This is a genomic window from Streptomyces sp. NPDC001137 (genome assembly GCF_040298885.1).
Taxonomy (GTDB): domain Bacteria; phylum Actinomycetota; class Actinomycetes; order Streptomycetales; family Streptomycetaceae; genus Streptomyces.
In genome coordinates, this window is the sequence record NZ_JBEPBA010000023.1 from 1 (window position 1) to 174,021 (window position 174,021).

The following is a 174,021-nucleotide window of genomic DNA, read 5'->3' on the forward strand; positions in this document are numbered from 1 at the left end:
CTGAGCTGCCGGGACGCGGTGCTCCACGCCGTGGACTGCGGCCGGCTCTCCGAGGAGCGGGTGTGGGAGGCGGCCGGGCGGGTTCAGCCGGCTAGATGTATTCCGTCGCCGCGTCCAGCAACCAGTCCGTCAGGTAGCCGGCGAAGGACGAGCGGACCAGGACCCAGAAGCCGGCCCCGGGTTCGTCCCGGGCGACCAGGACGACCTGGGTGCGGCCCAGCGTCGTCTGGGCGCAGCGGCCCGCGCCGAAGGCGCGCGGGTGCAGGTCCAGTGCGCAGCCGTGGGCCAGCAGGTCGCGGGCTCTGGGGCCGGAGACGAGGAGTGTGGTGCGCTGGGCGGAGACGTCGGTGACGGAGACGGGCTCCTCTCCGACGGCCGCCCGGATCCGGGTCTCCAGGTCCCGCTCGCTGCCCGGCGGGCCCACCACCAGCCATTCGTCCGGACCGAGCCACAGCGCGGTCAACTCTCCGGCACGGATGGCCGTGTCGGGTTCGAGCGGCAGCGGCAGGCCCAGAGCGAGCCCGACCGCGTCGGTCGCTCCCCCCTTGGCGTCCAGGCGGACGTTCACCTGGGCCAGGAAGGGGAGTTCGGCCAGCCGGACCGCACCCCCGGAGGAGCGGGTCGCGGCGGCCAGGCGGTCGGCGTGGGGCGACAGGGGGCTGCGGGGCGGGGCGGTGAGTGCGGTGTCAGCCATCGCGGCGGGCTCCCTCGGGGTCGTAGAGGACGGGGCCGGCGACGGTCACCGGGACCAGACGGTCGCGCGCGACGGCGTACAGCCGCTCGCCGATCCGCTCCCGGCCGCCCTTGATCAGGGCCAGCGCGAAAGTCCGGCCGAGGGCGGCGCTGCGGTAGCTGGAGGTGACGTGGCCGAGCATCGGGACGGGCGGCGCGGGCAGCTCGCTGTCGGCGACCAGCTGGGTGCCCTCGGGGAGGAAGGTGCCGGGGTCCTCCGGGAGCAGGCCGACCAGGTGCTTGCGGTCCGGGCGGACGGCGTCGGCGCGGGCGAAGGAACGCTTGCCGATGAAGTCCCGCTTCTTCTTCGACACCGCCCAGCTCATGCCGAGGTCGTGCGGGGTGATCGTGCCGTCGGTGTCCTGCCCGATGATCGGGTAGCCCTTCTCGGCGCGCAGGACGTGCATGGTCTCGGTGCCGTACGGGGTGATGCCGTACGGGGCACCGGCCTCGTACAGCGCCTCCCACAGGGCGAGGGCCTGCCACGGCGACACGTTGATCTCGTAGGCGAGTTCACCGGAGAAGCTGATCCGGCACACGCGCGCCTCGATGCCCGCGACGGTCGTCTCCCGCCAGGCCATGAACGGGAAGTCGTCGTTGGAGACGGCGAGTCGGGGAGCGAGGGAGCCGAGGACGTCACGGGACTTCGGGCCGACCAGGGCGACGGTGGCCCACTGCTCGGTGACCGAGGTGCAGTGCACCTTCAGCTCGGGCCACTCGGTCTGGAGCCACTCCTCCATCCAGTCCAGTACGGCCGCCGCGTTGCCTGTGGTCGTGGTGACCAGGAAGCGGTCGGGGGCGAGACGGATGACCGTGCCGTCGTCGAAGACCATGCCGTCCGGCTTGCACATCACGCCGTAGCGGATCATGCCGACCTTCAGGGTGCTCATCATGTTGGTGTAGAGCAGGTCGAGGAAGACGCCGGCGTCCGGCCCCTGTACGTCGATCTTCCCGAGGGTGGAGGCGTCCATGAACGCCACGCCGTCGCGGGCGGCGGCGCACTCGCGCAGTACGGCCGCTTCCATGTCCTCGCCGTCCTGGGGGTAGTACCAGGGGCGCTTCCACTGGCCGACGTTCTCGAACAGGGCGCCGTGTTCGACGTGCCATCCGTGCAGGGCGGTGGTGCGGACCGGGTCGCTCAGCACGCCCCGGTCCCGGCCGGCCAGGGCCGCGAAGGAGACGGGCGTGTAAGGCGGCCGGAAGGTGGTCGTGCCGAGCGCGGAGATGTCCACGCCGAGCAGATCGGCGACCACACCGCTGGCCAGGACGCCGGAGGTCTTGCCCTGGTCGTTGGCGGTGCCGGCCGTGGTGTAGCGCTTGGTGTGCTCGACCGAGCGCATGCCGGCGCCGGTCGAGCGGGCCAGGTCGTCGACGGTGACGTCCCGCTGGAGGTCGACGAAGCGGGGGGCGCCCTCGCGGCCGGGGACGGTGAAGACCTGCATGGGCGGCGTGGCCTGCGGCTGGGCGGGCACGGCCGGGAGCGCAGGGGCCTCCGGGGTGTAGCCCTCGGCCTCGATCGCGCGGGCACCGGCGGCGGCTCCCTGGGCGAGCACGGCGGCCAGGTCGAAGGTGCCGTTCGCGCTGCCCGCGACCTCGACGGCCTGCCGGACGACGTCGGGCACGAAGGTGCCGAGCGCCTCGTCGTAGCGGAGCTTGCCGCCGGCCTGGCTGAAGAGGTGCGCCACCGGGTTCCAGCCGCCGGAGACCAGCAGCAGGTCCGCGGCGAACTCCCGCTGCGCCACGGTCTGTCCGAACGGCGCCACGCTCACGGCGGTCAGCCGCGCCTCACCCTCGGTGCCGGTCACCGCGTATCCGGCGAGCACCTCGATGCCCGCGGCTCGGGCACGGGCCGCCCACTCGCCGGGGGCGGGGCGGGTGTCGACGATCGCCGCGATCTGCACGCCCGCCGCGGCGAGGTCCAGTGCGGCGGCGTAGGCGCTGTCGTTGGTGGTGAACACGACCGCGTGACGGCCGGGCAGGACACCGTGGCGGTGCAGGTGGGTGCGGGCCGAGGCGGCCAGCATGATGCCGGGGCGGTCGTTGTCCGCGAAGGCCAGCGAGCGCTCGTGGGCGCCGGTGGCGAGGACGACACGGCGGGCGCGGATGCGGTGCACGCGCTCGCGGGAGACGTTGTCCGGGGCCTCGGCGCCGAGGTGGTTGGTGCGGCGCTCCACGGCGAGGACGTGGTTGTCGTCGTAGTAGCCGAAGACGGTGGTACGGCGCAGCACGCGGACCTCGGGGGCGGCCTCCAGACGGTCGCCCAACTCCTCGGCCCAGTCGAGGAGTTCGCCGGTGCCGAGGAGGCTGCCGCCGAGTTCGGGGCGGTCGTCGGCGAGGATGACGCGGGCGCCGCTGCTCGCGGCGGCCGCTGCCGCCGCGAGGCCGGCCGGGCCGGCGCCGACGATCAGCAGGTCGCAGTGGGCGTGTACGGCGTCGTAGCGGGCGGGGTCCGGTCGGGTGGCCAGGCGGCCCTGGCCGGGGAGGCTGGTGGCGACCAGGCCGTCGTAGAGCTCGACGGTGGTGGCCGGGAGCATCGGCTCGGGGAAGGGCTCCTCGATCTGGATGACGGCGTTGGGTTCTTCCACGCCGGCGGAGAAGATGCCTCGGGGGCGGCCGAGTTTGATGCTGGTCGCCGCCTGGATCACGCCGTTGGCCAGCAGGGCCGAGGCGAGGGTGTCGCCGCGGAAGCCCTGGTATTCGGTGCCGTCGAAAGTGAACGTGAGGGGCTCGGCGCGGTTGATGCGACCGCCGGTCGAGAGGCGGAAGCCCGTTGCCGTGGACGTCACTGGGGGCTCCGCCCCCAGGCCCCCGATCGGCCCTGAAGGGGCCTCGTCCTCAAACGCCGGACGGGCTGGTTGTGCCGGCCGGGGCTCGACAGCCGCCGGACGTTGCTCCCCCGCCCGGTACACCGCCAGGATCTCGTTCGTCGACGTGTCCCGTACCGCGTTGAACCAGCGGCGGCAGCCCGCCGAGTGGCTCCAGCGTTCGGCGAAGGGGCCCTTCGGGTTGTCGCGGAAGAACAGGTACTTGGCCCACTCCTCGTCGGTCAGCGCCGACGGGTCCTGCGGGTACGCCACATGCGCCTGGCCGCCGTAGTGGAACTCGGCTTCGTCGCGGGGCCCGCACCACGGGCATGAGATCAACAGCATGGTTCGGGCTCCCTAGTGGGCCACCGCGGCAGCGCCGTGCTCGTCGACGAGCGCGCCGGTGGTGAAACGGTCGAGCGAGAAGGGGGCGTTGAGGGGGTGGGGGGTGTCGTGGGCGATGGTGTGGGCGTAGACCCAGCCGACGCCGGGGGTGGCCTTGAAACCGCCCGTTCCCCAGCCGCAGTTGAGGTAGAGGTTGTCGACGGGGCTGAGGCCGACGATCGGTGAGGCGTCGGGGCTGACGTCGACGATGCCGCCCCAGGTGCGCAGGACGTGGGCGCGGGCGAAGACCGGGAAGAGCTCCAGGGCCGCGGCCATCTGCTCCTCGATGATGTGGAAGGCGCCGCGCTGGGTGTAGGAGTTGTACGCGTCGATACCGGCGCCCATCACCAGCTCGCCCTTGTGCGCCTGGCTGACGTACACGTGGACCGCGTTGGACATCACCACGGTGGGGTGGACCGGTTCCAGGAGCTCCGAGACCAGGGCCTGAAGCGGGTGGCTCTGGACCGGGAGGTCGATGCCGGCCATGGCGGCGAGGACCGAGGTGTGGCCGGCGGAGCACAGGGCCACCTTGCCTGCCGCGATCGGGCCGAGGTTGGTCTGGACGCCCACGACCCGGCCGCCGACCACGTCCAGGCCGGTGACCTCGCAGTTCTGGATGATGTCGATACCGGCCGCGTCCGCGGAGCGGGCGAAGCCCCAGGCCACGTAGTCGTGCTTGGCGATGCCGGCGCGTGGCTGGTAGGTGCCGCCGAGGACCGGGTAGCGCACGTCGGGTGAGACGTTGACGATCGGGCAGACCTCCTTGACCTGCTCCGCGTCGAGCCACTCGGCGTCGACGCCGTTGAGGCGGTTGGCCTCGACACGGCGGACGCTGTCGCGGACGTCCTGGAGGCTGTGGGCGAGGTTGAGGACGCCTCGCTGGGAGAAGAGGATCGGGTAGTCCAGCTCCTCGTCCAGGCCCTCCCACAGTTTGAGGGCGTGCTCGTAGATGCCGGCGCTCTCGTCCCACAGGTAGTTGGAGCGGATGATCGTGGTGTTGCGGGCCATGTTGCCGCCCGCGAGCCAGCCCTTCTCCAGTACGGCGACGTTGGTGATGCCGTGGTTCTTGGCCAGGTAGTGGGCGGTGGCCAGGCCGTGGCCGCCGCCGCCCACGATCACGACGTCGTACGACCGCTTCGGCTCGGGGTTGCGCCAGAGGAAGTCCGGGTGGTCGGGGAGGTCGGCGCCGGGGGTGGTGGGGCTCATCGGGCGTCTCCTGAAGTACCGGAAAGGTGCGGGTAGAGCGGGTGTTTGGCGGCCAGGGCCGCCGTGCGGGCGCGCAGGGCCGCGAGGTCGGGCTCCGGCTGGAGGGCCAGCGCGATCACGTCGGCGACCTCCGCGAAGTCCTCCTCCGTGAAGCCGCGGGTGGCCAGCGCCGGGGTGCCGATGCGCAGGCCGGAGGTGACCATCGGCGGGCGCGGGTCGAAGGGGACGGCGTTGCGGTTGACGGTGATGCCGATCTCGTGGAGCAGGTCCTCGGCCTGACGGCCGTCCAGCGGCGATTCCCGCAGGTCCACCAGGACCAGGTGGACGTCCGTGCCTCCGGTCAGGACCTTCACCCCGGCCGCCGCCGCATCCGGCTGCGTCAGACGCTCGGCCAGGACGCGGGAGCCGGCCAGGGTGCGGGCCTGGCGCTCGGCGAACTCCGGGGACGCGGCGACCTTGAAGGACACCGCCTTCGCGGCGATGACATGTTCGAGGGGGCCGCCCTGCATGCCGGGGAAGACCGCCGAGTTGATCTTCTTGGCGAGGTCGGCCTCGTTGGTGAGGATCACTCCGCCGCGCGGGCCGCCGAGCGTCTTGTGGGTGGTCGTGGTGGTGACATGCGCGTGCGGGACCGGGTTCGGGTGGAGCCCCGCCGCCACCAGGCCCGCGAAGTGCGCCATGTCGACCATCAGCAGGGCGCCGACCTCGTCGGCGATCCGGCGGAAGGCCGCGAAGTCCAGCTGCCGGGGGTAGGCCGACCAGCCCGCGATGATCATCTTGGGGCGGTGTTCCTTGGCGAGCTGCTCGACCTCGTCCATGTCGACCAGGTTGTCGGCCTCGGACACGTGGTAGGGCACCACGTTCAGCATCTTGCCGCTGTAGTTGATGCGCATGCCGTGGGTGAGGTGGCCGCCGTGCGCGAGGTCCAGGCCGAGGATGGTGTCGCCGGGCTGGAGCAAGGCGAAGAAGACCGCCGTGTTGGCCTGGGCGCCCGAGTGCGGCTGGACGTTGGCGTAGCCGGCGCCGAAGAGGGACTTGACGCGCTCGATCGCCAACCGCTCGGTGACGTCGACGTGTTCGCAGCCGCCGTAATAGCGGCGGCCGGGGTAGCCCTCGGCGTACTTGTTGGTCGCGACCGAGCCCTGGGCCTCCATCACGGCGGTGGGGGCGAAGTTCTCGGAGGCGATCATCTCGAGGGTGGACTGCTGGCGGTGCAGTTCGGCGGCGAGCGCTTCGTGGACCTCGGGGTCCAGCTCCGCCAGGGGGGTGTTCAGCGCGTTCATACGGCGTTCGCATTCCTCTCGGCGGCCTCGACGACGTTGGCCAGCAACATCGCGCGGGTCATGGGGCCCACGCCCCCGGGCATCGGCGCGAGCCAGCCGGCGACTTCGGCGGCCTGCGCGTGGATGTCGCCGACCAGCCCGTTCTCGGTGCGGGTGATGCCGACGTCCAGGACGGCCGCGCCGGGGCGCAGCATGTCCTTGGTGATCAGTCCGGGCGAGCCGGCGGCCGCGATGACGATGTCCGCCTCGCGCACGTGCCAGGACAGGCCCTTGGTACCGGTGTGGCAGAGGGTGACGGTGGCGTTCTCGGAGCGGCGGGTCAGGAGCAGCCCGATGGGCCGTCCGACCGTGATCCCGCGTCCGATGACGCACACCCGGGCGCCCGCGAGGGGCACCTCGTAGCGGCGGAGCAGTTCGACGATGCCGCGCGGGGTGCAGGGCAGCGGCGCCGCGGTGCCCAGGACGAGCCGGCCGAGGTTGACGGGGTGCAGTCCGTCGGCGTCCTTGGCCGGGTCCATACGGGCCAGTACGGCGCCCGCGTCCAGGTGCCCCGGAAGCGGGAGCTGGACGATGTAGCCGGTGCAGGCCGGGTCGGCGTTGAGTTCGTCGATGACGTCCTCGACCTGCTGCTGGGTCGCGTCCGCGGGCAGATCGCGGCGGATGGAGGCGATCCCCACCTGCGCGCAGTCCCGGTGCTTGCCACCGACGTAGGCATGACTGCCGGGGTCGTCACCGACGAGGACGGTACCGAGCCCCGGCGGCCGTCCGCCGTTGGCGGTCAACTTGGCGACACGCTCGGCGAGTTCACGGCGGATCTTGGCGGCGGTCGCCTTCCCGTCCAGCACTTGGGCAGTCACCGACGGCACTCCTTCCAACGAGGCTCAGCTGCAGCGCCCCAAAGGGGCGCGGGCCTGTGTCTATTTGCGGCTCCGCCGCGGGGCGCGACCAGCCACAACGAACCAGCAGCCGATCGACAACCAATCGGGGCACCCCCTACGAACCACTCACCCACGGAGACGGGACATCGTCGGGTCGAACAACGGCTCCTCGGCAACGACCGCCTCGATGCGCTGATCGAAGTACCCGATCTGCAACGCGGTCCCAGGAGCGGCCAGCTCACTCGGCAGCCACGCGTACGCGATCCCCTTGCCGATCGTGTAGCCGTACGCCGCGCTGGTCACATAACCGACCGCCCGCTCACCGTCGAACACCGGCTCCTTGCCGAGGACGACAGACCGCGGGTCGTCGATGGTGAGACACGTCAGCTTCCGCCGCACGTCGGCCTTACGGCGCTCAAGCGCTGCCTTGCCGATGAACTCACCCTTGTCGAGCTTCACCGCGAACCCGACTCCGGCCTCGTAGGGGTCGTGCTCGTAGGTCATGTCGGTCCCGAAGGACCGATACCCCTTCTCCAGGCGGAGGCTGTTGAAGGCGCCGCGGCCGGCGATGATGCCGCCGAGGGGCCTCGCCGCCTGCCAGAGGGTGTCCCAGAGCTTCTGGCCCTGGTCGGCGGTGGTGTACAGCTCCCAGCCGAGTTCACCGACGTACGACAGGCGCATCGCGGTCACCGGTACCGAGCCGATGTAGGCGTGCTTGGCGCGGAAGTACTTGAGGCCGTCGCCCGAGAAGTCCTCGTCCGTCAGCGGCTGCAGGACCTTGCGGGCCAGCGGGCCCCACAGGCCGATGCAGCAGGTGCCGGGGGTGATGTCGCGGACCTGGACGGTGCCGTCGGCGGGCAGGTGGCGGGTGAGCCAGTCGAGGTCCAGGTTGCCGTTGGCGCCGACCTGGAAGAGGTCGCGGGCCAGGCGGGCGACGGTGACGTCGCTGCGGATGCCGCCGTCGTGGTCGAGCAGGAGGGTGTACGTCACCGAGCCGACGGACTTGGCGACCTTGCCGGTGACCAGCTTCTCCAGGAAGTCGGCGGCGCCGGGGCCGCTGACCTCGAGGCGCTTGAGGGCCGTCATGTCGTACATCGCGACGGTCTCGCGGGTGACCTGCGCCTCGGCGCCGACGATCGGCGACCAGAACTGCGCCGCCCAGTCGTTGGGGGTGGGGATGTTGCGGCCCGCGACGAGGGAGGCGTTTGCCTCGTACCACTGTGGGCGCTCCCAGCCGTTCGCCTCCAGGAAGAAGGCGCCGTGCTCCTGCTGGCGGGCGTGGAAGGGGCTGGTGCGGATCGGGCGCGGCTTCCCGGACGGCTGGAGGGGGTGGAGGATGTCGTAGACCTCGACGAAGTTCTGGCAGTCGCGGGCGAGGACGTACTCCGGGGAGAGCTGGTGCGGCTCGAAGCGGTTGACGTCGCACTCGTGCAGGTCGAAGGAGGAGCAGTAGCCGTCGACCAGCCACTCGGCCATGGCCCGGCCGACGCCCGCGGAGTGGGTGACCCAGACGGCCTCGGCGACCCAGAAGCCCTTGACGTCGCTCGACTCGCCGAGCAGCGGGAAGTTGTCGGTGGTGAAGGAGAACAGGCCGTTGATGCCCTCCTCGATCTTCGCCTCCTGTGTCGCGGGGAGCAGGGACTGGGTCTCGGCCCAGGCGGGCTCGAAGTCCTCCTCGGTGAACTTCAGGACCGAGGGCATGTCGGCGGCCTCGTCGACGGAGAGGATCTCGTCGGCGGTGATCGGCATCGGGCGGTGGCCGTAGTAGCCGATGCCGATGCCGTCGAAGCGGTCGCGGTAGTAGAGGTCGGCGTCCTGGTGGCGCAGGATCGGGCGGACCGCCTCCTCGGTCTGGCCGGCGAGGGCGGGCACGGGGCCGGTCCAGGCGAGCTGGTGGGCGAGCGGGGTCAGCGGGAGGTTCATGCCCACCATGCGGGCGATCTTCGGGCCCCAGATGCCGGCGCAGCACACGACGATGTCGGCCGCGATCTCGCCCTGGTCGGTGAGGACGCCGGTGACGCGGCCGTCGGCCTGCTGGACGTCCAGGACCTCGTGGCGGGCCAGGAAGGTCACGCCACGCTCGGTGGCGCGGCGGATCTGTGCCTCCACGGCGAGGACCGCCTTGGCCAGGCCGTCGGTGGGGACGAGGAGGCCGCCGAGGACCTTGTCGCGGTTGACCAGGGGGTGCTGCTCGACGCACTCGTCGGCGCTCAGCAGCCGGGCCTCGATGCCCCAGGCGGTGATCCAGCCGTGGCGGCGGTGCAGTTCCGCGAGGCGCTCGGGGGTGGTCGCCACTTCGAGGCCGCCGACCTGGAGGAAGCAGGGCTTGCCGTCGACGTCGAGCGAGCAGAACTTCTCGACGGTGTAGCGGGCCAGCTCGGTCATGGTCTTGGAGGAGTTGGTCTGGAAGACCAGGCCCGGCGCGTGCGAGGTGGAGCCTCCCGTGGCGGGCAGCGGGCCCTGGTCGACCACGGTCACTTCGGTCCAGCCTCGCGCGGAGATCTCGTCAGCGAGGGCCGCTCCCACGACGCCCGCTCCGATGATCACCACTCGGGGTCCCGCCATCGCCGCACCTCCGAAATTCAAAACCGTCGAGTTGCTTTCTGCGCAACGTGATTCAGGTTGCGCAACTCAGCGTGCCTGTCGCGGGAGGGGGGTGTCAAGAGGTCCGTGACGTCGGAAAACGGGCCGGAACACCCGCCGGGACATGGCGATGCCCGGCGGGCGGCGCACATCAGTGCACGCCGCCCGCCGGGCATGTTCGACCGTCCGCCCAGTCCGGCTGTCAGGGCCGGGCTACTTGATCCAGGCGTCCACCTTGTCCTTGTTCGCCTCGACCCACTTCTTGGCCGCCGCGTCGTCCGTCATCTTGTCCTGGGCGATGTACTTGGCGACCTCGTTCTGGTCGTCGTTCGTCCAGTTGAAGTTCTTCACCAGGTTGTAGGCGGGGCTGCCGGCCTTGGCGAACTTCGCGCTGACGATCTTGTTGAGGTTGTAGACGGGATAGTCGCAGGCGACCTTCGCCGCATCCGCGTCGCAGCCCGTCTTGTAGGCGGGCAGGCTGACCTTCTTCAGCGGGACCTCGGACAGGAACCACTGCGGCTCGTAGAAGTAGCCGATCACCCACTGCTTGTTCTTCTCGGCGGTGCGGAAGGCCTGGATGAGCGCCGTCTCGCTGCCCGCGTACACCACCTTGAAGTTCAGCTTCAGGTTCTTGACCAGCGCCTCGTCGTTGGTGACGTACGACGGGTCGCCGTCCAGGAGCTGGCCCTTGCCGCCCGACTCGGACGTCTTGAACTTCGAGGCGTACTTGTTGAGGTTCTTCCAGTCGAGGATGTCGGGGTGCGCCTTGGCCAGCCACGGCGGCACGTACCAGCCGATGATGCCTTTGTTGCCGGTCTGGCCGGCGTCCACGGCGGTCTTCTGCTGGTCTATGTACTTCTTCACCAGGTCGGGGTGGCCCCAGTTCTCCAGGACGGCGTCGACCTCGCCGGTGCCGAAGCCCTGCCAGGCGATCTCTTCCTTGAGGTTCTTCTTGGTGACCGTACAGCCGAGGTTGTGCTGGGCGACGTAGGCGACGACCGCCGCGTCCGCCTCGTAGCCCACCCACGGGTTGACGGCCAGGTTGAAGGTGCCGCACTTGCCCGAGCTTCCCGAGCCCGCGGAGGAGCTGTCTCCGACCTTCGCCCCGCCGCACGCGGTGAGGGTGAGGCCGAGGACGGCCAGGCCGGCCGCGCCGGCTCGCCAGTGTCTTGCCATGGTGTCGTGCTCCTTAAGCGCTGGCGCGGCGCGCCGCGGCCTGAGTGATCCGGTCGAACATGACTCCGAGAAGGACGATGGCCAGACCCGCGGCAAGCCCCTTCCCGTACAGCTGCCCCTGTGAGAAACCGGCCACGACGTCGTAGCCGAGAGCGCCTGCACCTACCAGGCCGCCCACAACAACCATCGACAGCACGTAGATCAGGCCCTGGTTGGTGGCAAGCGTCAGGGCACTGCGTGACATCGGCAGTTGAACCTTGGTGATGATCTGCCAGGTGTTGCACCCGGCGGACGTGGCCGCCTCCACGGTGGTCTCGGGCACCGCCCGTATCCCGTCCGCGATGATCTTCATGGCGACGGGGGCCCCGTACACGATCGCGGCGACGATGGCCGTGAAGCGGGTGGGGCCGAACAGCGCGAGGAACGGCACGAGGTAGACGAAGGGCGGCATGACCTGGGCGGCGTCCAGAGTGGGCCGGATCAGCCGGTCCGCCATCATGCTGCGCCCCATCCACACCCCGAAGACGATGCCGAGCACCATCACCAGCACCGTCGCGACGAGCGTCGAGGCCAGTGTGGTCATGGCGTCCGACCACAGACCGGTGCCGACCAGCAGGCCCACGCACACGGCCGTGGTGAGACCGGACTTCCAGCCGCCGAGCACCACGCCCAGCGCCACCAGCACCGCGCCGACGAGCCACCACGGGGAGTCGGTGACCAGCGTCTGGAACGGGTTGAGCAGACCGTTGGTGATGACGTCACGGATGGCGTTGGTGACGCCCGAGAGGCTGTCCTGCGCCCAGTTGGTCGCACTGTCCGCCGCGCTCGCGATATGGCTGCCGACCGTGCCGTCACCGGGGAACTCGGCCGCCCACAGGTAGGTGTGCGACAGATAGATCAGGACCGCGGTGACCGCGGCGCCGGCGGCCAGCAGGGGCCGCCGCCACTTCGCGAAGTCGTGCTTGGCGTTCCGCGCGTTCTCCTCGCGGGCGGCGGCCGCGGTGGTCACCCGGTCCAGGACGATCGCCATGACGACGATGGCGAGACCCGCGTTGAAGGCGGTGCCGACGTCGAGCGACTGCAGCGCCTGGAGGACGACCGGGCCGAGCCCGGGGGCGTTGATCAGGGCCGCGATGGTCACCATGGCCAGGGCGGCCATGATGGTCTGGTTGACGCCCATCACCACGGTCCGCTTGGACATCGGCAGCAGCACCTTCAGCAGCGACTGACGGCGGGTGGCTCCCAGGGAGTCGGCCGCCTCGACCGTCGTCTGGGAGACGTTGCGGATGGCGTGCGCGGTGATGCGGATCGTCGGCGGCGCCGCGTAGATCACGGTGGCGATGGTGGCGGAGGCGCCGCCGATGAGGAAGAACAGGGTCAGCGGTGCCAGGTAGACGAAGGTCGGCATCGTCTGCATGAAGTCCAGGAAGGGCGCGACGATCCGGTTGAACCGGTCCGACAGCCCCGCCCACACCCCGAGCGGGATCGCGAACAGCAGCGCCACGAACACCGCGGAGAGCGTGAGGGAGAGGGTGTCCATGCTCTGCTGCCACAGCCCCTGCAGCCCGAAGAAGGTGAACCCGGCCACGGCCAGCAGCGCGACCCGCCAGTTGCCCACCGCCCAGGAGACATAGCCGGCGATGCCGACGACACCGAGCCAGCCGATCTCCGGCACCGGGCGGGCCCCGGACGGCTGGGAGATCAGGTGCTGGATGAAGGTCGCCAGGTTGTCGACGACCAGCCGGATCTCGTTGAAGAAGTACAGGAAGAGCGGGTTGGAGTTGCGGTTGGCGCCGATCGAGTCGTTGAGGTCGTTGATCCACCGGTGCAGATCGGTCAGGTCGGCCGCCGCCAGCGTCAGCGTCTGCTTTCCGCGCAGTACGGCGAAGAGCACCAGCCAGACGACGACGATCGCGCCGACCACCATGGTCCGGCTGATCCTTCGCGCCGCCTTGACGGGAGCGACCGGCTCCACGGCCTCCGTTTTCTCGGGCTTTTCTATGGCGACGGTCATCACGCGCCGCCTTCCTGCCCGGCGACCACCGCGAGGATCTCCTCGTCACCGACGATGCCGAGCAGCTTGCCGTTCTCGACGACCTTGACGGGCTTGTCGGCCGCGAGCACCGCCCGGGTGGCCTCCTTCACCACGACGTCCGGGCCCAGCTCGGGGCCGTCCAGCTCGTCGCCGTCCTCCGGCGCCCGCATGATCCAGCGCAGGGTGAGGACGTCGCCGCGGGGCACGTCCTTCACGAACTCGCGGACGTAGTCGTCGGCCGGGGCGCCGACCAGTTCGTCGCCGGTGCCGCACTGGACCATCTTGCCGTCGCGCATGATCAGGATGCGGTCGCCCAGCTTCAGCGCCTCGGAGAGGTCGTGGGTGATGAACACCATGGTCTTGCCGACCTCGTGGTGCAGGCGGATGACCTCGTTCTGCATGTCCCGGCGGATCAGCGGGTCGAGCGCGGAGAACGGCTCGTCGAAGAAGAGCACGTCCGGGTCTCCGGCGAGCGCCCGGGCGAGGCCCACGCGCTGCTGCATACCGCCGGAGAGCTGGTCGGGGTAGGACTTCTCGTAGCCGGACAGGCCGACCAGCTCGACGACCTCCAAGGCCCGCTTGGTGCGCTCCGCCCTGCTCATGCCGCGGATCTCCAGGCCGAAGGCCACGTTGTCCACGACCCGGCGGTGCGGCAGCAGCCCGAAGTGCTGGAAGACCATGGAGAACTTGCGGCGGCGCAGGTCGCGCAGCCGGGCCGCGTCGGCCTCGCGGATGTCCTGGCCCTCGAAGACGACCTCGCCCGAGGTGGGTTCGATCAGCCGGGTCAGACATCGTACGAGGGTGGACTTGCCGGAGCCGGACAGCCCCATGACCACGAACACCTCGCCCTTGCGGACGTCGAAGTTCACGTCACGGACCGCGGCGGTACAGCCCGTGCGGTCCATCAGCTCGCGGCGGGAGAGACCGCACAGCTCCTCTGAGCCCGGTACCCGGTCGGCCTTCGGCCCGAACACCTTCCACAGATTGCGCACGGATATGACGGGCGTGTCGTCCGAGTCCTGGGGGGTGCCACGCCGCTGCGGCACCTCTGTCTGTGTGGGGGTCACGATCGACCTCATTTCGGCGTTCAGCCGCGGAACCAGCGCTGCGGCCGGGGTTGGATGTTCTGCCAGATGTGCTTGGGCTCTCGGTACTCGTCCAGGCCGGTCGGTCCCAGCTCCCGGCCCGTGCCCGAGTGCCCGAAGCCACCCCATTCCGCTTGCGGCACATAGGGGTGGTAGTCGTTGATCCACACCGTGCCGTGGCGCAGCCGCCGGGCGACGCGCTGGGCCTTGCCGGCGTCCTCGGTCCAGACGGCGCCGGCGAGTCCGTACTCGGTGTCGTTGGCGATGCGTACGGCATCGTCCTCGTCGGTGAAGCGTTCGATGGTCAGCACGGGTCCGAAGGACTCCTCGTGCACCACCCGCATGTCCTGTGTGCACGCGTCGAGCACGGTCGGCGGGTAGTAGTGACCGTTCGCCAGGGCCGGGTCGTCGGGCCGCCGGCCGCCGCAGCGCAGTACGGCGCCCTCTTCCAGACCTGCCGCGACATACGCCTCGACCTTCGCCAGGTGCTGGGCGGAGATCAGCGCTCCGGTCTCGGCGTCGGGGTCGAAGGGGCCGCCCAGGCGGATCTGCCGGGCGCGGCGGACCACCTCGTCGACGAAGCGGTCGTGCAGCGAGTCCTCGACGATCAGCCGGGCGCCCGCCGAGCAGACCTGCCCGGAGTGCAGGAAGACGGCCGTGAGAGCCATGTCCACGGCCGTCTCGAAGTCGGCGTCGGCGAAGACGACGTTGGGGTTCTTGCCGCCGAGTTCCAGCGCCACCTTCTTCACGGTGGCGGCCGCGGTGGCCATGATCCGCTTGCCGGTCTCCAGGCCTCCGGTGAAGGAGACCATGTCGACGCGCGGGTCCTCGGAGAGCGGGGCGCCCACCTCGGGGCCGGTGCCCAGGACGAGGTTGGCGGCGCCGGCCGGCAGCCCCGCCTCCTGAAGTGCCTTCATCAGCAGGATGGAGGTGGAGGGGGTGAGCTCGCTGGGCTTCAGGACGATCGTGTTGCCGGCGAGCAGCGCCGGGGCGACCTTCCAACTGGCCTGCAACAGCGGGTAGTTCCAGGGGGTGATCAGTCCGCACACGCCGACCGGCTCGTACACGACTCGGCTGATGGCGTCGTCGCGGCCGGTGTCGATCACCCGTCCGGCGTCGGTGCCGCCGATCCCGCCGTAGAAGCGGAAGCAGGAGACGACATCGGCGATGTCGTACTCGCTCTCCACCAGCCGCTTGCCGGTGTCCAGCGACTCGGCGCGGGCGAACTCCTTGGCGTCGCGCTCGAGGATGTCGGCGGTGCGCAGCAGCAGGGCGCCGCGCTCGCGCTCGGGGGTGCGGGGCCAGGGGCCCTCGTCGAAGGCCCGGCGGGCGGCGGCGATCGCGGCCTCCGTGTCGGCGCGCGTCCCTTCCGCTACGGTCGCCGAGAGGGTGCCGTCGGCGGGGCAGCGGATTTCACGGCGCCCGCCGGCCACCGGCTCGCGCCACTCTCCGTCCACATACAGATCTGCCACGCGCCAAGCCTTTCAACCGAAATTCGTTGCGCATCGTGCATTCAATTGCTTGTGGTGGAACACCCTGACGAATGTCCAGACAGACGTCAAGGGGTTGGCGGATGACGATTTCGCAAGGGGGCCAATGCCCCTTCCTCTCTTGACCGAGGGGCCCACCGGCCCGACCATGTTGCGTATCGCTCACCTTGTTGTGCAATACGCACCGACGGAGGCCGCACATGTCCCCTCGCCCGCAACCTGGCCGTGAGTTCGTCCTCACTCTCTCGTGTCCCGACAGCGCGGGACTGGTCCATGCCGTGAGCGGCTTCCTCGTCAGGAACTCCGGCAACATCCTGGAAAGCCAGCAGTTCGATGATCGACTCCAGGGCCGCTTCTTCATGAGGGTGCACTTCGACGTTTCCGATCCAAACGCGGATCTGGAAACTCTGCGTTACCGGTTCGGTCCCGTCGCCGAGGCCTACCGCATCTCCTGGAAGCTGTGGGACGCCTCGACCCCGACCCGGACACTGATCATGGTGTCCAAGTTCGGCCACTGCCTCAACGACCTGCTCTTCCGCCGCCGCACCGGCGCCCTCAACATCGAGATCCCCGCGATCGTCTCCAACCACCGGGACTTCGAGGGCCTGGCGGAGACCTACGGCATCCCCTTCCACCACGTCCCGGTGACCAAGGAGACCAAGCCGGAGGCGGAGGCGCGGCTGTTGGAGCTGGTGCGCGAGCTGGACGTCGACCTCGTGGTGCTCGCCCGCTACATGCAGGTCCTCTCCGACGACCTGTGCAAGCAGCTGGAGGGCCGCGCGATCAACATCCACCACTCCTTCCTGCCCAGCTTCAAGGGCGCACGCCCGTACGTCCAGGCCTACGACCGCGGAGTGAAGCTGGTCGGCGCGACGGCGCACTACGTGACCTCGGACCTGGACGAGGGCCAGATCATCGAGCAGGACGTGGTCCGCGTGGACCACTCCCTCGACCCCGGCGAGCTGGTCACGGTCGGCCGGGACGTGGAGGCCCAGGTGCTCGCGCACGCCGTGAAGTGGCACAGCGAGAGCCGCGTGATGGTGGACGGCAACCGCACGGTGGTCTTCCGCTGAGCGGTGCCACGACAGTGGGCGGGCTGGATCTCCAGCCCGCCCACTGTCGTATACGGCGATCGTGTACGGCTCAGCCGTGCCCGCTTCCGGAACGCCGGGCCCAGCGCCGCAGCTGGGCCAGGCACTTCGCCTTCGCCTCCCGCAGCGACGCCGGCTCGCCCGTACTGCTCATGAACGCCGTGACCGGCGTCCACCGGCTGCGGCCCGCGGCCGTCTGCCAGCGGACCGCCGGAAAGTCCGTGACGGCACGAATCCACTGCCGCGGTATCACCCGGGTCCACAGCAGGCCCCGCACCACCAGCCGGTCGGCCTCACAGCGCACGCCGATCCGGTAGCCGCGCACGGTGAGCATCACGCTGAGCGCGAGGACCGCCCCGGCGGCGCTCCACGACAGCGCATCCGCGCTCCCGGCGCCGAAGACGACCGCGCCCGCCGCGGGCACGACCCACGGCGCCGCGCAGGCCACCCGGGCCGGTCTCGGCGGCAGTATCTCCACGGCGCCTCAGCCTACGAGTCGGTCCAGCAGCGCGCGGCGCCAGGCTTCCGTCTCGGCGATCTGGTTGAAGGTGAACAGGTGCAGTCCCGCCACTGCGGACGCGGGCCCGCGCAGGGCCTCCTCGGTGCGGGTCAGGAGCTTCTCGGGTGAGTAGCCCCCGGGCGCCGCGAACCGCAGGAACCACGACGCGTGCTTGGTCAGGAAGCGCGTCGACTCCCCCACTCCGATCTTCGTGGCCATCGCGAGCAGCTTCGCCCGCTGCACGGGCCCCGCGACACCCAGATGCACGGGCAGCGTGACATCCCGCCGCCGTATCCGCGCCACCCACTCCCCCAGTACCCGCGGGTCGAAGCACAGGTTGCTCACGATGTACGTCGCGTGCGCGCGCTTGTCCCACATCGCCTGGATGGTGATGTCGTCGTGGATGAGGGGGTGGCTCTCGGGATAGCCGGTGATGCCGACGTCGGCAAACGGCCCGCCCAGCTCGCTCAGGCGGCGCAGCACCGGCAGGGCACCGTCGTAGGACCCGGCCGGCGGGTCCGCGTCCCCCGCCGGTACGAAGACGTCGTCCACGCCCGACTCGCGGAGGCGGTCGACGACCTCCTTCAGGTGGGCGTCGTCCCGCAGCAGCCGCGCGGGCACGTGCGGCACGACGCGGTAGCCGTGCGCAGCGAGCCGCCCCGTCAGATCGAGGGTCGGCTCCAGGCCCTTGACCGGCGACGCCGTGATGGTGACCACGACGTCGCGCGGGACATGGGCGAGGACCTTGTCCTCGGTGGCCTTCGCGGGCAGCACCTCGTAGCGGACGCTGTCCAGCAGCGCCCTCAGCCCGGTGGTGTCCAAGGCCTACCCGGCCTGCTTCTGGGCGTCGCGGTGCCGGTAGTACGCGGCCTTCGACGGCGCCAGGGGTTCCTTGCCGAGAATCAGGTCGGCGGCCTTCTCGGCGACCATCATCACCGGCGCGTAGATGTTGCCGTTGGTGACGTACGGCATCACCGACGCGTCGACGACCCGCAGGCCCTCCACGCCGTGCACCCGCATGCTGGTGGGGTCGACGACGGACATCTCGTCGGTGCCCATCTTGCAGGTGCAGGACGGGTGCAGGGCGGTCTCGCCGTCCTTGGCGACCCAGTCGAGGATCTCCTGGTCCGTCTCCACGGACGGGCCGGGCGAGATCTCGCCGCCGTTGAAGGGCGCGAGCGCGGGCTGGTTGAGGAGCTTGCGGGCGACGCGGATCGCCTCGACCCACTCGCGGCGGTCCTGCTCGGTGGAGAGGTAGTTGAAGCGCAGCGCCGGGTGTTCGCGCGGGTCCTTGCTCTTGATCTTCACCGAGCCTATGGCGTCGGAGTACATGGGCCCGACATGGACCTGGTAGCCATGGCCGCCCGCGGGCACGGAGCCGTCGTAGCGGACCGCGATGGGCAGGAAGTGGAACATCAGGTTGGGGTAGTCCACGTCCTCGTTGCTGCGGGCGAAGCCGCCGGCCTCGAAGTGGTTCGTGGCCGCGGGGCCCTTGCGGAACAGCCACTGCAGGCCGATGAAGGGGGCCCGCCACTTGGCCAGATACGGCTGCATGGACACGGGCTGCTTGCAGGCGTACTGGATGTACACCTCGAGGTGGTCCTGCATGTTCTCGCCGACGCCCGGCAGGTGGTGCACGACGTCGATGCCGAGGGCGCGCAGCTCCTCCGCGTTGCCGACGCCGGACAGCTGCAGCAGCTGCGGGGAGTTGATCGCGCCGCCGCACAGGATGACTTCCTTGGCCCGGACCTGCTTCAGGGCGCCCTTGCCGCGCTGGTACTCGACACCGACGGCCTTCTTGCCCTCGAAGAGGACGCGGGTGACCAGGGCGCGGGTCGTGACGGTGAGGTTGGGCCGCTTCCTGGCGGGCTTGAGGTACGCCTTCGAGGCCGAAAGACGGCGTCCGCGGTGGACGTTGCGGTCGAACTTGGCGAAGCCCTCCTGCCGGTAGCCGTTGACGTCGTCGGTGGGGGCGTAGCCCGCCTCCTGGGTGGCCTTGAGGAAGGCGCCGAAGAGGGGGTTGTCGGCGGGGCCGCGCTCCAGGACGAGGGGGCCGTCGTGGCCGCGGAACTCGTCGTCCGGGTCGGCGGCCAGGCAGTTCTCCATCCGCCGGAAGTAGGGCAGACAGTGGGCATAGTCCCAGGTCTCCATGCCGGGGTCGGCCGCCCAGCGCTCGTAGTCCATGGGGTTGCCGCGCTGGAAGATCATGCCGTTGATGCTGCTGGAGCCGCCGAGCACCTTGCCGCGCGCGTGGTAGATGCGCCGGCCGCCCATGTGGGGCTCGGGCTCGGACTCGTACTTCCAGTCGTAGAAGCGGCTGCCGATCGGGTACGTCAGTGCCGCGGGCATGTGGATGAAGACGTCCCAGGGGTAGTCGGAGCGGCCTGCCTCCAGGACCAGCACCTTGTTCGCCGGATCAGCTGAGAGTCTGTTCGCCAGTGCACTGCCGGCCGAACCGCCGCCGACGATGACGAAGTCGTATTGGGGAGCCATGGTGCCTCGTCTCGCTCGCGCCGTAGATACGCGAGGCATGCTAGTACCAGTAGCGCTATACGCACTAGGTTGCGAGCCACGCAACTTACGGGCTGTTGATTTCGCCACGGTTACTTGCAGCGGTGTTGTTTACTGCGCGTATAGTTTCGGAGTGAGCAACCACAGCCAAGACACCGAAACGACAAATTCGCAGGCCGGCGGAGTGCAGTCGGTCGACCGAGCCATCAGCGTCCTGGAGATCCTCGCGCAGCGCGGCGAGGCGGGCGTCAGTGAGGTGGCCGCCGAGATCGATGTTCACAAGTCCACCGCCTTCCGCCTTCTCGGCGCCCTGGAGGCACGCGGTCTGGTGGAGCAGGCGGGCGAGCGCGGCAAGTACCGGCTCGGCTTCGGCATCGTACGCCTGGCCGGCGCGGTGACGGGACGCATCGACATCACCCAGCAGGGCCGCCCGGTCTGCGAGCGGCTCGCCGAGGAGATCGGTGAGACGGTGAACATCGCTGTGCTGCAGGAGCACTACGCGATCAACCTGTACCAGGTCCGCGGCCCGGGGGCGGTCACCGCGCACAACTGGGTCGGCCAGCTGACCCCGCTGCACGCGACGTCGAGCGGCAAGGTCCTGCTGGCGTACCTGCCCGCCAAGGAGCGCGCCGCGCTGCTGGCCGAGGCGGGCCTGAAGAAGGTGACTCCGCACACCATCACCTCGAGGGCCAAGCTGGAGAAGCATCTCGCGGAGGCGCGGGAGGCCGGCTACGCCTGGACCATGGAGGAGCTGGAGATCGGTCTGCACGCCATGGCCGCCCCGGTCCTGGACCGGGACGGCGAGGTCATCGCGGCGGTCACCGCCTCCGGACCCTCGTACCGCTTCACGGAGGAGCGGATGCGCGAGCTCGCGCCCGTGCTGATCAAGGGTGCGGAGGAGATCAGTCACCGCATGGGCTACCTGGGCTGAGTCACCCCTGGGAGAGGCCCAGGCGCTCGTTCACCCAGTCGTGGAAGGCACCGATGTGGTGCTCGCTGGGCACCAGCACGCCGCCCTTGGCGTACATCCGGGAGCTCATGCCGGGCTGTGTGCGCTCGCAGGCGTCGAAGTCCTGGCGGTTGACGCGGTCGAAGAGCTCCACGGACCGGCTGACGTCCTTGCCGCTCTCGACGACGTGCGGGAGGTAGAGCCAGTCGCACTCGACGATCGTGCGGTCCACGGCCACCGGGTACATCCTGTGGAAGATCACGTGGTCGGGGACGAGGTTGATGAAGACCTGCGGCTTGACCGTGATCGCGTAGTAGCGGCGGTCCTGGTCCTCGGCGACCCCGGGGATGCGGTCCAGGCCCTCGGAGCCGTCGACGGTGAAGCCCTGCACCTCCTCACCGAACTCGGCGCCGTGCCCGACGTAGTACTGGGCGGCATAGCCGTCGGCGAACTCCGGGAGCACCTCGGTGAGCTCGGGGTGGATCGTGGCGCAGTGGTAGCACTCCATGAAGTTCTCGATGATGAGCTTCCAGTTGGCCTTCACGTCGTAGACGATCCGCTTGCCGACGGCGAGGTTGTCGATGTCGTAGTGCTCGATCGACTCCACGTCGCCGAGACGGGAGATCACCTCGCCGACGACGTCCTCCTCGAAGGAGGGCGGGTTCTCCGCGAGGCACACCCAGACGTAGCCGAGCCATTCGCGGACGGCCACGCTGACCAGGCCGTACTCGGTGCGGCCGACGTCGGGCATCTTGGTGAGGTTGGGCGCCGCGACCAGCTTGCCGTTCAGGTCGTAGGTCCAGGCGTGGTACGGGCACTGGAAGGCCCGCTTGACCTCGCCGGTCTCCTCGGTGCAGAGCTTGGCGCCGCGGTGGCGGCACACGTTGAAGTACGCGCGGATCGAGTTGTCCCGGGCGCGGGTGACGAGGATGCTCTCGCGGCCCACGTCGACGGTGCGGAAGGCGCCGGGCTTGGCCAGCTCGGAGGAGCGTGCGACGCAGAACCACATGGTCTCGAATATGCGCTCCTGCTCCTGGGCGAAGATCGCCGGATCCGTGTAGGAGGAGCCGGGAAGGGTGGCGATCAGGCTGTCCGGCAGGCTGGTCGAGGTCATCGTGCACTCCTCGGGAACGTCGTGGGAGGGGCGCCCCGTAGGGGCGCGGGGCGGTGCTTGTTTGCGGCTCCGCCGCGGGGCGCGACCAGCCACAATGGCGCCGCAGATGAAGAACGACACATCACGGCACTCACAGCGAAGCGCTCAGCTGCTTGCGCCAGCGGGTGAACAGCCTCGGCTGGTTCATCCCGAGCACGGCGACCGGCTGCCCGGCGCGCCGGTAGACGGCCAGGACGTTGCGGTCGTCCGCAGTGCCCTCCTCGACCGTCACACTGTCGGCGCCGGCCGCATGACCGGCGAACTGGATCTTCACTCCGTACTGGTCGGACCAGAAGTACGGCGGCCGGGGCACACCCGGCTCCACCGCGCCGCCCGCCAGCAGCGTGGCGACGGCGGCGCCCGGGCGCTCGCGCGCACCGGTCCAGTGCTCCACGCGGCGATGGGCGCCCGCGCGGGGGTCGTACCAGTTGGCGCAGTCGCCGACCGCGACCACACCGGCGAGGCTGGTGCGGCCGTCCGCGCCGCACTTCACGCCGTTGTCGAGCGTGACGCCGGAGCCTTCCAGCCACTCGACGCACGGGCGGGCCCCCACGCCGACGACGACGATGTCGGCGGGGACGCTGCGGCCGTCCTCCAGCAGGACGGCATCCACCTGCCGCTCACCGCTGAGCCCCTTCACGCCCACGCCGCACAACAGCCGTACGCCGTGATCGGTGTGGAGCGCGGAGACGATGGCGCCCATGGTCTCGCCGAGCGGGCCCGCGAGCGGCGTCGGGGCCGCCTCGATCACCGTCACGTCGAGCCCGAGGGCGTACGCCGTGGAGGCGACCTCGGCGCCGATGAAGCCGCCGCCGATCACCACCAGCCGGCCACCGCGGGCCAGTTCGTCCCGCAGGGGGCGGGCGTCGTCCAGGGTGCGCAGGGTGTGCACTCCGGCAAGGCCTTCGGCGCCGGGCAGAGTGCGCGCCGCGGCACCGGTCGCGATGACGATGCCATCGGCGCGGAGTTCCCTGCCGTCGGCGAGCCGCACGGCACGGCGGTCGCGGTCGAGGCCGCTCGCTCGGGCGCCGAGCAGCCACTCGGCCTGCAGGTCCTCGTCGTCCGTCTCCAGTACGAGGTCGGCTTCGCCGATCGTGCCGGCCAGGAACTCCTTGGACAGCGGGGGCCTGTCGTACGGGCGGTGGGTCTCGTCGCCGATGACGACGAGCCGCCCGTCGTAGCCCTGCCCCCGCAGTGAGCGCGCCGCCGACAGGCCGGCCAGTGAGGCGCCGACCACGGCGACCGTCCTCACGCGGGACCTCCGGCGAGGCGGGAGGCGATGCAGGGCGGCAGGTTGGGGGCGTCGGTCGACACCTGGACGTAGATCATGCCGTCCTCGACGACCACCTCGTGCGTGCGCACCGGCAGCTTGGCCGGCGGGGCGTCGACGGCGCCGGTGCGCAGGTCGAACTTGGAAGCGTGCAGCGGGCATTCCACCTCGCAGCCCTCCAGCCAGCCGTCGGCGAGCGAGGCGTCCTGGTGGGTGCACGTGTCGTCGATGGCGAAGACCTCGCCGTCATCGGTATGGAACACCGAGACCGGCGGATCGATGTCGAGCCGGAAGGCCTCACCTCGCGGGAGGTCCGCGAGACGGCACACGGGAATCATCATGACACCTCGGTGCGTATAACGAAACGGATTGCGGTAAGCGCAACATCAGTCTGAGGTCGCCCTGAACCCTTGTCAAGGAGTTCAGAGGCCCCGATGACCCCTGCCTAATGTTGCATTTCATGCAACAGGCAGCATATTAAGCAACGGCCTGCGGGCAGGGGTCGGCACCGGAATCAGTGCCTTCGAGCAGGTCAGCAGGTCAGTGACCGCGTGCGATCCACTCCTGCAGATGCGGGGCTTCCGCACCGATGGTCGTCGTGTCCCCGTGACCGGTGTGCACGACGGTGTCGCCGGGCAGGGACAGCAGCCGTTCCCGGATGGACTCGATGATGGTCGGGAAGTGGCTGTACGACCTTCCCGTGGCGCCCGGTCCGCCCGCGAAGAGCGTGTCACCGCTGAAGAGCGCGCCGAGCGCCGGCGCATACAGGCAGACGGCTCCGGGGGCGTGGCCGGGCGTGTGCAGCACGGTCAGGTCCACGCCCGCCACCGTCAGGACCTGGCCGTCGGCCAGTTCGGCGTCGGGCGCCCGCTCCGGATGGGTCTGCTTCCACAGCGGCAGGTCGTCGGGATGGAGGAGGACCGGGCCGCCGGCGCGCGCCGCGAGGTCGGGCGCGGCGTCGATGTGGTCGTTGTGGGCGTGGGTGCACACGATCGCCCGCAGGGTCCGGCCGCCGACGGCCTCGGCGATGGCCTCGGCGTCATGGGCGGCGTCGATCACGATCACCTCGTGGTCGTCGCCGACGATCCACACGTTGTTGTCGACGTCCCAGGTGCCGCCGTCCAGCGAGAACGTGCCCGAGGTGACGAGGTGTTCGATGCGGGCGGCCATCAGAGCACCACCACCGAGCGCAGGACGTCGCCGCCGTGCATCCGCTCGAAGGCCTTCTCGACCTCGTCCAGGGCGATGGTCTCGGTGACGAACGCGTCCAGGTTCAGCCGGCCCTGCAGATAGAGGTCGATGAGCATCGGGAAGTCGCGGGAGGGCAGGCAGTCGCCGTACCAGGAGGACTTGAGCGCCCCGCCCCGGCCGAAGACGTCCAGCAGCGGGAGCTCCAGCTTCATCTCGGGGGTCGGCACACCGACCAGGACGACCGTGCCGGCGAGGTCGCGGGCGTAGAAGGCCTGCTTGTACGTCTCCGGGCGGCCGACCGCCTCGATGACGACGTCGGCGCCGAAGCCGCCGGTCAGTTCGCGGATCGCCTCGACGGGGTCGGACTCCTTGGAGTTGACGGTGTGGGTCGCGCCCAGCTTGCGGGCGGTCTCCAGCTTCCGGTCGTCCAGGTCCACCGCGATGATCTTCGCGGCGCCGGCCAGGTTCGACCCGACGATCGCGGCGTCGCCGACGCCACCGCAGCCGATGACCGCCACGGTGTCGCCGCGGCCGACGTTGCCGGTGTTGATCGCGGCGCCGATGCCCGCCATCACACCACAGCCGAGCAGACCGGCGGCGGCCGCCGACGCGGACCGGTCGACCTTGGTGCACTGCCCCGCCGCGACCAGCGTCTTCTCCGCGAACGCGCCGATACCCAGCGCCGGGGACAGCTCGGTGCCGTCCTCCAAGGTCATCTTCTGCTTGGCGTTGTGGGTGTTGAAGCAGTACCAGGGCCGCCCGCGCAGACAGGCCCGGCACTGCCCGCACACGGCACGCCAGTTGAGGATCACGAAGTCACCGGGGGCGACGTCGGTGACGCCCTCCCCCACGGACTCCACCACACCCGCGGCCTCGTGGCCCAGCAGGAAGGGGAAGTCGTCGTTGATGCCGCCCTCGCGGTAGTGCAGATCGGTGTGGCAGACCCCGCAGGCCTCGACCTTCACCAGCGCCTCGCCCGGTCCCGGGTCGGGCACGATGATCGTCTCCAGGCTGACGGGGGCGCCCTTGCCCCGCGCGACGACTCCACGGACCTGGTGCGTCATGGCCACTCCTCGGCTGGTACGAGACTGAGTCAGATGTTGCTCAATACGGCACACATCTCATGTGTCGCAACACAGCATCGTGGAGCGCAGACCCCGGGTCAAGGCTCTCGAAGGGGCGCGGCGAGATCGCCGATCCCAAGGACCGACGGACGTTTCCGCCCCTCTTTCCGGTCGAGGTAGGCGGCGCTGACGAAGAGCAGGTCCTCCAGGATCCAGGGGCCCTCGGCCCCCCACCGTGTGCCGGAACAGCCAGGGTGTCGTCCGTCGAACCGTCGTCGACGTAGGTCACCTCGTACTCGTCGGCGGGCAGGGACTGCCCCAGCAGCGACGGCAGCCGTCCGCCGGGGGTGCCGGGCAGCAGCAGTCCGGGCGGGCTGACGAGCCGCCAGAGGCCCGGTCCCACCCATGGGCAGGTGGGACCGGGCCTCTGTGGCACATGCGCGGCTGCTCGCCTCGTCAGCCGATCTCGACCAGCAGGTCGCCGCCCTCCACCTGCTGGATCTTGTTGATGGCCAGCCGGCTGACGGTGCCCGCCTTGGGCGCGGTGATCGCGGCCTCCATCTTCATCGCCTCGATGGTGGCCACCGTCGCCCCGGCGTCCACCTCGTCGCCCTCGGCGACCGCGAGGGTGACCACGCCGGCGAACGGGGCGGCGACATGGCCCGGGTTGGTGCGGTCGGCCTTCTCGGTCACCGGGACGTCGGAGGCGGCCGCCTTGTCGCGCACCTGGATCGGGCGGAGCTGGCCGTTCAGCGTGGACATCACGGTGCGCATGCCGCGCTCGTCGGCCTCGCCGACCGCCTCCAGCTCGATCAGCAACCGGACACCGGGTTCGAGGTCGACGGCGTACTCCTTGCCCGGGCGCAGCCCGTAGAAGAAGTCCTTGCTGTCCAGCACGCTGGTGTCGCCGTAGGCCTGGCGGTGGGTCTCGAAGTCGCGGGTCGGACCCGGGAACAACAGCCGGTTGAGGGTGGCGCGCGGCTCCTTCGCCAGGCCCTCGCGGTCCTCCGTGCTCAGCTCCTGCACGGGCCTGGGCTCGGCGCGGCCCTCGAGGGCCTTGGTGCGGAAGGGCTCGGGCCAGCCACCGGGCGGGGTGCCCAGCTCACCGCGGAGGAAGCCGATGACCGAGTCGGGGATGTCGTAGCGGTTCGGGGTCGCCTCGAAGTCGGCGGGATCCACCCCGGCACCCACCAGGTGCAGGGCGAGGTCGCCGACCACCTTCGAGGACGGGGTGACCTTCACCAGACGGCCGAGCATCCGGTCGGCGGCGGCGTACAGGTCCTCGATCTCCTCGAAGCGGTCGCCGAGGCCGAGCGCGACGGCCTGGGTGCGCAGGTTGGACAGCTGGCCGCCGGGGATCTCGTGGTGGTAGACGCGGCCCGTCGGGGAGGCGAGGCCCGCTTCGAAGGGGGCGTAGACCCTGCGGACGCTCTCCCAGTACGGCTCCAGGTCGCCGACCGCCTGGAGGTCGAGCCCGGTCGGGCGGTCGGAGTGGTCGGTCGCGGCGACGATCGCCGAGAGGGAGGGCTGGGAGGTCGTGCCCGCCATCGACGCCACCGCGCCGTCCACCGCGTCCGCGCCCGCCTGGATCGCGGCCAGGTAGGTGCCCAGCTGGCCGCCCGCCGTGTCGTGGGTGTGCAGGTGGACGGGAAGGTCGAACTCCCGCCGCAGCGCGGACACCAGCTTGGCGGCGGCCGGGGCGCGCAGCAGGCCCGCCATGTCCTTGACGGCCAGGACGTGGGCGCCCGCCTCGACGATCTGCTCCGCGAGGCGAAGGTAGTAATCCAGCGTGTACAGGCGCTCGTTCGGGTCCGACAGGTCCGAGGTATAGCAGAGGGCCACCTCGGCGATCGCCGTGCCCGTCTCGCGGACGGCGTCGATGGCGGGGCGCATCTGGCCGACGTCGTTGAGGGCGTCGAAGATGCGGAAGATGTCGATGCCGGTGGCCGCGGCCTCCTGCACGAAGGCGTCGGTCACCTCGGTCGGGTACGGGGTGTAGCCGACGGTGTTGCGGCCGCGCAGCAGCATCTGCAGACAGATGTTGGGCACGGCCTCCCGGAGAGCGGCCAGGCGCTCCCAGGGGTCCTCGGCGAGGAAACGCAGTGCGACGTCGTACGTCGCTCCGCCCCAGCACTCCAGGGACAGCAGCTCGGGCAGGGTCCGCGCGACCACCGGAGCGACCGCCAGGAGGTCCTTGGTGCGGACGCGGGTGGCGAGCAGCGACTGGTGGGCGTCACGGAAGGTGGTGTCGGTGACGCCGATGGTGGGCGACTCGCGCAGCGCGCGGGCGAATCCCTCCGGGCCGAGCTCGACCAGCCGCTGACGCGAACCGGCGGGCGGCTCGCCTGCGGGCAGGGTCGGCAGCTTGCTGACGGGCTCGATCAGCTCGGGACGCTCGCCGTTCGGCTTGTTCACCGTCACATCGGCCAGGTAGGTGAGCAGCTTGGTGCCGCGGTCTGCGGAGGAGCGGGAGGTGAGCAGGTGCGGGCGCTGCTCGATGAACGAGGTCGTCACCCGCCCGGCCTGGAAGTCCGGGTCGTCGAGGACCGCCTGGAGGAACGGGATGTTGGTGGCGACACCGCGGATGCGGAACTCGGCCACCGCGCGCCGGGCCCGGCCGATGGCGGCCCTGAAGTCCCGGCCCCGGCAGGTCAGCTTGACCAGCATCGAGTCGAAGTGGGCGCTGATCTCCGTACCGGCGTGGGTGGTTCCGCCGTCGAGGCGGATACCGGAGCCGCCCGGCGAGCGGTAGGCACTGATGCGGCCGGTGTCCGGGCGGAAGCCGTTGGCCGGGTCCTCGGTGGTGATACGGCACTGGAGAGCCGCACCGTGCAGCTTCACCGTCTCCTGGGACAGACCGAGGTCCGCGAGGGACTCGCCGGAGGCGATGCGCAGCTGGGACTGGACGAGGTCGACGTCGGTGACCTCCTCGGTGACCGTGTGCTCGACCTGGATGCGCGGGTTCATCTCGATGAAGACGTGGTTGCCGTCGCGGTCCAGGAGGAACTCGACGGTGCCCGCGTTGCGGTAGCCGATCTCGCGGGCGAAGCGGACCGCGTCGGCGCAGATGCGGTCGCGCAGCTCCGGGTCGAGGTTGGGCGCCGGGGCCAGCTCGATGACCTTCTGGTGGCGGCGCTGCACCGAGCAGTCGCGCTCGTAGAGGTGAATGACGTTGCCCTGGCCGTCGGCGAGGATCTGCACCTCGATGTGGCGGGGGTCGACGACGGCCTTCTCCAGGAAGACGGTGGAGTCGCCGAACGCGGAGGCCGCCTCGCGGGACGCCGCCTCGATGGACTCGCGCAGCTGGGCCGGGTCCTCGACGCGGCGCATACCGCGCCCACCGCCGCCCGCGACCGCCTTCACGAACACCGGGAAGCCGATCTCGTCGGCCGCGCGGACGAGTTCGTCGACATCGGTGGAGGGCTGGGAGGAGCCGAGCACCGGGACGCCGGCCGCGCGGGCGGCGGCCACGGCGCGGGCCTTGTTGCCGGTCAGCTCCAGGGTCTGCGCGCTCGGCCCGACGAAGGTGATGCCCGCTTCCTCACAGGCCTTGGCCAGTTCGGGGTTCTCGGACAGGAAGCCGTAGCCCGGGTAGACGGCGTCGGCACCCGCCTGGCGGGCGGCACGCACGATCTCCTCGACGGACAGGTACGCGCGCACCGGGTGGCCCGGCTGGCCGATCTCATACGCTTCGTCGGCCTTGAGCCGGTGCAGCGAATTTCGGTCCTCGTGCGGGAAGACGGCGACGGTCCTTGCGCCCAGCTCGTAGCCTGCGCGGAACGCCCTGATCGCGATCTCACCACGGTTGGCTACCAGCACCTTGCGGAACATCGCCGCTCCCTTCAGCCTGCGGATGACGTCCCCCATGGTGTCGGTGACATGCCCTTCTGGCCATGTGAGCCGGGCCACTCGCACCGCGTGTCGTCGCGCAGACGCGGGATCGGGTCAGGAACGGATGTCCGCTGCCGCCTTTTTGATGGCCTCGCGGATGCGGGCGTAGGTGCCGCAGCGGCAGACGTTCTCGATGCCGTCGATGTCGGCGTCGGTCGGTTCGGGCGTCTTCTTCAGCAGGGCCGCCGCGGCCATGATCTGGCCGGGCTGGCAGAAGCCGCACTGCGAGACGTCGCAGTCGATCCAGGCCTGCTGCACGGGGTGCAGGGTGTCGCCGTCGGCCAGGCCCTCGATGGTGGTGACCTTGCGGTCCACGCAGTCCTTGACCTTGACGACGCAGGGCTGGAACTCCTCCCCGTCGAGATGGCTGGTGCAGGCGCGGCAGACGCCGACCCCGCAGCCGTATTTGGGGCCGGTGACGTGCAGCAGGTCGCGCAGCACCCACAGCAGCGGCATGTCGGCGGGGGCCTCGACGGTCACCTTCTCGCCGTTGAGGGTGAAGGAGTAGGAGGGCATCGATACCTTCTCGAAGGCTGGTACGGCGGCGGTCAGAAGTTGAGGGGGAAGCGGCGGGGCTTGGTGCCGGTGGCCCGGGCGTACGCGTTCGCGACCGCTCCGGAGGCGGCGGGGACGCCGAGTTCGCCCGCGCCGCCGGGCTCCCTCGTGGACGGCATGATGTGGGCCTCGAAGTGCAGCGGGGCATGGCGTTGGCGGGCCCACTGGAAGTCGGCGAAGCTGCCCTCGCGCACGGCGCCGCGGTCGATGTGCAGTCCGGCCCGCAGCACGGTGGAGATCCCGTCGACGGCGGTGCCCATGAGCTGGGCCTCGAGGCCACGCGGATTGACGGCGGTGCCGACGTCGGCCGCCATCACCACCTTGGTCACCCGGGGGTGCTTCGGATCGGTGGCGTCGATCTCGGCTAGACAGGCCACGCAGGAGCCGTACTCCTCGTGGACCGCCACACCCTGCCCATGCCCGTCCGGCATGACCCGCCCCCAGCTCCCGGCGGCGGCCACCTTGTCGAGGACCGCCTTGACGGCCTTGCCGCGCAGTGTCGTACGGCGGAAGGCGACGGGATCCTTGCCGAGGCTCCTGGCGATCTCGTCGACGACGATCTCCTCGGCGGTGCGCACCATCCCGGAGTCCACCGACCGCCAGGCGCCCAGCGGGATCGCCAGTTCGATGCCGCCCGCGTCTCCGGAGAGACGGCCGAAGTTGTACAGCCCGGAGTCGCTGGGCAGCGGCCCGGCCACCCGCACGGGCCCCGGACGTACGAAGGCCGCCTGTTTCGCGGTTTTCTTCTTGCCGGACGACTCGCCCACCCCGGCCATCGCGTGGCTGAAGGCGACCACCCTGCCGTCGGCGTGGCTGGCGCGGAAGCGGTGGTGGGTGGCGGGGCGCATCCGGCCGTGGCGGGTGTCGTCGTTACGGCTCCACATCAGCTTGACCGGCCGCTTGGCCGCCTTCGAGATCAGCGCCGCCTCGATGGCCGCGTCGAAGTTCAGCCGCCTTCCGAACGAGCCGCCGCCGCGCAGCACATGCACGGTGACCGCGGAGGCCGGCAGCCCGGTCGCCGAGGCGATGCTGTCCCGGGCGTCCGTCGGGGTCTGGGAGGAGAACCAGATCTCGGCCTTGTGGGCGCGCACGTCCGCGATGGCGGTCAGCACCTCCATCGGGGCGTGGCTGACGAAGGCGAACTCGAACTCGGCCTCGACCTGCGTCGATCCGCGCGGCGGAGAACCCAGGTGCGGGACCGCGGCCTTGAGCCGGGAGCGGATCTGCGCGTCGGACAGTGCGGCCAGCGGGCCCGGCGCCCACTTGATCTTCAGGGCGTCGCGGGCCTGGAAGGCGTGGTGGAAGGACTCGGCCACCACAGCGACTCCGCCGGGGACCTTGACGACGGCGTGCACACCGGGCAGGGCGCGGGCCGCCCGGTCGTCGACCGAGACGAGCCTCCCGCCGAGCGTCGGCGGCCGGGCCACCACGGTCGGCTTCGCACCGGCCACGGACAGGTCACCGGTGTACTTCGCCTTGCCGGTGACGATGTCCCGGGCGTCGATACGGGACGTGGGCCGGCCGATCACCTTGTGTTCGGACGGCCGTTTGGGCTTGGCGGGCACGGACGTACGGCGGATCCGGGCGGCGCTCGCGCTGAGCGAGCCGAAGGTGGCGGTGCGGCCGTCCGGTGCGATCACCATCGTGTTCCCGGTGCGCAGGCTCCAGGCGGGCAGATGCCAGCGTCTGGCGGCGGCGGTGACCAGCCTGGCCCGTGCGGTGGCCGCGAGCCTGCGGGCCGGGCCGTACAGGGAGACGACCGAGTTCGAGCCGCCGGTGTACTGGTTGCCCTTGGTCCGGGCGTCGGCCAGGGGAATGTCGACGTCGGCGAGGCGGGCGTCCAGTTCCTCGGCGATCATCATGGCGACGGCGGTCGTGATGCCCTGTCCGACCTCGACCCGCGGCAGCCGTACGACGATCCTGTTGGCGTGGGTGACCTCCAGGACGAGCATCTCCTCGTCGGAACCGGTGACCACCGTGTCGGAGGAAGCGCGGCGGGGCTCGGAGCCCTGGGCCGAGGACGTGTCGCAGGCGAGCGGGGCGGCGACGGTCAGCGTGGCCGCGGACAGGGAGTACACCATGAACCGGCGGCGGGACACCGCGTGCCGTGGGGCGCCTGTGTCCGGGGCCGGGCCGGTGGGTGCGGCGGAGGACTCGATGCCGTCCAACAGACACTCCTCGCGGGTCGTCCGACTGATGGGTCAACAGGTATGAGGGGCCAGTCGGTCCGTGGGTTGCCTGAGAGCCCTCATGCCGCCGTGCGGTTCCGGCCTGTCGCGCCCGGCCTTGCTGCCTCCGCGCCCGCTCCTCCGTAGGCTCTGCTTGCTGCCCCACGGGGCGCCGCCCGCCCTGCTGGGACGCTCCGACACCCGACCTACGGAGAACCATGGCCGACGCCAGCCCCCAGGCCCGTGCCGTCACACTGCTGGGCCGCCCCAAGCTGTGGCTCATGCCCACCGTCCTGACCGGACTGCTCGCCTTCCTGCTGGCCCTGCTCTACATGGGCGGCATCGTCAACCCGCAGCGCGATCTGCACCATCTGCCCATCGCCCTGGTCAACGCCGACACCGGCACACCGCCGCCCGGGCAGAAGCAGAACGCGGGCACGCAGATCGCCGCGGCCATCACCGCCGACAAGTCGAACGACAAGGCCCAGTGGCGCACCCGCACCCTCGCCCAGGCCCAGGACGACCTCGACTCCGGCAAGGTCTACGGCGCCCTGGTCATCCCCCCCGACTTCACCGCGTCCATCACCGCGCTGACGACGACCAAAGCCACCGCCCGGCCGACGATGACGGTGCTCACCAACCCCGGCAAGGGCAGCCTGGGTTCGTCCCTCGCCAGTCAGATCACCACGGCCGCGGCGCACCAGGCCTCGCAGACCATCGGCAGGCAACTCACCGCGGCCGTGGGGACGCAGGCGACCTCCACGGCCAAGCTGCTGCTGGCCGACCCGGTGAACGTCGTCACCCAGGTCGGCCACCCGATCGGCAGCCACAGCGGCCTCGGGCTGAGCGCCTTCTACTACACGCTGCTGCTCGTCCTGGCCGGCTTCCTCGGCGGCAACGTCATCAGCAACGCCGTCGACACCGCCCTCGGCTACGCCGACAACGAGATCGGCCCCTGGCACACCCGCCGCCCCACCGTCCCGATCAACCGCACCCAGACCCTGCTGCTGAAGATGGCCATGACCGCGGGCATCACCGTCCTCAGCGTCTCCCTGGTCATGCTCGCCACCATCAGCATCCTGGGCATGGACGCCACCCACATCCCACTGCTGTGGATCTACTCCTACTGCGCCTCCCTCGCCGTCGGCCTGGGCGTGCAGGCCATCAACGCGGCCTTCGGCGGCATCGGCCAGCTGGTGTCCATGTTCGTGTTCATCGTCCTGGGCCTGCCGTCCTCGGGCGCCACCGTCCCCCTCCAGGCCGTCCCCGGCTTCTACCGCTTCCTGTCCCACTTCGAGCCCATGCGCCAACTCAGCGACGGCGTCCGCGCGATCCTCTACTTCGACGCACGCGGCGACGCCGGCCTCACCCGCTCCTGGATCATGATCGCGATCGGCACGGCACTCGCCCTCCTCTTCGGCTTCGCGATGACGCGCTACTACGACCGCAAGGGCCACGAACGGCTTACGCCGCAGCCTGCATGAGATTCACCCTCCGCCCCCGGTCAGTGGCCACGCGGACCGAGCACAGGGTTCCGGCTCTCCTCCGACGTTCCGGTCAGCCAGTCGCGGTGCAGGAGCGGGAGGGTGTGCTCCACATCCCGGCCGCCGATGGCGGGCAGGAGGAGTTCGAAGCGGGTGCCGGGGCGGCCGTCGGGGCGGTCCGACACGGTGATCCGGCCCCGGTGCAGGGAGACCTGCTGGGCGACCAGGGTCAGGCCGAGGCCGGAACCGGGGCTGCCCGGGCCTCGACGGAAACGCTGGAAGATCTCCTCGCGCTGTTCGGGAGGGACGCCGGGGCCGTGGTCGTCCACGGTGAGGAGCGCGGTCGGCTGTCGTGGGTCGGCCGACAAGCCCAGGCTCACCTCGATGCGGGCGACACCGTCTTCGGCGCGGCCGTGGGTCCAGGCGTTCGTCAGCAGGTTGTCCACGGCCGAGCGCAGCCCCTGCTCCCAAGCGTGGACCCGTACCCTCCCGGCGGTGCGTACGGACACCTCCGCTTCGGGGTGCGTGCGCCGCAGGTCGGAGACCGACGCGTCCACCAGCTCCGCGAGGTCCAGCGACGTGAACGCGTCCGCCTCGATCAGATCGCCCTGCGCGAGCGCCTTCAGCATCACCAACAGCCCGAGCAACCGGGCGTGTTCACGCCCGAGATCGTCGAGCACCTCTGCCCGGTCCTCGGGATCGAGGCCGGGATGGTCGGTGAGGATGTCGAGGTTCGTGCGCATGCTCATCAGCGGGGTGCGCAGTTCGTGGGAGGCGGTCGCGGCGAACGCGCGGGAGGTGGCCAGCGCCTCCTCGGTGCGTGTGACCTGCTCGTCGTAGCGGGCGAGCACGGTCTGCACCGTGTACGCCAAGTCGTCGACCTCGGCGACCCTTGTCGGAGTGTGTTCCAGGCGCGCGGGGCTGGTTCTGGGGTCCAGGCCGCTGGTACGCCGCTGCAGCCGGCGCAACGGAAGAACCGCCCGGGCTGCTATCGCCCAGGCGACCGCACCGGCGAGTACCGCGGCCAGCAGCGCCCCGGTCAGCACGCGTCGGCGCACCAGCGCCAGTTCGTCCTCGGCGGTGTCAGGTGACAGCAGCCACAGGTTCGGGGTGGTGCCCTGCTTCGCCGCCCCGACGCGCAGCGACAGGACCAGCCAGTCCTCGCCGCCGGAGGTCACGGCGACGGGGTTCGGGGCGGTGCGGGGCAGGGTGGGGTACGGGTCCGGCTGCGGGCCTGCCGAGACGGAGTCCCCGGGGCCGGTCAGCCGGATGCCCACGTCCCGCGCGGAGTTGATCAGGCGTCGTCGGCGGACCTGCTCCAGGAGCGGGTGGTCGGTGCCGGCGACGTCCAGGTACGCCTTGGCGTTCTTGGCGACGACCGTCGCGCGGGCGCGCAGTTGGTCGCCCTGGTGTGCGCGCAGGTCGCCGCTGACCAGGTGCAGCAGCAGCCAGCCGGAGGCAAGCACCAGCACGGGCACGCTCGCGCCGACCGCGAGTGCGATCCGGGTGGACAGTTTCACGACGCGCCCTCGACTGCTCGGTCCCCGGCCTTTCGGTCCCCGGCCTTCCTGACCTCGCCGTCCGTGCGCAGAACGAAGCCGATCCCGGGCACGGCGTGCAGGATCCGTGGCCGGCCGCCCTCCTCCAGCTTGCGGCGCAGATGGCTGACGAAGGTGTCCACCGCGTCGCCGCGGACCTGGAAGTCGTATCCCCATACCAGGTCCAGCAGTTGCTCGCGGGTGAGCACGATGTTGACGTCGCGGGCCAGGGCCTCCAGCAGCGCGAACTCACGCGGCGTCAGTTCCAAGGGCCGGTCGTCCAGGGACGCTTGGCGGGCGGACCGATCGAGTACGAGGCCGCCGACGCGAAGGTGGCCGGTGGCGGCGGGCGGGCGGCGGTGCAGCAGGGCGTGCAGCCGTAGGACCAACTCCTGGAGGGCGAACGGCTTGACGAGGTAGTCGTCCCCGCCCACCTGCAGACCCGCCACCCGGTCGGCCTCCTCGTCCAGCGCGGAGAGCATCAGCACGGCTACGTCGTCGCCGTCGCCGCGCAGGGCCCGGCACACGTCGATGCCATGGAAGCCGGGCATGCAGATGTCCAGGACGATGATGTCGGGACGCTCGGCGCGTGCCTCCGCCAGGCCCCTGCGCCCGCCGTCGGCGACTGCCACCGAGAAGCCGCTCAGCCGCAGTCCCCGCTCCAGCGACCGCCGTATCGCCGCGTCGTCGTCGACCACCAGCACCCGCCCGGCCTCGCCTGCCATGCACACCTCGGTTTCGCCACGGTCGAAAGAGCTCGTCCGGAGAGGGCGGTCACGTCCACGGCAGGTCCGCCGCCCCTGGACCGAACAGGACCCGACCGTAGTCCTCCGCGATGGTGTGGGGGCTGAACTGGGGCCCACGCGTGATGACCGCCACGTCCCTCCAGAATCGCCGCAGCGGGACGTCCGGAGCGAGGCCGCCCGCCCAGTGCAGATCGAGCAGCTTCTCCAGTGCCGCCCGGCACTCCTGCTCGGCGGACACCAACTCCGCCCACAACTGGGCCTGTTGCTGCGCGGGGAGGCAGGCGGGCTGCCCGTGGGCGTCGGGCAGGGCGTCGAGAACGTCCGCCACGTGCAAGGCGCGTCGTGTCGCCGAGCCGGCCCCCGACAAGCTCGTCCCCGTCGCGCGCTGTGCGGCGTGTGCCGCTCCGAGCAGCGGGGCGAGCGTGACGACGACCATGGCGAGCAACGCCGTCGAAGCCGCGAGGGCACCGGGTGCACTGTCTGCTTCGGACATGGGGATCACCACGTGGGCCGGGGGCACCACCACGTCCTGAGCCACGAGCGTGTCGCCGGTGGCGGGCGAGGTGCGTTCGACGACGAGGTCCCTGGTGGAGACCAACGCCACACAGCTCAGGTGGAGTTGACCCCGTGCTCGTACCTTCACCTGCATGGGGACCGCCAGGACCGACCACACCGACTCCTGGCAGCCGGCGGTCGCCCGCCACCGTCCTGAGATGCTGAACCCGTAACCAGTCCGCTCTGCTCTGGCTCGCAGCGGCGTGGTGGAACCGCAGACGATCACCTCAGGGTCGGCGCACAGGACTTCTCGGACCTCCTGGGGAAACAGCGGCGAGCACACCCTCTTCAAGGCGGCGGACAGCGCGACGCTCCATGCCGTCGACGGGCACCTCTGGCCGAGTTCGGCGATCACCCGCATTCGGGTCCGCAGACCGTCCCGCAATTCGGTATTCATGACAGGTCCTTTGCACTGTTGAACACGCGCGCCCTCGCCGCCGACCGCACATCACGCCGGACTTCAGGCACGCGACGTCCGGTACTGCGACGGCGTACATCCCACTATTCGGCGGAAGCTCCGCGAGAAATGCTCCGAACCGGAGAAGCCACAGCGCCGGCCGATACGGGCGATCGTGTCGTTGCCACTCTCCAGATACTTGCGTGCCAGGTCGATGCGGAGTTCGGTGAGATAGCGGTACGGAGTTGATCCGGTGGCGGCCTTGAAACAGCGCACGAAGTGGAAACGGCTGAAGGAGACCAGGGACGCCAGGTCGTCGACCGATACGGGTTGCCCGAGGTTCTCCCGCATATAGGCCAGAATCGTCTCCAGTTGCCGCGCGCTCAGCCCACCGGACGACTTCGCCGAGCCGGTGGTGTGCGGCGCGAGCACATGGGCGGCGATGAACTGCGCCGCCGACTGCGCGTACAGGTCGTCCGCGCCGACCTCGCTCGCGGCCGCGACCGCCTTCACCATCGCCGCGAGGACCGGGTCGAACCGCACCGCCGGATACCTTTCGCGCAGATGAGAGAGGTGCGAGCGCAGGTCGTCCTCACCGACGAACCGGTGCAGCGTCTCGACCGAGACGGTGAGCGAGGCGATCGTCGCGGGCTCGTCCCCCTTGGGTTCGACGACCAGCGTCCGGCTCAGCCCCGGAGGGATGACGCACACGTCGTCGGGCAGCGGCAACGTCTCTTTGACGGCAGCCTCGTCGCCTCCCCCGCGAATTCCCAGAAGGCCGCTCACATGTGCGTTCAGGGTAATTCCCGACGACGACGGTGGACACCCCTCTGAAACGTCTTCTTCCGCACCTGAAGGCAGCGCCATGTTCGGCCACCCACCCCGCTGACCACGTCCAACGCCCGGTTCCCCTCTCCCGGTCACCTACTGCTCTCGGCGCAAGTACTGCATCGAGAATTCAGGCACGCAGGTGGCGGTCGCAAGGCGGCCGTGCCGGATTAATCGGCCTCGTTCCAGAATAATTTGACGAGAGGCAATCCGATATTGACCGGCACGGAATCATGCTGACACGCTTCCGGCATGATTCGCACTCGTCAATTGCTGAAAGGAATGGCCGGGGTGGTGGCGCTGCTCTTCGCCGCCCAGAGCGGAGTGAGCGCGGCGACGACCGACGCCACCACCTCAACCGAGGCCACCACCACGACAAGCGCAGCCACCACGTCCCCGACACAGCCGGCCGCAGCCGCCGCGCAACGACCGAACATCGTCTTCGTGCTCACCGACGACATGTCCTCGAATCTCCTGCCGTACATGCCCGAGGTGCAGAAACTGCAGTCGCAGGGCACGTCGTTCAGCGACTACGTGGTGAGCAACTCGCTGTGCTGCCCGTCGCGTTCGTCCATCTTCACCGGCGAGTACCCGCACAACACCGGAGTCCTCGGCAACGACGGGCCGAGCGGCGGCTTCGACGCCTTCCACAAGAACGGACTTGAGCGGGACACCTTCGCGACTGCCTTGAAGGCCAAGGGCTACCGCACCGCGATGATGGGCAAGTACCTCAACGGCTACGACCCCAAGGCGACCGTCGACGGCCAGCAGCCGTACGTGCCGCCGGGCTGGAGCCAGTGGGATGTCGTCGGCAACGGCTACCCGGAGTACAAGTACAAGCTCGCCCACAACCACACGATCGAACCGCACGGGAAGAAGAACAAGGACTACCTGACCGACGTGCTCAACAAGAAGGGCCAGTCGTTCATCAAGAAGTCCGCAGCGGCGAACAAGCCGTTCATGCTGGAGGTCGCCCTCTTCACACCGCACGGTCCGTCCCGGCCGGCCCGGCGGGACAAGAAGGACTTCCCGGGCCTGACGGCGCCGCAGGGCCCCGCCTTCGACAAGCTGCCCACCAACGCCCCGCCGTGGCTGGCCCGGCAGAACCCGCTGACCCAGAGCGAGAAGAACACGATCGACAAGAAGTTCCGCAAGCGCGCACAGTCGTTGCAGGCGGTCGACAAAATGCTCGGCAAGCTGCGCCAGAGCCTGAGCAGGGCCCACGTCGCCGACAACACCTACGTCGTCTTCAGCTCCGACAACGGCTTCCACCTGGGTGAGTACCGGCTCAAGGCGGGCAAGCAGACGGCCTTCGACACCGACGTGCGCGTGCCCCTGGTGATCGCCGGCCCCCATGTCGCCGCCGGACGGACAAGCCACGCCCAGGTCTCGAACATCGACTTCGCACCCACCTTCCAGCAGATCGGCGGCGCCGCGGTGTCGTCCCGGGTGGACGGTCACAGCATGCTCCCGCTCCTGGACGGCGGATCGGACTCGGGCTGGCGCACGGCCAACCTGATCGAGCACCGCCACGCCAAGAAGTCGCCGGGCGACCCCGACAACCACGGCACGGAGAGCGTCAGCCCGCCGAACTACCATGCCATGCGCACCGATTCGTACACCTACGTCGAGTACGACAGCGGCGCGAAGGAGTACTACAACCTCCGCACCGACCCCGACGAGCTGCACAACATCGCCGGCCGGCTGAGCAGGTCCCGCCTCGCCAAGCTGCACGACGCGCTGACCCGGCTTGAGAACTGCCGTGGCGGCAGCTGCTGGAGCGCCGGCCACTCGTAGTCCTTCGGCTGCACCAACAGCTGACGCCACCCCGTCACCCCCTTGGTGCCGTCGATGCCTGCTGCTGAAGCAGGGCGATGGCGCCGAGGGCGGTGCCGGCGTCACCGAGTCCGGCCGCAAGCACCCTCGGCCGCCCACATGAACGGCGCGCCGCCTGCGTGTTCAACGCGCGCTCGATGGGCTCCATCAGGGTGGGACCGGCCTCGACCAGTTCGCCGCCCAGAACGATCGCACCAGGGCCCACGGCATGGCACACGTCGGCCAGCACTCGGCCCACGTGCCCGCCCGCCCGGGCCACGACCGTCTGCGCGTTCCGGTCGCCCGACTTGAGCGCGGCCACCAGCTCCGGCACATCCGCCACCGCGCACCCGGCGGCGCGGCAGGCCTCCAGCACGGCCCCGACCGAGGCCACCGTCTCCAGACAGCCGGTGGCGCCGCACTCGCATCGCGCGCCGCGCGGGTCCACGGTGATGTGGCCGAACATTCCGGAGACGCCGTGGGCGCCGCGGTGCAGGGCGCCGGCCAGCACAAGGCCGCCGCCGACGCCGTGCGACAACCGCAGGTACAGCACGTTCTGTTCACTCGCGGCCGCACCCCACAGCGTCTCCGCCAGTGCCGCCAGGCGGGTGTTGTTGTCGACCAGTGCGGGTGCGCCGAAGCGCTCGCGCACCAGCGCCGCCACCGTGTCGTGCGCAGGCGCCCAGCGCGGACTGCGGCCCGGCAGGCCGACCGGACCGACGGGGCCGACCACTCCGACGCCGACGCCGTTCAGCTCGCCCGGGCGCAGTGTCCCGCCGCTCAGCGTGTCCGCCAGCCGCCACGCGAGGTCGATGCGGGCCTGCCACGGGGTGTCGGGACCGTGCGGCTCGCCCGCACTGCCGACGATCTCGTGGGCCGCGTCCATCACGGCCACCCGCACCGCCCGCCGCGCGAACTCGATGCCGAGCAGCCGGCCGGACCCCGCATTCAGGCTCAGCACCTCCGCAGGGCGGCCCCGCTTGCGGCGAGCCGCGGCCGGTACCGACGCCAGCACTGTGCCGTCGTCCATGAGCCTCCCGACGACGTCGTAGAGCGTGGTGCGGGACAGACCGCACAGGGCCCCTAACTCTGCCCGGGTCAACGGACCGTGCTCACGCAGCAGACGCAGCACCAGGGCCTCGTGTGCGGTGGCGGCACGTGTCGTCAAAGTCAGCATGGCGGAAAGCGTTTCCCCTCTTTGATCACAGCTGTGACATGGGCGGACGGAGGTCAGCCCGTCCTCCCGTGGCGCGAGAAGCTAGGGGCCGTTCTTGTGGGAATTCTGTGGGCGCCCGGTGTGGCGGTCCGCCGGTCCGGTCCGGTCATCCGCCGGTGTGACGCGGCCCTCACGGTTTCTTGACATGTCATTTCTGTCACCGCTTGGCGGAAAAATTCACCCTGCGTAACGTCTTCTCCCGCCGGAGGTGAACCGGCCGACGCCTGGGGACAGTTGTGGGCGTCGGCCGGACCCCGGCCGTACGCCGGCCCCATCCCGCCGGATTCCAAGTGGCGCCGTATGCGCGCCCGTTCCCCACCGTTTTCCGTCCGTGCTTGGTCACGCACGGCGCAAGGAGAGAGGAACCCCTGTATGAACTCGCCCGACTCCCACCCGTTCACCCGCCGCAGGCTGCTCACCTCGATGGCAAGTGCCGCCGTCGCCGGATCCGCGCTCGCCTCCGCCGCCCCGCGCGCCTTCGCCGACTCGGGTCAGGCCGCCGGCTCCGACGACGAACTGGCCGCCGCGGCCGCTCACGGCCTGCCGCTGACGGTAGTCAACAACAGCGGCGACTTCGCCAACGGCTCGGTCCACCTGTACATCGTGGGCAGCAAGGGGGACCGGCAGGTGCGGGTCACCCGGCGCGGCACTCTGGCCCCCGTCAAGCTGTCCGACAACCACGCGGGCGGCTTCACCGACTACGCCATCCCGCTGGCCGCCCGGGGAAAGACCACGCTACGGCTGCCGTTCATGTCCGGCCGGATCTACGTCGCGCTGGGCCACAAGCTGAAGTTCAAGGCCGTCAGGGGCGCCGACGGCAGGATCGGTCTGCAGCAGCCGGCCGGCTGGGTGGAGTCCGACCCCAACTACCCCGTGCTGCACGACTTCGTGGAGTTCACCCGCGACGCGTCCGGCATGCACTGCAACACCACCATGGTCGACATGTTCAGCGTGCCGATGATGATCCAGCTGAACGGAGCGAAGAACCACAGCACCGGCAGGCTGCCCGACGGCGGCCGCGCCCGCGTCTTCCACACCCTGCGCAACAACCAGGACTTCTCGCGCCTCGTCGTGGGAGACCGGCGCGTCATCGCCCCGAGCCACGGCCTCGACGCGGGCCGCTTCCCCCAGCACTACTTCGACCACTACATCGACAAGGTCTGGCACACCTACGGGAACAAGAACCTCGTCGTCAGGACGAACGCCGGCACCTTCACCGGCCGGGTACGGGACCACAGGCTCACGTTCACCGGTCCGGCATCGGTGTCGTTCGCCAAGCCCTCCACCCGTGACGTGCTCTTCTGCGACGGAGCGCTCGCCGCCCCCAACGACGGGACCACCGGCCCCGTGGCCGCCGCCCTGGGCGCCGCGTTCAACCGCTCGACGCTGCTGAGCCATCACCAGCAGCCCGTCACCCACGCGGCCGCCTTCTACGACACCGCCGTCACCAACCACTACGCCAAGGCCATCCACGCCGCGACCACCAACGGCAAGGCCTACGGCTTCGCCTTCGACGACGTCGCCGACTGGGCCTCCTACATCGAGGACCCCAGGCCCCGGCACATGCATCTGACGCTGACCCCGTTCTGACACACCCGCACCCGCTCTTGCGTTCGGCAAGCGACCACCGAGGGAGTACCAGATGAAGAGGTTCCGTGAGTTGCTGCTCGCGGCCGTGTTGTGTGTCATGCCGGTCGTCGCGGGCGCCGGAGCCGCGCCCGGCGCCGGGGCCGACGCCTCCCGCATCGTGCCCACCGCCGCCGCAGCGCCGGCCGCCGCGCCCACCGCCCCGGCAACTGCGCCTGCCGCCCGTGCGGTGGCCGGTGCCCACACGGTGACGTTCGTCAACCGGTCCGGAAAGAAGCTGTGGATCGGCAGCATCGCCAACAAGGGCGAGCCCGACGGCAATTCGAAGAATCTGAAGTCGCTGCCCGTTCTCAAGCCCGGACAGTCGGCGACAGTGACGATTCCGGAGAACAAGTCGCCGCACCACTGGCGCGGCAAGTTCTTTGCCCGCCAGGGATGTTCGGGCAAGTCGGGGAGTACGTTCCACTGCGCCATCGGGGACTGCGGAAAGTTCGCCAAGCGCTGCGTCACGGGTGAAGCGCCCGTCAGCCTGGCCGAGTTCAACTTCGACAAGAGGGACTCCCAGGCACCCTGGTACGACGTCAGCTACGTCAACGCCTTCTCACTGCCGGTCACGATCGCGCCCAAGGGCGCCGAGAAGACCACCAAGAACGGTCCGTGCTCGAAGCAGGGCTGCCGGAAGGACCTGCTTCGCTACTGCCCCAGGACGGACCGGGTGCACAACTCCGCCGGGAAGACGGTGCTGTGCGTGAACCCGAGCCGGGATGTGCCGTCCGGCTACAGCGATGCCATCAAGAAGCACTGCCCCAAGTCATACGCCTGGTCCAAGCAGGACACGGAGACCGGCAACAAGACGATGCGGCAGTGCAGCAAGTGCAAGGGCCTCGTCGTGACCTTCTGGTAGTCCGGACCGAAATCGCTCCGAAGCCGACTGCCATTGCGAGCAACAACTGCCGCTCCCCCAGCAATTTCTGACCCTTTTCGCCGGGCGGCGACAGATAGCGTCATCTCCGGATTGCCGATGGGCAACCCGCCTTTACTCCAAGGAGTTTCCCGAATGCGAAAGCTACGTGCCTTCTACGCCGTGCTCACCGCCGTACTGATAGCGATCTCCACAATCAATCTGAGCGCCACCACGGCATCTGCCGCCGAGCAAAGGGGCGGCTTCGTCGTCAGCAAGGCGCAGTACAACAAGATGTTCCCGCACCACAAGAAGCTCTACACGTACAAGGGCCTGGTCAAGGCGATGAAGGCGTTCCCGGCCTTCGCGCACACGGGCAACGAGAACACGCGGAAGCGTGAGGCCGCCGCGTTCCTCGCGAACGTCAGCCACGAGACCAGCGGGCTGATCTACATCAACGAGCAGAACAAGGCCAACTGGCCGACCTACTGCGCCGACGAGCCGTACGGCTGCCCGGCCGGCCAGTCCGCGTACCACGGCCGCGGCCCGCTCCAGATCAGCTGGAACTACAACTACAAGGCCGCCGGCGACGCGTTCCACGTCGACCTGCTGCACCACCCGGACCTCGCGGCGAAGAACTCCACCGTGACCTGGAAGCTCGCGCTCTGGTACTGGATGACCCAGTCCGGTCCCGGCACCATGACGCCGCACCACGCGATGGTCAAGAGCGGTGGCTTCGGCGAGACCATCCGCAGCATCAACGGCGGCCTCGAGTGCAACGGCGCCAACCAGGCCGAGATGCAGGACCGGATCGCGAAGTACAAGAAGTTCACCAGGATGCTCCACGTCGGCGCCGGCCGGCACCTCAGCTGCTGACGAGGGAGACGTCATGCGAATGATTCGCGCCCTCGCCCTTCCGTTGGTGCTGTCGTCCGTCCTCCTGGCCGGCGGCCAGGGCGGTGCGGCCACGGCGGTGGCGACCGGAAGTCATTCCGCCACCACGGCCGCCGACTCCGCCGCCGCGGCAAAGAAGAAAGGCATCAGCGCCTGGAAGTTCCACGGCGTCACGAAGGCGCTCGCGAACTCGAACGTGGGCTGGTTCTACACCTGGTCCTCGAGCAGGGGCGGGATCAAGGCTCCGCGCGGCGTCGAGTTCGTGCCCATGATCCATGACGTGGGTTCCGTGACCAATGCGGAGCTGGGCCGGGCCAAGAGGCAGGGCAACACCCTGCTCGGCTTCAACGAGCCCGACCGTGCCGATCAGGCGCACATGACCGTGAAGCAGGCGCTCGACCTGTGGCCCCGGCTGCAGTCGACCGGTATGCGGCTCGGCGCTCCCGCGGTGGCCACCGGCGGCGATGTCGCCGGCGGCTGGCTGGACCGGTTCATGAAGGGCGCCGCCGCCCGCCACTACAAGGTCGGCTTCATCCCCTTGCACTGGTACGGCGCGGACTTCAACTCCCAGCGGGCGACGGCCCAGTTGCGCAGCTACATCGAGGCCGTGCACAAGCGCTACAAGAAGCCGGTCTGGCTCACCGAATACGCCCTGATCGACTTCTCGTCCGGCACCCCGCGCTATCCGGCCAAGGCGCAGCAGGCGGAATTCGTGAAGAAGTCGACGGCCATGCTCCAGCACCTGCCCTACGTCCGGCGCTACGCGTGGTTCACCCTCTCCACCAGCCGCGGCGACGGCTCCGGCCTTTACCACGGTGCGCAGGCCAACAGGGTGGGCGCCGCCTATCGCTCTGCGGGTTGAACAAAGCCCTCACCCCGTCCCGATGCTTTCCCTCTCCTGTCCGACGACAAGAGAAATCAAGAGAAATGAGGCCAAGAACATGAGCAAGCGGATCCTGCCCGCCTCCGTCGCGGCCGGAGCAGCCGCACTGACCCTGATGGTCGCCCTCGCTCCGGCGAGCTCGGCCGCGCCCGACTCCGCGCAGGCCCACCACAAGAAGTGCTGGGCGACGCATTACGGCCCGATACCCGCGGGCAGCACCACGTCCAACGGCGAGATCTTCGACAACAGCAAGAACACCGCGGCGACTTCGCTCAGCCGTCATCCTCAGCTGCCGTTCGGCACCAGGGTGAAGGTGACCAACGTGGCCAACGGCAAGTCCCTGGTTGTGCGGATCAACGACCGCGGCACGTTCAAGCACACGAAGCAGGAACCCAAGTGCCTGGATCTGACCGACGGAGCCTTCAGCCGGCTCGGCGGCAGCCTCAACCCCGACGCCGGTCACATCGTCGTCAGGCAGAAGGTCCTGAACTGACCTCCGCCGCACAGGGTGAGGCACCCGAGCGACTGCTCGGGTGCCTCACCCGGCGACGACGGCGAGTTCCTGACGACCACCCGGGCCCGTGCGTTCGGCGCTGCGGGGCGTCATGGCCGTCGAGCCGGACGGCGCGCTGGGATCGACGAGGCCGAGGCTTCGCGTGGAGGGGCACAACGTGCCCGCGGTCGCCGCCCGGCCGTAATACTGGACGATCATGAAGACCTACGAGCCGCGCATCCGGCGGCGGACCGACCATGACCTGGAACGCTGCGTGGAGATCCTGGCAGCGGTCCACCGGCACAGCGGCTACCCCGTCAACTGGCCGGCGAGACCGGCCGATTGGCTGACCCCGCGATCCCAGCTGGAGGCTTGGGTGGTCGAACTGGATGGCCGTGTGGTCGGTCATCTCAGTCTGTCCTGGGCCACCGAGGTGGACGCGGCGGCCGGGGCGTGGGGTGCCCGCGCGGGGGTCGGCCTCGAAGCCACCGCCGTGGTCGGCCGGTTGTTCGTGGCGCCGGACGCCCGCGGGCAGGGACTCGGTGCCGAGTTGTTGGACCGGGCCGTCGAGGAGGCGCGGGCGCGTGGTCTGCGGCCCGTGCTCGACGTCGTGGACTCCCACTCGGCGGCGACAGCCCTGTACGAGCGCCTGGGCTGGCAGTTGCTGGACGTCGTGCAGCAGCGCTGGGGGCCGGACCAGGTGGTCTCCCTGCGCTGCTATGCGGCGCCGGACGGTCCGTTCAGCCCTCCGTCGAACCCGACCGGGGGCTGACCTGCCCCGTCAGGCCGTCGCCTCGGTCGTACTGCCGGGCTTCCCCGGCGGCGCCCGGGCCGTGCAACCCTGTCGCAACCTTGCCCGTGCTGCCCTGGGCCACATGCATGAGGAGACCCCGCGCGTCGAACTCACCCCCGCTGCCGCCGACCTGCTGCGCCGGCTGCGCGCCACGCACGGCCCGTTGATGTTCCACCAGTCCGGCGGCTGCTGCGACGGCAGCGCGCCCATGTGCTACCCGGAGGGCGAGTTCCGCACCGGCGCCTCGGATGTGCTGCTCGCGGAGCTGCAGGTCGACGGGGTGCCGGAGCCGGTGACGTTCTGGATGTCGCGCAGCCAGTACGAGGTCTGGAGCCACACCCGGCTGATCGTGGACGTCGTAGCAGGCCGCGGCAGCGGTTTCTCGCTGGAAGCACCCGAGGGGGTGCGTTTTCTCACTCGTTCTCGCGTAGTCGGCACATAGCCGTCGCGCGGACCACCACGATCTGATGCACTTCCCTGAGACCGAGACAGTTGACGATCCCTCAGGGGGAACTGTGACGCGTCATCAGAAGCGTTTCGCAGCAGGCAGATCCGAGGCAACGGTTCGGACGTCGGTCAGATCGGCACTGGCGTTTCTCACGGCATTCGGCGCACTGGCCGGTGCGGCCCTGGTGGGGGCGGCACCGGCCAGTGGTGTGGAGAGCGGCACCGCACTCGCGCCGGGAGTCACCTACAAGCAGTTCGACGTCCAGGGCGCCAAGGGCGTGACCCACGCCCATCTGCTCACCGTGGACCTGCGCAACAGGCACGTACGTCTCGGCCTGCTGTATCCGGGAGCCGTGGCCGCACGCGCCGCCGTCTCCAGGATGGCCGACGCACAAGGGGCCGTCGCGGGCATCAACGGCGACTTCTTCAACATCTCCGAGTCCCAGCACCCGGGTGTCGAGGTGACGGGCTCGACCGACGGGCCGGCGATCGCGAACGGGCATGTGCTCAAGGCGTCGGTGCCGGACGGGCAGCGCTTCGGGCCGGAACTGCCGCCGGGCACCACCACCCGGGACGTGCTCGGCGTGGGCGTGGACCGCAGGGCGCGGCTGGACCGTCTGACCCTCACCGGGTCGATCCGCACTCCGGCGGGACGGCTGCCGCTGGGCGGGCTGAACCAGTACGCGCTGCCGGAGGACTCGGTCGGGGCCTTCACCTCCGACTGGGGCAGCGTCTCCCGGGTGCGGGCCACCTGCGGCACGGACACCGACCGGGCGGCGGCCTGCAGCACGGACACCTACGAGGTGACGATCCGGCGGGGCCGGGTCGTCGCCACCTCCGGCACTCCCGGCAAGGGTGCCATCGCCGCGGGGACCACGGTGCTCGTCGGCCGGGAGGCGGGTGCGCAGCGGCTTCGGAAGTTCTTCAAGGGCGAGCCGGTGAGGGTGACGCACCGGCTGGTCTCCGCCACCTCCCGGAAGGCGTACGGCTTCGCGCTCGGCGGCTACCCGGTCCTGAAGGGCGGCCAGCCACTCGCGGGCCTGGACGACGCGACCGGGGCCGTGCGCACGGCCGTCGGCATCGCGAACGGCGGGAAGCGGCTGCTGCTGTTCGCACTGGACGGTGCGCCCGCCTACCGCAAGGGCCTGACAATCGCCGAAGTGGCCGACACCATGCGGGCCTTGGGCTCGACCGACGCCTTCAGCCTGGACGGCGGCGGATCGACGACCCTGGTCACCCGCGTGCCCGGGGCGACCGCCGTCTCCGTACGCAATCACCCGTCCGGCGACGCGGAACGGCCGGTCCCGAACGGCATCGGGGTGTTCTCCACCTCATGAACGGCGTCAGCAGCCTCAGGCCCGTGAACCTCAGGGCCGGAGGCTGCTGACGATGCCCGCCGTCGCCGACACGCCGCTGTGAATGGTGGGCGCGATGTTCGTGCCGGCCAGGTAGAAGCCCAGCAGCGTGCACACCAGGGCGTGGGAGATCTTCAGTCCGCCGTTGCGGGTGAAGATCACCGCCAGGACCAGCAGCAGCACCACCACTGAGATGGAAATCGCCATTGTCAACCTCCTCCGCTGCGCCGCCACTTCCGGTTCGCGGCGTTCGGCCGCAAGTGTGGCGTAGCGGAGGGTTCGTCCGTGCGGCTGACCTGTCCGCCGAACGTGTGGTGTCTACGCCGCCCGGTGGGCGTCCAGGAACACCTCGAGCCCGGCGAGGTCGTCGGTGTTGAAGTAGTCGACACCGGCGGCGAGCAGTTCCGTCCACAGGGCGTCCCGGGCGGGACCCGCGAGGTCGGGGGTGTTCCAGAAGCGCACCTTCTGCCCGCGCGCGTGCGCCTGGCCGATGATGGCGCGCAGCTTCTGCCGCTCGGCGTCGGGGAACGTGCCCTCTCCGAGCCAGGTGAAGTTGAGCTGCCAGTTGTCGCTGATCAGCGGGATGAAGGAGGCGGGCGCCGAGGTGCCGAGGTCGGTGAGCCGGCCGTCGTAGAAGGCCCGCCGTACGGTCTGGGCCTCCATGGGGATACGGGCGGCACGGTCGCCGGAGATCACGTTGGTGACCGCACCGGGGTGCACGCGGCCGTGGGCGTAGGTCGTGAACAGGTGCTGGTAGCGCCGGAGATGCCGGTCGAGTTCGAGGTAGGTCGACGAGCCCTCGGTCTTGATGTCGATGAGCAGCTGGAGCGGCCTGCGGTGGCCCCGGTACACGGAACCGTGGTTGGCCTTCACGATCGCGGCCAGCGGGTCGAGATAGAGGGATTCGAGGGTTCGCTTCGGGTCGAGGTCGTCCGGGGTGTGGCCGATGAGAAGTTGGTCGCCGACGAGGAAGATGTCGGCCTCGACGCTGCCGAAGCGGTGGTCGAGGGCGTCGAAGAGGGGGCGCGGATGCTCGTAGTCGTTGTGGGCGTGGGCGTTCCACAACGGGGGGCGGTGCTTGTGTTCACCGGCGAACGCGCTGCCGGCGGGCGGGGCGAGCACTGCCGCGAGCGTGGCGCCGAACGCGGTGAGGGCTCTGCGGCGGGTGACGAGGGCCATGTTCTGCCTCCCTGTGGGGCGGGTCGGAACCACAGGGAGTATCGGGCGGAAACGGCTTCAATGGACCTGCACGGGCCAGGAGTTGGCCGGACTGCCGTTGTCCGTTCACTCCTTCCGCAGGGCGGCATGGAAAAGCCCGCCCCAGGTGGGGCGGGCTTCACCGGGTGAAGGTCAGGGGGCGTCAGGGTGCCTGGAGGTCGACCAGTTCGGCCACGGCGGACCGGTGGGCGCCGGCCGTGCCGTAGGCGATCGAGTCGGCCTTGGCCCGCTTGAGGTTCAGATGGATCGGGTGCTCCCAGGTCATACCGATGCCGGCGTGCAGCTGGAGCGCCTCCTCGGCGGCGTGCACCGCGACCGGCGCCGCGTATGCCTGCGCCACGGCCACCGCCACCTCGACATCCTCTCCGGTGGCGAGCGCGTCTGCCGCGTTGCGGGCGGCGGCGCGGAGGTTGACGACCTCCAGCCACAACTGGGCGAGGCGGTGCTTGAGCGCCTGGAAGCCGCCGACGGGCCGGTTGAACTGCTTGCGCTCCTTCAGATAGCGCACCGTCTCCGTCAACGCCCAGTCGGCGAGCCCGAACTGCTCGGAGGCGAGCAGCCCGGCCGCGGACCGCAGGGCACGTCGTACGGCGGGCTCGGCGTCACCGAGCCTGCGCGCCCGCGCCCCGTTCAGGGTGACGCTTGCGAGCGGCCGGGTGAGGTCGAAGGACACCTGAGGGGTGACGGTGGCCTCGGAGGCGTCCACCGCGTACAGCCCGCCGTCCTCGGCCGGTACGAGCAGCACGTCGGCCACCGCCGCGTCCGCGATGCCGGTCAGCTCCCCGTGCAGGGTGCCGTTCTCCAGTCGTACGGCGGGAAAGGCGGTGCCGGGGGCGCGGTGCAGGGCGACCGCGAGCGCGCCGATGGCCCGCCCGGAGGCCAGCTGCCCGAGCAGTTCCTCGTCCCCGCACTCCAGCAGGGCCTCGGTGGCGACGACGGCGCTGGTGAGGTAGGGCACGGCGGCGACCGCGCGCCCCAGCTCCTCCAGTACGACGGCGACTTCGCGGTGCGTGGCGCCCTGGCCGCCCTGCGCCTCGGGCACCAGCAGGCCCGCCAGGCCCATGCCGTCGGCGAGGGCCTTCCAGGCGGCGAGGTCGTGCGGGGCGTCGGACTCGGTGCGCGCGATGACGCCGGGGGCGTCGCAGTGGTCGGCGAGGAGGTCCCGTACGGCGGACCGCAGCGCCTCTTCCTCCTCGGAGTAGAGAAGATCGGGCTGTGCGCGCCGTGTTGTCATCGGGTCAGGTCCTTCCATGCGACGTCCTTGTCGGTGCGCGGCTCGGACGGGAGGCCCAGGACGCGTTCGGCGACGATGTTCAGCAGGACCTCGCTGGTCCCGCCCTCGATGCTGTTGCCCTTGGCACGGAGGTAGCGGTAGCCGGCCTCGCGGCCGGTGAAGTCCACCAGTTCGGGGCGGCGCATGGTCCAGTCGTCGTACAACAGGCCCTCTTCGCCGAGGAGTTCGACCTCCAGGCCGCTGATCTCCTGGTTGAGGCGGGCGAAGGCGAGCTTCATGCCGGCGCCCTCGGGGCCGGGCTGACCGGCGACGAGCTGCTGGCGCAGGCGTTCGGCGGTGAGCCGGGCGACCTCGGACTCCACCCACAGCTTCAGCAGCCGCTGGTGCAGGTCGTGAGTGCGCAGCTCGGGGCGTTCGCGCCAGGTTTTGGCGACCGGGGCGATCATGCCGCCCTCGCGGGGCAGCCGCATGCCGCCGATGGCGACACGCTCGTTGTTCAGGGTGGTCTGCGCGACCCGCCAGCCGTCGCCGATCTCGCCGAGGCGGCGGGAGTCGGGGATGCGGACGTCGGTGAGGAACACCTCGTTGAACTCGGCCTCACCGGTGATCTGCCGCAGCGGACGCACATCGACGCCGGGGTCGGTCATGTCGCAGATGAAGTACGTGATGCCCGCGTGCTTGGGCACGTTCGGGTCGGTGCGGGCGATGAGGATGGCCCAGCGGGCGTTGTGCGCGCCGGACGTCCACACCTTCTGCCCGTTGACGACCCATTCGTCGCCCTCCCGGACGGCCCGGGTGCCGAGGGCTGCGAGGTCGGAGCCGGCGCCGGGCTCGCTGAACAGCTGGCACCAGACCTCCTCGCCGATCCACAGGGGCCGCAGATAGCGCTGCTTCTGCTCCTCGGTGCCGTACTTGAGGATCGTCGGGGCGGCCATGCCGAGCCCGATGCCGTTGCGGCGCGAGTCGTTGTCGGGGGCGCCGGCGGCCTCCAGCTCGGCGTCCACGACGGCTTGCAGGGAGCGCGGCACGCCCAGTCCGCCGAGGCCCTCCGGGTAGTGCACCCAGGCCAGACCCGCGTCGAAGCGGGCCCCCAGGAAGTCCAGGCGGTCGGTGGTCGCCGGTGGGTGGGCCGCCAGCAACTCCTGTGTGCGGCTGCGCAGTTCGGCTGCGTCGGTCATGCGGTGGCTCCGTTCTCCAGGGACGGCAGGACGGCCACCCGGCCGGTGGTCACGCCGTCGGCGACACGCTGCACGGCGGCCGCGGCCCCGGCCAGCGGCACGCGCTCGCTGACCAGTGGCTTGATGGCGCCCCGGGCGGCCAGCTCGGTGAGCTGCTCGTGGCAGTGCGCGATCAGCTTCGGGTTCTTGGTGCCGTACAGGCCCCAGTGCAGGCCGAGGATCGAGTAGTTCTTCACCAGGGCGTGGTTGAGCCCCGGGCTGGGGATGACCCCGCTGGCGAAGCCGACGATCACGATCCGGCCCTCGAAGGCGACGACCTTGGTCGACTGGGCGTAGGCCTCGCCGCCGACGGGGTCGTAGATGACGTCGGCGCCGCGGCCGCCCGTGGCCTCCTTGACGGCGGCGATGACGTCCTCGCTCTTGCGGTCGATGACCACGTCGCAGCCCGACTCCCTGGCCGCGGCCACCTTGTCGGCGCCGCCGACGACCCCGATGACCCGCGCCCCGGCCGCCTTGCCGAGCTGCACGGCCGCGCTGCCGACCCCTCCTGCGGCAGCGTGGACGAGCAGCGTCTCGCCTGCTTCCAGGTGAGCGCGACGGTGCAGACCGAACCAGCCGGTCTGGTAGCCGATGTGCAGGGCGGCGGCCTCGGCGTCGTCAAGGGAGTCGGGCGCGGGCAGCAGGGTGGCGGCGTCCGCGAGGGCGTACTCCGCGAAACCGCCGTGGGGCAGGGCGGGGTTGGCGATGACCCGCCGCCCGTCCTCGGTCTCCCCGCAGATCTCCACGCCCGGCGTGAACGGCAGCGGCGGGCGCACCTGGTAGTGGCCCCGGCACATCAGCACGTCCGGGAAGTTGATGTTCGCGGCACGCACCTTCAGCAGCACCTGGCCGTCGCCGGGGGCGGGCCGCTCCACCTCCTCGAGCCGCATCACCTCACTCGGCTCGCCGTTCTCGTGCACTTGCCATGCCTGCATGCGGTGCCTCCAGGGACTGCTCTGTCTGACCGGGGTCCATCGCATACTAAGCGGTCGCTTGCCTGTGAGGAAATACCTCCCACGCAACAACACCGGTCGGGTGCTGTCGGTGAGCAAGGGTGCGCCGCAGCGGTCGGCCGGCGCCACATCGCCCGTCGTCATCGCCGAGGGAGGCCTCTCCACGCACGGCACCTGGCAACCACCGGACCCGCGGTAGCCCGGTTCACCGAGGCAGCACGCCGCGGCCGTCGCGGACCTCGAACACCAGCTGGGTCTCGGTCTGCCGCACCATCGGGTGAACCGTCACGTGCTCCAGGATGAGGTCTCGCAGCTCCTCCGGGCTCGCCACGGCCACATGCAGGAGAAAGTCGTCGTCGCCGCCGACGTGCCACACCGTCAGGGCTCCCGGCACGTCGACCAGCCGGTCGTAGAGGGTGCGGACGTGTTCGCGGCTGTGGCTGCCGAGGCGGACCTTGATGACGGCGTGGATCGGGTGGCCGAGTGCGCCGAGGTCGAGCCGGGCGTTGATGCTCGTGATGACACCGGACTCCCGCAGCGCGCGGACTCGGTATGCGCAGGTCGACTCCGCCACACCCACCCGGGCCGCGAGCGCGGCGTTGGTCATCCGGCCGTCCTCCACGAGCGCGACCAGGATGGCCAGGTCGGTGCCGTCGAGCCCCGCGGCGGCGGGTTGTGTTTTCTTCAGCTGCTGGCCTGCCATGAACCCTCCTCTTGGCGAATCCACATCAATATGAGTGTTCGGCCAGGGGTTCCACAATGACTCTTGCACAGTGTTGTGGATCGCCTCACCATCTGGGCCATGACCTCGTCGTATCTGCAACTCGACTCCCTGGCCGTCCACGCCGGCCGTGAGGACCTGACAGAGCTCGGCGTCCACGCCCTTCCCATCGACCTGTCGTCGACCAATCCGCTGCCGGACATCGAGGGGGGCGGGCTGTCCTACGAGGCCATGGCGGGCGGAGGGACGCCCACCGCGGACGGCGGAGCCGTCTATGCGCGGCTCTGGAACCCGACCGTGGCGCGGTTCGAGTCGGCGCTGGCCCAGATGGAGCACGCCCGGGCCGCCGTGGCGTTCTCCTCGGGCATGGCGGCGATGACCGCGGCGATCCTGGCGACCGTGAAGGAGACCGGCCGCCGCCATGTCCTGGCCGTCCGCCCTCTCTACGGCGGCACGGACCATCTGCTGGCCTCGGGCCTCCTCGGTACGGAGGTGAGCTACTGCTCGGCGCCGGACGTCGCCGCCACCATCCGTCCCGACACGGCGATGATCGTGCTGGAGACGCCCGCCAATCCGACCCTCGAACTCGTCGACATCCGTGCCGTCGTCGAGGCCGCCCAGGGCGTTCCGGTCCTCGTCGACAACACGTTCGCGACGCCCGTCCTGCAGAATCCTCTCGACCTGGGTGCGGCGATGGTCCTGCACAGCGCGACCAAGTACCTGGGCGGGCACGGCGACGTCATCGCCGGAGTCATCGCCTGCGGCGAGGAGCAGGCGGCCGCACTGCGCCGGGTCCGCGCGGTCACCGGCGGTCTGCTGCACCCGCTGGGCGCCTATCTCCTGCACCGCGGACTCGCCACGCTTCCTGTTCGGGTACGGGCCCAGCAGGCGAACGCCCAGCGCGTCGCCGCATGGCTGACGACCCACCCGAGCGTCGCCCGCGTCCACTACCCCGGGCTCGACGGAGACCCGCAGGGGCTGCTCGGCCGACAGCTGAAGGGCACGGGCGCGATGATCTCCGTCGACCTCCGCGGCGGCTACGAACAGGCGGTGCACGCCACTTCGGCGGTCAGCCTCTTCACCCACGCGGTGTCCCTGGGCGGCGTCGACTCGCTGATCCAGCACCCGGCCTCGCTGACGCACCGGCCCGTCGCCCCGGAGGCCCGCCCGGCCGCCGGCCTGCTCAGGCTCTCCATCGGGCTTGAGGACCCGGAGGACCTGATGGCCGACCTCGACCGAGCCCTCGCCGCACACCGGCCGATTCCCGTGGCGGCGGGCATGTCCCACGCATGGACCGCCGACACGGCGTGACCTGGCAGTGGGAGGGCGGGGCGGCCGAGAAGGGGCATGTCGCTCAGTGCGACTCGCGGCTCACCTCCGAGCCGCTGGAGCCGACGAGGAAGTCAAGGTCGGCGCCGGTGTCGGCTTGCAGGACGTGGTCGATGTAGAGGCGTTCCCAGCCGCGGCGGGGGTTGGCGAAACCCGTGAGGGTCTCCTTGTCGGGGGTCCGGCGGGCGAGTTCGTCGGCGGGTACCTCGACGTCGATGCGGCGGGCATCGACGTCGAGGGAGATGACGTCCCCCGTGCGCACCACTGCGAGGGGGCCGCCGGCGGCGGCTTCCGGGGCCACGTGCAGGACGACCGTGCCGTAGGCGGTGCCGCTCATGCGGCCGTCGCAGACGCGGACCATGTCGCGGACGCCCTGTTCGAGGAGCTTCTTCGGGAGCGGCATGTTCGAGACCTCGGGCATGCCGGGGTAGCCCTTGGGGCCGCAGCCGCGCAGGACCAGCACGCTGTCGGCGTCGACGTCGAGGTCCGGGTCGTCGATACGGGCGTGGAAGTCCTCGATCGAGTCGAAGACGACCGCCCGGCCGCGGTGGCGCAGCAGGTGCGGTGAGGCGGCGGCCGGTTTGACGAGGGCGCCGTCGGGGGCGAGGTTGCCGCGCAGGACGGCGATCCCGCCCTCGGCGACGAGCGGCTGGGCGCGGGGGCGGATGACGTCCTCGTCCCAGATCAGGGCGTCGTCGAGGAATTCGACCAGGGGGCTGCCGGTGACGGTCAGGGCGTCGGGGTCGAGCAGGTCGCGGACTTCGCGCAGGACGGCAAGGAGGCCGCCGGCGCGGTGGAAGTCCTCCATGAGGAAGCGGCCGGCCGGCTGGAGGTCGACGAGGACCGGTACCCGGGAGCCGATGCGGTCGAAGTCGTCGAGGGACAGGTCGATGCCGAGGCGGCCCGCGATGGCGAGGAGGTGGACGACCGCGTTGGTGGAGCCTCCGACGGCGGCGAGCGCCACGATCGCGTTGTGGAAGGAGGCCTTGGTCAGGAAGGAAGCGGGCCTACGGTCGGCGCCCACCATGTCCACCGCCAGCCGGCCCGTGCGGTGCGCCGCCTGGAGAAGCCGGCTGTCGGGGGCGGGAGTTCCGGCCGTTCCGGGCACGACCGTGCCCAGGGCCTCGGCCACCAGGGCCATCGTCGATGCCGTGCCCATGGTGTTGCAGTGACCCCGGCTGCGGATCATCGACGACTCGGAGCGGGTGAACTCCTCCTGGGAGAGCGTGCCCCCGCGGACCTCCTCGGACAGCCGCCACACATCGGTGCCGCAGCCCAGGGGCGTGCCGCGGAAGGTTCCGGTGAGCATCGGACCGCCGGGTACGACGACGGCGGGCAGGTCGACGGAGGCGGCGGCCATCAGCAGCGAGGGGATCGTCTTGTCGCAGCCGCCGAGCAGGACGACGCCGTCGACGGGGTTGGCCCGCAGCATCTCCTCGGTGGCCATCGCCGCCATGTTGCGCCACAGCATGGCCGTGGGACGGACGTTCGTCTCGCCCAGCGACACCACGGGCAGGTCCAGGGGGATCCCGCCCGCCTCGTACACGCCGTTGCGCACGGACGCGGCGACCTCGTTCAGATGGGCATTGCAGGGGGTCAGGTCCGAGGCGGTGTTGGCGATGGCGATCTGCGGGCGCCCGGTGAAGGCGTCGTCCGGTGCGCCCCGCCGCATCCAGGCCCGGTGGATATAGGCGTTGCGGTCCTGGCCCTCGTACCACTGCGCGCTGCGGAGCGTCACCATGGAGCCCTTCCAATAGTCGGTACGGCGCTCTAGAGTCCGGAACATCATGAAGCGTACGCAGACGTACGGGGGTCCGACAGACCCCGGCACGGACGGCTCGACCGGCGCCGACGGAAGCCGGCTCGTGGGGTCGGACCGCGTGCTCGCCGTCCTCAAGGAACTTGCCCGGTATCCCGAGGGCGTGGGCCTGGAGGAGCTGACCCGGGTGATCGGCAGCCCCAAGCCGACCGTGCACCGGGCGCTCGCGGCCCTGCGCCGGGCGGGTCTGGCCGGTCAGGACGCCCGCGGCCACTACGCGCTCGGGGACGAGTTCCTGCGGATGGCCTTCGCCCACCACGAGGCCCGGCCCGACCATGTCCGCGTCCGCCCGGTCCTGGAGGCGCTGGCGCAGCGGTTCGGCGAGACCGCGCACTACGCGGTCCTCGACGGCCGTGAGGTCGTCTACCGCGCCAAGGTCGATCCGCCCAGCGGCGCCGTCCGTCTCACCTCGATGGTGGGCGGCCGCAACCCCGCGCACGCCACCGGAGTCGGAAAACTGCTGCTGGCCCGCCGCCTGGGCACCTTGGCGGAGGTCGAGGCATGGATCGGCGGCTCTCCCCTGGTGCGGCGCACCCCGCGGACCTTGTGCACCGCCGACGCGCTTCACCGCGAGCTCCAGACCATCCGCGAGCGGGGCCACTCCCTCGACGACCAGGAGAACGAACCGGGCGTCAACTGCCTGGCCCTGCCCGTGTACGCGACCTCGCCGAGGACGCCGTCCGGAGCCGTCAGCGTCAGTGCGCTGACCTACCGGACACCGCTGAGCACCCTGGTCGAAGCGACTGACGAGATCCGTGCCCTGCTCGGTCCCCTCGGCGAGCCCCACCGCTGAAGCCCCGCCGGGGCCACCCACCCACCCCGTCGAACCCACCCTGGAGACTGAGCTCGTGTACCTCATGCGCATCGGCGCCGCCGGCGCCGAAAAGCCCGTCGCCCGCATCGACGACGAGACCTACGTGGACCTCTCGGACGTCGTCACGGACTTCGACGAGGCGTTCTTCGGCGCGGGCGGCCTCGACCGCGTCCGTCCCGTCGTGACGGAGCGGGCGGCGGCCGGGCAGGTGTCCCGCTTCGCCGGGGAGCGCATCGGCGCCCCCGTCGCCCGCCCGCACCAGATCCTGTGCATCGGCCTCAACTACCGCGACCACGCGGCCGAGAGCGGCATGGCCGTGCCCGACGAGCCGATCCTGTTCACCAAGTCGCCCAACACCCTGGTCGGTCCCCACGACGACGTGCGGATCCCGCGCGGCTCCACCAGGACGGACTGGGAGGTGGAGCTCGGCATCGTCATCGGCAGGCGTACCAGTTACCTGGACTCGGTCGAAGAGGCGCGCGAGGCCATCGCCGGTTATGTGGTCGTCAACGACGTCAGTGAGCGCTCCTTCCAGCTGGAGCGGGGCGGGCAGTGGGCCAAGGGCAAGTCCGCGGAGACCTTCAATCCCGCGGGCCCGTGGCTGGCCACCGCCGACGAGATCGAGGACGTCCTCGCGCTCGACATGTGGCTGGACGTCAACGGGGTGCGCCGGCAGACCGGCAACACCAAGACGATGATCTTCGACCCGTACTTCGTCGTGCACTACCTCAGCCAGTTCCTCGTCCTGGAGCCCGGCGACCTGATCAACACCGGCACCCCGCCCGGCGTCGGCATGGGCCTCACTCCGCCCGTGTATCTCCAGCCCGGCGACGTGATGGAACTCGGCATCCAGCAGCTCGGCACCCAGCGGCAGCACGTGCTCGGACCCCGGTGACCGGTCACCCCATGCGCGCGTTCGTCCTGACCGGCCCCGGCAAGTACGCCGTACAGGAGGTCGCGGCGCCGGTGGCGGGCCCCGGCGAAGTCGTCGTCGACGTCGAACGGGTCGGCGTGTGCGGCACCGACGTGGAGTTCTTCACCGGCGCGATGGCCTATCTCCACCAAGGTCACGCCGCCTACCCGATGCGCCTCGGTCATGAGTGGGCGGGGCGGGTGGCGGCGCTCGGCGCCGGTGTCGACCCCGGCTGGCTCGGGCGCCGCGTCATGGGCGACACCATGCTCGGCTGCGGTGCGTGCCGCCGTTGTCTGCGCGGCCACCAGCACGTGTGCGAGAAGCGGCAGGAGGTCGGCGTACGCGGGAACCGGCCCGGCGCCCTGGCCGAGCAACTCGCCGTCCCCGCCTCCTCGTTGCACCTCCTGCCCGACTCCGTCGACGCCGTGCTCGGGGCGCTCGTGGAGCCGGGCGGCAACGCCCTGCGCGCCGCCGAGGCCGCCGCTCCCCGTCCCGGGGACCGCGCCCTGGTCCTCGGACCGGGGACCATCGGACTGCTGACCGCGATGTTCCTCCGGACGACCGGGGCGGAGGTCCACCTGATGGGCAGCACCGACAGCTCCCTCGACTTCGCCCGGGCGCTGGGCTTCGAGCACGTCTGGGCGGAGGACTCCCTGCCGGACCTGCCCTTCGACGCGGTCGTCGACGCCTCGAACGCCGCTCATCTGCCGGACAGGGCCCTGGAGCTTGTCGAGCCGTCGGGCCGGGTCGTGTACATCGGGCTGGCCGGCGAACCCAGCAGGATCGACACCCGCACGCTCGCTCTCAAGGACGTCACCGCGGTGGGCATCCTGTCCGCCTCTCCCGGCCTCGACGCCGCCATCCGTGCCTACGCCACCGGCTCGGTCGACCCCAGGCCCCTCGTCGCCGCCACCGTGGGTCTCGACGAGGCGGGCGCCGTACTCGCCGGAGAGCGCCCGTCCGGCGCCGGGCCCGGCCCCAAGATCCATGTGGATCCCCGCTCGGACTGAGGCGTGAACCCGGACAAGAGCCCTGTCACGGACCAAGTGGGCCGATACGCTGGAGAACGGCCATGGACCGGGGGCGGGGCTGGGGGCGGGGGCATGGATCCACGGATGCAGCTGTCGGTGGGCGGGTACGTCTGCGAGCGTGAGCTGGGCCGGGGTGGGCAAGGGGTGGTGTGGCTCGCCCGGGACCGGGCGGGGCGGCAGGTGGTGGTGAAGTTCCTACTGCCGGGCAAGGAGTACGACGAGATCGCGCTGGCCCGCGTACGGAGGGAGTTTGGTGCGGCGAGCCGGGTCGGCGAGCTGGCCACGGCACGGGTCCTCGATGCCGACCTGACCGGGCGGCATCCGTACATCGTGAGCGAGTTCGTGCCGGGCCCCACGCTCCACCAGCATGTGGCCGCGGGCGGCCCGCTGTCCTCCGGGCGGCTGCAGTCCGTGGCACTGGCGGTCGCGCACGCGTTGGCGCAGGTGCACCGGGTGGGTGTCGTGCACCGGGACATCAAACCGTCCAACATCCTGCTCTCCCCGGACGGGCCGCGGATCATCGACTTCGGTATCGCCCGCGACGACCGGCTGCTCGAGTCGGCGCTCACCACACCGGGCAGTGTGCTCGGCTCGCCCGCGTACATGTCGCCCGAGCAGGTCAGATCGATGCGGGTCAGCGGCGCCACCGATGTGTTCTCCCTCGGCGGCACGCTGTACTTCGCCGCCACGGGCCGGCATCCCTTCGAGGGGGAGAGCGGCTACGAGGTGCTCGTCGCGGTGTGTGAGCGCGACCCGGATCTTTCGGCGGTGCCGGAGCCGGTCCGTTCGGTCGTCGCCGACTGTCTGCGCAAGGACCCGGCTCAGCGGCCCACCGCGGCCCAGCTCGTCACCCGGCTCGCGGGGGCGGCGGAGGGCGCGCAGCCGCAGTCGGGGACGCCACAGCCACCGCTGCCGGCGGCCGGGCGCGGGAAGGGCGGCTCCCGCCTGGGCACCAGTGCCAGGCAGCTGCGGCTGTGGGGGTTCGCGGCCGGCAGTGCCGCGGCGGCGGTGCTGCTTGCCGTCGTGCTGAGCACCACCTCCTCGGGGGGAGCCCATGGCTCGGGCTCCCCCTCCTCGTCCGGAAGGCCGAAGAACGCGGCAGGCTCCCAACCCCTCTCGTACACCGACGACTTGACCGATTCGGGTGACTGGTCGCACAAGGACCCGACCCTGGCGAAGATCACGCACCAGGGCGGGACCATGCTGGTGGACCCGAGGTCCGAGCTGGAGGTGTGGCCGCAGGCCCCCTTCGAGCCGTCGTCGTTCGCGGTACGGCTGAGCACCCAGACGGAGTGGTACGGGGGCGACGGCGGGGTCGGGCTGTGGTGCAACGGCTCGGGGGACTACTGGAAGGGTTCTCGCTGGGCGACCTATCTGACGACAGGTCAGGAGGCTTTGATCGTGCGGGAGTTCCGGTTCAAGGGGGCCTTCCAGCATGACCGGGTCGTCGAGGTCGACCTCGCGGACGTGGGTCTGAAGGTGGCGAGCCGGCAGCAGGTCGACATGGCGATGACCTGTTCCCCGGCCGGTGCGGGCCGGATCAGGGTCGAGCTCGGCGTGGACGGCACCCGGGTCGCCTCGTACACGGGGGCCGCCTTCGACGCGCGGGGCTGCGGTGTGTCCGCCTTCCACTACAACGCGACCGACCCGCGGGGCACGGCCTTCCACGCGGGGTTCGAGCGCTTCACCGCCTCCGAGCTGTCCGGGAGCTGACAGCCGGCAGGAGCGGTGCCGCCACCGAGCGGCTGATTCCGCGGGCCGCGCGGCGTGTCCGGGCCGGCGGGGCGGCCGGCCCGGAGCAGGGTGGGCGGCACTGCCGTCATGGAGGAGGAACCGTGAAGCGTCGTGTCGTCGCCGTCCTGGCCACCGCCGTCGCCGGGCTGATGCTGTTCGCGGTACCGGCCGCGGCCCAGGACGGCCGTGGTGACGTCGAGAGCAATGACTGGAACATCCCGCTCACCAACATCGGCATCCTGTAGCGCCGAGTCCGGCCCCCGCCCCACTCGCCCCCGGATTCCGGATGCCGTTCGAACCCCTGACGCATGACAGCGCAGTCAGCCACAGGGTCGGCCCGGCCACGAATGGCATCATTGAGCCGCATCGAACGGCCACCGGGAGGCACCATGGCGCGAGGGACAGGGCGGGGCGCAGGCTCCTTCGCGCCGCGCAGCGTGGACGTCGCCCGGCTCGCGGGTGTCTCGCAGAAGACGGTCTCCCGGGTCTTCAACGACGAGCCGTACGTCTCGGCCGACGTGCGCCGGCGGGTGCTCGACGCCGCCGAGCAGCTCGGCTATCGGCTGAACAACGCCGCCCGCGCGCTGGCCTCCGGGCGCACCCGCTCGATCGGCGTGGTGACGCTGGGCACGGCGCTGTACGGGCCCGCCTCGCTGCTCATGGGTGTGGAGCGGGTCGTCCGGGACACCGGTTACGCGCTGCGCGTGGTCAACACGGTGGAGGGCGACCCGGCGGGCGTCGCGGGTGCCGTGGACTCGCTTCTCGATCAGGGCGTGGACGGCATCGTCATCTCCGAACCGATCGACGAGCAGACCGACGGCACAGCGCCCTCCCTCCGCCTCGACGTTCCGGTCCTCGTCTTCGGCGCACCGCCGCCCGTCACCGCGCCCACGGTGCTGACCGCGGGCCACGGCGTCGATCTGATGGCCCGGACCGCCACCGAACACCTGCTGGACCTCGGCCATATGACGGTTCATCACCTCGCGGGTCCGCAGCGGTGGTACGCCGCCCGGGACCGACTCGAGGGGTGGCGGACGGCCCTGACCGCGCAGGGCCGGGAGGTGCCCGCGGTCGTCGGGGGCGACTGGTCGGCCGCCTCCGGCTACCGGGTGGGACGGGAGCTGGCCGAGGACGGCGGCGTCACCGCTGTCTTCGCCGCCAACGACGACATGGCGATCGGACTGATCCGCGCGCTGGACGAGGCCGGCCGGCGCGTGCCGGGGGACGTCAGCGTCGTGGGCTTCGACGACATCCCGGTCGCCGCCTATGTGACTCCTCCCCTGACCACGGTGCGGCAGCCGTTCGACGCCGTGGCCCAGGACGGGCTCAAACGGCTGGTGCATGCCATCGAGAACCCGAAGGCAGAGCCCTTGGCGCCGAGTGGCCCGCCGGTCGACCTCGTCGTCCGCGCCTCGACCGCACCGCCACCGCCGAGCCGGAAGACCCGGACCCGCGGGCCACGCACCGCCTCCCGCGGCGCCAGGACATCCCGTCCGCCGCTCGCGAGGGAAGGCCCGTCCACCGGGCACTGAACGCGGCGCGCCGCCCTGCGCGGCAGACGTCCCGTCACGAGCCGCAGCCGCCGACCCGCCTGCTGCTCAGCGCCACGTCGTCCATGTGCATGTCGTACGAGGAGGGGCTGGGGTCGGCCTGGTACAACTGCCAGCCCAGCCTGAGCCTGTCGAAGTGCGGGAAGACGAAGTCGTCCGCCGTGCCGCCGTGTTGCTTCCTCGACACCGTCAACTCGGGCTGTTCCACGCCGTCCAGGTAGACGGTGACGCGGTCGTCGGTCGCGTCGAGGTGGAATTCGACGCACTGCCAGGTTCCGGCCGTGGCGGGAGCGGAGGTCTTCCAGGCGGTCCAGTCGCCGGTGGGGCCGAGATCGGAGCCGACCCCCCAGAAGTTGCCCTTCGAGGTGGGAACGTACTGGCCACCCAACGGCCGTACCAGCGTGGGGACATCGGATCCGGAAGCCTCCGCGATGGTCCAGTGCGCCCAGTCGGGAGCCTCGGGCAGGCGGTCCACGCGCAGTCGCAACCGGGCCCAGAGGCTGTTGCCGGCAGGTGCGAGACCGGACAGCGCGAGGAAGGCGCGGCCGTTGCCCTCCGTGTGGAGCCGCAGTTCGTGTCCGTGGCCGGTGGCGCCGGGCTCGACGGTCAGCGAACCGCCCGAGGTGTCGGCGCTCCAGCCGCGGCCGGCGGTGACCGGCCCGAGGGGAAGGCGGTCGAAGTCCTCCCTGAAGAAGGTCTTGTGCGCGGTGGGGGTGGCGGAGGCGGTGGGGGGTATCGCGAGCAGCGCGGCCGATGCGGCCAGCAACGCGGCTGCGATCTTCCTCATGCGTGTCATGCGCTCAGTGTGCAACACCCGTCACAGCGGTCACACAGGCCGGGTCTGACGCGTAGGGCAACGGCCAACAGACAGGCATCGGCGCGGAGTTGTCGTATCGGCACGACCGTCATGACCGCTTCGGCCGCGCCCGCACATGCATCCGCTCCCCCTGCGGCCCGAACAGGCTCAGGAACTCCACTGGCCCCTCCCCCGTCGACCCGAACCAGTGCGGCACCCGGGTGTCGAACTCGGCCGCCTCCCCCGCAGCCATCACGACGTCGTGCTCGCCCAGCACCACCCGCAGCCGCCCGGACAGCACGTACAGCCACTCGTACCCCTCATGGGTGCGCGGTTCGGGCTCCTCCGTGCCCTGCGGTACCAGCACCTTGAAGGCCTGGAGACCGCCGGGCTGCCGGGTGAGCGGCCAGAAGGTGCGGCCGTGCCGCACCAGGGGCTTGCCGCGCACCCGCGGGTCCCCCGCCGGCGGCGCGCCGACCAGTTCGTCCAGCGGCACCTGGTGCGCCCGCGCGATCGGCAGCAGCAGCTCCAGGCTGGGCCTGCGCAGTCCGGACTCCAGCCGGGACAGCGTGCTGACCGAGATGCCGGTCGCCGCCGACAGCCCGGCGAGCGTGGAACCCCGCTCCTTGCGGATCCGGCGCAGCCGGGGGCCGACCTCCGCGAGGACCTCGTCCGTGTCGTCGCCACTCATGGACGCCATTGCAGTTTCGGCAAACGGGTTTGTCAATGCGGCAGCGGCGGGGCGACCGTCGGGCGTGGAGGTGGTCACCCATGACCGAGAAGCACAGCGAGCAGTACGAAGTGATCGTGATCGGAGGGGGCGCGGCCGGGCTCTCCGCCGCGCTGGTCCTGGGCCGGGCCCGGCGCCGCACGCTCGTCGTCGACGCGGGCGAGCCGCGTAACGCGCCCGCCGCCCATATGCACGGCTATCTCTCGCGGGACGGCATGCCACCCGCCGCGTTCCTGGCGATCGGCCGGGAGGAGATCGCACGCTACGGCGTGGAACTCGTGCGCGACCGGGCCGTGGACGTCACGAAGGGCGAGGAATTCGCGGTCGTCCTCGCCAGCGGCCGGACCGTGCGCGCACGGCGGCTGGTGATCGCCACGGGCCTGCGGGACGAGCTGCCGGCGGTGCCCGGCGTGGCCGAGCGCTTCGGCCGGGATGTGCTGCACTGCCCGTACTGCCACGGCTGGGAGGTCCGCGACCGGGCCTTCGGCGTACTGGCCACGACCCCGCTGAGCGTCCACCAGGCGCTGATGGTGTCCCAGTGGTCGAAGGACGTGACGCTCTTCCTGCACACCGTGGCCGAGGAGGAGCTCTCGGACGACGATCAGCGCAGGCTCGCGGCGGCCGGGGTGAAGGTGGTGCCCGGCGAGGTCTCGGAGCTGGTGGTGGAGAACGACCGGCTCACCGGCGTACGTATGACGGACGGTACGACGCATGCACGCGAGATCTTCTTCACCGCGCCCCGTCCGGTCCCGCAGACCGGCTTGCTGGAGCGGCTGGGAGCCGAACTCCAGGAGACCCCCTTCGGCGCGTACCCGGTGGTCGACCCGACCGGGCTCACCTCTGTGCCGGGCGTCTGGGCGGTCGGCAACGCGATGGGCTTCGCCGAGCAGGTCGTGAACGCGGCGGCAGGGGGCTACCGGGCAGGGGCCTTCATCAACGGTGAGCTGCTGATGACCGACCTCGACACGGCCGTACCCGCATAGAACCATCGCCGTCCGGGTGTAGAGCGCCCGCCTCCGTTGGAGGATGGCTGCATGCTGCTTGCCCGCCTGGCCCAAGTGTCCCAGGAGGTCGCCGCCACCTCGGCGCGGTCCCGGAAGATCGCTCTGCTCGCCGAGCTGTTCCGGGACGCCGAGGCGGACGACGTGCCGATCGTGATCCCGTATCTGGCGGGACGGCTGCCGCAGGGGCGGCTCGGCGTCGGCTGGAAGGTGCTCAGCCGCCCGGTCGCCCCGGCCGCCGAACCCACGCTCACCGTGCGGCAGGTGGACGCCCTCCTCGGCGAGCTGGGCAAGGTCTCGGGCACCGGTTCGCAGGCCGAACGGGCCCGGCTGGTCGGGGAGTTGATGGGGGCGGCCACCGAGGACGAGCAGCGGTTCCTGCTCGGACTGCTGACCGGTGAGGTCCGGCAGGGCGCCCTGGACGCCGTCGCCGTCGAGGGCCTGGCGCAGGCCACCGGGGCACCGCCCGCGGACGTACGTCGGGCGGTGATGCTCGCGGGTTCCCTCCAGACGGTGGCGCAGGCGCTGCTCGCCGACGGGCCGACGGCACTGGACCGCTTCCGGCTCACTGTCGGCCGCCCGGTCCTGCCGATGCTGGCGCACAGCGCCTCCTCGGTGGCCGAGGCGGTCGACAAGCTGGGTGCGTGCGCGGTCGAGGAGAAGCTGGACGGGATCCGGGTGCAGGTCCACCGGGACGGCGACAGCGTACGGATCTACACCCGCACCCTCGACGACATCACCGACCGCCTCCCCGAACTCACCACGGCCGCCCTGGAGTTGAAGGTCCGACGGTTCATCCTGGACGGCGAGGTGATCTCCTTCGGGGCGGACGGGCGGCCCCGGTCCTTCCAGGAGACGGCCGGGCGCGTCGGCTCGCGCGTGGACGTGGCGACGGCCGCCGAGACCGTCCCCGTCTCCCCCGTCTTCTTCGACGCGCTGTCCGTCGACGACCGCGACCTGCTCGACCTTCCCTTCGCCGAGCGGCACGCCGAACTGGCCCGGCTGGTCCCCGACCCGATGCGGGTACGGCGCGCCCTGGTCTCGGGGCCGCAGGACGTGAGCGCGGCCGAGGACTTCCTCGCCGAGACCCTGGAGCGTGGCCACGAGGGCGTGGTGGTCAAGGCCCTCGACGCCGCCTACAGCGCGGGCCGGCGCGGCGCGTCCTGGCTGAAGGTCAAGCCCGTGCACACCCTCGACCTGGTGGTGCTCGCCGCCGAGTGGGGCCACGGCCGCCGCACCGGCAAGCTCTCCAACCTCCACCTCGGAGCTCGCAACCCCGACGGCTCCTTCGCCATGCTCGGCAAGACCTTCAAGGGCATGACCGACGCGACGCTCACCTGGCAGACCGAACGCCTCCAGGAGCTCGCCACGGGCACCAACGGCTATGTGGTGACCGTACGACCCGAACTCGTCGTCGAGATCGCCTACGACGGCCTGCAGAAGTCCACCCGCTACCCGGCCGGCGTCACCCTCCGCTTCGCCCGCGTGGTGCGCTACCGCGAGGACAAGCGCCCGGAGGAGGCGGACACGGTCGAGACGCTGCTCGCGGCGCACCCGGAGGTGAGGCCATGAGCGGCAGGCGCAGCGCAGGTCTGCTGCTGTTCCGGCGCACCGGTGGCGGTCTGGAGGTCCTGCTGGGCCACATGGGCGGGCCGTTCTTCGCCAAGCGCGACGCCGGGGCGTGGACCGTCCCGAAGGGCGAGTACGAGCCCGACGAGGAGACCGCCTGGGAGGCGGCCCGGCGCGAGTTCCAGGAGGAGCTCGGTCTTGAGCCGCCCGACGGGGAGGCGGTGGCATTGGGCGAGATCCGGCAGACAGGCGGCAAGACCGTCACCGCCTGGGCGGTCGAGGCCGACCTGGACCCGGCGACGATCTCCCCCGGCACCTTCCGGATGGAGTGGCCGCCGAGATCCGGGCAGACCCAGGAGTTCCCCGAGCTGGACCGGGTGGAGTGGTTCGGGCTGGACCGCGCGAAAGATGTGATCGTCAAGGCGCAGGCCGCGTTTCTCGACCGCCTGGCGGAGCACTCGGAGGAATCCGAGCAATCGGATTAACCGCACAGCCGCCCACGCGTTGCGGTCACCGGCAGCGCGCGGGAAGGTCGAACCAAGCCCGCCCCCAGGAGGTCAGCCATGCCCATCGCGACGGTGAACCCGGCGAACGGCGAGACGCTCAAGACGTACGAGGCCATGGGCGAGGAGGAGCTCGAACGCCGGCTCCAGCTCGCGGAGGCGACGTTCCGCACGTACCGGACGACGCCCTTCGCCGAACGCGCCCGCCTCATGCACAGGGCGGCCGGTCTCCTCGACGACATCCAGCAGGACATCGGCCGCGTCATGACCACCGAGATGGGCAAGCCGATCAAGCAGGCGCGTGCGGAGGCCGCCAAGTGCGCCAAGGCGATGCGCTGGTACGCCGACCACGCCGAGGAACTCCTCGCCGACGAGGAGCCCTCGGAGTTCGACGTGAAGGACTCGGGCGCCTCCCGCGTCCGGGTCCGCTACCGCCCGCTCGGCCCCGTCCTCGCGGTGATGCCGTGGAACTTCCCGTTGTGGCAGGTGATCCGGTTCGCGGCGCCCGCGCTGATGGCGGGCAATGTGGGCCTGCTCAAGCACGCCTCGAACGTCCCGCAGACCGCCCTCTTCCTGGAGGACCTCTTCCACCAGGCGGGCTACCCGGAGGGCTGCTTCCAGACCCTGCTGATCGGTTCCGGCGCCGTCGACGACATCCTGCGCGACGAACGCGTCAAGGCGGCCACCCTCACCGGCAGCGAACCCGCCGGGCGGGCGGTCGCGTCCACCGCCGGGGACATGGTCAAGAAGACGGTGCTTGAGCTGGGCGGCAGCGACCCCTACGTCGTCATGCCGTCCGCCGACCTCGACCGGGCCGCACAGATCGCGGTCACCGCGCGCGTGCAGAACAACGGGCAGTCGTGCATCGCCGCCAAACGGTTCATCGTGCACACGGACGTCTACGACGCCTTCGCCGAACGCTTCGTCGAGGGCATGAAGGCGCTGAAGGTCGGCGACCCGATGGAGGAGGACACCGACGTCGGCCCGCTCTCCAGCGAGCAGGGGCGCGACGACCTGGAGGAGCTCGTCGAGGACGCGCGGCGCAGCGGGGCCCAGGTGCTGTGCGGCGGCCATCGGCTGCGCCGGCCCGAGCTGCCCGGCTGGTACTACCCGCCGACCGTGCTCACCGGGATCACCCGGGAGATGCGCATCCACCGCGAGGAGGCCTTCGGGCCCGTCGCCACGCTGTATCGCGCGTCCGACCTCGACGAGGCCGTGCTCATCGCCAACGATTCGCCGTTCGGCCTGAGTTCGAACGTGTGGACACGGGACGAGGCGGAGGTGGACCGCTTCGTACGGGACCTGGAGGCGGGCGCCGTGTACGTCAACGGGATGACCGCCTCCCACCCGGCGTTCCCGTTCGGCGGGGTCAAGCGGTCCGGTTACGGGCGTGAGCTGTCCGGGCACGGAATCCGGGAGTTCTGCAACATCACGACGGTTTGGCACGGTGCGTGAGTGCCGCGCGGCTAACATCCCGGTTGTGAACCGCGAAGTGACTCTGCCTCTGATCGTCGATGACCGCGGTGTCCTGCAGGTGGCTGCGGCTGATGTGAGCAAGCTGCTGCGGACGGTGGGTGGAAGGTGGCTGCACCTGGTCGAGGCCGGGGAGGCGGGGCTCGATGAGGACACGGTCGCTGCACTGACCATTGAGCTGGCCAAGTTGGCCGACCGGATTGATGTTGCGTGTATTGCTCATAGCAGCGGGACTGCGCCGTAGCGGTTGTTGGTTCGCTGCCGGGTGCGGGTTGTTTGTGGCCGGTCGCGCAGTTCCCCGCGCCCCTGCTAGGCCAGTTGCAGCAACGTTGACCAGAAAAGGGACTCGTAGCTCTGCAGCAGGCGGCCGTACTCGTGTGCACGGTCCTCGTTCAGGAAGCCCGCGTCCAGGCCCGCCTGGACTGCTGCCGTCGCCCTCTCGTCCAACTCGGGGGCCGGCTGGGCGAAGAAGTCGAAGAAGGCGCAGGCATCGTCACTGAAGCCGTAATGGGCGCGCAGGGACTGGGCGATGGTGGCGCAATAGCCGCCCCATGCCGAGAAGTTGGCGGTGATGGCGAGGACGGCGTCGGTCGGAGAGGCGTTGAGGGCGAGCCAGGCGACGTAGGACGGATAGGCCTGGCAGCCCGGCAGCGGCTCGTAGGCGAGCGTCCTCGCCTCGTCGATGCCGCATGCCCGCGCGAACGGCCGCAGCCGTTCGGCTGCCAGCGCCTCGCCGTCGGCGAGCATCCCGAAGAACGCGGCGGCCTCCGGTTCCTCCGTGGCCCGTTGCGCCAGATGGAGGAACGCGCGGCGGTCCGCCGGGATCACCCGGTGCTGTTCCAGTGCCAGCGTGGCGAGTGTGTCGCGGGAGGCCTCGCCCCGGGCGATGCGGGGGACGAGCGGGTTGGCCTGCGGGTCCGGTGCCAGCTTCGCGGTGGCCGTCTCCAGCAGTTCCGTGGCCGTACGCGTCATTGCGTCCTCCATGGGATCGGATGCGGGGCTCCTGCTTCGACCTTGGCACGGGGTCCCCGATACGGAGTAGTCCGGCGCGAGATCGTCGCCTCCTCGGGTGATCGTGGGTGAACCACCCCCTGAGGTGAACCCTTTTCGACCCGGGGGCCGAAAGCCTTCCGGACGGCGAAAGCAGGACGGTTCATGGCGACTTTGTGCAGACCCTCGGTGTCCGTCCCAGAGCATGTGATCACGATGGAGGAGACGCTGGAGCTCGCACGCTCCCGGCACGCCGACCATCCACAACTGCCGCTGGCCCTCCGGCTGATCGAGAACACCGGCGTTCGCACCCGGCACATCGTGCAGCCCATCGAAGAGACGCTGAAACATCCCGGATTCGAGGAGCGCAACAAGGTCTACCAGGCCGAGGCGAAAGCCCGGGTCCCCGCGGTCATACAGCGGGCGCTCGACGACGCGGAGCTGCTGACCAAGGACATCGACGTGATCATCTACGTGTCGTGCACGGGCTTCATGATGCCCTCGCTCACGGCCTGGCTGATCAACGAGATGGGTTTCGACAGCACCACCCGCCAGATACCCATAGCCCAGCTCGGTTGTGCGGCCGGCGGAGCCGCGATCAACCGGGCGCACGACTTCTGCTCCGCCTACCCCGACGCCAATGCGCTGATCGTGGCCTGCGAGTTCTGCTCGCTGTGCTACCAGCCCACCGACCTGGGCGTCGGATCCCTGCTCTCCAACGGCCTGTTCGGCGACGGGATCGCCGCCGCGGCGGTGCGCGGACGGGGCGGCGAGGGCATCGAGCTGGTGCGCAACGGCTCGTACCTGATCCCCAAGACCGAGGAGTGGATCATGTACGACGTCCGGGCCACCGGATTCCACTTCCTGCTGGACAAGCGGGTGCCGGGCACGATGGAGCCGCTCGCGCCGGCGCTCCAGGAGCTGGCAGGTCTGCACGGCTGGGACGCCTCCGACCTGGACTTCTACATCATTCACGCCGGCGGCCCGCGCATTCTCGACGACCTCAGCAAGTTTCTGCAGGTCGATCCGCACGCGTTCCGGTTCAGCCGGGCCACGCTCACCGAGTACGGCAACATCGCCAGCGCCGTCGTCCTCGACGCGCTGCGCCGGATGTTCGACGAGGGCGGAGCGAAGCACCGGGCGCGCGGGCTGCTGGCCGGTTTCGGGCCCGGCATCACCGCGGAGATGGCGCTGGGCCACTGGCACAGCCCCGACGACAGAACGGCATGAGTACGGCATGACTGAAGAGACCCTCACCGAGACCCTCCCCCCGATCCGGCACTGGCCGGCCCTCGATCTGACCGGTGTCGACTTCGACCCGGTGCTGGCCGAGCTGATGCGTGAGGGCCCCGTCACCCGCATCCAGCTGCCCAACGGCGAGGGCTGGGCCTGGCTGGTCACGCGCTACGACGACGTCCGCATGGTGACCAACGACCCCCGCTTCAGCCGTGAGGCGGTCATGGACCAGCCGGTCACCCGGCTCGCCCCGCACTTCATCCCGCAGCGCGGCGCGGTCGGCTTCCTCGATCCGCCGGACCACACCCGGCTGCGCCGCTCGGTGGCCGCCGCGTTCACGGCGAAGGGCGTGGAGCGGGTGCGCGAGCGGTCGCGGCGGCTGCTGGACGAGCTGGTCGACGAGCTGTTGCAGGACGGACCCCCTGCGGACCTCACCGCGACCGTCCTCACCCCCTTCCCCATCGCGGTGATCTGCGAGCTGATGGGCGTCCCGGCCGCCGACCGGCACGGCATGCACACCTGGACCCAGCTGATCCTGTCCTCCTCGCACGGCGCGAAGGTCAGCGAGAAGGCCAAGAACGAGATGGGCGCCTACTTCGCCGACCTCATCGGCCTGCGGGAGGGCAGCTCCGGCGAGGACGTGGCCTCGCTGCTCGGTGCCGCCGTCGGCCGCGAGGAGATCACCCTGGAGGAGGCCGTCGGTCTCGCCGTACTCCTGCAGATCGGCGGCGAGGCGGTCACCAACAACAGCGGCCAGATGTTCTACCTCCTGCTGACCCGCCCCGACCTGGCCGCGCGCCTTCGCGCGGAGCCGGAGATCCGCCCCCAGGCCATCGACGAGCTGCTGCGCTACATCCCGCACCGCAACGCCGTCGGTCTCTCGCGCATCGCGATGCAGGACGTGGAGATCAGAGGCGTACGGATCCGCGCGGGCGACCCGGTCTACGTCTCCTACCTGGCCGCCAACCGCGACCCGGACGTCTTCCCGGCCCCGGAGACGATCGACTTCACCCGCGCCCCGAACCCCCATGTGTCGTTCGGCTTCGGCCCGCACTACTGCCCGGGCGGCATGCTGGCCCGGCTGGAGTCGCAGCTGCTCGTCGACGCGCTGCTGGACCGGGTTCCGGGCCTGAGGCTCGCCGTACCGCCCGGCCAAGTGCCGTTCAAGAAGGGGGCGTTGATCCGCGGTCCCGAAGCGCTGCCGGTCACATGGTGAGCAGCCGGTGACGGCGACGGAGGGCCTGCTGGTACCGCCGGGCCACGGCCGGGTCGTGGAGACCCCGGCCCAGCGCGTCACGTTCAAGGTGACCGGGACGCACTCGCGCACGGCGTCCACCTTCGAGGTGGAGGTACCGCCCGGCTTCGACGTCGGCGCCCATGTGCACACGCGCAGCGAGGAGTTGTTCTACGTGCTCGAAGGCGAACTGGACGTCCTCGCCTTCGAGCCGCGGGTCCGGACTCCCGACAACTGGCAGCGCTGGGAGTCGAGTTCGGGGAATCGCGTGGTACGGGCCACCCCCGGCACGGTGATCGTCGTACCGCCGGGCTGCCCGCACGCGTTCGCCAACCCGACGGACACCCCCGCGAAGATGTTCTTCCAGGCGTCCCCGCCGCCCGATCACGAGCGGTACTTCGAGGAACTGCTGGAGATCCTGGGCGGCGGGGGCCCGCCGGACCATGCGGCGATCGAGGAACTGCGGGCGAGGTATGACATCGAGCAACTCACACCTCTGAAACACCGGTGAGGGACAAGGCCTTTAACGAATGGACATCCCCGAGAGCGTCCGGGCAATCACCAGCCGCTGAATCTCGCTCGTCCCCTCAAAGATCGTGTAGATCGCGGCATCCCGATGCATCCGCTCCACCGGGTACTCCCGCGTATAGCCATTCCCGCCAAGAATCTGCACCGCCTGCGCGGTCACCTTCTTCGCCGTCTCGCTGGCGAACAGCTTCGACATGGACCCCTCGGCGGCCGTGAACTGCTTGCCGTTGACGGCCATCCACGAGGCTCGCCACACCAGCAGACGAGCGGCATCGATCGACGTCCGCATGTCCGCGAGCTGGAAGGCGACACCCTGGTTGTCGATGATCGGCCGCCCGAACTGCTCACGCGTCTTGGCGTAGTCGAGAGCCACCTCGTACGCGGCCCGGGCGGTACCGACCGCCATCGCGCCGACCGCCGGACGCGAGGCTTCGAACGTGGCCATGGCGGCGTTCTTCACGCGCTCGCCGTTGCCCGCCTTCGCGCGCTCCCGGGCCCGGGCGAGGCGCTCGTCGAGCTTCTCCTTGCCGCCGAGCAGGCAGGAGCCGGGGACGCGGACGTTCTCCAGGACGACCTCGGCGGTGTGCGAGGCGCGGATGCCGTGCTTCTTGAACTTCTGCCCCTGGGACAGGCCCGGTGTGTTCGGCGGGACGATGAAGGACGCATGCCCCTTGGAGCCGAGATCCGGGTCGACGACCGCGACCACGACGTGGACGTTGGCGATGCCGCCGTTGGTCGCCCAGGTCTTGGTGCCGTTGAGCACCCACTCGTCCTTGGCCTCGTCGTAGACGGCACGCGTACGCATGGAGGCCACGTCGGAGCCGGCGTCGGGCTCGGAGGAGCAGAACGCGGCGACCTTGACATCGTTCGCGTCGCCGTACATCTGCGGGATCCAGGTACCGATCTGTTCCTCGGTTCCGTTGGCGAGAACGCCCACGGCGGCGAGCCCCGTGCCTACGATCGACAGGGCGATGCCCGCGTCGCCCCAGAACAGCTCCTCCATGGCCATCGGAATGCCCAGCCCGGTGGGGTCGAAGTACTGCTGAGCGTAGAAGTCGAGGGAGTAGATGCCTACCTTCGCGGCCTCCTGGATGACCGGCCAGGGAGTCTCCTCACGCTCGTCCCATTCGGCGGCCGCAGGGCGGATGACGTCGGCGGAGAAGCCGTGCAGCCAGTCCCGGACCTCCTTCTGTTCGTCGTTGAGCTCCATGGTGAACTCGGCCATGTCCCCTCCAGCGGCGGCGGTGCTCTTGCATGTTACTAGCGGTAACTCCAGTGTGTTACTCGCGGGTAGGAAAAGTCAACTCCTGATGACGGGGCGGGACGGGTCGGCAGCCCGTTCGATGCAGGGGCCATGCTGAGTGTTAGTTTGCGCAGGCGTCACCGAATAAGCACGGGTGGGGAGAGCTCATGGACACCACGCAGCGGACCGAGCAGCAGCGGTCCGCCGACCGACGTCGGCGCGAGCTGCTGGAGGCCGCCGACAGAGTGGTGCTGCGCGACGGACCGCAGGCCTCGATGAACGCCATCGCCGCGGAGGCCGGCATCACCAAGCCGATCCTGTACCGGCACTTCGGGGACAAGAGCGGACTGTACGCCGCCTTGGCCAAGCGGCACACCGACGCACTGCTGAACTCGCTCCGGGCGGCGCTGGACGCCCCGGCGGGCCGGCGGGAGCGGGTCGAGGCCACCCTCGACACCTACCTCGCGGCGATCGAGGCACGTCCGCAGGTGTACCGGTTCCTGATGCATCCGGCGGAGGGCAGCCCGGGCGGGGAGCAGGGGTTCGACGTCGGCAAGCATTCGATTCCGCTGCTCCGTCGGATGGGCGAGGAGTTGGCGCAGGTCATCGAGGACCGGCTGGACCTCGGGCCCGGAGGGCAGCAGTTGGCTCGGGTGTGGGGGCACGGGATAGTCGGCATGATGCATGCCGCCGGGGACTGGTGGCTGGGGGAACGGCCTTGTTCTCGGGGGGAGTTGGTGCGGAGTCTCGCCGATCTGCTGTGGGGGCGGCTGGCTGCCGCCGGCGACAGGATAGGTGGGCCGGGGTTCTGAGGGCTCATCGGTGCCAAGACGCTCGCGTCACCTGGCGCATCAGCCTCCGGTGGCGCCAGCCCTTCAAGTGGTCCGCGTAAATCCTGCCCTCCAAGTGGTCGCACTCATGCTGCAAGCAGCGTGCGAAAAAGCCCGTGCCGTGCACCGTCACCGGCTCTCCCCTCACCGTGAACCCCTCCACCACCGCATGGTCGTAACGCTCCGTCCCCGCCTCCAGCCCCGGCAGGGACAGGCAGCCCTCCGGGCCGCGTACGACCACGCCGTCCCTCTCGACGAGTCGGGGGTTCACCACATGGCCCACATGGCGGACGTCCTCGTCGTCGGGGCAGTCGTACACGAAGACGCGCAAAGACTCACCGATCTGGTTCGCTGCCAGACCGACGCCCTGCGCCGCGTACATCGTCGCGAACAGGTTCTCCACGAGGGCTGCCAGTCCGGGGCCGAAGTCGGTCACCTCCTCGCACGGGGTGTGCAGGACCGGGTCCCCGAGCAGGGTGAGGGGCCGGACACGCCCTCGGGCGCCCGGAATGGAGCTGTTTCGCATGGCCGTCAGGGTACGGCGGTTCGGGACTGTGAATGGATCTCGATAGGCTGAGGTCCACACCACGTTGCCGTCAGGCAGATGCGCGGCGCGTACGCAAGGAGGATCGAGAACTCATGGCAGGCAACTCGGACCCGCTCACGCCGCGGGCCAAGCTGGCCGTGACCGCGGGCAAGGCGGTCGCGGCGGCATCGCGCGCCGCAGGGCGCGGGAGCGGTTCGGTGATCGGTGGCCGGGTGGCGCTCAAGCTCGACCCCGACCTCCTCGCGCGGCTCGCCCAGAACCTGGACGTCACCCTGGTCTCGGCGACCAACGGCAAGACCACCACCACCCGGCTGATCGCCGAGGCGCTGCGCGCCGCGGGGCCGGTCGTCTCCAACGCGCTCGGCGCCAACATGCCGGCCGGCATCACCTCGGCCCTCGCGGGCAGCTCGGACGCCCGTTTCGGGGTCATCGAGGTCGACGAGAAGTACCTCGCCGGCGTCGCCCGGGACACCGACCCGAAGTGCATCGCGCTGCTGAACCTCTCCCGCGACCAGCTCGACCGCGCCGCGGAGACCCGCATGCTCGCGGAGAACTGGCGTGAGGGGCTGGCCGGCTCCAAGGCGGTCATCGTCGCCAACGCCGACGACCCGCTGGTCGTGTGGGCCGCGTCCTCCTCCCCCAATGTGATCTGGGTCGCCGCCGGGCAGATGTGGAAGGACGACGCCTGGTCCTGCCCGTCCTGCGGTGGCGTGATGCAGCGCCCGGGCGACGACTGGTTCTGCGGTGAGTGCGGTTTCCGCCGGCCCACGCCGAGCTGGGCGCTCTCCGGGGACCACGTCCTCGACCCGCACGGCTCCGCCTGGCCGATCCACCTCCAGCTGCCCGGCCGCGCCAACAAGGCGAACGCGGCCAGCTCCGCCGCCGTGGCCGCCGTCTTCGGTGTGCCGCCGCAGGTCGCCCTGGAACGCATGTACCAGGTGCAGGCCGTCGCCGGACGCTACGACGTGGTGCAGTTCCAGCAGCGCGACCTGCGACTGCTGCTCGCGAAGAACCCGGCGGGCTGGCTCGAAACGTTCAGCCTGATCGATCCTCCGCCCACCCCGGTGATCCTCTCCGTGAACGCGCGCAGCGCCGACGGCACCGACACCTCCTGGCTGTGGGACGTCGACTACACCCGTCTGTCCGGCCACCCGATCTGTGTGATCGGCGACCGGAAGCTGGACCTCGCGGTGCGCCTGGAGGTCGCGAACCAGCAGTTCCAGGTCTGCGACGACCTCGACCAGGCGGTGCAGATGAGCCCGCCCGGCCGGATCGAGGTCATCGCCAACTACACCGCCTTCCAGGACCTGCGCCGCCGCGTGGGCAACTGACACTCAGGGGACTTTTGTGAGCGACAACCAGCTGCGGGTCGTCTGGATCTACCCCGACCTGCTCAGCACGTACGGCGACCAGGGCAACGTCCTCGTCGTGGAGCGCCGCGCCCGGCAGCGCCGCCTCGACGTGGCGCGTCTCGACGTGCGCAGCGACCAGGCGATCCCGACCTCCGGGGACATCTATCTGATCGGCGGTGGCGAGGACCGTCCGCAGCGGCTCGCGGCGGAGCGGCTGCGCCGCGACGGCGGACTGCACCGGGCCGTGGAGAACGGCGCGATCGTCTTCTCCGTCTGCGCCGGATACCAGATCCTCGGCCACGAGTTCATCAACGACCTCGGCCAGCGCGAGCCCGGCCTCGGGCTGCTTGACGTGGTCTCGGTACGGGGTGAGGGCGACCGCTGCGTCGGTGACGTGCTCGCCGACATCGACCCGCGCCTCGGCCTGCCCCCGCTGACCGGCTTCGAGAACCACCAGGGCGTCACCCACCTCGGACCGACGGCCCGCCCCTTCGCCCAGGTCAAGCTCGGCAACGGCAACGGCACGGGTGACGGCACGGAGGGCGCGTACAACGACACGGTCTTCGGTACGTACATGCACGGGCCCGTGCTGGCCCGGAACCCGCAGATCGCCGACCTGCTGCTGAAGCTGGCGCTCGACGTGAACGCGCTGCCCCCGACCGACGACCGCTGGTACGAGGCCCTGCGCAACGAGCGCATCGCAGCAGCCCAGCAGCCCGCCTGACACCCGGATGCGAGCTCCGCTCCACCAGCCCGTCTGACGCCCCGTCCGCACAGGTGAGCGGGGCCGTCCAGCAGGCGGACGCACGGTGCGATCCCGCCCCCTCCTGCCGCTAGGGTGGCGGGGTTCGTGCCGGACGACGGGGTCCGGTCCCGGCCCACGTTGAGAAGGTTCTTTCGGGCTATGCGCATTGGTGTCCTCACGTCCGGCGGCGACTGCCCCGGCCTGAACGCCGTCATCCGGTCCGTCGTGCACCGCGCCGTCGTCGACCACGGCGACGAGGTCATCGGCTTCCGGGACGGCTGGAAAGGCCTCCTCGAGTGCGACTACCTCAAGCTGGACCTCGACGCGGTGGGCGGCATCCTGGCCCGCGGCGGCACGATTCTCGGCTCCTCCCGGGTCCAGCCCTCGCATCTGCGCGACGGCGTGGAGCGGGCCAAGGGCCATGTCGAGGAGCTCGGCCTCGACGCGATCATCCCCATCGGCGGTGAGGGCACGCTGAAGGCGGCCCGGCTGATGTACGACAGCGGACTGCCGATCGTCGGCGTCCCGAAGACCATCGACAACGACATCGCGGTCACGGACGTCACCTTCGGCTTCGACACGGCCGTCGGCGTCGCGACCGAGGCCCTTGACCGGCTCAAGACCACCGCCGAGTCCCACCAGCGCGTCCTGGTCGTGGAGGTCATGGGCCGGCACACCGGCTGGATCGCGCTGCACTCCGGCATGGCGGCCGGAGCGCACGCCATCGTGGTCCCCGAACGGCCCTTCGACATCGAGGAGTTGGCCAGGCGGGTCGGCGAGCGGTTCGAGGCGGGCAAGCGCTTCGCGATCGTCGTGGCGGCGGAGGGCGCCAAGCCCAAGGCCGGGTCCATGGAGTTCGACGAGGGCGGCAAGGACATCTACGGCCACGAGCGCTTCGCCGGGATCGCCCGCCAGCTCTCCATCGAGCTGGAGGAGCGCCTCGGCAAGGAAGCCCGGCCGGTCATCCTGGGGCACGTCCAGCGGGGCGGTACGCCGACGGCGTACGACCGTGTGCTCGCCACCCGCTTCGGCTGGCACGCCGTGGAGGCGGTGCACCGGGGCGAGTTCGGCAAGATGACCGCGCTGCGGGGGACCGACATCGTGATGGTCCCGCTGGCGGAGGCCGTCGAGACGCTGAAGACGGTTCCGTCGGAGCGGTACGACGAGGCGGAGTGCGTTCTGTAGTGCGCGTTTGATCTCGTACGGAATTGAAGAGTCCGCCCCCGGTCGCAGCAGCGGCCGGGGGCGGTTCTACTCTGGGTCCGGACAGACAGCGCACAACCCCCACGAATCAGGAGCCGTTGGATGGATCACAGCGGGCACGGCATGACCATGGATCTGCCGCCGTTCACGCTGGGGCGGGGTCTTCAGTGGTCGGCGGACCCGTTCTTCCTCGTGGCCTGCCTGGTGGGGCTCGGGCTGTACGCGTACGGCGTGGCGCGGCTGCGGCGGCGCGGGGACAAGTGGTCGGCGGCGCGTACGGTGTCGTTCGTCCTCGGGGTGTTGACCATCGGGCTCGTGATGTGCACGAAGCTCAACGACTACGGCATGGTCATGTTCAGCGTGCACATGGTGCAGCACATGATCATCAGCATGCTGTCGCCGATCCTGATCCTGCTCGGCGCGCCCGTCACCCTCGCCCTGCGCGCACTGCCGACGGCGGGCAACGGCCGCAAGGGGCCGCGCGAGCTGCTGCTGATGCTGCTGCACAGCCGGTACATGCGGATCATCACCCATCCGGCGTTCACCATTCCGCTGTTCATCGCGAGCCTGTACGCGCTGTACTTCACGCCGATCTTCGACTTCCTGATGGGCTCCAAGGCGGGGCACATCGCGATGATGGTGCACTTCCTCGCCGTGGGTGTCGTGTTCTTCTGGCCGATCATCGGGGTGGACCCCGGGCCGCAGCGGCCGGGCTATCTGATGCGGATGCTGGAGCTGTTCGCGGGTATGCCGTTCCACGCGTTCTTCGGCATCGCGCTGATGATGGCGTCGACGCCGATGGTGGAGACGTTCAAGAACCCGCCCGCCTCGCTCGGCATCGAGGCGCTCTCCGACCAGACGGCGGCCGGCGGTATCGCCTGGGCGTTCAGCGAGATTCCCTCCGTGCTGGTGCTGATCGCCCTCCTGTTCCAGTGGTACGGCTCCGAGCAGCGGCAGGCCCGGCGCAAGGACCGGGCCGCCGACCGTGACGGCGACAAGGAACTCGAGGCATACAACGCCTATTTGGCCTCATTGAACGCACGCGGGCATTAAGGGCCTCGCCATTCGGAAGTATTCAGTAGCATGAAGCGCATGGGGGGAACCGCCGGGGGGAGCGGTGATGACACTTCGCGCATTTATGCAAGGGGCTGGGAAATCGGCGATTCGCAGGATCGCCGTCCTGCTCGTTTTCCTGCTGGCGCTCAGCGCTTGTGATCGGAGTACGCCGCTGCTCGTCGTGAAGGCGGTGGCCGCGGGAGTTCCCTCTCTCGCGCCTTTCTTCGACGAGGACAGCGGGCTGGGCCACGACTCCGCGATCAGGCCGCAGACGGTGCACGGCAGTCTGCAGCAGGGGGACACGCCCGGGCTGTACGGGGGCACGAGGAAGCCGACCATCTGCGACGTCGAACAGCTCAAGGCATTCCTCATGGACCCCAGGAATCATCAGAAGGCGCAGGCGTGGGCCACTGCGCTGAACATCACCGTCGATGAGATTCCGGGATACCTGGACCGGCTCACTCCAGTTCTCCTGCGTCACGACACCCTCGTGAAGAACCACGACTACAAGAAGGGAAAGGCTGTTCCCTTCGACTCCCTGCTGCAGGCGGGAATCGCCGTACTCGTCGATGAACAGGGACTTCCGGCTGTGAAGTGCTCGTGCGGAAATCCACTGCGTCCCTTCACGGGTGACACGAACAGGATTTCGGTCAAGTTCGGGGACGGGAACGAGAAGTGGCGGGGATATCAGCGTTCCTCCGTGGTCGCCGTGCGGCCGGCGCCCCGGAAAATGCAGCGGCTCGTTCTGGTCGACGTCGGCGATCCCGCCCTGGGCATCGACCGGCCCGTCGGCACCACGGGGGCACAAGACAAGACCTTCGACACGCGCGAGGAACGTGCGGTGCCCCGGGTCGCCGGGACGACGTTCGGGGACGCGAGCCGGCGGCTGGCCGACGTGGGGCTCGCGGTCGGGTACGACGGGAAGGCGCGACCGCCCGACGACGCGCGGGTGACGGCGTCGGACCCGCCGGCCGGGAGCAAGCTGGGGTTCGGGGCGTACGTGACGCTGAGCGTGGCCGAGGGGACGTCCCACGGGCCGGCCACTCCCCCGCCGTCCGTGACGTCCGGACCGGCCACAGCGCCGCCGCCATCGCCTTCGCCGTCCGGGTCGTCACCGGCGTCGCCGTCGTCGCCGTCCGGCAGCGGCCCCGGGCCGTCGTCCTCCGCGGCGTCGTCGAGCGCGCCGTCCGGTTCCAAGGCGCCCCCGTCGAGTGCGCCGCCCAGTTCGCCGTCGACGACCACCGGCTCACCCGCGAAGACCAGCGACCCGGTCACCAGCAGCGCCCCACCGCCCAGCAAACCGGCGACGAGCAGCGCGCCCCCGCCGAGCGCCCCGGTCACCACGAGCGCTCCGGCCACCAGCGGGCCGGCGAGCAGCGCACCTGCCACGAGTGCGCCCGCGAGCTCCGGGTCCGCCTCGACCGCGATCACGTAGCGCCTCCGCAGATCCCTGGAGTCACCGGATGCATTCAGGATCATCCACGTCGGGAGTGGGCCGGGTCATCGCCGGCCGTTATCTGCTGCTGAACCGGCTCGGCAGCGGTGGCATGGGCCATGTGTGGCTCGCCCACGACCAGAGACTCGCCTGCGAGGTCGCGCTCAAGGAGATCGTGTTCCGGGACCCGGACCCGCCCGCCGACGAGCGCGAGGCCCGGGTGGCCCGGGCACGCGCGGAGGCCCGGCACGCGGCAGGACTGCGCGGCCATCCCCATGTGGTGACGGTGCACGACGTGCTGGAGGACGAGGGGCTGCCCTGGATCGTCATGGAGTACGTGGCGGGCGCCGTCGACCTGAAGGAGCTGGTCGAGACGCGCGGTCCGCTCGCGCCCGCCGAGTGCGCCCGCATCGGGCTGGCCGTGCTGGACGCGCTGACCGCCGGGCACGAGCGGGGCGTCATGCACCGGGACGTGAAACCGGCGAACATCCTGCTCGCGCCGGACCGCTCCGGGGCGCCGTACGGGCGCATCCTGCTCACCGACTACGGCATATCGGTGCAGCCGGATGCCGGCGAGACCCGGTACACGCTGGCGTCCGTGCTGGTGGGGACCTCGGGCTACCTGGCGCCGGAGCGGGCCACGGGCGGGCCGCCGACCCCGGCCGCCGATCTGTTCTCGCTGGGCTGCACGCTCTACCACGGCGTCGAGGGACATGGCCCCTTCGAGCGCGAGTCACACCTCGCCGAGGTCACCGCGGTGGTCATGGAGGAGCCGCGTCCGGCCCTGCGCGCCGGTGCGCTGGGGCCCGTACTGCAGGCGCTGCTGGTGAAGGATCCGGGGCGGCGGCCGTCCGCGACGCAGGCGGAGGCGGCGCTGTCGCGGATCGTCACGCCGCAGGCCGAGGCATACGCCCGTACGCAGACCGACCCGGGTTCGCAGCCGCCGTGGGCCGGGGTGGCAAGCGCCCCCCTGCCCCGGCCCGCCCACCGTCGCCGTGAGCTCCCGCGGGCGCTGCGGGCGGTTCTCGCCGTCGCGCTCGGTCTGGTGCTGGCGCTGGGCGGGGTCTGGTACGCCATGGCGCACCAGAAGAGCGGCGGCGACGGGGCGGCCTCGCCGTACGGTTCGGCCGTGGGGCTTTCCGCGCCGCTCAAGGACGGGGAGTGCGTGCTCGCCGACTGGCCGGGCGACCGGTTCCAGGGGGTGCCGCGGCTCACGCCGGATCCGGGCTGTCAGGACAAGGCTCCCGACGGGCAGGTGATGGCGTTCGTGCCGGCCGCGTCCGCTGACGAGGCCCTCAAGCTGGGGCCCGCCCGATGCGAGGAGCGGACGCAGGAGATCCGCGAGCGGCTGGCGGACGTCCGCAGTCTCGCCGTCGTGCCGACCGGGGCCGGGTTCGAGGCCGCGGGGCGGCGCACCGCGTGTCTGGTGCTGGGCGCGCACGGGCCGGTGTACGGGCCGCTCGGCGATCGGCGCAAGGTCGGCTCGGACTTCACCGACACGGCGAACATGCAGCGCCGTGACTGTCTGCGGACCCGCTCCAACCGGGACGCCCGGCTGGTCTCCTGCGGCGGCCCGCACGACGAGCAGGTGCTCGGTTTCACCCGGCTGGGCGAGGACGTCACGCTCACCGAGGCCCGTACGCGGTCGGATGCGGCCTGTGCGAAGGACGTGGCGCCGCGGGACTACGGCTTCGACCCGTCGGTCTACACCTCCGGCTCCTGGAGCAGTCAGGGCGCCTGGAAGTCGGGCACGCATTTCGTCGTCTGCACCGTGCGGAAGCAGAACGGGGGCACCATGGAGGGGAACGAATCCTGAGGAGGGTGTTGCGATGCCCGGTTCTACGGACGGTTCTACGAAGGCGATGGGGGCGCTCACGGTCGGCGGCCTGGTCGTGGTGACCGCCTACACGGTGGCCCTCGGCTCCAACGGCTGGCTGTGGTTCGGCTGGGTGGTGCTGGGTCTGCTCACCCTCGGGATGATCGCCTCCCGCAGCACGTGACGCATCCGGGGCACATGGCGTTCATTCCTCGCTCAGCCGCCCGGCGGAGTGCACCCCCGGCTGGTATTTCGGCAGCCGGGCGGTGATCTTCATGCCCGCTCCCACGGCGGTCTCGATGACGAGCCCGTAGTCGTCGCCGTAGACCTGGCGCAGGCGGTCGTCGACGTTGGACAGTCCGATGCCGCCCGAGGGGCTGACCTCGCCGGCGAGGATGCGGCGCAGCAGGTCGGGGTCCATCCCGGCGCCGTCGTCCTCGATGACGACCAGGGCCTCGGCGCCGGCGTCCTGCGCGGTGATGCTGATGTGGCTCTTGTCGGTTTTCCCCTCCAGGCCGTGTTTGACGGCGTTCTCGACGAGCGGCTGGAGGCACAGGAAGGGCAGGGCGACCGGCAGGACCTCGGGGGCGATCTGGAGGGTGACGGAGAGGCGGTCGCCGAAGCGTGCCCGCACCAGCGCCAAGTAGTGGTCGATGGCGTGCAGTTCGTCGGCGAGGGTGGTGAAGTCGCCGTGCCTGCGGAACGAGTAGCGGGTGAAGTCGGCGAATTCCAGGAGGAGTTCGCGGGCGCGTTCGGGGTCGGTGCGGACGAAGCTCGCTATCACCGCGAGCGAGTTGAAGATGAAGTGCGGGGAGATCTGGGCGCGCAGTGCCTTGATCTCGGCCTCGATCAGACGGGTGCGGGACTGGTCGAGATCGGCCAGTTCCAGCTGGACGCTCACCCAGCGGGCGACCTCCCCGGCGGCCCGGACGAGGACGGCGGACTCGCGGGGCGCGCAGGCGACCAGGGCGCCGTGCACGCGGTCGTCGACGGTGAGCGGGGCGACGACCGCCCAGCGCACCCGGCAGTCCGGGTCGGGGCACTTGAGGCGGAAGGCCTCGCCGCGGCCGCTCTCCAGCGGTCCGGTGAGGCGTTCCATGATCTCGTCGCGGTGGTGGCCGCCGACGCCGTCCCAGACCAGGACCTCCTTCTGGTCCGTGAGACACAGGGCGTCCGTGCCGAGGAGGGTGCGCAGCCGGCGGGCGGACTTGCGGGCGGTCTCCTCCGTCAGCCCGGCCCGCAGCGGGGGTGCGGCCAGGGAGGCGGTGTGCAGGGTCTGGAAGGTGGCGTGCTCGACGGGCGTGCCGAGGCCGCCGAGGCTCTCGGGGCGGGCGGTGCGCCGCCCCAGCCAGAATCCGGCGGCCAGCAGCGGCAGGACGGCGACGCACAGGCCGGCGAGGAATCCGCTCACACCTTCACCTCCGCGCGCAGTTCCTCCGGCAGATGGAACCTGGCCAGGATCGCCTCCGTCCCGCCGGGCACCCGTCCCGGCGTCGCCAGGGACACCAGCACCATGGTGAGGAAGCCCAGCGGTACCGACCAGAGGGCGGGCCAGGCCAGCAAGGCGTGCAGCGAGCCCGTGCCGGGGAAGCCGGCCATCGTCGCGGCCACCGCCAGGAACGCCGAACCGCCGCCGATCAGCATCCCGGCGGCCGCGCCCGGCGGGGTCAGTCGCCGCCACCAGATGCCGAGGACGAGCAGTGGGCAGAACGACGACGCGGACACCGCGAAGGCCAGCCCGACCGCGTCGGCGACCGGCAGCCCGCCGACGATGACGCTGGCGGCGAGCGGCACCGCCATCGAGAGCACCGTGCCGAGCCTGAAGTGCCGTACGCCGCGCGTCGGCAGGACGTCCTGGGTGAGCACCCCGGCCACCGCCATGGTCAGCCCGGACGCCGTGGACAGGAACGCGGCGAAGGCGCCGCCCGCCACCAGCGCACCCAGCAGGTCGCCGCCCACGCCGCCGATCATGCGGTCGGGCAGCAGCAGGACGGCGGCGTCCGCGTCGCCGGTGAGGGTGAGTTCGGGGGTGTAGAGCCGGCCGAGGGCGCCGTACAGGGGCGGCAGCAGGTAGAAGGCGCCGATCAGGCCGAGCACGGCGACGGTGGTGCGGCGGGCGGCGACGCCGTGCGGGCTGGTGTAGAAGCGGACGACGACGTGCGGCAGGCCCATGGTGCCGAGGAAGGTGGCGAGGATCAGCCCGTACGTGGCGTACAGCGGGCGTTCCTCGCGGCTCGAGGCCAGCGAGGTCGACATGCCGCCGTTGGTGCCGCGGTCGGCAGTCGGGACGGTGGTGCCCCTGGCGAAGGCCAGCCGGGTGCCCCGCTCGATGTGATGGGTGCCGGAGGGGAGTCGGATCCGCCCGGCGTCGTGGGTGCGGCCGTCGACCGTGCCGGTCACGGTGACGGTCAGCGGCCGGTCCAGTTTCAGGTCGAGGCTGTCGTCGACGCGTACGACGCGCTGCTCGCGGAAGGTCGCCGGCTCCTCGAAGGCGTGGCGGGGCGCGCCGTCGCCCTGCCAGGCGAGGACCAGGAACAGCGCGGGCACCAGCAGGGCGGTGAGCTTGAGCCAGTACTGGAAGGCCTGTACGAAGGTGATGCTGCGCATCCCGCCGGCGGCGACGGTGGCGACCACGACGACGGCCACGATCAGCCCGCCGAGCGTATCGGGCGCACCGGTCAGCACGGTCAACGTCAGCCCGGCGCCCTGGAGTTGGGGCAGCAGATACAGCCAGCCGACGCCGACGACGAAGGCCCCGGCCAGCCGCCGTACCGCCTGCGAGGCCAGCCGGGCCTCGGCGAAGTCGGGCAGCGTGTAGGCGCCGGAGCGGCGCAGCGGGGCGGCCACGAACAGCAGCAGGACCAGATAGCCGGCGGTGTAGCCGACCGGGTACCAGAGCATGTCGGGGCCCTGCACCAGGACCAGGCCCGCGATGCCCAGGAAGGAGGCGGCGGAGAGGTACTCGCCGCTGATGGCGGCCGCGTTGAGGCGGGGGCCGACGGTGCGGGAGGCGACGTAGAAGTCGGAGGTCGTACGGGAGATGCGCAGGCCGAAGGCGCCGACCAGGACGGTCGCCACGACGACGAGGGCGACGGCGGGGACGGCGTAACTGGAGTTCATCGGTCCTCGTTCATCTGTCTTCGTTCATCGGTCTTCGACGAGGCGCACGAAGTCCCGTTCGTTGCGCTCGGCGCGCCGGACGTACCACAGGGCGAGCAGGACCATCGGGGCGTAGAGGCAGAAGCCGAGGATCACCCACTGCAGGCGGCGGGCGTCCGGGGTGGCGGCGAACACCAGGGGCAGCGGGCCTATGAGCAGGCCGAGGAATGCGAACACCGCGAGGGCGGCGCGCAGTTGGGTGCGCATGAGGGAGCGGACGTAGGTGTGGCCGAGGGTGGTCTGCTCGTCGATCTCGGTGCGCGGGCGGTAGTAGCCGGAGGCGCGGCGGGTGCGGCGGGGCGGGCCGGTGACGACGACGCGGCGCTCGGTGGGGTCCTGGCCCGGCACGGTCACGGCCTCCTCATCAGCAGGTCCCGCAGTTCGCGCGTATGCCGGCGGCTGACCTGGAGTTCCTCGGCGCCGACCAGGACGCTCACCGTGCCCGCGTCCAGGCGCAGTTCGCCGACGTGGCGCAGGGCGACCAGGTGGCGGCGGTGGATGCGGACGAAGCCCCGGGAGCGCCACCGTTCCTCCAGGGTGGACAGCGGGATCCGTACGAGGTGGCTGCCCTTGTCGGTGTGCAGTCGGGCGTAGTCGCCCTGGGCCTCGACGTGGGTGATGTCGTCGACGGCGACGAAGCGGGTCACGCCGCCGAGTTCGACCGGAATGTGGTCGGGGTCGGGCTCGTGCACGGGGATGCGCGGGGTGGTGCCGGTGAGTTCGGCGGCCCGGCGGATCGCCTCCGCGAGGCGTTCCTTGCGGACCGGCTTGAGGACGTAGTCGACGGCCTTGAGATCGAAGGCCTGTACGGCGAAGTCCTCGTGGGCGGTGACGAACACGACCAGCGGCGGCTTGGCGAAGCCGGTCAGCAGCCGGGCCAGGTCGAGCCCGTCGAGGCCTGGCATGTGGATGTCGAGGAAGACGACGTCGATGGCCTCGGGACCGCCCGGACCGGACTGGAGCGCCCGGTTGATGCGGCGCAGCGCCTCGGTCGCGTCGCCTGCGCCCTCCGCGCTGCCGATACGGGGGTCCGCGTTCAGCAGATACAGCAGTTCCTCCAGCGAGGGGCGTTCGTCGTCGACGGCGAGGGCGCGCAGCATGAACCCGGAGTGTAGGTGGAATCCGCACGGGTGGACATGTGCCGTGGTGTGGACGTTCGTGCTGGATACAGTGCCGACATGAACAGCAGGCCGGCCCCCTTCGACGAGCTCGACCGGAAGATCATCACCGCGTTGATGGCGAACGCCAGGACCAGCTTCGCCGAGATCGGTGCGGCCGTCGGGCTGTCGTCCACGGCGGTCAAGCGCCGGGTGGACCGGCTGCGCGAGACGGGCGTGATCACCGGGTTCACGGCCACCGTGCAGCCGGCGGCACTGGGCTGGCGCACGGAGGCGTACGTCGAGGTGTACTGCGAGGGCGCGGCCCCGCCGCGGCGGCTCGCGGAGGTGGTCCGCAACCATCCGGAGATCACGGCGGCGATGACGGTGACCGGCGGCGCGGACGCGCTGCTGCACGTACGGGCACGGGACGTGGACCACTTCGAGGAGGTCCTGGAGCGGATCCGCATCGAGCCTTTCATCCGCAAGACGATCAGCGTGATGGTGCTGTCGCATCTGCTCCCGGAGAGCCCGGAGGCGGGCGCCACACAGCCAGCCCCCGAATAAACGTCCGAACGCGCAGCAGTGCTGCGCAGAACCGGCCGAAGACGCAGCATTCCTGCGCAGACACGCAATTCTTGTTCCTTGTCGCCCGACTCCGTCACTTCCTACCTTGGTGTCAACCCACCCTCGACACCGCAGGAAGCGGAGGAACCCCTCTGTGTCCGATTCCCGTGTGCCGCGCCGGCGGCGCTTCCTCGTCTGCGAACCCAGACACTTCGCCGTGCAGTACGCGATCAATCCCTGGATGCACCCCGACGTCCGCGTCGACGTGGACCTGGCGCAGGAGCAGTGGCAGGCGCTGATCGGCGCCTACCGGGCCCATGGCCACACCGTCGACACCCTGGAGCCGGCGCCCGGTCTCCCGGACATGGTCTTCGCCGCGAACTCGGCCGTCGTCGTCGACGGCCGCGTCTTCGGCTCCCTCTTCCACGCGCCCGAGCGGCGCCCGGAGTCCACGCACTACGACACCTGGTTCAAGGCGGCCGGCTTCGACGTGCATCGTCCCGAGGCCGTCTGCGAGGGCGAGGGCGACCTGGTCTGGACGGGCCGCTATGTCCTGGCCGGCACCGGGTTCCGTACGACCCGCGAGGCGCACCGCGAGGTGCAGGAGTTCTTCGGCCACCCGGTGATCAGCCTGACGCTGGTGGACCCGCGCTTCTACCACCTGGACACCGCGCTGTTCGTCCTGGACGACGACAACATCTCCTACTACCCGGAGGCGTTCTCCCCGGGCAGCCGCGAGGTGCTGGCCCGGCTGTATCCGGACGCGGTGCTCGCCACCCTGGACGACGCGCTGGCCTTCGGCCTCAACTCCGTCTCCGACGGCCGCAACGTCTTCATCGCACCCCAGGCCGAGTCCCTCGCCACCGCTCTCGCCGACCGCGGCTATGTCCCCGTGCCCGTCGACCTGTCCGAGTTCCGCAAGGCGGGCGGCGGCATCAAGTGCTGCACTCAGGAGATCCGTTCATGACCGCTCCCGTGACCACGCGTTCGTCCGCCGAGCTGATCCGCGCCGAGGAACCGGTCCTGGCGCACAACTACCACCCGCTGCCCGTGGTCGTCGCCCGTGCCGAGGGCACCTGGGTGGAGGATGTCGAGGGCCGCCGCTACCTCGACATGCTGGCCGGCTACTCGGCCCTCAACTTCGGCCACCGGCACCCGGCGCTCGTCCAGGCGGCCCACGACCAGCTGGACCGCCTCACGCTCACCTCGCGCGCCTTCCACAACGACAGGCTGGCCGAGTTCGCCGAGCGGCTGGCCGGGCTGACCGGACTGGACATGGTGCTGCCGATGAACACCGGCGCCGAGGCGGTCGAGTCCGGCATCAAGGTGGCCCGCAAGTGGGCGTACGAGGTCAAGGGCGTCCCCGCCGACCGGGCGACGATCGTGGTCGCCGCGGAGAACTTCCACGGCCGTACGACGACGATCGTCAGCTTCTCCACGGACGAGACCGCACGCGCGGGCTTCGGCCCCTTCACGCCGGGCTTCCGGATCGTGCCGTACAACGACCTGGCGGCGCTGGAGGCGGCGGTCGACGAGACGACCGCGGCCGTGCTCATCGAGCCCATCCAGGGCGAGGCGGGCGTCGTCATCCCGGACGACGGCTACCTGGCCGGGGTGCGGGAGCTGACCCGGCGCAAGGGCTGCCTCTTCATCGCCGACGAGATCCAGTCGGGGCTTGGCCGCACGGGCCGCACCCTCGCCGTCGAGCACGAGAACGTCGTCCCGGACGTCCTGCTGCTGGGCAAGGCGCTGGGCGGCGGCATCGTCCCGGTCTCCGCGGTGGTCGCGCGCCGGGACGTGCTCGGCGTACTGCGGCCGGGCGAGCACGGCTCGACGTTCGGCGGCAACCCGCTGGCCGCCGCGGTCGGCACGGCCGTCGTGGAGCTGCTGGAGACGGGCGAGTACCAGCGCCGGGCCGCCGAGCTGGGCGTGGCCCTGCGCGGTGGCCTGGCCGCCCTGGTCGGCAAGGGCGTCGCCGGCTTCCGGGCCCGCGGCCTGTGGGCGGGCGTCGACGTCGACCCGGCCATCGGCACCGGCCGCGAGATCAGCGAACGCCTCCAGCGCGAGGGCGTCCTGGTCAAGGACACCCACGGCTCCACCATCCGGCTGGCGCCGCCGCTGACGATCACCGCAGAGGAGCTGGAGTCCGCGCTCGGGGCACTGGAGAAGGTCCTGGGTTCGTGACCGGGGCGGGGGGCGCTCGGACCGCGCCCCCCGCTTTTCTCTGCGTCCTCACCGGTTGCCCGGAGGGTGAAGATGGGGACAAGAGGTGGTAGACCACTCTCAGCGACAGAGAGGTCGGCCGTGGGCACTGACGAGGAACAGGACCTTGCCCGGCAGCGGTTCGACGTGGCCGATGCCGCGCCTCTGCTGCTCGACGCCCAGGGCGTGGTGACCAGCTGGACCCGGGACGCCCGGCGGCTGCTGGACTACACCGCCTCCGAGGTGGTCGGCACCCCGGTGACCGGCCTGCTGGCTGCGGAGGATGCCGCACGGGTGCCGGAGGTGGCCGAGCGGTGCCGCCGGGACGGCGGCTGGGCGGGCCTGCTGACCGCCCGGCACAAGGACGGGCACCAGGTCCGGGTGATGGTCCGGATCACTCCGGCGGTGGCGCCGGGCGGCGGGGCGCACTGGCTGGTGCTGCTCTCCGACATGGCCGGGGCACGCGGCTGGGACATGAGCCGTGCGGTGCTGGAGCAGATGGTGACCGGCTCCCCCGTCGGCATAGCGGTCGTGGACGCGGATCTGCGGTGCGTCTGGTCGAACGCGGCCCTGGAGCGGTTCGGCGGCGGCTCCCCCGGGGAGCGGCTGGGCCGGCGGCTGGCGGAGATCCAGCCGGGCATCGACTCCGAGGACATCGAGGCACAGATGCGGCGCGTGCTGGAGACCGGGCAGCCGGTGGTCGGGTACGAGCACGTCGGCCATGTGCGCTCGGCACCGCTGCGGGAGACGGCGCACATGATGTCGTTCACCCGTCTCGAGGACGACAACGGCCACCCGATGGGCGTCTACTACACGGTCGTCGACATCACCGAGCGGCACCGCGCCCGGGAGCGGCTGGCCCTGCTCGACCGGGCGGGCGAGCAGATCGGCCGCAGCCTGGACATCGTGCGGACCGCTCAGGAGCTGGCCGACGTGGCAGTGCCGGGCTGCGCCGACTTCGTCTGCGTCGACCTGCTGGAGTGGGTGCTGCGCGGCTCGGAGCCCCCGGCCGGACCGCTCAGCCCCACGGAGGCGGTGCCACTGCGGCGGGCCGGACACCAGTCGGTGAACCCGGGCGTCCCCGAGGCCGTCGTCGAGATCGGCTCGGCGGCCGCCTATCTGCCCGGCTCACCCCCGATCCGCTGCCTGGCCACCGGCCTGTCCTGGCGCGAGGAGCGGCTCGACCCGCTGGCCAAGGAGTGGGCCACCGATCTTCCCGGCGACCGGACGGCCACGTTCCTGGAGCTGGGGCTGCACACCGTGATGGTCGTGCCGATCCGCGCGCGGGGCGTCACCCTGGGCGTCACCACGTTCTTCCGGCGCAGGCGTCAGGAGCCCTTCGACGAGGACGACCTGAGCCTGGCCGAGGACCTGGTCTCCCGGGCGGCGGTCTGTGTGGACAACGCCCGCCGCTACGCCCGCGAACGCAATGCGGCACTGGTGCTGCAGCGCAGCCTGCTCCCCCGCCGGCTGCCCGAGCAGGACGCGGTGGAGGTGGCCGCCTGCTACCGGCCGGCCGACGAGCTGACCGGCCTGGGCGGCGACTGGTACGACCTCATCCCGCTGTCCGGCGCGCGCGTCGCCCTGGTCGTGGGTGAGGTTCCGGGGCACGGCATCGACGCCGCCGCTGCCATGGGGCGCCTGCGGACCGCCGTACGCACCCTGGCGGCGCTGGATCTGCCGCCCGAGGAGGTACTTGCGCACCTGGACGACCTGGCCGCACTGACCGGCCGCGAGGAGGGCGGCGACCCGGACACTCCGGAGGACGTCGACGTGCAGGTCGCGGGGTCCGGCTGCGTGTACGTCATCTACGACCCCGTCGACGGACAGTGCACGATGGCCGCCGCGGGCCATCCCGCGCCCGCCGTCGTCATGCCCGACGGCACCGTCACCTTCGTGGACCTGCCGCAGGGCCCGCCGCTCGGCGTGGGCGGGCGGCCCTTCGAGGCGGTGGAGCTGGTGCTCGCCGAGGGCAGCATGCTCGCCCTGCACACCGACGGGCTGCTGGCCCGCGAGGCCGACGACCGTCCGGTCGACGCGGACCGCGACCGGCTGCGCCGGGCCCTGGAACGGATGGCGACCTCGCTCGACCTGCGCTGCCGGGCCGTGGTCGACACACTGATCCCGGACCGTCCGGACGACGACGTGGCGCTGCTGATGGCACGCACCAAGCTGCTGGGCACCGACCAGGTCGCCGACTGGGACCTGCCCGCCGACCCGGCCGTCGTGGCCGACGCCCGCAAGGAAGCCGCCCGGCAGCTGGCCGAGTGGGGCCTGGAGGAGCTGGCCTTCACCACGGAACTCGTGGTCAGCGAGCTGGTCACCAACGCCATCCGGCACGCCGAAGGCCCCATCCGGCTCCGCCTGATCAGGGAGCGCGCCCTGATCTGCGAGGTCTCCGACGGCGGCGCCACCGCGCCCCATATGCGCCATCCGCGTACCACCGACGAGGGCGGCCGCGGGCTGCTGCTGGTCTCGCAGTTCACCCAGCGGTGGGGCACCCGCTTCGTCCCCGAGGGGAAGGTCATCTGGGCCGAGCAGTCCCTGACGGATCCCCCGGCCTGACACACCAATACCGTGCATACGCCGCATCACGTGGGAAAATGACGTGAACCCGGCGGTGAGGCGGCAGCCATGAACGATGGGGCGATCGACTACGCGGCAGTGTTCCAGTGCCTGCCGGGGATGGTGGCGCTGCTGACGCCCGAGCTGGTGTTCGCGGACGCCAACGAGGAGTTCCTGCGGTTGGCCGGACGCACCAGCGAGCAGGTCGTCGGCCGCTATCTGTTCGACGTCTTCCCCGACAACCCCAACGACCCCACGGCTTCCGGCATGCGCAATCTGGCGGCATCGCTGCAGCGGGTGCTGGAGACCGGCGAGCGCGACGCCATGGCCCTGCAGCGCTACGACGTCGAGAATCCCGACCGGCCCGGCGAGTGGGAGGAGCGTTACTGGAGCCCGGTCAACGCCCCGGTGCTCGGCCCGGACGGCAAGGTGGTGCTGCTGGTGCACCGCGTCGAGGAGGTCACCGAGCTGATCAAGGCCAGGGGCAGTCCGCGCAGCAGCCGGGCCCGGGTGCTCGAGGCCGAGCTGTACACCCGGGCCCGCGAACTGCAGGACCTCAACGAGCGGCTCCGGCAGGCCCACGCCCGCGAGCGCGAGGTGGCCATCGCACTCCAGGAGGCGATGCTGCCCGCCCGCCGGCAGGCCGGCCACCAGCATGCCGCCGTGCGCTACCGGCCCGCCGTCGGATCGCTCAACGTGTGCGGGGACTGGTACGACCTGGTCGACCTGGTGGGCGGGCGCCGCATCGGCGTGGCGGTGGGCGACGTGGTCGGGCACGGTCTCGCGGCTGCCGGGGTCATGGGCCAGCTGCGCAGCGCGCTGAGCGCCGCCTCCCGGGTCGCCGAGGGTCCGGCCGAGGCGCTGAACGTCCTGGGCCGGTATGCGCACGTGGTCGACGGCGCCGAGTCCGCCACCGCCGTCACGACGTTCATCGACTTCGACGAGCACACCATCACCTACAGCAGCGCCGGGCACCCGCCGCCCGTCCTCGTCCACTCCGACGGTCGTGTCGAGTTCCTCGACCAGGCCACGGACCCGCCGCTCGACGCCCGGCCCGACCCGATCCCCAGACCCCAGGCCTGCACGCGGTACGCCGAGGGCGCCACGCTCGTCCTCTACACCGACGGCCTGATCGAACGCAGACGCGAGGACATCGACACCGGCCTGGCCCGCCTCGCCGACGCGCTCGCCCGCCATCGCACCGAGGACCCCGAACAGCTGGCCGACGCGGTCCTGCTGGAGCTGCTGCCGCCGGGGGGTGCGACCGATGACACCGCCCTGGTCATCGTGCGGTTGTGAGGTGAGGCAGACGGGGCGGCGCGCCGCAAGAACCGGGCGTCCGCCAGCAGTTGAGCGCGATCGCGCCATGATGTGTCATCAGGTTGCTGTCTACCAGTCGGTAATTGGAGGCTGGTGCGGCAGTTGTCCCCACGCGCGCGACGCGGCGTCCGCCGTGTTCCGGCGAACTGCCCCTGCACATAGACTGGCGATCCCACGACACGCCGGTTGACCTGCTGGAACGCGGCGGCCCAGGCGATCCGCCGGAGTGAGGAGCGACCTTTTGTTCTACTACGTGCTCAAATACGTGTTGTTGGGACCTCTGCTGAGACTGGTGTTCCGGCCTCGCATCGAAGGCCTCGAACACGTACCGGCCGAAGGCCCGGCGATCGTCGCCGGCAACCATCTGTCCTTCTCGGACCACTTCCTGATGCCGGCGATCCTCAAGCGCCGCATCACCTTCCTCGCGAAGAAGGAGTACTTCACGGGTCCCGGCATCAAGGGCCGGCTCACCGCGGCGTTCTTCCGCAGCGCCGGGCAGATCCCGGTCGACCGCACCGGCAAGGAAGCGGGCCAGGCCGCCATCCGCGAGGGCCTCGGCGTGCTGAGCAAGAACGAGCTGCTCGGCATCTACCCCGAGGGGACCCGCTCGCACGACGGCCGCCTGTACAAGGGCAAGGTGGGGGTGGCGGTGATGGCCCTGCGGGCCGGGGTGCCCGTCATCCCCTGCGCGATGATCGGCACCTTCGAGGCGCAGCCGCCCGGCAAGGTCATCCCGAACATCCATCCCGTCGTCATCCGCTTCGGCAAGCCCCTCGACTTCTCGCGCTATGCCGGGATGGAGAACGAGAAGGCCATCCTGCGCGCCATCACCGACGAGATCATGTACGCGATTCTGAAGCTGTCCGAGCAGGAGTACGTCGACGAGTACGCGGCCGTCGTCAAGGCACAGCAGGCCGAGGAGAAGGAGCGCCGCTTCCCGCGGATGCCGCTGGGATAGGGCGGAGCGAGCACGAGGAAGGGGCGGCCGGAGTGTTCCGGACCGCCCCTCACTTCGTACTGGTAACGCTGCCGGTTACGGCTTGGGCGTGGCGTGCGGGGCGCAGGTCACGTCCGCGGCGTCCAGCTTGCCGCTCAGGAGGTAGTCGTCCACCCTCTGGTTGATGCACGGGTTGACCAGGCCGGTCACACCGTGCGAGCCCGCGTCCTTCTCGGTGATCAGACGGGAGCCCTTGAAGCGGTTGTGCAGTTCGACGGCGCCGTCGTACGGGGTGGCGGCGTCATGCGTGGACTGCACGATCAGGACCTGCGGCAGGCCCTTGTGGGTCTTGACGTTCACCGGGCTCTGCTGCTTGACCGGCCAGGTGGCGCACGGCAGGTTCATCCAGGCGTTGGCCCAGGTCATGAACGGGTAGTTCTTGTTGAGCTCGGTGTTGTCCCTGTCCCACTTCTTCCAGCTGGTGGGCCACTTGGCGTCGGTGCACTCGACGGCCGTGTAGACGGCGTTGCCGTTCTCCGCGGTGATGTTGCCCGCGGTGTCGGACATGTCGGGGGCGGCCGCGTCGACCAGCGCCTGGGTGTCGCCGGCGAAGTACTTGCTGAACGCCGTGGCGACCGGCACCCACGAGGAGTCGTAGTACGGGGCGCTCTGGAAGAAGGAGATCAGCTCGGCCGGGCCGACGACCCCGCCGAGCGGGCTCTTCTTGGCGGTGGCGCGCAGTTCGAGCCACTTCGCCTGGACCGCGTCACGCGTGGTGCCGAGGTGGAAGGTGGCGTCGTTGGCGGCGACCCAGTCCTCCCAGTCCTTCCAGCGGCCCTCGAAGGCGACGTCCTGGTCCAGGTTGGCCTGGTACCAGATCTTCTCCCGCGACGGGTTGACGACGCTGTCCACGATCATGCGGCGCAGATGGCCCGGGAACATCGTGCCGTAGACGGCGCCGATGTAGGTGCCGTAGGAGACGCCCAGGTAGTTGAGCTTCTTCTCGCCGAGCGCGGCACGGATCACGTCCAGGTCGCGCACCGTGTTGGGCGTGGTCATCTGCGAGAGCATCGCCTTGCCGGTGCGCTCGGCGCAGCCCTTGGCGTACTCGGCGGCCAGCTTGCGCTGGGCCAGCTTGTCGGCCTCGGAGTCCGGCACCGGGTCGGCCTTGGGCGCCTTCACGAACTCCTGCGGGTCGATGCAGGAGATGGGCGCGGAGTGGCCGACACCGCGCGGGTCGAAGCCCACGAAGTCGTACGCCTTGGCCACGTTGGCCCAGATCGGGTTCTTGGTCGTGACCCGGCGCGGGAAGCGCATGCCGGAACCGCCGGGGCCACCCGGGTTGTAGACGAGCGCGCCCTGGCGCTCCTCCTTCGTCCCGGTGTTGCCGATGCGGTCGACGGCCAGCTTGATCTGCTTGCCGTACGGGTGCGCGTAGTCGACCGGGACGCTGACGTACCCGCACTGGATGGGCTTCTCAAAACCCCAGTCGGCGGGGCAGTCCTGCCAGTCGATCCCGGCCTTCGCCGCCCGCTCGGCCGCGATGGCGGCACCGCGGGCCTCGCGGTCCTGCCCGGACCGTGCGCCGGCGGTCGCGCTGGCACTCGGCGCCGCGACGGCGCCGGCTATGAGCGTCGCCGCGGCGAGCACTCCGGCCGAGCCGAGCGCCGTGGCCCGCTTATTTCGTCTCATATCCCTCAAGTGGGACCTCCCCCAACGTCATTGCGATTGTCAGAGGGATCCTTTCGGCTGTGAACATGCCGAGAACAGGGGTCGTTGACCTTCTTTACCAATCCGATAAACGGTGACCCCTGTCCCGCTCAGCGGAACCTCACGCCACGGCGGCCAGCGCCTCGTCCAGCACTCGCCGCAGCCGCAGGGCATCGGCCGCCACGGCGCCGACGAGCACGGCGGGCCCGGCGAGCGGCATCACCACGGCCCCCTCCCCCACCACCCGGGCCGCCGGGGGCTCCGCCGCGAACTGGGGCCGTACGACGACCAGTTGCCCCACGGCCCGGTGTCCGCCCAGCACGGCCGGGCCGTCCCACCCGCCCGGCGCTCCGGGCCCGCAGGCCAGCTCCTGGTCGAGGATCACCCGCCCCTCGACGCACACCGTAAGACGACTGTTCAGCCGCCCGGGTTGCTCGCCGACCCGCCCGAGCACCTGTTCCTCGCGCAGCACGAGCCGGGCGGCACCGCCGAGCTCGACCCGCGTCCTGACATGCAGGTCACTTCCGTGCGCGGAGATCAACTGCTCGGGCAGCCACTCCAGTTCGCCGCCGTCGGCGACGTCGAGCCGCACGTCGTAGCGCGCCTCGCCCTTGGCCTGCCCGGGCAGTGCGATGGTGGCGGCGGCCGACCCGACCCGCAGCCGTGCCCCGCTCCCCACCTCGGCCTCGACGGCGAACTCGTCCCCGCCGAGCGGCCCGCTCATCGCCCCGACGAGCATCACCCGCGCCTCGGCACCGCCGCCCCGCGTCCGCCGCAGCGCGAGCGGTCCCTCCCCCTGAAGCACAGGCAGGGCCGTACCGCCTCTCCCATCGTCCCGGGCGACGATCCGAGCGGTGGCCCGCACCCCGCTCACGGTCACGCCGTCCACGCGGCGAGCTGCGCCCGCACCCACCCGGCGACGTCCGTCACCCCGGCCTCGCTCCTGAGCGACTGGAAGACGACGGGCAGTTCGGCCCGCTGCGCCTTGGCGTCGGCGGCCATCCGCTGGAGGTCGGAACCGACGTACGGCGCGAGGTCGGTCTTGTTCACGACGAGCAGATCGGCCGTGGTCACCCCCGGCCCACCCTTCCGGGGAATGTCGTCACCGCCGGCTACGTCGATGACAAAGATCTGGGCGTCGACGAGCCCCTTGGAGAAGGTCGCGGTGAGATTGTCCCCACCGGACTCGACCAGGATCAGATCCAGCGGCCCGACCTCGTCCTCCAGGTCCTCCACCGCCTCCAGGTTGGCGGAGATGTCGTCCCGGATCGCGGTGTGCGGACACGCCCCCGTCTCCACGGCGGTGATCCGCTCGGGAGGCAACACGGCTTCCCGGAGCAGAAACTCGGCGTCCTCGCGGGTGTAGATGTCATTGGTCACGACGGCGAGGGACAGCTCGTCGCGCAAGGCCCGGCACAACGCCGCCACGGTGGCGGTCTTGCCCGACCCGACAGGCCCGCCGAGCCCGATCCGCAGGGCCCGCCGCGAGCCGTCGGGACGACGGGCGTCGGCGCTGACGACGCCGGGGCCGTCGTGGATGTGGTCGAGGTGCATATGGCGGCTCCTACTGTCTGTCTACCTGGTTTTCTGCGGTGCGATCTCAGCGCCGGTCAGGCACTCTCAGCCCGTCCGGCGTTTGAGGACGAGGCCGTTCAGGCCGATACGGGGGTCTGGCGGCAAAGCCCCCAGGGTCGGGAACGGGAAGGGGCGGCGGGGGCGCGGCATCCATCAGCGGCTCCGCCGCGGGCCCTACGAGGCGAACAGCCGCACAGCCCAGGCGGCATGCACCTCCGCGGAAATCTCCAGCAACGGCGCGGAAGCCGCAGGCAACGCATCGACCCCGTCGTCGACAACCGCCCGCGCCGCCTCCACCGCCCGATCCGCAACACGATCGACCTCCGGCGCCAGCCGAGCCAGCACCCCCGTCGCATCGAACGGATCAAGACTCAACAACCGCACCGTCGCACCGGCCGGCCCACTGACGCTCTCGTACGCCGCACAGTAGGCCGCATCCACGGCATCCAAGCCCGCCGCCCGAGCGGCCACCCCGAGCACCACCGGCTGATGCGCCCCCTTGGGGAACTCCCGTGCCAGTGCGTCGAGTTCACCCGAGGGCCAGGCGGCCCGAGCGGCCCGCATCAACTGCCGCCCCAGCTTCCGCCCGGCAACCCGCAACGCGGGCGACGGCGTCCGCGCATCCGCGGCCGCGTCCAACGCCACAGGGTCCACGCCGAGCACGGCGGCGGCCGCCAGCGAGGCCGCGACCAGGCCCGCCGTGTGCAACCGCCCCCGGCAGAAGGACTCCAGGCTCGCGGCCCCACTGATCCGCCCGGCCTTCACGGCCGCCTCGGCCCCGCCGGAGTGCGCATGCCCTCCGGCGGGAAAGCGCCCGTCGGCCAGAACGAGAAGAGCTGCCCTGGACATCAGAAGAGGAAGTACCGCTGGGCCATGGGCAGTTCGGCGGCCGGCGTCGCCTCCACGAGCTCCCCGTCGATGTGCACGGCGAAACTGTCGGGATCGACCTGCACCCGGGGCCGCGCGTCGTTCTCCCGCATGTCGGCCTTGGTGACCCCACGCGTCGACTCGATCGCGACGAACCGCTTCCCGAGCGAGAGCCGCTCCGGCAGCCCGTCCTCGATGGCGAGCGGCGCCACGAAGTTGAAGGAGTTCGAGGCGGGCGCCCGCCCGATCGCCCCGTACATCGGCCGCGGCAGGATCGGCTGCGGGGTCGGGATGGACGCGTTGGCGTCGCCCATCTGCGCGTAGGCGATCTGCCCGCCCTTGACGACCAGCTGCGGCTTGACCCCGAAGAACGCGGGCTCCCACAGCACCAGGTCGGCCAGCTTGCCGGTCTCCACCGACCCGACCTCCCGGGCAAGACCCTGCGCGAGCGCCGGATTGATCGTGTACTTGGCCACGTACCGCCGCACCCGCCGGTTGTCCGCGCGTCCGTCACCCGGCAGCGCCCCCCGCCGCCGCTTCATCACGTGCGCCGTCTGCCAGGTCCGCATGACGACCTCGCCGACGCGTCCCATGGCCTGGGCGTCGGAGGAGATGATGGAGATGGCGCCGAGGTCGTGCAGGATGTCCTCCGCGCCGATGGTGGACGGCCGGATCCGCGACTCGGCGAACGCCAGGTCCTCCGGCACCGCCGGGTTGAGGTGGTGGCACACCATCAGCATGTCGAGGTGTTCCTCGGCGGTGTTCACGGTGAACGGCCGCGTCGGGTTGGTCGAACTCGGCAGCACATGCGGCTCGGAGACGACGGTCATGATGTCCGGCGCGTGCCCGCCGCCCGCGCCCTCGGTGTGGTACGCGTGGATACCGCGCCCACCGATCGCGGCGAGGGTGTCGCCCACGAACCCGGCCTCGTTCAGGGTGTCGGTGTGAATGGCGACCTGGATGCCCGTCTGGTCCGCCACGGTCAGCGAGGCGTCGATGACGGCGGGCGTCGAGCCCCAGTCCTCGTGCAGTTTGAGGCCCAGTGCGCCGCCGCGGATCTGCGACAGCATCGCCTCGTGCGAGACGGTGTTGCCCTTGCCGAGGAAGCCGATGTTGAGCGGGTACTGCTCCATCGCCTCCAGCATCCGGGCGAGATGCCAGGGACCGGGCGTGACCGTGGTGGCCTTGGAGCCCTCGGCCGGTCCGGTGCCGCCGCCCACCAGCGTGGTGATACCGGCGGACAGCGCCTCGTCGGCGATCTGCGGACAGATGAAGTGGACGTGCGCGTCGATGGCGCCGGCGGTCAGGATCCGCCCGTTGCCCGCGATGACCTCGGTCTCGGGGCCGATGACCAGGTCGGGATGGACCCCGTCCATGGTGTCGGGGTTGCCGGCCTTGCCTATCCCGGTGATCCGGCCGTCGCGGATGCCGACGTCGGCCTTGACGATCCCCCAGTGATCGATGATCACCGCACCCGTGATGACGGTGTCCGGGGTGCCCTCCGCGCGCGTGGCACGGGACTGGCCCATGGATTCACGGATGACCTTGCCACCGCCGAACACGGCCTCGTCGCCGGCGAGTCCGGGTCCGCCGGAACGATCCTCCTCGATCTCGACGATCAGATCGGTGTCGGCGAGCCGGATGCGGTCACCGGTGGTGGGGCCGAACAGGTCGGCGTACGCGGCACGCGAGATCTCAGGCATCGAGGGCACCTCCGGTCTCCCCGCGCAGCCCGGGCACCACACGGGCGCCGGCCAGCGGGACGAGTTCGACGTCCACGGGGATCCCGGGCTCGAAGCGCACGGCCGTACCCGCGGCGATGTTGAGCCGCTTGCCGCGGGCGGCGGCGCGGTCGAAGTCCAGGCCGGGGTTGGCCTCTGCGAAGTGGTAGTGGGAGCCGACCTGGACGGGCCGGTCGGCGGCGTTGAGGACGGTCAGCCGGGTGACCTCGCGGCCCTCGTTGTACACAACGGGCTCGTCCGCGAACAGGATCTCGCCGGGAATCATCGAGGCCCCCTAGACGATCGGGTCGTGGACGGTGACGAGCTTGGTGCCGTCCGGGAAGGTCGCCTCGACCTGGACGTCGTGGATCATCTCGGGGATGCCCTCCATGACGTCGTCCCGGGTCAGGAGCTTGCGCCCGGAGGCCATGAGGTCGGCGACGGTGCGGCCGTCACGGGCGCCTTCGAGGATGTGCGACGTGATGAGGGCGACCGCCTCGGGGTGGTTGAGCCTCAGCCCGCGGGCCCGGCGCTTCTCGGCGACGTCGGCCGCCACATGGATGAGCAGCCTCTCTTGCTCGTGCGGGGTCAGTTGCACGTCCCACCTCACAGTCCTCGCCCGGACCGTGCGGGGTCCGGTTGCCGCAGCCACGGGGCAAAGTCCCTGGTGGCGTGGATCGGCAGGCTAGTTGGACCGAGTTTCAAGCAAGTTAACCGAGCTGTGATCCTGCCACGCTCATCAACGCCCGTAGACCATCGCGCAGGATGTCACCGGAAGCGGGCCCGAACAGGGCCTGCTGGGCGAGGAAGCCCATGACGGCCGCCATCATCGTGCGGGCCACGTCGTCCGGGTCCACGTCCGACCGCATCATCCCGGCTTCCTGGTACGCCTGCGCGATGCGCCCCCAGGTCTCCCGCACCGCGCCGTAGCCCTCGCGCAGCAGGGCCGCGAGCTCCTCGTTGCGGAGGGTCTCCGCCCACACCTGGATCACCAGCCCCGGAAAGGCGGGCCGCCCGTCCACGGTCAGCGACTCCTTGGCCGCGAGCACGCGGCCGAGCACCGACGACACCAGGAGGTCCGGAAGCGGGGGCGGGCTGTTGCGGGCCTCCTCCTCGAAGGCCTTGTGGACCTGGCCGAGCACTTCCGCGACGATCGCGGCGATCAGCTCCTCCTTGCCGCTGAAGTAGCGGTAGACGGCCCCCGCGGAGAGGTCGACCTCCTTCAGCACGTCCTGCATGGACGTGGCGTGGAAGCCGTTGCGTGCGAAGCACAGCGCGGCGCCGTCGAGGATCTGCCGGCGGCGGGCGTCGAGGTGTTCCTGGGATACACGGGCCATGCCCCCAAAGTAAAACGAACGTTCCTTCTTGACAAGTAACCCCGGACGGCAGGACGGTGGTGGCACACCTAAAACGAACGATCCTTCTTTTTAACTCCGTCCGGAGAGGAAGCCATGTCCGCCACGTCCGCCACCCCCGCAAGGACACAGACCCGCCGCCTGATCGCGGTCGCCGTCCTCGTACCGCTGCTCGCCGCCCTGGCGCTGTGGGCCTTCGCCTGGCCCGCCGCGCGCACCGCTCCCCGCGACCTGCCGCTCGGCGTGGCCGGGCCCGCCGCGGCGACCGTCCAGGTGGAGAAGCAATTGGCGCAGCACAAGGGCGCGTTCGAGATCCACCGCTACGCCGACGAGGCCGCCGCTCGCGACGCCATCGAGGACCGGACCGTATACGGCGCGGTCGTCGTCACCGCCCAGGGCCCCGAGCTGCTGACCGCGTCAGCCGCGAGCCCCGTCGTGGCGCAGATGCTGCAGCAGGCGGTGGCCCGGCCGGGATCCGCCGACGGCACGCAGGTCAGGACGGTCGACGTCGTGGCCGCACCGGAGAACGACCCACGCGGCGCCGCCCTCAGCGCCAGCGTGCTGCCGCTTGCCCTGGCCGGGATCGCAGCCGGCTCGGGGGTGACCATGGCGGGGCTGCGGGGTCTGCGCGCCGTGGCCGCGCTGATCGGGGCCGCCGTCCTGGTCGGCGCGGCGGCGGCCGGCATCGCACACAGCTGGCTGGGGGTGCTCAGCGGCGACTGGTGGACCGAGGCCGGCGTACTGGGGCTGGCGACTCTGGCCGTGAGCGCCGCGGTCGCCGGGCTCGGCGCCCTGTTCGGCCGGGCCGGCATCGGGGTCGCCGCGGGCACCGTGATGCTGTTCGGCAACCCCTTCTCCGGCGCCTCCTCGGCCCCGCGGATGCTGCCCGAGCCGGTCGGCACGATCGGCCAGTGGCTGCCGCCGGGCGCGGGGACGACCCTGCTCCGCTCGGTGTCGTTCTTCGACGGCGCGGCGGCGACCGGCCCGGCTCTGACCCTCACCTGGTGGGCCCTGGTGGGCCTGGGCGCCGTACTGCTCGGCCAGGCGGTCAGGACGCGGGCCAAGGCCGCCGAGCCCGCCGCCGAGCGGAACCTCGCCCCTGTCGGCTGACCCTCCGTCGCACCGGACCGACCGTGCACCCCCGCCGTAGCGGACGAGGGTGCACGGTCTTCGCGTTTCCTACGAGGCGCCGGTGCCGCGATGGTGAGCCGCGATGCCGAAGCGCTGTTGTTCGCGGGGAGCGGACGCCACCTCGCGGACGGTCGACACCGAGCTGATCACCTGCTCCTCGGCGGGCTCCGGGAGATCCTGCGGTTCCTCCAGCAGTTCCAGGTCAGCGGCGGAGACCAGGGCGACGAGGGGCTTTCCGTGCCGTGTCACGACGACGCGCTCGCCCCCGTACACCACCCGGTTGATCAGATCGGCGAGCTCAGCCCTGGCTTGCGTCACCGGAATCTCGTAGGCCATACCCCCATCATAACGTCATGTACGTCCTGTACATTTTTTACAGACGCAGAAGGAGGGGTACCGATGACCCGACCGTCCGCCCGTTACGTCCTGCCCGAGTTCACCGAGCGCACGAGCTCCGGCACCAAGACGATGGATCCGTACTCCAAGCTCCTGGAGGAGCGGATCGTCTTTCTCGGGACGCCGATCGACGACACCTCGGCGAACGATGTGATGGCCCAGTTCATGCACCTCGAGTACCAGGCCCCGGACCGGGACATCTCGCTCTACATCAACTCCCCCGGCGGCTCGTTCACCGCCACGTCGGCGATCTACGACACGATGCAGTACGTCGGCTGCGACGTGGAGACGATCTGCCTCGGGCAGGCCGGCTCGTCCGCCGCGGTGCTGCTGGGGGCGGGCACGCCGGGCAAGCGGTTCGCGCTGCCGGGGGCACGCGTGGTGATCCATCAGCCGCTCCTGGCCGAACCCATCGAGGGACAGACCAGCGATCTGGCCATCCAGGCCGAGGAGTTGGGCCGGATGCGGGCCCGGCTGGAGGAGATGCTCGTACGGCACACGGGACGCAGCCCGGAGCAAGTCGCCGCGGACATCGAGCGGGACAAGATCCTGAACGCCCAGGAAGCCGTGGAATACGGCCTGGTGGACCGGATCATCCCCAGCCGCAAGTCCACCCTCGCCCCGCCCACCGGGCGGTGAGCGGCCGGTGCTCCCACCCGAACTCCCGCCGTTGCCCGCCCTCACGCACGCCGAGGGTGAGTTGATCGACCGTTACCTCGACGTGGTCGACCTGCTCGGCCGCATCAACCCCGCGCAGCACGGCGACACGTATCGCGGGCTGCGGGCCGCGCAGGCGCTGGTGAGCAAGGCGGCCCAGCTGCGCGACGCCCTGGCGCTGATGCACCAGCGGGGCGAGACCGAACTGCACGCCCCGACGCTGGGGCGCGCCCTGCGGGTGCTCGACGGGGAGCGGCGCACCGCCCGGGTCACGGTGCCGCCACCGCCCCACAGTTGACGCACGTATGACCGGTCCGGGCCTTCCGCTTGTCGGCGAAGCGTCCGGACCGGAGGTCAAACGGACCAAACGAGGTACCCCCATTCGGCGTAGTCGCGGCTCCTTTTTCGCGACCGTCAGGGTTGCGCAACGCGCCTGCCGCAAGGCCGGAATCTGGTGCTCCGGTGCTGGTCCGGGCCTCCTCGGGGGCCTCAACGCCCCCTCGAACGCAGGGGTGTCCACCCGAACGGGTGAGTGGTGAGTAACGACACAAACTCCCGGTTCCATTGGGATTTTCGGACTTGTATGGGTGAAGATCCCTGTCTGACGACAAGCCCCCGCCGCAGCGGCGGGGCGATCCGGGCGGACGCCGAGTCCTGCCGCCGCCCGGATGACCGGTCGACAGGAGTGGATCGGCAGGAGTGGAGGACCCAAGCAAGACGGGTCGCCGGAACGGTCACGCCATGACCGGGTCGAGCAGCCCTTGGGGTGAAGCCGCGTCAGCGGCCGGGCAACTTCGCCAGCCCGAATCCGACAGGTCATCCTTCACAGGCGGCTGACGAAGGGTTGCGCATGACTGCGCTCAATCGTGTCCCGTCGCTGATGGTCCGGGCCGGTACGGCCTCGGCCCTCACCATCGCCGCAGTGGGCGGCTCCATCGTGGTCCCGGGCGTCGCCTCCGACGCCTCGGCAGCCACCATGGCGACGAAGGCACTTCAGATCGCGGCTTCCAAAAAGGGTTCCCCGTACAAGTGGGGCGCCAGCGGACCACGCCGGTTCGACTGCTCAGGGCTCACGCTGTACTCGTTCAAGAAGGCGGGCAAGAAACTGCCCCGTACGGCGGCCCAGCAATACAACAAGACCCGGCACATCTCCGCGAAGAGCCGGAAGGCCGGAGACCTTGTGTTCTTCCACTCGGGCTCCAACGTCTACCACGTGGGCATCTACGCCGGGAAGGGGAAGATCTGGCACGCCCCGAAGTCCGGGGACGTCGTGAAGCTGCAGAAGATCTGGACCTCCAGCGTCTGGTACGGCCGGGTCAGCTGACTCTCCCGCGGGGGCGACGGCAACCTGACGTGCCGTCGCCCCCGCGGGGCATGACGCGACATCAAAGGCCCGGCGGCGCTTCGAGGAGAAGCACCGCCCCCAGAGCCGCCGGCAGCAAGCAGCAGCGTCCGGGGCAGCGCCGCACCGCCCGCGGGCACGAACCGCGGCAGCAGACTCAGGAAGGTGATCGGCGCCTTGGGGTTCGGGGCATTGGTCATGAACCCCTACGCGCGGCGGACACCGGCACCTCGACGCTCCCCGTACGGGACCGGCGCAGCCCCCGCAGCGTCCTCAGGCCCACGTACAGCACCGTAGCCGCCGCCGAGCAGCCGAAGTGCCCGGAAGAGCGCCGGAACGGCGGCCAGGACCGCGGCGACGCCGGCCACCGCAAGCGCCGTCTGCAGAAGCGGCCCGCCCCCGACACCGAGTGCGCAGGCGACACCGGCCCGGCGGGAGACGAGGGTGCCGTGGCGGAGGCGGGCTCGATCACCCGCGCCGCCGAGCGACTCGGCTGTACGGCGCCCGCGCCCTCCCAGCAGCCGGCGAAGCTGGAGCGGGAGGCCGGCACAGCGCTGCTCGTGCGGCATCACCGCAGGGCGCGCCTGACGGGTGCGGGAGAGCTGCTCGTTGCCCGGGCGCCGGGTGCTGGACGAATGGGAGCGGGCGCGGCACGAACTGGCGCAGCTGACCGGGCTCTCGGGCGGCACGCGCCTGCTGGGGACGTTCCTGACGGCGGGGATCCAGCTGCTGCCGCCGGTGCTCAGCGCGTTCCGCCGGGCACATCCCGACGTGGAGGGATGCACCTGCTGGAAGGGGGCGAGTTGCGCCGTACGGTCTCGGTCGCCCACCGCCCCGACGAGGTGGCACCGGCCGCGGACGCCTTCCGGGCGCTGTGCGCGGGGCGTTCAGCCGGGCGCGGCTCGGTTGAGCGACTACGGCTCCTGCTGCCCCGCCGCCGTCACGGGCTGGGCCGGTACCGTCCACGGGAGTTCGATGGTGACCGTCTTGCCGCCCTCGCGGGTGGGGCGGACATGCAGTCGGCCACCGCATTCGGCAGCGAGCCAGCGGATGATCACCATGCCGCGGCCGTTGTCCTGCTGCACGGCGGCGGGCAGCCGCTTGGGGAAGCGGGGGTGACTGTCGGTGACACCGATGCGGAGCTGCTCGTCCCGGTGGAGTTCGATGTCCACCGTGAAGGTGGGCGACTGACCGAAGGTGTGCTGTACCGAGTTGGTGGCGAGTTCGGAGACGATGAGGCGGATGGTCTCGGCGGCCTCCGTGTCCGCCGGCAGTCCCCACTCGGCCAGCGTGGTGACCACGAAGCCGCGGGCCGCGGAGACCGAGGCGGGATCGCTCGGCAGAGTGACGGATGCTTCCAAATGGTCTGCCATGGCGCGGTCGTCCCTTTCCCACGGGACCGGAGTCCGACACGGAGCGGATGGTTCGAGTACGGTCCCGGACTGGTGCTTCGTCGCCAGACTGCCATTACCGCGCCCGTCACGGGTGGCGATCCACCAAGATATGCATATATCTGTCCCCCAAAGCGGTGAACTCTGCGACGAGAGACCGTATTTGGGTGGCACGGAAGGAGTAAGGAGAAGCGCATGCAACACGGTCCCGCGGTGCGCCGCCGGAAACTGGGCGCCGAACTGCGTGCGTTACGCACGAGCGCGGGGCTCACCAGTGGTGAGGCCGCCCGGCTCGTGGGCTGGCACCAGTCGAAGGTGAGCCGGATCGAGACCGGCGCCAGCGGGGTGAAACCGGCCGATGTGCGGTTACTCCTGGACGCCTACGCCGTGGCGGACGCCCAACTCCGTGAATTGCTGCTGGTGTTGGCAGGATCCGACGAAGGAGGCGGCCGGCATCACTGGTGGCACGCCTATCGCGGGGTACTGCCCCCGACCTACCGCGATTTCATCAGTCTGGAGTCCCAGGCGAGCTCGATGAGCACGCTGGAGACGTCCGTGGTGCCCGGCCTTCTGCAGACGCCCGCGTATGCGCGCGCGGTGACCCGGGCAGCCGTCGGCGGACTGGACGACGAACGGCTCGACGCCCTGGTCGAGGTACGGCTGGCCAGGCAGGACGTACTGCGTTCGGATCCGCCGCTGGAGCTGAGCGCGGTACTGGACGAGGCGGTGCTGCGCCGGGAGATCGGCGGCCCCGAGGTCATGGACCAGCAGCTCGAACGGCTCCTGGAGGCGGCGCGTCTACCTCAAGTGCGGCTTCAGGTACTGCCGTTCGCTGCCGGAGCGCATGTCGGCGTCACCGGACCTTTCGTAATCTTCTCATTTTCGAGCACTTCCGATCTGGACGTGGTTGTTCTCGACCACTTGACGAGTAGCCTCTACCTCGAACGGAAAGAAGACCTCCGGGCCTATACCGAGGCCTTCAACGCCCTTCAGAGCCACGCCCTTTCGCCCGAGGACTCGTTGGATTACATCGCCGGGATAGGTGACGGCGCGTAAGGAGGCACCATGTCAGCACTGCCTCGGAACGTACCCTCCAGTACCGATCTGCACGGCGTGCGGTGGCTGCGCAGCAGCTACAGCACGGGTGCGAACAACTGCGTGGAGACGGCACGGCCGCACTCCGGCCCGTGGGCCGGACTGCTCGCCGTGCGCGACTCCAAGGACCCGGCCGGGCCCGCCCTGCTCCTCTCCCCCGAGAGCTGGACGGACTTCACGGCCGCATACAAGTCCTGATCAGTCCCGATCGGCCCTGGCCAGTTCCGATCAGTTCCGCATCGTGCGGCACACGGCCGTGTCACGCCGACTCATGGTCGCGTCTCGCCGATCACACGTACAGCGCGTTCGATCTGCGCCTCGGAGAGGTCCGCGCGGGCGGTCAGCCTCAGCCTTGAGATGCCGTCGGGCACGGAAGGAGGACGGAAGCAGCCCACGGCGAGCCCTGCCGTACGGCAGTCGGCGGCCCATTGCACGGCCCCCTCCGGGGACGGAGCGCGCACGGAGACCACCGCGGCGTCCGGTCGTACCGCCTCGTGACCCGCGGCGGTCAGGCGTGCGTGCAGTTCGCCGGCGACGGCACGCGCGCGTGCCGCACGCTCCGGTTCGCGGCGCAGCAGTCGCAGTGCCGCCAGAGCCGCGCCCGCCGCGGCGGGCGCGAGGCCCGTGTCGAAGATGAAGGTGCGGGCCGCGTTGACGAGGTGGTCGATGACCCGGGCGGGGCCGAGGACGACTCCGCCCTGGCTGCCGAGCGACTTGGACAGCGTGGCGGTCACGACCACGTCGTCGGCGCCCGCCAGGCCCGCCGCGTGCGGGGCGCCGCGGCCGCCGTCACCGAGGACGCCTAGGCCGTGCGCGTCGTCGACCAGCAGTCCCGCGCCGCGCTCCCGGCAGGCGGCGGCCAGCTCGGCCAGCGGGGCGGCGTCGCCGTCGACCGAGAAGACCGTGTCGGAGACGACCACCGCGGTGGCCGCGCCGTCCTCGTGGGTCTGGAGCGCCTTGCGCACCGCCTCCGGGTCGGCGTGCCCGACGACCTGGGTGGTGCCCCGGGCCAGCCGGCAGCCGTCGATGAGGGAGGCGTGGTTGCCCGCGTCGGAGACGATCAGCGAGCCGTGCGGGGCCAGCGCGGTGACCGCGGCGAGGTTGGCCGCGTAGCCGGAGGAGAAGACGAGAGCCGCCTCGAAACCGCAGAAGTCGGCGAGCTCGTGCTCCAGCTCGGTGTGGAGCTGCGTCGTACCGGTGACCAGTCGCGAACCGGTCGAGCCGCCGCCCCAGGTCCGCGCGGCCTCCGCCGCACCCTCGGCAATGGCCGGATGGTGGGTCAGGCCCAGGTAGTCGTTGCTCGCGAGGTCCAGCAGCGGGGAGTCGGCCGGGCGCGGGCGCAGGGTCCGTACGAGTCCGGCGCGGCGGCGCAGCCGCGCCTGTTCGTCGATCCAGCCGAACGCCATGGCTCCTCCGGGGCTTTTGTAGGCAGTGGACAGACACTAGCCGGACGGGCCGCACCCCATGGTGTGGCAATACACACACGACGAAGTGTCCCTCTTGTTCAATCTCTCCTTGGCCGGGAGCGCTTCCGTAGGACAGGATCGGCTCTCATGGACCTGCTGAACACGCTGGTGGACAAGGGGCTTCGGCGCGAGCTGCCGACCCGCGAGGAAGCTCTGGCCGTCCTCGCCACTTCCGACGACGACGTGCTCGATGTGGTGGCCGCGGCCGGAAAGGTGCGCCGGCACTGGTTCGGCCGACGGGTGAAACTCAACTACCTCGTCAACTTGAAGTCCGGACTGTGTCCGGAGGACTGCTCTTACTGCTCCCAGCGGCTCGGTTCCAAGGCCGACATCCTGAAGTACACCTGGATCAAGCCGGACGAGGCCTCGCAGGCCGCGGCGGCCGGTCTGGCGGGTGGCGCCAAGCGGGTGTGCCTGGTGGCGTCCGGGCGCGGGCCGACCGACCGGGACGTGGACCGGGTCGCCGGCACCATCAAGGCGATCAAGGAGCAGAACGAGGGCGTCGAGGTGTGCGCCTGTCTGGGTCTGCTCTCCGACGGCCAGGCCGAGCGGCTGCGCGAGGCGGGCGCGGACGCCTACAACCACAACCTGAACACGTCCGAGGCGACGTACGGGGACATCACGACCACGCACACGTACGCCGACCGGGTGGACACCGTGAACAAGGCGCACGCGGCCGGTCTGTCCGCCTGCTCCGGTCTGATCGCGGGTATGGGCGAGAGCGACGAGGACCTGGTGGACGTGGTCTTCTCGCTGCGCGAGCTGGACCCGGACTCGGTGCCGGTGAACTTCCTGATCCCGATGGAGGGCACCCCGCTCGCCAAGGAGTGGCACCTCACCCCGCAGCGCTGTCTGCGGATCCTGGCGATGGTGCGGTTCGTGTGCCCGGACGTCGAGGTGCGCATCGCCGGCGGCCGCGAGGTCCATCTGCGGACCATGCAGCCCCTGGCCCTGAACCTGGCCAACTCGATCTTCCTCGGCGACTACCTCACCAGCGAGGGCCAGGCCGGCAAGGCCGACCTGGAGATGATCGCGGACGCCGGCTTCGAGGTGGAGGGCGCCGGCGAGGTGACCCTGCCCGAGCACCGGGCCGCCGCGGGCGGGGGCTGCGGTTCGCACGCCGGGACCGGCTGCGGCTCCCACCAGGACGGCGGGTGCGGATCGCACGCGGACGGCGGTGTCTGCGGTACGGCGGCCCCGGCGCCCTCCGCCGAACCGCGCACCGACCTGGTCGCCATGCGCCACCGCGGTGTCGGAACGGATCTCGCGCCCAATGCCTGACCTGCCCGTCTCCGAGCTGCTGGAGCTCGACCGGCGGCACGTCTGGCATCCGTACGGGCCCATGCCCGGCCGCGTCGAACCGCTCGTCGTCGAGTCGGCGAGCGGGGTGCGGCTGCGGCTCGCGGACGGCTCGGGCGAGCTGGTCGACGGCATGTCGTCCTGGTGGTCGGCCATCCACGGCTACAACCACCCGGTGCTCAACGAGGCGGCGCGCGAGCAGCTCGGCCGGATGAGCCATGTGATGTTCGGCGGGCTCACCCACGAGCCCGCCGTCCGGCTCGCCAAGCAGCTTGTCGACATGTCGCCCGACGGTCTGGAGCATGTCTTCCTCGCCGACTCCGGGTCGGTGTCGGTCGAGGTCGCGGCCAAGATGTGCCTGCAGTACTGGCGTTCACTGGGCCGCCCCGGCAAACAGCGGCTGCTGACCTGGCGCGGCGGCTATCACGGCGACACCTGGCAGCCCATGTCGGTGTGCGACCCCGAGGGCGGGATGCACGAGCTGTGGAGCGGTGTACTGCCGCGCCAGGTGTTCGTGGACGCGCCCCCGGCCGAGTACGAGGAGTCGTACGCGGAGCAGCTGCGCTCGGCGATCGAGCGGCACGCCGGTGAACTGGCCGCCGTGATCGTCGAGCCGGTGGTGCAGGGCGCGGGCGGGATGCGCTTCCACTCCCCCGCGTATCTGCGGGTGCTGCGGGAGGCGTGCGACGCGCATGACGTGCTGCTGGTCTTCGACGAGATCGCGACCGGGTTCGGCCGCACCGGCGCCCTGTTCGCCGCCGACCACGCCGCCGTGACGCCCGACGTGATGTGTGTGGGCAAGGCGCTGACCGGCGGCTATATGACGATGGCCGCGACGCTGTGCACATCCCGTGTGGCCGACGGCATCTCGCAGGGCGAGGTGCCCGTCCTGGCCCACGGCCCGACCTTCATGGGCAACCCCCTGGCCGCTTCCGTCGCCTGCGCCTCGATCGAGCTGCTGCTCGGCCAGGACTGGCTCGGCGAGGTCAAGCGGATCGAGACGGGACTGCGGGACGGGCTGGCAGCGGCGCTCGACCTCCCGGGCGTGCAGGACGTACGGGTCCTCGGAGCCATCGGGGTCGTGCAGCTGGACCACTCCGTCGACATGAAGGCGGCGACGGACGCGGCCGTGCGCGAGGGCGTGTGGCTGCGGCCGTTCCGCGATCTGATCTACACGATGCCGCCGTACGTCACCGGGGACGCCGACGTGGCACGGATCGCGCGCGCGGTGTGCGCGGCGGCGCGGGAGGGATGAGAACGGCATGACGATCCTGGTGATCACGGGTACCGGTACGGAGGTCGGCAAGACGGTCACGACCGCCGCGGTCGCCGCCTGCGCGCTGGCGGCCGGCCGGTCGGTGGCCGTGCTGAAGGCCGCGCAGACGGGCGTGGGGCCGGACGAGCCCGGGGACGCCGCCGAGGTCGCCCGGCTGGCGGGTGGCGTGACGGCGGCCGAAATCGCCCGCTATCCCGAGCCGTTGGCGCCGGGGACGGCGGCCCGGCGGGCCGGGATGACCCCGGTGCGCCCGCGGGACGTCGCGGAGGCCGCCGCCAAGCTGGCCGCCGAGCACGACCTGGTGCTGGTGGAGGGGGCGGGCGGGCTGCTCGTCCGCTTCGACCAGGAGGGCGGGACGCTGGCGGACGCGGCGGAACTGCTGAAGGCGCCGGTGCTGGTGGTGGCGTCGGCCGGGCTGGGCACGCTGAACACGACGGAGTTGACGGCCCGTGAACTCCGGTCGCGTCGGCTCGACCTGGCCGGAATCGTGATCGGCAGCTGGCCCGGGTCCCCCGACCTCGCCTCCCGCTGCAACGTGGCGGACCTGCCGGAGGTGGCGGGCGCGCCGCTGCTGGGGGCGGTGCCGGCCGGAGCGGGCTCGCTGAGGCCCGCCGAGTTCCGCGCGAACGCGCCGAGTTGGCTCGCGGCGCGGCTGGACGGGGTCTGGGACGCGGAGGCGTTCCGGGGACGGCAGGCACCGTAGGCGTTTTTCGCCCCCGCCGCCCCTTCCCGTCCCGACCCGGGGGCCAGCCCCCGGCCCCCCGCTCCTCAAACGCCGGAGGGGCTGGATTTGGCTCAGCCATCTCAGCCCGTCCGGCGTTTGAGGACGAGGCCGTTCAGGCCGAAAGCGGGGGTCTGGGGGCGGCAGCCCCCAGGTACGGGACGGGAAGGGGCGGCGGGGGCGAGATCACGTTCTTGCCCCGGGCCGGGCCGGTACCCGACGTCTGATCGCCGGTCGGCCGTCCGTGCGGTCGTCGGCGAGAGCGCGGATCAGTGCGTGGTCCGGCGAGAGCCGGCAGGCGGGGTCCGTGCGGGCTGCGTCGCCCGTGAGGGCGTACGCCTGGCAGCGGCAGCCGCCGTGGTCCTCCTCTCGGCGGGAACAGCTGCGACACGGGTCGGCCATCCAGTCGGTGCCCCGGTAGCGGCTGAAGGCCGGGGAATGGTCCCAGATCCAGGCCAGCGGATGGTCCCGGATGTTCGGCGGGTCCAGGTCCGGCAGCGAGGCCGCGGCCGGGCAGGGCAGGACGGTACCGTCCGGGGTGACGGTGAGCGAGACCGCGCCCCAGCCGCCCATGCACGGCTTGGCCACACCGTCGAAGTAGTCGGGGACGACCCAGACCAGCTCGGGGCCGTCCGGAGTGAGCCGCTCCCGCCACCGCTCGACGGCGTCCCGTGCCCGGGCGAGCTGCTCGCGCGTGGCGAGCAGGGCCGCGCGGTTGAGCAGCCCCCAGCCGTAGAACTGCGCGTTGGCCAGTTCGATGCGGTCCACACCCCAGGACAGGCCCAGTTCGACGACGGCGTCGACGGCGTCGAGGTTCCCGTGGTGCAGGACGACGTTGAGGCCCAGCGGGAGGCCCGCGTCCCGTACGAGTGCGGCCGCGCGTTCCTTGTCGCCGAAGGAACGGCGTCCGGCGATCCGGTCCGAGGCACGCGGGTCGGCATGCTGGACGGACAGCTGGACGCTGCGCAGCCCGGCGGCGGTGAGCGCGCCGAGCCGCTCCCGGTCCAGGCCCACACCGCTGGTGACCAGCTGGGTGTAGATCCCGGCGGCCTCGGCCGCGGCGACGATCTGCTCCAGGTCCCGGCGCAGCAGCGGTTCACCGCCCGAGAGATGGGTCTGCACCACGCCGAACCCGCCCGCCTGGCGCATCACGTCCGCCCACTGCCCGCCGGTCAGCTCGCGTGAACGCCGCGTCAGCTCCAGCGGGTTGGAGCAGTACCCGCAGTGCAGCGGGCAGGCGTGGGTGAGTTCGGCCAGCAGCGCCCAGGGCCGGGCCGGCACGGGCGCCCGAGGGGCGGGGGCGGTCGGATCGGTGAGGGTCATCGCAGCCAGCCCTGCTTGTGCAGCCGTTCGAGGAAGGGAGGGACGTCGGTGGCGACGGGGGCGCCGGGGAAGCGTTCGGACAGTTCGTCGACGATGTCGCGCACGCTGCGGGAGCCGTCGCACAGGGCGACGACCGCGCCGGCCCCGCCCCGCAGCACGACGACACGTTCGGGAAGGAGCAGCAGATCCGTGTCCCGGGTGTGGTCGTGCCGCAGCAGGACGGCGGGTGCCGGCACGGGCCGCCAGTCGGTCACCGACGTCGTACTCACCCCTGCTCCCGGCGTCCCGCCAGGTCCACGGCGTCGAGCAGCGACCACAGGACGTCGCACTTGAAGCGCAGCGCCGCCAGGGCCCGTTCCTGCTCGTCACGGGTGCGGGCCCAGCCGAGGACCAGGTCGAGTGCCTCGCGGCTGTCGCGCCGGCCCTGGGAGACCCGGGTGCGGAAGTAGGCGAGGCCCTGGGGTTCGATCCACCGGTAGTGGCGCTGGAAGGCCTCGATGCGGGTGCGCATCAGATCCGGGGCGGACAGTTCCGTCAGCGACGCGGCGACGGCTTCGAGGGGCGTGCGCAACCGGCAGAAGTTGACGTATCCGTCGACCGCCAGGCGTACGCCCGGCAGCACGCCGTCGCCGGCGAGCAGCGTCTCACGGGGCAGGCCGGCCGCCTCGCCGAGCCGCAGCCAACGGTCGAGGCCGCCCTCGCGGTCCTGCTGCCCGTCGTGGTCCTGGATGCGGCGCAGCCACATCCGGCGCAGCACGGGGGTGTCCAGCTTGGCCGTGATCAGGGCGTCCTTGACGGGGATGTGGCGCTGGTAGTGGAAGCGGTTGACGATCCAGCGGCGCAGCTCGTCCTGGCTGAGATCGCCGCTGTGCATACGGAGGTTGAAGGGGTGGCTGTCGTGATAGCGCTCCTCCCCCACCGCGCGCAGTCGGGCCTCGAACTCCGCGGGGCGCCAGGGTTCGGCGAGCGGGTCGGGCGCCGTGTTCAGGGCGGTCGTATTCAGTGCGGTCGTATTCAGTGCTGTCGTGCTCATAGGTCGATCACCATCCCGTCGTACGCCACCTCGAGGCCCAGCCGTGCGAGCCGCTTGTGCTGGGGCGCGGCCGGGTCGACGAGGGGGTTGGTGTTGTTGAGGTGGGTGTAGAGGCAGCGGGCGGAGAGGCGGGCCAGGCGTTCGGCGGTTCCGCCCGGTCCCTCGATGGGCAGGTGGCCCATGCCGGTGGCGGTGCGTTCGGAGATGCTCGTGCGGCGGGGCTCCTCGTCGTCCCAGAAGGTGCCGTCCACGATGACGCAGTCGGCCTCGGCGGCGGCCTGCTGGAAGCGGTCCGGCCAGGCGGCCAGGGCGGGTGCGTAGAGCGCGGTGGCGCCGGAGGCCGGGTCGTACAGGCGCAGCGCCACCACCCATGCGTCGTCGTCCGGGGCATCGGCGGCGTACCGCGGGCGCTTGCCCGACACCGGGATGCCGCTGATCTGCAGGCCCGACGCGCCGCGCTCCAGGGGTTCGGCGCCGCGCGGCGGCAGTTCCCGCCAGGTGATGGAGGTGTACGGCGCGAGTACGTCGCCGAGGTGCAGACGGTCCAGGAGCGCTCGCCGGACCGGGGCCGTGGAGATCACCTGGAGGGCGTCCGCCTCGCGCAGCCGGGCGATGCCCAGCGTGTGGTCGAGTTCGGCGTCGGTGAGGACCAGTCCGGCGATCGGAGTCTGCCGGGGGCCGGGTCCCGGGTGGAGTTCGGGCCGGGCTTCGATCTGGTCCCCGATGTCGGGTGTCGCGTTGACGAGGTACCAGCGGCCGTCGTCGGTCCGTACGGCGAGGGAGGCATGACGGCGGCGCCGGCCCGGGTGGGCGCGTGCCCCGGAGCATCCGGAGCACGCGCAGTTCCACTGGGGGATGCCGCCGCCGGCGGCAGTGCCGAGTACCAGCAGCAGCATGGCGTCGGCTAGCGGGAGCTGAGGGAGTAGGCGGTGACCTCGAGCGCGGTGTCGACGACCTCGTAGGCGGGCGTCTGCCAGGTGGCCCCGGCCGTGTCCTGCGAGGCGATGCGCTCGACCGGCTTGAGCTGCTCCGTGGCTTCGTTCATGGGTGATACGTCCTCTCCGGTGGGGTTTCTGGGTGTGCAGGGAGGGTCACTTGAGGGAGACGCGGAGGATCTTGTCCTTGCCGTATCCGAGGTCGCTGGTGCCCACCCACAGTTCGTCCGCGCCGGGCACCTTGGCAATGGCGCGCAGACGACCGAACCGGCCGGGGTAGAAGTCGACCGGCGTGCCGGTGAACTCGCTGTCCCCGTCGATCGGGATGCGCCACAGCCGCTTGCCGCGCAGCGACGTCACATAGATGACGTTGTCCACGATGACGAGTTGGGCGGGCACGCCCCACTCCGGGTGGAACACGACCCTGGGAGTGGTCATGCCCTTGACGTCGCAGCCGCCCTCGCAGGCGGGAAAGCCGTAGTTGGCGCCCGGTTTGATCAGGTTGATCTCGTCCCAGGTCTGGTCGCCGACCTCCGTCTCCCACAGGCGGCCGTTGCGGTCCCAGGCCAGGCCCTCCGGGTTGCGGTGGCCGTAGCTGTAGACGCGGGTGCCGAACGGGTTTCCGGGGGCTGCGGCGCCGGTCCTGGTGATACGGAGGATCTTGCCGTTGAGCGACTTCTTGTCCTGCGCCAGCTTCGGCTGGTAGGCGTCGCCGGTGGAGACGTAGAGGTAGCCGTCGGGGCCGAAGGCGATCTGGCCGCCGTTGTGGTTGCCGACCCTCTTGATTCCGCCGAGCACCACCTTGTAGTTCGAGAGCGACCTGCCGTCGTAGTCCATTCTGACGACCTCGGTCCGGGTCCTCGTGGTGTGCACGAAGAACACCTGCTTGTCGGTCGTGCCGTTCCAGGTCGGGGACGGAGCGACGCCCAACAGGCCGCCGGGGCCGTCGTCATAGGGTTCGGGGACGGTGTTCGGCACTTCGCCGACCAGTGTCTTACGCCCGTCCCGGTCGAGGCGGTAGACCTGGTAGGTGAGCCGCTCGGTCACCAGCGCCGAGCCTCCGTCCGGCATGAACTTGATTTCCCAGGGCGTCTGCCATCCGGTGGAGAGCGTGCTGACGTCGTCCGTCGGATTACCGCCGTCCGCGGCGGCAGCCGTGAGTGCGGGGGTGGAAGGCGCCGCCGCGGCGGCAGGCGCCGACTGCGGCAGGCCGGCCGCGAGCAGTGCGGCCGCGGCGGCGAGCGAGCCCAGAACGATCCGGGATGGACGCCGCACTGAGCGGCCTGGGTCTGTCATGTCGACGCCCTTCGTCGTTCCTCGAGTGAACCGTCGTGACGCGGCGTGTCCACACGCTCGCGAAGGGCAGCGTATTGCGCGGACATAGCTACAGCCTGTATTGAAATCATGACAATTGACGGCATGTCAGCCATTCAGGTGAGCCGCTTCGGCACCCTCCGGAGTGCTCCGCCCGGGTCATGGAGTGCGCCCGCCGTCGCCGAGCAGCCGGACCAGGTCGATCCGGGAGCGGATGCCCAACCGGCTGAACACGCCCCGCAGATGGTGGTCGATCGTGCGGGGGCTGAGGGCGAGGCGGGTGGCGATCTCCCGGTTGGTGGCGCCGTCGGCGGCCATGCGGGCGATCAGCAGCTGCTGGGCCGTCAGGCGTGTGACCGGGTCGTCGGTGCGGCCGCGCGCGGGGGCGGCGGGGGCGCCCAGCGCGCGCAGTTCGGCGCGGGCCTGCGTCGCGCAGTGCGGGGCGCCGAAGTACTCGAACGCCTCCGCCGCGCTGTACAGCCGGTCGCGAGCCTCCGCACGGTGGCGCAGCCGGCGCAGGGCGCTGCCGAACAGCAGTTCCGTGCGGGCGCGTTCGAAGTCGCGGTCGCCTTGCGCGTGCAGGTCGAGCGCCGTGCGGTAGTGCTCGACGGCCTCGGCGCCGGGCGCGAGCAGGGCGCGGCAGCGGGCGCTGAGCGCCAGGTCGTCGCTGCTGCGCACGGCACGCGCCCAGCGGTCGTAGTCGGCATGCGCGGCCCGGGCGACGCGGGTGTCACCGGTGCGTACGGCGGCCTCGACGTAGTGCGGGGTGGCGAGGTGGCGGATGGCGCGGTGGCCGTGGCCGGGGCCGAAGCCGGCGAGGGCGCGCAGCCGGGCCGCGGCGTCGGAGTAGCGGCCCTCGGCGAGGTCGAGGAAGGCGAGCGCCCACTGGGCGAGCGCGGCGGGCAGGCCGAGGCCTCGGGCGAGGGCGTAGGACCGTGCGGCTGCGGCGCGTTCGCGGCAGGTGGACGAGTCGCCGGTGACCGCCGCGAACATGGCGAGGGCGGCCTGGAGATGGCAGGCGCCGTTGTCCTGCCCGGTGGCGTACGCCTGCCGCAGGGCGTCCGTGGCGGTGGCTGCGCCGGCCTGCGGGCGCCCGGTCCAGAAGTCGGCGTAGGCACGGAACTCCAGCGCCTGTGCCACGGTGGCGGCGGCACCCCGCGCACGGGCCGAGGCGGCCGCCCGGACGGTGGCGGTGGCGGCCCGGGTGTGGTCGCCGAGCATCAGCGCGGCGATACCGGCGTGCACCAGCATGGTGGGGTCGCCTCCCGGCCCGCACCGCCCGGCCGCCGCCTCCAGCAGCCCTCTTGCATCCTCGTACCGCCCCTCGAAGGCGGCGACGAGTCCACCCAGGGTGCCGGGCATCCCGATCCCCAGCCGCCCGGCCACCACGGCAGCCTCCCGGCAACGGCGCAGGTCACCGGTGTAGACGGCGGCTTCGGTGGCGCGGGCGAGGAGGTGGGAGGCGGAGGTGGCCCGGGAGGGGACGGCGTGTGCTGCCCGGCCGGGCGAGGCCCCGGCCTCCCGAACGGCCGCCGTCAGCAGCGAGTCGAAGGCCTCGGTGGCGTTGCCGGCTCGGAGTGCGAACAGGCCCGTCAGCCCGTCGTCGGGTCTCGCGTGGGCCGCGAGCCGGCGGGCACGGTCCGCGTCGCCCGAGTGCCAGGCGGCCGTGGCGGCGCGGGCACGGAGGCGGGACTGTTCGGACGGCGTGGGGCACAGGGTGGCGGCGCTTTCCAACAAGGCGCGGGTCAGGGTGAGTTGGCCGACGGTGCGGGCCTGCTCCGCCGCGGCGCCCAGTTCCGCCGCCAGCCTGGCGCTCGGGCCGAGGGCGCCCGCGCCGCGGTGCCAGGAGCGGCGGGGTGTTTCTCCGGCGCCGTGCAGGACCCGTGCGAGCAGGCGGTGGACGTCGCGGCGGTCCGCCGGGGAGCCCGTCTCGTACGCCGCGATCCTCGTCCAGGCGTCCCGGAAGACGACGCCGCCCGCTCCCGTCTGCGCGATCCCGGCCGCCTCGGCGGCTTCCAGCGGGCGGGTGTCCAGGCGGACGGCCGCGACGGCGCGCAGGAAGGCGTGGGTGGCGACCGGGTACTGGTCCGCGGCCGCGAGCAGCAGGAGCAGACGGGTGTCGTCCGGGAGGGCCCGGATCTCCGCGCGGTGCGCTCGCAGCAGACCGGGGGCGAGTGCGGACGGCTCCGTCGGCAGCGGGTCGAGGCCCGCCGACTGCCGGTCGGTCAGCAACGGTACGGATTCGGCGGCGGCGCGCGGATCACCGTAGACGGCGTGCAGGAGCCGTACGCGGACGCCCTCGGGAAGCTCGGGCGTCGTGCGCTGCGGTGGCGAAGTGCGGTCAAGAGGAGGGGGGTTCACCGGAGTCACCACGCAACTGACGTTACTGGCGGGTTAATTGAACCGTAAAGACCGGCGATTTCGCCGATGCGCCGCGCGTAGACCCGAGCCGACACTCCTGGCGACCCCACCCCGTCAGGAGGCACCATGCAGCGCCACAAGCGTCGTATCGCCACGGCATTCCCGGCCGTGGTCGCATCGCTCCTGCTGTCCCTCTCCCTGTCCGCCGCCCCCGCTCGGGCGGCGACCCACGACCCGATCGTGTTCGTGCACGGCCTGAGCAGCGACGCCGGCAGCTGGAACGACTGGGTCGCCGACTTCGAGGCGGACGGCTACTCGTCCTCCGAGCTGTACGCGTGGTCGTACGACTGGGGACAGTCCAACGCCACCACCGCGCAGCAGCTGGCCACCGAGATCAAGAACGTGCTGGCGAGGACCGGCGCCTCGAAGGTCGACATCGTCGCCCACTCGATGGGCGTGCTCAGCTCCCGCTACTACCTGAAGAACCTCGGCGGAACGTCGTACGTCGACGACTTCGTCTCGGTCGCCGGGGTGAACCACGGCACGTCCGTCGCCTCCTGGTGCGCCTGGCTGTACACGTCCTGCAAGGAGATGCAGACCGGCAGTTCGTACCTGACGGCTCTCAATTCGGGCGACGAGACACCGGGCGCCGTGTCCTATGCGAGCTACTGGTCGGACTGCGACGCCGCGGTGGTGCCGAACAGCTCGGCGCTCCTGAACGGCGCGACCAACGTCGACGCCGGCTGCATCTCGCACAGCGACATGAACAACGACCACGGCGTGTACGAGCAGGTGCGTGGCTTCGTCTCGTGAGCCGGGCCTGAACCGGCGGGGGTGCGCGGGGCCCGTACGGGGGAGAATCGCGGTAGGCCCGTCCTGTCGAGGAGGTCCTCATGCCGCTACGGTCCCCGGGCGTCACCAAGGTGGCGCGGGATCCCGTGCACCATCCGCTGTTCGCCCGCTACTACGCCCGGATCAGCGTGACCGCCGAGACCCGGCTGGGCATGGGCGGCGTCCGCGAGCGGCTCCTGTCCGGACTGTCCGGGCGGGTGATCGAGATCGGCGCGGGCAATGGACTGAACTTCGCGCACTATCCGAGGACCGTCTCGGAGGTCGTGGCGATCGAACCGGAGCGCCGGCTGCGGCAGCTGGCCCTCGACGCCGCCCGCCGCTGCGAGGTGCCGGTGGATGTCGCCCCGGGGGCCGCGGAGGCACTGCCCGTCAAGAGCGAGGCCTTCGACGCGGTGGTGATCTCGCTGGTGCTGTGCAGTGTGCGGGACCTGCCGCGGGCGCTCGCGGAGATACGGCGGGTGCTGCGGCCCGGCGGCGTGGTGCGGTTCTTCGAGCACGGCCGCGGCGGCGGACCGGCGATGACCTTCGCCCAGCGGGCCCTGGACCGCACGCTGTGGCCGCCCCTCAACGGCGGCTGCCATCTGGCCCGCGACCCGGTCGCCGCGCTGCGCGAGGCCGGGTTCGAGCTCGGCCCCTACCGGCGGATGCTGATGCCTCAGAAGGGGCCGCGGCTGCCCACCTCGTACTGCGTGCTGGGCACGGCGTGGCGGCCGGAGTCCGAAGGAACGGAGACCTGAAACGCCCTGCTCACATGGTCCAGCCGCGCAGCTCCGCAGCGATGTCGTACACCGTGGCGCTGCCCTTCTTGACCAGGCGGGCCAGATCGCGCACCTGCACCGGCGAAGTGGTGACCCTGAGGCCGCTGGCTACGAGGTAGGCATACGCGACGGCCGAGGCGAAGAGGGCGTTCGAGCGCTCCAGTGCGGGGACGTGGATGAGGAGTTGGAGCAGAGCCGCCGCGCGTGCGTGCGGGTTGTCGTAGACGGGGACGTCGAATATCTCGGCCTCGTGGCGCGCGACGGCCGCGACGAGGGCACCCCAGTCGGTGACCTGGGGGTCTCCGGGTGTCTTCTGTTCGGCGAGCATGAGGAGCCAGGCGAGATCGATGCTGAGGTTGCTCAAGGTCTCAGCGGCTGCCTTCGCGCGTGCTGTCGTCCTCGCCGGCGAACTCCTCGGCGAAGACCGCCTCGTACTGCTTCATGAAGTCGGCGGCGGCCTCGACGAATGTCTGGCCGACCTCCCCGGTGTCCTGTTTCACGAGTTCCTCGATGTAGCGGTTGACGCTCATGCCGCGGGCCAGAGCGCGCTCGCGGGCGGCACGGGCCGTGCCCTCGTCCACTCTCACGTTCAGCTGGGTCTTCGCCATACTTCGAAGCTAGCGCCAAAGTGCTAGCACGACAAGAGCTCCTCCCACGGGTGGAGCGTGTCCCTTACATCGGAATCAGGGACCCGACCTGCGGTGGAGACCGTCCCCGACCTTCGGTGGATATCCGATGTGGGCGGAATCACACTACCCTCGGCCAGGACGAAGGAGTCGACAGTCCGAGTGAGCGAGGAGGCAGCGTTGTCCACAGCAGCTGCGGAGCATGCCCCCGGCCATGCGTCGGCCGACGGGATCGCGGCCCGCGCCCGCGGTCTGACCAAGGCGTACGGCTCGGGCGAGACGACCGTGCTCGCCCTGGACTCGGTGGACGTGGACATCGCGCGCGGCCGCTTCACCGCCGTGATGGGGCCTTCGGGCTCCGGGAAGTCCACGCTGATGCACTGTCTGGCGGGGCTCGATTCGGTGTCCGCCGGCCAGGTGTGGCTCGGGGACACCGAGATCACGGGGCTGAAGGAGCGCGAGCTGACCCGGCTGCGCCGGGACCGGATCGGGTTCATGTTCCAGTCCTTCAACCTCATCCCGACACTGAACGCGGCCGAGAACATCACCCTGCCCATGGACATCGCGGGCAAGAAGCCCGACGAGAAGTGGCTGGACCAGGTCATCGACACCCTCGGCCTGCGGGACCGGCTGGGGCACCGGCCCTCGCAGCTGTCCGGCGGGCAGCAGCAGCGGGTGGCGTGCGCCCGGGCGCTGGCCTCCCGGCCTGAGCTGATCTTCGCGGACGAGCCGACCGGCAACCTCGACTCACGGGCCGGCCTTGAGGTGCTCGCCTTCCTGCGCGAGGCGGTCGACAGTCTCGGCCAGACCGTCGTCATGGTCACCCACGACCCGGGCGCCGCCGCCCACTCCGACCTGGTGCTCTTCCTCGGGGACGGACGGATCGTCGACGAGATGGAGCACCCGACGGCGGAGGCCGTCCTGGAGCGGATGAAGCGTTTCGACGTGATCCGCAGCCAGTTCGACGAGAGCACTGCTCCCGCCGAGGAGGACTGACACCGTGCTCAAGGCGACGCTCCGCAGCTTCCTCGCCCACAAGGGGCGGCTGCTGCTCTCCGCGCTGGCGATCATCCTGTCCGTGGCCTTCGTCGCGGGCAGTCTGATCTTCTCCGACACGGTCACCCGCACCTTCGACCGGCTCTTCCACTCCACCTCCGCCGATGTCACCGTGGAGCCGAAGCAGGACCTCAAGTCCCAGGTGCCGACCGGTGCGGTCGAGACCGTGCCCGCCTCGCTCGCGGCGCGGGTGGCGAAGGTCGAGGGGGTCGCCTCGACGCACGCGGACGTCAGCGTGCAGAACATCACGGTCGTCGACAGCAGGAACAAGTCGGTCGGCCCGACCACCGGGGCGCCCACCATCGCCTCCGACTGGTACCTCACCCGTCGCAGCCCCGTGAGGCTGACCTCGGGTCACGCCCCGCGGGGCGGTGGCGAGGCGCTCCTGGACGCCGACACCGCCGACAAGAAGCACGTGAAGATCGGCGACACCCTGACCGTGCTCGCCCAGCCGGGCACCTTCAAGGTCAGGGTCGTGGGTATCGCGACCTTCACCACGACCAACCCGGGCGCGGCTCTCGTCTTCCTCGACCCGAAGACGGCGGCAGCCCAGCTGCTCGGGTCTGCGGACAAGGCCACCAGCATCCAGGCCGACGCGGCGAAGGGCGTGAGCGACGCCGAGCTCAAGAAGCGCGTCGCGGCCGTGGTCGACACCGCCGCCTACGACGTGAAGACCGCCGACGAGCAGGCCAAGTCGGCCGCCTCGGACCTCGGTGGCTTCCTCGACGTCATCAAGTACGTGATGCTCGGCTTCGCCGGGATCGCCGTCCTGGTCGGCATCTTCCTGATCGTCAACACCTTCTCCATGCTCATCGCCCAGCGCACCCGGGAGCTGGGCCTGCTCCGGGCCCTGGGCGCCGACCGGCGGCAGGTGCGGCGCTCCGTGCTCACCGAGGCGCTCCTGCTCGGCCTGGTCGGCTCGACTCTGGGCCTGGCGGCGGGCATCGGGCTCGCGGCCGGGCTGATCAAGCTGATGAGCGTGTTCGGAATGAACCTGAAGACCACGGAGATGGTCGTCGGGTGGGGCACCCCTGTGGCGGCGTACGTCGTCGGGGTCGGCGTCACGTTCGTGGCCGCGTACCTGCCGGCCCGGCGTGCGGCGGCCGTCTCCCCGATGGCCGCGCTCGCGGACGCCGAGATCGCCGGGATCGGCAAGCCGCTCAGGACGCGGGCGATCGTCGGCTCGGTCGTGGGAGCGCTGGGCGCGGCGGCGCTGGTCGGCTGCGCCACGGCGACGAAGACGGCCTCGTCGGCCTCGCTGCTGGGGCTCGGCGTCGTCCTGACCCTGATCGCGACGGTGATCGCGGGCCCGCTGCTGGTCCGCCCGGTCATCCGGGTCCTGGGCGGGGCCTTCCCGGCCCTCTTCGGCTCGATCGGCCGCATGAGCCAGCGCAACGCCCTGCGCAACCCCCGCCGTACCGGCGCCACCGCCGCCGCCCTCATGGTGGGCCTCGCCCTGGTCGGCGGCATGTCCGTGGCCAGCGCCTCCATGTCGAGGTCCTTCGACCAGCAGATCGACAAGACGCTGGGCGCCGACTTCATCGTCCAGAACACCAACTTCGTGCCCTTCAACCAGGAGGTCACCGACAAGGTGCGCGCCACGCCGGGCGTCGGCCTCGTCGTACGGCAGCGGTTCGCGCCGGTGGCCGTACGTCTCCCGGACGGCAAGCGCATCGAGACCACCGCCGCGGGCTACGACGACGGAGTGGACGACGTCGCGCACGTGACCTATGCGGCCGGGAACACGGCGGCGGCGCTGGCGGGCGGCAGCATCGGCATGGACGTCAAGTTCGCGAAGAAGCACGACGTCAGGATCGGCAGCACCATCCCCGTCGAGTTCCCGGCCGGGAGGAAGACCGAGCTGAAGGTCGGCGCCCTCACCGACCAGGACCAGGCCGAGGGCTTCGGCATGCAGGGCGGGCTGTTCTTCGGGATCGCGACGGTCGAGAAGTACGTGCCCGGCGGGCAGGACTCCGCGCTGTACGTCAACAAGGCCTCCGGCACGAGCGCCGACCAGCTGCGCAGGAACCTGGAGCACACGCTCAAGCCGTATCCGCAGGTCCAGGCCCGTGACCAGGCCGACTACAAGAAGCTGGTGCACGACCAGATCGCCGTGCTGCTCTACCTCGTGTACGCGCTGCTGGGGCTGGCGATCATCATCGCGGTGCTCGGCGTGGTCAACACCCTCGCCCTGTCGGTGGTGGAGCGGACCCGGGAGATCGGGCTGCTGCGGGCCATCGGGCTCGCCCGGCGGCAGCTGCGCCGGATGATCCGGCTGGAGTCCGTGGTGATCGCGGTGTTCGGGGCGGTCCTCGGGCTCGCGCTCGGTCTGGTGTGGGGTGTCTGCACCCAGCAGGTGCTGGCGCTGCAGGGCATGAAGGCGCTGGCGATCCCGTGGACCACGATCGTCGCGGTGGTGATCGGCTCCGCGGTGGTGGGCATCGTGGCGGCTCTACTGCCCGCGTTGCGTGCCTCCCGCATGAATGTGCTGGCGGCCATCGCACACGAGTGAGGGAATCGCGGCAGAGGCTCAAGTCCCTTGCAGGCGAGGAGAGTTCATGCCGCGTCCGTTCCGTTTCGGTGTCAGCCTGCTCGACCCCGCGCCCGCCGAGGAGCGGCAGGCCAGGTGCCGCCGCGCCGAGGACCTCGGCTACGACGTGATCCAGGTCCCGGACCAAACCGTGGCGGAGCCGGGCGGGCGCTGACCTGAAAACGTCCATGCCGGACGTGCAGCCACCCGCCGCCAACGGCCCATATCATCAGCCCGGGTTCGCGCGTGCCGCGCGCGGGGAGGGGTGGGGATGAGAGAGCTGGAGCTGCTGGGTCTGGCCGTGGTGCCCTTGGCCACCTACTACGGCGTGGCCCGGCAACGCCGCTGGCGCATCCTGGTGTCGGCGTTGTACGCCCTGGTCGGCGTGCTGCTTTACGCCAACGACGACATGCACGGCTGGCGCATGGCGTGGTATCTCGTCGACCTGGTCGCGATGCTGCTGATACTGCGCTTCCTGAACAGCCCCGAGCGGGTGGACCGGCTGGTGGAGAGAATCTGGGCGCTGACACCGCCCGAGGAGTCCGACAGAACCGGGGTGGAGCAGGAGCTGCACCGTCTGTCCCACGAACCTCGGCTGCACTGGATGTGCCTGGAACTCGACACCGGTGGCGACCTGTTGGTCACCACGAACCTGAACGGCCGGTCGGCGCGGCGCCGGTTCCGTGTGGCGGAAGAGTGCCCCCATTGCCTCCTGGAAGGGCTTCTCGCGTCATTCGTCGCCGTCGAGCCGGTCGAAGAAATCGAGTTCTACCGCACCGGAACTTCTCAGGGCGAGGGATACGCCGCGTACGTCTACTTCGACAGGTCAACGGCAGGCGTACGCGTCGACGTCGCTCAGACCAGCCGTATGGTGGCCCTGCCGGCCGGCGACTGTTCCGTTCACGCCCTGTGAGCCGCGCAGCCCCGCGGCGGCCGGTTTCCGGGCGCCCGTGTCAGCTGCCACCGAGAGTCCGGTGCCGGTGCGCGAGGTGCCGCAACCGGGCGACCTCGACCTGCTCCCGCAATCGGGCCTCGACACGCTCTCGGGCTGTCGGGTCCTGGCTCTCCTCCCACCACGCCTCGCCCGTCTCGACCCGCCGCTGCTCCGCTGCGTTCGGCTGTGCCCCCATTCGAAGACGTTGGCAGCGGCAAGGGCGGTAGCGCAACCGGTCGGGATGGTCCGTGCCCGGATCCCATCGGGCCAGGAGGAGGGCGACGTCCGTTGCGTCGTGGTGCTCGGCCAGACCGCGCACGCGATCGGCGTACCTCAGCACCTCCAACTCCCGGCACAGCGCGCAGCACCGGCACCAGGGCACCAGATCCCCGTTGGCGCGGACCAGGTCCGCGATGGCGTCGGCCAGCGGCCGGGGCAGATGGCCGTGCGCAGCGAGGTGGGCCAGTTGCAGGAGGTCCCTGACGGGATGGGGTGCCTCCCAGGCCGCTGTGATGTGTCCGGCGGCCAGGACCGTGTCGTCGGCGTCGCGGCGGCGGGCCAGGAGGCGAACGTCGAACAGAGCCCGCACCTCCCCCTCGGCCCCGGCATCCCGTTCCGACGGATCCATGTCCCACCAGAGGTGATACTCCAACGCGTCGTCGGCAGCTGACCCGGCTTCGAGCGGCAGATGGAGGACGTGTGACGACTCCGCACGCACGTGTGGGGTCATGTCCTCCCACAGGCCACCGGGCGGCAGAGCCGACGAAGGTGGCAACCGGCGACGCAGTGAGGTGATACGAGCGCGGAACAGCCGCAGCCGCAGCCGCAGAGCGGTCTCGGACGCGGGGGCGAGGTCGGCCGGGGGCCGCACGACAATCACGGCGTGCCCTGCGAGGACACCGGCCGGCTGCTCCGACTCGAATCGCAGGTCCAGCACCCCGGCTCCGCCGTCGGACATCACGGGCACACCCTCCTCGTTCGGCACGCCATCGGAACACCTGGTACGCCCGTGTTCCCTCCGGGCGAAGTTACGGGTCGGCTGCCCGGGTCGGCAACGCCGCGACAGCGCCCGGGATTTGTCGCGGTCCATGAGGCCGGCGGTTCGGTGCCGACGCCGCAACAGGACCCGACAGCACGTGATCGTCAGCCCGCGCGACATGCCCGGACACCGGGCCGCGGTCCTTGGTCCTTCTCGGCCGAACCGGGTCACCATCCGCAGTTCACCGGCCGGGCCGGGGGCGTCCGGGCCGGGCTGCGGCCGGAGCTGGCCGAGCGGCTCAGGGAGGCGAAGTTCCTCTGGCGTTCCTCACAGGCCGACCTCCTGATCCCCGCCCGGCCCCGGCAGACCCTCGCCGAGGAGCTGGACGACGTGGACCGGATCGACGACGAGACGTATGTGACCGCCGCACTCGTCTGCTCACGACTCGGCGGCACGGCCGTTACGTCCGGTACACCCTCAGCCTGCCCGATCTGGCGACGCTGGGCGCCGACCTGCTGGCGGCCGTACTGCGCTGACCGACCGGTCGGGCCCGCTCCGCCCGTCGCATCGGAACTGATGTGAACGTGTCACGCGTGGCTTAAACTCACGGCGATACGGGGCGGGTTCGTGTGCTCTCCGCCCAAGATGTCCCGCCCTGCTGCGGCCCGAGTACCGCCCGGAGACAACATGAGGCCCCTGGATCCCGGGGATCCGTCGGCCGTCGGCGGCTACCCGCTGCTGGCGCTGCTCGGCGCCGGCGGCATGGGACAGGTCTTCCTTTCCCGTACGGCTTCCGGGCGGCTGCTGGCGTTGAAGACGCTGCGGCCCGAGTTCGGCCTGGACCCCGGCTTCGAGGAGCGGTTCGCCCGCGAGATCGCCAGCAGCGACCAAGTGCGTTCCGCCTGGACAGTGTCGGTCGTCGACTACAGCCCCGCCGGGCAGCGTCCGCAGTGGCTGGCCACGGAGTACGTCGCCGCCCCCTCCCTCGCCGACTGGGTCGGGCGAAGGGGGCCCTTGCCCGAAGGCACCGTGCGGGCCCTGGCCGCGGAACTCGCCGAAGGGCTGCGGGCCGTGCACCGGGCCGGCCTCGCCCACCGTGACGTGAAGCCGTCCAACGTGCTCCTGGCCCGCCGTCATCCCCTGCTCATCGACTTCGGCATCGCCCGTGCCGCCGATGACACCCGCCACACAGGCACGGGCGGCGTCATCGGGTCGCCGGGATACATGGCGCCGGAGCAGGCGACCGGCGGGATATCGGCCGAGCCCGGCGACGTCTTCTCGCTGGGGGCGACGCTGGTGTACGCCGCCACCGGCATCGGCCCCTTCCTGCACCCGGGCGAAAACCCCTCGGCGGCGCAGCTGCTGTACCGGATCGTGCACGAGGAGCCGACGCTGCACGGCGTGCCGGAGACGCTCGCGCCACTGCTCGCCGCCTGCCTTCACAAGTCGCCGCAGGCCCGCCCGACCGCGGACGAGCTGTTGGACCGCGTCGGCGCCTGTCCCGGCGGCTGGACAGCGGCCCTGCCGCCGGATCTGTCCGCGGACATCGCCGCGAGGGAAACCGCGGCCCAGGCGGTGCTGCGGCGCCCGGTGCCGCCGCCCCCGCATCCCGCGCCACCGGCCGGGTTCGGACCGCCCGGTGAGGGCATCGGTTCCCCGTCACCCGCCGCCTACGGGCCACCCGCCGCCCCCACGCACCCCCCGGCCTCTGCGGCCGGAACCGCTCGTGGCCTCGCCCCGGTCGGGGCCGCCCCCGCGCGCGGTCGGCGTGCCGCACGGCTGCGCACGGCCGCCGTGGCCGCGGGCGTGGCGGCGACCGCAGCCGTCGTCGCCGCCCTGTCCTGGCCGCACGGCACCGACGACGGGACGGGCGGCGGGCACACCTCCGCACCGACCTCCCCCGCTCCGTCCTCGTCCGGCGCGACCGCCACGGACGCCCTGCCCGCCTCCTGGGTGGGCACCTGGAAGGGAACAGGACCCGGCAGTGCCTCCGGCGACGGTGTCGTGAACGCCCGCACGAGCAAGGTGTCCGTGACCGTCACCCTGCACGCGGCGTCCCGGGGCGACATCGTCGGCCGACAGGTCAGCCACGTGACCGACGCCGACAGCGGCCAGGACATCGGCTGCACCGAGACCCTGCGCCTGCGGGAGACGCACACGTCGTCGATGGTCTTCGAGGCGGCCACGAGCACTCCCACGGACCCGTCCAACGCCGTGCTGTGCGTGCGGGGCAACATCTACACCCTGACGAAAACGGGCGCGAACACCCTGTCCCTGGGCGACGAGGGCAGCCAGACGGCGGGCGCACCGTCACGGCTGACCCGCTCCTCCTGATCCACGGCCGACATCGACCGAGCCGGCAATCCGAAGGACCAGCGCGTCGGAATGCCGACTCCCGGCCACAGAAACCGATCGCCAGAGAGGCGAACCATCTGCTTGGCTCGCCTCATGAGTGATCTTCGCATCCGTACCGCGACCCCGGACGACCTCGACGACGTCCTGGCCTTCTGGAAGACGGCCGCCGAGGGCACGAGCATCAGTGACGACCGGGACGGGGTCGAGCGGCTGGTGGCGCGCGACCCGGAGGCGCTACTGCTGGCCGAGCAGGACGGGCAGCTGGTGGGCACGGTGATCGCGGGCTTCGACGGCTGGCGCTGCCATCTGTACCGGCTGGCGGTACGCCCGGACCGCCGCCGCCAGGGCATCGGCTCGGCGCTGCTGGCCGCGGCCGAGGAACGCTTCGTACGGCTCGGAGGGCGCCGTGGGGACGCGATGGTGCTGGTGCGCAACGAGATCGGACAGCATGCCTGGCGGTCGGCCGGGTACGCGCCCGAAGAGCACTGGCGGCGCTGGGTGAAGCACCTCGCACCCTGACCACCTTTGCCGATCCTTTACCATTGGAGTGACCGTGTCCGGATCCGTTCTGGCCCTCCGATGAAAGGTGTGAGCGTCCGCCCATGGGCGAGCCTCCCAGTAGTGCGCGCAGTACACGACATCGCGCGTTCCTCCCGCCCCTGTCCGACGATGGGACGGAGGTGACCCGATGACCGAAGTGCTCCTCCTGCTGGTGGCGATCCTGCTGTCGCTCGCCTGCGGCGCCTTCGTCGCGGCCGAGTTCTCGCTGACCACGGTCGAGCGGGCCGAGCTCGAACGGGCCGTGGAGCGCGGCGAGCGGGGGGCGGCGGGCGCCCTCAAGGCCGTCCGGAGCCTGACCTTCCAGCTCTCCGGCGCCCAGCTCGGCATCACCGTCACCAACCTGGTCGTCGGCATGCTCGCCGAACCGTCGATCGCCAAGCTGATCGCGGGCCCGCTGGAGGCCCTCGGCATCTCGCCCTCGGCGGCGAGCTCGCTCGCCCTGGTGCTGGGTACGGCCCTGTCCACCGTCTTCCTGATGGTCGTCGGGGAGCTGGTGCCCAAGAACTGGGCGATCTCCTCGCCGCTGGCCGTGGCCAAGCGGGTCGGCAACGCGCAGCGCCTGTTCAGTGCGGCCTTCCGCCCCTTCATCAGCCACCTCAACAACACGGCCAACCACGCGGTGCGCCGCTTCGGCCTGGAGCCCACCGAGGAACTGGCCTCGGCGCGCGGCCCCAAGGAGCTGGCCGCTCTCGCCCGGCACTCCGCCAAGGAGGGCGCCCTGGAGGCGGACACCGCGGAGCTGTTCGTACGGACCCTGAACCTCGCCGACCTGACCGCGGAGAACGTGATGACGCCCCGCGTCCAGGTCATCGCCCTCGAGGTCCAGGCCACCTGCGAGGACGTGGCGAACGCGACCCGGGCGACCGGACTGTCCCGCTTTCCCGTCTACCGCGGCAGCCTCGACTCGGTCGTGGGCACCGCCCACATCAAGGACGCCCTGGCGATACCTGCCCACCGCCGCACCCACACCCGCGTCTCCGAACTGATGCGTGAGCCGCTCCTCGTCCCCGAGACCCTCACCGTCGACCGGCTGCTGGACCGGCTGTCCGGCAAGCGCACCATGGCCGTCGTCATCGACGAGTACGGCGGCACCGCGGGCGTGGCCACCCTGGAGGACATCGTCGAGGAGGTCGTCGGCGAGGTGCGGGACGAGCACGACCCGCACGAGACGCCCGACCTGGCCCCCGCGGGCAGCGACGACGCGGGCCGCACGCTGTACTCGGCGGACGGCTCGGCCCGGGTGGACCAGCTCGTGCGCGTCGGCCTCAGGGCGCCGGAGGGGCCGTACGAGACGCTGGCCGGCCTCGTCGCCACGGAACTCGGCCGCATCCCGGCCGTGGGCGACTTCGTCGAGGTCGGCGGATGGCGGCTCGACGTGGTGGACGCCTCGGGGCGCAGGGCCGCTCGCGTGCTGATGCACGCACCCTTCGAGGACGGGGCGGACGGTACGACGAACCAGGAGGCCGCGAAGTGACCGCCGTACAGCTGCTGATCGGCCTTGCGACCCTCGTCGTCAACGCCTTCTTCGTCGGCGCCGAGTTCGCGCTGATCTCCGTACGGCGTTCGCAGATCGAGCAGTATGTGGAGGGGGACGCGGAGGGCGACCGGCGGGCCAGGAGCGTGCTGTGGGGCCTGGAGCACGTGTCCGCGCTGTTGGCGGCCGCGCAGCTCGGCATCACGCTGTGCACGCTGGTCCTCGGTGTGGTCGCGGAGCCGGCCATCGCGCATCTGCTGGAGCCGGTCTTCCACGCCGTCGGCGTGCCCGAGTCCGCGGGGCACGCGGTGTCCTTCGTCATCGCGCTGACCCTGGCGACGTATCTGCACATGCTGCTCGGCGAGATGGTGCCGAAGAACATCGCGCTCGCGGAGCCGGTGCGCAGCGCGCTGCTGCTCGGGCCGCCACTGGTCGCCCTGGCGCGGGCGCTGCGCCCGGTGATCTTCGCGATCAACGCCTTCGCCAACGCCCTGCTGAAGCTGTTGCGGGTGGAGACCAAGGACGAGGTCGCGGCCACCTTCTCGGACGCCGAGCTGGCCCGGATCGTGCGGGACTCGGGCGAGGCGGGGCTGATCGACGACCGCGCGCTGGAGCGGCTGCACGACGCGCTGGAGCTCGGCCGCCGTCCGGTGCGCGACGTGGTGCTCCCGCTGGAAAGCGTCGTCTACGCGCGCGTGGGCGTCACTCCGGAGGAACTGGAGCGGCTGTCGGCCCAGTCGGGCTTCTCCCGCTTCCCCGTGGTCGACGAGGGCCGTCGTATCGTCGGCTATCTGCACGTCAAGGACGCGCTGGACGCCTCTCCCCGGGATGTGCCGTTCCGGGTGCGGGACATGCGGCCCATCGCACGCGTGCGGGAAGGCACACCACTGGACGACGTGCTCACGGCGATGCGGGGCAGCCGCACGCACCTGGCGGCAGTACTCGGCAGCGACGGCCGGCTGGCCGGCCTCGTGACCATGGAGGACGTGCTGCAGGAGCTGTTCGGGCAGCGGGCCTGAGCCGTCCGTTCGAACGAGCGGGGGCCGACCGACCGACGGGTATGGAACCGGGATACCATCTCCTCCGCCATGCAGAAGAACCCCATACACACCAGCCTGGTCGCGGTCGGCGACTCCTTCACCGAGGGCATGTCGGACCTGCTGCCGGACGGCTCCTACCGGGGCTGGGCCGATCTCCTCGCCGGGCGGATGGCCGCGGTCAACCCCGGGTTCCGGTACGCCAACCTCGCGGTGCGCGGCAAGCTGATCGGGCAGATCGTCGAGGAGCAGGTCGACGTGGCGGCCGCCATGCAGCCCGACGTGATCACGCTGGTGGGCGGCCTCAACGACACCCTGCGGCCCAAGTGCGACATGGGGCGGGTGCGGGGCCTGCTCACCGAGGCCGTGGAGCGGCTGGCCCCCGCCTGCAAGCAGCTCGTGCTGATGCGCAGCCCGGGCCGCCAGGGGCCGGTCCTGGACCGCTTCCGGCCGCGCATGGAGGAACTGTTCGCCACCGTCGACGAGCTCGCCGCACGGCACGACGCGGTGGTCGTCGACCTGTACGGGGCCCCGTCGCTGGCCGACCCCCGCATGTGGGACGTCGACCGGCTGCACCTGACGGCGGAGGGGCACCGCAGGGTCGCCGAGGCCGTCTGGCAGACACTGGGCTACGACCCCGAGGACGCCGACTGGCACACGCCGATGGCGGCGACCCCTCCTCCGGGGTGGGCCGCGCGACGGGTGGCGGACGTCCGCTTCGCCCGTCAGCACCTGCTCCCGTGGATCGGCCGCCGCCTGACGGGCCGCTCCTCGGGCGACGGCCGCCCGGCCAAGCGCCCGGAGCTCCTGCCGTACGAGGGCCCCGTGACGTAAGAAGCCGGGAGGCTCCTTTCAGCCCGTCCGGCGCTTGAGGACGAGGCCGTTCAGGCCGAAAGCGGGGGTCCGGGGGCGGCAGCCCCCGGTGTCGGGACGGGTAGGGGCGGCGGGGGCGAGCACATTCGTAGGTTCCACCGAACGCACCCGTGGCGCTGGCCTGCACGATTCGCCAGTAGAATCCGTACACGTGACTTCTGCTCCCGCCAAGCCCCGCATCCCGAACGTCCTCGCCGGACGCTACGCCTCCGCCGAACTCGCCACGCTCTGGTCGCCCGAGCAGAAGGTGAAGCTGGAGCGGCAGCTCTGGCTCGCCGTACTCAAGGCCCAGAAGGACCTCGGCATCGAGGTGCCGGACGCGGCGATCGCCGACTACGAGCGGGTCCTCGACACCGTCGACCTGGCCTCCGTCGCCGAGCGCGAGAAGGTCACGCGGCACGACGTGAAGGCACGGATCGAGGAGTTCAACGACCTCGCGGGGCACGAGCACGTGCACAAGGGCATGACCTCCCGCGACCTCACCGAGAACGTCGAGCAGCTGCAGATCCGGCTCTCGCTGGAGCTGATGCGCGACCGCACGGTGGCGGTCCTGGCCCGCCTGGGCAAGCTGGCGGGCGAGTACGGCGAGCTGGTCATGGCCGGCCGCTCCCACAATGTGGCGGCGCAGGCCACCACCCTCGGCAAGCGCTTCGCGACCGCCGCCGACGAGCTGCTCGTCGCGTACGGCCGGGTCGAGGAGCTCCTTGGCCGCTACCCGCTGCGTGGCATCAAGGGCCCGGTCGGCACGGCGCAGGACATGCTCGACCTGCTCGGCGGTGACGCGGGCAAGCTGGCCGACCTGGAGAACCGGATCGCCCAGCACCTCGGCTTCTCGCAGGCGTTCACCTCGGTCGGCCAGGTCTATCCGCGCTCCCTCGACTACGAGGTCGTCACCGCGCTGGTGCAGCTGGCGGCGGCCCCCTCCTCGCTCGCGAAGACGATCCGTCTGATGGCCGGGCACGAACTGGTGACCGAGGGCTTCAAGCCGGGCCAGGTCGGCTCCTCGGCGATGCCGCACAAGATGAACACCCGCTCCTGCGAGCGCGTCAACGGCCTGATGGTCATCCTGCGCGGCTACGCGTCGATGACCGGCGAGCTGGCGGGCGACCAGTGGAACGAGGGCGACGTGTCCTGCTCGGTGGTGCGCCGGGTCGCGCTGCCGGACGCGTTCTTCGCGCTGGACGGTCTGCTGGAGACGTTCCTGACCGTGCTGGACGAGTTCGGCGCCTTCCCGGCGGTCGTGGCCCGTGAGCTGGACCGCTACCTTCCCTTCCTGGCCACGACCAAGGTGCTGATGGGTGCGGTGCGCGCGGGAGTGGGCCGTGAGGTGGCGCACGAGGCCATCAAGGAGAACGCCGTCGCCTCCGCCCTCGCGATGCGCGAGCAGGGCGCGGAGCGCAACGAGCTCCTCGACAAGCTGGCCGCCGACGAGCGCATCCCGCTCGACCGCGGACAGCTGGACGCGCTGATGGCGGACAAGCTGTCCTTCACGGGCGCCGCCGCCGACCAGGTCGGCGTCGTCGTCGGCCGCATCGAGGAGATCGTCAAGCAGCACCCGGAGGCCGCGGGCTACACGCCGGGGGCGATCCTCTGACCCGCTTCACCCCGGCGGAACTGGAGGCCGCCCGCGACCGCCTCGTCCCGGACGTGGTCGCGGACGGCCTTTCTGTACTCTTCTGCGGCATCAATCCCGGCCTCATGACGGCGGCCACGGGACATCACTTCGCCCGCCCCGGAAACCGCTTCTGGCCGGTGCTGCACCGGTCGGGCTTCACGCCCAGGCTCCTGAAGCCGTCGGAGCAGAGCGAGTTGCTGTCGTACGGGCTGGGCATCACGAACGTCGTGGCCAGGGCGACGGCGCGGGCCGACGAGCTCGGTCCGCAGGAGTACCGCGAGGGCGGGCGGCTGCTGGCGCTGAAGGTGGCACGGCTGCGGCCGCGCTGGCTGGCGGTGGTCGGAGTCACCGCTTACCGGGCGGCATTCGACGACCGCAGGGCCCAGGTGGGGCCGCAGGAGCGGACGTTCGGCCGGACGCGGGTGTGGGTGCTGCCGAATCCGAGCGGACTGAACGCGCACTGGACGGTGGAGACGATGGCGGAGGAGTTCGCGCGCCTGAGGGCGGCGGCGGGCTCCTGAAGATCAGACGGGGTCTATGTCCGAGGCCACGGCGAGCAGGGGGGCCTCGTCGGTTTCACCCCGGTCGGCGATACCGAGGGCGATCCAGCGTTCGGTGCCGGGCGGCTGCCACAGGTTCAGCTGCTGCGTGAGGATGCTCGTCGCCAGCCAGGGTTCCGGTATGTCCTCGCCCCGGTCGATGCGCACGCGGAGCGTGGGCATGCCCCATGGGTCGTGCTGCTCGCCCCAACGGGCGTTCAGCACCTGGGAGATCCACTCTCCGAGCACATGCACGTCGTCCCCGTCCACTAACCGCACGATGCGGTAACCGGATCCCGCCAGGAACAGATCCGACCCGCTGTACTCCGCGGAGAGATCCGCGGTGCACAGCGCATCGATCGTGGCGAGGTGCTTGTCCATGTCCATGTGATCCAGTATCGCGGCCGCCACTGACAATTGGCGGCGCGTCAACCGCCTTCAGTCGTCAGGCATCGCGCCGCCGTACGCTCCACGCCCCCGCGAGCAGCGCGACCGCCGTCCACAGCCCCGTCACCGCGAGCCCGGTCCAGGGCCCCAGGGCGCCGTCCCACCTCCCGTGGAACACCACCTGCCCCGCCCGGTCCGGCAGGACGTCCGCCACGGAACCGGACATGTCCCCGATGACGAAGGACACAATGAGCAGGAACGGGATCAGGATGCTCAGCGTGGCGACACCGCTGCGCAGCACGGCTGTCAGGCCTGCCGCGAGCAGCGCCATCAGCGTCAGATAGAAGGCGCAGCCGACGACTCCACGCAGTTCCTCGCCCCAGGTCAGCCCGTCCGCCTTCGTCCCGAGCACCGCCTTGCCGACAGCGAGGCTCACTCCTCCCGTCGCCAGACCGACCCCGAGCACGGGCGCGGCGATCGCCCCCGCCTTGGCGACGAACCACCGGCCGCGCCGCGGCACCGCGGCCAACGTGACGCGCAGGGCGCCGCCCCGGAACTCGGACGACACGGCGGTCGTACCGAAGGCGATCGCCGCGATCTGCCCGAAACTGACGCCGAAGAACGCGGAGAACAGCGGATCGAAGTCCGCTCCTTCGGTGTCGCTTCCGGCGAGCGCCGAGAACGCGGCGGTGGCGAGCAGGACGGCGGCCAGGCTGCCGACGAGCGAGCGCAGCGTACGGATCTTGAGCCACTCCGAGTGGAGCAAGGGCGTGAATTCCATGGTCAGGCCTCCTGGTGCGGTGCGGTGAACTCGGTTTCTGCGCCGGTCAGGTCCAGATAGGCCTGCTCCAACGTGCCCTCTTCCGCCGCCAGTTCGAGCAGCGGCACACCGGCGGCAGAGGCGAGGCGACCGATGTCGTCCCCGCGTGCGTGGTCCACGATCCAGCGCCCGTCCTCGTGCTCGACGGCGTCGTGGCCGTGCCGGGCGAGCGCGCTCTTGAGTGCCGTGGGGTCCGTCGTCCGGATCCGCACACGGGGCTGCACGCGTGCGTCGATGAACTCCCGCATCGGGGTGTCGGCCAGCAGCCGTCCGCGTCCCAGGACGACGAGGTGGTCGGCGAAGGACGCGGTCTCGTTCATGAGATGGCTGGAGACCAGGACCGTACGGCCCTCCCCCGCGAGCCGGCGCAGCAACGCGCGGATCCAGATGATGCCTTCGGGGTCGAGGCCGTTGGAGGGTTCGTCGAGCATGACCACCTGGGGCTCGCCCAGCAGCGCGGCGGCGATGCCCAGGCGCTGGCGCATGCCGAGGGAGTACGTCTTCACGCGGCGTCGCGCCACCGATGCGAGCCCGGTCTCCGCGAGCACCTCGTCGACCCGGCGCTGCGGGATGCGGTTGCTCGCCGCCAGGATGCGCAGGTGGTCGCGGCCGGTACGGGAGCCGTGCGCGGCCCGGGCGTCGAGCAGGGCGCCGACGTGGCGCAGCGGATCGTGCAGCGCGGCGTAGGGGCGGGCACCGATCGTGGCGGAGCCGGAGGTGGGCCGGTCGAGGCCGAGGACGAGCCTCATGGTGGTGGACTTTCCGGCGCCGTTGGGACCGAGGAAGCCGGTGACACGGCCGGGGCGGACGCTGAAGGTCAGGTCGTCCACGGCGCGCAGGCTGCCGTACTCCTTGGTGAGGTTCTGGACGTCGATGCTGGTCATGGCAGCAGCGTCGCCGCTCGGGCGGGGTGTTCTCCTCCCCCGCCGGTGGAGAGCCGCTCCCCCACGCGGGGGAGGTCCGTTGTCAGTGGCGGCTGGCACGATGACGAAATGGCCCGCCTTCTGCGCCCGTTGCTCCGGGGGACGACGTACACACGACTGCTGCACCTGTGGGTGCCGATGCTCGTCGTGAGCGTGTGGCTGTTCATCGACATGTCGATGCCCTGGGTGCCTGCCGCCGTCCTGGTCCCGGTCGGGCTCATCCCTGCCGTGCGCATGGGCGAGGGCGTGCAGGCGCGACTGCTGCTGACGCCCGGCGAGCAGGACTCGGGTATCTCCGTGAACCCGTCCGCGACCTGGCGGGACCGGCTGCGCACCGTGCTTTGGCTCGAGGTGCGGATGGGGCTGGGCGCGGTGGCGATGGCGAGCTGCGTCTGGCTGCCGGCGCTGGTCTACGAGCTGGTCCGCGTCGCGCTCGGACACGCACCGAACGCCGCCATCCCCGTACTGGGCGAGGCCCAACCACACTGGGCGTACGCCCTGTTGGTGCCGTTGCCGCTGCTCGCGCTCTACGGGGCCGTGGTCGGCCTGGGCGAGCTGATCACCGCGGTCGCCCGCCGGCTTCTGGGCCCGTCCGCGGCCGAGCGTCTCGCGGCCCTGGAGGAGCGCACGGATCAGCTCCTGGAGCGCAACCGCATCGCGCGCGAGCTGCACGACTCCATCGGCCATGCCCTGACGGTGGCGGTCGTGCAGGCGGGCGCGGCCCGCGCGGCGGGCGACCCCGAGTTCACCGACCGGGCGCTGGGGGCCATCGAGGACACCGGGCGCGCCGCGCTGGAGGACCTGGAGCGTGTGCTCGGTGTGCTGCGCGAGGCGGAGCGGCCGGTGAGCAGCCGTCCGACGCTGGCCGAGGCGGACCGGCTCCTGCAGTCCGCGCGCGCATCCGGCGCGAAGATCGACATGGAGGTGTCCGGTGCGCTGGAGTCGATACCCGGCCCGGTCTCACGGGAGGGCTATCGCATCCTCCAGGAGGCCCTGACCAATGTGCTCCGGCACGCGGGATCCGTCCCGGTGCGCGTCCGTGTCGACGTCACGGACAGCGCGCTCGCCCTGGAAGTGCGCAATCCGCTGACCGCCGACATACCCGGGCCCGGACGGGGCAGCGGGCTGCGCGGCATACGGGAGCGCGCGGCGCTGCTCGGCGGCCGCGCGCGAACCGGACCGGACGAGGGTGACTGGCAGGTACATGTAGCGCTCCCGTTGAGTTGATCTACGCTGGCCGGATGCCGGTGACCGTTCTGCTCGTCGACGACGAACCCCTCGTACGCGCCGGTCTGCGGGCCGTCCTGGAGGCACAGCCCGACATCGAGGTCGTGGGAGAGGCGGCCGACGGGGCGGCTGTGATCCCGCTCGTGCGGCAGCTGCGACCGGACGTGGTCGCCATGGACGTGCGGATGCCGCTGATGGACGGCATCGAGGCCACGCGTGCGGTGCTCCGGACGGTCGACGATCCGCCGAAGATCCTCGTCGTGACGACGTTCGAGAACGACGAGTACGTGTACGAGGCACTGCGGGCGGGCGCCGACGGGTTCCTCCTGAAGCGGGCGCGTCCGGCCGAGATCGTGCACGCGGTGCGCCTGGTCGCCGAGGGCGAGTCGCTGCTGTTCCCCGCGTCGGTACGGCAGTTGGCCGCCGATTACGGCGACAGCGGCGGAAACCGCGCCGCCCGCGCCGCCATGGAGCGGGCCCGCCTGACCGAACGGGAGGGAGAGGTACTGCGACTGATGGCCCGGGGCCTGTCGAACGCGGAGATCGCCGCCCGTCTGATCGTCGGCACGGAGACGGTGAAGTCCCACGTCAGTGCCATCTTGGCCAAGCTGGGAGCGCGGGATCGTACGCAGGCGGTGATCGCAGCATACGAGTCGGGTTTCGTGGCACCGGGGTGAGCGGCAGCGCGCCCCCAAAGGGGCGCGGGGCCGTGACATCAGCGGCTCCGCCGCGGGGCGCGACCAGCCACGACGGCGCGACAGACAAAAGACGCCCCATCGCGGCACTACCAAGCGGCCCAACCCAGCGGAGCGACCCGGTACGATCCGGCCAACACGCGCACGAGCTGGGAGGACGGGACGTTGGGGCGGCTGACCGGCGGGGATCCCTCGCTGCTGCGAAGGATCAACTCCGCGGTGGTGCTGCATGCGCTGCGTGCCACGGACGCGGCGACACTGACGGAGATCACCCGGGTGACCGGGCTGTCCCGGCCGACCGTCGAGGGCGTCGTCGAGGGCCTCATCGAGGCGGGCTATGTCGTCGAGAAGGCGGCGGACGAGAGCGTGGTGCGACGTCAGGGGCGGCCTGCGCGGCGCTTCCGGTTCCGGGCGGAGGCCGGGCATCTGCTGGGGCTGGACATCGGCTCCCACCGGGTCGCCGCGCTCCTCGCCGATCTGGACGGGCGGGTGCTCGGCTCGGTCGCCAAGGAGGTCGACGAGACCGCTCCGGCCGACGAGCGCCTGGAGCGGCTGCGCACCGCGGTGGCCGAGCTGCTGCGCCGCGCCGGGGTCGCACGCGACTCGCTGCGGGCCGTGGGGGTCGCCTCACCCGGCATCGTCGAGGCCGACGGCACGGTACGGCTGTGCGCGGCGCTGCCCGAGTGGACGGGGCTGCGCCTCGGCGAGCGGCTGAGCCGGTCCTTCAAGTGCCCGGTCCTGGTCGAGAACGACGCCAACGCCGCAGCCGTCGCCGAGCACTGGAAGGGCGCGGCGACCGAGTCCGACGACGTGGTGTTCGTGCTGGCCGGTCTGAGCCCCGGCGCCGGTTCGCTGATCGGCGGGCAGCTGCACCGGGGCTACGGCGGGGCGGCCGGCGAGATCGGCGCGCTGCATCTGCTGGGCCGCGAGGTGACCCCGGAGACGCTGCTGTCGACCACGGACGAGCCGCTGCACCCCCTCGACGAACAGGCCGTCGCCGAGGTCTTCGCACAGGCCCGCGAGGGCGACCAGCGGGCCCGCGCGGCCGTCGACCGCTTCATCCAGCGGCTCGTCCACGACGTGGCCGCCCTGGTCCTGGCGCTCGACCCGGAACTCGTCGTCGTCGGCGGCTGGGCGGCCGGTCTGGACGGCGTGCTGGAGCCGCTGCGCCGCGAGTTGGCGCGCTATTGCCTGCGTCCGCCGAAGGTGGCGCTGTCGCTGCTGGGCGAGGCGGCGGTGGCGACGGGCGCGCTGCGGCTCGCCCTGGACCACGTGGAGGAGCAGCTGTTCGCGGTCGAGGGCACGGTGACGGGACGGCGCTGAGCCGGCGGCGCCGCAACGCGCTGTGCCCCGGAGATTTCCGGGGCACAGCAGGTCAGGCGGGACCGGGGCTCAGGAGGCCTGGCGCTCGGGCCCCTGGTGGATCTCCACGCCGCCCGAGTCGCCGAAGGTCAGACGGCAGGTGTCCGCACGGTAGGTGGCGACGGAGAGCGCCGCGGTGCGGCCCTCGGCGAGGAAGCGGGTGGTGACGACGAGGACGGGCGCCCCGGGGAGGCGGTCCAGTTCCTTGGCGTCGTCCGCGCGGGCGGAGCCGAGCTCGACGGCGCTCTCCCGGCCCTCCAGCTCCAGGCGCGCCAGCTCGCGCAGCACGGCACGCGCGCGTGCCGGTCCGGACGGCGCGTCTATGGCGGAGAGCTCGGGCACCGAGGACTCCGGGACGTAGAGAAGTTCCGCGGCGACGGGCTGGCCCTGGGAGACGCGGGAGCGGCGCACCGTGTACACGGTCTCCTCCGGGCCCGTCTCCAGTGCGGCGGCGACGGCGGCCGGCGGGGCCGCGGGCATGCAGTCGACGGCCTGCCAGTCGTCCCCGGAGGCCCCCGGCCAGGCGTGCTGCTCGGTGCCGACCGCGACGCCCACGCGCGGCGGGGCGACGGTCGTCCCGACACCGCGGCGGCGCTGCAGCCTGCCTTCCAGTTCGAGCTGCTCCAGGGCCTGGCGGAGCGTGGCGCGCGCGACGCCGAAGCGGGCGGCCAGATCGCGTTCGTTGGGCAGGATCTCGCCCACGGAGAACTCGGAGTCCAATGCCTCACTGAGCACGGTCTTGAGATGCCAGTACTTCGGTTCCGGCACCGATTCCAACTGCGTGGTCCCCACCCTGTCCTCCGCAATCGCCGTGGTCCGGCGGCGTTTTAGCGCCCTTGTTTATTAAAGGTTGTTGCACTTATCTGCGACCATAGGGCGGCCCAAACCCTTGGTCAAGACCAATCCTGGATCCCATGGGCGCTACACAGGGCCCTCGCGGCACAGGGTTCACGAGGTGTTCGTACGGAACCGTCCTCCTCGCCTACGCGGAGGCGAGCGAGAGCAGCTTGTCCGGGTTGCGGATGATGTAGAGCGACTGGATGCGCCCCTCGAAGACGTCCACCTGGAAGACGCTGTCCGGCTTGCCCGCCGACAGCACGACGACCGCAAGTCCGCCGTTGAGCTCCATGAACCGGAAGGACTGGTCCGGCACGCCCTTCCGGGCGGCCCCGACGAGGAAGCGGCCCACCTTGTCGGCGCTCTCCAGGACCCGCAACGGCGCCCTGGACTTGCCGCCGCTGTCACCCACCAGCCGCACGTCGGGCGCGAGCAGCGCCATGAGCCCTTCCAGGTCCCCCTCCGCCGCGGCGGCGAGGAACCGCTCGGTCAGCTCACGGCGCCGGCCGGGGTCGACCTCGTAGCGCGGGCGTCGCTCCTCGACATGCTTGCGGGCCCGCCCGGCGAGCTGGCGCACCGCCGCCTCGCCGCGGTCGAGCATCACGGCGATGTCGGCGTACGGGTAGCCGAAGGCCTCGCGGAGCACGAACACCGCCCGCTCCAGGGGCGACAGCGACTCCAGGACGACGAGGACGGCCAGCGAGACGGATTCGGCGAGCACGGCCCGTTCGGCGGTGTCCGGGACGGTGTCCCCGAAGTCGGTCACATAGGGCTCGGGCAGCCACGGGCCGACGTACGTCTCGCCCCGCGCCTTGATCTGGCGCAGCCGGTCGATGGCGAGGCGGGTGGTGATGCGCACCAGGTAGCCGCGCGGTTCGCGGACCTCGCTGCGGTCGGCGCCGGACCAGCGCAGCCAGGCCTCCTGGACGACGTCCTCCGCGTCGGCCACCCGCCCGAGCATGCGGTAGGCGACCCCCAGCAGGACGGGGCGGTGCGCTTCGAAGACGTCGGTCTCGGTGTCGGTGGTCACCATCCCATCCCATGCGACGCGTCCGGACATGTCTAGGAGAAATCCGCGTGTCCCGGAGCAGAATGACCCGCGGGCCCGCCGGCGGTCGGCGGCCGGACTTCGGAGGTGGCCATGCGGTACGCGGTTCTGGGCACGGGTGACGTCGGCCGCACGCTCGGCGGCAGGCTGGCACAGCTGGGCCACGAGGTGACGCTGGGCTCGCGCACGAAGGACAATCCCGCGGCCCTGGAGTGGGCGCGCACCGCGGGCGCGCAGGCGCGGGCCGGCACCTTCGCGGAGGCGGCCTCGTCCGCCGAGGTGGTGGTGGTCGCCGTCGGCGGGCGGGTGGCGCTCGCCGCGCTGGAGGCGGCCGGGGCGGCGAATCTGGACGGGAAGGTCGTCGTCGACGTCTCCAACCCGATGGCGTTCGAGGACGGGGAGGTGCGGCTGTCCCCCGTGGAGTCGGACAGCGTGGGCGAGCAGATCCAGCGCGCCTTCCCGCACGCGCGCGTGGTGAAGACGCTCAACACGGTCAACTGCAAGGTGATGGTCGATCCCGCGCTGGTGCCGGGCGAGCACCAGGTCTTCGTGAGCGGTGAGGACGCGGAGGCCAAGGAGCAGGTCCGGGGCATGCTCGGGGAATTCGGGTGGCCGCCGCACCGGGTGCTCGACCTGGGCGGCATCCGCTCGGCACGCAGTGTGGAGATGCTGCTGCCGCTGTGGCTCGATCTCTTCCGGCATCTCGGGCATGCGGAGTTCAACCTCGAGGTGCGCAGGGGCCATTGAAAGCCGTACGGCCGGGTGGCCGGCCACCGCCAGGGTCTACCCGTCGGTAGCAATTGCTGACAAGCTGTCTACACGGCGTCCGCCGGCGAGCCCAGACGAGGAGCACCCCCATGTCCGCCACCGTCTCCTTCAAGGTCCCCACCCCCAGTGGCCCACAGGCCGTGACCGTCTCCTACGCGCGCGTGGGCAGCGGCGAACCGCTGCTCCTGCTGCACGGCATCGGTCACCACCGGCAGGCCTGGGACCCGGTGGTGGACATCCTGGCGACCGAGCGCGACGTGATCGCCGTGGATCTGCCCGGCTTCGGCCTCTCTCCGGCCCTGCCCGACGGGCTCGCCTACGACCTGCCCACGACGACGGCCGTCTTCGCCGCGTTCTGCGAGGCGCTGGAGCTCGACCGTCCGCATGTGGCGGGCAACTCGCTCGGCGGTCTGCTCGCCCTGGAGCTCGGCCGCGAGCAGCTCGTGCGGTCCGTGACCGCCCTGTCCCCGGCCGGGTTCTGGTCCGAGGCCGAGCGGCGCTACGCCTTCGGCGTGCTGCTCACCATGCGGCACATCTCCCGGCGGCTGCCGCTGCCCCTGGTGGAGCGGCTGTCCCGCTCGGCGGCCGGCCGCACCATGCTGACGAGCACCATCTACGCCCGCCCGGGCCGCCGTTCACCCGAGGCCGTGGTCGCCGAGACGCTGGCCCTGGCGCAGGCGACGGGCTTCGACGCGACCCTGCGGGCCGGCAGCGCCGTCCGGTTCACCGACGACATCCCCGCCGTCCCGGTCACCGTGGCCTGGGGCACCAGGGACATGCTGCTCGTACGGCGTCAGGGGGTGCGCGCCAAGCAGATCGTCCCCCGGGCCCGGCTGGTGCGGCTGCCCGGCTGCGGGCACTGCCCGATGAACGACGATCCGGCGCTGGTCGCCCGCGTCATCCTCGACGGCAGCCGCTGACCCGGCACGCCTCGGGCTCATTGCCCCCGAGCCGAGGGCGACTCCGATGCCGACCAGCGCACTGCCGACGGCCTGCGCGGCCCCGTAGGAGCCCGTGTCGACGAGCGGGGCCGTGCAGGCGGCGGCGACCGGGATCAGGCCGGAGAACAGCGTGGCGCGCTCGGCACCGAGCCGCTGCATGCCCATGTACCAGCACACGAAGCCGACGACGGTGACGACCGCCGCCTGCCACAGCAGCGCGGCGGTCTCCGTGGCGTCGGGGCGCCGCAGCCACGCCGTGCCGTCCGCCAGAAGTCCGGCCGCCGCGGACTCGACCGCTGCCAGACCGCACACCGTGGCGGACAGCAGCCGGGGCCCCAGAGGCCGCAGAACGGGCACGGCGAGGACGGCGAAACCGACCTCGCCCGCCAACGCGCAGGCCGAGAAGCCGATCCCCGTGCCGTCCGTACGCCCCCACCCCTGGACCGTGAAGGCACCGCAGGCGACGAGCAACGCCCCGTGCAGGACCCGGCGTTGGGGGCGGCGGCCGTCCAGGAGCGGAACGAGGACGGCCACGACCACGGGCGCGCATCCCACGAAGACGCCGGGCACCGCCGGTTCCGCGGAGCGCTCGGCCGCGATGACGGCCAGGTTGAAGCCGACCATCCCGACTGCGGCGAGCAGGGCGAGGCGGGCCCACTGACGGGGCGCGAGCAGCCGCAGCCGCGCCGGCGCTCCCGGCCCGGTCAGCGGGAGCAGCAGCAGACAGGCGAGGGCGTAGCGCAGGAACTGGCCGCCCGCGTACGGGAAGTGGCCAAGGACGCTGTTCGCGGTGAAGGACCCGCCGACGAGGACACAGGCGAGCGCGGCGAGGAGGGCTCCGCGGGTGGTGGGGGCGTTCATGGCAGCGACGCTAGGCAGCGCGGCGGTCCGGTTTAAGGTCCATTTCCATGACGCCATCGGAGACCAATCGGGTCGGCACCCACGCCTGGGAGCTGCTCCTGCCGGCCGCCTCCGCGCCGGCACGCACGCGTGGACGTTCGCTGCAGGCGGCGCTGCGTGAGGCGGTGCGCACGGGGAGGCTCGCGCCGGGCACCCGGCTGCCGTCGAGCCGGGATCTCGCCGCCGATCTCGGGGTGTCGCGGGGCCTGATCACCGAGGCGTACGAGCAGCTGACGGCGGAGGGCTATCTGCACAGCGGGCGAGGTGCGGGCACCTGGGTGGGAGGCGCGGTGCGGGCCGCTCCGCCACGCGCGCGTGACCTCGCCCCGCGCTCCCCCGGCGCACGCGCGGACTTCGTGCCCGGCACACCGGATCTGTCACTGTTCCCGCGCGCCGCCTGGGCCGCGGCACAGCGCGCCGTCCTGGCCGAAATGCCCCACCAGGACCTCGGCTACCCCGATCCCCGGGGGCTGCCCCAGCTGCGTACCGCCCTGGCGGAACTGCTGTCGCGTCGCCGGGGCGTGGTCGCGGATCCGGAGCGGATCGTGGTCGTCTCCGGGGTCGCGCAGGCGACGACGCTGCTGGGATTCGCGCTCCACGCGCGCGGGTTGCGCACGGTCGGCGTCGAGGATCCCGGCAGCCCCCAGCACGACGCGCTGTATGCCTCGGCCGGGGTCACCACCGTGCCCCTGCCCCTGGACGGCGAGGGAGTCGTCGTCGGAGCGCTGCGGGACTCGGACGTTCGGGCCGTCGTGACGACGCCCTCCCACCAGTTCCCCACCGGGATCGCCTACTCGGCGCGCCGCCGCACCGAACTGCTCGACTGGGCGCGGTCCGCGGACGGGCTCGTCCTGGAGGACGACTACGACGGCGACTTCCGCTACGACCGTGCCCCCGTGGGCGCGCTGCAAGGACTGGACCCGGAGCACGTGGCCTACACCGGCTCGGTGAGCAAGTCACTCGCCCCGGGCCTGCGGCTGGGCTGGCTGCTGGTGCCCGAGGCGCTGGCCGAGGACGTCGTCGAGCGCAAGCGCACCATGGACCTCGGCCATCCCACCCTCGACCAGGCCCTGTTCGCCCGCTTCGTGGAGCGCGGCGACTACGACCGCCAACTGCGCCGCTGCCAGCGGGCGTACCGGGAACGGCGCGATGCGCTCGTGGCCGCGCTGCAGGAGCACTTCCCGGGCGCACAGGTCGCCGGGATCGCGGCGGGACTGCACGTCATCGCCCGGCTGCCGGAACGGTACGGACCCCTGGAGCGGTTCCTCGACCGGGTGACGGCGGCCGGAGTGGCCGTACGCGGGCTGGCGGACTACACGCGCAGACACGTCGAGACCGCGGACGTACAACTGGTTCTGGGGTACGCGCATCAGCCACCCGCGCGAATCCGGGACGGCATACGGCTGATGGCCCAGGCCACCGCCGTATGACCACCGGCTGACCGGCAGATGGCTCAACCCTTGCGTCGACGGGGCCACTGATATCGCACGCCAGTTCCCTTGTCTCGGTGGTCAGTTGTTCACTTCTGGTTTCCGTGTGCGCTGCGGCGCGCGAGTAGTTGTGGCACCGCACACTGGCCGGATCCCGTCCTGGAGGCCCCCTATGTCCCTTTCGCTCCCTGGTCGTCGCAGCGTCCTGCGCGGCTCCCTCGCCGCGTCGGCGGCCCTGACCCTGCCCACCTCCCTCGGCGCGGCACCGGCGTTCGCCCTGTCGGGGCGTCCCACGGCGGGCTGGGGCGTCCAGGCGGGAGACGTGACCTGCGACTCGGGGCTGGTATGGGTGCGCTCCGACCGTCCGGCCCGGATGATCGTCGAGACGTCCGCGACCGAGTCCTTCCGCAACCCGCACAGATGGCACGGTCCGCTGCTCGGCGCCGACTCGGACTTCACCGGCACCACCCGGCTACGCGGACTGCCGTCCGGGGAGCAGATCCACTACCGCGTGCTGCTCGCCGACCCGGACGACCCGCGCCGCACCGGTGAGCCGGTGACCGGTACGTTCCGCACCGCCCCGTCGAAGCGTCGCCAGGGCGTGAAGTTCGTATGGTCCGGCGACCTGGCCGGGCAGGGCTGGGGCATCAACGAGTCGATCGGCGGCTACCGCATCTTCGACGCGATGGCCAAGGTGGACCCGGACTTCTTCCTGTGCAGCGGCGACAACATCTACGCCGACGGCGTCATCCCCGCGACGCAGGCGCTGCCCGACGGCAGCATCTACCGGAACGTCACCACCGAGGAGAAGTCGCACGTCGCGACCACCCTGGACGACTACCGGGGCAACTTCCGCTACAACCTGCTCGACCGGGCGCTGCGCCGGTTCAACGCCCAGGTGCCGAACATCATCCAGTGGGACGACCACGAGGTCCGCAACAACTGGTACCCGGGCGAGGTCATCGGCACCGGCACGCCCTACCCGGCCGGCACCAGGCTCGACGACCTGGCCCTGCGCTCCCGGCAGGCCTTCTCCGAGTACTTCCCGATCTCGACCATCAGCGGGCGCCCGGACGGGCGGATCTACCGCAAGGTCAGCCACGGCCCGCTGCTGGACGTGTTCGTGCTCGACATGCGCACCTACCGCAACGCCAACTCGCCGGACAACCAGACCACGGACCCGGTCGGCATCCTCGGCCGCGAGCAGCTGGAGTGGCTCAAGCGGGAACTCGCCCGGTCCCGCGCGGTGTGGAAGGTGATCGCCAACGACATGCCGCTCGGACTCGTCGTGCCCGACCCGGTCGAGGGCAAGCCGAACTACGAGGCGGTCGCGCAGGGCGACCCGGGCGCCCCGCTGGGCCGCGAGCTGCAGATCGCCGAACTGCTGCGGTTCATCAAGCACCGGCGGATCACCGGCACCGTGTGGCTGACGGCCGACGTGCACCACACCTCCGCCCAGCACTACGACCCGTCAAGGGCAGCGTTCAAGGACTTCGAGCCGTTCTGGGAGTTCGTGTCCGGCCCGCTCAACGCCGGTGCCTTCCCGGCCAACGCGCTGGACGGCACCTTCGGCCCGGACCGGGTGTTCGTGAAGGCGCCGTCGACCGCGAACGTGTCGCCGGCCCAGGGCTACCAGTTCTTCGGCGAGGTCGACATCGACGGGGACAGCGGCGAGTTGACGGTGCGGCTGCGCGAATACGACGGCACCGTGCTGTTCACGCAGGTGCTGCAGCCGGGCCGGGTCGGCCAGTAGCTCCCGTACCCTTTCCGTGGGCCGCGCACCGGCGTCATCCCCCGGTGCGCGGTGCCGCTCCGCGGCCGCGAGTCACCGTTCCGTACGTGTGTTCGCAGCCACAAAAGGACATAACGACACTTTACCGATCAGTCACAAAGCGTTCGTGATCACGCAACACCTTTCCTTCACAGTGGTTGCATGAGTCGAGAAATGTCTGATGTGACCCGTGCGAGGCATGGCCGTCCCGTGCACCACTGGCGGCGCGACGTCGTCGAACTCGCCGCCCTGTTCACGTCCGTCGCCGTCGCCGACGGCGTGGCGAACCTGGTCGGGCACGGGCCCGACGGTCCGGCGCTGCTGGTGATCTCGGCGGTCGCCCTGGCCGCCACGGCGGCGTTCCACACATGGTGGACACGCCGCCACGGCCATGCGCCTCCGGCCGGTGATACCGACGCCCGGTCGCTGCCGCACGAGCAGCAGACCGGGCCGTCCGACGAGTCGTCGGCCACGCCGGAGACCGAGCCCGGTCAGAGCGCACTGTGGCGGATGCGGACGACGGTGAAGGACGAACCGGGGTCGCTGGCCGCGCTGTGCACGGCGCTGGCCGGGCGGCAGGTCGACATCCTGAGCCTGCAGACGCATCCGCTGGCCGAGGGCACGGTGGACGAGTTCCTGCTGCGGGCCCCCGGCGGGCTCATGGCCTCCGAGCTGACCAAGGTGGTCTCGCTGGCCGGGGGTACCGACACCTGGATCGAGCGGGCCGACGCCCACGATCTGGTGGACGCCCCCACCCGGGTCCTGGGTCTGGCCGCCCGCACCGCCCTGGACGCGGCCGAACTGCCGCTCGCACTACGGCAGTTGCTGGGCCGGTGCACCATCCGCCAGCTGCCCGCCACGCCGGTCGGCGGCGGTCGCGGTCCTGGCGGCGTGCCCGTGGAGGGGGCGCTGGAGGACACCGTGATGCGGCTGCGGGCGCCGGAAGGCGGAGTGATCACCGTGGAGCGGCCGTATCTGCCGTTCACCCCGACCGAGTTCGCCCGGGCGCGGGCGCTGGTGGAGCTGGACGCCCGGCTCGGTCCGCGCGTGCCGCACAGCCAGGACGTGCTGACGCTGCCCGAGGGCAACGAGATCACCGTTCGGCGGGCCGACGCACGTGACCTGGAGGCCGCGAAGGCGATGCACGAGCGGTGCTCGGCGCGGACGCTCGGCATGCGCTACCACGGGCCGGTCGGCGACGCGGACCGCTACCTGAGCCACCTGCTCAGCCCGCGCTTCGGCCGCACGCTCGCGGTGCAGACCGCGTCGGGGCGCCTCGTCGGCCTCGGCCACCTGCTGTGGGACGGCGACGAGACGGAGGTCGCGCTGCTCATCGAGGACAAGTGGCAGCGCCGCGGCGTCGGCGGTGAACTGCTGGAGCGGCTCGTGGCGATGGCGGCCGAGGCGAACTGCGAGAGCGTGTACGCCGTGACCCAGGCCTCCAACACCGGCATGGTCGCGGCGATGCGCGGTCTGGGGCTCCCCCTCGACTACCAGATCGAGGAGGGCACCCTGGTCATCACGGCACGCCTGCAGACGGGCCGGGCCGGCTCCCGGCTGCCCTACGAGGCGGCACAGGAGCCGGTCGGCGAGCGGATGGCACGGGACTAGGTCCCGGCACAGGCCACCTGGGGACGGCCCGGCGGGAACGCCGGGCCGTCCCGCGTACCGAGCTCCGGAGGACGTCCTACGCCCTCGGCTCAATCCGGATGACGCGCGGCAGCCACTCGTACGAGGATGGACCGCATGTCACAGACCACTAACCCGCTGCCCCGCGAGGTCGCCGACGCATACGTCGACGAGCTCATCGCCCTCGACCCGGTGACCGGAACGTACCTCGGTGTGAAGGAGAGTTCGAGCAGGCTGCCCGACCTCTCGCCCGCGGGCCAGGAGGCGCTCGCGGAGCTGGCGCGGCGGACCCTGGCGCGGCTCGACGAGGCCGAGCGGCAACCCGGCGCGGACAGTGACATCGAGCGCCGCTGCGGCCGGCTGCTGCGTGAGCGGCTCAATGCCGAACTGGCCGTGCACGAGGCCGAGGAGGGTCTGCGCCGGGTCGGGAACATGGCCACGCCCGCGCACTCCGTGCGCGAGGTGTTCACCGTGACGCCGAACCAGTCCGAGGAGGACTGGGCGGCGATCGCCGAGCGGCTGCGTGCCGTGCCGGCCGCGTACGCCGGTTACCGCGAGTCCCTCTCCCTCGGTCTGGAGCGCAAGCTGTACGCGGCTCCGCGCCCGACAGCCACGTTCGTCGAGCAGCTCACCGAATGGTCGGACACGGACGGCAAGGGCCGCGGCTGGTTCGAGGACTTCGTCGCGGCGGGCCCCGAATCACTGCGCGCGGAGCTGGACGAGGCGGCCCGCAAGGCGACCGCGGCCGTCGTGGAGCTGCGCGACTGGATGCGCGACGTGTACGCGCCGGCGATCGAGGGCGCGCCGAACACGGTGGGCCGTGAGCGCTACGGGCGCTGGACGCGCTACTTCAACGGCACGGACCTCGACCTGGACGAGGCGTACGCGTACGGCTGGGCCGAGTTCCACCGGCTGCTCGGCGAGATGAAGCAGGAGGCGGAGAAGATCCTGCCCGGCGCCGAGACGCCGTGGGTGGCGCTCGCGCACCTCGACGAGCACGGCAAGCACATCGACGGGGTCGACGAGGTCCGCGACTGGCTGCAGGGCCTGATGGACCAGGCGATCGACGAGCTGGACGGCACGCACTTCGAACTCGCCGAGCGGGTACGGAAGGTGGAGTCGTGCATCGCCCCGCCCGGCGGCGCGGCAGCCCCGTACTACACCCCCCCGACGGAGGACTTCTCCCGTCCGGGCCGCACCTGGCTGCCGACGATGGGGCAGACCCGTTTCCCGGTCTACGACCTCGTCTCGACCTGGTACCACGAGGGCGTCCCCGGTCATCACCTGCAGCTCGCGCAGTGGGCGCACGTCGCCGCGGACCTCTCCCGCTACCAGGCCACCATCGGCGGGGTCAGCGCCAACGTCGAGGGCTGGGCGCTGTACGCGGAACGGCTGATGGACGAGCTCGGCTACCTGACGGACGCGGAGCAGCGGCTCGGCTACCTCGACGCACAGATGATGCGGGCGGCCCGTGTCATCGTCGACATCGGCATGCACCTGGAGCTGGAGATCCCCGCGGACTCCCCCTTCCACCCCGGTGAGCGCTGGACTCCGGAGCTGGCCCAGGAGTTCTTCGGCGCCCACAGCAGCCGGTCTGCGGACTTCGTGGAGAGCGAGCTGACCCGCTACCTGACGATCCCCGGCCAGGCGATCGGCTACAAGCTGGGCGAGCGGGCCTGGCTGCAGGGCCGCGCCAAGGCGCGCGAGCGGCACGGCGACGCGTTCGACCTCAAGGCCTGGCACATGGCCGCGCTCTCGCAGGGCTCGCTCGGCCTGGACGACCTGGTGGACGAGCTCGCCCAGCTCTGACGGCCGGGCAGGTCAGCGGCGGAAGCCACCCTCCGAGTCGATCACCTGGCCGGTGATCCAGTCCGCCTCGTCCGTGGCGAGCCACGCGATGAGGCGGGCGGGGTCGTCGGGCATCCCCCAACGCCCTGCCGGGAAGCGGGAGGCGATCGCCTCGTACGTCTCCCCGGTCGCGTAGTCCGTGTCCACCGGGCCGGGGTTGACGGTGTTCACCGTGATCGCCCGCTCGGCGAGTGTCGTCGACAAGGAGCGCGTGATCGAGGCGAGGGCGCCCTTCTGGAGGGCGTAGGCGATCTCGCCGGGCATGCCGCCCGCGATGTCCTGGCCGGAGGTCATCATCATGACGCGTCCGCCCGGGGTGCGGGGTGGCAGTGCGGCGCGGTGCCGGGCGTAGGCCTGGACGAGGAGCAGCACCGAGCGGGTGTCGACCGCCCAGTGCGCGTCCAGCATCGTGACGTCGATGGTGTCGAGGGTGCCGTCGCTGCCGCTGAGGGCATGGTTGGCGACGAGGATGTCCAGCCGTCCGCCCAGCGCCGAGGCGGCCGTGGCGATGAGTTCGGCGGGGGCGGCCGGGTCGGCGAGGTCGCCGGGTCCCGCGAGGATCCGGGCCGCGGGATCGCCGAGTGCCGCGCGCACGGAGGCGACCACGTCCTCGGTGCGGTCGGCGCCCCAGGGCATGGCGGCGTCGTGCGGGACGTGGTGGTGCAGATAGACGCTCGCTCCGTACGCGGCGAGCCGCCGGGCCACGGCATGTCCGATGCCGGCGCGTCTGCCGGCCCCGGTCACCAGGGCGGTACGGCCGCGCAGGGGCAGCCGCTCACGGCGCAGGTCTTCGGGGGCGGGGTGCGGCAGTCGGGGCATGGACGACCATGATGGGCAACGCCTCGGACCGGCGCACGCGATTATCCGTGCTCGATCGCCGGTGCCCGACCAGCCGGGCCCGGCTGTCCGTGCTCGACGCGCCGCAGCTGGACGAGGCCGAGCCAAGTCTCCGGTCCCGGCTGGACATTGGCCGCGCGCACGGCATACCGCCCCGGTTCCAGCACCACCCGGAGGCATTCGGTCCGCTCCGTTTCGCATCCGGGCCAGGCCGAGTCGAACAGCACGACCGTGCCGGGCACTTCCCAGCGCACCTCGTGTCCCCAGTCCGCCGTGGCGAGGGCCGCGGGGACCCCCGCCAGGAGTTCGGCCTCGGAGTTCGCCGCCCACCACCGTATGAAGGTGCCGTGCTCGGGCAGGAAGGCGGTGGAGGCGGGTTCGTCGCCCAGGACCAGGGCGGCCGAGTCGCCGACCGGGAGCAGCCCCACGGATCCGTCGACCTCGCAGGCCCGGTCGTAGTCGGAGGCGGTCTCCTCGCCGTCGGCGCCCGCCCAGAACGGCAACACCGTCTCCGGCACCGCAATGAGCGGCCCACCGCCCGACTCGACCCATTCCAGCGCACCGGGTTCCGCGTATCGCACCATGGCGCAGAACCGTACACGTCCGCGGAATCCGTGAATCCGGTCCCCCGTCCTCCCGCCTCGCACCCGGCCCGGTTCAGCAGCCGCAGTCCTCCGCGTCCACCGGCGCCGTCAGCGGGTCGGCGGGGCGGCGCTCGCGGCCCTGCCAGGTCTCGTACTCGAAGCCCTCGCGTGCCCAGTACTCGAAGCCGCCGAGCATCTCCTTGACCTGGTAGCCGAGTTCGGCGAGGGCGAGCGCGGCGCGGGTGGCGCCGTTGCAAGCGGGGCCCCAGCAGTACGTGACCACCGGCACCGACTTGTCGAGGAGCTGTTCGGCCTGCTCGGGAATGAGCGCGGTCGGCAGGTGCACCGCGCCGGGGATGTGGCCCTGGTCCCAGGACTCGGTGGAGCGGGAGTCCAGGACGACGAATCCGGGGTCGCCGTCGGAGGCGAGTGCGGCGGCGACATCGGACACATCGGCGTGGAAGACGAGGCTCGCGCGGAAGTAGGCGGCGGCCTCGGCCGGGGCCGCGGGGGCCACGCGCAGGACAGGGTTGACGGCGGTCGCGGTGCTGCTCATGATCTGGCCTGCTTTCTCCGGCGTTGTCGCTACGGCAGAAAATCTACGGCTGCCGATGACCTCCCAGAAGGGGCAATCACCGGCCCGCTCCTTGCCCGGCCGTGGATTCCCCTGCTATTCCTGCGGCATGACCGTGTTTTCCCCGGACGCCACCGACTGGCGCATCCTCGACGTCCTCCAGCGCGAGGGCCGGGCCAGCTTCGCCGAGCTGGCACGCGCCGTCTCCATGTCGCCCAGCGCGGTCACCGAACGGGTGCGCCGCCTGGAGGAGGCGGGGGTGATCCAGGGGTACGCGGCCGTGGTGGACCCCGAGCGGCTGGGGCTGCCGATCCTCGCGTTCGTACGGCTGCGCTATCCGAACGGCAACTACAAGCCCTTCCACGACCTGGTCGCCGTGACGCCCGAGATCCTCGAGGCCCACCATGTGACGGGCGACGACTGCTTCGTGATCAAGGTCGCCGCCCGCTCGATGCGCCACCTGGAAGAGGTGTCGGGAAAGATCGGCGCGCTCGGCTCGGTGACGACGAGCGTCGTCTACTCGTCCCCGCTGCCCCGGCGGCCCCTCGGTCACTGACCTCGCTGCCGGACCACCGAGCCGGATCTCCCCTTGACGACCTCCAGTTGGGCGTGGATACGTCGTCTCAGGTCGGCGACATGGCTGACGATCCCGACGCTGCGGTCGCGCTCGCGCAGGGAGTCGAGGACATCGAGGACCTCGTCGAGGGTCTGGTCGTCGAGGCTGCCGAAGCCCTCGTCGATGAAGAGGGGCTCACAGGTTCGACATCCGAGGACGCACCAGCTCTGAACAGGTAAAACGGGGTACGCAAAGCCCCTCGAAGTGATCTCCGAGGAGCTTTTTTGATGGCGGGGGACGAACGGGGGACAGCGTGATCAGGCGGCGTCCTGTGCCTCATCCCGAGGGGCGGGCTGTACGACGCGCAGATGGCGATCCCCTGTCACTTCCGTATCCGAGGCGGGTGTGGCGTCTTGCTGAACCTGGTCTCCCTCGGGGACTGGGGTGGGCGACTGAGTGGAGTGTGTCTCGGCCGCGGTGGCTTGCTGATCGCTGGGCTTTTCGACGCCGTTGCGGCGCGGCACCAGGTCAACGGGGGCGTTAGCGGCTGCTTGCTCGAACTGTGGCAGAAGGCTGGTGTATGTGTCGGCGGTGAGCTGGTAGCTGCTGTGGCCGAGCAGGGCTTGGATGGCTTTCATCGACAGGCCGGCGGCCAGGCTGAGTGATGCGGCGCAGTGGCGCAGGTCGTGCAGGCGAATTGGTGGAAAGCCGATGCGCTGGATGAATCTGCCGAAGGCCTGGGAGACATTCGTAGGGTGGTGGGGACGGCCGTCGGGTCGGGTGAAGACGTAGCCGGAGTCGATGTACGGGCTGTACTTCGTGGAGTCTTGGCGGTACTTGTCCTCCCATTCGGCGCGTTGGGCTTTCTGTACGTCGCGCCAGGCTGTGAGTAGGGCCAATGTGGCGTAGTCGAGGGCGATGGCGCGTCGGCCGCTGCGGCTTTTGGGGGTGTCTTTCCACACGTTGTAGTGGGAGTCGGTGACGAGTTGCCCGGAGACGTAGGCCACGCCTTTGGTCAGGTCGAGTTCGGTCCAGGGCAAGCCTGTTGCCTCGCCTCGGCGCGGTGCTCGGTACACCATGAGGTGCCACATGATGTACATCGGGTGGTTGACGGCCGCGTCGAGGAACTGGCCGGTCTGTTCGGGCGTCCAGACCATGACGGGTCCGGGCTTCTCGCCGGTTTCGCGCCAGCGGGCCACCCGTTCGTCGGTCCATACGAGCGGTTGGGGACGCTCGTATTTGGGGATGACGACGAGCTTGGCCCAGTTCTGGGTGATCAGCTTCTCGTTGACGGCGTCGCTGAGTGCGGCGGCGAGGCAGTCGAGGTACTTCTTCTGCGAGGCGGGGCCGGTGTCCTGGCGGGGCTTCGCCCGGGCTGCCTTGAGGGCTTCGCGGGCCTGGTCCCAGGCCTGGCGTAGTTCCGGTGGCCGTGGGGTGGAAGCTTGTCTCCAGGCGTGGTGGGCGGCTTCGTATTCCAGTTTGGCGAGCTCAGCTGCTTCCCGGTTGGCTTTCTTGATGTCGTTGTAGGCCCATATCTGCTGGAACATCTCTTGGATGTGGCGGTCGCGGAGGTCGCGCAGGGGGAGGTGGCCGAGGGCGGGTTTGAGGATGCGGTTGATGAAGTCGTGGTAGTCGCCGCGGGTTTTGCGTTTGAGGTCGACGCGTTTGGCGTGCCAGCGGTCGAGGTATGCGGCGACGGTCTCCTTGCTGTCGACGTCGATGCCGCCTTGGGCCTGATCCCACAGTTTCTGTGCTTCCTCTTTGGCTTTGGTCTGGGTGAGGAAGCCGCCCTTGCGGGGGCGTCGGCGCTTGCCGCCGGGACCGTCGGGGAGCTTGACGTAGTAGTACCAGGAGCCGTGATCGCGTTTCTTGAGCAGGGGGCAGGTGGAGCCGAGTTCACGCAATGCGGGCTTGCCGTTCGCGTCGGTGATGGGCTGTCCGTCTTCGTCGAGCTTGGGTTCGGTGCACTTGCATCGCTTGTAGGTGCTGCCGTCGAACACGCGGGGTCCCCCTGAATGTGCCGGGTTGTGCCTTACGTGTCCTGATCATGCTGTAGCGAAGAGGACGCTTCCTTGGGCGCCGTAGGCTTCTGGTCAGGTGGCGCGGGGAAGAGGGATGTGACCACCTTTGTCCTCATCTGTGATGACCTTGCAGCGTACTCGTTCCGAGGGGCGTCGCGGCGGGATGTCGGTCGAGGAAGTGAAGTCCCTGCCGGCTGCGGTGAGTGTGGTGACGGCGGCTCGCGCGTTGGGGATCGGTTCGGACAAGGCGTACGAGTTGATCAGGGACGGCGCGTTCCCGGCGCAGACGATTCCACTGGGGCAGACGCAGAAGGTGTCGACGGCGAGCTTGTGGAAGGCGCTGGGGATCACCCTGGATGTGTAGCAACCTATGAGGCCCCGGGCGTAGCGTCGTTTGCGCACGTCCGGGCTCCCCTTCCGTCTCGCTCCAGCATGGGTGTAATTACTGATGATGCAACTTGCCCCGTACAGGTTGCTATGAGCCGCGTCACGTTCGGAAGCAGGCGATGCTCGCTGGCCTGCAAATATCGCATTAAGGCTGGCCAGTTCATGGGAACTTACGCATGTATGGCCCCCGCCTCGGATATACATTGGCCTATGTCAGGTCTAAGGGACTCCTAACGCGTTGTCGGCGCGAGGGGTCGCAGGTGCGAATAGTTGATCGGAGTCAGCTGCGTGGGACGGTTGTCGGGCTACGTGCGCGCAGGGGTGGTGCATCCACAGGAGGCGCCGTTGCTGCGGGAGGCCGTCACGCTGCTGTTCGGTGGCGTTTCGGAAGCCGAGGCGACGCGGTGGCTGACGAGCAAGGGCATGCTGACCCCGCGCGGCAACGAGTTCCGCCGTGAAGTTCTGCACCGCCTGCTGGTCAATCCGCGGCTTGCGGGTCTGGATGAGAACGGCGAGCCGATCGAGGGCTGGGACGAGCGGGTTCTGGAGCCGGACGTCTACATGCGTCTGCAGGATCTGTTCGTGGAGCGCAGCGAGAGGCGCGGCACGCCGCGTGAAGCCCACGAGTACCTGGTCACCGGCGGGTGCGCGGTGTGCGACGAGTGCACGCAGGGCATGATCGGCAGCCGCGCCCACGCTGAGGCCCCGCCGTCCTATAAGTGCGACGGCTGCGGGAGAACCCGCATCAACGCCGAGAAGCTCGAAGACTTCGTGGCCGAGCACGTTCTGGCTGAGCTGCTGAAGCCGGGGGCGCGTGAGCGGCTTGAGCAGTTGCAGTGTGACATCGAGGCGGAGATCGCCCGGTTGAAGGAGCACATTGCGGGTGCCGACGAGCGGTTCGCTGGCATCGGTGATCTGTACGGGCGAGGGCTGATGGTGAAGGCCGCGTTCGTCGCCGCGCAAAAGGCCAGCAAGGAAGACCTGCGGACGTCCAAGGTGCGGTTGAAGTACCTGGAGCAGATGACAGACCTGCCGATCGGTGACGTGCACGACCTGGTGACTTGGTGGCGTTCGGCCCCGTTCGCGTCGAAGCGGGGCCTGGTGCTGCTGGAGATCGAGCATGTTCGGGTCGGACGCGCGGAGGGCAGCCAGGCTCCGGAGAAGCGGGTCCTGCTTGACTGGCGGCAGCCCGTCAGCTGAACCGATATCGCGCCCTCGTTGGCGACCGGGGCGGGGACCGCACCCTGGTCAGTGATCGTGGACGCCCCTCAGCGGCTATACGCCCGGGATAGCGGAGGGCATGGCTTACTGAGCGAGGTCGCCGGGTGCAACGATCATGAGCCGGGTGTTGTCGCCCAGCCTCTGCAGAGCCACGAACTCGACTTCGGTCTCCTCGTGCTGGTGCGGCAGGTAGAGGCGGCGCCGGTCGCCGTCGGGGTGGGTGACGGTGGTGACGTCGTCGTCGAGGATTCGGCGGGCGACCGGATCGGCTTGCCTGATGTGGTCGCAGACCTGGCTGAGACGTGCGTCGTCCGGGTTCGCTTTGTGCGCGAGGCGCAGTTGTGAGGCCATGGGCTTGGCCCAGGTCTCCTCCCAGTCGATGAGCTGCAGGCGCGCTTCGGGGAAAGTGAGCGCCCAGATCATGACGTTGATGCCGTGCAGCATCCACGGGTAGTCGCGGGCAGCAGCCTCGTTGAAGACGCGTACGTCCCAGCTGTGGGTGTAGGTGTACGCGGGATATATCTGGCTGTGGACGATGGCCGCACCTACGGGGTCGATGGAGCTGGCGTCCGAGTGCGGGAGCGGTGGAGGTTCGCAGCCGTTGGCCTCCAGCCACAGGTGGGCGCGTTGCGCGCTGTCCAGGCCGAGGACGCGCACGATCCGCTCCAAGAACTCGTCGCCGACGTGATCGAGGACGCCGCGCTCCAGCTTTCCGTACCAGCCCTCGGTCACGCCCGTGAGTTCGGCCAGGTCCCGTTGGGTGAGGCCCGTGCGGCGGCGTGCGCCGTAGCGGGCGGTGAATCCGGGCACGGCGTGCGGGTCGCGTGATTCGCGCCATGACTTGAGCATGCGGGTGATCGGAGGCAGGTTCCGCGCCATGAAGGTGTAGAGCTCCCCTTAAGTAAAGAACAGGAAAAGTATTAGGGAACCCTAACGCAACTTATACGTGTGTCCGACTTGAGGGGCCTGCCGTACAAGACATGCATATTTACGCCCAGTCCAGACATTCCGACATCTCGGATAGGCGATAACCCGTACTCGCAGTGCCGGTTGTGCGGGTACCGGCACGCCTAGAACCGGCCTAACGGGCTGGAATCCGGGCAATGTGTGGCACCGCCGCCGAGGTCACCTTCCTCGACGGCCCTCTCGCCTCCGATCTCTGCCCCACCGGGCGACGAGCCGTGGGCGGACATTGCATCGACGACGATCCCAGAGGTGTCAGGCATGAGCGTCTTCATCACCGGCGGCAACCGAGGCATCGGCTACGCCATAGCCACCGAGCTTGCAGAGGCCGGCCACAACGTGGCCGTCACCTACCGCTCCGGCGAGCCCCCCGCCCATTCCTACCTTCCGGGCCAGGAGCACACCGGGGGCCGCTTCCTGGCCGTGCGATGTGACGTCACCGACCCCGAGCAGGTCGACATGGCGTTCAAGCAGGCCGAAACCGAGCACGGCCCGGTCACCTCCCTCGTCTCCAACGCGGGGATCACCCGTGACGGGCTGCTCGCCCGCATGAGCGAGGACGACTTCACCACCGTCCTCGATGCGAACCTGACCGCCGCCTACCGGGTCGCCAAGCGCGCACTGCCGAGCATGCTGCGCGCCAAGGGCGGGCGCATGGTGTTCATTTCGTCGGCGACTGCGATGCACGGGGAGGCCGGACAGACCAACTACGCCGCCTCCAAAGCCGGGCTGATCGGACTGGCCCGGTCCATCGCCCGCGAGTACGGCTCGCGCAGCATCACCGCGAACGTCGTCGCGCCGGGGCTGACCGCCACGGACATGGCCGCCGCCCTGCCGGAGGACCGCATCAAGACGCTGCTCGGACAGATCCCTCTCGGCCGTCTCGGGCAGCCCGAGGAGATCGCGCGCACCGTGCGATTCCTCATCGACGAGGGCTCCTACGTCACCGGCGCGGTGATCCCGGTCGACGGTGGCGCGGGAATGGGGCACTAACACGTGACCGCATCGAGGCGGCCCGCCTGGGGCTGCGGGGGAAGGCGGAGGCGAGGCCGCAAGCCGGGACGGCGGCACTGCGTACTAGTTCAGGAAGGGGCAGCCGGTCTACGCACTGCCGGGACAAGGGGGCAGGGGTGATCGACGTTGACCGCATTCTGGCACTGGCGGCGCAGCCTGCCCGGGCGGAATCTAGCCGCGGCCGCGATGCGGACCGCATGGCCGCTCTCGCCGGACTCGCGGGCAGGCATGAGGCGCCGGCCCTGCCTGTGGCGTGGTCAGCAGCCCTGTGCACCGAGCATCTCGGGCGGACAGAGCCCCAGGCGCCGGGCAACCGGGCGGCGGTGCGGGTGTGCGGGGCGTGCCCGATCCGCAAGGAATGCTTCGCCGTTCCCGCATCGGGGGCGCCACCACAGGTGCGGGCTTGGCGCGAGCAGGTGGACGAGCAGTCGTAGGTGACGCTGATGGGCGTCGGGGTTCTCCCGGCGCCCATCAGCGTTTCCGCATGTCAGAGCCAGTTTTGAGGACGTGATCGAGGTCATGTTGGCGGAGGATGTCGGGAGTGGACACCCTCACCGACCATAGTAGAATTAACTCAAGAGATGAGGGGGAACGAACCTCACCACCACCACTTGGAGCCCGAAATGCAGCGCGTCCTCAAGATGAGCCAGGTCCACCGCAACCCGCGCCAGCCGCGCGAGTACTTCAGCGAGGACGCACTGAACGAACTGGCCAACTCCATCGACACGTACGGCCTGATGCAGGCCATCGAGGTCCGTCCCGATAACGAGAAGGGCGGCTACGAGATCGTCGCCGGTGAGCGCCGCTGGCGCGCCCACCAGATCCTCGGCCGCACCAAGATCCGCGCCACAATCACCTCGGAGAAGAACGAACTCCAGCGGTTCAAGCGGTCCATGTCGGAGAACGTGACCCGTGAGGACATGACCCCGTTCGAGGAGGCGCACGGCTACCAGCGGATCCTCGACGAGGAGGAGGGCGCGACCATCGAGTCCGTGGCCGCTGACTTCGCGAAGACCACCACCTACGTGAAGCTGCGCCTGGCCCTGCTCGATCTGCGCATAGAGGTCCAGGAGCTTGTGCAGGACGGGAAGATCGGCACACAGGCGGCCGTGCAAATCGCCGCCCTCAACCTCGCCAACCAGGGCTCCGTCCTCAGCAAGTTCGTGCGCGGCGAGTTCGCCTCGGACAACGAGATCGTGCACTTCGCCTATGCGATGAAGCAGCAGCAGGACCAGGCCGTCCTCATGGTCGTCGAGGAGATGACCGAGGAGCAGCGCACCGAGCGCGCTGCCGCGCAGAAGAAGACCCGCAGCACGCTCGACAAGATCGAGCAGGTGCGGGCGCTGCTCGACGAGATCGGCAAGACCCAGCCGCTGAAGCTCGCCGAGACCCTCAAGACGCAGGTCGGGGCACGCCTGGAGCAGCTCGACAGGGTCGCCGAGTCGCTGACCAAGGCCCGCTTCCAGCTCAAGCAGGCCAAGGCGCACGCCGAAGCCCGCCAGCTCGTCACCATCAACCCCGAGGCCGAGGCCGACCACACCGAAGAGCCGGACACCGCCGACGAGCGCGAGGCTGTGGCGGCCTGACCGGCTCAGCTCCCGGGGTGCGGGCGCCCGCGCCCGCACCCCGGCCGGCGCGGCCACAACTCCGCGTCGCTTCTTTCCCGAAACCCCGCTACAGCACAGGAGTCAGCTTCGTCATGCGCTACAGCGCGCCCCTCACCCCCGCCCAGGCCGAGCAGCTCGGCAAGGACGTCGGCATGATCGTCGCCTTCGCCGCGAAGGCCCTCAACCACATGCACGGCACGAACATCGAACGCCCCATGCGGACCTTCACCTCGTCCCACGCTCTGAAGGTCACCGCGGCCCTACTTGAAGACCCTCGAGGACGGCCACACCCCAGGCGAGGCGGCAGGCCGGGCCGGGACCGCACTCGTACGGGACTGGGCGGACGCCGTCCCCGAGCATCCGGGAGCGCCCAGCCTCACAAGGAGAGCAAGCGACCACCAGCAGGGACTGGACCGTCATGGGCCGCGCCGACTTCGACGCGGCAGCCCCCAACGAGCTGCCTGTACAGGCAGGCCCCGCTCGGATCGGTGCCGCACCTGACCGGTTCGGCACGCCGCCCTCTTCGGCAACACCGTCCCTGATCCCGGCCCGCGTCGGTCCGGCCGCGAGCAGCCGGGAGACGTCGACGGCCAAGAAGAACTGTTCTGACACCCGCACCCCCAAGGAGTAAGAGGCCCTAACAGAAGCTGTTGATCATGTGACTTTCGGTGTGGATGGTCGTTGGTCTGGTCGTGGGAACACGTCAGTCGCGGCCCTGGATCGTCTCGGACGAACTGTGGTCGCTGATCGAGCCGTTGCTGCCCGTACCGGGGCCGAAGCTGGTGGAGGGCCGGCCTCGGGTGCCGGACCGGCAGGCGTTGTGCGGGATCTTGTTCGTGCTGCATACCGGCATCCAGTGGGAGTATCTGCCGCAGGAGCTGGGTTTCGGCTCGGGCATGACCTGCTGGCGGCGTCTGGCCGCGTGGAACGAGGCCGGGGTGTGGGACCAACTGCATCTCGTGCTGCTGAAGAAGCTGCGGTCGGCCAAGAAGCTGGACTGGTCGCGGGCGGTGATCGACTCCTCCCACGTGCGGGCCGCTCGGCGGGGCCCAAAAGCGGTCCCAGCCCGGTCGACCGCGCACGACCGGGCAGCAAGCACCACCTCATCGTCGACGCCCAGGGCATCCCGCTCGCGGTGTCGCTGACCGGCGGCAACCGCAACGACGTCACCCAACTCCTGCCCCTGCTCGACAAGATCCCCGCCGTCGCCGGGAGCGTCGGCCGGCCCCGGCACCGGCCTGACGCCCTCCTCGCCGACCGCGGCTACGACCACGACAAATACCGCCGACTGCTCTGGGCCCGGGGCATACGCCCGGTCATCGCGGAACGAGGCCAACCCCACGGCACCGGCCTGGGCATCTTCCGTTACGTGGTCGAGCGCACGATCGCCTGGCTGCACGGCTTCCGCCGCCTGCGCATCCGCTGGGAACGACGCGACGACATCCACGAAGCCTTCCTCGGCCTCGCCACCTGCCTGATCACCCACCGCCATGTCCAACGCCTTTGTTAGGACCTCTAAGTCTGTGAGCACGAGCACCGAGACGCTGCTCGGCGATGTCCGAAGCGCCCTGCACCGCCGTCGCATAAGGTCCCATTCGCCGGACAAGGACCACCCAGGCTGGCGTGCCCAACCCACGCTACTGGACGACATTCCAGCTGTGATCCTGACCTGGCACGGCGCGACCGAACCCAACGCCCATACGACCGGGCGTAGCACCATCACCGCGACCGCAGGCTGGCTCCTCCACCTCGAACGCCACCTGGAGCAAGAGTTCGTCGTTGGACGGCTTTATGCGGAACACCCCGGCAGCCGGGCTAACCGCACGCTTGTCGCGCTCCTGGCCTTCCACTCCGGCAAGGGCAAGGCCACACCAGACGAGCAGATCACCTTCTGACCTCAACTCCATCTCACCGTAGGGGCCTTAATGCCGATCTACCTGCATGCGCCAGCACCGACACGCCCCGCCAATGGCAAGGGATTCAACCGCCTCAGCCTGAACGCCACATCTGGGTGGGCGGCGCGCAGTGCGCCCTGATGCCCACGTCGCACCCGACTCTCTTCGAGAGCTACGACACCCGCCGCGCCCGATGGGGCGGCTTCGGACCCTGCATTCAGCGCGAGTGGACACCCCCACCATAGATAGTAGAATTAACTCACACGGTGAGGGGGTAGCCCACACCAGCCGACCGTCAAAGGAGGAGCGGATGTTCGCCACCTCGACAATCATCGACGCCATCACCGTCACCGGCACCCACGCCCCGGAATGCGATGAATGCGAAGGCGGCGGCACCGTCACCTACCTGCACGGGCCGCACGAGCGCACCCGCGAATGCAACACCTGTCACGGGACCGGCCAATACCTCCCCTGCCCTGCATGCAGCGACGGCACCAGCCCCGGCACGGGCGACACCTGCCCCATCTGCGAAGGTTTTGCAGCCCTCACCTGACCAAAAATAGGCCACTACCCAAATGGAGCTTCGATGATTCTCGGAGATTCGCTGACCGCGGAAGCCCTGGTCTCGAGCCGTAAGACCAACGCAACCATCAGCCCCAGCGGCACGATCCGCCTCGCCATCACCTTGCATGACGGCGCCATTCAGCACTTCGAACACCCACCCGCCGGCACCTGCACGGACTGGCGGGTCACCGAACTCGAAGCCCCCGACTCGGGCTTCACCTTCCACGAGCCCGTCACTGAACAGTGGGGCCACGCACTCACCCTGATCGCCCGCAACTCCCTTACCTGAACGGCCAGGAGGCCAGCATGGACGACTTCGAGAAGCACACCGGCGTGACGCTCGCCCGATCGACCCCCAAGGGCATACTCCGCCCGTTCGGTGAAGTGCGCGGACATGCCACCGACCCCATCAGCGGACAGAGGCTCGTGATGGTGCAGTGGCCCGGCGCACCCAAGCCCCTCCCGTACGAACCCGACGAGCTCGCCATCGTCGACTGACCAGAAATAGGTCAGTGCATATCTTCGTGCTAGGTTCTGAGTGATGTCAGGCCCTGGCACGGCCGGACCATCCACCCACACCTCCGGACGGGCAGCGACCCCCCGCGCCCCGCCCGCCCGGAACGGCTCGTCAGATACGAGCCAACCCTCCGGCCGGGACCCGCACCCCCCTGCGGGTCCCGGCCAGCCCATGGAGCAACCAACATGTCTGCCCTGAACAACCACCACGACATGCGCCACACGAGCCACGACGACGCCCTTTACGAGGCCCTCGTCCTCGAGCGATACGGCCGCTCCCTGCAGGAAATCCTGTGGGAGGATACGAAGCGCCCGCTGCCCGAACTCCTCAAGGAACGCCACCGCAGCCCCGCGCTCCCGGCCCCGCCCGCCGTCCGGCGCCAGCCGCGACCGGACCCGGACGCTGCCGCGCACCTCGCCGCCCTCCTGGAGGCCGACGCCCCGCGCCGCAGGCGGGCCGCGTGACCGAGGAACAGTTCCGCCGGCACGTCCGCAAGATCGCAGCCCTCCGCGGCTGGACTCTCACCTATCACACCCACAACTCGCAGCGCAGCGACGCCGGATGGCCCGACGAGGTCTACGGACACCCCAAGGCCAAACGCATCATCTTCGCCGAGTTCAAGTCCGACACCGGACGCATACGCCCGGCGCAACGCGACTGGCTCAAACACCTCGCTGCCTGCGGCCTCGAAGTCGCACTGTGGCGGCCCAAGGACCTGGACCACATCGTGAACCTCCTCGCCCCCGACGGCCCTCGCGCCCAACTGCCCGACAGCTTCTGACAAAGGAAACAGACCCCGTGCACGACCGCCTCAAGCAGCACTCCGCAATCCCTCCGATGCCCGGAGCCACGTGGTGCAACTCCTGCGACAGTTGGTTCAACCCCATCACCAATACCTGCCGCTGCAACAACCGCTGACCACCCCAGGGAGCATCCGTCATGAATCTTTCTGCTCGCGCGCCCCACCACACGACGGCACCTTCCACGCCGCTCGGCCCGAACCGCGAGCAGAGCACCCCCACGCCAGACACCGGCACCGAGTTGGTCCTCGCCGAAGTCGCCTGCCTGGCCAACGAGCTGTGCGAACACCTCTCCGACGCCCACTGGCGCGCAGCAGCCCGCATCCGGGAACTCGCCGAAGCTGCCCTGCCGACCGCCGGAGACCGCTGAATGCACGCCCGCTTCGAACCCTTGCCTGCCCCAACCCGCAGCCAGGAGGCGTACGACACCGCTCAGGCCCTCCGCGAACACCCGGACGAGTGGGCGCACATCGAGACCCTCGGCAACCTGAACCGGGCAACCAACCTCGCGTACCGCATCCGGACCGGCCGTCACAGCGCCTTCCGCCCGGCCGGCGTATTCGATGCCACCGCCCGCCTCGCCGACGACGGCACCGCCAGCGTCTACGCCTGCTACATCAGCGCCAACGAAGAGGACTCATGACCACCGAGTTGGAACATCCCACGTACTTCGACGAGTGCGGTGAGCGGATCCCTGCCGTTGACGGCGGCGGAATGGCCAATCGGCGTCACGGCCCATCGTGCTCCCTTAACGACCCCAGCCGTGCCTGAAGGACCCTCAGTCAGGAGCTGGTGAGGGCCTGTCGCCCCGGAATGTAGCCCTTCCACTCTGACTGCTCAACGATCGAGGACCATTCGCCGCGCGGTGTGGCCGCCGGCGGAGGAACGTCGGTGTAGCCCGTAGCCCACACGTCGCCCTCTCGGACCTCAAGGAGTGGCGTAAACGGTACTTGGAGCCCGTTCGATTCGGTGGGCGGATCGGAGTGCCACCCCCAGTCACGGTCGAACAGGAACCCTCCGAAGCTCACATGGCCGTCGCGGGACGACGCGCAGGCCCCCATGGTCTCGAAGTCCACCCACGGCATCACGAGGTAGGGCCACGTCTTATCGGCCGCCGCAGGGCCCCAGACCTCGACCGCCGCATTGGACGTACGCGTGGCGGCCACCACCAAGTCACCCAGGACGACCGGGCTCGGAGCCTCCTTCCCCAGGTCAGTAACCTCGATGGCGACGTTCAGCCACTCCTCGGGATGGTCGTCCGCTTGGTCGATTGCCCACTGCTCGGCGACTTGCTGCCGCGAATCGGGCTCGGTCTCCACCGCGATCTTCATGTCGGCCAGCACCAGCGGGCCGCGGTCGATCAGATGACGGCGGTCGTCCAGCGGGGTCAGCCGGATCACCCCTCCGACAAAGTCCACGATGGCTCCCTCTTTGGCTCTCGGATCATTTCGTGTGCCTTCTGCCCGGCACCCCGTTGGACAGCCTGCCCGCCGCGCACGCTGTTCACCCAGCACGCGCGCCTGCCGAGCGAGGCATCGATAGCAGTACGCGGAGGAGTCAGAATTGAGCAAATCCGCCGTTGATGTACCAGGAGTTTCCGGCCAGAGCCTGGTACAGCGCCTTCCGCCAGTGGTTGAGGCCGCCAGCGTCCTTGTCCACGGCGACACTGTGCTCCATCTTCGCCAGGTACGTGGCTCTCCCGGCGGCATCAAGGATGCGCAGGAAACTGCGGATGTTGCTCATCTCCCGGCCTCCATTGGCCCCGTACAACTCCGCCAGCTGGAACATCTGAAAGTGGTGGACGATCCGAGCCGCGAGGACACTGTCCGCGCCTTCTGGCGGACGTATCGAGTACGTGATCTCGGGCGGGCGGCTGTCGCTTTCCTGCAGACGGGCAAAGAGCCACTGCTGCTCCGTCACGTTGTCGTAGTAGGGGTGCAGGGTCTGCGCTGCGGCCGACTCCGGCACATGCTCGCCCTTGAGCCGATTGCATTTCCCGCACGCCGGCACGAGGTTGGTCGGCACCACCGAGAGCAGCGGGTACTTCATCTTCGGCAACTGGTGGTCGAGAGTCTCGACGTCTCGGAGCCCGCACAGCGGACAGATCTTGTGGGGGACTCTCTTCAGCAGGCTGTAGAACTCATTCCCGGCTGAGCTCTCCGGCACCATGCGGCTCGTGTACGTGGTGGTGAGCTGCGTGCGGTCAGCCGCGTCAGTGGGCTTCTTCCCGAGGTCCTTCAGCTCGTGCAGTTTGGAGGCCTCGGCCGCGGCCTCGAACGCATCGGCAGCGTCGACAACAGCCTGTTCCAGTGCTTCCAGCCGGGTTTTGTGCCTGGGCAGAGCCATGCTGATACAGGAGCGGTAGACAGTTCGGGTAGACAGGTTCGGCACGGACAGCGGGCGCATCAGGCGCGGTCCTCCGGATCCGGCCCCAGGCCCCCTTGCGTGTCTCGTACGGAGATGAGCGCCATCACGATGGCTTTGGCTTCACCACCGAGTTGACCACCGAAGCGGTCGAGTACCGCCTCGTAGGAAAGGTTCTTGCGGACGACGTTCTTCAGATAGCGGTGATAGCCGGAGTCAGTGACTTCCAGGCCGAAGACTTCGTGGGTGAGGATGCCGACGTTCTCCCCGAACGTTTCGATGACGGGGCGTTCGGCGACGAGCTGGTTCCCGTACCGGTTTAGTTTCCACACGCATGAGGCTGGAACCTCTTGGAGGACGACGGGCGAGTGGGTGGCGACGATGGCGAGTCCGTTGCGCTCAGCGAGCAGGTCGGACAGGGCTCGGATGAATGCGGCCAGGAGCGGTGGGTGCAGGTGGGATTCAGGTTCGTCAATGACCACGAGCGTGCGCTCGGTGACGTGCTCTACCAGGCGGGTCAGCGTCAACAGGACGACCTTGTGCCCCGAGCTGAGACCAGCGAAGAGACGGCGGGCCTTGCGGCGTCTGCTGTCTGCGTTCTCCGTGGCGAGGAAGTCTTCGAGCCACTCATCCGTGATGAAGCCGCTGCCGGCGTATTGCAGCGTGCGTAGCGCATACGCCCACCGCTTGGCGCGCGTACCGGTCAGGCAAGCCTCCACACTTTCGGTGAAGTCGCCCAGGAGTCGATTGGGGGTTTTGATTCTCGGTGGCCCATTGGGGGCGGGAGCCTTCAACCCGACGTACGCGTAGCGGGCGATGCCGATGTCGTCTTCGCTGAGGAGAGGGAAGTCGTCGAAGGCACTGAACGTGACGCTGACGAGGTTGGTGAAGGTGGCGCGGCCTCCCCGTCCGTACTCAATGATCCGTCCGACTTGTTCTTCGCTGGCTTCGTTGTCGCCGATGCAGCGGGTGAGGCTGTTGAGGAGGAACGACTTACCGACGCTGTTGCGCCCGATCAGCACGTGAATGTTCGTCGGTGGCAGCGATTCTGGGGTCACGGCGAACGTCAGGACAACGGGGTCTCTTCCGCTCCCTGAGGGAGTCGGCGACTTGTAGCCGACTTGGAAGGCTGTCACCCGCTCGCCACCCTGGGCGATGCGACGAAACTGCTCCTCGACTGCGGCAATCTTCACGAAACGCAGGAGCGACTGTTGAGTCACGGGCTCGTCTTTGGCCTGCGCGAAGATGCGCGCGTCGAACGCCATGTCCCGGAGCGCGGAGAGGACCTGCTCTCGAAGGTCGCCTCTCAGGTTCCCGAGGTTGGTGTAGTAGCTGTCATCCTGACCAAGCGCGAAGAACGTGTCATCGAGGTGGTCGAAGTCCCGCGGGACGGGGACAGAGGAGCGAGGCGTCATACCGAACTGCCCGATCTTGACCTCGCCAATGTCCCGCCGAACACCGTCCTCATCGTGAACTACGAGATGGAACATGGTCACGAAGCCTTGATCGTTCCATCGATCAGTGATGAGCAGCGCGTGGGAGCGAAGGCCTCTCGGTTCCTCGCCGCCTTGTTCCACCACGGTGAAGCGCATTCAGTCTCCTTCCCCCCTCACCACTCACCGCACCAGGCCAGAACGAGTACCGGCGGGCTTCAGGGCCAGAGTTATCACATCGGCAAAGCCTTCCCGTGTCTGATCCGCCAATTGCGTTCTGCACCTTCGTGTCTACTGGATCAACCGGCAGGAACGTCGCAAACAGGCGTCTCCCCGGTCGTCAGGCCCCGATATGATCAGCAGGCAATGCCGAGCAAGACGGCCAGCAACTTTCCTATGTGGCCGGGAACAGCCAACCGTCCTTCACGTTCGTCCATCGAGGCCCCGCGCAACCTCCCCCGTCTGTGGGGCCTCACCAGCACAGACGCAGCAGCGGCGCAACACGTCACTCGGGGCAAGTCACTGCAGGCGGCGCGATAGCTCTGCCGACTCGCCTACTAGCGCGGATCTCCTCTGCCGCGACAGCACCCCGCCGCTCTCTACACCTGCGACGATCGAGTCACCCTATCTCTCCCCCTACCTGGCACGGCCGCTACCAGAGGCGCCCGCCCGAGCTGCCGGCCGCCTTCGTCGGTCGATGTGTGGCGGTCGCCGGACTGGCTGCTGATCCAGGTGCGGGACGACGGCCGCCGGGGCGCGTGTCTCGACGGCGGGACCGGCACGGGCAGTCTGGCCGAGCGGCTGGACACCGTGGACGGCCTGCTCGTTGTCGACTCGCCGCTGGCGGCCCGATGACGGTCACAGCGGAGCTGCCGTGGTGTGAGCGGGCGCGCGATGGCGGCCAGAGGTGGGGGAAACCCCCCGTCCGAGACACCGATGGACTCCATGGTCCGGGGGCCCGGGGCCAAGCAGTGTGGAGATACGACAGGACGAGCAGGCCGAAGAGAACGGACGGCGCCAATGGCCGCAGAGTACGGACAGGGCTACGGGCAGGGAGACACCGGACTCGAGTACCCCACGGGCACCCGGAGGCACCGACTGCCGGCCGGGCTGCGGGCGCCGTTCGAGGCACGGAGCTGGCGCGAGTTGGGATATGTGCTGCTGAGCCTGCCGATCAGCATCCTGCTGTTCGTGTACGCCATCACGATGGTGTCGCTGGGCGCCGGCCTGCTGGTGACGTTCCTGGGCATCCCGGTGCTAGCGGCGGCCCTGGCTGGCTGCCGTGGCCTCGGGATGCTTGAGCGAGCACGCGCGCGTGCGCTGCTGAAGCTGGAAGTCGCCGAGCCGGAGCCGCTGCGGGTGCGCCGGGGCGGCTTCATGGGGTGGATGGGTGCCGTACTGAAGAGCGGGACGTCGTGGCGGGCCCTGCTGTACGCGGTGCTGCACTTCCCGTGGGCGGGGTTCTCCTTCGTCGTCGCTGTGAACGTGTGGGTGTATGGCTGGGCGCTGCTGACGTGTCCGCTGTGGTTCTGGACCGTCCGGGTGTGGGCCGGTCAGGACGGGATCCAGCTGTACGGCGCCGAGACGCACCACATCTACCTCGACAACCCCTTCGAGATCACCGTCACCGCGCTGGTGGGCCTGCTGTTCACGCTGGCCACGCCCTGGATCGTGCGGGCGCTGACGACGGTGGACCGGCTGATGGTGCACGGTCTGCTCGGGCCGTCGCGGCTGGCCACGCGCGTGGTGGAGCTGGAGTCCGACCGCGGTGTCGTGGTCGATACGGCCGCTGCCGACCTGCGGCGCATAGAGCGCGACCTGCACGACGGCGCGCAGGCCCGGCTGGTGGCCCTCGCCATGGATCTGGGACTGGCGAAGGAGAAGCTGGCGGAGGATCCGCAGGCCGCCGCGCGGATGGTGGACGCGGCGCACGGCGAGGTGAAGACGGCGCTTCAGGAGCTGCGTGATCTGGCGCGCGGGATACATCCGGCGGTCCTGACCGACCGCGGTCTGGACGCGGCTCTGTCGGCGGTGGCCTCGCGGTGCACGGTGCCGGTGGAGGTCCAGGTCGACCTGGAGGAGCGACCGGTGCCGGCGATCGAGGGGATCGCGTACTTCACGGTGTCGGAGCTGCTGCAGAACATCAGCAAGCACTCACGGGCCACCTGGGCGGCCGTGGACGTGTGGCGGGTGGAGAACCGGCTGATGCTGCAGGTCGTGGACAACGGGATCGGCGGCGCGGCCACCTCCAGCGGCTCGGGCCTGTCGGGGCTGGCCGAGCGGTTGGACGCGGTGGACGGGATCCTGGTGGTGGACTCGCCTGTCGGGGGGCCAACCCGTGTGACGGCTGAGCTGCCCTGGCGAAGCGAGCAGCCGAGGTAGGCGACGTGGGGTTCGCCTCCGCCGTCGACCTCCCCACCCTCCTTGTCCTCGCCCAGCCGCCTCTGAGCGGCCACAGGGCGCCGGATGTTCACTCACCTAGGCTCGGTGGCGGGCGCGGGGCTGGAGTCCCGTGTCTACTGCCACTCTTCGTATACCGCCCTCGCTCGCGGACCTGGCCGTCTCTATCGTTGAGCTGGTCCCGTACCACCGCAACCCGCGTACCGGTGACCTGGACTCGATCGCCGAGTCCCTCTCCGCGAACGGCCAGTACCGGCCGATCGTCGTCAACCGCGGCACACTCACCGGGCGCTCAAACGAGATCCTTGCTGGCAACCACACCTTCAGGGCGGCCAAGCAGCTCGGCTGGGACAAGATTGCCGTCACCTGGCTAGATGTGGATGACGAAGCCGCAGCGAAGATCGTCATCGTCGACAACCGCACCAGCGATCTCGCCGGGTACGACACGGTGCTCCTCGCGGACATCCTCACCGAGCTCCCCGACCTCCAGGGCACCGGCTACGACCAAGAGCAGCTCGACCAGCTCCTGGACGAGACCGCACTCCCGGCCCCCATCGAGCTGCCCACTGAAGGGGCCGACACGGGGGCCGCGGCAAAGGTGGACTACCTGCAGTGGGGGTACATGCAGTGGTCATCCACCCGCGTACGGATCACGCAGGCCGAAGTCGAGTTGCTCGACGCGCTGTACAAGCAGTTCGTCGGCGACCACGACTCCGACCTCGGATTCGGCTGGCATGTCCTCAACGAGGAGCACCGCGCCGAAGAGGGAGCGGTCGCGTGAACCCGCTCGACGTTCGCTTCGACCCCGCCTACCCGCTGTCCAAGCTGCGGCCCGCGGACTACAACCCGCGTCGCCTGTCCGAGGAGTCGTTCGTCCGGCTTCAGGGCTCGCTACGCCGCCACGGCGTGGTGAAGCCCGTGATCCTGAATGCCGACGGGACGCTGGTCGCGGGCCACCAGAGGACCAAGGGCTTGAAGGCGATCGGCGAGACGACGACGCCGGCGATGATCCTGCCGCAGAAGGTGCGGCTGCAGGACGAGATCAAGTTCAACCTCCTGCACAACCGGGTCGAGACCGAGTCGTCCGTCGTGTACGCGGAGCCGGGGCCGATCGGCCAGTGGAGCTGGATTCCGTGGCAGACCATCGAAGTTGAGGAGTCCAAGAATCTCCCCTTCCAGCAGGCGATCGGGTTCATGACCGCCGCCCACGGCCCATGGGGGTCGGTGGTCATCGACGACCAGGGCCGCATCGTGCTGAACGCCGAGTACGCGGCCGTCGCCAAGGCCCAACGCTTCGACATCCTCGCCTGGACCTGCGCCTCCTTCGATGCCGGCCAGCTCGTTGAGGACCTCACTGGCGAGTACGGCGTCTACGACTGGACCGGCCTCGAGGAACAGGCGCCGGTGTGGAACCAGCACATCGTGCAGCCCAACCGGCTGCGAGAGCACTCCTCGAAGGCCAAGGCGGACAAGGTCCGCTACAAGTCCGAAGTGTGGGAGCGCCTCGTCCTGCCCTGGCTGACCACCTCCCACAGGGTGGTGGACTTCGGCGCCGGGCACGGCGACTACGCCCGGCACCTCCGCGGCAAGGGCTACAAGATCCACGACTACGAGCCCTATCGCACCCTGAAGGGCAAGTACGCCGTCGACATCCGCACGATCGTCGGCCAGATCCGCACCATCGAACGCGAGTTGAGGCAGAACGGCCTCTACGAGGTGGTGGTCCTCGACTCGGTCATCAACGCCACCACGTCCCTCGACTACCAGCACTGGGTGCTCACCACCGTCAACGCGCTCTGCGCAGCAGACGGGCAAGTCTGCATCGGCACACGCAACCTGGAGCGGGAGCTAGCCTCGCGCTTTCACGAGGTGAGCTGTCCAGGAGCTGATCAGCAACACGGAAAGTGCCCTTGACCTGCAACGATGGGACTTGCTGAGGGTCCT

Annotated in this window: 167 protein-coding genes, 8 pseudogenes and 1 riboswitch; of the genes and pseudogenes, 94 read left to right on the forward strand and 81 right to left on the reverse strand. The window is 70.6% G+C overall.

Going from position 1 to position 174,021, the window contains the following annotated elements; all coding sequences use genetic code 11:
* Positions 1–91 precede the first annotated feature (91 nt).
* From ABT254_RS34700 to ABT254_RS34745, 10 genes are all read right to left on the reverse strand, one after another.
* The gene (locus ABT254_RS34700) at positions 92–694 is read right to left on the reverse strand and encodes a sarcosine oxidase subunit gamma (protein WP_351479161.1); all 603 of its coding nucleotides are present in this window, start codon (positions 692–694) and stop codon (positions 92–94) included.
* On the reverse strand, positions 687–3,881 hold the full coding sequence (locus tag ABT254_RS34705; protein ID WP_351479164.1) for a sarcosine oxidase subunit alpha family protein: 3,195 nt from the start codon (positions 3,879–3,881) through the stop codon (positions 687–689). The genes ABT254_RS34700 and ABT254_RS34705 overlap by 8 nt, the downstream gene beginning before the upstream one ends.
* Before the next feature lie 12 nt (positions 3,882–3,893).
* A complete protein-coding gene (locus ABT254_RS34710) occupies positions 3,894–5,126 on the reverse strand; it encodes a sarcosine oxidase subunit beta family protein (protein WP_351479167.1) in 1,233 nt (410 codons plus the stop codon).
* Positions 5,123–6,409 (reverse strand): serine hydroxymethyltransferase, encoded by a 1,287-nt coding sequence (gene glyA, locus ABT254_RS34715; RefSeq protein ID WP_351479170.1) that lies wholly within the window; start codon positions 6,407–6,409, stop codon positions 5,123–5,125. Before glyA ends, ABT254_RS34710 begins: the two co-directional genes overlap by 4 nt.
* Positions 6,406–7,266: a bifunctional methylenetetrahydrofolate dehydrogenase/methenyltetrahydrofolate cyclohydrolase gene (locus ABT254_RS34720; protein WP_351479173.1), complete on the reverse strand. Its 861-nt coding sequence runs from the start codon at positions 7,264–7,266 to the stop codon at positions 6,406–6,408. The genes glyA and ABT254_RS34720 overlap by 4 nt, the downstream gene beginning before the upstream one ends.
* A 147-nt stretch (positions 7,267–7,413) precedes the next feature.
* Positions 7,414–9,852 carry a GcvT family protein gene (locus tag ABT254_RS34725; RefSeq protein ID WP_351479176.1) on the reverse strand — a complete coding sequence of 813 codons (2,439 nt, stop codon included), beginning with the start codon at positions 9,850–9,852 and terminating at the stop codon, positions 7,414–7,416.
* A gap of 231 nt (positions 9,853–10,083) precedes the next feature.
* Positions 10,084–11,046 carry an ABC transporter substrate-binding protein gene (locus tag ABT254_RS34730; RefSeq protein WP_351479179.1) on the reverse strand — a complete coding sequence of 321 codons (963 nt, stop codon included), beginning with the start codon at positions 11,044–11,046 and terminating at the stop codon, positions 10,084–10,086.
* A gap of 13 nt (positions 11,047–11,059) precedes the next feature.
* On the reverse strand, positions 11,060–13,060 hold the full coding sequence (locus tag ABT254_RS34735; RefSeq protein ID WP_351479181.1) for an ABC transporter permease: 2,001 nt from the start codon (positions 13,058–13,060) through the stop codon (positions 11,060–11,062).
* Positions 13,060–14,148, reverse strand: coding sequence for a quaternary amine ABC transporter ATP-binding protein (locus ABT254_RS34740; protein ID WP_351479184.1), 1,089 nt, complete (start codon positions 14,146–14,148; stop codon positions 13,060–13,062). The genes ABT254_RS34735 and ABT254_RS34740 overlap by 1 nt, the downstream gene beginning before the upstream one ends.
* A gap of 20 nt (positions 14,149–14,168) precedes the next feature.
* A complete protein-coding gene (locus tag ABT254_RS34745; RefSeq protein ID WP_351479186.1) occupies positions 14,169–15,638 on the reverse strand; it encodes an aldehyde dehydrogenase family protein in 1,470 nt (489 codons plus the stop codon).
* 218 nt (positions 15,639–15,856) lie between these two features.
* Between ABT254_RS34745 and purU the strand changes: the two genes are divergently transcribed.
* On the forward strand, positions 15,857–16,729 hold the full coding sequence (gene purU, locus ABT254_RS34750) for a formyltetrahydrofolate deformylase (protein WP_099927114.1): 873 nt from the start codon (positions 15,857–15,859) through the stop codon (positions 16,727–16,729).
* 70 nt (positions 16,730–16,799) lie between these two features.
* Here the strand turns inward: purU and ABT254_RS34755 are convergent, their stop codons facing one another.
* From ABT254_RS34755 to betA, 3 genes are read right to left on the reverse strand one after another with little or no spacing between them, the layout of a single operon-like run.
* Complete coding sequence (locus ABT254_RS34755) at positions 16,800–17,225, reverse strand: hypothetical protein (protein WP_351479189.1); 426 nt, start codon at positions 17,223–17,225, stop codon at positions 16,800–16,802.
* A gap of 6 nt (positions 17,226–17,231) precedes the next feature.
* Positions 17,232–18,068 (reverse strand): methylenetetrahydrofolate reductase, encoded by an 837-nt coding sequence (locus ABT254_RS34760; RefSeq protein ID WP_351479192.1) that lies wholly within the window; start codon positions 18,066–18,068, stop codon positions 17,232–17,234.
* A gap of 3 nt (positions 18,069–18,071) precedes the next feature.
* Entirely contained in the window at positions 18,072–19,739 is a 1,668-nt protein-coding gene (betA, locus tag ABT254_RS34765; protein ID WP_351479194.1) for a choline dehydrogenase, read from the reverse strand.
* Between the two features lie 202 nt (positions 19,740–19,941).
* Between betA and ABT254_RS34770 the strand changes: the two genes are divergently transcribed.
* A complete protein-coding gene (locus tag ABT254_RS34770) occupies positions 19,942–20,688 on the forward strand; it encodes an IclR family transcriptional regulator (RefSeq protein WP_351479604.1) in 747 nt (248 codons plus the stop codon).
* A 1-nt stretch (position 20,689) separates the two neighbouring features.
* On the opposite strand, the gene ABT254_RS34775 is transcribed toward ABT254_RS34770, so the two are convergent.
* From ABT254_RS34775 to ABT254_RS34810, 8 genes are all read right to left on the reverse strand, one after another.
* Entirely contained in the window at positions 20,690–21,820 is a 1,131-nt protein-coding gene (locus ABT254_RS34775; RefSeq protein WP_351479197.1) for an aromatic ring-hydroxylating oxygenase subunit alpha, read from the reverse strand.
* A 130-nt stretch (positions 21,821–21,950) separates the two neighbouring features.
* Entirely contained in the window at positions 21,951–23,111 is a 1,161-nt protein-coding gene (locus ABT254_RS34780; protein ID WP_351479199.1) for an NAD(P)/FAD-dependent oxidoreductase, read from the reverse strand.
* Entirely contained in the window at positions 23,108–23,470 is a 363-nt protein-coding gene (locus ABT254_RS34785; RefSeq protein ID WP_030928447.1) for a bifunctional 3-phenylpropionate/cinnamic acid dioxygenase ferredoxin subunit, read from the reverse strand. Before ABT254_RS34785 ends, ABT254_RS34780 begins: the two co-directional genes overlap by 4 nt.
* Positions 23,471–23,669: 199 nt before the next feature.
* The gene (locus ABT254_RS34790; protein ID WP_351479202.1) at positions 23,670–24,299 is read right to left on the reverse strand and encodes an MBL fold metallo-hydrolase; all 630 of its coding nucleotides are present in this window, start codon (positions 24,297–24,299) and stop codon (positions 23,670–23,672) included.
* Positions 24,299–25,384: an S-(hydroxymethyl)mycothiol dehydrogenase gene (locus tag ABT254_RS34795; RefSeq protein WP_351479205.1), complete on the reverse strand. Its 1,086-nt coding sequence runs from the start codon at positions 25,382–25,384 to the stop codon at positions 24,299–24,301. Before ABT254_RS34795 ends, ABT254_RS34790 begins: the two co-directional genes overlap by 1 nt.
* A gap of 456 nt (positions 25,385–25,840) precedes the next feature.
* Complete coding sequence (locus tag ABT254_RS34800; RefSeq protein ID WP_351479607.1) at positions 25,841–29,215, reverse strand: pyruvate carboxylase; 3,375 nt, start codon at positions 29,213–29,215, stop codon at positions 25,841–25,843.
* Positions 29,216–29,329: 114 nt separating this feature from the next.
* Positions 29,330–29,791: a (2Fe-2S)-binding protein gene (locus ABT254_RS34805; RefSeq protein WP_351479208.1), complete on the reverse strand. Its 462-nt coding sequence runs from the start codon at positions 29,789–29,791 to the stop codon at positions 29,330–29,332.
* 32 nt (positions 29,792–29,823) lie between these two features.
* Positions 29,824–31,911: a xanthine dehydrogenase family protein molybdopterin-binding subunit gene (locus ABT254_RS34810; RefSeq protein ID WP_351479610.1), complete on the reverse strand. Its 2,088-nt coding sequence runs from the start codon at positions 31,909–31,911 to the stop codon at positions 29,824–29,826.
* 305 nt (positions 31,912–32,216) lie between these two features.
* On the opposite strand from ABT254_RS34810, the gene ABT254_RS34815 reads away from it, so the two are divergent.
* On the forward strand, positions 32,217–33,482 hold the full coding sequence (locus ABT254_RS34815) for a YhgE/Pip domain-containing protein (RefSeq protein ID WP_351479211.1): 1,266 nt from the start codon (positions 32,217–32,219) through the stop codon (positions 33,480–33,482).
* 20 nt (positions 33,483–33,502) lie between these two features.
* On the opposite strand, the gene ABT254_RS34820 is transcribed toward ABT254_RS34815, so the two are convergent.
* The 4 genes from ABT254_RS34820 to ABT254_RS34835 all read right to left on the reverse strand — a co-directional run bounded on the left by ABT254_RS34820 (position 33,503) and on the right by ABT254_RS34835 (position 37,504).
* Entirely contained in the window at positions 33,503–35,002 is a 1,500-nt protein-coding gene (locus ABT254_RS34820; protein ID WP_351479214.1) for an ATP-binding protein, read from the reverse strand.
* Complete coding sequence (locus ABT254_RS34825; RefSeq protein ID WP_351479217.1) at positions 34,999–35,745, reverse strand: response regulator transcription factor; 747 nt, start codon at positions 35,743–35,745, stop codon at positions 34,999–35,001. The genes ABT254_RS34820 and ABT254_RS34825 overlap by 4 nt, the downstream gene beginning before the upstream one ends.
* 49 nt (positions 35,746–35,794) lie before the next feature.
* A complete protein-coding gene (locus ABT254_RS34830; protein ID WP_351479220.1) occupies positions 35,795–36,718 on the reverse strand; it encodes an acyl-CoA dehydrogenase family protein in 924 nt (307 codons plus the stop codon).
* 63 nt (positions 36,719–36,781) lie between these two features.
* Positions 36,782–37,504 (reverse strand): AraC family transcriptional regulator, encoded by a 723-nt coding sequence (locus ABT254_RS34835; protein WP_351479223.1) that lies wholly within the window; start codon positions 37,502–37,504, stop codon positions 36,782–36,784.
* 294 nt (positions 37,505–37,798) lie between these two features.
* On the opposite strand from ABT254_RS34835, the gene ABT254_RS34840 reads away from it, so the two are divergent.
* A complete protein-coding gene (locus ABT254_RS34840; RefSeq protein WP_351479226.1) occupies positions 37,799–39,343 on the forward strand; it encodes a sulfatase family protein in 1,545 nt (514 codons plus the stop codon).
* Between the two features lie 34 nt (positions 39,344–39,377).
* Here the strand turns inward: ABT254_RS34840 and ABT254_RS34845 are convergent, their stop codons facing one another.
* Positions 39,378–40,538, reverse strand: a complete 1,161-nt coding sequence (locus ABT254_RS34845) for an ROK family transcriptional regulator (protein WP_351479229.1) — start codon at positions 40,536–40,538, stop codon at positions 39,378–39,380.
* Positions 40,539–40,949: 411 nt separating this feature from the next.
* Here ABT254_RS34845 and ABT254_RS34850 point away from each other — a divergent pair, with 411 nt between their 5' ends.
* The 5 genes from ABT254_RS34850 to ABT254_RS34870 all read left to right on the forward strand — a co-directional run bounded on the left by ABT254_RS34850 (position 40,950) and on the right by ABT254_RS34870 (position 45,335).
* Positions 40,950–42,167 carry a beta-1,3-glucanase family protein gene (locus tag ABT254_RS34850; protein WP_351479232.1) on the forward strand — a complete coding sequence of 406 codons (1,218 nt, stop codon included), beginning with the start codon at positions 40,950–40,952 and terminating at the stop codon, positions 42,165–42,167.
* A 52-nt stretch (positions 42,168–42,219) separates the two neighbouring features.
* The gene (locus ABT254_RS34855) at positions 42,220–43,068 is read left to right on the forward strand and encodes a thaumatin family protein (protein WP_351479235.1); all 849 of its coding nucleotides are present in this window, start codon (positions 42,220–42,222) and stop codon (positions 43,066–43,068) included.
* A gap of 153 nt (positions 43,069–43,221) precedes the next feature.
* Complete coding sequence (locus tag ABT254_RS34860) at positions 43,222–43,941, forward strand: chitinase (RefSeq protein ID WP_351479238.1); 720 nt, start codon at positions 43,222–43,224, stop codon at positions 43,939–43,941.
* Between the two features lie 13 nt (positions 43,942–43,954).
* On the forward strand, positions 43,955–44,821 hold the full coding sequence (locus ABT254_RS34865) for a glycoside hydrolase family protein (protein ID WP_351479241.1): 867 nt from the start codon (positions 43,955–43,957) through the stop codon (positions 44,819–44,821).
* 79 nt (positions 44,822–44,900) lie between these two features.
* Positions 44,901–45,335: a septal ring lytic transglycosylase RlpA family protein gene (locus ABT254_RS34870; RefSeq protein ID WP_351479244.1), complete on the forward strand. Its 435-nt coding sequence runs from the start codon at positions 44,901–44,903 to the stop codon at positions 45,333–45,335.
* Between the two features lie 45 nt (positions 45,336–45,380).
* On the opposite strand, the gene ABT254_RS34875 is transcribed toward ABT254_RS34870, so the two are convergent.
* Positions 45,381–45,554, reverse strand: coding sequence for a hypothetical protein (locus tag ABT254_RS34875; protein ID WP_351479247.1), 174 nt, complete (start codon positions 45,552–45,554; stop codon positions 45,381–45,383).
* Here ABT254_RS34875 and ABT254_RS34880 point away from each other — a divergent pair.
* From ABT254_RS34880 to ABT254_RS34890, 3 genes are all read left to right on the forward strand, one after another.
* Positions 45,553–46,107, forward strand: a complete 555-nt coding sequence (locus tag ABT254_RS34880) for a GNAT family N-acetyltransferase (protein ID WP_351479250.1) — start codon at positions 45,553–45,555, stop codon at positions 46,105–46,107. The two genes, ABT254_RS34875 and ABT254_RS34880, sit on opposite strands and share 2 nt — an antisense overlap.
* A gap of 103 nt (positions 46,108–46,210) precedes the next feature.
* Positions 46,211–46,570, forward strand: a complete 360-nt coding sequence (locus ABT254_RS34885) for a DUF779 domain-containing protein (protein WP_351479252.1) — start codon at positions 46,211–46,213, stop codon at positions 46,568–46,570.
* Positions 46,571–46,760: 190 nt separating this feature from the next.
* Complete coding sequence (locus ABT254_RS34890; RefSeq protein ID WP_351479255.1) at positions 46,761–47,912, forward strand: phosphodiester glycosidase family protein; 1,152 nt, start codon at positions 46,761–46,763, stop codon at positions 47,910–47,912.
* A 30-nt stretch (positions 47,913–47,942) separates the two neighbouring features.
* Here the strand turns inward: ABT254_RS34890 and ABT254_RS34895 are convergent, their stop codons facing one another.
* From ABT254_RS34895 to ABT254_RS34920, 6 genes are all read right to left on the reverse strand, one after another.
* Positions 47,943–48,137 carry a hypothetical protein gene (locus ABT254_RS34895; protein ID WP_351479258.1) on the reverse strand — a complete coding sequence of 65 codons (195 nt, stop codon included), beginning with the start codon at positions 48,135–48,137 and terminating at the stop codon, positions 47,943–47,945.
* A 111-nt stretch (positions 48,138–48,248) separates the two neighbouring features.
* Positions 48,249–49,109 (reverse strand): phosphatidylinositol-specific phospholipase C/glycerophosphodiester phosphodiesterase family protein, encoded by an 861-nt coding sequence (locus ABT254_RS34900; RefSeq protein ID WP_351479261.1) that lies wholly within the window; start codon positions 49,107–49,109, stop codon positions 48,249–48,251.
* Positions 49,110–49,290: 181 nt separating this feature from the next.
* Positions 49,291–50,382 (reverse strand): acyl-CoA dehydrogenase family protein, encoded by a 1,092-nt coding sequence (locus ABT254_RS34905; protein ID WP_351479264.1) that lies wholly within the window; start codon positions 50,380–50,382, stop codon positions 49,291–49,293.
* On the reverse strand, positions 50,379–51,560 hold the full coding sequence (locus ABT254_RS34910) for an acyl-CoA dehydrogenase family protein (RefSeq protein WP_351479267.1): 1,182 nt from the start codon (positions 51,558–51,560) through the stop codon (positions 50,379–50,381). The genes ABT254_RS34905 and ABT254_RS34910 overlap by 4 nt, the downstream gene beginning before the upstream one ends.
* The gene (locus tag ABT254_RS34915) at positions 51,557–52,534 is read right to left on the reverse strand and encodes an NADPH:quinone oxidoreductase family protein (RefSeq protein ID WP_351479270.1); all 978 of its coding nucleotides are present in this window, start codon (positions 52,532–52,534) and stop codon (positions 51,557–51,559) included. The genes ABT254_RS34910 and ABT254_RS34915 overlap by 4 nt, the downstream gene beginning before the upstream one ends.
* A 223-nt stretch (positions 52,535–52,757) precedes the next feature.
* A complete protein-coding gene (locus ABT254_RS34920) occupies positions 52,758–53,255 on the reverse strand; it encodes an Lrp/AsnC family transcriptional regulator (protein ID WP_351479273.1) in 498 nt (165 codons plus the stop codon).
* 99 nt (positions 53,256–53,354) lie between these two features.
* Between ABT254_RS34920 and ABT254_RS34925 the strand changes: the two genes are divergently transcribed.
* The gene (locus tag ABT254_RS34925) at positions 53,355–54,584 is read left to right on the forward strand and encodes a trans-sulfuration enzyme family protein (protein ID WP_351479276.1); all 1,230 of its coding nucleotides are present in this window, start codon (positions 53,355–53,357) and stop codon (positions 54,582–54,584) included.
* 43 nt (positions 54,585–54,627) lie between these two features.
* On the opposite strand, the gene ABT254_RS34930 is transcribed toward ABT254_RS34925, so the two are convergent.
* On the reverse strand, positions 54,628–56,343 hold the full coding sequence (locus ABT254_RS34930) for an IlvD/Edd family dehydratase (protein ID WP_351479279.1): 1,716 nt from the start codon (positions 56,341–56,343) through the stop codon (positions 54,628–54,630).
* Positions 56,344–56,389: 46 nt separating this feature from the next.
* Between ABT254_RS34930 and ABT254_RS34935 the strand changes: the two genes are divergently transcribed.
* The 6 genes from ABT254_RS34935 (at position 56,390) to ABT254_RS34960 (ending at position 62,445) form a co-directional block, all read left to right on the forward strand.
* Entirely contained in the window at positions 56,390–57,214 is an 825-nt protein-coding gene (locus ABT254_RS34935; RefSeq protein WP_351479282.1) for an IclR family transcriptional regulator, read from the forward strand.
* A gap of 55 nt (positions 57,215–57,269) precedes the next feature.
* A complete protein-coding gene (locus ABT254_RS34940; RefSeq protein WP_351479285.1) occupies positions 57,270–58,130 on the forward strand; it encodes a fumarylacetoacetate hydrolase family protein in 861 nt (286 codons plus the stop codon).
* A gap of 11 nt (positions 58,131–58,141) precedes the next feature.
* Positions 58,142–59,158 (forward strand): zinc-dependent alcohol dehydrogenase, encoded by a 1,017-nt coding sequence (locus ABT254_RS34945; RefSeq protein ID WP_351479288.1) that lies wholly within the window; start codon positions 58,142–58,144, stop codon positions 59,156–59,158.
* 105 nt (positions 59,159–59,263) lie between these two features.
* Positions 59,264–60,892, forward strand: a complete 1,629-nt coding sequence (locus ABT254_RS34950; protein ID WP_351479291.1) for a serine/threonine-protein kinase — start codon at positions 59,264–59,266, stop codon at positions 60,890–60,892.
* A 122-nt stretch (positions 60,893–61,014) separates the two neighbouring features.
* Positions 61,015–61,158 (forward strand): hypothetical protein, encoded by a 144-nt coding sequence (locus ABT254_RS34955; protein WP_351479294.1) that lies wholly within the window; start codon positions 61,015–61,017, stop codon positions 61,156–61,158.
* 144 nt (positions 61,159–61,302) lie between these two features.
* A complete protein-coding gene (locus ABT254_RS34960; protein ID WP_351479300.1) occupies positions 61,303–62,445 on the forward strand; it encodes a LacI family DNA-binding transcriptional regulator in 1,143 nt (380 codons plus the stop codon).
* 34 nt (positions 62,446–62,479) lie between these two features.
* Here the strand turns inward: ABT254_RS34960 and ABT254_RS34965 are convergent, their stop codons facing one another.
* Positions 62,480–63,259: a hypothetical protein gene (locus ABT254_RS34965; protein ID WP_351479303.1), complete on the reverse strand. Its 780-nt coding sequence runs from the start codon at positions 63,257–63,259 to the stop codon at positions 62,480–62,482.
* Between the two features lie 109 nt (positions 63,260–63,368).
* On the reverse strand, positions 63,369–63,950 hold the full coding sequence (locus ABT254_RS34970) for a helix-turn-helix domain-containing protein (protein ID WP_351479306.1): 582 nt from the start codon (positions 63,948–63,950) through the stop codon (positions 63,369–63,371).
* Positions 63,951–64,030: 80 nt separating this feature from the next.
* Here ABT254_RS34970 and ABT254_RS34975 point away from each other — a divergent pair, with 80 nt between their 5' ends.
* From ABT254_RS34975 to ABT254_RS34995, 5 genes are all read left to right on the forward strand, one after another.
* The gene (locus tag ABT254_RS34975; RefSeq protein ID WP_351479309.1) at positions 64,031–64,972 is read left to right on the forward strand and encodes an NAD(P)/FAD-dependent oxidoreductase; all 942 of its coding nucleotides are present in this window, start codon (positions 64,031–64,033) and stop codon (positions 64,970–64,972) included.
* A gap of 51 nt (positions 64,973–65,023) precedes the next feature.
* Positions 65,024–66,562: an ATP-dependent DNA ligase gene (locus ABT254_RS34980; protein WP_351479312.1), complete on the forward strand. Its 1,539-nt coding sequence runs from the start codon at positions 65,024–65,026 to the stop codon at positions 66,560–66,562.
* A complete protein-coding gene (locus ABT254_RS34985) occupies positions 66,559–67,044 on the forward strand; it encodes an NUDIX hydrolase (RefSeq protein ID WP_351479315.1) in 486 nt (161 codons plus the stop codon). Before ABT254_RS34980 ends, ABT254_RS34985 begins: the two co-directional genes overlap by 4 nt.
* Positions 67,045–67,122: 78 nt before the next feature.
* Complete coding sequence (locus ABT254_RS34990) at positions 67,123–68,517, forward strand: NADP-dependent succinic semialdehyde dehydrogenase (protein ID WP_351479318.1); 1,395 nt, start codon at positions 67,123–67,125, stop codon at positions 68,515–68,517.
* A 25-nt stretch (positions 68,518–68,542) separates the two neighbouring features.
* Entirely contained in the window at positions 68,543–68,779 is a 237-nt protein-coding gene (locus ABT254_RS34995; RefSeq protein ID WP_351479321.1) for a DUF6213 family protein, read from the forward strand.
* A 65-nt stretch (positions 68,780–68,844) separates the two neighbouring features.
* Here the strand turns inward: ABT254_RS34995 and ABT254_RS35000 are convergent, their stop codons facing one another.
* The gene (locus ABT254_RS35000; RefSeq protein ID WP_351479324.1) at positions 68,845–69,507 is read right to left on the reverse strand and encodes a thiaminase II/PqqC family protein; all 663 of its coding nucleotides are present in this window, start codon (positions 69,505–69,507) and stop codon (positions 68,845–68,847) included.
* Positions 69,508–69,678: 171 nt separating this feature from the next.
* Between ABT254_RS35000 and ABT254_RS35005 the strand changes: the two are divergent.
* The 3 genes and pseudogenes from ABT254_RS35005 to ABT254_RS35015 all read left to right on the forward strand — a co-directional run.
* Positions 69,679–70,755, forward strand: a pseudogene (locus ABT254_RS35005) (type III polyketide synthase); the annotation flags it as partial.
* 7 nt (positions 70,756–70,762) lie between these two features.
* The gene (locus ABT254_RS35010; RefSeq protein ID WP_351479327.1) at positions 70,763–71,977 is read left to right on the forward strand and encodes a cytochrome P450; all 1,215 of its coding nucleotides are present in this window, start codon (positions 70,763–70,765) and stop codon (positions 71,975–71,977) included.
* Between the two features lie 7 nt (positions 71,978–71,984).
* Positions 71,985–72,506, forward strand: a complete 522-nt coding sequence (locus ABT254_RS35015; protein ID WP_351479330.1) for a cupin domain-containing protein — start codon at positions 71,985–71,987, stop codon at positions 72,504–72,506.
* 12 nt (positions 72,507–72,518) lie between these two features.
* Here ABT254_RS35015 and ABT254_RS35020 read toward each other — a convergent pair whose 3' ends face one another.
* Positions 72,519–73,748, reverse strand: a complete 1,230-nt coding sequence (locus ABT254_RS35020; RefSeq protein WP_351479333.1) for an acyl-CoA dehydrogenase family protein — start codon at positions 73,746–73,748, stop codon at positions 72,519–72,521.
* A gap of 185 nt (positions 73,749–73,933) precedes the next feature.
* On the opposite strand from ABT254_RS35020, the gene ABT254_RS35025 reads away from it, so the two are divergent.
* The gene (locus ABT254_RS35025; protein WP_351479336.1) at positions 73,934–74,578 is read left to right on the forward strand and encodes a TetR/AcrR family transcriptional regulator; all 645 of its coding nucleotides are present in this window, start codon (positions 73,934–73,936) and stop codon (positions 74,576–74,578) included.
* 4 nt (positions 74,579–74,582) lie between these two features.
* On the opposite strand, the gene def is transcribed toward ABT254_RS35025, so the two are convergent.
* Positions 74,583–75,122 carry a peptide deformylase gene (gene def, locus ABT254_RS35030; protein ID WP_351479339.1) on the reverse strand — a complete coding sequence of 180 codons (540 nt, stop codon included), beginning with the start codon at positions 75,120–75,122 and terminating at the stop codon, positions 74,583–74,585.
* A gap of 113 nt (positions 75,123–75,235) precedes the next feature.
* Between def and ABT254_RS35035 the strand changes: the two genes are divergently transcribed.
* The 7 genes from ABT254_RS35035 to ABT254_RS35065 all read left to right on the forward strand — a co-directional run bounded on the left by ABT254_RS35035 (position 75,236) and on the right by ABT254_RS35065 (position 82,934).
* On the forward strand, positions 75,236–76,474 hold the full coding sequence (locus ABT254_RS35035) for a MurT ligase domain-containing protein (RefSeq protein ID WP_351479341.1): 1,239 nt from the start codon (positions 75,236–75,238) through the stop codon (positions 76,472–76,474).
* 16 nt (positions 76,475–76,490) lie between these two features.
* Positions 76,491–77,219 carry a type 1 glutamine amidotransferase gene (locus ABT254_RS35040; RefSeq protein ID WP_351479344.1) on the forward strand — a complete coding sequence of 243 codons (729 nt, stop codon included), beginning with the start codon at positions 76,491–76,493 and terminating at the stop codon, positions 77,217–77,219.
* Positions 77,220–77,399: 180 nt separating this feature from the next.
* The gene (locus ABT254_RS35045) at positions 77,400–78,425 is read left to right on the forward strand and encodes a 6-phosphofructokinase (RefSeq protein WP_351479347.1); all 1,026 of its coding nucleotides are present in this window, start codon (positions 77,400–77,402) and stop codon (positions 78,423–78,425) included.
* Positions 78,426–78,545: 120 nt separating this feature from the next.
* Complete coding sequence (locus tag ABT254_RS35050; protein ID WP_351479350.1) at positions 78,546–79,496, forward strand: cytochrome c oxidase assembly protein; 951 nt, start codon at positions 78,546–78,548, stop codon at positions 79,494–79,496.
* Between the two features lie 85 nt (positions 79,497–79,581).
* Positions 79,582–80,934: a DUF6777 domain-containing protein gene (locus ABT254_RS35055; protein WP_351479612.1), complete on the forward strand. Its 1,353-nt coding sequence runs from the start codon at positions 79,582–79,584 to the stop codon at positions 80,932–80,934.
* Between the two features lie 28 nt (positions 80,935–80,962).
* Complete coding sequence (locus ABT254_RS35060) at positions 80,963–82,750, forward strand: serine/threonine-protein kinase (protein ID WP_351479352.1); 1,788 nt, start codon at positions 80,963–80,965, stop codon at positions 82,748–82,750.
* 13 nt (positions 82,751–82,763) lie between these two features.
* Complete coding sequence (locus ABT254_RS35065; RefSeq protein WP_351479355.1) at positions 82,764–82,934, forward strand: hypothetical protein; 171 nt, start codon at positions 82,764–82,766, stop codon at positions 82,932–82,934.
* A 21-nt stretch (positions 82,935–82,955) separates the two neighbouring features.
* On the opposite strand, the gene ABT254_RS35070 is transcribed toward ABT254_RS35065, so the two are convergent.
* From ABT254_RS35070 to ABT254_RS35085, 4 genes are read right to left on the reverse strand one after another with little or no spacing between them, the layout of a single operon-like run.
* On the reverse strand, positions 82,956–84,161 hold the full coding sequence (locus tag ABT254_RS35070) for a sensor histidine kinase (protein WP_351479356.1): 1,206 nt from the start codon (positions 84,159–84,161) through the stop codon (positions 82,956–82,958).
* Positions 84,158–85,870 (reverse strand): sodium/solute symporter, encoded by a 1,713-nt coding sequence (locus tag ABT254_RS35075; protein ID WP_351479358.1) that lies wholly within the window; start codon positions 85,868–85,870, stop codon positions 84,158–84,160. Before ABT254_RS35075 ends, ABT254_RS35070 begins: the two co-directional genes overlap by 4 nt.
* 24 nt (positions 85,871–85,894) lie before the next feature.
* Positions 85,895–86,257 carry a hypothetical protein gene (locus ABT254_RS35080; RefSeq protein WP_351479615.1) on the reverse strand — a complete coding sequence of 121 codons (363 nt, stop codon included), beginning with the start codon at positions 86,255–86,257 and terminating at the stop codon, positions 85,895–85,897.
* A gap of 2 nt (positions 86,258–86,259) precedes the next feature.
* On the reverse strand, positions 86,260–87,009 hold the full coding sequence (locus ABT254_RS35085; protein ID WP_351479361.1) for a LytR/AlgR family response regulator transcription factor: 750 nt from the start codon (positions 87,007–87,009) through the stop codon (positions 86,260–86,262).
* 78 nt (positions 87,010–87,087) lie between these two features.
* Here ABT254_RS35085 and ABT254_RS35090 point away from each other — a divergent pair, with 78 nt between their 5' ends.
* From ABT254_RS35090 to ABT254_RS35115, 6 genes are all read left to right on the forward strand, one after another.
* The gene (locus tag ABT254_RS35090; RefSeq protein ID WP_351479364.1) at positions 87,088–87,573 is read left to right on the forward strand and encodes an Lrp/AsnC family transcriptional regulator; all 486 of its coding nucleotides are present in this window, start codon (positions 87,088–87,090) and stop codon (positions 87,571–87,573) included.
* A gap of 154 nt (positions 87,574–87,727) precedes the next feature.
* Complete coding sequence (ddaH, locus tag ABT254_RS35095) at positions 87,728–88,540, forward strand: dimethylargininase (RefSeq protein ID WP_344399293.1); 813 nt, start codon at positions 87,728–87,730, stop codon at positions 88,538–88,540.
* Positions 88,537–89,757 (forward strand): ornithine--oxo-acid transaminase, encoded by a 1,221-nt coding sequence (gene rocD / locus ABT254_RS35100; RefSeq protein ID WP_351479368.1) that lies wholly within the window; start codon positions 88,537–88,539, stop codon positions 89,755–89,757. The genes ddaH and rocD overlap by 4 nt, the downstream gene beginning before the upstream one ends.
* 120 nt (positions 89,758–89,877) lie before the next feature.
* Positions 89,878–92,340 carry a SpoIIE family protein phosphatase gene (locus ABT254_RS35105; RefSeq protein WP_351479371.1) on the forward strand — a complete coding sequence of 821 codons (2,463 nt, stop codon included), beginning with the start codon at positions 89,878–89,880 and terminating at the stop codon, positions 92,338–92,340.
* A 69-nt stretch (positions 92,341–92,409) separates the two neighbouring features.
* Positions 92,410–93,639: a PP2C family protein-serine/threonine phosphatase gene (locus tag ABT254_RS35110; protein ID WP_351479374.1), complete on the forward strand. Its 1,230-nt coding sequence runs from the start codon at positions 92,410–92,412 to the stop codon at positions 93,637–93,639.
* Positions 93,640–93,901: 262 nt separating this feature from the next.
* Positions 93,902–94,618: a lysophospholipid acyltransferase family protein gene (locus tag ABT254_RS35115; RefSeq protein WP_351479377.1), complete on the forward strand. Its 717-nt coding sequence runs from the start codon at positions 93,902–93,904 to the stop codon at positions 94,616–94,618.
* A gap of 75 nt (positions 94,619–94,693) precedes the next feature.
* Here ABT254_RS35115 and ABT254_RS35120 read toward each other — a convergent pair whose 3' ends face one another.
* The 8 genes from ABT254_RS35120 to ABT254_RS35155 all read right to left on the reverse strand — a co-directional run bounded on the left by ABT254_RS35120 (position 94,694) and on the right by ABT254_RS35155 (position 101,807).
* Positions 94,694–96,289, reverse strand: coding sequence for an alpha/beta hydrolase (locus ABT254_RS35120; protein WP_351479618.1), 1,596 nt, complete (start codon positions 96,287–96,289; stop codon positions 94,694–94,696).
* Positions 96,290–96,428: 139 nt separating this feature from the next.
* Positions 96,429–97,196, reverse strand: coding sequence for an urease accessory protein UreD (locus ABT254_RS35125; protein WP_351479379.1), 768 nt, complete (start codon positions 97,194–97,196; stop codon positions 96,429–96,431).
* Positions 97,184–97,861: an urease accessory protein UreG gene (gene ureG / locus ABT254_RS35130; protein ID WP_351479381.1), complete on the reverse strand. Its 678-nt coding sequence runs from the start codon at positions 97,859–97,861 to the stop codon at positions 97,184–97,186. The genes ABT254_RS35125 and ureG overlap by 13 nt, the downstream gene beginning before the upstream one ends.
* A 195-nt stretch (positions 97,862–98,056) precedes the next feature.
* Positions 98,057–98,731, reverse strand: a complete 675-nt coding sequence (locus ABT254_RS35135) for an urease accessory protein UreF (protein ID WP_351479384.1) — start codon at positions 98,729–98,731, stop codon at positions 98,057–98,059.
* A complete protein-coding gene (locus ABT254_RS35140) occupies positions 98,731–100,452 on the reverse strand; it encodes an urease subunit alpha (RefSeq protein WP_351479386.1) in 1,722 nt (573 codons plus the stop codon). Before ABT254_RS35140 ends, ABT254_RS35135 begins: the two co-directional genes overlap by 1 nt.
* Entirely contained in the window at positions 100,445–100,756 is a 312-nt protein-coding gene (locus ABT254_RS35145; protein ID WP_115914097.1) for an urease subunit beta, read from the reverse strand. Before ABT254_RS35145 ends, ABT254_RS35140 begins: the two co-directional genes overlap by 8 nt.
* Before the next feature lie 9 nt (positions 100,757–100,765).
* Positions 100,766–101,068, reverse strand: coding sequence for an urease subunit gamma (locus ABT254_RS35150; RefSeq protein ID WP_351479390.1), 303 nt, complete (start codon positions 101,066–101,068; stop codon positions 100,766–100,768).
* Positions 101,069–101,180: 112 nt separating this feature from the next.
* Complete coding sequence (locus tag ABT254_RS35155) at positions 101,181–101,807, reverse strand: TetR/AcrR family transcriptional regulator (protein ID WP_351479393.1); 627 nt, start codon at positions 101,805–101,807, stop codon at positions 101,181–101,183.
* Positions 101,808–101,921: 114 nt separating this feature from the next.
* On the opposite strand from ABT254_RS35155, the gene ABT254_RS35160 reads away from it, so the two are divergent.
* Entirely contained in the window at positions 101,922–102,935 is a 1,014-nt protein-coding gene (locus tag ABT254_RS35160) for an ABC transporter permease (RefSeq protein ID WP_351479396.1), read from the forward strand.
* Positions 102,936–103,004: 69 nt separating this feature from the next.
* Here the strand turns inward: ABT254_RS35160 and ABT254_RS35165 are convergent, their stop codons facing one another.
* Complete coding sequence (locus ABT254_RS35165) at positions 103,005–103,292, reverse strand: type II toxin-antitoxin system Phd/YefM family antitoxin (RefSeq protein ID WP_351479399.1); 288 nt, start codon at positions 103,290–103,292, stop codon at positions 103,005–103,007.
* A gap of 63 nt (positions 103,293–103,355) precedes the next feature.
* Here ABT254_RS35165 and ABT254_RS35170 point away from each other — a divergent pair, with 63 nt between their 5' ends.
* The 3 genes from ABT254_RS35170 to ABT254_RS35180 all read left to right on the forward strand — a co-directional run bounded on the left by ABT254_RS35170 (position 103,356) and on the right by ABT254_RS35180 (position 105,333).
* Positions 103,356–103,991, forward strand: coding sequence for an ATP-dependent Clp protease proteolytic subunit (locus ABT254_RS35170; RefSeq protein WP_351479402.1), 636 nt, complete (start codon positions 103,356–103,358; stop codon positions 103,989–103,991).
* 7 nt (positions 103,992–103,998) lie between these two features.
* Positions 103,999–104,307, forward strand: coding sequence for a hypothetical protein (locus tag ABT254_RS35175; RefSeq protein ID WP_351479405.1), 309 nt, complete (start codon positions 103,999–104,001; stop codon positions 104,305–104,307).
* Positions 104,308–104,722: 415 nt separating this feature from the next.
* A riboswitch (cyclic di-AMP (ydaO/yuaA leader) is annotated at positions 104,723–104,856 on the forward strand.
* Between the two features lie 3 nt (positions 104,857–104,859).
* On the forward strand, positions 104,860–105,333 hold the full coding sequence (locus ABT254_RS35180; protein WP_351479408.1) for a C40 family peptidase: 474 nt from the start codon (positions 104,860–104,862) through the stop codon (positions 105,331–105,333).
* 110 nt (positions 105,334–105,443) lie between these two features.
* On the opposite strand, the pseudogene ABT254_RS46595 reads toward ABT254_RS35180, so the two are convergent.
* Positions 105,444–105,794: pseudogene (locus tag ABT254_RS46595) on the reverse strand (LysE family translocator); the annotation flags it as partial.
* A gap of 6 nt (positions 105,795–105,800) precedes the next feature.
* Between ABT254_RS46595 and ABT254_RS35185 the strand changes: the two are divergent.
* A pseudogene (locus ABT254_RS35185) lies at positions 105,801–106,128 on the forward strand (LysR family transcriptional regulator); the annotation flags it as partial.
* Positions 106,129–106,265: 137 nt separating this feature from the next.
* Here the strand turns inward: ABT254_RS35185 and ABT254_RS35190 are convergent.
* Entirely contained in the window at positions 106,266–106,724 is a 459-nt protein-coding gene (locus ABT254_RS35190) for an ATP-binding protein (RefSeq protein WP_351479411.1), read from the reverse strand.
* A 213-nt stretch (positions 106,725–106,937) separates the two neighbouring features.
* Here ABT254_RS35190 and ABT254_RS35195 point away from each other — a divergent pair, with 213 nt between their 5' ends.
* Together ABT254_RS35195 and ABT254_RS35200 are read left to right on the forward strand one after the other, a co-directional pair.
* A complete protein-coding gene (locus tag ABT254_RS35195; protein ID WP_351479413.1) occupies positions 106,938–107,798 on the forward strand; it encodes a helix-turn-helix domain-containing protein in 861 nt (286 codons plus the stop codon).
* Between the two features lie 9 nt (positions 107,799–107,807).
* Positions 107,808–108,035 carry a DUF397 domain-containing protein gene (locus ABT254_RS35200; RefSeq protein WP_351479416.1) on the forward strand — a complete coding sequence of 76 codons (228 nt, stop codon included), beginning with the start codon at positions 107,808–107,810 and terminating at the stop codon, positions 108,033–108,035.
* 71 nt (positions 108,036–108,106) lie between these two features.
* Here the strand turns inward: ABT254_RS35200 and ABT254_RS35205 are convergent, their stop codons facing one another.
* On the reverse strand, positions 108,107–109,243 hold the full coding sequence (locus ABT254_RS35205) for an 8-amino-7-oxononanoate synthase (RefSeq protein WP_351479419.1): 1,137 nt from the start codon (positions 109,241–109,243) through the stop codon (positions 108,107–108,109).
* Between the two features lie 147 nt (positions 109,244–109,390).
* Between ABT254_RS35205 and bioB the strand changes: the two genes are divergently transcribed.
* From bioB to bioD, 3 genes are read left to right on the forward strand one after another with little or no spacing between them, the layout of a single operon-like run.
* Positions 109,391–110,584, forward strand: coding sequence for a biotin synthase BioB (gene bioB, locus ABT254_RS35210; protein WP_351479422.1), 1,194 nt, complete (start codon positions 109,391–109,393; stop codon positions 110,582–110,584).
* On the forward strand, positions 110,577–111,857 hold the full coding sequence (locus tag ABT254_RS35215) for an adenosylmethionine--8-amino-7-oxononanoate transaminase (RefSeq protein ID WP_351479425.1): 1,281 nt from the start codon (positions 110,577–110,579) through the stop codon (positions 111,855–111,857). The genes bioB and ABT254_RS35215 overlap by 8 nt, the downstream gene beginning before the upstream one ends.
* Positions 111,858–111,864: 7 nt before the next feature.
* Positions 111,865–112,581 carry a dethiobiotin synthase gene (gene bioD, locus ABT254_RS35220; protein WP_351479428.1) on the forward strand — a complete coding sequence of 239 codons (717 nt, stop codon included), beginning with the start codon at positions 111,865–111,867 and terminating at the stop codon, positions 112,579–112,581.
* A gap of 204 nt (positions 112,582–112,785) precedes the next feature.
* Here the strand turns inward: bioD and pqqE are convergent, their stop codons facing one another.
* From pqqE to ABT254_RS35255, 7 genes are all read right to left on the reverse strand, one after another.
* The gene (gene pqqE / locus ABT254_RS35225) at positions 112,786–113,922 is read right to left on the reverse strand and encodes a pyrroloquinoline quinone biosynthesis protein PqqE (RefSeq protein WP_351479431.1); all 1,137 of its coding nucleotides are present in this window, start codon (positions 113,920–113,922) and stop codon (positions 112,786–112,788) included.
* Positions 113,919–114,191 (reverse strand): pyrroloquinoline quinone biosynthesis peptide chaperone PqqD, encoded by a 273-nt coding sequence (gene pqqD / locus ABT254_RS35230; protein ID WP_351479434.1) that lies wholly within the window; start codon positions 114,189–114,191, stop codon positions 113,919–113,921. Before pqqD ends, pqqE begins: the two co-directional genes overlap by 4 nt.
* Positions 114,188–114,955: a pyrroloquinoline-quinone synthase PqqC gene (gene pqqC, locus ABT254_RS35235; RefSeq protein WP_351479437.1), complete on the reverse strand. Its 768-nt coding sequence runs from the start codon at positions 114,953–114,955 to the stop codon at positions 114,188–114,190. The genes pqqD and pqqC overlap by 4 nt, the downstream gene beginning before the upstream one ends.
* Entirely contained in the window at positions 114,952–115,851 is a 900-nt protein-coding gene (gene pqqB, locus ABT254_RS35240) for a pyrroloquinoline quinone biosynthesis protein PqqB (RefSeq protein WP_351479440.1), read from the reverse strand. The genes pqqC and pqqB overlap by 4 nt, the downstream gene beginning before the upstream one ends.
* A gap of 8 nt (positions 115,852–115,859) precedes the next feature.
* Entirely contained in the window at positions 115,860–116,000 is a 141-nt protein-coding gene (gene pqqA / locus ABT254_RS35245; protein WP_351479443.1) for a pyrroloquinoline quinone precursor peptide PqqA, read from the reverse strand.
* A 46-nt stretch (positions 116,001–116,046) separates the two neighbouring features.
* Positions 116,047–117,186, reverse strand: coding sequence for a PQQ-dependent sugar dehydrogenase (locus ABT254_RS35250; protein ID WP_351479446.1), 1,140 nt, complete (start codon positions 117,184–117,186; stop codon positions 116,047–116,049).
* A 177-nt stretch (positions 117,187–117,363) separates the two neighbouring features.
* Complete coding sequence (locus ABT254_RS35255; RefSeq protein ID WP_351479449.1) at positions 117,364–119,577, reverse strand: helix-turn-helix transcriptional regulator; 2,214 nt, start codon at positions 119,575–119,577, stop codon at positions 117,364–117,366.
* A gap of 114 nt (positions 119,578–119,691) precedes the next feature.
* On the opposite strand from ABT254_RS35255, the gene ABT254_RS35260 reads away from it, so the two are divergent.
* Positions 119,692–120,378 carry an esterase/lipase family protein gene (locus ABT254_RS35260; RefSeq protein WP_351479451.1) on the forward strand — a complete coding sequence of 229 codons (687 nt, stop codon included), beginning with the start codon at positions 119,692–119,694 and terminating at the stop codon, positions 120,376–120,378.
* A gap of 80 nt (positions 120,379–120,458) precedes the next feature.
* The gene (locus ABT254_RS35265) at positions 120,459–121,154 is read left to right on the forward strand and encodes a class I SAM-dependent methyltransferase (protein ID WP_351479454.1); all 696 of its coding nucleotides are present in this window, start codon (positions 120,459–120,461) and stop codon (positions 121,152–121,154) included.
* Between the two features lie 10 nt (positions 121,155–121,164).
* Here ABT254_RS35265 and ABT254_RS35270 read toward each other — a convergent pair whose 3' ends face one another.
* Complete coding sequence (locus ABT254_RS35270; RefSeq protein WP_351479457.1) at positions 121,165–121,539, reverse strand: fic family toxin-antitoxin system, toxin component; 375 nt, start codon at positions 121,537–121,539, stop codon at positions 121,165–121,167.
* Between the two features lie 4 nt (positions 121,540–121,543).
* On the reverse strand, positions 121,544–121,783 hold the full coding sequence (locus ABT254_RS35275) for a toxin-antitoxin system HicB family antitoxin (RefSeq protein WP_351479459.1): 240 nt from the start codon (positions 121,781–121,783) through the stop codon (positions 121,544–121,546).
* 198 nt (positions 121,784–121,981) lie between these two features.
* On the opposite strand from ABT254_RS35275, the gene ABT254_RS35280 reads away from it, so the two are divergent.
* From ABT254_RS35280 to ABT254_RS35295, 4 genes and pseudogenes are all read left to right on the forward strand, one after another.
* A complete protein-coding gene (locus ABT254_RS35280; protein WP_351479461.1) occupies positions 121,982–122,797 on the forward strand; it encodes an ABC transporter ATP-binding protein in 816 nt (271 codons plus the stop codon).
* Between the two features lie 4 nt (positions 122,798–122,801).
* Positions 122,802–125,369: an ABC transporter permease gene (locus tag ABT254_RS35285; RefSeq protein ID WP_351479463.1), complete on the forward strand. Its 2,568-nt coding sequence runs from the start codon at positions 122,802–122,804 to the stop codon at positions 125,367–125,369.
* Positions 125,370–125,415: 46 nt separating this feature from the next.
* Positions 125,416–125,532, forward strand: a pseudogene (locus ABT254_RS35290) (LLM class F420-dependent oxidoreductase); the annotation flags it as partial.
* 126 nt (positions 125,533–125,658) lie between these two features.
* Positions 125,659–126,300, forward strand: coding sequence for a hypothetical protein (locus ABT254_RS35295; RefSeq protein WP_351479466.1), 642 nt, complete (start codon positions 125,659–125,661; stop codon positions 126,298–126,300).
* 40 nt (positions 126,301–126,340) lie between these two features.
* Here ABT254_RS35295 and ABT254_RS35300 read toward each other — a convergent pair whose 3' ends face one another.
* Complete coding sequence (locus tag ABT254_RS35300; protein WP_351479469.1) at positions 126,341–127,306, reverse strand: hypothetical protein; 966 nt, start codon at positions 127,304–127,306, stop codon at positions 126,341–126,343.
* Between the two features lie 210 nt (positions 127,307–127,516).
* Here ABT254_RS35300 and ABT254_RS35305 point away from each other — a divergent pair.
* The 8 genes and pseudogenes from ABT254_RS35305 to mug form a co-directional block, all read left to right on the forward strand.
* Positions 127,517–127,780: pseudogene (locus ABT254_RS35305) on the forward strand (DUF5937 family protein); the annotation flags it as partial.
* Between the two features lie 207 nt (positions 127,781–127,987).
* Complete coding sequence (locus ABT254_RS35310) at positions 127,988–129,634, forward strand: serine/threonine-protein kinase (protein ID WP_351479471.1); 1,647 nt, start codon at positions 127,988–127,990, stop codon at positions 129,632–129,634.
* Between the two features lie 114 nt (positions 129,635–129,748).
* Entirely contained in the window at positions 129,749–130,174 is a 426-nt protein-coding gene (locus ABT254_RS35315) for a GNAT family N-acetyltransferase (protein ID WP_351479474.1), read from the forward strand.
* A gap of 169 nt (positions 130,175–130,343) precedes the next feature.
* Entirely contained in the window at positions 130,344–131,690 is a 1,347-nt protein-coding gene (locus ABT254_RS35320) for a hemolysin family protein (RefSeq protein WP_351479477.1), read from the forward strand.
* The gene (locus tag ABT254_RS35325; protein ID WP_351479480.1) at positions 131,687–132,709 is read left to right on the forward strand and encodes a hemolysin family protein; all 1,023 of its coding nucleotides are present in this window, start codon (positions 131,687–131,689) and stop codon (positions 132,707–132,709) included. Before ABT254_RS35320 ends, ABT254_RS35325 begins: the two co-directional genes overlap by 4 nt.
* 69 nt (positions 132,710–132,778) lie before the next feature.
* Positions 132,779–133,561, forward strand: a complete 783-nt coding sequence (locus tag ABT254_RS35330; RefSeq protein ID WP_351479483.1) for an SGNH/GDSL hydrolase family protein — start codon at positions 132,779–132,781, stop codon at positions 133,559–133,561.
* Positions 133,562–133,751: 190 nt separating this feature from the next.
* Complete coding sequence (purB, locus tag ABT254_RS35335; protein WP_351479486.1) at positions 133,752–135,194, forward strand: adenylosuccinate lyase; 1,443 nt, start codon at positions 133,752–133,754, stop codon at positions 135,192–135,194.
* Entirely contained in the window at positions 135,191–135,736 is a 546-nt protein-coding gene (mug, locus tag ABT254_RS35340) for a G/U mismatch-specific DNA glycosylase (protein WP_351479620.1), read from the forward strand. The genes purB and mug overlap by 4 nt, the downstream gene beginning before the upstream one ends.
* Positions 135,737–135,739: 3 nt before the next feature.
* Here mug and ABT254_RS35345 read toward each other — a convergent pair whose 3' ends face one another.
* From ABT254_RS35345 to ABT254_RS35355, 3 genes are read right to left on the reverse strand one after another with little or no spacing between them, the layout of a single operon-like run.
* Positions 135,740–136,141 carry a hypothetical protein gene (locus ABT254_RS35345; protein ID WP_351479488.1) on the reverse strand — a complete coding sequence of 134 codons (402 nt, stop codon included), beginning with the start codon at positions 136,139–136,141 and terminating at the stop codon, positions 135,740–135,742.
* A gap of 58 nt (positions 136,142–136,199) precedes the next feature.
* The gene (locus ABT254_RS35350; protein ID WP_351479491.1) at positions 136,200–136,922 is read right to left on the reverse strand and encodes an ABC-2 transporter permease; all 723 of its coding nucleotides are present in this window, start codon (positions 136,920–136,922) and stop codon (positions 136,200–136,202) included.
* A 2-nt stretch (positions 136,923–136,924) separates the two neighbouring features.
* Positions 136,925–137,845, reverse strand: a complete 921-nt coding sequence (locus ABT254_RS35355; RefSeq protein ID WP_351479494.1) for an ABC transporter ATP-binding protein — start codon at positions 137,843–137,845, stop codon at positions 136,925–136,927.
* 108 nt (positions 137,846–137,953) lie between these two features.
* On the opposite strand from ABT254_RS35355, the gene ABT254_RS35360 reads away from it, so the two are divergent.
* The 3 genes from ABT254_RS35360 (at position 137,954) to ABT254_RS35370 (ending at position 141,129) form a co-directional block, all read left to right on the forward strand.
* Positions 137,954–139,111, forward strand: a complete 1,158-nt coding sequence (locus ABT254_RS35360) for a sensor histidine kinase (protein ID WP_351479497.1) — start codon at positions 137,954–137,956, stop codon at positions 139,109–139,111.
* Between the two features lie 14 nt (positions 139,112–139,125).
* The gene (locus ABT254_RS35365; protein WP_351479499.1) at positions 139,126–139,788 is read left to right on the forward strand and encodes a response regulator transcription factor; all 663 of its coding nucleotides are present in this window, start codon (positions 139,126–139,128) and stop codon (positions 139,786–139,788) included.
* Positions 139,789–139,971: 183 nt separating this feature from the next.
* Positions 139,972–141,129, forward strand: a complete 1,158-nt coding sequence (locus tag ABT254_RS35370; RefSeq protein ID WP_351479502.1) for an ROK family transcriptional regulator — start codon at positions 139,972–139,974, stop codon at positions 141,127–141,129.
* Between the two features lie 69 nt (positions 141,130–141,198).
* On the opposite strand, the gene ABT254_RS35375 is transcribed toward ABT254_RS35370, so the two are convergent.
* Both ABT254_RS35375 and ABT254_RS35380 read right to left on the reverse strand, forming a co-directional pair.
* Positions 141,199–141,960 (reverse strand): GntR family transcriptional regulator, encoded by a 762-nt coding sequence (locus tag ABT254_RS35375; RefSeq protein WP_351479505.1) that lies wholly within the window; start codon positions 141,958–141,960, stop codon positions 141,199–141,201.
* A gap of 190 nt (positions 141,961–142,150) precedes the next feature.
* Entirely contained in the window at positions 142,151–143,035 is an 885-nt protein-coding gene (locus ABT254_RS35380) for an RNA polymerase sigma-70 factor (RefSeq protein ID WP_351479623.1), read from the reverse strand.
* Between the two features lie 111 nt (positions 143,036–143,146).
* On the opposite strand from ABT254_RS35380, the gene ABT254_RS35385 reads away from it, so the two are divergent.
* Together ABT254_RS35385 and ABT254_RS35390 are read left to right on the forward strand one after the other, a co-directional pair.
* A complete protein-coding gene (locus ABT254_RS35385; RefSeq protein WP_351479508.1) occupies positions 143,147–143,800 on the forward strand; it encodes an NADPH-dependent F420 reductase in 654 nt (217 codons plus the stop codon).
* Between the two features lie 110 nt (positions 143,801–143,910).
* Entirely contained in the window at positions 143,911–144,741 is an 831-nt protein-coding gene (locus ABT254_RS35390) for an alpha/beta fold hydrolase (RefSeq protein ID WP_351479511.1), read from the forward strand.
* 93 nt (positions 144,742–144,834) lie between these two features.
* Here the strand turns inward: ABT254_RS35390 and ABT254_RS35395 are convergent.
* Positions 144,835–145,680: pseudogene (locus ABT254_RS35395) on the reverse strand (EamA family transporter); the annotation flags it as partial.
* On the opposite strand from ABT254_RS35395, the gene pdxR reads away from it, so the two are divergent.
* The 4 genes from pdxR (at position 145,671) to ABT254_RS35415 (ending at position 152,301) form a co-directional block, all read left to right on the forward strand.
* On the forward strand, positions 145,671–147,092 hold the full coding sequence (gene pdxR, locus ABT254_RS35400) for a MocR-like pyridoxine biosynthesis transcription factor PdxR (RefSeq protein ID WP_351479514.1): 1,422 nt from the start codon (positions 145,671–145,673) through the stop codon (positions 147,090–147,092). The pseudogene ABT254_RS35395 and the gene pdxR overlap by 10 nt on opposite strands.
* A 172-nt stretch (positions 147,093–147,264) precedes the next feature.
* A complete protein-coding gene (locus tag ABT254_RS35405; protein ID WP_351479517.1) occupies positions 147,265–148,845 on the forward strand; it encodes an alkaline phosphatase D family protein in 1,581 nt (526 codons plus the stop codon).
* Positions 148,846–149,037: 192 nt separating this feature from the next.
* Entirely contained in the window at positions 149,038–150,474 is a 1,437-nt protein-coding gene (locus tag ABT254_RS35410; protein WP_351479520.1) for a GNAT family N-acetyltransferase, read from the forward strand.
* A gap of 135 nt (positions 150,475–150,609) precedes the next feature.
* Positions 150,610–152,301, forward strand: coding sequence for a DUF885 domain-containing protein (locus ABT254_RS35415; RefSeq protein WP_351479523.1), 1,692 nt, complete (start codon positions 150,610–150,612; stop codon positions 152,299–152,301).
* A gap of 12 nt (positions 152,302–152,313) precedes the next feature.
* Here ABT254_RS35415 and ABT254_RS35420 read toward each other — a convergent pair whose 3' ends face one another.
* The 3 genes from ABT254_RS35420 to ABT254_RS35430 all read right to left on the reverse strand — a co-directional run bounded on the left by ABT254_RS35420 (position 152,314) and on the right by ABT254_RS35430 (position 154,317).
* Complete coding sequence (locus ABT254_RS35420) at positions 152,314–153,159, reverse strand: SDR family oxidoreductase (protein ID WP_351479526.1); 846 nt, start codon at positions 153,157–153,159, stop codon at positions 152,314–152,316.
* A 41-nt stretch (positions 153,160–153,200) separates the two neighbouring features.
* Positions 153,201–153,761, reverse strand: coding sequence for an immunity 21 family protein (locus tag ABT254_RS35425; protein WP_351479529.1), 561 nt, complete (start codon positions 153,759–153,761; stop codon positions 153,201–153,203).
* 73 nt (positions 153,762–153,834) lie between these two features.
* On the reverse strand, positions 153,835–154,317 hold the full coding sequence (locus ABT254_RS35430) for a rhodanese-like domain-containing protein (RefSeq protein WP_351479531.1): 483 nt from the start codon (positions 154,315–154,317) through the stop codon (positions 153,835–153,837).
* 127 nt (positions 154,318–154,444) lie between these two features.
* Between ABT254_RS35430 and ABT254_RS35435 the strand changes: the two genes are divergently transcribed.
* The gene (locus tag ABT254_RS35435) at positions 154,445–154,891 is read left to right on the forward strand and encodes an Lrp/AsnC family transcriptional regulator (protein ID WP_030927812.1); all 447 of its coding nucleotides are present in this window, start codon (positions 154,445–154,447) and stop codon (positions 154,889–154,891) included.
* Here ABT254_RS35435 and ABT254_RS35440 read toward each other — a convergent pair.
* A pseudogene (locus tag ABT254_RS35440) lies at positions 154,885–155,088 on the reverse strand (SbcC/MukB-like Walker B domain-containing protein); the annotation flags it as partial. The gene ABT254_RS35435 and the pseudogene ABT254_RS35440 sit on opposite strands and share 7 nt — an antisense overlap.
* Positions 155,089–155,208: 120 nt before the next feature.
* Positions 155,209–156,891: a tyrosine-type recombinase/integrase gene (locus ABT254_RS35445; protein WP_351479535.1), complete on the reverse strand. Its 1,683-nt coding sequence runs from the start codon at positions 156,889–156,891 to the stop codon at positions 155,209–155,211.
* Between the two features lie 142 nt (positions 156,892–157,033).
* On the opposite strand from ABT254_RS35445, the gene ABT254_RS35450 reads away from it, so the two are divergent.
* Both ABT254_RS35450 and ABT254_RS35455 read left to right on the forward strand, forming a co-directional pair.
* Entirely contained in the window at positions 157,034–157,276 is a 243-nt protein-coding gene (locus ABT254_RS35450; RefSeq protein ID WP_351479538.1) for a DNA-binding protein, read from the forward strand.
* Positions 157,277–157,569: 293 nt separating this feature from the next.
* A complete protein-coding gene (locus tag ABT254_RS35455) occupies positions 157,570–158,499 on the forward strand; it encodes a recombinase family protein (RefSeq protein WP_351479541.1) in 930 nt (309 codons plus the stop codon).
* Positions 158,500–158,604: 105 nt separating this feature from the next.
* Here the strand turns inward: ABT254_RS35455 and ABT254_RS35460 are convergent, their stop codons facing one another.
* Entirely contained in the window at positions 158,605–159,369 is a 765-nt protein-coding gene (locus tag ABT254_RS35460; RefSeq protein WP_351479544.1) for an MmyB family transcriptional regulator, read from the reverse strand.
* A gap of 375 nt (positions 159,370–159,744) precedes the next feature.
* Between ABT254_RS35460 and fabG the strand changes: the two genes are divergently transcribed.
* The 3 genes from fabG to ABT254_RS35475 all read left to right on the forward strand — a co-directional run bounded on the left by fabG (position 159,745) and on the right by ABT254_RS35475 (position 162,083).
* Positions 159,745–160,476: a 3-oxoacyl-ACP reductase FabG gene (gene fabG / locus ABT254_RS35465; RefSeq protein WP_351479547.1), complete on the forward strand. Its 732-nt coding sequence runs from the start codon at positions 159,745–159,747 to the stop codon at positions 160,474–160,476.
* A 137-nt stretch (positions 160,477–160,613) separates the two neighbouring features.
* Positions 160,614–160,931 carry a hypothetical protein gene (locus ABT254_RS35470; protein WP_351479550.1) on the forward strand — a complete coding sequence of 106 codons (318 nt, stop codon included), beginning with the start codon at positions 160,614–160,616 and terminating at the stop codon, positions 160,929–160,931.
* Positions 160,932–161,120: 189 nt separating this feature from the next.
* Complete coding sequence (locus ABT254_RS35475) at positions 161,121–162,083, forward strand: ParB/RepB/Spo0J family partition protein (protein WP_351479552.1); 963 nt, start codon at positions 161,121–161,123, stop codon at positions 162,081–162,083.
* A 118-nt stretch (positions 162,084–162,201) separates the two neighbouring features.
* Here ABT254_RS35475 and ABT254_RS35480 read toward each other — a convergent pair whose 3' ends face one another.
* Positions 162,202–162,357, reverse strand: a complete 156-nt coding sequence (locus ABT254_RS35480; protein ID WP_351479555.1) for a hypothetical protein — start codon at positions 162,355–162,357, stop codon at positions 162,202–162,204.
* A 165-nt stretch (positions 162,358–162,522) separates the two neighbouring features.
* Here ABT254_RS35480 and ABT254_RS35485 point away from each other — a divergent pair, with 165 nt between their 5' ends.
* The 10 genes from ABT254_RS35485 (at position 162,523) to ABT254_RS35530 (ending at position 166,523) form a co-directional block, all read left to right on the forward strand.
* Positions 162,523–162,735 carry a hypothetical protein gene (locus ABT254_RS35485; RefSeq protein WP_351479558.1) on the forward strand — a complete coding sequence of 71 codons (213 nt, stop codon included), beginning with the start codon at positions 162,523–162,525 and terminating at the stop codon, positions 162,733–162,735.
* Positions 162,736–162,778: 43 nt separating this feature from the next.
* Positions 162,779–163,614, forward strand: a protein-coding gene (locus tag ABT254_RS35490; RefSeq protein WP_502972100.1) for an IS5 family transposase whose coding sequence is annotated in 2 segments (ribosomal slippage) — positions 162,779–163,126 and positions 163,129–163,614 — 834 coding nt in all. Because the reading frame shifts where the segments join, the coding sequence is not laid out codon by codon here.
* Positions 163,615–163,627: 13 nt separating this feature from the next.
* Positions 163,628–163,999 (forward strand): hypothetical protein, encoded by a 372-nt coding sequence (locus ABT254_RS35495; protein ID WP_351479563.1) that lies wholly within the window; start codon positions 163,628–163,630, stop codon positions 163,997–163,999.
* 310 nt (positions 164,000–164,309) lie between these two features.
* Positions 164,310–164,552: a hypothetical protein gene (locus ABT254_RS35500; RefSeq protein ID WP_351479566.1), complete on the forward strand. Its 243-nt coding sequence runs from the start codon at positions 164,310–164,312 to the stop codon at positions 164,550–164,552.
* 33 nt (positions 164,553–164,585) lie between these two features.
* Entirely contained in the window at positions 164,586–164,852 is a 267-nt protein-coding gene (locus tag ABT254_RS35505) for a hypothetical protein (RefSeq protein ID WP_351479568.1), read from the forward strand.
* 17 nt (positions 164,853–164,869) lie between these two features.
* Positions 164,870–165,061: a hypothetical protein gene (locus tag ABT254_RS35510; protein ID WP_351479571.1), complete on the forward strand. Its 192-nt coding sequence runs from the start codon at positions 164,870–164,872 to the stop codon at positions 165,059–165,061.
* Positions 165,062–165,265: 204 nt separating this feature from the next.
* A complete protein-coding gene (locus tag ABT254_RS35515) occupies positions 165,266–165,544 on the forward strand; it encodes a hypothetical protein (protein WP_351479574.1) in 279 nt (92 codons plus the stop codon).
* Positions 165,541–165,861 carry a VRR-NUC domain-containing protein gene (locus ABT254_RS35520; RefSeq protein WP_351479577.1) on the forward strand — a complete coding sequence of 107 codons (321 nt, stop codon included), beginning with the start codon at positions 165,541–165,543 and terminating at the stop codon, positions 165,859–165,861. The genes ABT254_RS35515 and ABT254_RS35520 overlap by 4 nt, the downstream gene beginning before the upstream one ends.
* Positions 165,862–166,019: 158 nt before the next feature.
* Positions 166,020–166,250: a hypothetical protein gene (locus ABT254_RS35525; RefSeq protein ID WP_351479580.1), complete on the forward strand. Its 231-nt coding sequence runs from the start codon at positions 166,020–166,022 to the stop codon at positions 166,248–166,250.
* A gap of 21 nt (positions 166,251–166,271) precedes the next feature.
* Positions 166,272–166,523 carry a hypothetical protein gene (locus ABT254_RS35530; protein ID WP_351479583.1) on the forward strand — a complete coding sequence of 84 codons (252 nt, stop codon included), beginning with the start codon at positions 166,272–166,274 and terminating at the stop codon, positions 166,521–166,523.
* Between the two features lie 139 nt (positions 166,524–166,662).
* Here the strand turns inward: ABT254_RS35530 and ABT254_RS35535 are convergent, their stop codons facing one another.
* From ABT254_RS35535 to ABT254_RS35545, 3 genes are all read right to left on the reverse strand, one after another.
* Positions 166,663–167,298 carry a hypothetical protein gene (locus tag ABT254_RS35535; RefSeq protein WP_351479586.1) on the reverse strand — a complete coding sequence of 212 codons (636 nt, stop codon included), beginning with the start codon at positions 167,296–167,298 and terminating at the stop codon, positions 166,663–166,665.
* Between the two features lie 139 nt (positions 167,299–167,437).
* Positions 167,438–168,286, reverse strand: a complete 849-nt coding sequence (locus ABT254_RS35540) for an HNH endonuclease (protein WP_351479589.1) — start codon at positions 168,284–168,286, stop codon at positions 167,438–167,440.
* Positions 168,286–169,836 (reverse strand): AAA family ATPase, encoded by a 1,551-nt coding sequence (locus ABT254_RS35545; RefSeq protein WP_351479592.1) that lies wholly within the window; start codon positions 169,834–169,836, stop codon positions 168,286–168,288. Before ABT254_RS35545 ends, ABT254_RS35540 begins: the two co-directional genes overlap by 1 nt.
* A 462-nt stretch (positions 169,837–170,298) precedes the next feature.
* Between ABT254_RS35545 and ABT254_RS35550 the strand changes: the two are divergent.
* From ABT254_RS35550 to ABT254_RS35565, 4 genes and pseudogenes are all read left to right on the forward strand, one after another.
* Positions 170,299–170,564 (forward strand): annotated as a pseudogene (locus tag ABT254_RS35550) (sensor histidine kinase); the annotation flags it as partial.
* A gap of 133 nt (positions 170,565–170,697) precedes the next feature.
* Positions 170,698–172,059, forward strand: coding sequence for a sensor histidine kinase (locus tag ABT254_RS35555; RefSeq protein ID WP_351479595.1), 1,362 nt, complete (start codon positions 170,698–170,700; stop codon positions 172,057–172,059).
* 130 nt (positions 172,060–172,189) lie between these two features.
* Positions 172,190–172,858, forward strand: coding sequence for a ParB/RepB/Spo0J family partition protein (locus tag ABT254_RS35560; RefSeq protein WP_351479598.1), 669 nt, complete (start codon positions 172,190–172,192; stop codon positions 172,856–172,858).
* Positions 172,855–173,991, forward strand: coding sequence for a methyltransferase domain-containing protein (locus ABT254_RS35565; protein ID WP_351479601.1), 1,137 nt, complete (start codon positions 172,855–172,857; stop codon positions 173,989–173,991). The genes ABT254_RS35560 and ABT254_RS35565 overlap by 4 nt, the downstream gene beginning before the upstream one ends.
* Positions 173,992–174,021 lie beyond the last annotated feature (30 nt).

Bases quoted from the DNA above. Each gene is read 5' to 3' on its own strand.
- ABT254_RS34980 (WP_351479312.1), top strand. From the start codon at position 65,024: ATGCTGCTTGCCCGCCTGGCCCAAGTGTCCCAGGAGGTCGCCGCCACC.
- ABT254_RS34840 (WP_351479226.1), top strand. From the start codon at position 37,799: ATGATTCGCACTCGTCAATTGCTGAAAGGAATGGCCGGGGTGGTGGCG.
- ABT254_RS35010 (WP_351479327.1), top strand. From the start codon at position 70,763: ATGACTGAAGAGACCCTCACCGAGACCCTCCCCCCGATCCGGCACTGG.
- ABT254_RS34845 (WP_351479229.1), bottom strand. From the start codon at position 40,538: ATGCTGACTTTGACGACACGTGCCGCCACCGCACACGAGGCCCTGGTG.
- ABT254_RS35485 (WP_351479558.1), top strand. From the start codon at position 162,523: ATGGGCCGCGCCGACTTCGACGCGGCAGCCCCCAACGAGCTGCCTGTA.
- ABT254_RS35260 (WP_351479451.1), top strand. From the start codon at position 119,692: ATGCAGCGCCACAAGCGTCGTATCGCCACGGCATTCCCGGCCGTGGTC.
- ABT254_RS35265 (WP_351479454.1), top strand. From the start codon at position 120,459: ATGCCGCTACGGTCCCCGGGCGTCACCAAGGTGGCGCGGGATCCCGTG.
- def (WP_351479339.1), bottom strand. From the start codon at position 75,122: ATGCGAAACAGCTCCATTCCGGGCGCCCGAGGGCGTGTCCGGCCCCTC.
- ABT254_RS35555 (WP_351479595.1), top strand. From the start codon at position 170,698: ATGGCCGCAGAGTACGGACAGGGCTACGGGCAGGGAGACACCGGACTC.
- ABT254_RS35215 (WP_351479425.1), top strand. From the start codon at position 110,577: ATGCCTGACCTGCCCGTCTCCGAGCTGCTGGAGCTCGACCGGCGGCAC.
- ABT254_RS34900 (WP_351479261.1), bottom strand. From the start codon at position 49,109: ATGGCCCTCGTCACCCGCCGCAGAGCCCTCACCGCGTTCGGCGCCACG.
- ABT254_RS34735 (WP_351479181.1), bottom strand. From the start codon at position 13,060: ATGACCGTCGCCATAGAAAAGCCCGAGAAAACGGAGGCCGTGGAGCCG.
- glyA (WP_351479170.1), bottom strand. From the start codon at position 6,409: ATGAACGCGCTGAACACCCCCCTGGCGGAGCTGGACCCCGAGGTCCAC.
- ABT254_RS35540 (WP_351479589.1), bottom strand. From the start codon at position 168,286: ATGCGCCCGCTGTCCGTGCCGAACCTGTCTACCCGAACTGTCTACCGC.
- ABT254_RS35505 (WP_351479568.1), top strand. From the start codon at position 164,586: ATGATTCTCGGAGATTCGCTGACCGCGGAAGCCCTGGTCTCGAGCCGT.
- ABT254_RS34875 (WP_351479247.1), bottom strand. From the start codon at position 45,554: ATGATCGTCCAGTATTACGGCCGGGCGGCGACCGCGGGCACGTTGTGC.
- ABT254_RS34730 (WP_351479179.1), bottom strand. From the start codon at position 11,046: ATGGCAAGACACTGGCGAGCCGGCGCGGCCGGCCTGGCCGTCCTCGGC.
- ABT254_RS35090 (WP_351479364.1), top strand. From the start codon at position 87,088: ATGAACAGCAGGCCGGCCCCCTTCGACGAGCTCGACCGGAAGATCATC.
- ABT254_RS34945 (WP_351479288.1), top strand. From the start codon at position 58,142: ATGCGCGCGTTCGTCCTGACCGGCCCCGGCAAGTACGCCGTACAGGAG.
- ABT254_RS35415 (WP_351479523.1), top strand. From the start codon at position 150,610: ATGTCACAGACCACTAACCCGCTGCCCCGCGAGGTCGCCGACGCATAC.
- ABT254_RS35450 (WP_351479538.1), top strand. From the start codon at position 157,034: ATGACCTTGCAGCGTACTCGTTCCGAGGGGCGTCGCGGCGGGATGTCG.
- ABT254_RS34935 (WP_351479282.1), top strand. From the start codon at position 56,390: ATGAAGCGTACGCAGACGTACGGGGGTCCGACAGACCCCGGCACGGAC.
- ABT254_RS35025 (WP_351479336.1), top strand. From the start codon at position 73,934: ATGGACACCACGCAGCGGACCGAGCAGCAGCGGTCCGCCGACCGACGT.
- ABT254_RS34960 (WP_351479300.1), top strand. From the start codon at position 61,303: ATGGCGCGAGGGACAGGGCGGGGCGCAGGCTCCTTCGCGCCGCGCAGC.
- ABT254_RS35020 (WP_351479333.1), bottom strand. From the start codon at position 73,748: ATGGCCGAGTTCACCATGGAGCTCAACGACGAACAGAAGGAGGTCCGG.
- ABT254_RS35295 (WP_351479466.1), top strand. From the start codon at position 125,659: ATGAGAGAGCTGGAGCTGCTGGGTCTGGCCGTGGTGCCCTTGGCCACC.
- ABT254_RS35250 (WP_351479446.1), bottom strand. From the start codon at position 117,186: ATGACAGACCCAGGCCGCTCAGTGCGGCGTCCATCCCGGATCGTTCTG.
- pqqA (WP_351479443.1), bottom strand. From the start codon at position 116,000: ATGAACGAAGCCACGGAGCAGCTCAAGCCGGTCGAGCGCATCGCCTCG.
- pqqB (WP_351479440.1), bottom strand. From the start codon at position 115,851: ATGCTGCTGCTGGTACTCGGCACTGCCGCCGGCGGCGGCATCCCCCAG.
- ABT254_RS34990 (WP_351479318.1), top strand. From the start codon at position 67,123: ATGCCCATCGCGACGGTGAACCCGGCGAACGGCGAGACGCTCAAGACG.
- betA (WP_351479194.1), bottom strand. From the start codon at position 19,739: ATGGCTCCCCAATACGACTTCGTCATCGTCGGCGGCGGTTCGGCCGGC.
- ABT254_RS35195 (WP_351479413.1), top strand. From the start codon at position 106,938: ATGCAACACGGTCCCGCGGTGCGCCGCCGGAAACTGGGCGCCGAACTG.
- ABT254_RS35350 (WP_351479491.1), bottom strand. From the start codon at position 136,922: ATGGAATTCACGCCCTTGCTCCACTCGGAGTGGCTCAAGATCCGTACG.
- ABT254_RS34880 (WP_351479250.1), top strand. From the start codon at position 45,553: ATGAAGACCTACGAGCCGCGCATCCGGCGGCGGACCGACCATGACCTG.
- ABT254_RS35425 (WP_351479529.1), bottom strand. From the start codon at position 153,761: ATGGTGCGATACGCGGAACCCGGTGCGCTGGAATGGGTCGAGTCGGGC.
- ABT254_RS35420 (WP_351479526.1), bottom strand. From the start codon at position 153,159: ATGCCCCGACTGCCGCACCCCGCCCCCGAAGACCTGCGCCGTGAGCGG.
- ABT254_RS34800 (WP_351479607.1), bottom strand. From the start codon at position 29,215: ATGTTCCGCAAGGTGCTGGTAGCCAACCGTGGTGAGATCGCGATCAGG.
- ABT254_RS34975 (WP_351479309.1), top strand. From the start codon at position 64,031: ATGACCGAGAAGCACAGCGAGCAGTACGAAGTGATCGTGATCGGAGGG.
- ABT254_RS35385 (WP_351479508.1), top strand. From the start codon at position 143,147: ATGCGGTACGCGGTTCTGGGCACGGGTGACGTCGGCCGCACGCTCGGC.
- ABT254_RS35000 (WP_351479324.1), bottom strand. From the start codon at position 69,507: ATGACGCGTACGGCCACGGAACTGCTGGAGACGGCCACCGCGAAGCTG.
- ABT254_RS35180 (WP_351479408.1), top strand. From the start codon at position 104,860: ATGACTGCGCTCAATCGTGTCCCGTCGCTGATGGTCCGGGCCGGTACG.
- ABT254_RS34965 (WP_351479303.1), bottom strand. From the start codon at position 63,259: ATGACACGCATGAGGAAGATCGCAGCCGCGTTGCTGGCCGCATCGGCC.
- ABT254_RS35510 (WP_351479571.1), top strand. From the start codon at position 164,870: ATGGACGACTTCGAGAAGCACACCGGCGTGACGCTCGCCCGATCGACC.
- ABT254_RS35410 (WP_351479520.1), top strand. From the start codon at position 149,038: ATGTCTGATGTGACCCGTGCGAGGCATGGCCGTCCCGTGCACCACTGG.
- ABT254_RS35065 (WP_351479355.1), top strand. From the start codon at position 82,764: ATGCCCGGTTCTACGGACGGTTCTACGAAGGCGATGGGGGCGCTCACG.
- ABT254_RS35500 (WP_351479566.1), top strand. From the start codon at position 164,310: ATGTTCGCCACCTCGACAATCATCGACGCCATCACCGTCACCGGCACC.
- ABT254_RS35315 (WP_351479474.1), top strand. From the start codon at position 129,749: ATGAGTGATCTTCGCATCCGTACCGCGACCCCGGACGACCTCGACGAC.
- ABT254_RS34895 (WP_351479258.1), bottom strand. From the start codon at position 48,137: ATGGCGATTTCCATCTCAGTGGTGGTGCTGCTGCTGGTCCTGGCGGTG.
- ABT254_RS35205 (WP_351479419.1), bottom strand. From the start codon at position 109,243: ATGGCGTTCGGCTGGATCGACGAACAGGCGCGGCTGCGCCGCCGCGCC.
- ABT254_RS34950 (WP_351479291.1), top strand. From the start codon at position 59,264: ATGCAGCTGTCGGTGGGCGGGTACGTCTGCGAGCGTGAGCTGGGCCGG.
- ABT254_RS34915 (WP_351479270.1), bottom strand. From the start codon at position 52,534: ATGCAGGCATGGCAAGTGCACGAGAACGGCGAGCCGAGTGAGGTGATG.
- ABT254_RS34920 (WP_351479273.1), bottom strand. From the start codon at position 53,255: ATGGCAGGCCAGCAGCTGAAGAAAACACAACCCGCCGCCGCGGGGCTC.
- bioD (WP_351479428.1), top strand. From the start codon at position 111,865: ATGACGATCCTGGTGATCACGGGTACCGGTACGGAGGTCGGCAAGACG.
- ABT254_RS34830 (WP_351479220.1), bottom strand. From the start codon at position 36,718: ATGAATACCGAATTGCGGGACGGTCTGCGGACCCGAATGCGGGTGATC.
- ABT254_RS34865 (WP_351479241.1), top strand. From the start codon at position 43,955: ATGCGAATGATTCGCGCCCTCGCCCTTCCGTTGGTGCTGTCGTCCGTC.
- ABT254_RS34825 (WP_351479217.1), bottom strand. From the start codon at position 35,745: ATGGCAGGCGAGGCCGGGCGGGTGCTGGTGGTCGACGACGACGCGGCG.
- ABT254_RS35525 (WP_351479580.1), top strand. From the start codon at position 166,020: ATGAATCTTTCTGCTCGCGCGCCCCACCACACGACGGCACCTTCCACG.
- ABT254_RS35045 (WP_351479347.1), top strand. From the start codon at position 77,400: ATGCGCATTGGTGTCCTCACGTCCGGCGGCGACTGCCCCGGCCTGAAC.
- ABT254_RS35085 (WP_351479361.1), bottom strand. From the start codon at position 87,009: ATGCTGCGCGCCCTCGCCGTCGACGACGAACGCCCCTCGCTGGAGGAA.
- ABT254_RS34860 (WP_351479238.1), top strand. From the start codon at position 43,222: ATGCGAAAGCTACGTGCCTTCTACGCCGTGCTCACCGCCGTACTGATA.
- ABT254_RS34985 (WP_351479315.1), top strand. From the start codon at position 66,559: ATGAGCGGCAGGCGCAGCGCAGGTCTGCTGCTGTTCCGGCGCACCGGT.
- ABT254_RS34805 (WP_351479208.1), bottom strand. From the start codon at position 29,791: ATGCCCTCCTACTCCTTCACCCTCAACGGCGAGAAGGTGACCGTCGAG.
- ABT254_RS35435 (WP_030927812.1), top strand. From the start codon at position 154,445: ATGACCGTGTTTTCCCCGGACGCCACCGACTGGCGCATCCTCGACGTC.
- ABT254_RS35135 (WP_351479384.1), bottom strand. From the start codon at position 98,731: ATGTCCAGGGCAGCTCTTCTCGTTCTGGCCGACGGGCGCTTTCCCGCC.
- ABT254_RS35190 (WP_351479411.1), bottom strand. From the start codon at position 106,724: ATGGCAGACCATTTGGAAGCATCCGTCACTCTGCCGAGCGATCCCGCC.
- pqqE (WP_351479431.1), bottom strand. From the start codon at position 113,922: ATGACCCTCACCGATCCGACCGCCCCCGCCCCTCGGGCGCCCGTGCCG.
- ABT254_RS35330 (WP_351479483.1), top strand. From the start codon at position 132,779: ATGCAGAAGAACCCCATACACACCAGCCTGGTCGCGGTCGGCGACTCC.
- purU (WP_099927114.1), top strand. From the start codon at position 15,857: ATGTCCCCTCGCCCGCAACCTGGCCGTGAGTTCGTCCTCACTCTCTCG.
- ABT254_RS34905 (WP_351479264.1), bottom strand. From the start codon at position 50,382: ATGACAACACGGCGCGCACAGCCCGATCTTCTCTACTCCGAGGAGGAA.
- ABT254_RS35360 (WP_351479497.1), top strand. From the start codon at position 137,954: ATGGCCCGCCTTCTGCGCCCGTTGCTCCGGGGGACGACGTACACACGA.
- ABT254_RS35140 (WP_351479386.1), bottom strand. From the start codon at position 100,452: ATGCCTGAGATCTCGCGTGCCGCGTACGCCGACCTGTTCGGCCCCACC.
- ABT254_RS35120 (WP_351479618.1), bottom strand. From the start codon at position 96,289: ATGAGACGAAATAAGCGGGCCACGGCGCTCGGCTCGGCCGGAGTGCTC.
- fabG (WP_351479547.1), top strand. From the start codon at position 159,745: ATGAGCGTCTTCATCACCGGCGGCAACCGAGGCATCGGCTACGCCATA.
- ABT254_RS35050 (WP_351479350.1), top strand. From the start codon at position 78,546: ATGGATCACAGCGGGCACGGCATGACCATGGATCTGCCGCCGTTCACG.
- ABT254_RS35055 (WP_351479612.1), top strand. From the start codon at position 79,582: ATGCAAGGGGCTGGGAAATCGGCGATTCGCAGGATCGCCGTCCTGCTC.
- ABT254_RS34795 (WP_351479205.1), bottom strand. From the start codon at position 25,384: ATGACGCACCAGGTCCGTGGAGTCGTCGCGCGGGGCAAGGGCGCCCCC.
- ABT254_RS34970 (WP_351479306.1), bottom strand. From the start codon at position 63,950: ATGAGTGGCGACGACACGGACGAGGTCCTCGCGGAGGTCGGCCCCCGG.
- ABT254_RS35390 (WP_351479511.1), top strand. From the start codon at position 143,911: ATGTCCGCCACCGTCTCCTTCAAGGTCCCCACCCCCAGTGGCCCACAG.
- ABT254_RS34810 (WP_351479610.1), bottom strand. From the start codon at position 31,911: ATGGTGTACTCCCTGTCCGCGGCCACGCTGACCGTCGCCGCCCCGCTC.
- ABT254_RS34775 (WP_351479197.1), bottom strand. From the start codon at position 21,820: ATGACCTCGACCAGCCTGCCGGACAGCCTGATCGCCACCCTTCCCGGC.
- ABT254_RS34885 (WP_351479252.1), top strand. From the start codon at position 46,211: ATGCATGAGGAGACCCCGCGCGTCGAACTCACCCCCGCTGCCGCCGAC.
- ABT254_RS35405 (WP_351479517.1), top strand. From the start codon at position 147,265: ATGTCCCTTTCGCTCCCTGGTCGTCGCAGCGTCCTGCGCGGCTCCCTC.
- rocD (WP_351479368.1), top strand. From the start codon at position 88,537: ATGACCGCTCCCGTGACCACGCGTTCGTCCGCCGAGCTGATCCGCGCC.
- ABT254_RS35170 (WP_351479402.1), top strand. From the start codon at position 103,356: ATGACCCGACCGTCCGCCCGTTACGTCCTGCCCGAGTTCACCGAGCGC.
- ABT254_RS35160 (WP_351479396.1), top strand. From the start codon at position 101,922: ATGTCCGCCACGTCCGCCACCCCCGCAAGGACACAGACCCGCCGCCTG.
- ABT254_RS34930 (WP_351479279.1), bottom strand. From the start codon at position 56,343: ATGGTGACGCTCCGCAGCGCGCAGTGGTACGAGGGCCAGGACCGCAAC.
- ABT254_RS35200 (WP_351479416.1), top strand. From the start codon at position 107,808: ATGTCAGCACTGCCTCGGAACGTACCCTCCAGTACCGATCTGCACGGC.
- ABT254_RS34785 (WP_030928447.1), bottom strand. From the start codon at position 23,470: ATGATGATTCCCGTGTGCCGTCTCGCGGACCTCCCGCGAGGTGAGGCC.
- ABT254_RS34705 (WP_351479164.1), bottom strand. From the start codon at position 3,881: ATGCTGTTGATCTCATGCCCGTGGTGCGGGCCCCGCGACGAAGCCGAG.
- ABT254_RS35310 (WP_351479471.1), top strand. From the start codon at position 127,988: ATGAGGCCCCTGGATCCCGGGGATCCGTCGGCCGTCGGCGGCTACCCG.
- ABT254_RS34710 (WP_351479167.1), bottom strand. From the start codon at position 5,126: ATGAGCCCCACCACCCCCGGCGCCGACCTCCCCGACCACCCGGACTTC.
- ABT254_RS35460 (WP_351479544.1), bottom strand. From the start codon at position 159,369: ATGCTCAAGTCATGGCGCGAATCACGCGACCCGCACGCCGTGCCCGGA.
- ABT254_RS35545 (WP_351479592.1), bottom strand. From the start codon at position 169,836: ATGCGCTTCACCGTGGTGGAACAAGGCGGCGAGGAACCGAGAGGCCTT.
- ABT254_RS35475 (WP_351479552.1), top strand. From the start codon at position 161,121: ATGCAGCGCGTCCTCAAGATGAGCCAGGTCCACCGCAACCCGCGCCAG.
- ABT254_RS35155 (WP_351479393.1), bottom strand. From the start codon at position 101,807: ATGGCCCGTGTATCCCAGGAACACCTCGACGCCCGCCGCCGGCAGATC.
- ABT254_RS35365 (WP_351479499.1), top strand. From the start codon at position 139,126: ATGCCGGTGACCGTTCTGCTCGTCGACGACGAACCCCTCGTACGCGCC.
- ABT254_RS35355 (WP_351479494.1), bottom strand. From the start codon at position 137,845: ATGACCAGCATCGACGTCCAGAACCTCACCAAGGAGTACGGCAGCCTG.
- ABT254_RS35060 (WP_351479352.1), top strand. From the start codon at position 80,963: ATGCATTCAGGATCATCCACGTCGGGAGTGGGCCGGGTCATCGCCGGC.
- ABT254_RS34850 (WP_351479232.1), top strand. From the start codon at position 40,950: ATGAACTCGCCCGACTCCCACCCGTTCACCCGCCGCAGGCTGCTCACC.
- ABT254_RS35110 (WP_351479374.1), top strand. From the start codon at position 92,410: ATGAACGATGGGGCGATCGACTACGCGGCAGTGTTCCAGTGCCTGCCG.
- ABT254_RS35145 (WP_115914097.1), bottom strand. From the start codon at position 100,756: ATGATTCCCGGCGAGATCCTGTTCGCGGACGAGCCCGTTGTGTACAAC.
- ABT254_RS35345 (WP_351479488.1), bottom strand. From the start codon at position 136,141: ATGGACATGGACAAGCACCTCGCCACGATCGATGCGCTGTGCACCGCG.
- ABT254_RS35430 (WP_351479531.1), bottom strand. From the start codon at position 154,317: ATGAGCAGCACCGCGACCGCCGTCAACCCTGTCCTGCGCGTGGCCCCC.
- ureG (WP_351479381.1), bottom strand. From the start codon at position 97,861: ATGCACCTCGACCACATCCACGACGGCCCCGGCGTCGTCAGCGCCGAC.
- ABT254_RS35275 (WP_351479459.1), bottom strand. From the start codon at position 121,783: ATGGCGAAGACCCAGCTGAACGTGAGAGTGGACGAGGGCACGGCCCGT.
- ABT254_RS34725 (WP_351479176.1), bottom strand. From the start codon at position 9,852: ATGGCGGGACCCCGAGTGGTGATCATCGGAGCGGGCGTCGTGGGAGCG.
- ABT254_RS35165 (WP_351479399.1), bottom strand. From the start codon at position 103,292: ATGGCCTACGAGATTCCGGTGACGCAAGCCAGGGCTGAGCTCGCCGAT.
- ABT254_RS34910 (WP_351479267.1), bottom strand. From the start codon at position 51,560: ATGACCGACGCAGCCGAACTGCGCAGCCGCACACAGGAGTTGCTGGCG.
- pdxR (WP_351479514.1), top strand. From the start codon at position 145,671: ATGACGCCATCGGAGACCAATCGGGTCGGCACCCACGCCTGGGAGCTG.
- ABT254_RS34870 (WP_351479244.1), top strand. From the start codon at position 44,901: ATGAGCAAGCGGATCCTGCCCGCCTCCGTCGCGGCCGGAGCAGCCGCA.
- ABT254_RS34790 (WP_351479202.1), bottom strand. From the start codon at position 24,299: ATGGCCGCCCGCATCGAACACCTCGTCACCTCGGGCACGTTCTCGCTG.
- bioB (WP_351479422.1), top strand. From the start codon at position 109,391: ATGGACCTGCTGAACACGCTGGTGGACAAGGGGCTTCGGCGCGAGCTG.
- ABT254_RS35320 (WP_351479477.1), top strand. From the start codon at position 130,344: ATGACCGAAGTGCTCCTCCTGCTGGTGGCGATCCTGCTGTCGCTCGCC.
- ABT254_RS34700 (WP_351479161.1), bottom strand. From the start codon at position 694: ATGGCTGACACCGCACTCACCGCCCCGCCCCGCAGCCCCCTGTCGCCC.
- ABT254_RS34855 (WP_351479235.1), top strand. From the start codon at position 42,220: ATGAAGAGGTTCCGTGAGTTGCTGCTCGCGGCCGTGTTGTGTGTCATG.
- ABT254_RS34815 (WP_351479211.1), top strand. From the start codon at position 32,217: ATGGCCGACGCCAGCCCCCAGGCCCGTGCCGTCACACTGCTGGGCCGC.
- ABT254_RS35075 (WP_351479358.1), bottom strand. From the start codon at position 85,870: ATGAACTCCAGTTACGCCGTCCCCGCCGTCGCCCTCGTCGTCGTGGCG.
- ABT254_RS34925 (WP_351479276.1), top strand. From the start codon at position 53,355: ATGACCTCGTCGTATCTGCAACTCGACTCCCTGGCCGTCCACGCCGGC.
- pqqC (WP_351479437.1), bottom strand. From the start codon at position 114,955: ATGAGCACGACAGCACTGAATACGACCGCACTGAATACGACCGCCCTG.
- ABT254_RS35515 (WP_351479574.1), top strand. From the start codon at position 165,266: ATGTCTGCCCTGAACAACCACCACGACATGCGCCACACGAGCCACGAC.
- ABT254_RS35035 (WP_351479341.1), top strand. From the start codon at position 75,236: ATGGCAGGCAACTCGGACCCGCTCACGCCGCGGGCCAAGCTGGCCGTG.